The following is a 227879-nucleotide window of genomic DNA, read 5'->3' on the forward strand; positions in this document are numbered from 1 at the left end:
TCGACAACGCATATGGCGACAGAAACCTAATCTGCACATGCCCCCCAATGGACGCTTACGAAGAAGCCGCTGAGTAAGCGAGCTGAAACTCACGACCGACCCCCGAAATTATGGGGGTCGGCCATAAGAAATGGGCGGTGCCCCGAAGGGCAAAGCCAAAGACCATCAGGTGGAGGAACAATGAAACACTATGTCCTCAAAAATGCCCGTTCACGGCAAGCCTGCGTTGCCAGGCAAACACCCAACAGAAATCATCACGTCGATGTTGTCCTCTCTGGCGAGGACACCGAAGCATCTGCACAGATCGTCCTGGATTTCTTTGATGCCTTGAACAGGCTGGTCGAACATCATTCTTACATCATCAACATTCGCAGGTTGGCTAAAGATCCGGTCGAAGGGCCGCTGTACTGGTCTGGGCGAACGGCACTGTTTTGGGGGGATATCCACGAAAACTGGCGGTTGGATGACTCTGAGAAATCCTGGACCTCACAGGTTGTGAACCTGTCGTCGCGCACAATATTTGTCGGCAGCGCCGTTTTGCTGCTTGCTCAGATCGGGCGGGCAGAAAAAACAGTCGCCGCGGTGCACCCCAACTTCACGGCCGCAGCGCAGGAAATCGGACTGATCGAAGATGGATCGGGTATCCACATGGCCAATGATAACCGTTTGCACAGCGCATCGACCCGGTTAAGCGCTTTACGGTTGTTGTCCAATTTCGTTTCGATCGATCACGGAGAGCACCTCGCAGACACTCTGCGCGGATACATCGGACTGTCCGAGCCTAAAAGGACCGCCAAGAGCCATCTTGCAATCCGGCTTTTCCAACGGTCCGAGGCCGATCCACAAGTGCGACGAGCCATCGAAACGATGAGTGATAATCTTGAGGAGCCATTGCGGATCTCGGATCTGGCGCAAATGCTGGGTACGTCCACCCGACAGTTGCAGCGTCGGTTCCTAAACAGAACCGGGACAAAGCTTTTGACAACGTACAGAGAGTTGCGTCTGGAACGGGCTGACACGTTGCTTCGGACAACGGATTTGTCGCAGCGAGAGATTTCGGCAGCCACCGGGTTTTCTTCTGCCGTCGCTTTGGGGCGCGCCTTTCGCGCCCATTACAAGACATCCCCGGACGACATCCGAAATCAACGCTTTGCGGGACAGTTATCCGCCAGGTAGGACGAAAAGGACCGCGCCCCGGCAAACAGTCGGTTCGTCACCCTCACCTTAAGTCAAACACACTCGCTGACCCACGCGTCGGGTGAGTTGCCGTTCCCATTGGGCCGTCTTCAGAGTGCGCACTGAAGCCGTTTTGGTTGGCTCAGTCTTGTAGGTTGTAGGCGCGCTCATCGCTGGCACATGACCGCCGGACCCCGCCTTTTGAAGTTACGACGGGCGCAACTCCCTGCATTTGTCAGGGATAGGGGGCACAAACGTGAGGCGCCGCCCGGCTTTCGACCAGACGCGCCAATTCAAAGGCCGAAACGCGGGTTCCAATGCCTTTAAGATCGAACGGTCCCGCCGGGGTCATATCTATCCGGACCTGACGCGCAGTTGCATTTGAGACAAGCACCTGACCGTCCTTGGCGATTTCACACAGGCGTGCCGCCAGATTGGGCGCAGGCCCGATGGCCGAGTAATCCAGACGACCCTCAAAACCGATCCGACCCAAGGTCGCTGCGCCCGTTGCGATCCCAATGCCGAGGCCAAGACCATGCTGCGCTATACCCGCCCTGTATGGGACCATCGCCTTTCGAACATCCACTTGCATTTTCTGGGCCAGATCAACGGCTCTCTGCGCGGCATCATCCAGCGGCACCGGCGCGCCGAACAAAACCATCAAACCGTCGCCAAGAAACCGTTCCAATGTTCCCCCGCAGGCCTCAACAAGCGGCCCGCAAGTGCCGTGAAATGAGTTGAGCGCCGCGACAACCTGATCCGCATTGGCAACGGTGGCGAAGGCCGTGAACCCGCGCAGATCAGCAAAAAGAACCGTGATCTCGGCCTTACGGGTTCTCAAGACATCCGCCTCATCCGTCGCGCCGACAATCATCGCTGCCACCTGCGCCGGCAAGAAACGTTTCAGACGATTGGTGCGCTCGATCTCTTCTATCTGGTTGGCGACCCGAGTTTCCAGCGCTGCATTCAAATCAGCTAGTTGTGCTTTTTGCACTTCGACTTGCCCGTAAAGCGCACCCAGTTTTTCGCTGGTCTGGTTCACGTGGTTTGCCAGCTCGCCCAGTTCGTCCCGATTGGGAACCGTAATCCGGTTGTCGAACCCACCCCGGGACAGCTTGCTGAGCACCGCATGGATACGTTCGATCGGCCACAACAGGGACGACGAAATCGAATATCCCAACAAAAGGGCAATCCCAATCGCCGCGATCGCCGCAGCCGTGATGCTTAGGCGTGAAGTCAAATATGCTTGTTCTGTAGTCCGCGCCAGTTCGCGCACTTCCTGTTCGACATTCTGCGCCACGGTATACGCCTCGCGCTGCATGGCTTGGAGCGGCTCGAACATGTGGTCGATACCGTGTTGCGCTGCGGCTAACAGATTGCCTTCGCGGTTTAGACGGCGCAGTTCAGTGATTGCCGGTAAAATGTCCTGAAGGTCAGATCGAAGGTTCGCAATCGCCTGCGCATCCGGCATTCCGGGCTGCCCGAAACTGCGAAAACCAAGGGCAAGGTTACGCTCTAGTGCTGCCGAAACGTGAAGTATCGAACGCGTAGAAGCTCCCAGAAATCCGTTCTGACGAGGAAAGTCTTTCAGGTTTTGCGGAACGAACAAGGACAGTAGATGTGTGTTCAGGTTCGAGATCGTCGTGTGGGTGTCATTAAAAAACGCAATACGCTCCTGATCGCGCATCATCGTCTCGGACCGCAGATTGGCCTGATGCAAAGCATATAGACCAAACAACACCAAACAGACCAGCAGACCGGTTATTCCTAGAAAAGCCACCAGCAGCTTGGCCCGAACCGAAAGAGCGACCTTGGCGACGCTGAGCGCAACCAAGGGCGGCCTGTCAGGGCCACCGTTGCGGTCGTGTGTCATGCTGCACCCCCCGCCGAAATACGCGGCAGAACTGGCATCATTGTACACAAACATGCGAAAAAACGCTAGCAAATACGCCAAAATGTCTGCGCTAATAACCCTATCGAAGCGGAATGTGCGCTACTTCTCGGACGAGTCGCGTTCGGCATAGTCACGCAGGCTTTGGATATCCGCGATTTCGGCGTGATTGCGATTGATCTTCACACCCACCGGCTTGAGTCGCGAAAACGCCCGGCTCAGACTTTCGGGTTTCATGCCCAAGCGCCCGGCAATCAGCATTTTATCATAAGGCAGCTCAACCTCGCAGCCGCCGGACACCTTGTCGGACAGGTTCAGCAAAAACTCGGCCACTCTTTGCGCGCCGGTTTGGGCCTTGAGTTGCTCCAGCTGCGCGACCAGTGAATGCAAATGGGTAAAGGTCGAAGCCAGGATCGACACGCCAATCTCAGGGTCTTCGCGCATCAGGGACAAAAGAAGTGGGCTGGGAATATGCATGATTTCGCAGGCCGAAACAGCCTCGGCAGAGACTGGGTAAGGCACATTGCGCAGCGCGACCGCCTCACCAAAGCTTTCGCCACGGGTAAAGACGCTGACGACGGCCTCGGCCCCAGTCGGCGCCATGCGAAACAGCTTGACCCAACCCGCCAGAACAACGTGTACGGCCTTGGCTTCTTCCTCCTGCAGAAAGATCGTCTCACCCCGGTCGTAGCGCCGCCAGATCGCATGGCTGAGCAGTTTGTCGATATGGTGCTCTGGCAGGCTTTTCAGCAGTAACGACTGTCTGGCGATTGCCTTTTGTGTTTCATGGGCCAAGAAGTGCCCCCTTTTTCCCTGGCCAATCTCTCAGCCGGTACATTCGTTGCCTTATGGCTATGCCAAACCTGAATCCTCTGCACCAGCTTTTTCCTGCGCCACAACTTGACAATTGTCATGTCATCGCACCGCCACCATGCCTAACCTCAGGTCAAAGCCAGTATTCCCGGGAGTGTGTGAGATGGACTACCAGCGATTTTTCACCCAGAGCCTTGATGATTTGCGGGATGAAGGAAACTATCGCGTTTTCATAGATCTGCAACGGAACTGCGGGGCCTTCCCGAACGCGCGCCAGACTGATGGAGCGGTGCAGCGAGATGTGCGGATCTGGTGTTCCAACGACTATTTGGGCATGGGACAGCATTCGGAGGTGATCGGTGCGATGCATGACGCATTGGATCGCTGCGGTGCAGGTGCGGGTGGCACGCGCAACATCTCGGGCACAACACATGACCACGTGCTGCTGGAAAATGAACTGGCCGATCTGCACGGGAAAGAGGCCGCGCTGCTGTTCACTTCGGGCTATGTCTCGAACTGGGCCGCGCTGGGAACTCTGGCGGCCAAAATCCCCGGCCTGATCGTTTTCTCTGATGCGTTGAATCACGCGTCGATGATCGAAGGCATCCGCCATTCGCGCGCGCAAAAGGTCATCTGGAAGCACAACGACCTTGAAGACCTCGAGGCGAAACTGGCCGCGGCCGCCCCCAACGCGCCCAAGATGATCGCGTTTGAATCTGTCTATTCGATGGATGGCGACATCGCTCCGATCAAGGATATCTGCGATTTGGCCGACAAATACGGCGCGATGACCTATCTGGATGAAGTTCACGCCGTTGGTCTTTACGGCCCCCGTGGCGGTGGCATTGCCGAGCGTGAGGGGCTGATGGACCGGCTGACCGTGATCGAAGGAACGCTGGGCAAAGCATTCGGCGTGGTTGGCGGTTACATCGCCGCTTCGGCTGCGCTGTGCGATTTCGTGCGCAGCTTTGCCAGCGGGTTCATCTTTACGACCGCCCTGCCCCCCGCGATTGCAGCTGGTGCTGCGGCCTCGATCCGGCATCTGAAACAGTCGAATACCGAACGTGATCTTCAGAAAGCACGCGTGGGGCAGGTGCGTGCCCGACTGGATGCCGAAGGAATTCCTCACCTTCCTAACCCCAGCCATATCATCCCCGTGATGGTAGGCGATCCGGTGAAATGCAAATTCATCTCGGATACGCTGTTGGAAGAGTTCGGTATCTATATCCAGCCGATCAACTATCCAACCGTGCCCAAAGGGACCGAGCGTTTGCGGATCACCCCCTCGCCTGTGCATACGGACGAGGATATCGACCATCTGGTCAGCGCCCTGTCGGCCCTGTGGCACCGCTGCCAGATCGCGCGGATGCCGATGGCCGCTCAATAGCCATGGTGCCCAATCGCACCTGAGAACTTGCCGCTCTTGAAGGCGGCTTTTTCTTTGATCACATGAGGTAGAGGGAAAAGATGACGAGCACAAAGCCGGTCAGCACCGCTGTGAATCCGCGCAGCCAGACCTGACTTTTTGCGAGATCCAGATACAATGCAAGGATAACGCGGGCTTTGATCAGCGCGAGGATCAGGATACCGGCGCCCAGAAGCTCCGGTAGTACCGGCAGCATAGTCAACAATGCGGAAACAACGCTTAGCACAAGCAATGTAAGCCAGGCGCGCGGGAGTGAGTTCGTGAGCCTCTGGCGGGCGCATTTGAAAAAAGATGAAGCCTGTGACACGGTGCCTATCCCAGAAGGTAAATCACGGGAAACAGCATGATCCATACCAGGTCGACCATGTGCCAGAACTGAGCGCCCGCCTCGATGTTACGTGCATCGTCGCGCCAGGCAACGAGCAGCAGGATACCCACCCCTGCCAACACATGTGCTGCGTGAAACCCGGTCAGCAGGTAGTAGAACATGAAAAACGGGTGGATCTCAAACGTGATCCCCTGCGCCGCTTTTCCCGTGTACTCGACACCTTTGATGATCAGGAACACTACTCCCAGCAGGGCAGCACCGATCAAGGCAAGACGCGCGGCACCACGGCGTGCCGCCTTGCGCCAGTTCAGCGCCTGCGCGGCGAGGAAACCTGACGTGACCAGCACTGCTGTATTGAAGGCCGCACCCGTGCGATAAAGATGCGACTGCGCCTCGGCAAAGCCCGCAGGGTCGGTCAGGCGAACGGCCATGAAGGCGATCAAGCCTGCCCCGAATACCAACAGCTCCGAGATGATGAGCACCCACATCAACAACTCACCTGGAAGCTCGTCGATCAGGGAGGTATCGCTCATGCGCCGACCAATTGGCGGTAGATCTGCGGCAGCGCCATAGTCAGGCGGTGCGGGTCGGGGATGACCGCAAACCCACCTTGTCCGAACATTCGCGGGAACCAGCTTTTGCCGGTTTTGTCGATGGTCACACCGAACACCGAATGCCCGGCGCGGCGCGCCTCGCGGACGGCCATGCAGGTATCTTCGATACCATGGCGCCCCTCGTAATGGTCCAGATCATTGGGCTTGCCATCGGTGATGACCAACAGCAACCGCCGCTTTCGGCTTTGACCTGCTAGATCGGCCGAGCAATGGCGGATCGCGGCCCCAAGCCGCGTGTAATGGCCCGGCCGCAGCGACGCGATGCGCTGTTCGACAGTCGTACCCATCGGCTCATCAAAGCGCTTGCAGCGCTGGACGTAGACACGTTGGCGTTTTAGCGAACTGAAGGCGTGGATGGCGAAATCGTCACCACAGGCGTTCAAGCCCCAGGCCAGCGCGGCCAGTGCCTCGCGCGCGATGTCGATCACGGCCCGTCCTGTGACGGCGCTTTCAGTGGAGCGGCTGACATCCAGCAGGATCGAGACGGCAAGGTCGCGCGCTTCGGGACGGGATTGCATCCAGATACGCTCGGTTCCTTCACCATTTGCGCAGCGATCAACCTGTGCCCGTACGGCGGCCTCGATATCCAGTTGGTCGCCATCCAGATGGCCGCGCGTCATGATACGACCGGGGCGCAACGCCTCGAACTGGCGCTTGACCGCGCGGATACGGCGGGCGGTGGCTGGGTCCTTGCCAAACTCCGCCGCGTCTTCGCGGATATCTGCATCCGAGAGCAGAACATTGACGTGATCGGGCAGATACCGACCCGTACGCACATCCCATTCGGGATAGAGGATACGGCCCGACAAACGCTCTCGGTTCACATCCTCAGGGGCGAGGTCCAGATGCAGTTTCAGCTTGGTGGGCGGGGCTTTTGAGATTTGTCCAAGGCCAATCTCTTCTTGGTCGTCGGCAGCCTTTTTGGCGTTGTCGGGATCATCGTCATCGATACGGCGATTGATGTTTAGAAACTCAGCCCAGCTGAGGATGGCTTCGAACTTGTGCAGTATGAAACTGTCACTACGGGATGCCTGATCCGATTTGCGGCGGCGGGCGCGATGGGTTTTCTCGCCAGATTCTTCGGGCGGGCCTTCAGTGTCTGGGTTTTCGACCTCGTTGTGTTCGGAAAAGCCGACGGCGCGCAGTTCGGGCCACAAGGGTATCGGGCGCATCGGCTGATAGCCGCGCGGGGCGACCACGTCATCGTCCAGCTTCAGAAACTGTTCGGCTTTTTCCGACAACGGATGCAGTTCGCCCAGGTTATATCGGATCAGCTCTTCGACAGCAGCCTCGACGGGTGGAAGGCTGGGTATGTCGCGTTGATGCAGCACCCCTCTGCAAAGCTCGGCGTAAAGTGGGCGCAAGCCGGGGGCGTTCTCCAGTGTCGCCTCGACCATGTGTCGAGCGGCGATCAGCGCAGTCAAGTCGGCGCGTAACGGATCATAGTCATCAATTCGGGTTCCGGCATGGGCGGCCGCAGCCGCCAGCCAGACGTACAGTGCGCCGTTGGCCGCGCGCACGGGAAACACCGCCAGACGATCTGGCAGGCGCAGAACCTCGCCATCAAACGAGGCGCGCGGCATCAATTCAGTCTCGGTAGCCAGCCGGCGACGCCAGCTCAAACGATGACGAGAAACCTCGGGTGAGACCGGACGCAATTCAACGCCCGGACTACCTCCCAGCCCTCGGAAAAGGACTGCCAGCCGCCCCGCGACCTCAGAGAGGTCGACCGCGGCTCCTACGTGCACCTCAGGTGCATCAAGGCGGCTGGCGAGGGTGTGCCACAGTTTCCCGATCGTTTCTTCGGGTTCCCATGGCTCAAAGTCGATCTTGACCATCGGCCGGCCTCACCCAAAGACAGCCGTGACAAGATCGAGGAGCCCGCGTTTGATATCCTCGTCATCCGTCAGAGGTTCGATCATTGCGGCAAGGATGGCGCGGTCGGTGGACATGCCTTGTGCGATCAGCGTCGCGGCATAGACGACCAGACGGGTGGAAACGCCTTCCTCCAGATCCTGACCCTTGAGGCCCCGCAGCTTGCCTGCAAGGCGCACCAGTGGTTTGCAGCGCTCCAGCGGCAGACCGCTTTCCTGGGCGACAACTTCAGCCTCCATCTGGGGCGACGGAAAGTCGAACTCCAGCGAGATAAACCGCTGCCGGGTCGAAGGTTTCAGGGTTTTCAGGATATTCTGATAACCGGGGTTGTAAGACGCCACCAGCATGAAACCGGGCGCAGCCTCGAGCTCTTCACCTGTGCGGTCGATCGGCAGGATGCGCCGGTCGTCGGTCAACGGGTGCAGCACGACAGTCACGTCCTTGCGGGCCTCGACGATTTCATCGAGGTAACAGATTGCGCCTTCGCGCACCGCGCGGGTTAGTGGGCCATCGACCCAGACGGTTTCGCCACCTTTCAGTAGGTATCGCCCGATCAGGTCGGCCGCGGCCAGATCGTCGTGGCAAGCCACTGTGTAAAGCGGGCGGCCAAGACGGGCGGCCATATGGGCCACAAAGCGGGTTTTTCCGCAGCCTGTCGGACCTTTCAGCAGGACCGGCAAGTTGTTGGCATAGGCGGCGGTGAACACATCGCGTTCATCGCTTTGGGGCAGGTAGAAGGGGGCGTCAGCCGCCCCCGTTCCCATTTGAATGGAGCCATCCATTTGCATCACTCCGCTGGGGTTTCAGCTGCGCCCGGCTCGATGATCTCTTTGCGAGGCACCCAGACCGAGTAGATGAACAACAGCGCACCAAGGACCACCACGACGCCAGAGCCAAAGCGCATCCAGTAGAAGATCGCGATCTGGTCTTGCACGTCCATGAAGTAGTCTCCGACCACGCGCTGCATGTGCGTCTGCACGGTTCCGCCGAAAGTCAGCACGAAGGTCATGAAGACCATGCCGCTGGTCATCAGCCAGAACGACCCCATGTTCATCACCTGATTGTACGGATCGCGGTTTTTGAGGATCGGCATGGCATAGCTGAAGATCGCCAGGTTTAGGCAGACATAGGCACCGTAAAAGGCCAGGTGACCGTGGGCTGCGGTGATCTGCGTACCGTGGGTATAGTAGTTCACCCCGTGCAGCGTGTGCAGGAAGCCCCATACCCCGGCGCCAAAGAAGGCCAGCGTGGCACAGCCAAGCGACCACAAAAGCGCGGCCTTGTTGGGATGGTCCCGACGGCCCTTCCAGACCATGACGAAAGCAAAGGCCATCATCGCGAAGAACGGAATCACTTCGAGGCTCGAGAAGATCGAACCGATCCACTGCCAGTACGCGGGTGTCCCGATCCAATAGTAGTGGTGCCCAGTTCCAAGGATGCCCGAGAACAACGCGGCCGCGACGATGACATAAAGCCATTTCTCGACCACCTCACGGTCAACACCGGTAAGCTTCAGCATCAGGTAGGCAAGGATCGAGGCCATGATCAGTTCCCACACACCTTCGACCCACAGGTGGACAACATACCACCAGTACTGCTTGTCCAAGGACAGGTTGCCAGGGTTGTAGAAGGCAAACAGGAACAGCAGCGCCAGCCCCCAAAGACCCAGCAGCAAGATGTTGGTGATCGCGGTCTTCTTGCCCTTCAGAACGGTCATCGACACGTTGTAAAGGAAGATCAGTGCGGCCACGACGATGCCGGCCTTGACCCATTTGGGTTGCTCAAGGAACTCGCGCCCCTCTTTGCCCAGCAGCCAGTTTCCTTCGAACAGGTTGAACGTATAGGTCAAAACCACGCCCAATGTACCGACCACCAGAATAATCAGCTGCAAATAGGCCAGCATGGGCGAATGAATCTCACGCTCGGCCTCTTCCGGGATCAGAAAATAGGCCGCGCCGAAGAAGCCCAGGATCAACCAGACGATCAGCGCATTTGTGTGCAGCATCCGCACAATGTTGAACGGCAAAAGCTCGCTCAGGAAATTGGGCGATACATAGATCCAGCCGGCGATCAGACCGCCGATCACCTGGATCGCGAACAAGCCCATCGCTACGGCAAAGTAGGCATAAGCAATTTTTTGGGATTCGTATTTCATTACTCTGTTCCCTTCCTCAGCCGGCCTCGTTGGGCGGCCAGTCCTGAGCGTCGATATTGTCCGTCCAGATCAAAAAGTTGGTCAGATCACGGATTTCTTCGTCGCTGAGGTTGAAATTGGGCATCTGCCGACGACCAGGAATGCCTGTGGGTTGTGCTTCCATCCATCCCTTGAGGGCATCAAAGGCCGATTCCGGATCATCCAGAACATCCCACCGGGTCATCACGTTGCCGACCTCTGGGGCAAAGTAAGCCCCTTCACCCAGAATCGTGTGACAATTGATACAGGCGTGTTTTTCCCAGACGTGTTTGCCCCGCACCACGCTGTCATCAAGATTCGCGGCATTCTCGGAATTCACGATGTACCAGTGGGAATGGGCCGACAAAGCCAGAAAGATAAGAATAAAGAACAGTGACCCGCCATAGAAAATATTGCGGGCCATGCTCTTGGTCATGACTTCTCGCATCGCGCTCTCCTTTGCGCAGATTAGCTTGTGAAGATCAGCATGCAGTTGGGGACCGTGCAGCGCCTTAACGAAAGTCAAGACTGGCAAACATCGCTGATGAAGCACCCAGAGCCCGCAACAAAAAGGCCAACCCGAGTGTGGCCTGCGGGAGACTATTGCACCTACAATTGGTCTAAATACCCCAAAAATGCCGTTTTAACGCCTTGAAAAACGTCGCCAGACTTAGCAACATTTTTTCGTGAGCACTCAGTAGCGACGCTTTTGCGCGGCCTCGCAGAAGCAAAGCACACAAAGGTCAGGGTAACGATGGCAATTGATATTTACGGTGCATTCCGTTCTGACTCGACGATGTCGACCAGTCAGGCGCAACTTTACCAAGTCAATACTACATTCCAGATATCTCAATACAGCCAGATTACGATTTCCGACGGTGCCGATCCTACGATCATCGATGGGGATAACGTATCCAATGAAACTCCCAATGACCCAACCCAGACATATCTTGGGCGCGCGTTTGATTGGGATTACACCATCCGGGTCCGTGATGAAGATGGCAATACTTATGAAATCGGCGTCATGGATTGGGACATCAACAACAACGGGTCTATGAATACCAACTCCGCTGAGCAGGGTTACTTCCTTGGCTTTATTGGCGGCAGCGTCCCTCCTCTGAACACGACGCTCACTATTATCGAATTGACCGACAATGGCCCGGACATTCCGGTTGATACGGTTGTGCCGTGTTTCACAAAGGGTACGCTGATCGAGACGCCAGATGGCATGCGCCCTATCGAGGCGCTCGCGGTCGGGGATGAGGTGGTGACGATGGACAGGGGTCCGCAGCGTATTCGCTGGATCGGCGCACGCGCATTGACCGGCCAGGAGCTGTCGGAAAAGCCCAAACTTCGCCCGATCCGCATCGCGGCTGGAACATTGGGCAGCGGACTGCCGCAGCGCGACTTATTGGTATCGCCACAGCATCGGATGCTGGTGCGCTCGGCCATCGCGATCCGAATGTTCAACACCAGCGAAATTCTGGTGGCTGCTCATGCGCTGGTTGGCGTTCCCGGCATAACGGTCGAGGAAAACGCAGAGTCGGTCGAGTATTTTCACATGCTGTTCGAACAGCATGAGATCGTCTTTGCCGAAGGCGCCCCATCAGAAAGCCTGTTCGCCGGAGCCGAAGCGCTCAGAACCGTGCCACTTGCAGCCCGGGCAGAAATGCTGGAGATGTTTCCTGCCCTGGCCACCGAGGATTTTGTGCCGCCATCCGCGCGTCCGATCCCGAGCAAAGGCAAACAGGTCCGACACATGGTGCAACGCCACATCAAAAACAGCCGCTCATTGATCGAATGATTTCGATCGTTTGAAACGATAAGGAACCTAGTCTTGCTTCGCGCGCGGTCTTGTCAATGCGGGCCACATCGCAACCAGATACAGCGCAAAAGCCGTGACCCACAGACCGTCAGACAACAGCATTGCGACCAAATAGCCCGTGTCCATCTCGGCCCCGATCCAACGCGACAGCGCCGCCGCCGCCATCAATCCATAGGCCACAACCATCGGTCCGGGTGCGACCAGCGCGCGACCGCTATGTCCGAGCGCGGCGCGACTCATGACCGCCAGTGTCATGCCACCTACGCAACCGATACCCAGGACATGCAGGGCGGCAACCTCATTGCCAAGACCCAGCACCGCCAAGCCCCACAGGATCAGACCCAGTGCCAGCATACCCAACCCCAGATGCAGCGCCAGCAGGATCGGTTCACGCGCAGCCCAAATTGTCCGCCACCGAGCCATGCGCAGGATTTGCACAACGCCCAACGTTAGGGCAACAGCCCCGGCAATTTCCCAATCGCCTGATGCCAGAACGCTTAGCGGCAAGATAAGCGACAATCCCATACCGGCCTTGTTCAGCGCACCGACGGAAACGGGCCAGTCAGCCTCAGACGCCCCGGCGCGTTTCATGGCGTTGCGGGTAAAGGCCGGCGTGATCCGCCCGCCCAGAATGGCTATCATCGCGCAGAGCGTCAGCAAACCCATCCGCAACCCGGATTGTAACGTGTCATCCGTCAGCCCGATCCACTCAAAATGAGTCAGCAAGTCCGCGATCCAGATCAGGCTGAGCAACAGTAGGAAAATCATGTTCTGCGGTTTCGGCCGGCGGATCAACAGCGTCGCTATCTTGGCTGCAAGGATCGGAACAAACGCAAGGTCGATCACGGCAACCATAACCGGCGGTAGCATACCGGAAAACCACATTGCCATCCGGCCTGCCAGCCATACCCCTGCCGCGAGGGCGATGAACCGCGCGCGTGCGTCAGGTGCACCGGTCCAGTTTGGCACCGCCGTCAGAAAGAACCCGCCCAGCGCCGCAGTGGCATAGCCAAAGATCATCTCATGCGCATGCCACATAGGCGGCGTCATGCCGTAATCCGGTGCCACGTAAGGCACCGTCAGCCACAAGCCCCAGACTAGCCCCACAAACAGGCCATACAGCCCGGCGGACAGAAAGAATACGCGGAACCCCTCACCAAAAATACGGGTGATGACTGCGGGCATGGCTGCTCTCCTAGGTCGTTTTTCCAAGCCCTAGCAGCCTGCTTGTTCGCGGCACTTAACCAAAATCAAAACGGCGGAAAACATGCCTCTAAAACACAGATTTTCTGAGGTTTTTTGGGTGAATTTTTGCATCTCCACCCCGGTTTACGCCCCATCCGTTGACTTTCGTCAAGGAGCCGAAGGCTTCGGTGGGCCAACCTTAGCCCTGCCTCACCAGCAAATGGAGAGTGATCATGTCACTTGGAATCAGCTACAAAAAAACTGGCCGTGCCTTTGGGGTCGGTTTGGCGATGCTGCTGGGCAGCGTCGCTGCTCCGACACTCGCCGAAGAGCCAACCCTTGATAAGGACGCCTTTGAATCGTCAAAACAATTGTACTTTGAACGCTGCGCTGGCTGTCACGGCGTGTTGCGCAAAGGGGCGACGGGCAAAAGCCTTGAACCATTGGTGGAAACGAAAAACGCCGACGGCACCGTGACCGAATCCGGCACCCTCAAACTAGGACAGGAACGGCTCGAAAAAATTATCGCTTGGGGCACCGAAGGCGGGATGAACAACTTCTCGGACGTTATGTCTGAGGACGAGATCAGCAATATGGCGACCTATATCCAGATGGAGCCACCCAAGCCGCCGGAAATGTCGCTTGAGCAAATGATGGCGACCCGTAAGGTCTATGTCGAACCCGAAGATTACCCAAGCGAGCCGCTGCATGGCCGCAATTGGGAAAACTTCTTTGTGGTTATCGAACGTGACGTGGGCAAGGTGGCTGTGATCGACGGCGACACCAAAGAAGTGCTGGCGCATATTCCGACAGGCTATGCCGTGCACGTTCTGAAAGCGTCCGAGCACCATAAACTGGAAGAGCCGGAAAACCCTGGCCGCTTCTGGTACACCATGGGCCGCGACGGCAAGATGACCAAGATCGACCTGTGGCAGAACCCTGAGAATATGCTCGTGGCCGAGGTCACCATTGGCTATGACGCCCGCGACGTGGCCGTTTCTGGTGATGGTAAATACGTGATCGGTGGGGCTTATTGGCCGCCGCATTTCGCGATCGTCGATGCCGAAACAATGGAACCGAAGAAGGTTGTCTCGACCCGAGGCTACAACGTGGACGGGGACTATGTGGAAGAGGCGCGTGTTGCCGCGATCTACACCACTCCGAACGAGCCAACCTGGATCGTAGCTGTGAAAGAACTTGGCCAGCTGTGGCAGGTCGATTATTCCGATCTGGATAACCTGCGGATCGACAAGATCGACAGCGCCAAGTTCCTGCATGACGGGTTCTTTGATCCAACCGGCCGTTACTTCCAGATCGCCGCGAACGCGTCGAACAAGATGGTTGTGGTCGATACCGAAACCCACAAGTTGGAAGCCATGATCGACACGGCGCCGCTGCCGCACCCCGGCCCGGGCGCCAACTGGGAAGACCCGAATTGTGGCCCGGTTGCCGGTACGACCCACTTGGGCGAAGGCACTGTCACCGTGTGGGGCAACGACCCCGAAGGTCGTCCGGATGACGCCTGGAAAGTCTGCTACGAGGTGGAAACCGACGGACCCGGTCTGTTCATTCGGACACACCCGGAATCGGACTATATCTGGGCCGACCAGACCAAGCACCCTGAGCCTGAGGTTCAGCAATCGGTGCAGGTCATTGACAAGGCAACCGGTGAGATCGTGAAAACGATCCAGATCACAGAAGAGGAAGGCAACGTCGCAGTCCACTTCGAGTTCAACCAGGACGGTTCCGAGGTTTGGGTTTCCAAGTGGAACCGCTCGACCTCGAAGGAAGCGAACGGTGAGATCGTGATCTACGACGCCAAGACGCTGGAAGAGATTGGCCGCGTGAAGGGGCTGTTTGCACCGACCGGCAAATTCAACGTCTACAACCGGTCGAACCACGTAACCTGACGGATTCTCTACCAACTTCGGAAAGGGCGGGCCCCTCGCCCGCCCTTTCCTCGTTTGTTCACTTAGCCAAACTCACCGGCCTGCCATCCAAGGCCAGACAAGACAGCCAAAACGGAGCCCGGACATGACTTCCGAACCGGATAAGAAAAAACCGATCTGGCGCCGGTATTTCCTGTGGGGAATGCCTGTGGCTGGTATTGCCGCAGCCTTTGTCGGCGGCATCATCTTCTGGGGTGGTTTCAACACCGCCATGGAAGCCACCAACACCAAAGATTTCTGTATCTCTTGTCACGAGATGCGCGATTTTGTCTACGAAGAATACACCGGCACGATCCATGACGTGAACCGGTCCGGTGTCGGTGCGGTCTGTTCCGACTGTCACGTGCCCAAGGACTGGACCCACAAGATGATCCGCAAGATCAAGGCGTCCAAAGAGCTGTACGGCAAGGTGGTTGGCACCATCAACACGCGTGAGAAGTTCGAAGCCAAACGCGTGCATCTGGCGATGAATGAGTGGGAACGGATGAAGGCCACCGACTCACGTGAATGCCGCAACTGTCACGACTTTGAATCGATGATGCCTGAATTCCAGAAACCCCGCGCGCGTCAACAGCACCTGAACGCGATGACTGTGGGCCAGACCTGTATCGACTGTCACAAGGGGATTGCGCACTCGGACGCCCGCGACCGGGCCGACGAAGAGTATCTGGAAGAGCTTGAAGCGCCGAACCCCGACTTTATCCGTCAGATCCCGCCAGAATATATGGCGAGCCTTGAACGGATCGAAGCCAAGGAAGCCGCGGAAGCCGAGACCGAGAAAGCCGCCAAACAAGCGCAGCATGAAGCCGTGCAGGCTCAAATCGCTGCGGCGGTGGATGCGGCCGTGGCCGAAGAACGCGCCAAATCCAACGGTGAGGAAGCAGCAGCGCCCGCAAGCGGGGGTGGTGATGATGTCGGCGCGGATATCGACTGGAACGCGGTTGCCAGCGCCGATTTGAAACTGTTCTACCCCGGTCAGGCTTCGTTTGAATGGGTCCAGAACGGTAAATTCCACGGCGGCGCGCGTCCTCTGACCAAAGGTGGAGACCAGTGTACGACCTGCCACGCCAAAGAGCTGGACACGATCGGCAACAAGATTGTTGCAGGCGGCGAATTGGAACCGACACCGATCCCCGGCAAACGCGGCGTAATCGACGCAACCGTTCAGGCAGCACATGATGACGAAAACCTGTATGTCCGCCTGCAATGGCCGGATGCAGGCCACAACCCTGCACCCTTCGTGGATGGCGGCAAAATGGATCCCGACAACCAGATAAAGGTCGCCATGATGATCACCGGCACCGGAATCGAGTTGGGTGATCAGGTAGGCTGCTGGGCTTCGTGCCACGCCGACAACAGCTATATGCCCTTTGACCCCGGCGCGGATGCGATTGCCGCCAATGGCGACGTCGCAGGTCGCATGTCCGCGCAGGACACCGTGACCAAATACATCAGCGAAAGCCGCATGGATGTCGAAATCAAAGGCCGCCGTGGCAAAGCACTAGGCGGTTGGGACAAGCTGGAGGCCGAAGCACAGATCGAGCAGTACCTGGCAGACGGCACCTATCTAGACCTGATGCGCGTCTACGCCGATGGCAGCGCGACAAACGGCTATCTGCTGGAACAGCGCGTGGTCAATGACGGTGAAATCGCCGCCTCGGCGAACCTGTCCGGTGGCATGTGGACCGTGGTCTTTACCCGGCCGCTGAACTCGGGCGCGCCGGGTGACGTCCCGCTCGAGCCCGGCCAGACCTATACGGTTGGTTTTGCGATCCACGACGATTTCGCCGCCGCCCGGTTCCACCATGTCACGCTGGACACCAGCCTGGCATTGGACGACGACGCCGCCTTCATCAACGTGGTCAAACAATAACAGATCGGGGCCGGGCACTCCGGCCCCACCCCATTTTGGAAAGGAGACTTGGACGATGAAACCCCAACACCTTCTTCCTGCCCTGCTTTTTCTGTCCGCGCCAGTATGGGCTGAGGACACTGCCGAGCTGTGCGCCGAAGCCGAAGACCGTTATCTCACGCTTTTTGGCCAGCCAACCTCGGCGGTCGAGGATGCCGAGGTGGTGCTGATGTACAAGTACAACTTCTGCCCATCCGAACTGACCGTGAAGGCCGGCACCACAGTCCGTTGGGTCAATGTCGACAAGCGGACCAGCCACTCGGTCTTGCTGAAGGATGGCGGTAAGCCGGAAAGCGACCGGTTGTTCCCTGAAGAAACGGTCGAGATTACCTTCCTTACCCCGGGCCCGCAGGAATACCTGTGTGGCCCGCATTGGGAGACACAGAACATGATCGGAATGATCACAGTCGAACCCTGAGCCGAGGCAAAAATACAGGCAGAAAGAAAGGAGCGCGGGCGCAAATCCCGCGCTCCTTAACTTTAGTCAAGGAAACAGCGCAGTTAATGCGCAAACCTACCAGCATGACACGCCCGGTTGGCCCAGCGACGTCCTCAATTCGCCGAATGGACCCGGGTTTCGAAGACATTCAGACCAAGCGAGTTTGCACATGAGCGGTAAGGTTTTTCTGATTGGTGCCGGTCCCGGCGACCCCGAACTCATGACCCTGCGCGCACTGCGCATGCTGCAAGAGGCCGATGTGGTTGTGTATGACCGGCTGGTCTCGGCCGACATTCTGGACCTGCATGCCCCCGGCGCGCGGCTGATCCCGGTCGGCAAAGCGCCCAAGTGCCATACGGTGCCGCAGGATCGCATCAATGACATTCTGGTAAAAGAGGCCCGCGCTGGTCATACCGTAGCGCGTTTGAAGGGTGGCGACCCGATGATCTTTGGCCGCGGCTCTGAAGAGGCCGCATATCTGATGGCGCACGGTATCGCCATTGAATACGCGCCAGGCATCACAGCGGCACAGGGGGCATCCAGTTCCACTGGCGTGCCGCTGACCCATCGCGGCCTGGCAACATCGGTTCAATATGTCACCGGTCACAGGCAAGCCGACAAAGTGCTGGACCTAGATTGGAAACGGCTGGCCGATCCTGACGCGACGCTAGTCATCTACATGGGTGTCGCAAATATCGGTCAGATCGCCATGGGCCTGATGACGGAAAACCTGCCTGGCTCGACGCCTGTTTTGGCCGTAGGCAAAGCGACAACGCCAGACGAGCGTCGACTTGTTTCAAGACTGGACAAATTGGCGGCGGATGTGCGCGAGGCGGATCTGAAGGCCCCGACGCTGTTTATCGTCGGGCAAGTGGTTACCCTTTATGCGGATCAACCCGTGGCGAACCTGCTGGAGCAGGCCCATGGTTAGTGATGTCCAATCGAATGGCGGGCTTCCGGCATGGGCCTCACGCGCTTTACTCACAACGGCCGTCCTCATAGCAACGTCAGCCCTTGCCGCCGATGTGCTTGATGGCAACGCGCTCAAACGGCTTGTGCATCAGGATTGCGGCTCTTGCCACGGGTTGTCTCTGAAAGGCGGTCTTGGGCCGGATCTACGGTCCAAATCGTTGGAGCATTACGATGCAAACGTTCTAACCGACGTCATCCTTGACGGTATCCCCGGCACTGCAATGCCCCCGTGGCGGCCCCTGATCAGCGAAGAAGAGGCCGAATGGATCGCCCATTACCTGCTGGAACAGGAGGAACAATGAAACACTTTTTCCTTGGTCTCGCGGCCATCCTGATGATGACAACGGCGCAAGCCGAACCCACCGCCACCGGCGACTTAGGCCTGGTGATCGAACGGGCCAAGGGCTCGGTCTTGCTGATTGATCAATCAGACCGTGTCGCGCTGGCGCGGATCGAAGGGCTTGGCGACCTGTCCCATGCCTCGCTGGTCTATTCGCCTGATGAACGCTTTGCCTATGTTTTTGGCCGTGATGGGGGCCTGACCAAGGTCGATATCGTCACACGCCAGATCGTGATCAGAGTCGTGCAGGCGGGCAATGCTATTGGCGGCGCGATTTCGGATGACGGCCAATTGGTAGCCGTATCGAATTATGAACCCGGCGGTGTGCGGGTCTTTGATGCCAACACGCTTGAAATGGTTGCCGACATCCCCACCGATAGCAAAACCATCGGTCTGGTCGACGCACCAGGCCGCCGGTTCGTGTTCACCATGTGGGACACGGGCGAGACCTGGATTGCCGATTTCTCGGCGGGCAAGCCAGAAATCACCAAGATCTTCGACATGGGCAAGAACCCCTATGACGCGCTTATCACCGCCAATGGTCGGACCTACATCACCGGGCTATTCGGCGAAGACGGGCTGACAGCGCTGGACCTCTGGGCCGACAACCCCGAACCGATCCGCGTGTTACCCGACTATGGTCGTGGTCAGGAAGAGATGCCCGTCTACAAGATGCCCCATCTGGAAGGCTGGGCACTAACGGGGCGCGAGTTTGTGCTGCCCGCCGTCGGCCATCACGAGGTGCTCTGGATCGACGCCGATACCCTGACGGAAACCGGGCGCACCCAAACCCATGGCCAGCCTGTCTTTGCCATGTCGCGACCGGATGGGCGAGAGGTCTGGGTGAACTTTGCCCACCCGCTGAACGACACGATCCAGGTGATCGACAGTGTCAGCAAAGAGATCATCCACGAGTTCAAACCGGGGCCTGCAGTGCTGCATATGGAGTTCACCCCGCGTGGGCATGAGGTCTGGATCAGCGTGCGCGATGCCAACAAGGTCATTGTTTACGACACACAAACTTTCGAAAAGCTGCGCGAGATCGAGGCGGACAGCCCATCTGGCATCTTCTTCACCGCCCGCGCGCACAAAACGGGGCTGTAGGCGATGGAACATATCACCGACCCGATCGATCGACGCCTACTGGATGAATTTCAACGAAATTTTCCGGTAACGGACCGCCCTTTCCAGGTTTTGGCTTTCACGTTGGGGCTGGACGAGATTGAAGTGTTGGATCGCCTAGCCCGAATGCGGGCGACCGGCCGGATTACGAGAGTCGGCGCGACCATTGCCCCTGGCGCGGTTTCTGCCAGCACTCTGGCCACCGTCGCTGCACCGGGTGAACGCCTGGAAGAAGTGGCCGCTATGATCGACGCCGAACCGGGTGTGAACCATAACTACCAGCGCGAGGACAAATGGAACCTCTGGTTCGTGGCAACCGGTCCAGACCGGGCGCATGTAAATGACACGCTGGCTCGGATCGCCCAGCGCACAGGGCTGCAGGTTCTCGACCTTCGGTTGGTTCGTCCGTTCAACGTGGATCTGGGGTTTCGCATGTCCGGCAAGACCCGAAACGTTCCAAGCCCGCGCAAGATAGATCGATCGGTCTTGCAAGAAGGCGATCGCGCGTTGCTTCAAGCCCTCAGTTCGGGTTTGCCGCTGGTCGCTGAACCCTATGCCGTGCTGGCCCAGTCAATAGGTCGCGACGCTGCGGGTGTGATGGATCGGATCGAGGTACTGCACAGAGCCGGTATCATCTCGCGCCTGGGCGTGATCGTGCGCCACCGTGCGCTCGGATGGTCAGCCAATGCAATGGTTGTCTGGGACTTGCCATCCGAACAGATCGACGCCGCCGGTCCTGCCCTTGCAGCCCACCCCGGAGTGACCTTGTGCTATGAACGGTGTCCGGCCGAAGGGGTCTGGCCTTATCGCCTTTACTCAATGATCCACGCCCGCACCCGCAGCGAAGCGCTGGAGATTCTGGCCAGTGCGCGCGCGCTGCCGGACCTGTTTGGCGCGCAGCACAAGGTTTTGTTCTCGACGCGCTGTTTCAAACAGACCGGCGCGCTGATCCAACCGAAAGAGGCCGCCGCATGAAACTGGATGGAACCGATCGCGCGATCCTGAATCGGATGCAGGACGATCTACCCTTGGTATCGCACCCTTATGCAACCGTGGCAGAGGAGTTGGGCATTCCTGAAAGCGAAGTGCTTAACCGCCTGACCCATATGAAAGACAGCCGAGTGATCACGCGCTTTGGTCCGTTCTTCGACGCCGCCGCCATGGGGGGCGCTTTTTGCCTGTGTGCAATGGCGGTGCCAACTGAAGAATTCGAAACCGTCCTGACCAAAGTCAATGCGCATGCAGAGGTTGCCCACAATTATGAACGTACGCACCGGCTGAACATGTGGTTCGTGCTGGCCACTGAAACTCCCGAGGGGATCGTGGGCACTGCTGATGCAATCGAACGGGAAACGGGGATCTGCGTTCTTCGTTTCCCCAAACTACAGGAATTTTTCATCGGCTTTCGGGTGGCGGCATGATCGACGCAACAGATCGAGAGATTATCGAGGCGCTGCAAGGCGGGCTGCCCCTTGTGCCCGCGCCTTATGCGCAGGTGGCCGAGATACTTGGCATGGATGAGGATGCCCTTTTGTACCGCTTGGCCGAGTTGAAGTCGCGGGGTGCGATCCGTCGCATCGCTGCCGCGCCGAACCACTACAAATTGGGCATGACATCGAACGGGATGACCGTCTGGGATGTGGATGACGACCGGATCACCGAATTAGGCGCCCGGATCGGCGCGTTGCCCTTTGTCACCCATTGCTATGAACGCCCCCGCGCCCTGCCCGATTGGCCATACAATCTGTTCGCCATGGTACACGGCGCTGATCGTGACGAGGTCGAAGCAAAGCACGCCGAAATTGCTGACATTCTAGGCGATGCCTGCCGGGCCAAGGACATCCTCTATTCCACGCGCATCCTGAAGAAAACCGGGTTGCGCCTGAAAACGAAAGGCTGAGACATGTTCCGCCTGACCGAATACATGCACCAACTCGTCAAACCGACACCAGTGCGTAAACGCCGGCCCGGCCCGGTGAAGCCGGTGGTGATCTGGAACCTGACGCGGCGCTGCAATTTGAAATGCCGCCATTGCTATACTGTTTCGGCGGATGTGGCCTTCCCGGGTGAGCTCAGCCATGAGCAAGCCATGGTAACCCTTGAGGATCTGGGCCAATTTCGCGTCCCGGCCCTGATCCTCTCGGGTGGAGAACCACTGGACCGGTTCGATTTCTTTGACATCGCCAAACGGGCCCGCGATCTGGTACCGATGCTGGCATTGTCGACCAACGGCACGCGGATCTATGACGAAACCGCGGATATGATTGCCGATGTGGGGTTCAACTATGTGGGTATCTCGCTGGACGGTATCGGGGCCACAAATGACTGGTTCCGAGGGGTCGAAGGCGCCTTTGCCGACGCCCTGCGCGGCGTGCGTGAGTGTAAGAAACGCGGCATCAAGGTGGGACTTCGGTTTTGCCTGACTGAAGGTACTCAACACCATCTGCCCGATCTGCTGCAGCTGTGCGATGACGAGGGTGTCGACAAGTTCTACTTGTCCCATCTGGTCTATGCAGGTCGTGGAGACAAGAACCGAGGCGAAGATGCTGAACATCTGCGCACACGGAGCGGGCTGGACCTGCTGTTGGAGCGCGCATGGGAGGCTGCCTCGGGTGGTCGTCCTCTGGATATCGTGACCGGTAATAATGACGCTGACGCGGGGTATTTCCTGAACTGGGTCCGCGCGCGTTTCGATGCTGAAAAAACAGCTCATGTACGCAAGCATCTGGCGGCATGGGGTGGCAACTCCAGCGGCCTAGGCGTGGCCAATATCGACAATCTGGGCCGCGTACACCCCGACACTTACTGGTCGGACTACACTGTCGGCAATGTGAAGACCCGGTCGTTCTCGGAACTTTGGACCGGCGATGATCAAATGTTGGCCATGCTGCGCACACGTCCCCGCCCCTTGAAAGGGCGCTGCGGCGCCTGTCAGCTCAAGGATGTCTGTGGCGGCAACACCCGTATCCGGGCTTTGCAGGTGACCGGCGACCCGTGGGCGGAAGATCCAGCATGCTATCTGTCAAACCAAGAAATCGGCGTGGATGAGGCGGGCGATCGCCTGCAGGTCACGCCGTTCCGGGGGAAACGCCATGATCCGGCGCATCAGTTCTTCTAAGACACTCAAACTCGGCACTCTCTGCTCGCTGTTGTTGATCGGAACCGCATGGGCTGACGCTCCTTCGGATTACGCTGAATTTTGTGCGTCCTGCCACGGCGAAAACCGCTTAGGCGGCGTGGGTCCGGCGCTTATCCCTGAAACGCTGAAGCGGATGCGCGGTCCTCGCGTTGCCGCAGTTATCGCCGAAGGGCGGACCGCAACCCAAATGCCTGCCTTCTCGCACGAGCTCGACGCTTTGCAGATTGAAGAACTGGCGGGTTGGTTGAAATCACCGCTGGAAAGCGATCCCGAGTGGGGTGAGGCCGACATAATGGCCAGCCGAATTCTGGACGAGAATTACGTCGCAGTTGAAGCACCCATCTGGGACAGCGACCCGATGAACATTACTCTGGCTGTCGAGACAGGGGACCATCATGTCAGCGTGCTGGACGGTGACACTTTCGAGGTTTTGGACCGGTTCGAGACACCCTTTGCCGTTCATGGCGGTCCAAAATTCAGCCCAGACGGGCGATATGTGTTCATCATGTCACGTGATGGCTGGGTCCAGAAGTATGACATCTGGGCCTTGGAACAGGTTGGCCGCGTGCGCGCTGGCCTAAACAGTCGCAACATCGCCATGTCGGGCGATGGCAAATGGGTGGCAGTGGCAAATTACCTGCCCAACAGCCTGACCTTGCTGTCGACCGAAGACCTGTCCGTGGTCAAGGTCATCGACATCAAAAGCAAGAAGGGCAAGCCCAGCCGCGTTTCCGCGGTCTATCAGGCCCCCCCACGCGAGAGCTTTGTTCTGGCCCTCAAGGATGTGCCCGAGATCTGGGAGGTCTTCTACGGGGCCAATCCTCCTCAATTTGGTATCGGTCATGATTTCCGCATCGAAGGACAATTCAAGAACCCCGACCCCTTCCCGGTGCGCAAGATCACCACGCCGGACTATCTGGACGATTTCTTTTTCGACCAGAGCTATGAATACGTCATGGGCGCATCCCGCGGCGGCGAGGGCGGTCAGGTGATTGATCTGGTCATCGGTCAGAAGGTCGCCGATCTGGATCTGCCGGGGATGCCGCATCTGGGCTCGGGGATCACGTGGAGGTATGGCGATACGACCGTGATGGCAACGCCGCACCTGACCGACGGCACCGTATCCGTGATCAACATGGAGACATGGAAAACTGTTAAGCAGATCAAAACCGAAGGGCCGGGGTTCTTCATGCGCAGCCATGAGAATTCGCCATACGTCTGGGCCGATGTGTTCTTTGGGCCCAACAAGGATGCGATGCATGTAATTGACAAGCAAAGCCTTGAAATTGTTAGAACTCTACGCCCTGCACCGGGTAAAACCGTGGCCCATGTGGAGTTCACAAAGGACGGCAGCCACGCTTTGGTGTCCATCTGGGAAGATGATGGCGCGGTGATCGTTTATGACGCGCAAACATTGGAAGAGGTCCGCCGCCTGCCGATGCGCAAACCTTCAGGGAAATACAATGTCTGGAACAAAATCACCTTCTCAGAAGGCACCAGCCACTGAGGGTAATTGGCCGGTCTGGAAACTGGCCATCCTTTTGTATCCGGCCACGGCTTTGACCGTGGCCATCAACCTGTTTCTAGCGGGGCTGATCGCCAACAGCGCCGGGTTTGGCGTGATTACGCCTGTAGCCGCGATCCTGTGGTCGATTCCCCTGGGCGTACCCGCCGCGTGGTTGGCAGGGCGTTGGTTGCGCGGGTTGATGGATGAAGCGGACGAATAACGCGAAATTTCCTGCAGCCTAACCGAAGTCAAGTATCACCAAGCGAGAATCCCCTACGACTTAGGAACGATTTCCGAGTTGGATTCTCCATGCCCGCCCTTAGCCCTCTGCACAGCCTCCCTGTTCGCGCGTTACGTGCGACGTGTGCGTTGGCGGGTATCCTTATGCTGTTGTTGCAAACGATCGGTCCGGCGCTGGCGAGTCCCGGCCAAAGCATGTGGGTGGAAATCTGCTCGGAGGCAGGGGCGGTCTGGGTCCAGATAGACCTTGAGGAGGAAGACCTGGACCCAACCGCGCCCTGCCCCAAATGCGCCGATTGCGCCCTGTGTGCTGTCACCTCGGCTGCCCCGGTGCCGAACTGGCCTTTCCTGGCACGGGACAACGCTATTCACACCGAACACTCTTCGCCCCGCGATCTGGTTCAGGTCTGCAGCTTGAAACGATTGTGGCCTGAAACCCGTGGCCCCCCGGCTGCGCCCAAGAAATACCTCGAACGCGCCCAGCGCGCGTCCATAGCGTCAATCCAAGTATCCGGAGGTGCGCTGTGGCCGTAAGTCGCGCAATCCAATTCCTGCTGGCCCTTACCCTGTCCTGCCTGATGGCGATCAGTGCCCATGCTGACAGCCTCGCCAGCTTCCTGCCTGACATCACCCCTTCTGAGTTGGCCCCTGAAGCCGATGCCTTTGGTCCCGTGCGCGATGACGTGCCCGTTGCTCCGGTTCTAAAGGGCGGCGAGACCATCGCATGGGCTTTTCTGACCTCGGATTTCGTCGGCACCACCGGCTATTCCGGCAAGCCCATCCACGTGGTCGCCGCCATCGACGACGACGCAGTTCTGGCCGGAGTGAAACTAGTCAAACACTCGGAACCCATTGTTCTGATTGGCATCCCCAATTCGCGCATGGTCGAGTTGACCGAAGGTTATGCCGGGCTGGACCTAAAAGTCGAAGCTGAGACCGGTGGTGAGGGGCATGACCTCGATATCATTTCGGGCGCGACTGTGACGATCATGGTGATTGATGACAGCCTGGTTCGTGGCGGCATCAAGGTAGCCCGTGCGCTGGGTCTGGGTGGTCTGTCGCCGCTACAGGCCGATGGTCCCAAGCGCGAAATCGATATGGCTAAGAACTCAGTCTATGACTGGACCACTCTGTCCGGCGATGGCTCGGTCCGGCGCCTGACTTTGGATGTCGGTCAGGTCAATGCCGCCTTTGCAGCCACAGGCGATCAGCGCGCCATCAAACGCCCGGAACCGGGCGAGCCGAATGACACGTTCATCGACATGCATGTGGCGCTGGTCTCGGTCCCATCGGTCGGCAAGTCCCTGTTGGGCGAGGCCGAATATCAGAATCTGACCGAGTGGCTGGACGAAGGTGAACAGGCCATTCTGGTGCTGGGGCGTGGGGCTTACAGCTTCAAGGGTTCAGGCTATGTGCGCGGCGGAATTTTCGACCGGATTCAGCTTATTCAGGGCGACAATTCGGTGCGGTTCTTTGACAAGCAGCAAGAGCGTCTGGGCAAGGTTGCGGCCCCGGATGCGCCCAGCTTCACCGAACTGGATATCTTCAAGATCCCTGCCGAGGCCGAGTTTGACCCCGCCGAGCCGTTCCGCCTCCAATTGCTGGTGCAACGGGCCGTGGGCGCGGTTGAGAAGACGTTCCTGACCTTCGATCTAGGCTACAAACTGCCCGAGCAATACCTGCTGCCCGTCACTGCCCCTGCGGTCGTAGACGATGCCACGGGCGAAGCCGCAGCCAAAGCCGCACTTTGGAAGCGCATCTGGAAGGACCGCACGGTCGAGATCGCCGTGCTCGGCATCATGCTGCTGGTTCTGACGGCGACGTTCTTCTTCCAGTTCCACGCGACGATGAATGCACGGGTCTTCTACTGGTTCCGCATTGGATACCTGACCATGACCCTGTTCTTCATTGGCTGGTACGCCAATGCACAGCTGAGCGTCGTGAACCTAATGGCATTGGCGGGCAGCCTGCGGACCGGCTTCTCATGGGATGCGTTCCTGCTGGATCCACTGGTCTTCATCCAATGGTTTGCCGTCGCCGCCGCGTTGCTATTCTGGGGCCGTGGTGCCTACTGCGGCTGGCTGTGTCCATTCGGCGCACTGCAGGAGCTGACCAACAAGATCGCGCGGGCCTTACGCGTCCCGCAATGGACGCTGCCTTGGGGCCTGAACGAACGCCTCTGGCCCGCAAAATACATGATCTTCCTGGGTCTCTTCGGCCTCAGCTTCGTCTCGATCCCGCTGGCCGAGACTTATGCCGAGATCGAACCCTTCAAGACGGCAATCATTCTGAAATTCATGCGGGACTGGCCCTTCGTGGTCTTTGCGCTGACCCTGCTGGGGATCGGGCTGTTCATCGAACGGTTCTACTGCCGCTACCTCTGCCCGCTGGGCGGAGCGCTGGCCATCCCCGCCCGAATTCGCATGTTCGACTGGCTGCGCCGCTACAAGGATTGCGGCACGCCTTGCCAAACCTGCGCCAACGAATGCCCCGTTCAGGCCATCCACCCCACCGGTGAGATCAATCCGAACGAGTGCGTCACCTGCCTGCATTGTCAGGTGCTCTACCAGTCCGAGGACAAATGTCCCGTCGTTATCCGCCAGCTCAAGCGGCGGGCCAAGACAGGGTCGGTCGATCTCAAGACCCCACTCGGACAACCACCGGCGAACCATCCGAACGCCAAACCGAAAACCGTTTCCTAAAGGAGGAACGATCATGTCGGAACATGACAACAAACTGAACATCACACGTCGCGGGATGTTGGGCGCAACCGCAACCGGCGCCGTGCTGGCCGGGACCGGTCTGGGTTCGACCCTGATGACCGCAAAACAGGCCAGCGCCGCCGCCAATGCCAATCTGCAGCCCGGCGAACTGGACGAATATTACGGCTTCTGGTCCTCGGGTCAGACCGGTGAACTGCGTATCCTGGGCTTCCCTTCCATGCGCGAGCTGATGCGGGTGCCGGTCTTCAACCGCTGCTCGGCCACCGGTTGGGGCCAGACCAACGAGTCGCTGAAGATCATGACCGATGGTCTGCTGCCGGAAACCAAGGAATTTCTCGCCAAGCGCGGCATGAAAACCTATGACAACGGCGACCTGCACCACCCGCATATGTCGTTCACCGATGGTACCTATGATGGCCGCTATCTGTTCATGAACGACAAGGCCAACACCCGCGTCGCCCGCGTGCGCTGCGATGTGATGAAATGCGACAAGATCACCGAGATTCCGAATGCCAAGGCGATCCACGGTCTACGTCCGCAGAAATTCCCGCGCACCGGCTATGTCTTTGCCAATGGTGAGGATGAAACCCCGCTGGTCAATGACGGCACAGTGCTGGACGATCCATCGCAATACGTGAACATCTTCACCGCGCTGGACGGCGACACCATGGAGGTGGCATGGCAGGTGATGGTTTCGGGTAACCTCGACAACACCGACTGCGACTATCAGGGCAAATACGCCTATTCGACCTCGTACAACTCGGAAATGGGTATGAACCTGGCCGAGATGACCGAGAACGAGCTGGACCACGTCGTTGTCTTCAACATCGCTGAAATCGAGGCGGGGATCGAGGCTGGTGACTATCAGGAGCTGAAAGGCGTCAAAGTTCTGGACGGCCGTAAGGGTCAAAACAAGAAATACACCCGTTACATTCCGATCCCGAACTCGCCGCATGGCATCAACACCGCGCCTGACGGCAAGCACGTCTGCATCAATGGCAAGCTGTCGCCGACCGTTTCGATCATGGACGTTACCAAGCTGGACGCCCTGTTCGAAAGCGATGCCGATCCACGGTCCTGCATCGTGGGTGAGCCGCAGCTAGGTCTTGGCCCGCTTCACACCGCTTATGACGGTCAGGGCAACGCGTTCACCACGCTGTTCCTGGACAGCCAGATCGTGAAGTGGAACATCGACAAGGCAATCGAGGCTTACGGCGGTGCCGATGTGGACCCGATCATCTCGAAGGTCGACGTGCATTATCAGCCGGGTCACAACTCGACATCGATGGGTGAAACGAAGGACGCCGACGGCAAGTGGCTGATTTCGATGAACAAGTTCTCGAAGGACCGCTTCCTGAACGTCGGCCCTCTGAAGCCCGAGAACGAGCAGCTGATCGACATCTCAACCAACGAGATGAAGGTGGTTCACGACGGCCCGACCTTTGCGGAACCGCATGACTCGATCATCGTCCGCAGCGACATCGTCAATCCGGTCAACGTCTGGGATCGCGCCGACGTCACCTGGGAAGATGCCCGCAAACAGGCCGAGGCTGATGGCATCGATCTGGAAGAAGGTGCCGAGGAACCCATCCGCGATGGCAACAAGGTGCGGGTCTACATGACATCGCAGGCGCCGACCTTCAGCCTTGAGAAGTTCACCGTCAAACAGGGCGACGAGGTAACAATCTACGTCACCAATCTGGATGACGTGGACGACGTAACCCATGGCTTCTGCCTGGGTAACTACGGCATCGCCTTCGAGATCGGGCCAATGGCAACCGCGTCGATCACCTTCACTGCGGACCGTCCGGGCGTGCACTGGTTCTATTGCCAGTGGTTCTGCCACGCGCTGCATATGGAAATGCGCGGCCGGATGCTGGTCGAACCGGCGGGAGCATAACCCATGCGTTGGCCCCTGCTCATACCGCTCCTGCTTGGCTCGCCCCTTTGGGCGGCGGACTGGGATGTGCCCAACCGGGCGGGGGCCATCAATGAAACACTGGCGCAGGCGGCGGATGGAGACACCCTCCGCCTGAGCCCCGGTGTCTACACCGAAACACTTGTGCTGGACCGGCCCGTCACCATCGACGGGCTGGGACAGGCCACCATCGACGGACAAGGTGAAGGCAGTGTCATCACCGTGACCGGGCCCGGTGTAACCGTGCGCGGTCTGACAGTGATTGGTTCCGGTTCAAGCCATGACGGGATCGACAGTGGCATCCAGCTGACCAAAACGGCTAAGGCGCCGGTGGTCGAGGATAACGTGCTGCTGGGCAATCTTTATGGCGTGGACATTCATGGTGCCAAGGACAGCATCGTTCGTGGTAATCGCATTGAAGGTCGCCAAGACCAGCGAATGAACGACCGTGGAAACGGAGTCTATGTCTGGAACGCGCCCGGTTCCGTGGTGGATAGCAATGACATCCGCTATGGCCGCGACGGGATCTTTGTGAACTCGTCGAAAAAGAACACCTTCACCGGCAACCTGTTCCGCGACCTGCGTTTTGCGGTGCATTACATGTATGCGGACGACTCAGTTGTCAGTGACAATGTCTCGATCGGTAACGATCTGGGTTATGCGGTGATGTTCACGACCAATGTGAAAGTCGCCGACAACGTCTCAATCGGTGACCGTGAACATGGCGTGATGCTGAACTACGCCAACAAGAGTCAGATCACCGGCAATGTCGTGATCGGTGCCAAGGAAAAATGCACCTTCCTCTATAACTCCAACAAGAACGAATTCACCGACAACTGGTTCCAAGGATGCGGCATCGGTATCCACTTTACTGCCGGGTCCGAGCGCAACCGGATCGTCGGAAACGCCTTTGTCGGCAACCGGACCCAAGTGAAATACGTTTCGACCAAATGGGTCGAGTGGTCCGAAGACGGGCGCGGCAATTACTGGTCCGATTTTGCGGCCTATGACGTGGACGGCGACGGCATCGCCGACGCCCCTTATCGCCCCAATGACAGTATGGACCATGTGCTGTGGACCCAACCCGCGGCCAAACTTTTGCTCGGCTCCCCCGCCGTGCAACTGGTGCGCTGGTCCCAATCGGCCTTCCCGGCGCTGTTGCCGGGCGGTGTGATGGACAGCAACCCACTGATGCAAGCCCCTGAACCCCCAGCAATGAAAAAGGTGCCTCATGACGGATAAGGCCCTGAGTATTACCCAAGTCAGCAAGGACCGAGGTAAAACCCGTGTTCTTGACGATATCACCCTGTCTCTTGCCCCTGGTCAGCGCGTGGCGCTGCTGGGCCATAACGGCGCGGGCAAGTCGACCCTGATCAAATCTATCCTCGGTCTAACATCGATCCATGTCGGAACCATCCGGATCGGAGATGCCACTCCCGGCAGTGCGCAGGCGCGGCGGGATACTGCCTATTTGCCTGAGGCAGTGTCGTTTCATCCTGCGCTGACGGGCCGCGAGCAGCTGACCTTATTTGCGCAACTTTCCGGGTCCAGGGCCGATGTCCCCAGCCTGCTGGACCGCGTGGGCCTTGGCAACGCTCTGGACCGCCGGATCGGAACCTACTCTAAAGGCATGCGCCAACGTCAGGGTTTGGCGCAAGTGCTGCTGGGCCGGCCAAAAGTGGCGCTGTTGGATGAGCCAACAAGTGGTTTGGACCCGATCTCGCGGCAAGACCTATATGCCATCATCGATGAATTGGCCGGGCAAGGCACAGCGGTCCTGATTGCCTCCCACGCTCTCACCGAGGTCGAAGCCCGCACCGACCGCATCGCCATCATGCGCGAGGGCCGAATGGTTGCGGATGACACGCTCAACAATCTGTCGGCGCTGGCTGGCCTGCCGATCCGCCTCAAAGTGCGTGCCAGCGCGAACCCCGAAGCACTTGCCGCCGAACTGGGCGGCAACCGGATCAACGGAGCATCTGTGGAACTGCTCTGCTCGCCGGATGACAAGATGGAGGCTCTGCGCCGCATCGCCGGACTGGGCGACGCCGTGGCGGATGTGGAAATGACCCCGCCCAAACTTGAAGACCTCTACCGCCATTATGCACAGGAGGAGATGCAATGACCCGCTTCCTCGCCATCACCCGCACCGAAATGTTGATCCTGCGCCGCAACCGCTGGCTGTTGATGGCCACCCTGATAATGGTCCTGTTCGCCTTGGCCCTGACCTTTGCAGGCAGCGCGCCGACCGGCACGCTGGGCGTCGATATGCTGACGGTCTCGGTCGCTTCGATGACCACGCTTTCGGTCTATCTTGCGCCGCTGCTGGCGCTGATGATCGCTTTCGACGCCATAGCAGGCGACGTGGACCGGGGCAGTCTGTCGTTGCTGCTATCCTACCCCGCCGGACGCGGAGAAATTCTGCTGGGCAAATTCACCGCCCATCTAGCGGCATTGGCCTTTGCCATGACCATCGGTTTCGGCACCGCAGGCGCAGTGGCAGCGTGGTTCGGTGGGGCGGGCCCCGAAAGCCTGATGGCTCTGGCGCGCCTAATCCTTACCTCCATCTTGCTGGGCGCCGTTTTTCTGGCGCTGGGATACCTGCTGTCTGCTCTGGCAAGGGGCGCTACGGCGGCGGCAGGTCTGTCGGCCGGGCTCTGGCTGGTCTTTGTCGTCCTCTATGATCTTGGCTTGTTGGGAGCCGTGGTCATGGACAAGGGCGGCACATTCACCCAATCCGTCTTTCCATGGGTGATGGTGGCCAACCCGGCCGACGCATTTCGGTTGTGGAACATCGCCGCGACCGAAGGCGTCGCAATGGCGTCCGGCATGACCGGTGCGGCCCAAGCTCTGCCCGTCTGGGCCGCGCCTGCCTCGCTGCTGATCTGGCCGGTATTGGGCTTTGCTCTTGCCCGTGCCGCCTTCCGGAGGGTTGAGCCGTGAAACGTCTTGTGTTGATTGCGCTGATTGCCTTGGCGGCTTGCAAAGAGGAGGTCGCAGTTACCCCCGACCCGGTTGATCTGACTCCCGATGCGCTGAGCTTCTTCTGCCAAATGAATATCGCCGAGCATGGTGGCCCCAAAGGGCAGATCCATCTGGAAGGTTATCCCGCACCACTGTTCTTTGCACAGGTACGGGACATGGTGGCCTACCTCAAAAGCCCGGAGCGAGACGCCGACATAACTGCCATTTATGTCAGTGATATGAGTGTCGCGCCCAACTGGCTGCAACCAGGTGTGTCCAACTGGATCGCCGCCGATGTCGCCACTTTTGTTGTCGGCTCCGACGTCGCGGGCGGCATGGGGGCACGTGAAGTGGTGCCGTTTTCAAACCCCGATGATGCCGCATCATTCATCGACCAATATGGCGGCAACGCTTTGCCCCTATCCGGCATTCCCGATGCCGAGGTATTGGGCCCTGTCGATCTGGACCTGCTACTGGAGACACCCGCATGACCCTTCTGTCTCGCCGCCGGTTTCTGACCATCTCGGCTGCAAGCGCGGCCTGCCCTGCAATCGCTAGCCCTGCTACAGCAGCACGGTGGCGTGGTTCCGCGTTGGGCGCACCGGCAAGCATGCAGTTGGCCGGGCTGACAGATACCCAAGCCCGCCCCGTTTTTGCCGCCGTCGAAGCCGAAGTCACACGGCTGGAAGATATCTTCAGCCTGTATCGCCCGAAATCCCAACTTTCGCGCCTGAACCGCGATGGGTTTCTTATGCAACCAGCGCCCGAGCTCTTGAGCCTGTTCAGCCTGTGCACAGTTTTGCACCAGAATTCAGGGGGCGCTTTTGACCCGACAATCCAGCCTCTCTGGGCTGCTCTGATCAACGGTGACGACGCCACAACCGCCCGCAAATCCATCGGGTGGGACAAGGTCACGGTTAATAACGATGTCATCCGCCTGCCCTTCCCAGGGCAGTCGGCGCTGACTCTGAATGGAGTAGCGCAAGGGGCAATCACAGATCGCATTGCTGCGCTGCTCAGATCAAAGGGGTTGCAAGACGTTTTGGTCGATATGGGGGAAGTCGTGGCCCTGGGACAAACTCACAATGGACGCGATTGGCAAGTCGGTTTGGCAGGCGCCGAAGGTCAGATCACTAAGCGTATCTCTCTGCGCGACCGAGCTGTTGCGACCTCTGATGCCGGTAACCTGATGCTGACTGACGCTCACGGTCACATCCTCAGCCCCGCCGGTCAAACACCAGCGCGCCGGGTTTTGTCGGTATCTGCAAACTCCGCAGCGCTCGCCGATGGGCTTTCAACAGCCCTGTGCGCTCTGTCTGACGGAGATATACCGAGCGTTCTGAAACGTTTCCAAGATGCGCGACTAGAGATGAAAGTCTAACCAGGACCACACGCCCGGACAAAAACGTCGCGTATCATCGGCAACAAATGAGTTCGCGATTACGTCCGATTCAGAGTGTAATGGCGGAGACGAAGGGATTCGAACCCTCGAGACCCTTCCGGGCCTACTCCCTTAGCAGGGGAGCGCCTTCGACCACTCGGCCACGTCTCCGCTGGCGGGTATATCCTTGCATGTCGACCAGATACAAGACGATTTTGATCGAGCGCGATATTTTTCTGAAATCGATTGCGCTGATGCTGTTGGGATGCATTTGCTTGGCGAAAGCGCTGCCCCATCTGTTCCCTAATGCGATTTGGAACTATGAGGAGCGTCACCGCGACGTTAGCCCGGTTCGTCAGCTTCGATTGCCGCTCGCATGAGAAACAGTGTCGCCGGGTCCAGATTATTTTGAGCCATAATAGCTTCGAAGTTGGGGTTCAGTGCGTTGGTGCCCCAAGGTCGTACGGCCAGGGCAATCCAAATCGCAACAGTGCTGTCTTTGTCCAACTGATGCCTAAACACATCCAAGATCCGGGGTCGCAACTTGGGATAGGTCGTTCCGCCATCGGCCAGACTGCGGATCAGGAATCGCTTTTCGTCAGCCGTGCGTCCAGACCGTTCCAGCGACTTTTCGATTTCAAGTATTGCCTGTTCCCCATCCACTGCGATACCCGCCAAACCCCAGTCGTACAGGTTGAGACCCCCACTGCGAAGCGCGCTTTGATAGCCAAGCCTTACACGTTCTTTGGCCTTTGGATCCGACTGAAGACCCAACAATCGGATAAGTGCCGGTGCGTAAGCTAGACGATTGGGATTGCGCAGGTCCTGCAATAATTGGGCGATTGGCACGGCATCGGTCAGGTGGGTCAAAAGCCAATAGGGCGCGCGATGGATTTCGATCAACGCCGTGTTGCGCAACAGGCGATCTTCATGTGTGAGATAGGCACTAAAAAAGGCAACCTGCGCCGCGCGATCCGGCGCGCCACTGGCCCAGCCCTGCCCTTCGGCACGCAGTGTTTCAAGGAAATGGGCCCGATCCGGTGTCATCAAGAACCCCTTGGTCCAACCGCTGGGCAGGCTGCGGCCGGCCTTGTCCTGATACCCCGTCCCGTAGACCATCAAAACCGTTCTGTCCGGATTCGCACGAAAGGCGGATCGCATGACGCTGTCGACCAGGAAAGGTATTTCGGGCAAAGCCTCAACCTGTTCCGGCGTGCCTTTCAAAACCGAAACGGGGGTGAACCTGAAAGGGTTGTCTGGCGACGGTGCCGCCAGCACGATCACACGCGCCGAAAGAATCCGGTCCGCCAGAGAATACTCCGGAAGCTCAACGCAGACGCCGCAGGCTTGAGCCGGGCGAGGCTCGAAGCCCACGCAAAGCGCGAGTACCGCAAGCATTTGCAAGACGCGCCACATGGATCACGCTCCGTCTAAAAGCACCCCAGCCTGAATGCGGGCTTTCGGGTTTCCTGATCATGTTATCCAAAAACCGGCTATTCGGCGAATGGTTTGCAATTTGCAGGCTGCACCGGTTGCACATAGCCGCTGCACTTACATCAGGTCGTTTTCCACGTCCTCAGCCGAGATGCCCAGTGCATCCAAGCCATTTTCAAGGTGATCCGACAAGTGCGGCGTACCAATCAGGTAGTCCGCGCAAGGGGTCGAAGCCTCGGACTTGGCTGTTGCAATGGCCTCAGGCAAATCTTCGGCGAAAAAGCTTTCGCGCCCGACCCACATGACAGCCACCAGTTCGGCCTGTTCGTCCTCGCTCATCCGGTCGATGAAGGCGCGCAATTCGCCCTCGGCGCGACCCAACTCGCGCCCCATCATCGCAACCTGAGCGATTTTCCTTGGCGAAATTTCCATCATGACCCAGCTCCTCGTATTCGCGGTTTCAATAATACCACAACCATGAGGAGGGGGCTGAGTCTTTGATCTTAAGCAAAGACCTAAGCGCTAAGGCTTGCGACTGCGAGATATCGGCCGATCGGGCACAGGGGCGGTTCGGAACGGGACAAACCGGGCCTTTTTGATCTTAAGTTTGATCGCCTGCCAGATAATCAGGAAAAACGCACGCCGCGCACCGAAGGGGCGCCGCAGCAACGACCACACGATCGCCCGGTTGGACAGCGGTGCACGCGGTCCGGTCAGGGTGGCAATCAATCCACCCGCTTTTCGACCATAGTCAATCCAGACGCCGATACGCTCGGGGCGATGGTCGAACCGGAACTCATACGTCCCTTCGATCTTTTGAAACGGTGAGACATGCATCAGCTTGTCCGCAACGATGCGATCAGTCGGCTGGATCGGGGCAAACCCGGGATTGTTGCACAGATAGCTGTGGCGCGTGCCGTAAGTGTTCGTAACCTCTGCTACCACCGCATATAGTTGTTCATCGGCATCGAAACAGAACCAGAAGCTGACCGGATTGAAGACATGCCCCAGCACCCGTGGCTGCGTCAGCAACTCAAGTCTTGCAGGTTGCGTCACACCCATTTCGTTGAATTTGGCTCGCAACCACGCCGCACCCTTCCCATTGCCGGGTTCACCGCCATGGTCACGATCTCGCCAATACATCGCATTTACGCGGTTCATCGAAAACAAAAGCGGTGTGTCAGGCCGGGCTTCGGGGTCCAACAGGATGTAGTCGATGGAATACCGGAACGCATTCTCGATCCCGCCTTTTCGACCGTGGTAAGTATGGCCTGAAATATGGTCGATCCTGTTCATTCTCGTCAGTGTTCCAATTCGCCTGCAAGCCGTTCAAACGGCGCTGTTTTCTTCGACATATAGATACTTATCATACGAAACTTGGTCCGGTTCGGATTAAAATCGCATCACAATGTGATCCAGCTTGGGGCTTACCGCGTAATGTTGTTATGTTTACCGAGATCGATACCGCGACCTTGGATGAACCGGTGGCCAGCAGGCCTTCACAGAAACCGTGGCGCGCAAAGAAACGCATCAAGGGAAAACCGGTGAACCGAGCGCAAGACAGTTGTGACAAACGAGCTGAGTGGGTGGACCACGTCAGACGCATAAGGGACGCACAGGATCAGGCAGCGTTTGCTGAGTTGTTTCAGCACTTCGCGCCGCGGATCAAGGCGTTCCTGATCAAGTCGGGCTCAGATGCGGCCATGGCCGAAGAGTGCGCACAAGAGGTCATGGTCACGCTGTGGCACAAGTCACATTTGTTCGACCCCACGCGGGCAACCGTGGCCACATGGGTGTTCACGATCGCCCGGAACAAGCGAATCGACGTCCTGCGCAAACAACGCCGCCCCGAGCCCGAAGAACTGGGATGGGGACCCGAGGCTGAACCGGAGCAGGACGACATACTCGTGCTGCAACAGGAAACCGCGCAGCTGCGCAACGCGATGACCGCGCTGCCAGAGGCGCAAAGACAACTGATCGAGAAAGCCTATTTTGGCGATCTGAGCCATCGAGAAATCGCTTCTCAGACTGGATTGCCACTGGGAACGATCAAATCACGGATACGGCTGGCGCTGGACCGCTTGCGCCATGCGATGAATTGAGATGACGGATATGAGCAATAAAATCAAACATCACCTGACAGACGACCTGCTGATGGCTTACGCCGCAGGCACTCTGCCCGAGGCTTTCGACCTGATGGTCGCGACACATCTTTCCATGTGCAATCAATGTCGTGCTCAGGCCGAAAGCTTTGACGCCGTTGGCGGATATGTCCTGGAAGAACAGGACGAGACCGTTGCGATGAACGACAAGGCACTTGCGGAAACGATGGCTTTAATCGCAAACGGTGCGCCGATTGCCAAACCTAGGCGACCCGGCTGCTCGGTTTTGCCAAGCCCGTTGCAGGATTACGTTGGCGGCGATGTGAACGACATCCGCTGGCGACCAATCGGCATGGGGGTCAAGCAGGCGATCCTCCCGACGACCGGTGATGCAACAGCTCGGTTGCTGTTCATTCCGGCGGGCACCGCAGTTCCGGATCACAGCCATAATGGTGTAGAGCTGACAATGGTTCTGCAGGGCGCGTTTTCGGATGAGGTCGACCGTTTTGCCCGTGGCGATGTGGAGATTGCAGATGAAGACCTGCACCATACGCCGACAGCCGACATCACCGAGGATTGCATCTGCCTGGCTGTCACTGACGCGCCGCTGAAATTCAACAAGCTGATGCCGCGTCTGTTCCAACCGTTCCTGAAGATCTGACGCAATCAGCACTCATATGGTATCCTGCCCTGCAAGCAGATTGGTGGAGGCATTTGAAATGATCCGGACTATGTTCTTTATTCTTGCCCTTATGGGTTTTTCATCTGTCGCTTCTGCCCAGTTGGTCGCTGACGTGAAGTTCGAACCGGGCAATTTCGGGACAATGGTCAATGGTACCGTCACTGGAAACGAGTACTTCGACTACAAGTTGGGTGCAAAAGCCGGGCAAGAGATGTTTGCCGACCTGAAGGTAAGCGACACAAATGGCTATGGCGTGATCTACTTCAACATCCTGCCGCCGGACAGTGATGGTTTCGCGATCTACAACGGCTCGATCGACGGGAATACCGCGCGCATCGAATTGCCTGAGGATGGAGACTACACGATCCGGGTCTACCTGATGGGCAATGACCGCGATACGGACAAGACGGTCGGCTACAATCTGGATCTGTCAATCCAGTAATGCCTAGCCTTCGGATTGGCCCAGAGGCACAACGTTGGTCTGATCGTCAGGCGCCAGTTCCTCGAAATCGAAGTTATCCAACCGCTGTGCCCGGCGGCCAGCCTTTTCCGCGCTGATCTTGATTTCCGAGATATCCTTGGCCGCTTGCCCAAAATGGCGGTCCAGATTGCCGACCCGATCACCCAAACGCTCAACATCCTTGTGCAGCAAACCCAGTTCTTTGCGGATCGCCCCAGCTTGTTCACGCATCCGCGCGTCTTTGAGGATCGCACGCATCGTGTTCAGTGTCGCCATGCAGGTGGTGGGCGAGACGATCCACACGCGTTTGGTGAAACTCTCCTGCACCAGTTCAGGAAATTTGGCATGAAGTTCGGCATAGACCGCCTCGGACGGCAGGAACATCAGTGCTCCATCTGCCGTTTCACCGTCCAGAATGTACTTCTCGGAAATATCCGTAATGTGCTTACGCACCGTGCTGCGGAACATCTGAACCGCCGCCTTCAACTCCATGTCATTGGTCGAACCGATCAGCGCCTCATAGGCCTCCAACGGGAACTTGCTGTCGATGACAATCGGTCCTGGAGGGTTCGGGAGGTTGATCAGGCAATCTGCGCGCCGTCCATTCGACAGGGTTGCCTGCAGCTGGAAACTATCCGAAGGCAGCGCCTTAGAGACGATATCATTCAGCTGAATCTCTCCGAAAGCACCACGCGTTTGCTTGTTCGACAGGATATCCTGCAAAGACAGCACGTCGCCCGACAGTTTTGTGATATTGTCCTGCGCCTTGTCGATGGCGGCCAAACGTTCCTGCAACTGCGTTAGCGATGTCGCGGTTTGTTTGGATGATCCATGCAGGGATTCCTTCATCCGCTCCTGCATCTCGGCCAAAGCACGCGCCGATTTCATCGCGTTATCCGCCAGTCGGTCATTCATCTGCTGCTGGACCGAGGACAGACGGGATTCAACCGTTTGGATCACCTGCACCTGCGCATTGGCCTGCGTGTCCGAAACATGCTGCAAGCCACCGCGCAATTGTTCCTGCCCCTGCCCCAATTGCTGCACATGCTGGCCAAGATGCGCCATCTGGCGGGACAGAGGTTCCGCCATCCGGGCCGACCGGTTGGCTGCGCGCAGCGACAAAAACAGCAACAGCAGGATCAGCGTAACAACCCCGCCCACGGTCAGGATCACGGGGTCGTTCAGCGCATATTGGGTTCCTGCAATCTCGATCATGTCGCCTCGGGTGTTCTTGTTTTATTCTCCATAGCCCAACCAAGCCAATGGATCAACTGCGGCCGAACAATCGCTCGATATCGCTCAGCTTCAATTCCACATAAGTCGGCCGCCCGTGGTTGCACTGACCGGAATGGGGCGTGCCCTCCATTTCCCGTAGAAGGGCGTTCATTTCTTCGGCCCGCATACGGCGACCCGACCGGACCGACCCATGACAGGCCACCCGGCTGAGAATCGCCTCAATCCGCGCCTGCACGGTCTGGCTTTCGCCCTGATCGGCCAGTTCGTCGAGGATATCGAGGATCATCGCCCGCGCGTCCACCTCTCCCAGAATGGCAGGAGTTTCACGCACCGCGACGGCACCGCCGCCGAAAGGTTCAATGGTCAGCCCCAGGTTCGTCAAATCATCAGCCACCTGCATCAAGCGCGCGCAATCGCTGTCAGACAGTTCAACAATTTCCGGGATCAAAAGCGCCTGCGCAGCAACCCCATTCTCGGCCATCTGTTTTTTGAGCTTTTCATAAACCAGCCGCTCATGTGCCGCATGTTGATCGACGATCACCATGCCGTCTGCGGTTTGGGCGATGATGTAGTTTTCATGTACCTGACCACGTGCCGCGCCCAAAGGCAGATCTTCGACCGGAGCTTCAGCGGTTGGCACTGGGGCCGGCTCGACCACGTTGCCGCTGTAGTCTTGTGACAGCTCGGCAAACCCCTGCGCCTGCGCTTGATACGCCGCCCGCCGTGCAGATGGCGAAGGTCGGTCCATCTGATAAACGCGCGCAGGCGTAGGCTTTGCGGGTTCAGGACGCATCGCGCCCAGTGTCGCATTGGCCACTGTGGAGGAGGCCCTGTGCCCGGCCTCGGCCAGCGCGTGCCTCAGGGCCGAGACGATCAACCCGCGCGCGACGCCCGGATCGCGGAACCGGACCTCGGACTTTGCCGGATGCACATTCACGTCGACCAACGTCGGATCGCAGTCGATGAACAATGCTGCTGCCGGATGACGATCCCGGCTGAGGAAATCGAAATAGGCCGCCCGCAGCGCGCCCGTCAGCATCTTGTCGCGCACAGGACGACCATTGACGAACAGATACTGCGCCACCGCCGCACCGCGCGAATAGGTCGGCAGGGCGGCGTAACCGTACAACCGGATCCCCTCGCGCGTGGCATCGATCTGCAGGGCATTTTCAGCAAACTCGCGCCCTATAACGCGGGCCAGCCGGGCATGCAGTGCGTCGAACAGATCACCATTTTCGCGGTCAGCGCGGAAGGTCACGCGCCCTTCTCCACCGCCAGAGACGTCACGCAAAGTGAAAGTCACCGCAGGCTCGGCCATGGCCAACCTTTTGACGGTGTCGGAGATTGCCTGGGCTTCGGCCCGGTCGGTGCGCATAAATTTCAATCGCGCAGGCGTTGCGAAAAAGAGATCGCGCAGTTCGACCACTGTGCCAGCACGTAAGGCGGCAGGTTTCACCGCCTCGATCCGACCACCCGCCACATGGACCGAAGCCGCCTCGCCCCCCGGCACCCGGCTGGTAATGGTCAGGCGCCCGACGGCGCCGAGCGATGGCAGCGCCTCACCCCGAAACCCGAAGGTGTGGATATTCAGCAGATCAGACCCGTCGATTTTCGAAGTCGCATGGCGCGACAAGGCCAATGGCAGATCCTCAGCAGCAATCCCACAGCCATCATCGGTGACGCGAATCAGCGTCTTACCCCCATCGGCAATGTCGATCGCGACGCGGGTTGCGCCTGCGTCGATGGCATTTTCCACCAATTCCTTGACTGCAGAAGCCGGACGTTCAACAACCTCGCCTGCCGCAATACGGTTGATTGCTGCGTCGTCAAGTTGCCGGATGACCGGTCGATTTTCGCTGATATTGGGGTGTGCCTGCGCCATACCACCAGACCTAGCACATTCGCGCACGATTCTGCCACAGCTTTGGCTTGCATTTAATGTGAGGAGGGGGCGTTCGAACAATCGCACCGTGCCAGCCTAGACTTGCGGCCAGTCTGGGCGCGATTGCTCGAACGATCCGGAGTGAGTGGTGGTCATCCAATAATCAATGGATCAATTCATACCACGAATACGGTTTCACGATGCGAAGACTCTCTGGGCCTCAAGTCGGGTGGCGAAGTTTGGCCGATACCGCACAAGGCCCAGCGGCGGGAAAATGCCGGGTCACGCGGTCCCGGGTGCACTCGCCCGGGTCCGGCACGGCCCCCACAAAGCCGCAAACGCAAGGATCAGACCAGACATCGTTGCGATCATGCCCGCTGCACTGACCGCGTCCGCCGCCCCCAGCCAGAGCGGACCATATCCAGCCAGCACGTACCCGGAGACAGCCGACAGGATGGCAAAGACGATGCTCCACGCGATCTGGGATTCGAGCCGGTTGGTCATCATGCGCGCCGCCGCCGGGGGACAGATAAACATGGCAATCACAATGATCGAACCCACGGCGTCAAATGCCGCCACGGCGGCAATCGCTGCCGTGATCACAAGGGCCATGCCCAAAATTCCGGTCCGGACACCAATGGTGCGCGCGAACCCTTCGTCAAAGGTGGAAATCTTCAGCGGCCGCCAGAACAGCCATACAAAGACAGATACCCCCAGCAAAGTCAGCGCAATCCGAGGCAATTCCGGCGGCAACCCCGCCAGCGCCACGGGATCCAACACCGAAGACCAGCCCACAGCGTCCAACCAGATCAGGCTTTCCAGATTGCCATACAGCGCATGTTCAACATCCAGGTGTACAGTCGAAGTATCGGTTTGTTCCAGCAGCAGCACACCAGCAGCAAACATCGTGGTGAAAACCACCCCCATCGCGGCACCCGCCTCGATCTGCCCCAGCCGCCTGACGGCTTCGATCAGAACCACGGCCACCACCGCCGCACCCGCGGCGCCCAGCATCATTGGCCAGGTTGAAATCGTTCCGGTTAGCAGAAAGGCCACGACAATACCCGGCAGCACCACATGGCTGATCGCATCCCCGATCAGGGCCTGTTTGCGCAGGACCAGGAAGTTCCCGGGCAAAGCGCAAGCGATGGCGGCAAACGTGCCGATCAGCAAGGGTGTCAAAGACAGGGGTACGAATTCTTCACCGTTCATGCCGGAACCTCCTGCGGGCCGCCGATCTGGCGGTCGATCTCGGCGATCTGATCTTGGGTCAGGACGGTTTCGATGTCCCGCAACCCGTCGTACAGCGCTGCCGTTGCCTCATGCATCTGATCGGCCCTGACGATTTCCCAGCGCTTTTCATCCCGCAGCGCCTTGGCAGCCCGGGCTTTGCCGATTTCGGTGGCCACGCCATCTGCCCGCGCAAAACCGGCACGCCGCAACAGGCGCAAGGTCAACGGCTCATAGATCTTTTGCCCTTGCGCCAGTGCCAGCAGACCCTGCCGAATGTGAACCCGACGCTGGAACCGCAGTTGCCGCAGAACCGCTGCCAGAACACCCCGAACAGGCGCAAGTAACAGGGACAGTGCGAAAAAGCCAAAGCTGACCAGAACAATGATCGGGCCGGTGGGCAAATTGGGGGCCGAGGCCGACATCGCCGCCCCCAGATAGCCCGCCAACCCTCCGGCCAGGCCAGCCAGCAGCACCACGCGGTCCGAGCGGTCCGTCCAGAACCGCGCCGTGACAGGTGGGATGATCAGCAGCGCCACAATCAGGATTAGCCCGACAATTTTCAGGCCCACCACGGTAACCGCCATGACCAGCCCCATCATCGCCAGATCAATCCGGTGCACCGGCAGCCCCCGGGCAGCGGCGTATTCCGGGTCGAAAGCCACCATGGTCATAGGTCGGCGGATGATCATGACCAGCAACAGCGTCGCTGCCCCACCGATTGCGATGACCAGCGCATCGGCCCACAACATCCCTGCGGTCGAGCCAAGCAGGAACCCTTCCAGCCCGGCCTGACGACCGACGCCCATGGTTTGGATCACGGTCAACAGCACGATGCCAAGACCGAAGAACACCGACAGGATGGCACCAATGGCGGCATCCTCGGCCAGTCGTGTTTGGCGTGTCAGCCAGTTCATGCAAAGTAATCCAACCCAGGCCGACACCGCCGATCCGGCCAGCAGACCGATCAGGTTGCGCCCATCGCCGCCAAGGGCGACCAAAACCATGAACCCAAGGCAGACACCGGGCAGAGTCGCGTGGCTGATTGCGTCGCTGACCAGCGCGCGTTTGCGCAGGAACAGAAACGTGCCGGTCACACCAGCGGATATACCCAGCAAGGTCGCACCAATCGCGACCAGCGTGGCGTTATAGCCCAGCTGCAGGGTCAGAGCATCCCAAAGCATGATTTACCCCAATGCGCGCGAAATCTGGTCGATCTGCGCAGTGGCCAAACGGCCGCCATACGCCGATTGCAGGGTTTCGGCGGTAAAGGCCTCGGCCACAGTTCCCTCGGCCACTTTGCGGGTATTGATCAGGAATACATGGTCGAAATAATCAGTCACCGTGGCCAGATCGTGATGCACGACAACAACGGTCTTGCCCGCCTCTTTCAGCGACTTCAGCACTGCGATGATTGCTTTTTCCGTCGCTGCATCGACACCTGCGAATGGCTCATCCAACAGATAAAGATCAGCATCCTGCGCCAGAGCACGGGCAAGAAAAACGCGCTGTTGCTGGCCGCCGGACAATTGACCAATCTGACGATCGGCAAAATCGCGCATCCCGACCCGGTTAAGACAGTCCATGGCCCGGGACATATGCCGGGCACGGACACGACCCAGCAAGCCCAGCTCGCGGGACAGACCCATCAACACAACATCAATCACGCGCGTCGGAAAATCCCAGTCGACGCTTGCGCGTTGCGGCACATAGGCAATTCGTGCACGCTGTTTCTCCAGCGGTTCACCAAAGACGGACACCTGCCCGGACAAGGGCGAAACGATGCCCAGCGCCGCCTTCAGAAGCGTAGACTTCCCCGCCCCGTTCGGGCCGATGATCGCCGTCATCGCGCCGGGTTGCACGGTCATATCCACCGAAAACACGGCAGGTTTCTGACCGTATGAGACAGTCAGGCCGCGAATGGCCAGCGGGCAGTCCTTTGTAATTTTCTCAGCAACCGAAGCACCCTGATGCGCAGCCAGCGACAGCATCGTTCAAGACCCCGCCGACAGTTTGCCGTTCATGCCGCGTTCGGGCACGTCTGCGCCCAGCGCTCCGGCAATCACAGAGATGTTGTGATCCAGCATCCCGATATACGTGCCTTCATAGGTGCCCGGTTCACCCATTGCGTCGGAATACAGCTCTCCGCCGATGCCAACATCATGACCTTTGGCCGCAGCACCTTCGATCAGCGCACGCATGGACCGATCAGAAACCGAGCTTTCGACAAACACCGCCGTCAGCTGCTGATCTACCAAGGTATCGACCAGTTCGCCGATCCGGTTCAGACCAGCCTCAGACTGGGTCGAGATGCCCTGTATACCAAGCACCTCATAGCCGTATTCCTCACCGAAATAGCCAAAGGCGTCATGCGCCGTTACAAGCACACGGTTGTTTTCCGGTACGTCGGCCAGCACTTGTTTGCCGTAGGCTTCCAACTGATCAATCTCGGCCAGATGTGTCTGCGCGTTCGCGGCGAAGAAATCAGCAGCCTCGGGGCGGGCCTCTGTCAGGGCTTCTTGAACCTCGACCACAACATCGCGCCAAACGGCCGGGCTCATCCATACATGCGGGTCATACTTATCGGCATAGTCGTCATGCGCGCGCAGTTTGGACTTATCGACACCTTCGGCCACGGCCACGACCGGACGTTTACGTCCGAGATCATGGAAGAAGTCTTCCATCTGCGCTTCAAGGTAAAGACCGTGCCACAGGATCAGATCCGCCCGGGTCATAGCAACGATGTCGCTGCGGGTCTGACGATAGGCATGCGGGTCGACGCCCGGGCCCATCAAGCCCTTGACCTCAACCTGATCGCCACCGATCTGACGTGCCGCATCAGCGATCATGCCCGTGGTGGCAACAACCTTCAGCGACGCCTCGGCCCATGCCGCGAGGGGCAAAGCGGCGGCAAAAGCCATAACCGCAAGAAAACTACGACGAATCATTTCTGACCCCATTTAGGTATCCTCTTGAGAATGAATATGCGAACCATTCGCAACTAAGTCAACGCTATTGCGAATTATTCGCAAGAAAACCTCAAATTTGTCCATTTGGTCAAAAAAATTGCACACGGAAGGCCGCTATGCCTTCCAATTAGCGCCAAGCCGTGCGAATTTGGCGCAAACCTCCCAAAGGATGTGAAGATGGAAACGCAGAGCTCAGAAAGCCCCGTGCGCACCGCGCATCTGCCGCAAGTGACCGAGCCCAGAAACCCCGGTATGGATCTTGATCTGGACTGGGTACGCGCCGTGCAGGTCAATACTTCGGCCATTGAACGCCGCGCCGCGACCCTGCCCGGTCGTCGGTCCGTCAAAAAAGAATATCAGGCCGCATGGCTGTTAAAGGCGGTCACGATGATCGACCTGACCACCCTGTCGGGTGACGACACGGTTGGTCGAGTCCGCCGTCTGTGTGCCAAGGCACGGCAACCCGTTGCACCTTCGGTTCTGAAGGCGCTGGATATGCCGCCTATCACAACCGGGGCCGTTTGCGTCTATCACGACATGATCGAAACGGCAGTGGATGCGCTGCATGGCACCGGCATTCCGGTTGCGGCAGTTTCGACCGGCTTCCCTGCTGGCTTGTCGCCATTCCATCTGCGCGTGGCCGAGATCGAAGAAAGTGTGAAAGCCGGCGCCGAAGAGATCGACATCGTGATCTCGCGCCGTCACGTGCTGTCGGGCGACTGGCAAGCCTTGTATGACGAGATGAAGGCGTTCCGCGTGGCTTGCGGTGATGCGCATGTCAAAGCCATCCTTGCCACCGGCGAACTGGGCAGCCTGCGCAATGTCGCGCGCGCCTCGCTGGTCTGCATGATGGCCGGGGCGGATTTCATCAAGACCTCGACCGGCAAGGAAAGCGTCAACGCCACCTTGCCGGTTTCGCTGGTCATGATCCGCGCGATCCGCGACTATTATGACCGCACCGGATACCGGGTCGGCTATAAACCGGCAGGCGGCATATCCAAGGCCAAGGACGCGCTGGTTTATTTGTCGCTGATCAAGGACGAACTGGGCGACCGCTGGCTGGAGCCGGACTTGTTCCGTTTTGGCGCGTCGTCCTTGTTGGGCGATATCGAGCGGCAGTTGGAACACTATGTAACTGGCGCATACTCCGCCGGTTACCGTCACTCCATGGGCTGAGGACAAAAACAATGACAGTCAAAGAGATATTCGAAACCATGGATTACGGCCCTGCCCCCGAAAGCGCCGCCGAGGCTCTGGCCTGGCTGGTCGATCAGGGCGACAAGTTCGGTCACTATATCGATGGTGCGTTCACCAAACCCGGCAAAGGGTTCGACAGCCGCAACCCGGCGACCGGAGAGGTTTTGGCCAAGCTGACGCAGGCCAAACAGGCCGATGTGGACGCTGCTGTTTCTGCCGCCCGCAAGGCGCAACCGAAATGGGAGAAGCTGGGCGGTGCAGCCCGTGCGCGGTACCTCTATGCCATCGCGCGCTTGTTGCAGAAGCATTCGCGCCTGTTTGCGGTGCTTGAGAGCCTCGACAACGGCAAGCCGATCCGTGAATCACGCGACATCGACATCCCGTTGGCGCAGCGTCATTTCTACTACCACGCAGGCATGTCGCAGCTGATGCAAAGCGAACTGCCCGATGCTGAGGCGTTGGGCGTCTGCGGGCAGATCATTCCGTGGAATTTCCCGCTGCTGATGCTGTCGTGGAAGATTGCCCCGGCCCTGGCCATGGGCAACACAGTAGTTCTGAAACCGGCCGAGTACACCTCGCTGACAGCCCTGTTGTTTGCTGATATCTGTTCGCAAGCCGGACTGCCCAAAGGCGTGGTCAACATCGTCACCGGAGACGGCGCGGTGGGTGAGATGATCGTGAATTCGGACGTAGACAAGATCGCCTTTACGGGCTCGACTGTTGTTGGCCGCCGTATCCGTGAAGCGACCGCTGGTTCTGGTAAGGAATTGACGTTGGAGCTGGGTGGTAAGTCGGCTTACATCGTCTTTGATGACGCCGATATCGACAGTGCTATCGAAGGTTTGGTCGACGCGATCTGGTTTAATCAGGGTCAGGTCTGCTGCGCAGGGTCCCGCTTGCTGGTCCAAGAAGGCATCGCGGACCGTTTCCACGACAAACTGCGCGCACGGATGGACTCGCTGCGCATCGGCGATCCGCTGGATAAATGCATTGATGTGGGCGCGGTTGTAGACCCGGTCCAACTGCAAACCATCAAAAGCATGGTCGAAAGCAACACCGCCGGTCACGTGCATCAAGCGACATGCGATCTGCCGGCGAACGGGTGTTATTACCCGCCGACGCTGATCTCGGGCCTCGAGACATCCGACCCGCTGATGCAAGAAGAAATCTTTGGTCCGGTTCTGGTGTCGTCAACCTTCCGCACACCGGAAGAGGCGGTCGAGCTGGCCAACAACACCCGTTACGGGCTGGCCGCGACCGTGTGGACCGAGAACGTGAACCTTGCACTGGATATCGCGCCCAAACTGGTCGCGGGCGTGGTTTGGGTGAATGCCACCAACCTGTTCGACGCGGCAGCCGGATTCGGCGGCGTGCGCGAAAGCGGCTTTGGCCGTGAAGGCGGCTGGGAAGGGCTGACGGCCTATACCAGGCTCAAAGGCAAAGCTAAGCCGTTGGCGAAGGTCGAAGCGGCCATCGGCGAGGGCTCTCCGGTCGATCCGATTGACCGTACCGCCAAGATGTATGTCGGAGGCAAGCAGGCACGGCCCGATAGCGGCTATTCGAAACCCGTCTGGGGTAAATCCGGGCTGTTGGGCCACGTGAGCCTCGCCAATCGCAAGGACGTCCGCAATGCGGTTGAAGCTGCGGCAGGGGCCAAAGGTTGGTCCAAGACCACCGGCCATCTGCGGGCACAGATCCTGTATTACATCGGCGAAAACCTCTCGGCTCGCGCCGACGAGTTTGCCGCTCGCATCGACGCAATGACCGGCAAGAAAGACGGTGCGAAAGAGGTCCAAGCTTCAATCCAACGCCTGTTCTCCGCCGCCGCTTGGGCCGACAAATATGACGGTCAGGTGCACGGCGTTCCGATCCGTGGCGTGGCGATTGCCATGAAGGAATCCGTGGGTGTCATCGGCGCGCTTTGTGCGGATGAGGCGCCTTTGTTGGGTCTGGTCTCGGCCATGGCCCCGGCGATTGCGATGGGGAATCGGACAGTTCTGGTGGCTTCGGAGCCCTACCCGCTGGCGGCTACCGATTTCTACCAAATCCTCGAAACCTCGGACGTGCCCGCCGGTGTAGTCAACATCCTGACCGGCAGCCATGCGGAATTGGCGAAACCGCTGGCCTCGCACCTGAATGTCGATGCGGTCTGGTCGTTCTCATCCACCGACTTGTCGAAAGAGATCGAGGTCGTCTCGGCTGGGAACCTGAAACGGACCTGGGTGAATAACGCGACGGCATTTGATTGGGGCGTGGACCATTCTCGCCGCTTCCTGCAGGCTGCGACCGAAGTCAAAAACATCTGGGTGCCCTACGGCGAGTAGGGCTCCCCGCCAAGGGAGGCCTACATGGACTTTTCAGAAAAAACCGTCGTCGTCATCGGTGGAACCAGCGGTATCAATCGCGGCATTGCCGAGGCCTTTGCGGCCTCGGGTGCCAAACTGGCGGTCGCCAGCCGGTCGCAGGAAAAGGTCGATGACACCGTTGCTGCGCTGAAAGCTGCGGGGGCCCAAGACGCCATCGGTACGGCGTTCGATGTACGTGACCCGGAGGCAGTCGCTGAGGGCCTCAAACAGTTCTACGATGTATTCGGTGACTTCGACGTTTTGGTGTCGGGCGCAGCAGGTAATTTTCCGGCGCTCGCAGCAGAGATGTCGGTCAATGCGTTCAAGACCGTGATCGATATCGACCTGATGGGCACGATCCACGTGATGAAGGGGGCCTATCCTTTCCTCAAGCGTCCGGGTGCCAGCATCATCAACATCTCGGCCCCGCAATCCTACCTGCCTTACGAAGGCCAGGCCCATGTCTGTGCCGCCAAGGCAGGCGTGGATCAGATCACCCGCACCCTGTCGATGGAATGGGGCGTCGAGGGTATCCGCGTGAACTCGGTCGTGCCGGGCTTTATCGAGGGCACCGAAGGGGCCAAGCGTTTGGCCCCCACGCCGGATGCCGGAGAAGCGTTGCGTAAGGACGTCCCCCTGGGCCGTTGGGGTCAGCCGCAGGACGTGGCGAACGCCTGTATGTTCCTAAGTTCTGATCTGGCTAGCTATATCAGCGGCACGGTTCTGGCCGTCGATGGCGCGTTGTACCAACGTGGCTCGGGCAAGTTCGGCCAGATGATGGGGCAAATGTTGCGCGCGCAGGCGAAAGCACGCTCATAAAACCCATTAACCTGTGAGGTTGTTCATTTACGGCTTCACGTAATTGGCACAGCGTAAGACCCATTCATTGCGAGGGTGGGTCCTTACATGCTGAATAGTCCATTTGAATTTACCGAGTTTGTCGAATTGGCCACCATGATCGGCGTAGCCGGGGCTGGCCTTTACATTCTGAACTACTTTTTACTGCAAATCGGCATAGTCCGCGGCAATGGCGTGCTCTACCCGGTTCTAGTTATCGTTGCTGCAACCTGCGTTCTGATCAGCATGGTTGAAGAATTCAATCTTGCCGGTTCGATCATACAGATGGCCTATATCGCGATCTCGGTCATCGGATTGCTGCGCGGATACCTTTCGCGGCATTTCATTCGCTTTTCCGCAGCCGAGCGCCAGTTCATCTCGCATCATCTTGGGTCACTGAAACCGCATCATGCCCGAAAGCTATTGAACACTGCGTCGGTTCAGGAGTTCGCCAAAGGCGACATTCTGATCGAAGAAGCCAGAACAACAGATTTCCTTGGCTATGTCCTGAGCGGGCGAACAACCATCCTTCAAAATGGTCAGGTCATCAATATTTGCGGCTCGGACGAGACACTAGGAGAGCTGACATTCGGCCTTGGCCTACCCGCAACGGCCACCGTCATCGCCTCAGAGCCGACAACTTGCCTGGTGTTCGACAATTTCCGTCTGTCGCGCCTGCTGCGCCGCAACCGGCATATCGACGACGCGCTTAAAGCCGCGCATTTCAGGCATGCGCGGCAAAAGCTTCTGAGCAGCAACAAGCATACGCTTCGGGCACAGAAACAGCCCGTCGCGGCCTGATCGGGTTTAGCCGTCCAGACCTTCGGGCTTACCGACAATGGTGAAGTGGAGCCCATCAGGGTCCAGCAATTCGCTGGCGACCCGGTTGATCTCTTCCAGCGTGATCGCATTCACCTTGTCGTTGCGGGTGGCGATATAGTCGATGGGCAGGTCTTCCATCTGCATCCCGACCATGATCCCTGCGATCTGGCCATTGCCATCAAACCTCAGCGGGTAAGCGCCCGTCAGATATGTTTTGGCATCGTCCAGTTCTTTTTGGGTTACACCTTCGGACGCGGCGCGAGCCCACTCGTCGCGGATCACCTCGACCGCTTCGGCAATGCGATCATTGCTGGACGACACGGATCCCAGATAAACCGAGGCCAAGTCCTTGGGCACCAGATAAGTGCCGATTCCATAGGTCAAGCCACGCTTCTCTCTCACTTCCTGCATCAGGCGGCTTTCAAACCCGCCCCCGCCAAGGATGTGGTTCAGGATGAAGGCGGCAAAGAAATCGGGATCATCGCGGTCAATGCCGGCATGTCCGAAAAGGGCCACAGATTGCGGCGTGTCGAACTCAACCACGCTGACACCACCGGGGATTGACACATCGGCGCGTTCAGGGATCGGCTTTCCAGTTTTTGGCAGGTCGGCCAGCAGTTTATCCAACAACGCGCCCAGCTCTTCGGGTGTGATGTCACCCACTGCGCCTACATACATCCGGTCTTGGACAAAGACATCCTGATAGGCGGTGACCACGTCATCGCGCGTCAGGGCGGTCACGCTTTCGATCGTACCCTTACCTTCGGTGCCGTAAGGGTGGTCGCCGTAGGCCATTCGGGCAAAGTTACGACCCGCAATGTCATTCGGGTCGGTTTGATCGGATTTAAGGCCGGACAGCACCTGCGCCTTTACCCGGTCCACCGCATCCTGATCAAAGCGCGGCTCGTGAATGGTGGTGCGCAGCAAGTCGATCACGTCGTCCCGGTTCTCGGTCAGGAACTGCGCGGTGATCGACACCGAGTCATCGGTTGCACCGTACCGGAACGAGGCCGCCAGCGATTCCAGCTCACGCGCATAGGTGCGGGCATCCATGTCACCTGCGCCTTCCTCAATCAGGCCGCTCATCAGGTAGACCGCACCGCGTTTGTCCGCGTCATCCAGCGATGTGCCGCCGCGAAAACGCAGCTCCAGCGCGGTGAAGGGGATCGAGTGATCCTCGACCAGCCAGGCGGTGATACCACCAGGAGAAGTAACCTCTTCGATCTCGATATCGGCCCACACGGGCAGAGCGACAACGAACGCGATCAGGGTTGCGAATATCCGTTTCATTGCGTCACCTCGTCATCGCGCATTAGCCAGCCGGTGACCGATGTTTCCGGTTGTATTACCTCGCGGGCAGCGGCGATGATCTCATCCCCAGTGACAGCTTGCAGAATATCGGGCCAGGCCTGCACGTCCTCAACTGTCAGGCCGCTGGTCAGTGCGCGGCCATAGCGGTTGCCAATCCCATCCACATTGTCGCGCGCATAGGTCTGCGACGCCCGCAGCTGCATCTTGATCCGGTCAAGGTCTTCTTCGTTCACACCCTCAGCAATGAAGTCGGCAACCACCTGATCCATTGCATCTTCGGCCTCTTGCAGGGAAACGCCTGCAGCCGGGACGACGATCAGGTCAAAGGTCGTATCATCCAGCGAGACACCCCGATAGAACGCCCCGGTGTAGACAACCTTCTGCTGCTCGAACTGCAGCTTTTCGTTCAGGTAGGATGTCGTGCTTCCGCCCAACAGTTCTGCCAACAAAAACAGAGCAGCCGCTTTTTCCTGTTCGCCCGGATCACGCTCGGGTGCCAGATAGCTGCGCTGCACATAGGGCTGCGACACGCGCGCGTCTTTGTATGTCAGACGGCGTTCTGCCGTTTGCGGCGGTTCCTGCGACCGGACCCGTTCTGGCAGGTCAGGGTTGGCGGGGATCACGCCGTAATACTGCTCGGCCAGCGATTTGACCTCGTCAGGTTCGACATCACCGGTGACGACCAGAATGGCGTTATTGGGCGCGTAGTGGGTCTGGTAGAAGGACAGCGCGTCCTCCATGTCCAGCGTTTCCATCTCGTGGCGCCAGCCGATGATTGGCACGCCGTAGCGATGGTTGAGATACTGCGACGCGCTCATCTGTTCGCCAAACAGGGCGCGCGGGCTGTTGTCGGTGCGCTGGTTGCGTTCCTCAAGGATCACGTCGCGTTCGGTGACAATATCATTTTCGCTCAGGCGAATATTGCGCATCCGATCCGCTTCCATCCGCATCATCAGTTCCAGCCGGTCGGCGGCAACGCGTTGGAAATACGCGGTATAATCATACGAAGTGAACGCGTTGTCGGTACCGCCATTGGCCGCAACGGTGGCCGAAAATTCGCCCGGGGCCAAAGTGTCAGTGCCTTTAAACAGCAGGTGTTCCAGGAAATGCGCCACGCCCGATGATCCCACGGGCTCATCTGCTGACCCTGCGCGATACCAGACCATATGCTGCACAACCGGTGCGCGGTGATCTTCGATCACGACGACATCCATGCCGTTGTCCAGCGTAAAGGTCGTGACCGCTTCGTGCCCCTCGCTTGCAGCAAGAGGGGTTGCGGCCATCAGGGCTGCCGACAATGCCAGGGCCCGAACCATAGGGCGTCCTCCGTTTGATTTATGTTGTTCAAACTACGGTGGCACCACGCGGGTTCAAGGCCAATGACGAAAAGTTAAAGATTATTCATCTACCGGTGGCGCCGATGGTGTTTCGATCCCGGCTTGGCGTGCAGCCTCATTCTGACGGTCGGGATTCAACGTTTCGCGGCGGTAGACCTGCGAATACCGATCCACGTTGAACAAGCGCAAGCGCGTCAGGCGGCTCTGCTTTCTGCGGAATTCTGCATCCTCGGCATCAACCACCTGCCGGGCATTCGCCGGAACCCCATACCGGCTGGAGGCCGTCACAAGGGCGGCGTCCGTGGACGGGATGGCCGTATTTGCGTTCAGCGAAGATTCGTTCCCGCCAAGGGCAACGACAGCTTCGGCCTTAGGGTTCGGATCGGTCAGGTTCTCACCACCCAGCGTGGGCGCAGGCAGAAAAGCGTAGTCCTTGGGCTGAGTCAGTGGTTTGACAGGCAGGACCGAGAATTCGTCCGGCCCCTGCCCGGGCGCTTCCAAGTGGCGCAATCCGATATCGGAACAGCCTGCAGCCGCAAAGGCCATTGTCAAAGCAAATATGGAACGCGGCAGCCGCATCAGAGTCTCCAGCCTGTTTCAGGCGCTTTTATCGCATTTCAAATGGCACGTCACGAGGCCTTTTTGCCTTCGAACACCACCAGACCAATCGCTCCCGCGAAAATGAACACATCAGCAAGGTTGAACACGAAAGGGTTGTTGATGCCGCAACAGGACATGTTCAGGAAATCCAGAACATAACCATAAAGCAGGCGATCCACGACGTTGCCCAGCGCCCCGCCAATCAGCAACCCGCCGCAAACCAGCATCAGTTTCGACGGGGCTGTGCGCATCAGCCAGATCAGCACACCGATTGCGATGACTATGGAAACTCCGATCAACGCCCATCGGGCAGCATCGGTATTGCCCTGAAACAGGCCGAAATTGATGCCCCGATTCTCACCGTATTTGAACACCAGCAACGGCGGCAGGACATCGATGTTCCCATCAGCCACGCGCATCACGTGAACGACGAGATACTTGCTGATTTGGTCGATCAGTAACGCAGCCAGTGCGGCCCAGAGAAGCAGACGATAGCGCATCAGTGGCGGAAGTGGCGCATGCCGGTAAAGACCATGGCCAGACCGGCCTCATCCGCGGCTGCGATCACCTCTTCATCGCGCATCGAGCCACCCGGCTGGATAACACAGGTCGCGCCGGCCTCGGCCGCTTCCATCAGACCGTCCGGGAACGGGAAAAACGCATCCGACGCCACGGCGGACCCGATTGTCAGTGGTTGGGCCAAGCCCAGAGCATCGGCCATGCGCTCGGCTTTCTTCGCTGCAATCATCGCCGAGTCCAGGCGGCTCATCTGCCCGGCACCCACACCCACGGTTGCTCCGTCTTTGACATAGACGATGGCATTGGATTTGACGTGTTTCGCCACTTTCCACGCAAACAGAAGATCGCGCATCTGTTCCTCGGTCGGGGATTTCTTAGTGACGACCTTCAGGTCATCCAGGCCAACAAATCCGTTGTCCTTATCCTGCACCAGAAGGCCACCGGCTACCTGACGGACGGTTTTGCCACCTGTGGTCACGTCTGGCAGGCCATCGGTTGTCAGCAGACGCAGGTTCTTTTTGGCGGCAAAGATTGCCTTAGCCTCATCCGACGCACCCGGAGCGATCACAACTTCGGTGAAAATTCCGGTGATTTCCTGCGCGGTTTCGGCATCCAGCGGCTGGTTCAGCGCAATGATCCCGCCAAAGGCCGAAGTGCGGTCACAATCAAACGCGGCCTTATAGGCCTCGATCAATGTCGCGCCCTTGGCAACACCGCAGGGGTTGGCATGCTTGATGATCGCGCAGGCTGCGCCTTGCGCCGGATCGAACTCGGCCACCAGTTCAAATGCCGCGTCTGTGTCGTTGATATTGTTGTAGCTCAGTTCTTTGCCCTGATGCTGCACCGCTGTCGCCACACCGGGGCGGTTGGTGCCATCGGTGTAGAAGACCGCCTGTTGGTGGCTGTTTTCGCCATAACGCAAGGTCTGCTTCAATTCTCCGGCAAAGGCGCGACGGCGCGGGGCCTCGGCGGCCAGCGCATCGGCCATCCAATTCGACACGGCCGCGTCATAGGCGGCGGTACGAGCATAGGCTGTCTGCGCCAGGTTCTGACGGAACGCATAGGAAGTCTGCCCATCGTTAGCCGCCAGCTCAGCCAGCAGCGCGTCGTAATCCTGAACATCCACAACTACATTCACAAAAGCGTGGTTTTTCGAGGCCGCGCGGATCATCGCCGGGCCACCGATATCGATGTTTTCGATGCATTCGTCGTAACCCGCACCTTTGGCTACCGTGGCCTCGAACGGATAGAGGTTCACCACCAGCAGGTCGATCGCACCGATGCCGTGCTCATCCATCGCCGCTACATGACTTTCGTTGTCACGCAGTGCCAGCAGACCGCCATGCACCATGGGATGCAGTGTTTTAACACGGCCATCCATCATCTCGGGGAAGCCAGTGATCTCGCTGACATCCTTCACCTCAAGCCCTGCATCCCGCAGCGCCTTGGCGGTACCACCGGTCGACAACAGCTCGACCCCGCGCTCGGCCAGTGCCTTGCCCAGCTCGATCAGCCCGGTCTTGTCGGAAACGGAAAGCAACGCGCGGCGCACGGGGTGAAGATCGGTCATGGGGTCAAAGGTCCTTTTGGCGTCAGTAAAACTCGGGCTCGTCCCGGTGTATATCCCGCACGGCATAGGCTGTGTCCTGGGCCTTGCTCAGCGTCCACCGGATGCGCGTCGCATACTCCATTGCGCGGCCAGATAGAACGATCTGTTTTGTCGCGCGTGGTTTTAAACGCCCGTTTTCCAAATAAACGCTTGGTTCTACAGATAATTTTCCGACGCCATCATGGCGGAAAACCCAAATCTCACCACTTTTCAGCGCCATCGACACCGCAGCGCCCCCCAGATCCAGTGCCGCATCCACGTCCGGATGCAGGTGAAACCGGATGTCAAAGGCGATGCCCTTCAGACCCGAGGCGTCCATCGCCTTGTCAAATTGGCGCTTCGCCTTGTCGGTGGCCGTCAGCAGAATATCCTCGCAGGCCAGCTCACGCCCATCAAAGCGCAGCTCAAAGGTACGCGCATGTGTCAATCCGAAGACCTTGGTATACCCGTCATGCCCGGCCATGAATCGCGTGCCTTCAAAGGCATCCTCGAAATCAATGGGAACCTCATGCGGCGCATCCACCAGTGCCTCGCGTTCGGCTCCCTGCGTCGGTGGCGCCAGCCGAGCGCTTGAATACCCATCAAGGCACAGTGTCGAATGCGACGGTGTCGCCCGACCCGCACGCCGCCATTCCGTCCCAAAGCTTTCGCCCGATCCGCAATTGACCACCAGTGGTCTGCGGCCCGACGTCAGTTCGAACGCCAGGGTCGAAGCATGGGCGTTGTATGACGCCGCCCCCTTGGGTGGAGTGGCAGCATCCACAATCACGCTGGTTCTGGCCGCATAAAGTCGGGCAAATCCCATGGACAGCCCCGTGGTGTGATGTGGCCTGACACCGCTTTGCGCCAGTGCCTGATCCAAACGCCCTTCGACACCGCGCCCACCGCCGTGAAACCGGGCCAAAGCCCCGTCCGCATGGCGCAGGCTGCGCAAGGTGGGGGCCATGCGTTTGATGGCACTTGCCTGCGCCCCGGGCGTGCCCCGGCCCAACGCGCTGAGCGCGGCCGAGGTCCATGAAAGCAGCATAAAGACCTCAAGCAGCTCTTCGGGGTTGCGGGTTGGGATACCGCCCTGTTCGTCTACCTGACTGTCACACTCGCGTGCCAAAGCACGAAGGGCAGGATCAGCCATTTGCTCCAACCCCTCCAGCGCCAGACCAGCCTGCACCAGCCCGGCAAGCGCCTCAAACCGGGGAAGACCGGGTGTCGCTGCCTTCCAACGCTTGGACAAAAACCATGTCTGTTGGGCCAACGAACGGAAAAACATCCTGCTTTGGTGTTCATCTGCGCCGCGCAACAGGAAAATCGCATGGTTAATCCAGCGTATGACGCGCCGGCCGGTCAGATCAGGTGCCCAGCCCGGCCCCTGACCGCGACCATGCGCGTTGATCCAGCCCCAGACCCACCGCTGGGCCTTTTCACGCGCGCGCATATCGCCAACAGCCGCCAGATCGTCGAGCCAGGCAAAGCCGTGGCGTTCATTGTCAAACCCGGTACTGGGCGCGGTCACATCCCACAGCTCGGTATCCTGAGCCTCGACCAAAAAGCCTGCGAACAGCAGATTTCCGGCGACCAACTGACGCCCGCGCGCAAATGAGCCGACCGTGCGTGGTTCCGGCTCGCCAACAAACCCCGAGACCGCTTTGCGACGCTGGCTGAGCCGCGCGTAGAGACGGTTCTGAAACCGTGTCCACTGATTGGTCATGGTATCTGTCTTCGACATGACGCTCGTTACTCTGCCCCTTGCGCTCTGCTGGCGCCTGAGACCCAACGATAGACCGGGGCGATCGTCAAGTCATCGAAAAGCGTGCTTCTACGCCGATTTGTTCAAGCGTGCGATGTAGAACCCATCCATTCCACCAAGATCAGCCCAGTAATCGGGCCGCAGACGCAGGCCGCCTTCCTCGGTGATCCATTCGGACTCGATTCCGGCAATGTTCACAGCCGCCCGATCCACCGACATATCGGGGTGTTGGTCCAGCGCTTCTTCGACCTGCACCTCGCCCTCATCCGGCAGGAGAGAACAAGTGCAATAGACCAGCCGCCCGCCGGGTTTCAGCAAGCTCCAGGCGTGGGCCAGCATCCGCGCCTGCAGCTCGATCAGCTCACCGAATTCCGATCCGTCTTTGGCAAAAGGCAAGTCGGGGTGCCTGCGGATCGTTCCCGTGGCAGAACACGGCGCGTCCAAAAGGATGGCGTCATACTGGCCCTGATGTTCAAGCGCGTCGCCCGCGACGACAGTGGCTTTCAGCCCGGTGCGTTTGAGGTTCTCATGCACCCGCGCCAACCGCGTTTCCGAGACGTCGAGCGCCGTAACATCGGCCCCAGCTGCCGCCAGTTGCAGTGTTTTTCCACCCGGAGCGGCGCAAAGGTCGAGGATCCTTTCGCCCGATTTCGGAGCAAGTATGCGCACTGGAATAGCGGCTGCCGCGTCCTGCACCCACCAATCACCTTTGCCATAGCCCGGAAGGGCAGTGACCTGACCGGCATCGTGCAGCCGCGTCGAACCGGTCGGCAGGACTTCACCGGGTCCGCTGGTGCCTGGCTTCACAGTCAGGTCAAGCGGTGCGCCAGCAAATTGCGCCTTTTCCATTCCCGCGATTGCATCCTCCCCCCAGGCCATGATCAGCGGATCACGCAGCCATTCGGGCAAACGCGGCACGCGCATTTTGGGCCATGCTTCGGGCCCTTCGGCGGCCACTTTACGCAACACGGCATTCACCAGGCCTTTCAGCCGTCCGTGCTTGCGTGAACGCCCTACAATGTCGACCATTGAATTCACCACACCATGTGCCGCTTCACCGTGGCACAGCTCGACCGCGCCAAGGCGCAGGGCGTTATGCACAGTCAAAGCGGGGGTGCGGTTCATGTGGTTTTCCAGCAGACGATCCGCACGCTCCAACCCGCGCAAGGTTTCCAGCGTCAGACGTTGCGCCCGCGCGCGATCTTCAGGGGCCAACCGGTCCAGCGCACCGGCGGCCAGACATTCGGACAGCAGGCGTCCTTCGCCCAGTATCTGATCCAGCAGATAGATCGCGCTGCGTCGGGCTGCTGTTGCGTTGTCGGACATGGAATCGCCTTTGAATAAATCCTCGCCCGCATTGCCAATGGCGGACGCGGGCGTATATCAAGCCCATGCACGGAAAGGAACCCGATGTCATGAGTGACGACCGCAAAGACCTGCCGCCTGCCGCCCAGCGCGCCTTGGCCGAAGCCGAAGAGCGCCGTCGCAAGGCCGAGGCCAAAGCGAAAGAGATGCCAAGGGAACTGGGCGGTCGCGACGGTCCCGACCCGGCCCGCTATGGCGATTGGGAGAAGAAAGGCATCGCGATCGATTTCTGATCGCCTATCCTCGCAGAGCTTCCAGAAAATCCGCTATCAGAGCGCGCTGCTTCTTTGATTTCGCCCGTTCTTCCGGCCATGTCAGCCAATACCCATCCTTCGTTTTCAGCTCGGGCAGGTGCAACCGGCGCAACCGTCCGTCCTGTAGATCCGCCTTGGCCAGTGGCACCGACCCCAACGCTACGCCCATGCCCTGACGTGCCGCGGACAACGCGTGTTCCATTGAATCGAAGCTGATGGTCGACGTCGTCACATCGCCCTGCTCTGCCTTTCGCGCCCAATCTCGCCACCCCGGCCGTTCTCCGCGCAGATCAATCAAAGGCGCGCCCCATTCAACACCCGGAGCCGCCATCGGCACCAACACTTCAGCTGCGATCAATTCGGAATCCCGCCCGGGCCAGGCACCGCGACCGTAGCGGATTTGCAGCCATGTCCGCTCTTCATCCAGCGACGACCGTCGTGCCACGGAATCGGTGAGGACACGCACCTTCGGCTGCATCTCCTGAAATCGCGCAAGGCTGGGAACCACAAGCGCGTGGATGTGCGATGACAAACCGGCCACCCGCAATTCGCGCGGGGATTTGCCAAACAGATCCTCGGTATTGCGTTCAAGCGCCTGCAAACTGTCTTGCACCAGCGGCAGGTAGCTTTCGCCTTCGACGGTCAATGACACGCCACGTGCCTCACGCACAAACAACGTGCGCCCAAGCCAGGCCTCAAGGTTACCGATCCGCTGGCTTACCGCCGCTTGTGTCAGACCAAATTCCCTCGCCGCTGCCGAAAACCCGCCCAGACGCCCCGCCGCCTCAAAAACGCGCAGCCAGTCCAAGGGCGGCAACCCGATTTTTTTCTTAGCCATAAGTTTTTCCAAGCCTCAGCAGAAAGAAGGATTAATTGTCGTAATGCCACAAGAGGCGTATCTCCTCAACCAAAGCCCGCGCTGAACAGGAGACCCCCCATGCTGCGCTCTGCCACCCATGACACCTTGGTCGTGACCGTTGAGTTCGACACCGGCACCAAAGCTCGCTTTCACGCCATCTGGCTACGCGACAACGCGCTGGACCCCGAAACGCGCGCGCCCGGCAATGGCCAACGTCTGATCACCATCGGTGATATCCCCTCAGACATTTCGGTCAGCGCCGCCGAAATCAGCAATGGTGATCTGACAGTCACCTTTCAGCCAGAAGGCAAGACCGTCACCTTTCCCGCCGACTGGCTGGCCGAGCACGGCTATGACCGCGATCAAAACCGCCCCATGGGTCGGACGGCTCCCGACATCACCACCTGGGGACGCGGCATCGACGCGCCCAGCGCTGATTGGGATGAGGTCCACGCCAATCCCAGCGCCAAACGCGGATGGCTAGCTGCGGTGGCCGAATACGGCTTTGCCAAGCTGACCGGCGGCCCGACCGAACCGGAATCCTTGCTGAAAGTCGCCGATCTGTTCGGCTATGTGCGCGAAACCAACTATGGCCCCTATTTTGAGGTCCGAACCGAGGTGAACCCGACCAACCTCGCCTATACAGGCCTTGGTCTGCAGGCGCATACCGACAACCCCTATCGTGATCCGGTTCCGACGCTGCAAATTCTGTATTGCCTGGAAAACAGCGCCGAGGGTGGTGATTCCATCGTGGTTGACGGCTTCCGCGCTGCTGAAAAACTGCACGAACAGAACCCGGAAGGTTTTGCCTTGCTGGCAGGCTACCCCGCCCGGTTCGAATACAAGGGCTCGGACGGTATCTGCCTACGGTCACGCCGCCCGATGATTGAGCTGTCACCGGATGGAGAATTGGTCGGTATCCGGTTCAACAACCGCTCATCCGCGCCGTTCGTCGACGTGCCGTTCGACCAGATGGAGGCCTATTACGCCGCCTATCGCCAATTGGGCGAGATCATCGACGACCCTGCCATGGGCGTGTCGTTCAAACTGGAACCAGGCGAGAGTTTCATCGTCGACAACACCCGCGTGCTGCACGCGCGTCTGGGCTATTCCGGTGCGGGGTCACGCTGGTTACAGGGCTGTTACGCCGACAAAGACGGGTTGCTGTCCACATTGGCCGCGATGGAGATGAGCCAACCGGAGGCCGCAGAATGAAGCCCGATTTCTCGACCCTGAGCCGGGACAATATCGTGGCCTTCATCGGCGATATCTTCGACCGCCGCGGCGGTGAGGAATATCTGGGTGAGCCCGTCACCATGGCTGAACACATGTTGCAAGGTGCCACGATCGCCGAGCAGAACGGCCAGCCCGAGGAAATCATCGTTGGCGCATTGCTGCACGATATCGGCCATTTCACCTCCGAGTTCGGCACTTATCACCCAGATGACACCGAGGACCGTCATCACGAGGATGCAGGCGCTGAGGTGCTGGAACAGTTCTTCCCCTCGGTTATCACCGATTGCTGCCGCTATCACGTGGCAGCCAAGCGGTATCTCTGCGCCACCAAACCGGAATATTTCAACCGTCTCTCCACCGCCTCGGTCCATACGCTTGAATTACAGGGCGGGCCGATGAGCGCTGAAGAGGTCGCAGAGTTCGAAAGTAATCCGAACCTGAAAGAGATCGTTCAGGTGCGCTATCTGGACGAGGCGGGCAAGCGGGCTGACATGGACACGCCGGATTTCACCCATTTCGCACCGATGGTACAGCGCATGGTCGACAGGCATCTGGGCACATCATGAGCGCGCCTGAATATATCTTCGAGGCCAGTTCAAAACCGTCCCTTCCCTGGCACGAGGTTCCGCTGATCCGGGCCACGGACACGTCGGTCAAAGGCTATGGCTGTCTGGTTGATGACCCCGATACCTTCGAGATTGAAATAGCTCGCTGGCCCCAACAGGGCTGGCGCCAGATTGACGAAGGCACCGGCGACGAGGGCGGCTGGGTCGAAGGTACGTTCAAATGCGATTGGCAGGGTGACGTGCTTTATGGTGAGAACGAGGCCGTCAAAGGCCACTATGTTCTGGGTTGGTCCGCTGATCCACAACAGGCGCAGACCGACCTGCAGACGGCACCGCGCGATCAGGTTCTACTGTGGCACATGAACTACCACCCCGATGGCGGGCAGATGTTCTGGCCGCTGGACAACAAGCCCTTCATCGTGCCTGTCGCCCTGCCCGGCGACAACCTGACGCCAGAAAAGGTGGTCGCATTCTGGTGTGACGGCACGCGTGGCCTCTATATTCATCCCGGCATCTGGCACGAAGGGATATTCCCCGTCGAAGACAACCAACGCTTCCTTGATCGGCAGGGCCGGGTGCACGCCCGGGTCAGCGCCGATATCGGCAAAGAGTTCGGCGTTTACCTTGCCTGCCCCTTGCGCGCGGACAAGATACGCGATCTGTAGCCAAACCTGTCTCTTCCGGGCGGCGCTTTTCAGATTCCCTTAACCTTTGCCGCAAACTTCTGCGATACTCACCCTGTGTGTGCATAAGGGAGGCGCAGATGGGATTGAACCGTCGGAAATTGGTACAACTAGGCACCGCAGCCACCGCGAGTGCGGCGCTGTCGCGATTTGCTGTCGGCGCAACTGGCCAGAATGAGGCGTTCGAGGCAAAGTTCGCCGAAACACTGGCTGGTCTCAAAGCCGCGTTCGCCAAGCTCGGGTTTTCCGAGTCACAACCTTTTTCGATTGTCACCGGGAACGTCGACTATAATGGCGGGCTGCGGCACGATTTCGAGCAAAAGAAATTGCAACCAAACGCTTTCGTCATACAACCGCTGGCTCGCGTCGCAGATGTGGAAGAAAAAAACCGCCCCGATGTCCTGCCCCTGTTTCACGAGGTTGGCTGCCATCCAGAAGGTGCGGTCAGCGGGCGTGACACCACGGAACTTATGGTGCGTCTTCTGACTGAAGAGTTCAGCCTTGACCCTTCCCGCATTGCTTTTGTCAGCGTGCCTCAGGCCGATGACGTGCGCCCGGTTCTAGATGGGATGAACTTGCCGTTTTCGCAAAAGGTCCTGCTGCGCGATGAGGCCGAGGCATTGGCCGCCCGCGACGCCTCTGGTTATTTCTTTCCCGATCCGTTTGGCGAGGATTACCTGGTCACGATGGGCGTTTATTACCGCGTCGGCAATCAAACTGAACCCGCACCCGAATCCTATCCACCATCTGCCAACTGGACCGAAATCGGAGAGATCATCATCGGCGGCGAGGCCGCACCGTTAGGCATATCAATCGGAGCAGAGCGTCTGACCTATGCGTTGACAGGTCAGTTCCCGACATGGGACCAGCGTTTGGATGCTCTGTTCGCGCATATTGACTTGGGACATGCAGAACCGCCGGGAATCGCCGCGTTCAGATAGGATCCCTTACAGCCCCAATACATCCACCATGTCATACTGACCGGGCGCTTTGCCCTGTCCCCATAGGGCCGCCTTCAAAGCGCCGCGGGCAAAGATGGTGCGGTCGGTGGCCAGATGGCGCAGGACGATGCGTTCTCCGGGGGCTGCGAACAGCACGTCGTGTTCGCCCACGATGTCACCGCCGCGAATGGCATGGAACCCGATATCGCCCCGCTTGCGCGCGCCGGTAATTCCGTCGCGGCCCCGATCGGACACATCGGCCAGATCAACCCTGCGCCCTTCGGCGGCGGCCTCGCCCAGCATCAGTGCTGTACCCGAGGGCGCGTCGACTTTGTGGTGATGGTGCCCTTCGATGATCTCGATGTCGAAATCTTCATCCAGCGCTGCGGCGACCTTTTTGGTCAGCTGCACCAGCAGGTTGACGCCAAGGCTCATATTCCCTGCCCGCACGATGACCGCATGGCGAGAGGCCGGTTCCAGCGCTGCGATCTGCTCATCCGACATGCCAGTGGTACCAATCACGTGGACGCACCGTGCCTGCGCGGCCAGTGCCGCAAACTCCAGCGTCGCCTCGGGCGCCGTGAAATCGATCACCGCCTGCGCCTGCGAAAACGCCTCTAGCGGGTCGTCTGTGACGTTGACGCCCAGCGCCTGACCGCCCATCGCCTCGCCCACATCCTGACCGATCCAGTCATGGCCGGTCCGCTCAACAACACCAACCAAACGCGCCTGATCGCTGTCGGTGACGGTCTTGATCAGCATCTGCCCCATACGGCCCGAAGCCCCTGTGATGACGATCCCCGGAATATGGGTCATTGCGCTGGTCCTTTTGTTGAATTCGGCTCAAAGCCTCCTACCCCGTTCGCGCCCGCTTGGCAAAGCCCTGCTTTGGGCTTAGATCGGGGATATGGCAAAGAACAAATTCCACGATGGCCCCGGCCCGTCCCAACGACAGCTCCGTGTCGGCGAACTGATCCGCCGCACCCTGTCCGAGGTTCTGGCGCGCGGAGATGTCCACGACCCCGACCTGAACCGCATGTCAATCACCGTGGGTGAGGTGCGCACCTCGCCCGATCTGAAGATCGCCACCGCCTATGTGTTGCCCTTGGGCGGCAAGGGGCAGGAGGATGTGATCGCGCTGCTGGCCCGCAACAAGGGTGAATTGCGGCGGGCGGTCGGCAAGAAGGTCGGTCTGAAATTCTCACCCGATCTGCGGTTCCGGCTGGATGACACCTTTGACCGAATGGATGACACGCGCCGCATGTTCGATCAGGACGCGGTGCGCCGCGATCTGGACGAGTGATCCGCGCATTTGTCATTTTGGGCGCGGTCTTCTGGGCCGCGCAGGCCTCAGCGGTCACATGCGAGAAGGTGACCCATGAGGACAAGCGGTACACCATCTGCGAGGTGGATGCCGCCAGCGAAGAGTTGCGCCTCTTCCTCAATGATGAAGACGGTAAGGTGCTGGGCCATTTCTCATCGGTGAACGAGACCCTGGCCCTACAGGGAAAGCGTCTGGCATTTGCCATGAACGCGGGCATGTATCATGACGACCGCTCGCCCGTCGGGCATTATGTCGAAGGCGGCCAGGAACAGATGCGGGTGATCCCCAATGCCGGGCCGGGCAATTTCGGTTTGTTGCCGAACGGAGTGTTTTGCATCCGCGAAGGCCGCGCCGACGTGTTTGAGACATTGGATTATGTGGATCAGGCCCCGCAGTGCCGTTTCGCCACGCAATCCGGTCCTATGCTGGTCATCGACGGGGAATTGCACCCGCGATTCCTGCCCGATTCGACCTCGCGCTACGTGCGCAACGGCGTTGGTACAAGCGCGGATGGGACACGGGCAGTATTCGCGATCTCGGATGACTATGTCACCTTCCACGAATTCGGCAGCCTGTTCCGCGATGTCCTTGAAACGCCGAATGCCCTGTTCTTCGACGGCAATATCTCTCGTATGTATGAACGCGCGGGCAATCGGTCGGATGTCGGGTTTTCGCTTGGCCCTATTGTAGGTGTTGTCGAAGATACGCCCTGAAATTGACAGTGGCAGAACGATCCGTTAGGTCGCGCGCCTCGGTAAGATTCAGGGTGTAGAATGGGACGCAAACGCAAGGGTCGCGACATTTCCGGTTGGCTGGTGGTGGACAAGCCCGCGGGCATGACCTCGACCGCTGTGGTCAACAAGGTTAGGTGGGCGATGGATGCCAAGAAAGCGGGCCATGCAGGCACGCTTGACCCCGAAGCAACCGGCGTTCTGGCCGTGGCTTTGGGTGAGGCGACCAAGACCGTTCCCTACATCACCGATGCGCTGAAGGCCTACACCTTCACCGTCCGTTTGGGTCAGGCGACCAACACCGACGATGCCGAGGGCGAAGTGATCGCACAAAGCGACGCGCGCCCTTCGGATGACGATATCAAACAGGCGCTGGCCCCGTTTCTGGGTGATACCATGCAGGTCCCGCCCAAGTTCTCGGCCGTGAAAATCGACGGCCAGCGCGCCTATAAGCTGGCACGCGATGGCGAAGATGTGGAATTGGCCGCGCGACCGCTATGGGTCGAGGAACTGATTTTGGTCGACCGCCCCGACGAAGACCACGTGACGTTGGAAATGACCTGCGGCAAGGGCGGCTATGTCCGCTCAATCGCCCGCGATCTGGGCGCAGCGCTGGGGTGCCACGGACACGTCCGGGAACTGCGCCGCGTCTGGTCCGGCCCGTTCGAGGTTGAAGACGGGTTGAGCATCGAACAGATCGATGAAATGGCCAAGACAACCGCACTGGACGACTACCTGCACCCGCTGGAAACCGGCCTCGCCGGTCTGCCTGAATTGAAATGCACACCCGAAGGCGCAACCCGCCTACGCAACGGAAATCCGGGCATGGTTCTGGCCTCGGACGTGGAATACGGCGATGAAGCCTGGGCTTCGCTGGACGGCAAGGCCGTGGCGGTGGGGATCTACAAATCGGGCGAATTGCACCCCAGCCGGGTGTTCGTTACCTAAGCCACGTGCTAGGCGAAGGGCATGATTACCCGTTTCCACACCAAGGGCGACGCGCCCTCGACCGCCATCTATTCCGACTGCGAGAAATATCGCTATAGCCTGACCCGCATCTGGGATCCTGCGGGGCGCAAAGCGCTGTTCGTGATGCTGAACCCGTCTACCGCGACCGAGGTTCAGAACGACCCGACGGTGGAACGTTGCGAACGCCGCGCGCGGGCGCTGGGGTTCGGAGCATTTCAGGTAACCAACATCTTTGCCTGGCGCGACACCGACCCGCGCAAGATGCGCGCTGCTGCCGACCCGGTAGGACCCGAGAACGACGCGGCCATATTGGATGGTGTTCAATGGGCCGATCAGGTCATCGCCGCATGGGGCACCCATGGTGCACATCTGGACCGCGGCCCGGCGGTTGAGACGCTGCTGCGCGGCACCGGTCAGCAACTGTTTCATTTGGGGCTGACCAAGGCCGGACACCCCAAGCACCCGCTTTACATCGCCTATACCCAACAGCCCGAACCGTGGTGACCGACGGTTAACCACAAGTTCAGCTTGGCTTTGACCAACTGACTGATCACATGGGATATTTCACCCTCGGAGCAGTGCGTTCTCGGAGGGTTGCCATGTTTCTGTTCGGATTGCTGAGCCTGGCCGCAATGGGCGGAGCAGCCTATGCGATGGGCGGTATTATCGAGGCTGACGACGACACCGAAGAAGACGAGATCATCGAAGATGAACCGCAAGAGGTCTCTGACGGCAGGTATCTTGAGATTGGTGAAAACATCGACGAAGTCGAAGAGCCCTCGACCGGGACCACAGTCTCGGAATTCGAAGGCGATTTGGTTGTGGCCGGGGACGACGACACAAACATTCTGACCGGGCAAGATGGCGACGACCTGATCAACGGCTACGGTGGCGACGACACTGTGCTGGGGGGCATGGGCGATGACACCCTGCATGGCGGCGATGGCGTTGATACAATCCAGGGCGGCGAAGGCGATGATGTTTTGCATGGCGAAGGTAACGATGACGTCCTGTCCGGTGAGGATGGCGACGACAAGCTTTTTGGTCATTTCGGCGACGACAGGCTGGACGGTGGCGATGGGGATGACGACCTGTACGGCGGTCAGGACAACGACACGCTGACCGGAGGCGCGGGCGCCGATGCGCTGCATGGGGGCTATGGCGACGATGAGCTTGCTGGTGGCGCAGGTGAAGACGTCTTGTTTGGCGGCGACGGTGACGACGTGCTGACCGGTGAGGATGGCGAAAACGAAGACTCCGTGGATTTTCTGAATGGCGGTGCCGGCGACGACATTATTGCTGCCCATAGCGGTGATATCGTGACCGGAGGCGAAGGCGCCGACAGCATCCACCTGAACCCCGAGGATGACGACGATGCCGTCAAGGTCATGGATTTTGAACCCGGGCAGGACAAGCTGTTGATCTCGTGGGAAGGCGAGGAAGATCCGGAGATCAACATTGAAACAGACACTGAAAACGAAAACCTGACCCGTGTCATGGTCGACGGACAAGACGTCGCCCAACTGCTGGGTGCCAAAGGGTTGACCCTGGACGATATCCAATTGATCAACGGTCAGGAACTGCCGCAGCTCAATGCGCTGAGTTGAAGCAATAGAATCCCTTTGCCATTTGCCTGAAATCCGCTTATACGCGCCCATCCGCATCGGAATCGGTGCGGTTTTCTCCATGGGCCTGTGCTGGACGACATCCCGGCCTGCGCCATCAACTCTAACCTTTTAAAGGAGACCCCGATGTCGATTACTGCCGCTGAAAAAGCACGCGTCATGAAAGAATTCGGCACCAAGGACGGCGACACCGGTTCGCCAGAAGTCCAGGTTGCCATCCTGACCTCGCGCATCACCACCCTGACCGAGCACTTCAAGACCCACAAAAAAGACAACCACGGTCGTCGTGGTCTGCTGAAAATGGTCGCCCAGCGCCGTAAGCTGCTGGACTACCTGAAGGGCAAAGAAGAAGCGCGCTATCAGGACCTGATCAAAAAGCTGGGCATCCGTCGTTAATTTCGGATCTTACCGCTTTTGGATTTCGGACGCCCGCCCTAATTGGCGGGCGTTTTTTGTTGGATCAGGGAACGCGCGCTCGGAGTAGCGGTATGGTGGGGCTCAATCCGGCTTGCAGTTCACAAACTCTGTCGGCACTATCCCGGGACCTGATCAACAGCTGCTCAATACCTCAGTCCCCCAAACACACATCCAGTGTGTGACGACAAGTAAAATGGAACCAAATGAAGCTGGAATTTCATCATATTAACCTGGTGGCAGACGACGTTGACCGCCTACACGACTTTTATACAAACGTCTTGGGTTTGGGTGATATTCCGCAGCATAATTTCCCGCGCTCTGAAGCAACCGAAGACTCGGGTTATGACGGCCAAATCCGCTTTGCAACGGACGGCAGCATGCAGATGCACCTTGCGGAACGGGACTTTGACGTCGCTTTCAAAAATGATCAGGTCATCAATCCAGTGAGCCGCGGACACATTGCGTTCCGAACGGATGATCTTGCCGCGGTCTTGAGGATACTTGATGAAAACGCGGTTCCTTATTCGGACTATGGCACAGCCTTTTCGAAAGAGTGGCACCAAGTGTTCTTTCGCGACCCCGAAGGCAATGTTGTCGAAGTTCATCAACAGGTAGCGACTTTGGGCTAAAACTTAGCCCGAAGTTCCCCGCACTGTTCAGCTTGTGACGGCGCGCTAAACCATATCGTACTCTACGCTTTTGGCTCCGATGTCGCCCATGTGGCCGGTGATGCGCTGCACCAATTTCTGCCTGGACATGTCTGCAAGCGCCTCCGGAAAACTCTGAAGCTCTTCCTTTCTGGCGACAACTGTCAAAGTGCGTGAAAGGCCCGAGACCGGAAGATCTTTCAACTGCAGACTCATATTCTCGACCAAACCATCGATCAGCAATGTTGGCGTCAAAAGGCTGAACCCCTGACCTGCGGAAACACAGGACGTAACCATGCTGGAGCGGTCCGCCTGGATGACCTTGTCGGGCTCAAACCGCAATCGGCGCAGATGCTGCGCAATCTGGCGGCCCGCGTTGGTTGTATCTCCGAACCGCACCAGAGGAAGCCGCGTTTGGATCGCCTCCAGGCTGTCCGTCGGGCCGTCATATGTTTCTGGCAGGACCAGAAGGTATCGTTCGGTCAGAACGTGATGACGCTCCAGACCATCCATATCCAGAAACGGGTTAGATGTGATCGCGAGGTCCGCTTGTTTCGTCCGCAGCAGGTGTTCATGGTTACCGCTTTGACCGGCGTGCAAGGTGATATCTTCGACGTTGAACTCACGCTGCGCAAAATCGACCAAAGAGGGCGTCAGCGTTGTGGCGATTGAGGCTTGAATGCCGACTCGCAGCAGCGTCAGGGATTTCTGGCCAACGTGGCGCAGTTCCGTTTCCATGTCGGAAAGTGCATCCAGAATCTTCTGCGCTTTTCCATGCAAACGCGCACCCGCATAGGTCAGCCGTGCCGGACGTGTACTGCGATCCAGGAGCACAGTGCCGAAGGCCCTTTCCAACGCTGTGACGTGCTGGGACGCTGCTGGCTGCGACAGATTCAGAAGTTTTGCGCCCGCCCGCATCTGACCCGTTTCCGCAACGGCGACGAAAACCTCAAGTGAACGCATCAGACTTGGTGAGAGTTTACGATGATCCAGCATTGCTCATCCTTAGTATAAATAACTTTTATACTGTTGGAATTTTCTTGGTTTACGTCAAGCACTCGGTCAACGCTTTGACCATGACACGTTCGCGCTCATCTCGACGCCGCAGGGCCGCTGGATCTCGCACTCTTCCCGAGGCGCGCGCGCCGTTCATTCTGCGCAAACTTTCGACCTTCAATGTCCTCAGCGAGGCTGGCCTGCAACAGATCGAGGCCAATGCAGATACCATCCTTTCTGAAACCGGGATGGAGTTTCAGGACGACCCGGAAATCCTGAGCATTTTTGCCGATGAAGGCTGTGACGTCGACGGCTCTCGAGTTCGGTTCGCGCCGGGGTTCTGCCGCAAAACGATCATGGCAACCGCGCCAGCTCAGTTCGTTCAACATGCACGAAACCCGGCCAACAACGTTCAGCTGGGCGGCAACGCCAGCGTGCTATGCCCGGCCTGGGGTCCGCCCTTTGTGCACGATCTGGACCGCGGGCGGCGCTATGCCTCGCATCAGGACTTCGTCGATCTGGTCAAGCTGCATCACAGCCTGCCCTGGCTGCACCATTCGGGCGGCGTGGTCTGCGAACCGGTGGATTTACCGGCCAACAAACGCCATCTCGACATGCTTTATGGTCATATTCGCCACTCTGACCGCGCCTTTATGGGGGCCTTTATCGGGGCCGAACGCGCGGGCCACGCAATCGACATGGCACGGATTGTGTTCGGTGATGATTTCGTGGCGGAAAACGCCGTCCTGTATTGTGTCTCGAATACAAACGCGCCGTTGGTGATGGACAGTCACATGTCGGGCGCGTTGAAAACCTATGCCCGGGCCGGGCAACCGGTCGCTTGCACCCCCTGGGTTCTAACCGGGGCCATGTCGCCGTCCACCGTGGCAGGAACGTTGGCTCAGGTGTTGGCCGAGACCATGGCAGCGATGACGCTGACCCAACTGATAAACCCCGGGGCACCCTGCATGATGGGCAGTTTTGCCTCAACCATGTCGATGAAGTCCGGGGCACCCACTTTTGGTACGCCCGAAGCCGGGTTGATGGTTTTGGCGGCCGGTCAGCTTGCCCGCAGGCTGGGGGTGCCGCTGCACACGGTTGGCACGCTCAGCGCCTCAAAAGTTCCGGACGCCCAGAGCCAGCAAGAGGCTACATGGGGCCTTATGATGTCGATGTTCGCAGGCGCCAATCTGATCAACCACGCCACGGGATGGCTCGAAGGTGGGTTGGTGACCTCGTTCGAAAAAACGATCTTGGATCATGATCTGTGCGGCAAAGTCGGACGGTTCTTCGATGGAATCGACATGAGCGAGAACGCTCAGGCGATGGAGGCAATTGCCGCGACCGGACCGGGGCGGCATTTTCTGGGCTCTGAGCATACGCAGGCCAATTTCATGTCCGCATTGTTCCGGCCCTGGACCCCGGATGACAATTCATTCGAACAATGGCACGCGGCCGGAGAGTTGGATGCCGCAGCCCGCTCCAATGCAATCTGGAAAGAGCGGCTTGACGCATATCAAGACCCCGGCCTCGACTCCAACATCGACGCCGCGCTGCACGACTATATCGCGCAGCGTAAGGCCGAGAAGCCAGATCAGGATTACTTCTGATGAGCCGTATCTTGATCATCGGAGGTGGCGCTATTGGTCTGAGCCTGGCCTACCACCTGGCCAAACGCGGCTCGACTGACGTCACTGTTCTGGAGCGCAATCAGCTGACCTCGGGCACGTCCTGGCATGCGGCGGGGATTGTCGGCCCGCTGCGCGCAACGCCAAACATGACCCGATTGGCAATGGCCGCACTTGAGGTTTTTCCTACCCTTGAGGCCGAGACTGGCATGTCCACTGGATATCGCCAAACCTCTGGCTATTGGCTGGCCCGCGACCCTGCCCGCCTGGACGAGCTGCGCCGGATTGCGGATCTGGGCCAGACGCTGGGACTGACCCCACACATGATCGAGGCCTCGGACGTGCCCCTGTCACACCTTGATCTGAAGAACCATGTCGGCGCGCTGCATGTGCAGGAAGATGCCAATGTGAATCCGGTCGATTTGTGCATGGCATACGCCAAAGGTGCACGGGATCGTGGCGTTTCAATCCGCGAACACACCGGGGTTCAGTCCCTGCGGAAAAAGGGTCAGCGGATCACGGGTGTAACCCTGACCGATGGGACGAAACTAGACGCCGATCAGGTCGTTCTTGCCACCGGCGCTTGGTCACGTGAGCTGGCCGCCAATGTTGGCGTCGCGCTTCCGTTACAGGCGGTCGAGCACATGTATGTTGTCACCGAACCCATGCCCGACCTGCCCAACCCGTTCCCGGTAATCCGAGATCTGGACCGTGGCATCTACATCAAGGGCGATGCGGGCAAGCTTGTGATCGGCGGCTTTGAACCCAACGCCAAATGCTGGGACGCTTATGGCCCCGAAGGCGACCGACCCTTTCTTGAACTGGCTGAGGATTGGGATCAATTTGCCCCTTTCATGGAGGCCGCATTAGAGCTATGCCCCAGCCTTGAAAAGGTCGGCATTCAGCATTTCATGAATGGCCCGGAAAGCTTTACCGCGGACACAAGGCCGCTTGTTGGTGAAACCACGGTCGATGGATTGTTTGTGGCTGCGGGTATGAACTCGGTCGGGGTCATGTCTTCGGCGGGGATTGGGCGGGCGCTGGCGGATTGGATGGTCGACGGCCACCCCCCGATGGACATTTGGGAGGTCGATGTCGTCCGGGTCGACCCGCACACAGCCAGCGCCAAACATATGGCCGACCGTATGGAAGAGGCCGTCGCGGATCTTTTCGCTTTGCATTGGCCATATAAACAGCCCAACGCCGGCCGAGGTCTGCGCACCACAGCACTGCACGATTTCTGGGCTGAGGCTGGGGCGCATTTTGGCCTGACGGCCAGTTGGGAACGCGGGCTGTATTACGGACCGGCACAGCCCTATTCAACAACAGATCAGGGGTGGTGGCCGCTGGTTGAGGCCGAAGCGGCGGTCTTGGATCAGGGCACTGCGCTGATTGACCTAAGCCCGTTTACCAAACTGGAAATCACCGGGCCGGATGCTCTGAAGACATTGAACCACCTGACAACCGCGCAGATGGACGTGCCCATTGGTCGGGCTGTCTATACGCAGATACTTAACGCGCGCGGTGGGATCGAAATGGATGTGACCATCACGCGGTTGGGTAGGGATGCGTTTCATCTGACCTCAGGTGCCGCCACGCGGATGCGCGATCGGGTGTTCCTGCGCAGGCATTTGAAGGGCGATGTGTCTGTAAAGGATTTGACCGAAGCATTCTGCACAATCGGTGTAATGGGAGGTGGCAGTCGGACGCTGCTACAGGGTCTTGGCAGCCTTCCAGAAATGGCATTTGGCCATGCCGCCACCGTCAAACTGGCAGGCATTACTTGCCGCGCCACGCGCGTAAGCTTTGTCGGAGAGTTGGGCTGGGAATTGACCATGCCCAACGCTCAGGCCGCTCAACTGTTCGCTGCACTGCACGGGGCAGGCGCGCGCCCGCTGGGCCACTATGCGGTGGATGCCTGCCGGTTGGAGAAGGGCTTCAAACACTGGGGGCATGAACTTGGCCCCAAGATCACTCCGCTGGAAGCCGGTCTGGGGTTCACCATCGACTGGTCCAAGGAGTTTCAGGGCAAAGCGGCGCTGGAACAGCAAAAGTCCAACGGCTTGCAACAGCGCCTGATCCTTCTGCAGGTTCACGGCAATGCCCTGATGTTGCATGACGAACCGGTGTTCGAGAACGGCATCCATGTCGGGCTCACAACCTCGGGCGGGCGCGGGCCGCGTACGGGGCTGAACCTGTGTTTTGCCATGGTCGCGGTCCAATCGGGCGAGACGTTGACCCAGATATGCGATCGAAATTTCGCGGTTCGGGTTGCTGGGCAGGACTATCTGGCGCAGCCCTTGCGACGTCCGCCCTTTGATCCCTCAGGCGAAAGGATGCGCGCATGATCAAGGCGCAGGTTGTCATCATCGGTGGCGGCGCGATGGGCGTGTCGCTGATGTATCACCTGATCAAGGCGGGCTGGTCCGATGTTCTGCTGGTCGAGAAAAACGACCTGACCCATGGTTCGACATGGCACGCGGCGGGACTGTGCACCCATTTCGCGCATAATCCCACCATTCAGGAATTGCGCGCCACCTCTGTTCGGCTTTACCGCGATATACTTCCGCGGGAAACCGGACGCGATTGCGGCTTTCACCGCTCTGGCGCGATGCGGATTACCCGCAACCCCGACCGAATGGATGAGTTCCGCCATGTGGCCGGTCTGTCCGAATTCACCGGCTACCCGCTGGAGGTCCTGACGCCCGATCGGATCGCCGAGATCTTCCCTCTGGCCAAACTGGATGGGCTGATCGGCGGGATTTATGAACCTGATGACGGCCATGTAGACCCTACGCTGGCGACCCACGCAATGGCTGAGGTTGCCCGGCGTGGCGGGGCTCGGATCATACGCAATTGCGCAGTCACCGCGATTGAGCGTCAGCAGGATCATTGGCGGATCGAGACTGCGAAAGAGATCGTAGAAACCACCCACGTGGTCAACGCCGCAGGCACCTGGGGCTGGGAAATCGGGCAAATGATGGGACTCAACATCCCGTCTGTTCCGGTGCTGCACCAATACTTGGTGACGGACACGGTGGCGGCCGTATCGTCCCGGATCAAAGAGGGTCTGCCCGAACTGCCGATCATTCGCGACCCTGAAGAAAGCTGGTATGTGCGGCAGGAACGCGATGGGCTGATCCTGGGGCCTTATGAAAAGGACGCCAAGGTCTGGTCCGTTGATGGTGTGCCACCCGAGTTTGGCGCGAACCTGATGCCGCCGGATCTGGACAGTGTGGAACACATCATCATGGCCGCAATGGAACGAATACCGGCGCTGGAAACCGGTGGTGTAAAATCGGTGATCAACGGGCCGATTACCTTCACCCCGGATGCAAATCCATTGATCGGACCTGCACACGGGCTGGAAAACGCCTGGATTTTAACCGGCTCGTCCATGGGGGTGATGGAAGGTGGTGGCGCAGGTTGGTTCCTGGCCCATTGGATGACCCACGGCGCGCCGCCGATGGATGCGCTGGCGGTGGACTCGCGCCGCTTTGGGTCCTGGGCAGATCGTGATTATCGGGTTGCCAAAGCCGTCGAGTGTTTCGGCCTGCAATTCGGCGTGCACTATCCGCATGAGGAACGGCCCGCAGGGCGCGGCCTGCGGCTGTCCCCGCTGCACGACCTGATGGTCAAACGTGGCGCGGTGATGGGCGCGGTTTATGGGTGGGAGCGTCCAAATTGGTTCTCAAACACGCCCGGAGCAATCGCCGATGAAACTTTCCGCCGCGCCAATTGGTTCGAACCCGTGGCGCAAGAGGTCGAGGCCGCGCACAATCGCGTCGCCATGGCCGACTTGTCGGTGTTTTCGAAATTCGACGTCACCGGCCCCGATGTCGCGGCCTTCCTACAAGCATTGGGCGCGAACCGCGCGATCCCGCCGGGCCGGATCGGCCTGACCCATGCGCTGACCCCTGCAGGCGGCGTATTGTCGGAATTCACCGTCACCCGCTTGGCCGAGGATCACGCCTATCTGACCAGCGCCGCCGCGGCCGAGCAGATCGATCATGATCTTCTGACACAGGTTGCCAAAGGCTTTGACGTCACCATCCGAAACGTCTCTGAGAATCTGGCAGTTATCGGCGTCATGGGGCCCAAATCCGCCGATGTGTTGCCTGAGTTGAACCATTTGCCATGGCTCACCGCGCAAGAGATCCATGTAGCGGGGTTTCCCCTGCGCGCCTTGCGAGTGTCCTATCTGGGCGAATGCGGTTGGGAACTGCACGTGGCTAAAGAACATGCCGTGCAACTTTTCATGACGCTTGAAGAGATCGCCAAACCTCATGGTCTGGAATTCTACGGGGCCTATGCTGCAAACTCCATGCGTCTTGAAAAAGGCTATCGCGGTTGGGGCAGTGATCTGACGACCGAACGCAGCCCATTTGAGGCAGGTCTGACCCCATTTGTCCGCAAGGACCTACGCGACGAACTAGCAAGGGACAACGCATGGGAAATGGTGCTGATTGAGGTCGACGCCGGTGAGATAGATCCGTTCTGCGCGCACACGGTCTGGAAAGACGGTCTGCCTGTCGGCATCGCCACCTCGGGTGCCTATGGCCACCGGACCGGTAAGGTTCTGGCTTTGGCCTATCTGCGCGACCCGACTGCGCGAGACGGGCTGACCATCTCAATACTGGGCCAGCATCGTGCGGCAACGATCCTGCCTGAGGCCCCCTTTGACCCCGAAAACTCACGCCCGAAAACCGGAGGTTCCAAATGACCAACCATCCCCTTCATACCGACTGGGACTTCTCGAACACCGCCGCGCGACGGGACCAGTACTATGCCGCCTCGCTGACGCGGTTCACGCCGTTTCGCGAACCGATCGTTTTCAAGAAAGGTCAGGGCCAATACCTTTGGGATACGGAGGGGCGGAAATACACCGATCTGCTGGGCATGAATGTCTGTATCTCGGTCGGGCACTCGCATCCGCGCGTGGTGGCGGCGGCAACAGCACAGGCGCAGGAACTGACCCATTGCACGACAATGTTCTACCACCCGACACCTGCGCATCTGGCCGAAGAATTGGCTGCGACGATGCCCAAAGGAAATGACTGGGTGGTGCATCTGACCAACTCCGGATCCGAAGCGGTTGATCTGGCGATGACCATGGCGCGCACTTACACAGGCAATCTGGATTTACTTGCGCTGCGTACCGCCTATCACGGACCAACGGCAGCAGCGCAGTCGATCACCGGCATCTCGGGCTGGCGCCACCCGGGCATGCCCGGCAACGTGGCCTTTGTGCCCGAACCCAATCAATACCGCGGCATCTTTGGACCTGGAACCCAGCCCTATCTGGATGAGATCGATCGCACCATTGCAACAGCCACATCCGGCAAGGTGGCAGGTATCTTTGTGGAAAGCGTGCAGGGTTATGGTGGCATCATCGAAATGCCGCCCGGCTATATGTCCGGTGCCGCCGAGCGCGTGCGCGCGGCAGGAGGTCTTTATATCGCGGACGAGGTTCAATCGGGCTTTGGCCGCACTGGCGAAAATTTCTGGGGGTTCGAGGCGGACGGCGTCGTTCCCGACATTGTGGTCATGGCAAAGGGTCTGGGAAATGGCTTTCCGATTGGTGCAGTTGTGGCCAAGAAGCATATCGCCGAACCCATGGCAGAGAGGTTTATGTTCCACACCTATGGTGCCAACCCGACCTCGGCGGCGGCAGCCCGTGCGGTTCTTGCCGTCATGCGGGACGAAGGGTTGCAGGAAAACGCCCGCGTAGTGGGGACCGCCTTGCTGGAAAGGTTGCACGGCTTGAAAGACAAGTATCACGTCATCGGCGATGTTCGCGGGAAGGGCCTGATGCTTGCGCTGGAGTTCGTCAAAGACCGGGACAGCAAGACGCCTGACAAGGACATGACGACAGAGGTTTTCGAAGCCTGCCGCGCACAAGGGATTATCCTGTCCAAATCCGGTCCGTTTCAACAGTGCCTGCGGATGGTGCCACCACTTTGTTTGTCGCTCGACGATGTGGATCAGGTGGCGAACAGTCTTGATCAGGCGCTCGAAACTGCCGTGAATGTCGACAAAGCATAAGCGACAGGGCCACAGATTCGTGCCATTTGGCCTCGAAGTTTCCGGGCTTTTTTGGTTGTCCAGTGACAAAAAAGCGCCCGCCAAAAGGCGGACGCCAAAAGGTTCTCAGATCAAGAACCTACATCTTGGCCCGTTCTGATTTCAGCGCCAGCCACAAGCAGTAGCACATGACTAGAACCACCAGCGTGAACGGGATACCGGTCGAGACCGCAGCGCCTTGCAGGGCGGAAAGACCGCCGCCAAGCAACAGTGCAATCGCGACCAGACCCTCAAGCGTGCACCAGAACACCCGCTGCACAACCGGGGCGTCCATCTTGCCACCCGCAGTAATGGTGTCGATCACCAGTGAACCGGAATCCGACGAGGTGACGAAGAAAATCACGATCAGGACCAGCGCGATTGGCGCTACAATGCCATAAAGGGGCAGTTCCTTGAGGAAGCCAAACAATGCGCCCTCAGGTGCGTAGCTGTCGATCACCGTTGCACGCACACCTTCGGCACCGCCTGCGTTCAGCATGTCGATTGCAGCACCACCGAATGTCGACATCCACAGGGCACAGACTGCCGTCGGTGCCAGAAGGGCGCAGAGAATGAACTCGCGCACTGTGCGACCCTTCGAGATGCGAGCGATGAACATGCCCACAAAAGGTGACCATGCGATCCACCAAGCCCAGTAGAAGGTTGTCCAGCCGTGGAAATAGCTGGTGTCTTCACGTCCGAACGGGTTGGACAATGCCGGCAGGTGCCACACGTAGTCCTTCATCACGTTGAAATACCGTGCGAAAGCAGTGCCGACGCCGGTAACAACGATCACGAAGACAAACAGACCAACGGCCATGATCATGTTGATTTCACTCAACCGTTTGACGCCAGCATCCATCCCCATCAGGACCGAACCCAACGCAATCAACGTGATACCGATAATCAGCAGAACTGTGACGGTTGGGCTGGGTTCGATACCGAACACCTCATTCAACCCTGCCGCAACCTGCTGCGCGCCAAGACCCAGCGAGGTGGTCAGGCCAAAGAGCGTCGCAAACACAGCCAAGGTATCAATGATATGGCCCCACCAACCCCAGACGCGTTCGCCCAGGATCGGGTAGAAGGCTGAACGCAAGGTCAGGGGCAGATCAAGGTTATAGGCAAATATGGCCAGGCTTAGACCAACAGCGGCATAGACCGCCCACCCTTCCAGCCCCCAGTGATGGATTGTACCGACAACTCCAGCATATTCATTGCCCGGAACAGCGATGTCGATGCCCAGTGGCACCGCGTTGCCGTCTTCGGCAAAATTGTAATAGACGGGCTCCATCACTCCAAAGAACAACAGCCCGATGCCGATACCAGCCGCGAACATCATCGCAATCCATCCGGCATAGGAATAGTCGGGCTTTGCGTCCTTGCCACCGATCCGCACCTTGCCAACCGGCAACACGATCAGAACAAGACAGAACAACGTGATTGCGTCGACCGACAGGACCAGGAACCAGTCAAACGTGCTGGTTAGCCATGGTCGTAGCCAGCCAAACAGTGCCGCGGTACCTTCTTGGTTGGCCAAAGCGATCAGAACGAACGCGAAGATCAGGATACTCGAGATCAAAAAGACCGGGTTGTGGATGTCCAGACCGAATGGCCGGACGTTGTCTTGCCCAAGCTCGTATTCGGTCTCGAAGTCATAAATCCGGGGGTCCGGATCCAGCATTTTCTTGGTTTGTGCCATTCGTCTGCCCTTCTGTTCGCTAAATGCAAACGCCAAGGTATTCGACCAGCGGACGGAAACGAGATTTTGTCCCTTGGCGTTTCTCCGTCAATTCGACCGCGGGCTTCGTGATAACAGCTTACACTGACGACATAATTTCACCAAACGCATTCCTGTTAGCGAATGCAATTGCGTTGCACTCACCCCTTGCAAACCAATCGCCTTCAGGTAGTTTTCGCGCTTTGATACTTTCGCTATATTAACAGGCCCTGCCCTATGACGCTTATCTTCAACTCTCTTCTACTGTCGATGCGGGTGATGCTGCACATGATCGTCCCCGTTCTTGTGATTAGCCTCGCCTCAGTTGTTGTTTGGACGGTTCTGGGTATTTTCACCCTCGGGATGGCCAATTACATTAGCGGACCGGTCACAACCGCATTTTTCACCCTTTTCGGAATTCGCACAGCGCTTGCGCTGAAAGGGGATAAGCGACACACGGATTACAGGGCCATGGCCCTGTATTCGGTAATGTACGGGTTGTTTTTTGCTGCTGTACTATGGGTTCTGAAACTGATTGTGGCTGTATCGGGCATTGCATATGCCCTGTGGCAGATCGGGGAACCGATATCTTGGGCCGCTTTCCAGAACGTTCCCAAGCCGGCTCTGGGCGCTTTTGGCCTGCTTGCCGGAGGTAGCAGTCTGATCGTGATGTGCTTTGTATGGGCTGCGTTCTACGCGATCATGGCCGTACCGATAGCCAGAGCCGCACAATCCGCCGGGCGCCGTGCGCCGAGCCACGCCTTCTTCAATGGGCTGGGGCGTAGTTTCATACCGCTGTTCTGCGTCTTCTTCGTTTCGATCTTCCTGCAGCTCTATTTTGGCTTCTACACAGCTTTCTACGCCCTGCTTCCGATCCTTATGTCGGTAGTCTCGATCCTGACGGCACAGAGTTTGCCAAATTTCGATCTTGAGATCATTCTTAGGGGAGCCGCCGCAGGTGGGGCTTTGCTATGGCTGAATTCGTGGCTCTGGTCAGTGTGTGCTCTGGCGTTTTTGAAATTCGAAGGGGATGACACAGTAGCCGTGACTGCCCCGTCCCCGGATCTGGAAACAGCAACGGATTTGCGGGCGTTGCGAAAGTCGCGCGAGCGTTCTTTCTGAATTCCGGCGGGAACCCTGCTGTAAGCGAGACCTCTTTCAATCCGCCCCAATCTCATGTATGCGCGCGGTATCTGAGACGTTGTGCCCTGATCCCGGCACTCAGACGAAAGCTAAAATGGGATCGGCGGCAATGGGGTCGCCATGCAAACGGGAGACCCGCAGGGGCGGGAGTGCTCCCATCTAGGATACGCATATGTTTGATGTAACGAAAAAATCTATGCAGTGGGGCGAAGAGACGCTCACACTGGAAACCGGCAAAGTTGCCCGTCAGGCTGACGGCAGCGTGATCGCGACACTGGGCGAAACCAGCGTCATGGCGAACGTGACCTTTGCGCGGGCGCAAAAACCGGGTCAGGACTTTTTCCCTCTGACCGTCCATTATCAGGAAAAATACTATGCCGCCGGCAAAGTTCCGGGTGGCTTCTTCAAGCGCGAGGCGCGCCCGACCGAAAAAGAGACACTGACTGCGCGTCTGATCGACCGTCCGATCCGCCCGCTGTTCGTTGACGGCTTCAAAAACGAAGTTCTGGTGATGTGCACCGTGCTGTCCCACGATCTGGTCAACGACCCCGACATGGTTGCGATGATCGCTGCCTCGGCCGCGCTGACTATTTCCGGCGCGCCGTTCATGGGTCCAATCGCCGGTGCCCGCGTTGGTTTTGAGGACGGTGAATACGTTCTGAACCCGACCGTTGACGACATGCAGGACCTGCGCCTGAACCCTGAACAGCGTCTGGATCTGGTTGTTGCCGGCACCAAAGACGCCGTGATGATGGTTGAGTCGGAAGCCTATGAGCTGTCCGAGGCCGAAATGCTGGGTGCGGTCAAATTCGCACATGAGCAGATTCAGCCGGTCATCGACCTGATCATCGCGCTGGCCGAAGACGCCGCGAAAGAGCCGTTCGACTTCCAGGCGCCCGACTATTCCGAGCTGTCCGCCGCTGTCAAAGCTGCCGGTGAAGAGCAGATGCGCGCCGCCTTCGCAATCACCGACAAGCAAGAGCGCACCGCCGCTGTTGCTGCTGCCCGTGACGCGATCAAAGCAGCGCTGACCGAAGAGCAGCTGGAAGACGGCAACCTCGGTTCGGCAATGAAAAAGCTGGAAGCTGGCATTCTGCGCGGCGACGTTGTCAAAGGCGGCAAGCGGATCGACGGTCGTTCGACCACCGATATCCGTGGAATCGTTGCAGAAACCTCGATGCTGCCCCGGACCCACGGTTCCGCCCTGTTCACCCGTGGTGAAACGCAGGCGCTGGCCGTGACCACGCTGGGTACCGGTGACGATGAACAGTTCATCGACGCGCTGCATGGCAACTTCAAATCGAACTTCCTGCTGCACTACAACTTCCCTCCGTATTCGGTTGGTGAAGTTGGCCGCGTGGGTGGCCCGGGCCGCCGCGAAATCGGCCACGGCAAGCTGGCATGGCGCGCCCTGCAGGCAGTTCTGCCTGCGGCAACCGACTTCCCCTACACGATCCGTATCGTGTCGGAGATCACTGAATCCAACGGCTCCAGCTCGATGGCGTCGGTCTGTGGCGGCTCGCTGTCGATGATGGATGCGGGTGTTCCGCTAAAAGCACCGGTTGCCGGTGTGGCCATGGGTCTGATCCTGGAAGACGACGGCGATTACGCCATCCTGTCGGACATTCTGGGCGACGAAGACCACCTGGGCGACATGGACTTCAAAGTGGCAGGTACCGAAAACGGCATCACCTCGCTGCAGATGGACATCAAGGTCGCGGGCATCACACCCGAGATCATGGAGAAAGCCCTGGCACAAGCCAAGGACGGCCGGATGCACATCCTGGGTGAGATGGGCAAAGCCCTGTCCGAGACCAACGATTTCTCGGTCCACGCCCCGCGCATCGAGACCATGAACATCCCGACCGACAAGATCCGTGAAGTGATCGGTTCGGGCGGTAAGGTGATCCGCGAAATCGTCGAAGTGTCGGGTGCCAAGGTCGACATCAACGACGAGGGCGTGATCAAGATCGCCTCGCCAGATGGTGAATCGATCAAGAAGGCCTATGAGATGATCCACTCGATCGTCGCTGAGCCGGAAGAAGGTCAGGTCTACACTGGTAAAGTCGTGAAGATCGTCGACTTCGGCGCCTTCGTGAACTTCTTTGGCAAGCGCGACGGACTGGTGCACGTGTCCCAGATCGAAAACCGCCGCCTGAACCATCCGTCGGACGTTCTGAAGGAAGGTCAGGAAGTGAAAGTTAAGCTGCTGGGCTTTGACGACCGCGGCAAGGTCCGCCTGTCGATGAAAGTTGTCGATCAGGAAACTGGCGAAGAAATCGTTCCCGAGAAGAAAGAAAAGAAAGAGGAAAGCGCAGAGTAATCTGCCCCTCTTTGAATGCAGAAAGGCCCCGGTGATTGACCGGGGCCTTTTTTTGTCTTTGCGCCTTCTGGTTAGGTCAGATGCTCCGGACTTACTTAACCCGCCTCACTCTGCCATTGGTGCCATAGGTCCCGAAAAAAGAAATCAGCACCTTATATAATACACGCATTGCGTGTATTATAGTGGGGATGAAGATGAGTGTTTCAATTTCAGGGGCATCGTTAATCCATGAATTTTTTTACACTATATCAAGTAAGCGCCGATCCGCTTGGTAATCCGAATGTCACCGTCACGAACGCCTTTCAGGTGGCAATTACCGACAATGACAACCAACTTGAAAACCCGGACGCCGATGGCAGCCAGCAATTTGATGTGAGCGGCATCGCTGGGTTGAATACTTCCGAAGATTTCCAGGTTTTTGAGAATTACACCGCCAATGTCGGCGGATCGCCAGTTACTTTTACTTTGCTGCAATGGCAAGGAACTCAGTACATCGTTGTCACATCCGGTCAGGTTGCGGTCAACGATGTTCTGTCAGGCAACACACTGACGCAAAACCCTGCGTCGCCTTCGGTCTACGATACACTTCCAACTTTCGTTTGCTTTACTTCCGGGTCCCTGATCCTTACGCCGTCAGGTCGACGCCTAATTGAAACACTGGAACCCGGAGACGAAGTGATCACGGCAGATGGCAGTGCGCAGCCGGTGCGCTGGATTGGCCGGCGCCAGCTATCTGCGCAAGAGTTGAAACATGATCCGCACCTTTGCCCGGTTCGTATCCGCGCCGGCCGCTTTACCGAAGGTTGTCCCAGTCGGGATCTTCTGGTCTCTCCCCAGCATCGGATTGCTGTAACCTCTGCTGTTATGGAGCTGTATTACTTTGATACTGTAATGCTGGCCCCAGCCAAAGGCATGGTCGACGGTCAGGGCATCGAACAACTCCTTCCGGAACAAGGGGTCGAATACATCCATATATTGTTCGACAAACATGAGCTGGTGAATGTCGAAGGTGTCTGGTCCGAGTCCTTTTTCCCCGGCGACACCACAATGAGCGCAATGGCCACGGCCACCAAACGCGAGCTGTTTGAACTGTTCCCTGAACTTATGTGCAGCAAAACGGGTTATGGCGAGACCGCTCTGCCAGTCCTCAAACCCTACGAAGTCCGCCTACTTCGGTCAGACCTGTCGGCCCCAATGATTTTTCCGAAAAAAGGTGACACCACCTACGCAGCGGAACACTCTGCCTAAGTCCACTTTCGGGTTTTCTATGAGCCTATAGGTTCAGGTTTGGTTTAGGCATGCCCGATTGTCGTATTTGTCAATTCGCCACGCCAGACGGCCCGTGTTTCATCACATGCCACTGCCCATAACTGTCGTTCAAATCCAGTTGGATCGCCGCATCTGCCTTGGTTGAGGCGCTGCCTATCTCGGCCAGGGTAAATTCGATACCACCGGGAATGTCGATCCGTACGCGATGCGGACCACCGCCATGTGGGGCCTCGATAGGACGGCCGGTTGAGTTCAGCACCTCACCGATTGAGACTTTGGCAGTGCGCCCCTCCATGTCCATCTCAAAATCAATCGGCACATACAGGGTCTCGTGAACGGTGTCGCACATCGTGCGGAAGACATGCCAATGGGTTGCCATTTCCTCGGTCTCTTCCCCGTGAAAGACCTTTTCCAATGCGGCCCGTTGCGCGTCCGAGGCGCTTGGGTCGATGATCACCTGCATCTGACCGCCGCCCTCAAAGATCGGGCCGGGCCAGGCATAGATCAGCGCAGCCTTTGTACCGGCAAGGTTGGTGTCGCCAAAATGCCCTTTCGAAACTTCTAGCACCTCAAAGCCGCGACAATTTCCGTGGGTTGGTAGCTCCTCAAACTGGCAAGGGCAGGCATAGCCGCAATTGCAGTTCCCGAATGCATCGCCTTCAACGTACCAATCTGTGAATGCCATCGTCTTCTCCTGTTTTACACAGCCTGAACGCCCGACGTCTTGGTTACATGCCTGTAGAATTCCCCCCTCTAAACCTAACACAATTCGGGCAAATGCAGAACCAGGCGGCCTGAAACCGCATTTTACCGGGATAAACCTTGGTCCAATTCCTTGCGTTTCAACCAAAAGCCAATCGCAGCGCACGCGCCCTGTTCCCAGTTTCACAACATCGCCACAACGCAAAAAGGAGATGCAAAATGGAAACCTTGAAACTGCTGACACTGACCGGATTGATTGCAACAGCGCCGGTTCTTGCACTGGCCAATGTCGGGCTGGGCGACAAACTGGGCACCACCGAGTCCGATATCCGCACGGCCCTGGAGGCGCAGGGATACGAAATCAAAGAGATCGAATTCGAAGATGGCGAGATCGAGGTTGAACTCATCAAGGATGGCGTGGAAACTGAATTGGTCCTGTCCGAGACGGACGGCATGGTAACTGCCATCGAACTCGAAGAGGACGACGATTGATCGGATAAAATCACAGGAGCCTCATGAAGCTTTCACAAACGTCATTGCTTTGGCTCCTTCTGGTGGTGCAGGCCGTCTGCGCCGCCTTTTTCGTGACGGACGCGATGCTGGACTGGACCGGCGGGGAAAGCGCGGGCTTTCGCCACCTGCATAGTTTCGAACTGGTTCTGGCCCTGGCATTGATCGGCGGTCTTGCCGCGACGATTGCATTGATCCGGTCCCAGAACAGGCGTGTGCGCGACATGCAGCGACAGCTGAGTGTCGCGCAGGGCGCGTTTGCTCAACTCATTGCCTCTCAATTCACTGAGTGGAACCTGAGTGATGCTGAGCGCGACGTTGCCCTGTTGTCTATTAAGGGTCTTTCGATCGCAGACATCGCGACTTTGCGGCAAACCAAAGAAGGCACGGTCAAAGCGCAATGCGCCGCGGTGTATCGCAAGGCAGGAGTTACGGGACGCGTGCAATTGCTGAGCTACTTCATCGATGAGTTGCTTTCCGAACCTTTGCTTACAAACAGTTCTGAAAGGTCGAATTCGACCACATAGAACGTGAATCAAAGTGTCAGCTCGGTACTGATCTTATTCACTCACACACGCCCAATATCCTGTGAATTGAAGTGAAGGGCTGGCGCCTTTCATTCCTGCCTCTACTGCCCACATGTGCGCCATACCAATTGTGGAACAAAGGACATGGTCATGGTTACGCGTCTTCTTCTCGCCTCGACAGCTTTGACGATCAGCGCGTCCGCGCTGGCCGCACAGAGCCTGTCGGATGGTCTCTATATTCAGGGTTTTGCTGGGTACAGCCAGCTACAGGACAGCGACTTTAGCGGCACGATCAATGGATCGTCGCAGTCAGTAGATACCGATTTCGATGGTGGCTATGGGCTGGGTATCGCGGTCGGCAAAGAGATCCCGCAGTGGTCGAACGATCAGTTTGGCACCCGGATCGAGCTGGAGCTGTCCTACCGTGACAACGATGTGGATGGCGTCAATTTTTCGGGCAACGGGCCCGGCGCAGAAGGCAACATTTCGGGTGACGTGTCGCAGACATCGCTGTTCGCCAATGTGCTGGTTGATTTTAAACAGGCAGGGGCCTTCACGCCCTATGTCGGTCTGGGTCTTGGTGCCACCTATTCTGATCTGGACTTTGTCTACGGGCCGGGCGTCGAATTGAACGACACCGACACCACCTTTGCTGCGCAAATTATTGCCGGTGTAGCCTATGAGATCAGCCCAAATACCTCTCTGACCCTGGACACCCGATATGCCCGCGCATTCGACGTTTCCTCGGCACGCTTGGCACCAAACGGCGCGTCCACGGGGACGGTCGAGGATGACATCGACGCCTTCAGCGTCAATGTCGGCCTGCGATACGGTTTCTGATACTTCACGGGGAAGTGTTTCTTTCGGGTTTCTCTTCCCCCTCCCGCCCCTGTGTTCTATGCACTGTGGCATGAGGACTTTTGTCATCCATATGACTGCAAGCACAGCGCGGCGACCCAATGCCGAACGGCTGTGTGCCAGTCTGCCCAATGCGGAACTGTTCGAGGCCGTCAACGGGAAGGATCCCGCACAGATCGCGGATGTTCAGTTGTTTCCAGGCGACCTGTATCGCCCCAGATATCCATTTCCGCTGCGCCCGGCAGAGATCGGCGTTTTTGAAAGCCACCGCCGAATCTGGCGCAAGCTGGTCGATGAAAAGATCGACCGCGCCATCATTACAGAGGATGATCTGCGCATAGATCCATGCCGCATGGCCGATGCGTTGGAAATGCTGGAACCGCTTGCAACCCCGGATCATTATATCCGAATTCCGGTGAAGCAGCGTGAGGATGCGGCGCGAACGCTCGCAAAGCAAAACGGAATGCGTCTGATCCTGCCAAAGATCATTGGCCTGCAATGCGTCTGTCAAATGGTGGGGCGGCGTGCAGCTGAACGGTTGCTTGCCATAACCAACAAAATCGACCGGCCGGTGGACACGTTCCTGCAAATGCACTGGGTGACAGGACAACCGATCCTATCCTTGCAGGGCAGCGGCAATCAGGAAGTCGCGCAGGAAATCGGCGGTTCGACCATTCAGGCAAGCCCGCCGTTGGCCGACAAGCTGACGCGCGAATTCAAACGCGCGGCTTATCGTCGGAAACTGTATCTGCACCCTCAAAGATCCGCCGCTTAAGCGGCTTTTAAGGTGCTTTGGAACCGGGCGGAGCTTTGAGCCCCGCCCGAACTTGTTTTAGCTCGGCGCTTTCGTTTTACGCAGGTAAGGGAAGATCGTTTCGAACTCACCAAACTTTTCTTTTGCTTCGTCGTTCGACACGGCAGGCGGGATTATCACATCTTCACCTGGCACCCAGTTTGCGGGGGTGGCCACGCCCTTAGCGCTCATTTGCAGACCGTCCAGCGCGCGCAGGATTTCGGCAAAGTTCCGGCCCACGGTCATCGGGTAGGTCATCGACAGTTTCAACTGTTTGTCCGGGCCGATAATAAAGACCGAACGCACGGTTGCACTGTCGGCAGGGGTGCGGCCATCGGGCAGGTACGCCTCGGCGGGCAGCATGTCGAACGCCTTGGACACGGCCAGGCCGTCGTCGGCGATGATCGGAAAACCGGGGTTGGCGTTGCCATACGCCTCGATGTCCTTCTTCCACTTTTTGTGGTCCTCGACACCATCGACGGAGACGCCCATAACCTTGGTATTGCGGGCTGCCCATTCGTCGTTCAGCTGTGCAACGGCCGAAAACTCAGTGGTACAGACCGGTGTGAAATCCTTGGGGTGTGAGAACAGGATCGCCCAGCTGTCACCGATCCAGTCATGGAACTGAACAGTGCCCTGATCCGTCTCTGCAGTGAAATTCGGAACGGTGTCATTGATGCGCAAACCCATGGGGCATCTCCTTTTTTGTGAAACAAACCGAGTCGGTCGCTGGAAACCTAATAACTCTGCGCCATTGTTAAACCATTCGCTGCTTGAAAGGGTATTCATTTTTGAGGAAATTAATTTGATCAAATTGCGCCTTGCCACACAGATACGCCGGTGCCAGAGTGGCGCAAATTCCCGCCATCCGGGCCACGGGATCAGGAGGATACGTGATGATCGAGAAACGCAATTTCTACATTGACGGAACATGGGTCGCCCCATCTGCAGCGAATGATTTCGAGGTAATCAACCCCTCGACCGAGGAACCCTGCGCGGTGATCTCACTGGGCGCACAAGCTGATACCGACGCCGCAGTTGCTGCCGCAAAGGCCGCCCTGCCCGGCTGGATGGCCACACAGGTCGAAGATCGCATCGCGCTGGTCGAGAAACTGATCGAGATTTACCAATCCCGGTCCGAGGATTTGGCACAGGCGATGTCACTTGAGATGGGCGCGCCAATCGACATGGCGCGCACCCAACAATCAGGCGCGGGCATGTATCACCTTGCGAACTTTGTGCGCGCAGCCAAAGCGTTCCAATTCGACCGCCCTCTGGGCGATCACGCGCCCAATGACAGGATCATCTATGAGGCCGTCGGTGTTGCCGCCCTGATCACACCATGGAACTGGCCGATGAACCAAGTCACGCTCAAGGTTGGCGCGGCGGCGATTGCAGGCTGCACCATGGTTTTGAAACCCTCCGAACAAAGCCCACTGAACGCAATGATATTTGCCGAGATGATGGATGAGGCCGGCTTCCCCGCCGGTGTGTTCAATCTGGTGAACGGTGATGGCGTGGGCGTTGGTTCCCAGCTGTCGGCGCATCCGGATGTGGATATGGTCAGCTTTACCGGCTCGACCCGCGCAGGCACAGCGATCTCAAAAAGTGCTGCAGACACCTTGAAGAAGGTACATCTGGAGCTGGGCGGCAAGGGTGCAAACGTGGTCTTTGCCGATGCCGATGAAAAGGCCGTCAAACGTGGTGTTCTGCACATGATGAACAACACCGGCCAAAGCTGTAATGCGCCCAGCCGCATGCTGGTGCAGCGCCCGATCTACGATCAGGCCGTGGAAACGGCGGCTGAAGTGGCCAGCATGGTTTCCGTGGGCAGCGCGCAGGAAGAAGGCCGCCATATCGGCCCCGTCGTGAACGAGGTGCAGTGGAACAAAATCCAGGACCTGATCCAGAAGGGCATCGATGAAGGCGCCCGGCTGGTAGCAGGCGGCACCGGTCGGCCCGAGGGGCTGAACAAGGGCTATTATGTACGTCCAACCGTCTTTGCTGACGCCAATAACCAGATGACCGTCGCGCGCGAAGAGATCTTTGGCCCGGTCCTGACCATGATCCCCTTCGACACCGAAGAAGAAGCGGTCGAGATTGCCAACGACACGCCATACGGCCTGACCAATTATATTCAGACACAAGACGGCGCGCGGGCTAACCGAATGGCGCGGGTACTGCGGTCCGGAATGGTCGAAATGAATGGCCAGTCGCGCAGTGCAGGATCACCGTTTGGCGGCATGAAACAGTCCGGAAACGGGCGCGAAGGCGGCTTGTGGGGGTTGGAGGATTTCCTTGAGGTCAAAGCCGTCGGTGGCTGGGCGGCAGAGTGACGCCAGACCAGAACTTAACAAAAGGGCGCGGCGGTGGTTACCCGCCGCGCCCTTTTCTTTACGTGGGTCGCACGATCAGTTGCGGTTGGCCGTCCGAGGTATGCCGCGTGGATCGACCATCCCAGCCAATCTCACCGGTTACGCGCTGACGATAGGCCGAGAAGCTGTTGAACTGAACGACATCCACGGGGGTGTCAAAATGTAACGTAACGCGCCGATGCGACCCGTCACCCAATAGGGTCATACCACGGATTTCCGCCCTGAAGGGCTGCCCTAAATAGAACCCTTCAACCCGGTCACCAACACGCAAATGCATGCGATTTCCGGCCATGGCGTGCAACGTATTCCAATCGCGCACCCCATGTTGATGCGCCAACAATTCCAGCGATTCACTATGCGAGAGCGTGACCCCCGCACCGCGCAACCTCTCTCTTAGTCGCTTCGCTTGCGCTTTTAGCTCCTCAAGTGGAGCAATATTTTTTGAACGTGTCATTTCTTGCCTCGTTTCCTTAAACGGGCGCCAAGTCAGGACGGGGTTCGCATTGCCATCCGCGCGCCAGGAAAGGGCAACAGATGTTCATCAACCGGGTTTCACCAATGCCAAATGGCTGCGAACGGCAGGGGACCCGAACCTGGAGGCGACATTTCGCACTGGCGGATGTGTCTGTCAATCAGGCTCTGGTACTTTTTAACTCGCTGTCCGGTTCCAGATGGATGACAAAGACTGACCCAGGAAACTTCCTGTTCAGGGCCGTCTCGATATCGTCGCAGATGTCATGCGCGGCCGCGACCGACATGGCACCGTCAACCACGAGGTGAAACTCAACGAAAATCATGTTGGCTGACCTGCGACCGCGCAGATCATGATACTCCAATGCCGGGCCCAAATTGGCTTCGATTGTTTCGCGCACAGACGTCAATTCCCCATCGACCAGCGAAGCATCCATCAATCCGTCGACCGAGCTGCGGATGACCTTCCACCCCTCCCACAGAATGTTCAACGCCACCAGAATCGCGATGATCGGATCAAGGACCAACCAACCTGTCGCCATCGCTATCAGCAACCCGACAACAACACCGACCGAGGTCATAATGTCGGTTAATATGTGCTTTCCGCTCGCCTCCAACGCCGGTGAGGATTCTCGTCGCCCAACCCGCAACAGCAGAAACGCCCAGATACCATTCAGGCACGTCGCGCCCACATTTATGGCAATGCCCAGGAACGGTTCCCCGGCCAGATGCGGATCAGGTAATGCGAAAACAGCTTCACGAATGATCAGCAGTGCGGCCAGAACAATCAGCGTCCCTTCGACCACAGCCGACAGGTACTCGGCCTTCTTATGCCCGAACGGGTGCTTTTTGTCTGGCGGCATGCCAGATATCCGCACCGCGAAAAATGCAAGCAGAGCGGCCGCCACATTCACCACCGATTCTAAGGCGTCCGAGAGCAGGGCGACCGAGCCCGTCACCCACCAGGCCAGCAGTTTCAGCAGCAAAACCGCCACTGAAACCGGAATGGCCCACGCCGCGAATGTCTGTGTGATCTGCCTGCTGTCCTGCTTCATAGAATCTCACTATCACAGGATGCAGCAGCGCAAAGTTTGTTTTTGACGTGACTATGCGTCGGCCTGAGCGGCCTCGAATGCCAGCATTGCGCGTTTGACCGGCAAGCCCCAATGATAGCCACCCAGCCCGCCGGATTTGCGTAGCGCCCGGTGGCAAGGGATCAGCCAGCTGACCGGGTTGCGGCCAACCGCAGTACCCACGGCGCGCACTGCTTGTGGCGATCCCACACGTTGCGCAATCTCAGAATAGGTGGTGACCTGACCCGACGGGATGTGCATCAGCGCCTCCCAAACCTTGATTTGCAGGGGCGAGCCAATGAGGTACAGCGGCGTAGGTTCCAACCGGTCGCTTGCCGCGCCAAAAGCACTTAGAACCCAAGGGCGCAGACGCATCGGATCTTCTATGAACTCGGCCTTGGGCCAGCGTGAGATCATATCCTCCATCGCGGCCTCTTCGCCAGTTTCGGCCCCGAAGGCAATGCCGCAGATACCCTTATCGGTTCCCATGACCAGTGCCGGGCCAAAGGGGCATTCGAACCAGCCCCAATAGATCGTCAGCCCCACGCCTCTGCGCGCGTATTCGCCGGGGCTCATGGATTCCCATTTCAGGAACAAATCGTGCAGACGGCCACTGCCGGACAGGCCGACGTTGTGTGCGGTTTCCAACGTGGTGAACCGTTCCCGCAACAATGCCTTGGCGTGGCCCAAGGTCAGATATTGCTGGTAGCGTTTCGGCGACACCCCCGTCCAACGCGAGAACAGGCGCTGGAAATGCGCCGGGCTCATATCCATCTGGCGGGCTAGCTCTTCCAGGCTCAGGCCTTCTCCGCCTCGATCAATCAGGTCGATCGCGCGGCGCATGACGTTGTAGTGGTATCCGCTTTCCGGTGTCTGGACGTTCATGGCTATTACCTCATATTCTTGACCAAACCATAGCGCGCAGGTTACGCCCTCGCGACCCGGAACTTGCGCATTGGCTTTGGACTTGTATCGACGCGCCCCGAACGGCATTAAGACGCGGATGGCAAAACAACTCGGATATCACCGGATCCGCGAGATCTTTACGCGCTTTCAGGAAGCCGACCCCGAACCCAAGGGCGAGCTTGAGCATGTCAACGTTTATACTCTGGTGGTCGCCGTGGCCCTGTCTGCGCAAGCCACAGATGTCGGTGTGAACAAGGCGACACGCGCCTTGTTCAAGATCGCTGACACACCGCAAAAGATGCTGGATCTGGGCGAAGAAGGTCTGATCGAACACATCAAGACCATTGGTCTGTTCCGCCAGAAGGCCAAGAACGTCATCAAGCTCAGCCGTATTCTGGTCGACGATTATGACGGCGAGGTACCCAATTCCCGTGCAGCACTGCAATCGCTGCCGGGAGTGGGCCGCAAAACCGCCAATGTGGTGTTGAACATGTGGTGGCGATATCCGGCGCAGGCGGTGGACACGCATATCTTTCGGGTTGGCAATCGCACCGGCATTTGCCCCGGTAAGAATGTGGACGCCGTCGAACGCGCCATCGAAGACAATATCCCGACTGATTTTCAACTGCATGCGCATCACTGGCTGATCCTGCATGGCCGCTATCATTGCAAAGCGCGCAAGCCTATGTGCCCTACCTGCATCATCCGCGATCTCTGCGAATTTGAGGACAAGAACCTATGAAAACCTACCAACTGACCGGCATCGGAAACGCAGTTGTGGACGTGATTTCCCAAGCCGACGACAGTTTCCTAGAGCTGATGGGCATTGAAAAAGGCATCATGCAGCTGATCGAGCAGGAGCGTGGCGAGGTCCTCTATGCCTCGATGGAAGGTCGGGTTCAGACGCCGGGTGGCTCGGTCGCCAACACCATCGCCGGCGCAGGTGCGCTGGGGCTGGATTCAGCGTTTATCGGGCGGGTTCATGATGACGCTCTGGGCCGGTTTTACGCGGATGCGATGAACGAGGACGGCGTTGATTTCGTGAACCCTCCGGTTCCGGGTGGCGAACTGCCGACCTCGCGCTCGATGATTTTTGTCTCGCCCGATGGGGAACGGTCAATGAATACCTATCTGGGGATTTCCTCGGAACTGTCGTCGCAGGACGTATCGGATGACGTCGCAGGCAACAGCCAGATCATGTTCCTTGAGGGGTATCTGTTCGACAAGGAAAAGGGCAAAGCTGCGTTTCTAGAGGCCGCGCGTGCGTGCCACAAAGGTGGCGGCAAGGCGGGTATCGCCATTTCCGACCCCTTCTGTGTGGAACGCCACCGTGTCGATTTCCTGCTGCTGATCGAAAACGAGCTTGATTTTGTCATTGGCAACGAGGCCGAGATCAAATCCCTGTTCGAAACCGACGATCTGGAAGAGGCGTTGGCCAAAACCGCCGCGATCTGCCCGCTTGTCGTATGCACCCGCTCCGGCGACGGCGTGACTGTCCTAAGCGACGGGCAACGCGTCGACGTACCGGTCGAGAAAGTCGTGCCCGTGGACGCAACCGGTGCGGGCGATCAGTTTGCCGCCGGCTTCCTGTTTGGCATGGCCACAGGCCGCGATCACGAAGCCTGCGCCAAGATCGGCAATATCTGCGCCCGCGAGGTCATCAGTCACATCGGCCCGCGCCCCGAGGCGAACATGCAGGACCTGCTGCGCGCCGAAGGGTTGCTGTAATCCGCTGATTAAGATCCAGCCGCCGCGTCGTTCAAAGCCCAGTTATACTGATACGCTTTGACACGCGGCGTCTGCTGAAGACGAGCGCGCAGCTCGGGTTCTGCTGCTGTCGCTATATAGGCCAGCACGGATTTTTCATTCGGTCCGAAATCCTCGCGGAACCAGATAAAGATCTTTGACAGGATCAATCCGCCGCGTTGGTCGAACTGCACGCCACGCGGATCGTTGATATAGGCGTGCTCGGCAGCGGCGAAATCGCGCTCCAATGTCTCGGCCTGCCAGGCGCGATCCATCAGGTTAGGGCAGCCCACAGCGGCGCAGTTCAGCGCATAGTGGATGCGCGGTTCGCCGAATGTGGGCCGAATAATGCGGTGTTCGATGTCATTGAGGGTCAACTCCTGCCCGGCCACCCGCGCCAGAAGTTGATTCCACGGCCCAATCGATAATGGCCCATCCTTGATGTCGCGGATCGAAGCAACGGGATAGTTTTCAAGAACCACATCCACCGTCAGCGCATTGTACAAGTTTATCCAATACGCCAGTTGCTGATCACGTGTCAGCCGCGCGGGGTCAATGGCTTGCAGATCGACCAGATATTCGTCCAGGCGCGCGCGATCTGCCTGTGTCACCTGCCCGTAAGTTACCCGGTTCACGCCCTGCCCGTCGGTCACGACATAACGGTGCAGAAAGGCGGTCCAGTCGCGGTGATCAACCTTTTCGCCCGGCGGGGACGCAAATCTGGTCAGGGTCTGTCCTGGCAATGCCTCGGGGGCGGGCAAGGCCAGACGCTCGACACTTGCGCAAGCGGTCAAAACCGGAAGCAGAAGCAGGATCAGAAGTTTTCTCATGAGACGTCCTTTAGGTTCCGGCGCATGGCCCGCATCTGCCCCTTGAGCCGCTTAAGCGGGGCCAGACCCGGATCGCTCAGGTCCGGCAGATCGGGTCCAGCGGACAAGTGGGGGACGGCGGCGTTCCACCAGCTTGGGCCTGAAGGCCCGTCCACCCGATCCGGTGAGGCCAGATGCATGTCACGCTGCGCGTTGTGAACGCACATGGACAACGGCCCGTTTGCGGTTGCGACCATAAAGACGCAAGAGGCACAGCGATCATCCTCCAACGCGTCGGCGGCCATGAAGTTATGAATGAAGACCGATTGCCGGCGGACGGGTCCCCGCAACAAACCTCTGCCCAAACGCAGCACGCATTTCAGCAGATGCAACCCGGCCCGCAGCGCCAAAAACGGGTTGCGCCGCGCCATACGCCGGACGCTGTCACGGGTGTCGATATGGCCGTCGGTTGATTGGTCGGCCCGGCTTAGCGCGGCGATCACTTTCTGCGTCAGGCGTTTGGCTGACAAAACCGAAACCGCACGCCCACCGGCAGTCACAACACTTGCATAGCGATTGCATTTCGAATGCCCAACGGCGGCCGTGTCAAAATGCAGGGGCGTTTCATATCCGGCCTCGACCGCACGCATGACACTGTCCTGCGTGATCGCGTCGGGACGTTCGCGCAACACCCCGCGCCCGGTATCGGCTTGCATCTGAAAGGACACAAAGGCGACCTCGGGGCGGTCTCGCATGAACCGTGCCAGCGCAGACAGTTCAGCAATATTGCCGCCGAAAACCGTCGTGTTGAACAATACCCGCAGGCCCAGTCCGCGCGTGTGGCGGATATAGGCGCGGCGCACTACATTTAACTCAGTCTCGCTGTTGAACCCCTTGCGCTCCTGCGTCATGTCGACGTGAAAGGCCACGTCATCCAACCCCGCCGCCGCAAGCCGCGTCAGAAACGCCCGGCTGGCGCGAATGCCGTTGGTCATCAGGCACGACCGCAGGCCCAGCCGGCGAATTTCGCGGCACAGTGCCTCTAGGTCTTCCACCTTGCGCAGGGTCGGATCACCCCCCGTCAGCTGGACCGAGACACCGGGGCCATAATGGCTGTGAATTGTGGCAAGACGCGCAAACAGAACCGACAGCGGTGGGTCATAGGTCATCTCGGCTCGGTCCGAGAGGTAACACAGTGTGCAATCCAGATTACAGCGTTGGGTGACCTCAAGCGCGACGCAGGCGATGGGGTAGAACCGGCCTGCCGTCTGCCCTGCGCCATATTCCCCGCACCCTTGCAGACCGCCGCGCAAAGGCGCGCGACGGTCGGTGCCGGTAAACTTGCGTCCGGCGGGTTTTACAGAAGAGAGAGTTGGGGCCGTGTCCTTCATACCCGTCAAGCTAGACAGGTCGATCAGATGCGGCCACGCCCCCTCACGCCAACGTGCGGCTTAGTGAGTGAATCACCCACAGCACCCGCCGGATTGTTTCACCTGAGCGGTTGCAGGCGCTTCGTTCAGGTTCGCACCCCGCCCCAACCACGTCCGGTCTGCGAGATAGAAATCGGTGAACCGGGTCACAAAATCCTCGGAAACGGTTTTCTGCGGAATGCCGGTCGCCATCAAAGCCTGCTGCCACGCCTTCACCTTAGGATAGTCAGCCAACATATCGTGCCCGCTGTGATCGGCCACGATTGCAGCCCGGTGAAGCAACGGCAACCAAGCCATATCGACATTGCCCAGCGCCTCACCCGCAAAGAATGGGCCACAGCTAAGCTGCTTCTCGGCTTTCGCGAACGAGGCGTTCAACTTGGTCGTCCGATCCGCAAAGATCACCAGATCCGCGCTTTGCATTGCGCTGCACTGAACAAGGTAGTGCTTGCTGGCCTGATAGCTCCACGCGCGGTTCAGAGCGCGCTGTTCGGGTGTCAGATCGGGTTGCAGCGGGGCGGCCACCTCATCGAGGTATTCGGCAATCGCGTCCGACTCAAACAGCGCTATACCGCTTTCGGTCACCAGAACCGGAACCTGACCTGTCGGCGACAGCTCTAGAAACCAATCCGGCTTGTCGCTGAGGCTTATGTAGTCGATCTGATAGGGTACCTGCTTGGCTTCCAACAGCGCAGTGACGCGCTGAACGAAGGGACAGATTTTGAAACTGATGATGCGGATCATTTGTCTTTCCTTTTGCTGGTTTCATCTGTCAGACGAAGCCCGCATCAAAAAGACGACGATCAGATCAACATTTTTTGCAGGATTTCGGTTTTTTCTGCACGTCCGCGATATTGCCTCGCACATCCATTGAGATATTGCAGCAATCCACGAACGCTTTTCGCAGCTCTGCCCGGCCCTTTTGAACCCGGGATTTAAGCGTTGAATACGCCAGCCCCTGCGCCTGTGCATAATCCTGTTGGGACATGCCATTGATGTCGATCTCCATCAGCATGTCTGCGGTTTCCTGCGGCAACCCGCGAATGAAAGGTTCGACGCATCCCTCAAGGTCCTGACGCGTTTCCGGATCATCCCGGTGATACCAAAGATCATCCGGATGCGCCTCGACACGGCCGGATTTTCGGTAATGGTCGATGATCGTGCGGTCGGCCGTTTGAAACAACCACGGTTGCAGTTTGGCAGGGTCTTTCAGGTTGGACAGACCGGTGAAGACCTTGACCGAGATCTCTTGCAACAGGTCTTCCACATCCGCGGGGTTGGACACACGCGAGTGCAAGAACGCCTTCAGGCGCGCGCGGTACTTGGGCCAGATGTCTTCAATCTGCATGCCGCTTTATGACAGGTGATCGGCAAAGGCGGCAACCACCTGCTCGTACTCCGCACGTTTGTAGGAACCGATTTTGCAGGTCTGCCGGCGCGATTTTTGGCAAGGCGAGGTTGCCAGCTACAACGCCAAAAATTTGCCTCAGTGTCGATGTATCTCATCGCCAATTAGATTAATTCCGGATTTTTTATGACACTTCGCGTAGCTGTTTTGGTGGACGGCGACAATATCAGCGCCACTTACAAAAAATACGTTGGCCGGATCGCTCAGAAATATGGGCGTATCGACGTCGCACGGGTTTATATGAATGCTCAGGTTTCTTCGGCGTGGCATGAGGCCAGCGAATATCACCTGATCCATAGCGGCACGGGCAAGAGCGCCTCAGATATTCTATTGTGTATCGACGCAATCGAGTTCGCCTTGAACCGGGGCATCGATGCCATGGTGATCGTCAGCTCGGACGGCGACTTTACGCACCTGCATCGGCGGCTACGCGAATTCGGCGTCAGGACAGTCGGCGTTGGCGAAGCCAAAGCACCACAGCACGTTCGGGATAATTGCACTGTGTTTGTTGAGCTTCAGCAAAGCCGAGCCTCCGAGGCGTCCGACCTCGACAGAAAAATCCAGACTGTAATTTCTCAGGGCAGCCAGAATGGGCAAGGCATACCCATCGCCGATCTAAACGTGCGTATGCGTCGGTTACACGATATCAAGATCAGTACGTATCCCGAAAAGAACTGGCGCGGATACCTGACCGCGCGCGACGATTTGTTCGAACTGGACCCCAAAGGACCTGCCGCACGCGTTCGCTTCAAGCCCCAAGGCTTTGGTTAGCGCCCAAAGCCCAAGTAATCGGCGAAGGCGGCAACCACCTGTCGGTAAACCTCACGTTTGAACGGCACGATCTCGTCAATCAGCTGACCGGGCTCCTGCCATTTCCACTTGATGAATTCCGGGTGCTCGGTCCGGATGTCGATCTGATCGTCGCGGCCGGTGAACCGCAGAAAGAACCATTTCTGTTCCTGCCCGCGATAACGGCCTTTCCAGATTTTCGGCACGATGTCGTGTGGCAGATCATAAGGCAGCCAGCCGTCTGTTTCGGCGACGATCTCGACCAAGTCCGAGGTTACGCCGGTTTCCTCCCACAGCTCACGCAGAGCTGCGTCCCGTGGATCTTCGCCCTTGTCCACGCCGCCCTGAGGCATTTGCCATGCATCCTTGTGGCGATCATTGCGCTGACCGACGAAAATCTTGCCCTCGGTATTCATCAGCATAAGCCCCACGCAGGGGCGATAGGGCAGTTTGGCGATCTCTTCGGGGGTCATGTGCAGCCTCATAAACATGCTTTGCAGGTTCTGTAGCAAGCAGCGGAGTGAAGGCAAAGGGTGTGACGTTAGGTTTCGCGTGACAACGTTGACGCGAAGGTCAATCTAGCGTCGACAAATCGGGAGGGAGAGTTCGCCATGACTGCGTACCCAAATATGCTGGCCCCGCTGGATCTGGGCTTTACGACTTTGAAGAACCGCGTCCTGATGGGGTCGATGCACACAGGGCTTGAGGAAACCGGCGACTGGAACCGTGTGGCCGAATTCTATGCCGACCGCGCCCGTGGCGGTGTCGCATTGATGGTGACAGGCGGGATTGGCCCGAACTTTGAAGGATCGGTGCTGCCCGGCGCGTCGATGATGACCAATGACAAAGAGGTCGCGAACCACTCCATCGTGACACAGCGGGTGCACGACGCGGGCGGCAAGATCGCGATGCAGATCCTACATGCGGGTCGCTATGCCTATGGTCCGAAATGTGTGGCCCCCAGCCCGGTGAAATCCCCGATCTCGCCCTTCCCGCCGAATGAGCTGGACGAGGAAGGTATCGAGAAACAGATCAGCGACATCGTGAACGCTGCCGTTCTGGCCCGGAAAGCGGGTTATGACGGGGTCGAGATCATGGGGTCCGAGGGATATTTCCTCAACCAGTTCATTGTGAAACACACCAACAAGCGCACCGACCGTTGGGGCGGGTCCTATGAGAACCGCATGCGCCTGCCGATCGAGGTCGTTCGCCGCACGCGCGAGGCCGTGGGCACCGATTTCATCATCATCTACCGCCTGTCGATGATCGACTTGATCCCGAACGGCTCGACCCATGAAGAGGTCGTTGAACTGGCCCAGCGCATCGAAGAAGCCGGTGCCACGATCATCAACACCGGCATCGGTTGGCACGAAGCCCGGATTCCGACCATTGCCACCAGCGTTCCTCGTGCGGCCTTTGCCTGGGTGACAAAAAAGCTGATGGGCAAGGTTTCGATTCCGGTCATCACCTCGAACCGGATCAACACACCCGAGGTCGCCGAAGAAGTCCTGTCGACGGGTTGCGCTGACATGGTATCTCTGGCCCGTCCGATGCTCGCCGATGCGGATTTCGTCAACAAGGCTATCGCAGGTAACGCCGCACAGATTGCGCCGTGCATCGCCTGCAACCAGGCCTGTCTGGACCACACATTCAGCGGCAAGTTGACCTCGTGCCTTGTGAACCCGCGCGCCTGCCATGAGACCGAATTGGAAATCACCACAGCTGAAGCGCCAAAGACGATTGCCATTGTCGGCGCCGGCCCCGCGGGATTGTCCACCGCGATGACCGCAGCCCAGCGCGGACACGACGTGACCCTGTTCGATCGCGCCTCGGAGATTGGCGGCCAATTGAACATGGCCAAGCAGGTTCCGGGCAAAGAAGAGTTCTGGGGACTGGTCGATTGGTACCGCACCATGATGACCGATCTGGGTGTGAAGGTAGAGCTGAACCGCGAAGTCATCGCTGACGACCTGACCGGCTTTGACGAGGTGGTCATCGCCACAGGTGTCATGCCGCGCGATCCGCAAATCCCGGGTCAGGATCGGGACGACGTCATCAATTATATCGACGTGCTGCGCGAAAAAGCGGATGTCGGTAAGTCAGTCGCCGTGATCGGTGCGGGAGGCATCGGGTTTGATGTGTCCGAGTTTCTGCTGGAAGACGGCCACAGCGTTACCACCGACCTGCCCGCATGGATGAAGGAATGGGGCGTCACAGACCCGGCCGAACACCGCTCGGGTCTGGCACCTGAGGGTCCGCAACCTGCGGCACCTGCGCGTGAGGTCACTCTGTTACAGCGCAAGAAACAGGCGCATGGGAAAGGTCTGGGTAAAACAACCGGCTGGATTCACCGCGCTACGCTAAAGATGAAGGACGTCAATTTTGTGGGCGGTGTGAATTACGAGCGCATCGACGAAGACGGCCTGCATGTCAGCTTTGGTGAGGAACGTGCCGACCCGACCGTGATAGCCGCGGATACCATCGTTCTGTGTTCTGGTCAGGTATCCGAGCGCAGTCTGGCGGACGCGCTGATCGAACGGGGTATCACCCCTCACGTGATCGGCGGCGCGGATGTGGCGGCAGAGTTGGATGCTAAACGGGCGATCAATCAGGGGACGCGGTTGGCGGCTACGTTCTGACGCCATTGTCACAATTGCTCTGACGAAAGCCGCTTCGAAAGAGGCGGCTTTTTTCGTGCTGCTTGACTCTATTGTTACTTATGTACATATGTACTTCATGAGTCAAAAAATTGAACGCACCCAAACGGGAATTCGTATTGAAAAACGCCTGCTGAAAGTCCTCAAGGGGCTGGCAGAGTCGCTGGACATGACCCTTGGCGATCTGATCGAGGGGATTGCTCTGCATAGCTTTGAGAACAAGCCAGCGTTTTCCGAGGAAACGCTGGAGAAGATCAAACAGCTCAAAAGTGTCTACGACCTCGACTGGACAGCCGAGGACAGCCACCGTTTCAAGGAGGACGGAGAATGAGCACCGACATCACCAGCGCGTTTGAGGCACACGCCATCGATAACACAACGTTCGGACATGCCGAACATGTACAGGTCGCATATGACCTGCTGCGAAAGTACGATTTCATCGATGCTGCAGCGATCTACGCCAAAGGGATCCGAACACTTGCGGCCAAAGCCGGCGCCCCGGATAAGTTCAACCTGACGATCACTTACGCATTCATGAGCCTGATCGCAGAGCGTCTTGCCAGTTCACAATCCAGTACTTTCGAGGCATTCATTGCGGAAAACCCCGATTTGATGGCCAAGACCGCCCTCAGCCAATGGTATCCACAAGAACGGCTGAATTCGGCGCTGGCGCGCCGTATTTTCCTATTGCCCGACGTGGCATAGTTGCCTGCGCCGCGAAGGCACGTCGGCTACTCGACCGTTATCGTGATCACCTGGGACACAATAGGAGGGGAGTGTGGCACATGCCCGGCATCGCCCAGCACCAGTTGCAGCGTGTGTGCACCAGGGGCCAATTCCGTTGTCACCTCGGTCTGTCCCCCGCCGAAATGCAGATGGTTGTCGTCCGCAGGCAGACCATAGGCCAGCTCGTCCACACCGTCCTCGCCCTCACCCAATGGCGGGCGGTCGATCAGCAAATGGTGGTGCCCGGTATTTTCCACCTCGGTTCCGGCGGGGGCCACGCCCATCCCGCTTAGCCCAAAGACCACGGTCACCGGCGATGAAACCGTGTCGCCATCCGACAGGTTTACAAAATAGACCCGTGCGTCTGGGTTCGACGGCGTCTCGCCACCAGCCCATACAAGGGTTGCGGACAGACATATGGCTGCGATGGTATAAATGGCTTTCATGATCTCCTCCGTGGTCACAAATTTGCCATTGTCACCCTAGCATATCTGGCCGAAATCACCCAAAACCCTTGGCTTACAGGCTTTGTGGCCATCTAGGAAACCATCGTTTCCGCGTTTCCCATATGCAAACGATCCGAATTGAAACCCTGATATTATCCCATGTCCGCCCTGTTTCCGCCTAGATTGGACGTCAGGTTGGAAAAAAGGACTAAGACCTGGGGAATGAGAATGGACCGACTGACCGAAATGGAAGCCTTTGCCAATGTGGTGGACCAAGGTGGCTTCACCGATGCGGCCAAGAAAATGGGCATTTCCAAATCGGCCGTGTCAAAGCATGTTTCCAGCCTCGAGGCCCGTCTGGGCGCACGGCTGCTGAACCGCACGACCCGGCGCGTGTCGCCGACGGAAATTGGCCTGGCATATTACGATCGCGCACGGCGCGTTCTAAATGATGCGGGCGAAGCTGATGCGCTTGTGACCTCGATGCAATCCGCTCCCTCGGGTCTGCTTCGGATCAGCGTTGCAACGGATTTCGGCGTCAATCATCTGTCTCCGGTTCTGTCGGATTTTCTGGCGGCCTTTCCTGATATCACCGTGAATATGGTGCTGAACAACCGCTACGTCGAGTTGATTTCAGAAGGGTTCGATGTGGCCGTCCGGATTGGTGAGCTGGAAGACAGCACCCTGCGCGCCCGTAAACTGACAGAAACTGTCAAGCGGATGGTCGCAGCGCCCAGCTATGTCGAGAAATTCGGCCGACCGCAGAAAATTGACGATCTGAACGAACACAAGCTGCTGCATTACTCCAGCCAGTCTTCTGGCAACGTGTGGAGGCTGACCGCGCCGTCGGGTGAAAAAAGACAGGTTCGCACCGCAGGGTGGCTGAGCGTGAACGATGGGCAATCCCTGTTGAACGCCGCCATCTCTGGTCTGGGGATCGCATATCTACCCAGCTATCTGTACGCAGAAGCGCTGAAATCCGGTGCCGTTGTGGATGCGATGCCATCGCTTCCGGACGAGGTGCAGGGCGTCTACGCCGTTTACCCGCCCGGACGCTTTACACAGCCCAAGGTGCGGGCATTCATAGATTTTCTCGTCGATGCCTTTCACGAAAAAGGCCCGATGGACTGGTGAATTAACCTCGGTAAACTGTACGGCCCGCGCCAATTGCGTGGGCCCTTTTTTTTGCAGATCATGATTTGGTCTGCACCGCAGGCTTTAGTTGATCAGCAAGACCGCCTCGACCCGGCGATTCAAGTCGCGGCCTTCCGGCGTGGCATTCGAGGTGAGCGGGGCCAGATAGCCGATCCCGCGCGCTTCGACCCGGTCTGCCGCGATCCCATGCGCCTCGATCAACCGGGCACGCACGGCCTGCGCACGGCCGGTACTGACCGAGATATTGGCATCCAGCGCGCCCGTGTCATCGGTGTGACCCACAAGTGCCAGCCGGATGTTTGGGTTTTTGTCCAGAAACTCCGCAACCAATTTCAGCGACGCAAAAGGCCCTTCGCCCAACGTCATCTCTCCGGTACGGAAATGAAGATCTTCCAATATTGCATGGCCGTTTTGCTCCAATTCGGCCAACAGGTCGCTGGACGACGTGACTGGCTCGTCGATCACAAGCGGCGGCGGAGCCTCTGCACCCACCGGTGTGACGCGGATCATCTGCACATACCCGTCAGGCGGATTGCGGCTGACCAGCAGGCTGACCACATTGCCCCCCCGAATGGCGGACAAAAAGCGAAAGTCCTGAATGGCCACATACATGTCCGGTGTGGGCACGACTTCGGTGCCAAATCGAAAATCGAACCCGCCACACGTTTTGGCCTGACACTCAAGCAGGATCTCGTACCCCTGCGCGGCGATCTGATCCCGCAGCGGCGCCAGCAATTGCAGCGTGGTGCTAGAGCCCGATTGCAACCGCCACGTTAACCGCTCGACCTTTCCTTCAACCTCTCTTGCGGGCACCGCACCGTCAACGAAAGGGCCGATTGGCAGCTCATAGCTGTCCAATTCACTCGTCCGGTCGCTGACCAGCCGTGCGCCAGAGGGCAACGTCAGGTTCTGTGCAAGACCCTGACTGGCCATCATCATCAGAAAAAGGACTGCGGTTCGTATCATCGGGCCTGCGTATGGTATTCGTTGTTCGGGGCCATCGCTGTTGCGCTGGCCACCCGGTTCGACATGTTGAAAAAGCCGGTCACATTGGCAATGTCCCAAATGTCCCGGTCGCTGAAACCAACATCGCGCAGATGTTGGCGATCAGGTTCTTCGATCTCGGTACTGGCGGTCGTCATCTTGGCAGCAAAATCCAGCATGGCGCGCTGACGATCGACCAGAGGGGCCACGCGGTAGTTCATAACCAGCATCTCGCCCAATTGCGGATTGCCCGACAATTGCCGAACAGCTGCACCATGGGCCACCAGACAGTAAAAGCATTTGTTGATCGCGGACACGACCACCGCAATCATTTCGCGTTCCAGTTTTGACAACCCGCTGTCGCCCAACATCAGGTCGTTATAATTCGCCGTAAACGCGTTCAGCTTCTCGATGTCGAACGCATAAGCCTTTAAAACATTGGGCACAAAGCCCAGTTTTTCGACACAGATATCAAAGTATTTCTGCGTCTCAGGCGGCAGCGGATTCACCATCGGCAGGTCCAGCGCGGTGGGCAGGGTTTGGTCGGTCACGGTGGTCACTCTCCTTGGACAAGCTGACGGTAATGGTATTCTCCGGTGATCTCCATCCCGAGCGCATGGTAAAGACCATTTGCCCCGTCATTGGCCTTGGTGCAGATCACGCTCAGCGTTTTTGCGCCGTTCTTCTGCGCCCAGATTGCAGCCGCGCGCATAGCCCATTTTCCCAAGCCCTGACGCCGGTGGGCTGGCAGGATTTCCAGCGCATGGATCATGGCGACGTCGTCGTGAATGGCGACAAAACCGGTCCCCGCCGGGTGATCGGAATGACGCAGGAATATCCCCGTTTTCGGTCCCTCGGCCCGGTCCATGATAGCCAGCCGCTCTGGCCCGATACCGCCTTGCGCCCAGATCTCGTTCATGATCGCCAGTGGACTCCAGATGGTAAAGGCGGTGACCCGAGGGATGGGCGTATCGGTCAGGTGGTCGACCGGGCATTGGTAGATGTTGACGGGATCAAGAATGTCATAGCCCCGATCCGCAAGCTGCTGATCCAGCCGTTCGTCGCCCGGTCGCAAGCAGAATATGGGCCGCTGACCCATCGCGCGCATCGCCCCTTCAGCGGCTTCAATATCCGCGTCGGTCGCCGATGCCAGAGCGCTACCTGCGGAAACGCGTGAGCCACCACCCAACCCTTGTCGCAGTCGAATTGGGCCAATTGTTTCGGACCGAGCCGCCGGCCATGTGCCGTCGACAACGTCGGCCCAGTTCGGGCTCAAAGCTCCAGCTCTTTTGCCAACCGGGTCGTGGCCGCATCGACCTGTGACCCGTTCGTGCCCCGAACCACCACGTTAGAGCCGAATACACCATTTACCTGAAACGGATAGCTGCCGATGGCGAGATCAGGGTAATCCTCAGCCAAAGCCGAGAGGATTGAGGCGATATCACCTTCACCCCGATTGATCCGCAGCGTTTGCGACAACAGGGGATCGCCACCGGTCAGCTTTGGCAGAACGCTGGCGACCATGGCCTGAAAGATTGTGGGGATACCCGCCATGACGTGCACATTGCCAAGGGTGAATCCCGGCGCGGTTGAGACCGGGTTGTCTATCAATGTCGCACCTTCCGGAATACGTGCCATCCGCAGGCGCGCGGCGTTCAGTTCCAGCCCCGAATTCTCATAGTGTCGCTCCAGCAGCGCGCGGGCGTCGGCGCGCACGTCGATCGAAGCACCAAAGGCCCGGGCAATGCAGTCGGCCGTGATATCGTCGTGGGTCGGGCCTATTCCGCCACTGGTAAACACATGATCAAAGCGGTCCGACAGGGCGCGCACGGCCTGTTCGATGGCTGTGGCGTCATCGCTGACCATACGAACCTCTTTAAGATCAATGCCCTGTTTGGTCAGTTCCTGCGCAAGGTAATGCATGTTCGCATCCCGGGTGCGACCCGACAGGATTTCATCCCCGATCACAAGCATTGCTGCGGTTGGGTTCGGCATGACCTGTCCTTTCCTGATATGGCACAGGCCGCAAGATATCGTTCCTGCTGAACCTCGCAAGGCCCGTTTGTCATTCTCGCAACGCTTGGGCGGGCAAATCGGCAGTGACGCGTTGGAACAGGTCCATATCGTTCATCGACCGCGCCAGGATCATCGCCCCTTCCAGGCGGGCAATCGTTTCCCCTGCTCGGGCTTCAGGATTTGCGGCGCCAGCAGCCCGGAATACCGTTTCAAGCCATACGAGGTTGCGCTCGAAAAACTCGCGCGTCCGTCTGGCGACCGGGTCCGGCAACCTTGCGAATTCAGCACCGAACATACCGCACAGGCACATCAGATCCTGTTCAATCAGCGCTTGCCGATACGCTGCCACATATTGTTCAAGAGATTCCAAAGGCGTGGCTTCGTCCAACCGCCCCAACGCCCCCAGGAACCGATCAGTGTACCGGGTCACCAGCGCCTCGCCCAAAGCTTCCTTGGTGGGAAAATGGTAGTGAATGCTGGCCGATTTGATGCCGATTTCAGACGCGATGTCGCGAAAACTGAAGGCATAATACCCGCCTTGCCGCGCCATACGCTCGGCCACATCTAAAATACGGCTGGCAGTTTCTGACAGGGGTTTTTCCGTTTTGGGCATCTGCTCATCAATCTATAATTTACCTACCACTAGATAGGGGGTTGAATTTCAATTTCCAAGCTCAATATATCTATCTATCAGTAGATAGGGAATCTAATCATGACACAGACAACAACACTTATCGTCGGCGGATCCAGCGGAATGGGTCTGGCCACAGCGCGCCAAATCATAGCAAGCGGCGGGCACGTGACCCTTGTCGGGTCATCCGCTGGCAAGCTGGACACGGCGAAAGCGGAACTTGGCGGCGCCGCGGACATATACCGCGCGAACCTGCGCGACGCGGCAGACGTCGAAAGGCTGATCAACCAGATCAAATCGGACACGCGTCACATTCAGGGATTGGTGAATGCAGCCGGGACATTCGCGCCAAAACCGTTCATGGAACACACCGCCGAGGATTACGATAGCTATCTGGACCTGAACCGCGCGACCTTTTTCATCACGCAGGCCGTGGCCGAAAACATGAAAGCCAACGGAGGCGGAAATATCGTCAACATAGGCTCTATGTGGGCAAAACAGGCAGTTCGCGCCACACCGTCCTCGGCCTATTCGATGGCCAAGGCCGGACTTCATTCCCTGACGCAGCATCTGGCAATGGAGCTGGCGGAACATAAGATCCGAGTGAACGCCGTTTCTCCGGCGGTGGTGGTGACCCCAATCTATGGTGCCTTCATCGCACCGGACCAGATAGAGGCGACCTTGACTGGTGCTTTCGACGCTTTCCACCCGATCGGCCGCGTCGGTCGGCCCGAGGATGTGGCGCATACGATCACCCATCTTCTGTCCGATGATGCGGGTTGGGTCACCGGGGCAGTCTGGGATGTGGATGGTGGCGTAATGGCGGGCCTCGTCTGACACTTCCCATACGGACGGGCGCGCGTTAAGCCGGGTGGCATGAAGTTTGCCACCCCATTGATCCCCGCCCGCCTGATCCGCCGCTACAAACGCTTTCTGGCCGATTGCCAGTTGGAGGACGGGTGTGAAGTAACCGCCCATTGCGCCAATCCGGGGTCAATGATGGGTCTGGCGGAACCCGGCGAGAAGATCTGGTTGGAACCCAACGATGACCCGAAGAAAAAACTGAAATACGGCTGGCGTCTGGTCGATCATGAGAACGGGCATTTTACCGGTGTTGACACCTCGGTGCCCAACAAAGCCCTGCGCGCGTCCCTTGAGGCCGGTGAAATACCTGAGCTTGCGGCCTATGAAACCGTCCGTCCCGAGGTGAAGTACGGCGAAAACAGCCGTATTGATTTTCTGCTGACGCAACCTGGCCTGCCCGACGCCTATGTCGAGGTCAAAAGTGTGACCCTGTCCCGTGAGCCCGGCTTGGCAGAATTCCCCGACAGCGTTACCGCGCGTGGCACCAAACATCTGGGTGAGTTGTCGGACATGGTGGCGCAGGGACATCGCGCGATCATGCTGTATCTGGTGCAGCGCACGGATTGCGATCGGTTTGGTTTGGCGGCGGATATAGACGCGGCCTATGCGGCGGCATTTGAGACGGCACAGGTGAAGGGTGTCGAGCGATTGGTGTATGGTACGCAAATTTCGCCCGACGGTGTTTGGGTGGATACCACACGGTTCGGGGACTTTAACCTGCCCGGGTAATATCACTTGCCCCCGTCAGGTCCGGTTCACCCCTTGTTTCGGCATTCGAACTGGGTTGCTGAAAGGGGCATCACCATATCACTGGCCTCAAATCTGGACCGCAGCGCCAACAGCATTTCGGCCACAACCGCATCCGGATCGACACCTCCGCGCGCTCTGATTTCGTCAATCAACGGATTTCCATACACCAGGGCTGTCGCAAATTTCTCAAGGTCGGCGATTGGTTTGTTCAACCTGATGGTTTCGTGCGTAACGGTCCCCCAACCTGCGGCCGCAAGGTCCGCGTGTACGACGTCGGGGTCGCCATAGTGGAACGGGACCTTGTAGAATCCCGGTGGGTTTTCGGGAAAGAACGTCATCGCCGCTTTGTGAGCTGTCTCGGAAAACGGGTTTTCGGACATATCGCTCCAGACGTTGAAAACGTACCGGCCACCTGGCTTCAGAACACGGGCAGCTTCGCGATATGACGCAGTTTTGTCTGGAAAGAACATCACGCCAAACTGGCAAACGATCAGGTCAAAACTGTTGTCTTCGAAGGGCAGTTCCATTGCGTTCGCTTGGACAAACTCGACATTCTCACTGCCGGAGAACTTTGCTTTTGCAATCTCCAACATGGGCGGATTAAGGTCCGAAACCGTCAGCGAAACAGACGGGTTTAACGCGTTGCGCAGCTTACGGCTGACAATTCCCGTTCCTGCGGCAAGCTCCAGAACGCGACCCGTTTCAAGGCCGTCACACAGCCCGGTTAACCTGTCGGCATAGTCTACGAAAATGTTCGGTCCCAGACCCTGATCGTAATGGTGTGGAATTTCACCGATAAAACTGGCAGAATTGCTGGACATTTTGACCCTCCAAAACGATCTCACTGGGAAAGAACAACATTCTATCTGAAATTATGATTTTGAGCGAATTTGATAGACTTTGCAGCCTTGATCCGGGGGCGTTCCGCGCCATCTAACACTCGCAAACGCGCACCCTCTGGAACTTTCTGCACAAGCAGCGTAAAAGGCAGGCTGCGCGCAACATTTGGAGCTTAGCGTCGATGAAAGAACATCGTGGCCGTCTGACCAAGGACGGCATCCGCATTTACGAACAGGGTGACTTTGCCGGCATGCATGCGGCAGGGGCCTTGGCCGCGCGGATACTCGACGATATTGCAGAACATGTCTTTCCGGGCCAGACCACTGGCGCGATTGATGGCATGATCACGCAGATGGTCGAGGATGCAGGCGCGACATCGGCAACAATTGGCTACAAGGGCTATCAGCATGCCAGCTGTATCAGCGTGAATCACGTGGTCTGCCACGGCATTCCCGGCGACAAGAAGCTGAAGGATGGCGACATTCTGAACATCGACGTTACGGTCATCGTAGACGGCTGGTTCGGCGATACTTCGCGCATGTATGTTGCGGGCAAACTGCCCCGCAAGGCTGAGCGTCTGGTCCAAGTGACACATGATGCCCTGTTCAAAGGCATCGAGGCGGTCAAGCCGGGCAACACCTTCGGTGATATCGGCCACGCCATTCAGGCATATGTCGAGGCGCATCGGATGAGCGTCGTGCGCGATTTCTGTGGTCACGGCCTGGGCCGGGTATTCCACGCGCCGCCAAACGTGCTGCACTATGGCCGTCCGGGCACTGGCGCGGTTCTGGAAGAGGGCATGTTCTTTACCATCGAACCGATGGTGAACCTTGGCCGTCCTGAGACGAAAACACTGGCCGATGACTGGACTGCGGTGACCCGCGACAAGTCGCTGTCTGCGCAGTTCGAACACTCGGTGGGTGTGACGGCTGATGGTGTCGATATCTTTACCCTGTCACCGGGCAATAAATTCCATCCGACCTATTCGTCCTGATCGGCGGCCTGCTCGCGCAGCAGTTTCAGCAGCAATGTCTCCGTGCCCCACGGCGTAATCGCGTCGTGGATGAACACAGGCGCGCGCAAAGGCTTGGGCGCGGGTCCGGTGTGGGTTTCAGCGGCGTCGGAAGGGGTCCAGAGCGGTGGAGTCAAAGCGCGGTCCATAAGCCGAGCTTACCACGGTCAAGTCAAATTCCCAAAAGGGCTGGAACCTCGGCCATGTCGGTGAAAACCTCTGCTCCGAGGTCCGCCAGAAATGCACCTTTTCCATCAGGCACATAGCCCAGGCAGCGCATATTGGCACGGATTGCTGCGGTAACGCCGCTGGCACTGTCTTCAATTACAACTGGCGCGGTGGCCTCAAATTGACGGGCTGCTGTAAGGAACATGGTGGGGTCAGGCTTACCGACTCCCAAAGTGTAGGCTGAAAACATCACATCCTTGAAGCGATCCCAAAGACCATTCTGCCCCAGCGTGACTCGCATTTTGTCAGGCCCGCCATTGGACGCCACGCAGAAAGGAATTCCGCGCGCATCCAAGAGCGTCAGCAATTCCGCTACACCCGGAACCAAAGGAACACCCTGACGCAGTCGGGCGTCGGTTTCGGCATCGAATTCCATAATCCAGTTCTCGGGCAGGTCGGCCCCCAAATCGCGCGCGATATCCTGCACTTCCGGCATGGTCCTGCCGGTGAAAACCCTGTGGCACTCCTCCGCCGTCAAGGACAGTCCATGTCGGGCAAAGTTCGCAACCATCACCTGATTGGACAGGGGCTCACTGTCGACCAAAACACCATCGCAATCGAAAATGACCAGGTCGTGCATATCAGACCTCTGTCCGCCACATCAGCGAAATATGCGTGTCGCCATACTTTCGCGCATTGTGCAGGTCAAACCCTTCGGGCGCTTCCATGGGGGCGTTTTCTTCCCAGACGATCAAGGCGTCTTTTGCCAGCCACCCCCCTTGAGTGACCGTCGCAAGCGCCTTTTGTCCCAGGCTTTTGCCGTAAGGCGGATCAAGAAAAATCAGATCACAAGGCGTGCCCGTATTGTCACCCAACCGTGTCGCGTCGCGACGGATTAGATCGGTACGATCCTTGCTGTGGGTCAGATCAATGTTCTTACGGATCAGTCCCTGAGCCACACGCCCGTCATCCACGAACGTCACATGCGCCGCGCCGCGCGACAGCGCCTCAAGCCCCAGTGCTCCGGTGCCGGCGAAAAGGTCCAGAACACGCAGCCCATCAAAGTCGATCTGATGGCTCAGCACATTGAACAGGCTTTCACGCACACGGTCAGTGGTGGGACGCAGATGCGCCCCGGCATCTCCTTTGCCGACCGAGGCCAAGGCGCGACCTCGGAACTCTCCGGCGATGATCCTCACGCTTTGAGCAGCGGTTTCAGGTCCGCGTCTGGGTCGGCCACGACGGCCGGGTCGGCCGTTTTGCCCGCGTCTATCAGGCGTTTGCCGACCATGTAAGCGCGCGGGTCGTTCATGGCGTCGACCGCGATCAGCTGGTCGCCTTTGTAGTACCAGAAGGACACCGTCTGCCCGTCACCCTTACGGGTCACCACGCTGTCATAGCCGGTGTTCAGACCTGCGATCTGTAGTTTGACGTCATACTGGTCCGACCAGAACCACGGCGTCGCCACATAGTCTTTGGCGGCACCCAGCATGTTCTGAGCAACGATCTCGGCCTGATCGATGGCATTCGGTACACTTTCCAGCCGGATACGGCCGCCGCCATGCGGGAAGGACGCACAATCGCCTGCGGCCCAGATCGACGGATCAGACGTGCGACCATGAGCGTCCGTTTTGATGCCGTTGTCCAGCTCCAGCCCAGCCATCTCGGCCAGTTGGGTCGACGGTGCAATGCCCACACCAACCACGACGAAATCAACCTCAAGCTTGGTGCCATCACTCAGAATGGCCCCGGTGACCTTGCCGTCTTCGCCGACCAGACGATCCAGCCCGACGCCTTCACGAATGTCGGCACCGTATTCGGAATGCAGATCACGGAAGTAGTCGCTGGTTTCCGGTGCTGCGACGCGTTGCAAAATCCGTTCCGCCATCTCGACCAGAGTAACCTTGACCCCGCGCTTGGCACAGACGGCGGCCGCTTCAAGCCCGATATAGCCACCACCAACGATCAGGGCGCGGGCGCCCTCTTTAACGCGGGGCTCCATCTCGTCGATATGGGTCAGGTCGCGCACGACATGGACGCCTTCGAGATCACCGCCAATGGCAGCAGGCAGGTAACGCGGGTCGGAACCAGTGGTCAGGGCCAGTTCGTCATAAGAAATCACCTCATCGCCCAGGGTCACGGTCTTGGCCTTGGGGTCGATCGCAGTCACGCGCTGACCCAGACGCAGGGGGATGTTGTTTTCGGCGTAGAAACTTTCGGGGCGTAGGAACAGGCGTTCAAGCTCCATCTCTCCCAGCAGATAAGCTTTGGACAGTGGGGGACGCTGATAGGGCAGATGCTGCTCGGCACCGATCAGCGTGATATCGCCTTCAAACCCGTCCTTGCGCAGTCTTGCAACAAGAGATGATCCCGCCTGCCCGGCTCCGATCACAACAATATGGCTCATGTTCGTCCTGCCCTGTCAACTTCCCGTGGTTTCATTCTCTGGCTCACCTATATTGCGGCTGAGGCCGACTCTGCAAATCCAATCGACAGGAGGAACAAGATGATTTCAACCGGTGATACGCTTCCCGACGCAACGTTGACTCAAATGGGGGCAGAAGGGCCCGAAGAGGTTCGGATTTCAGACAAGACCAAAGGCCGCAAGGTTGTGATCTTTGCAGTGCCCGGCGCATTCACGCCGACCTGCCACTCGGCCCATGTGCCCAGCTTTATGCGCACCAAGGAACAGTTCGACGCCAAGGGCGTGGACGAAATCATCTGCGTCTCGGTCAACGACCCCTTTGTAATGAGCGCATGGGGCGAAGCCACTGGCGCGACAGGCGCAGGCCTGACCATGCTGGCCGACGCCGCATCCGAATTCACCAAGGCCATTGGCATGGATTTCGACGCCCCGCCCGTCGGCCTGCTTGCGCGCTCAAAGCGCTATGCGATGTTGGTCGAAGATGGCAAAGTCGTTGCATTGAATCTTGAAGAAAACCCAGGTGCCTGCGAGATTTCCGCGGGCGAAGGTCTGCTTGAGGCTATCTAAGTCACTCGGGCCCCGGTACAGCCGGGGCCACGTTAACCCTATTTCACTTGATGCAACTTCCTGATGTGTCGATACTTGCCCCATTCATTCAGGGAGTTTTTTGATGAAGCTCAAAGTCATCACAGTCATTCTGGGTGCTGCAGGCGCGCTGGCAGCGTGTGGCCCGGCCCCGACACCTCAACAGCAGCAAGCACGACAGCATGAGATCGCCTGCCTCGGCGGCACACTAGGCGGCGCACTGATCGGCGGGGCGATTGGCAATCAATTCGGCGGTGGGTCCGGCAAAGACATCCTGACCGCGGCCGGGGCCGTCACGGGCGGTGTCTCGGGCCAGCGTTACGCGTGCTGAGGAGAGAATGATGATGAAAACAGCTATTCTAACGACAACGATCATTCTGGCGGCCAGTGCAACCTTGGCGGAAACAGTTGCTGAACTGCACGAAAAGGAACTGAACGCCATTGATTCCAACAACGATGGCTTCCTGTCCAAGGACGAGTTCAACGCCTTTTCGGATTATGCTTTTCAGGCCATGGACGAAGACAAGAACGGAACGCTGGGTCTGGAAGAAGCCAAGCCGTTTCTGGACATAAAGCGGTTTCAAAACGTTGACCGCAACAACGACAGCTTTATTTCACGATCAGAGTATGACCAGCAGATGGGCGATGATTTCCTGGCCGCCGATCAGGACGGAAACGGCCAGTTGGATTGATCGCACGACCGGGCTGAACGATAGGAGTGTGGTATGAAAAAGTGGATAGCCCTCGGCATTCTGGGGTTTCTTGCCGCCTGTGATGCGCCGCAGGCCCCCGTGGTGACCGGACCGAACGGACAGCCCCAGATCCAGATCAGTACTTCGGGCCTGACGTGCTATGATACGCGATGTTTGGACATCAATCCGGCGGCGCGCAGCGTTCGTTCGGTTGGGAATCGGACAACCGGTATTCCACGAGACATCGACGTCAGCAACGGCACGGTCACACCCGCCGATTTCCGTCGTCTGGGTGAAATAGCTTCTCTGGCCGGCGGCATGGGATCCAGAGGAGACCGTTAAACGAGGCTGTCCATTTTACGCGCCAACTTGGCATCCAGCGCTGACAAACCGCCCACATCATGGGTGGACAGGACGACCTCGACCGCGCGGTACACGTTTGACCATTCGGGATGGTGGTTCCATTTCTCGGCAAAGATCGCCACCTGGGTCATCCAGCCAAAAGCATGGACAAAATCTTCGAATATGAAGGTCTTGGTGATTGCGTCCCGGTCCGTGACCATGGTCCAGCCGTTGTCGAACAGCGGATCAAGAAGAGGGCCGCGTGTCTCGGTCGACAATAGTTCCGTCATTGCTGTTCCTCCGGATTCGATTTTCTGAACGGACCGTAATCCGTCAGAATCTCGATCTCTTCTCCCACTGCGTGGGCCTCGGCGTCCAGATATTTCTTGATCGCATCGGCAAAGCCCGGGTCATTGACCCAATGCAAGCTATGCGTGCGCGTGGGCAAGTAACCGCGCGCCAGCTTATGTTCACCCTGTGCGCCTGCTTCTACCCGTGCCAGATCTTCCGCAATGGCAAAATCGATCGCCCTATAATAGCACAGTTCGAAATGCAGGCAGGCGTGATGCTCAGTGCAACCCCAATACCGGCCAAAAAGCGTTTCGCGGCCGATGAAATTCAAAGCCCCTGCGATAGCGTATCCGTCCCGTTCAGCCAGCACCAAGGCCATGTCGCCTGCCATGGTTTCATGCGCAATATCAAAGAATTGGCGGGTCAGATAGGGAACGCCCCATTTACGGGACCCGGTGTCCTGATAAAACTGCCAGAAGGCATCCCAGTGTTCGGGGCGCAGGTCATCCCCTGTCAGAGTGCGGATTTCGCCGCCAAAATCGATGGCCTGCGCGCGTTCTTTGCGGATATTCTTGCGCTTGCGCGATGACAACGCCGCAAGAAATCCGTCGAAATCTTGATATTCGTCATTCAGCCAGTGAAATTGCTGTGACTGGCGCAGCATAAGGCCCATCTGCTCACCCGCCAGCGCCTCGGCTTCGGTGCAGAAGGTTGCGTGGACCGAAGACACCTGATTATCCGCAGCCAATTGCACCGCCCCCTGCACCAGCGCAGACATGCCAACCGAGTCATAGCCGGGGCGCACCAGAAAACGCCGACCTGTTGCAGGGGTGAACGGTACGGCGATCTGCAGCTTGGGATAATAACGACCCCCGGCACCTTCATAGGCATGCGCCCAGTTGTGGTCGAAGATGTATTCGCCCTGACTGTGGGATTTGGCATACATCGGCGCCGCCGCGATCAGCATCCCGTCCAGATAGGCCGTCAGGTATTGCGGTTGCCAGCCAGTTCCGCACCCGACCGAGCCGCTGTGCTCAAGTGCCAGCAGATACCGGTGGGTGGTGAACGGATCAAGCGGACGGCCGCCATCGGCAACCTCGGGGCAGGCGCAGCTGTCCCATTCCGCCGCAGATATCTGCGACAGCGAGCCCAGCACCCGAACCTCGATCTGTGCCTGATCCATTTGCCCTCCGCCTCCGATCTTTATCTGTGACGTTGCAGGGCTGGTTCAACCCGGTTGTGCAGCCAGATACCCTTCGAACGTCACATTGTTCGCAACTTCGCGGGCCTCTGCCTCTTGTTCAGGCGACCGCACAGTCCAGCACAGGATCGGTACACCGCGTGCCTTCAGTTCGGCCACGCGGGGGCGGTCAAGGTCTTCGACCTCATGGCTGATGAAACTGGCCCCGACACGGTCGAAATCCGGAATGTCGCGCAGGTGATCACAAACACTCTGAGATAAAAGCTCGACCTTGGGCTGGTACGATCCTGTCACGATGCCACGCGGCAGATGCGGTGCCAGCCGCGCCAGTTCAGCGACCGAGTTGGGATTGAACGACATCAATGCCACCGGCCCATCGTAACCTGACAATGCACGTACGGCGTCTTGTTCCAGCGGGCCCACTGATGTGCCCATCGCGCCGTCCTGATCCTTGAATTCGATCAGCAGCGGTACTTTGCCTGACACGATGTGCAGCACCTCATCCAGCGTCGGGATGCCATCGTCCGCGTGCAACAGCGTGGTGCCTGATGCCTGAACCGACGTGATCAGCTGGATCGGGCCGGGCTGTCCGGTCAGGCGGGTCATGTCATAGTCATGAAACACCATGGCCCGGTTGTCCGAGGTCCGTTGCAGATCAATCTCGATCCCATACCCGGCGTCCACGGCGGCGCGAATGGCCGCCCGGCTGTTTTCCGGGCGGTTGTCCTGTTTGTCGTGCAGCGCGCGATGCGCCAACGGGACTTGAAGGAATACGTCAGGCAGCGCGGGCGTCATTGAACTTCGAAGATACCTTCGATCTCAACCGCGACGCCCAAGGGCAGTGCCGCCGCACTGACGGCCGAACGCGAATGGCGACCTGCATCACCCAGCGCTTCGACCAGAAAGTCTGACGCACCGTTGATGACTTGCGGCTGCGCGGTAAAATCTGCCGTCGAGTTCACAAACCCGGTCAGCTTGATGACGCGCACCAACTTTTCGATATCGCCACCGCAGGCCGCTTTGACCTGGGCCAGAAGGTTGATCGCACATACCTTGGCCGCAGCAGCGCCTGCTTCGACTTCCATGTTGTCGCCCAGCTTGCCAGTGATCAGATCATCCGCCTTCGAGATCTGCCCCGAGACATAGACGATATTGCCCACGCGCACGAAGGGCACGTAGTTGGCCGCCGGCGCAGGCGCGTCCGGTAGGTTGACACCCAAGCTTTCCAGTTTCGCCGCGATGCTCATGAGGTCTCCTCCCAAATTTGAGTCGGGGCGAAGCTAACCGGGAAGGCAAGGATCGAAAAGTGCGAAAACGGCGATGTGACCTGTACCGGTTGTGGGCGTAACTTTTCTTATTCTGAACTGTTGAACCCGTGTCACTTTACGTTGACCTATTCGGCGGGTTAAACGCTATCTGTTTCATATTGGTGGCGAAACGCCTATGTGACTTTGGGTAGGCCGGGCACAACGGCCAAAAAGAGTATTGATTAAGTGTTCGGGCACGGACTGTCCGAACGTTTTGGAGTGGCAAAGACCGTGTTGAGCAGAATCAGCCTAAAACCCCTGATCGTTGTGTCCGTATTGGCAGTTCTCAGCGCCTGCACCACACGCCCTCCGGAGGGTGTTCAGCAGGGTGAAGCATTTGATCCGTATGAACGCAACAACCGGGGCATCCACAAGTTCAACCTTGGCGTCGACCGGTTTTTGTTTCGTCCGGCCTCGAAAGGGTACGTAAAGATCGTGCCCGACCCGATGGTGACCAGTTTCAACCATTTTGCCGAAAACCTGACGATGCCGGGCCAAGCCGTGGATTACCTGCTGCAAGGCAACCTTAAGCAGTCGGGCAACGCACTGCTGCAGTTTGTGATCAACACGACCGTTGGTGGTCTGGGGTTGTCAGCCCCTGCCGACGAACTGAACCTTCCGCCTGTGGATACCGATTTCGGTGAAACGCTGCACGTCTGGGGTTTTGGCGAGGGCGCTTATGTCGAGCTGCCGCTCTATGGCCCGTCAACGCAGCGGGACTCGATTGGCGTTATCGTCAACCTGTTCTCGAACCCGATCAACTTCTCTCCGGTCCGTCCGGTCGACAATATCGGTGTCTATGCCGAGGTCGTGCGCCGGATGGGCGATCGGGGGCGTTTTTCGGACACGGTCGACTCGATCTTGTATGAAAGCGCCGACAGTTATGCGCAGGCGCGGACCATTTACCTACAAAATCGCCGCTTCGAACTGGCGAGAGACGACGAAGAAACCTATCTGGGTCTTTACGACGACCCTTATGCAGACAATGGGACCGACCCTGTCAGAGATCCCTATCTAGACCCATACGAGGACCCCTATGAGGACCCCTATGCCGAGTAACCAAATGAACCGACGCGGTTTTGTCGCCACTGGCCTTGCCGGTCTGGCACTGACCGCCCTGCCTTTTTCCGCCTTTGCCCAGACTGAAGCCAGCGCCAAGGCTCTGGTCGTCAGTGTCGTGGATGACATCAACCGCATCATCGCCTCGGGCAAATCCGAAAAGGCGATGATCCGCGATTTCGAAAAGGTCTTTGTGCAATATGCCGATGTGCCGATCATGGCACGTTATGTGCTGGGGGCGGACGCCCGTTCGGCCAGCCCGTCGCAGTTGAAGCAGTTCACCAAAGCGTTTCAGGGCTATATCTCGAACAAATATGGCCGGCGTTTCCGCGAATTCATTGGTGGGCAAGTCACCGTCCGGAAGGCCCGGAAAATCAAGGCCGGTTACGAGGTACGCACCTCGGTTAAGCTGCAGGGCTCGTCCCCGTTCGAGGTGACATTCCTGGTTTCGGACAAATCAGGCCGCGACAAGTTCTTCAACATGTTCATCGAAGGGGTGAATATGCTGCTGACCGAACGAACCGAGGTTGGCGCGATGCTGGACGCCCGCGGTGGGGACTTAAACCGTCTGATCAAGGACTTGAGTTAGAACAAGGTCAGCTGACCCAGTTCAAACGCAAAGAAACGCCGCGCGAACTCAATCGCGCGGCGTTTTTTCTTTTAATTCAGGCGCTCGCCGGTTTCTTTGGCGAAGTACGATACTTTACTCATATCAAACGCCAAGTTCAGCATCTTGCCCGCTTGCGCGCTGGTTTCGGCATGTAACCTTGCGGTCACCTGCTTGCCGCCCAGTTCTGATACGACATAGGTGTCGGCCCCTGCAGGTTCGACCATATCGACCATGCACGCCGCTTCCTGCACGCCATCACCCGCACGGAAACCCGCCTCGGCGATATCCTCGGGGCGCAGGCCCAGGATTACATCCTCGGGCAACGCCAGATCGCGCGCATCGTTCAGAACCAGCGTTTCGCCGGCATCGCGCGAGATGACGATTTGTGTACCCGACCCGTTTTTGGTGACCTGCGCAGGGATCAGATTCATCGCCGGCGAGCCCATGAAATCAGCGACAAACAGATTGGCCGGGTTGTTATAAATTTCGGCCGGGCTGCCGATCTGCTGCACGATACCGCCCTTCAAGACCACGATCTTGGTGGCCAGCGTCATCGCCTCAATCTGATCGTGGGTCACGTAGACGATGGAAGCGTCCAATGTCTGGTGCAGCTTCTTGATCTCGGTCCGCATCTCAACCCGAAGCTTGGCATCGAGGTTCGACAGCGGTTCATCAAACAGGAACAGCTTGGGATCGCGCACCAGCGCCCGGCCCATCGCCACACGCTGACGCTGACCACCGGATAGCTGGCTGGGACGACGGTTCAGCAGTGGCTCGATTTGCAACAGCGAGGCCACATCGTTCAGCTTGGCCTCCTGCGTTGCCTGATCAACCCCGCGCACCTTCATGCCGAAAGTGATGTTCTTGGCCACGCTCATCGTCGGATACAGCGCGTAGGATTGGAACACCATCGCGATGTCGCGGTCCTTGGGGCTGACATGGGTCATGTCTTTGCCGCCAATCGCCAGTGTCCCGTCGGTGATTTCCTCCAATCCCGCAATGCAGTTCAGCAGCGTGGATTTACCGCAGCCCGAGGGGCCGACCAGCACCAGGAAATCACCCGGTTCGATCGAGATGTTGATGTCCTTCAGAATTTCGGTTGCGCCGTAATTCTTGTAGAGTTTGTTGATATCAAGGATGGGAGCCATGGGTTATCCCTTCACAGAGCCAGCGGTCAGGCCGCGGATGAAATACTTACCGGCAACGACATAGACGAGCAGCGTCGGCAGCCCCGCGATGATCGCGGCGGCCATGTCGACGTTGTACTCTTTGACGCCGGTGGTGGAGTTTACGATGTTGTTGAGCGCCACAGTCACGGGCTGCGTGCCCGCCTGGCTGAACGACACGCCGAACAGGAAGTCATTCCAGATCTGCGTGAACTGCCAGATCACTGTCACCACGATGATGGGCAGCGACAGCGGCAGGAAGATCGACCAGAAAATCCGCAGAAAGCCTGCCCCATCGACCCGAGCGGCTTTGGTCAGCTCGGCCGGAATGGTGACATAGTAGTTGCGGAAGAACAGCGTAGTGAAGCCAAGGCCATAGATCACGTGGACAAAGATCAGGCCCGGAATGGTTCCGGCGATCCCCATCATGCCCAGCAGCCGCGCCATTGGCAGCAGAACAACCTGAAACGGAATAAAGCAGCCAAACAGCATCAGCGAGAAGATGATGTTCGCGCCTTTGAACCGCCACTGCGCCACGACATAGCCGTTCAGCGCACCAATCAGGGTGGACAAAAACACCGCAGGCACCGCGATCAGGACAGAGTTCCAGAAGTAAGGCCGCAGACCTTCACACTGGATACCGGTACAAGCGCCGGACCACGCGGTTTTCCAGGCATCGAAGCTGACTTCGCGCGGCAGTGAGATCAGCGACCCAGTGCGAATTTCCTCAAGGCTTTTCAACGATGTGGTTAACATCACGAACAGCGGCATCAGGTAGTACAGCGCGAACAGGCCCAGCAGGACGTAAAGCAGCCAACGAAGGGCAATCTTGCCTGTGGCGCTCTGCGAGCGGGTTTGGGTTTGGGGCATCGACAGATCAGTCATTTTTCGCCCTCAGCTCTGAATAAAGATATGGAACCACGATGGCAAAGACGACCAGCATCATGATCATCGCGGAAGAGGCCGCCTGACCGATATCGCCGCGCGAAAACGCCATGGCATACATGTATGTGGCTGGCAGATCAGTCGCGTATCCCGGACCGCCACCTGTCAGCGCGATGACAAGGTCAAAGCTCTTGATCGCTAGGTGGGCCAGCACGATGAAGGCAGAAAGGAAAATCGGTGCCATCGACGGTATGATGATCGCCGTATAGATGCGCCATGTGGGGATACCATCGACTTGAGCGGCTTTGATGATTTCACCATCCACCGAACGAAGCCCGGCCAGAAACAGCGCCATAACAAAGCCCGAGCTTTGCCAGATCGCGGCAATCACAATGGTGTAGATAGCGTAATCGGGGTTCACCAGCCAATCGAATTCGAAATTCGGAAAGCCCCAGCCCTGCACCATGGATTCAATGCCCAGACCTGGGTTCAGGATCCACTTCCATGCGGTGCCGGTCACGATCATCGACAGTGCCATCGGGTACAGATAGATGGTGCGAATAACCCCTTCGACGCGGATCTTCTGATCCAGCAGGATGGCCAGCAACAGCCCCAGCACCATCGCGATCACGATGAACAGCGCGCCAAAGATATACAGGTTGTTGATTGCCGTATCCCAGCGAGGGGAATCGAACAGGCGTTCATACTGAATGAAGCCATGGATCTCGTATTTCGGCAGTAGTTTCGATCGGGTCAGCGACACCCATGCGGTCCATCCGATAAATCCGTAGACAAAAATCAATACGGCGATGAACGACGGTGCCAGCACCACCTTGGGCAGGTGGTTTTCCAGCCATTCGGACATTTTTTCCTCCGGGGAAAAGTGCTCTGCCCCTCAGCATAGGGGGCAGAGCGTTTTGGATCAGTAGCTGTTGGCCACCGCGTCCGCCAGTTGCTGAACCGCGTCAGCCGAGGACATATCCGAGTTGAAGTGCGCGGTCACAACGTCGGTGATCGCACCGGACTGCGACCCGCGCAGCGCCATGCCATGGGCGTAAGACGGCAGCAGGGAACCACCTGCCGAGGTCGTACCCATGTCTTCTGCCGAGATTTTCGCACAGATATCAAAGGCATCCAGCGCTACGTCGGTCCGTGCAGGGATCGAACCCTTGTTCAGGTTGAACACTTCCTGGAAGTTCGGTGCGACGATCAGTTTGGCCAGCAGTTCCTGGCCGGCGCGGTTGTCGTCACCTTCGACTTCGAACATGGCAAAGCTGTCGACGTTGTACAGATAACCGTCACCGGGGGTCGAGGCACACAGGAAATCTTCGCCGGGCTTCTTGCCAGCGGCCAGGAATTCACCTTTGGCCCAGTCACCCATGATCTGGAATGCGGCCTCGCCATTCATCACCATGGCGGTGGCCAGGTTCCAGTCGCGACCCGAGAAGTTCTCGTCAACATATCCACGCATGGTACGCATCTGGTCAAAGACCTGTACCATTGTGTCCGACGTCAACGCTTCGGGGTCGAGATCGACCAGGGCTTTCTGGTAGAATTCTGGTCCACCAATACCCATGACAACCGCCTCAAACACGGTCGCGTCCTGCCAGGCCTGACCACCGTGGGCCAGCGGGATCACACCAGCGGCCTGCAGTTTTTCGGCTGCTGCGTTGAACTCTTCCCATGTGGCGGGCATTTCGATGTCGTTTGCCGCCAGAACATCAGCATTCGCCCAGATCCAGTCGATGCGGTGCACGTTCACGGGTGCAGCGCACCAAGTGCCTTCGCACATCATATGGCCCGCGATTGACGCAGGCAGGACATCCGCCCAGCCTTCGGCCTCGGCAACGTTCGAAATGTCGGCCAGAACGCCTTCTTCGTACCATTCCTGAATGGCAGGGCCTTTCAGCTGAACGGCGGTCGGCGCATTACCGGAGAGAACCCGGGCACGCAGCGCGGTCATTGCCGCATCACCACCGCCACCCGCGACGGGCATGTCGGTCCAGGTGCCGCCGTTCGAGGCGAATTCTTCCTGCAGAACGGCAACCGACTTGGCCTCGCCACCCGAGGTCCACCAGTGCAGTACTTCCGCCTGCGGCTCGGCCACAACGGACGATCCGGCCACAACGGCCAAAGTCGAAACGGTGGCAAATGCAAAACGCTTCATTTTTTGTCTCCTCCCTGAGAACTCAGTGACTGCCAAAGCAGCGATGGCGCTATTACTGTGGTCTGATCGCCGTCTGGCAAAGCGGAATTCATAGTAAAGTACGGAAACGGCCCAAATTTTCACCACTTCTGTTACAGGGTGTTACGTTGGCATTGAATCTGTTTCCATTCGTTACAATGGACAACGACAGAGGGAAAAGATCGGGAGGAAAGACAGAGTGAGCATTCCGCGGCTTCTGGTGGTGGATGACGACCCTGAGATGCGGTCGATGATGACGCAGCTATTGCAGCAAAACAGCTTCATCGCCCTTCCCGCCAGTTCCGAGCGGGAAATCCGGGCGCACCTGTCCAATGGCCGGATCGATCTGATTTTGTTGGACGTCATGCTGGGGGACGAGAACGGGATTGATATCTGCGCCCGGTTACGGCGCGAACAGGACGTCCCGATCATTCTGGTCTCTGCCCTGTCCGCCGACCATCAGCGCATGGCAGGGTACGAAGTTGGGGCAGACGACTACATTGCCAAACCGTTCAACCCCCAATTGATGCTGGCCCGTGTCAGGGCAGTGATGCAGCGCGCTCGGCGGTCGTCTTCGCTGGCGTATCGCCGAAGAACCCGCACCTTCCGTTTTGACGGCTGGGTCTTTGACGGAAAGCGTGATGATTTGCATTCGCCAGAAGGCTATTTGGTCGCGTTGTCACAGCGGGAAACCGCCCTGCTCAAGGTCTTGCTGGCCAATCCACATATTCCGCTTACGCGCGATGAAATCGTCACGGCACTGGATGTCACGGGGGACAGTGACAAGTCCGAAGCGCAGGGCCGCGCCATCGACATGCTGGTCGGTCGCCTGCGATCCAAGATCGAGACCAACCCGAAAGATCCGCAAATGCTGCGCACGGAACGTGGGGTCGGGTATATCTTTGCCGCTGACATTTCGGTCGAAGAATGACACTGCGCCTGCGCAATCTGGGGTGGCTTTGGACCCTTTCAGCCTTTGCTGCCGGTTTGCTGTCTGCAGGGTTATGGTTCGCTTCGGCGCGCGCCTGGAATGACTACCTGCTGCAATCTTTTGTAGCAGGGTTCACCGTCTACGAAGAATTGCGAACAGGCATGGCCCCCTCCGAAGGGTTGTCGATTACGCCCTTGCCGCCCCAGGATACGGCCCTTGCCGATAATGGTGAATTTCAGCGGTTGCCCGGGTTTTCAAACCGCCGCTTCGTCACCAACCTTTCGATCCTGACCGACAGTTCCTCGCCGCTCAGCGGGCGTGAATTAACCGTGGCGATCCTGTCCGACCGGTTGGTTTATCCGGTGTCGGACATTGTGTCAGGCAGTGATCAAACCGGGCCTGAAAAGATGGGAAACCTGACCCGGTTGCTGGCAACATATTGCAGTGAGCCGATCCTGATTGCGAAATTTGGACGCGAGGCCTGGCATCAGGTCGACGGGACACAGATATGGGGCTGTCAGGCGGCCCCAACGGATTTACGTCTGCCCGCAATACTTATGGGGATCGTCGCAATGGCGGTCATCTTATCCGCAGTCAGTAACGTCTCAGATACCTTCACCCGGTTTGCCCGCGCGTTGCGCGAACGGCAGCGCCTTGGGGGGCCGGAAAGCTACGAGGCGGATGGCCCGGATGAACTGCGCGATATCGTCTCGGCGGTGAACGCCCATCTTGAGGCCGAGCGCGCGCAGCTTGAAAAGCGGGCAACGGTTTTGTCCGGCGTCAGCCACGATCTGGGTACCCCTGCGACACGCGTGCGCCTGCGTGCCGCTCTGATCCCCGACGATGAACTACGCGAAAAGCTCGAGGCGGATGTGGATCAGATGACGGGCATGATCGAAAGTGTCCTGACCTATACGCGATCCGAACTGGATGTTGAGGAACCGCGCCAGATTTCTCTGACCTCTTTGGTGGAGGCTCTGGTCGCCGATTATCAGGATATGGACCTGCCCGTGACACTAAAAAAGACCGACCCCGTCGCGGTCGATGGGGTTACATCGGTTTTCATGTCCCGGCGCGGACACGGACAGCTGACCGAAACACGCCGCGTTCTGGTCATGGCGCGGCCCATATCGCTTAGGCGTGCGCTGACCAATTTGATCGACAACGCGTTGAAATATGGTCGACACGCCGAAGTGCAGTTGGCGACCGATGCGACCACCGCGACGATCACGGTCGAAGATAAGGGCACCGATCTGTCGGTGGAGGACATCGAAAACCTGATGGCCCCATTTCGTCGTGGGTCCAACACCGGATCTTCTGACGGCTATGGTTTGGGCCTGACAATTGCCGCCACCGTGGCCGAACAGCATGGCGGAGAAATGCGCTTTGAGGCCGGCGACTGCGGCCTGCGCGCCTGTCTGCAAATCGCCCGGCAATAAAAACCTAGGTCGCATAACTGCGCACAAGCGCGCTGGCGATCAGGGACCACCCGTCGGCGATGACAAAAAACGCCAGTTTAAACGGCAAGGACACTGTGGCTGGCGGAACCATCATCATCCCCATCGACATCAGTACCGCCGCAACCACAAGGTCGATGATCAGAAATGGCAGAAAGACCAGAAACCCGATCTGAAAAGCGCGCGCAATTTCGGACAGCATGAAGGATGGCATCAGGATGGACAGCGGCGCGTCGGGCGACAGCGTTGTGGCATCACCACCGGGGCGCAGGGCGGCCATGGCGTGAAACGTATTGGGGTCCAATCGCGCAGCCATGAAACCGCGAAACGGCTGTAATGCACGCTCCAATGCAGGCTCGACCTCCATCGTTTCATCGACCAACGGCCGAATTCCTGTTGTCCAGGCTTCGGAAAAGACCGGCTCCATGATGAAATAAGTCAGAAACAACGCCAGGCTGACAATCAGCATATTGGGAGGAGATTGCTGCAACCCGATACCCTGGCGCAGGATCGCCAAAACGGTGATCAGAAACGGAAAACAGGTGATCATGATCGCCAATCCCGGAGCCAGGCTGAGCACGGTGATCAACAGGATCAACTGAATCGTTCGCGCAGATATCGAACCGCCCTCGCCCAGCGAGACAGACAACTCCTGCGCCGTGGTCAAAGACGGGGTCAAAACCGCAAACGCGACCGCCAGAATTAGAAATCGGCGCATCAGCCGATCCCGTTTTGCAGGTCCGCGATTTCGGTCAGACGCACAGCCAGCTGACCGGCCTGCTCGCCCTCTATCTCCTCTAGCAAACCGCGCGCGACAAGCTGGTCGCCGACATACAGGTCAACCGGATCCTCGATGCGTTTGTCCAGCATCAGCACGGCGTTTTCCCCCATGTTCAGCAGATCACGGATCAAAGGGCGCGCCCGGCCAACCGATACGGTGACTTCAATCGGAACGGCCTCGAACGGGTTGGGCTTCTCGGATTTCGGGGTTTGCGGATCACTCATTGGTCACTGCCTCTTTTGCCTGAAAAACATATGCCTGAAAGGCTTGATCGACCGCAGCAAGCAAGCCGCTGCAATCCACCTCGCGCTGGGAAACCCCGACCTTGAGCCGCGACTGCCCTACCTCAAGCGTCGGGTCTTCGATCACCTGCACAGGCGATGAAAGCTCGGCGGGGATCAGGTCCTCCACCTCGTTCACACGACCTGAGGGTACGAAGATTTGCATGGGCTGTCCGATCTGCCCGCGCGCCATATCGGTGAGCTGCTCGACAAGTCGAACGGCAAACCCTCGGTCCAGCATTTCAGGCAAAACCAGCTGTGTCAGGCTCTGAAACATCGGTTCCAGCGACAGGGCCATCCGGTTAACCGCTTCATGGTAGGTAAAAGACATATCTTCGAGCGATTTGGCCAATTCGGCCGAAACCTGCCCCCGGCTCTGCTCTTGCGCCTGGACCGCGTCTTCCCAGCCGGCGCTATAGCCTTGCTCGAACGAGGCCAGCCTTTGTTCCTCTAACGCGTCCTCATCCAGTACGTGCAGCTGTCCGCCGCCGGCCTGTAAAGTGAAATCCTCAAGAAGATGGGCAATCGACATCACACACGCTCCTCACCTTCTTCCAGCCAGCTGCGCAGGATTTCGACCGTTTCTTCCTGCTTGTCGCCGATCATCGCCCTGAGCCGATCCACCGGGTCCGCCCCGGCATCGGTCGCAAGCGCCGGAACGTTCCCAGTGGGCCCCTGCCCCGGCAAGGTGGTGAATTGCCCGCCTTCTTCCGTCGCAATTTCGCCGGTCAGGTATGCGTCAGGTTCCTGGGCTGCACCTGCGGGCAGCAGTGCCGGAGCGGTTGCGGGTTGGGTCAGAATAGGGCGGATGACAAACACCCCAAGTACCAGGGAAACCAGTGCCAACACGGCCATCTGAATCAGCGAGATCGCGTCGAAATGCACCTTCTGCCACAGCGAGGCGGTTGCCAGACTGCCCTGCGGCTCGACCGCCGGCAGATCCAGCGATTTCAGTGTTATAACGTCGCCCCGCTCGGCATCGTAGCCCACTGCCGAGGCCACAAGCTCCTGCAGTGCATCCATCTCGGCCTGCGGCATCGGCGTGAATGTTTCACTGCCGTTTGCGTCCACGGATCGCGTTCCGTTTACCAAAACAGCAACCGTCAGTCGCTTGATGGCGCCGGGGCCGTTGTGAACCTCAAGCTCGGTCTCGGAAACCTCGTAGTTGACCCGTTCTCGGGTCTGGGTTGCGTTAGAATTGGATTCGTCCCCGCCCGCGCCATCGCCATCGGGCAGGTTTGACGCAACCGTCACATCCCCGGATTGGTTGCGGGCACTGTCCGAACGCTCTTCGACATCGGTGCTGATGGCCACACGGCCATTGGGATCGAAACGCCGTTCGCGGATTGATTCTGTCTTGGTAACCGTATCGACACTCACCTCGACCACCGCATTTCCAGCTCCGACCCGGGCTTCGATCAGACGCAGAACCCGTTCGCGCAGCTGGCGCGATTTATCGTCAGCGGTATCTGCGGACACCGGGTTGTCCTGTGCTCCGATCACTGCGCCATTCGAATCGATGACGGTGACGTTCTCGGGCGCCAGTCCGCTGACTGCGGACGACACAAGAAACCGGATCGCCTTTGCCTGATCCGACGTGATGTCCGTGCCCGACGCGACCAGGTAGATCGATGCGGTTGGTGCAACACTGCGTTGGAACGGATTGGCTGAACCGTTGGCAATATGCACACGTGCCTGGCTGATATGGGGGCTGCCGACAATGGTTCTGGCCAACTCTCCTTCTTTGGCGCGCCAATAGGCGGCGTCGAACATCTGCGACGTTGTGCCAAACCCGCTGAGCGAATCCAGCAGCTCGTAGCCCCGGTTTCCGGTTGCCGGCAGACCTTCGCTGGCCAGCGTCAAGCGCAGCTCATCCCGTTGTGATCCCGGCACATAAATGGAGCCGCCGCGAATCTCATACTGCACACCGCGCTGATCCAATGAACGGACAATATCCCCTGCAGCGCCGCTTTCTAAACCGGCGTAAAGCAGGGTCATCGACGGTGTTGTCACCAGACGCGACATCGCCAGGATCCCCAGAAACATCAGCACGACTGCACCCGCGACAATGATTTGTTTACGCCTATCCAAACTTGCCCAGACAGTTCCGATCTGCTGCACGATCACCTCCGACTCGCCGACATTCTGTGCGACGCATCCCTTGTTTGGATGATTGCCCTTAACAATCGGTTAGTCCCTGTCGGGTTATGACGATTGCAGATTGTAGAAATGAGGACGTCATGACCGACGCGACTGCAGAACAGGCAGAAGTTCCGGAAAAATCTGGGAAAAAGGGAATGATAGTAGGCGCGATTCTGGCGATAGCCGGTGCTGCGGGCGGGTATTTCCTGACCACCACCGGCCTGTTGCCGATAGGCGGAAAACCCGTCGTGCAGAACACCGAAGAAACAGAGAAAAGCAGACCTGCCAAGGCTCTGCCAAAGGTTGGATTCGTTGACCTAACTCCGGTCGTCGTTTCGGTAAACACCAGCGATTCGCGACATCTGAAGTTTCATGCCCAGCTCGAGGTGAACGCGCCGTACACGGCGGATGTGGAAAAGATGAAACCGCGAATCATGGACGTGCTGAACGGATATCTACGCGCGATTGAGGTTTCTGATCTTGAGGATTCGCTCGCGCTCATGCGCATCCGAGGACACCTGTTGCGGCGTATCGAAATCGTCGTCGGCGAAGGCCGCGTTCGCGATGTTCTCGTCATGGAATTCGTACTGAACTAGGAGGCGAAGTTGGAGCTGATTGCAGATATTTTGCTGGTCGCAGGTGCCATAGGTGCGGGTCTTTATTGTTTCGTCCTGTCCAAGCGGTTGAAACGCTTTACCGACCTTGAAAAAGGCGTCGGTGGTGCGGTGGCCGTGCTGTCTTCGCAAGCGGAAGAGTTGAAAAAGTCACTGGAGGCCGCGCGGGAAGCCTCGGATCAGTCTGGCGTCGTTCTTAAGGAACTGACCGAGCGCGCCGAAACAGTGGCGCAGCGGCTTGAGTTGATGATGGCCTCGATGCATGACGTCGTGCCGGACGATGAAAAGGCGACCGAGATCCCTACACCAGAGCCTGAGCCGGTTGTTTCTGAAGAACAGTCCCAAGCCAACTCAGTGCCCGTCATTGAAGAAGACGCGCCAGCCGAGACTCAGGTCAAACGTCCGGGTGGCTTGATGTTCCTGCGTCACAGCCGCAGCGAGGCCACGACATGAGGCGGAAGCAGGCAGAAAACCGTCCCAAAGGCGGCGTTCTTGCGGTGATCGCGATGCTTATGATCGGTTCCGCCGCGATCAGAATAGGATTCGAGGCCGGGCCCGCGCTGGCTAAAGGATCCGATCCCGCCCCATCGCTGGCGAGGAGCAGCCAAACCGAACAGCCCGGTGCGCAAGAATTGTTGACTGAATTGCTACGCCGCGAAGACGCGCTCAAGAAACGAGAGGCCGCGTTACAAGACAAAGAAAAGGCGCTGGATATCGCGGATCAGGCGATTGAAACGCGCCTGGCTGCCTTGCAGGAGGCAGAAGAATCGCTGCGACAGACACTGGCCTTCGCCGAAAAAGCCGCCGAGACCGATCTGACGCGCCTGACGGATGTGTATCAGAGCATGAAACCCAAGGACGCAGCCGCCCTGTTCGAAACCATGGACCCCGGCTTTGCGGCTGGCTTTCTGTCGCGGATGCCGCCTGATTCCGCCGCAGGTGTTCTGGCCGGTCTCAACCCCGAAGCCGCCTATACGATCAGCGTGATCATGGCCGGTCGCAATGCTGCGGCTCCGCAGGAGTAGCGCACATGTTTTTTACCCCCGCATCTGACTTTGCAGGAGACCACCCATGATTGGAATCATCGGAATCGTCGTCATTTTCGCCATGGTGTTTGGTGGATATCTTGCCGCCGGTGGCAAGATGACGATCATTTTGAAATCGCTCCCGTTCGAGATGATGATGATCGGCGGCGCCGCCGTTGGCGCATTCATGATCAGCAACGACTTGAGCGCTGTCAAACATACGATCAAGGACATGGGTAAAGTGTTCAAGGGCCCCAAATGGAAGCCCGAAGATTACCGCGATCTGCTGTGCCTTTTGTTTTCTCTGATCCGCATTGCCAAGGCCAACCCGGTCGAGGTGGAACAGCATATCGAAGACCCCGAGAATTCGACCCTATTCTCAGCCTATCCGAAGATTCAGAAGGACAAGGAAGCCGTCGATCTGATCTGCGACACGATGCGATCCGCGTCGATGAATTACGACGATCCACATCAAGTTGAAGAAGTGCTGGAAAAACGGATGGAGACCAGTTTTCACCACGCCATGCATTCCAGCCACGCGTTACAAACCGTCGCCGATGGTTTGCCCGCACTTGGGATCGTGGCCGCCGTTTTGGGCGTAATCAAAACGATGGGGTCCATCGACCAGCCGCCCGAAGTACTGGGCAAACTGATCGGAGGCGCTTTGGTCGGGACGTTCCTGGGCGTGTTTCTCGCCTATGGCCTGGTTGGCCCGTTCGCTGGCAAGCTGAAAGCGGTAGTCGAAGAGGACAACCATTTTTACCAGTTGATCAAAGAGGTTCTGGTCGCCAACCTGCACAACCACAACGCAGCCATGTGCATTGAAGTTGGCCGCCAGAACACGCCGACGCATAACCGCCCAGCATTTTCTGAGCTGGAAGATGCGTTGAAGGAACTCAAACAGGCAGCGGCATGATCCGGACAGTTTTACTTGCTTTGGCGCTAACCGCCGCGGCAGCGCAAGTTCAAGCACAAGATGTGCAGGTGCGCTCGGGCGAACATGAAGGCTATACGCGGCTGGTCGCACAGGTTCCGCCGGGCACTAAATGGGCGCTGTCGCACAAGAAAAATGGTGCGCGTCTGAGTGTCAAACTGGAAAAGGTGAACTTTGACACAGCAGCCGTTTTCCAGCGTCTGACGCAAAACCGCTTGGCCGCGATCTCTCAGTCAGAGCCGGGTGCCGCGCTGGATATGCAATTTGGTTGCGACTGTGTTGCCAATGCCTTTCTGTTCAAGGGCACGATGATCGTGGTGGATATTGCACCAGGCTCGGCGCTGCCCCAAATCAGCGCTGATATACCGTCGCCTGTTTTGCCCAAAGCGTCCAAAGAGAAAGACCCGTTGGTTGCGCAATATTTGCAGAGTCTCGAATTGCCACTGCTAAACCTGAACGCACAGCGCTTTGAAGAACAGCTCTCTACCCTGCTGCTGCGCGGCTCTGACCGGGAAGTCGTTGATTTGAAGCTTGCTCCGGTCGGACCACGGATGTCGGTTCCCAAGAACGATCCCTTTAGCCCCTCAGACCTTAATGCCAATATTCATGTGACATCCGTTCTGGACGGCTTGAATGAACTTTTGGGGCCATCCCTGCCACAGCTTGAGCAACGCCCACCCTGCATCTCGAGCGCTGAGCTTGGGTTTGACCGTTGGTCTGGGGCAACTCCCTTTCCGGAACAGGTGGCTTCGTTGCGCGCCGCCCTGTTCAAAGAATTCGATCATCTCGACGAAGAAAAGGCGCTGAAGCTGGCGCAGCTATACGCCTATTCCGGGTTCGGCGCAGAGGCTCTTCGGACGCTTGAATTGCTTGGGCGGCATGCGCCGGACACAGATCGGGTTACCGCCATAGCCCGGTATCTTGATGGCGCACAGCCGTCCCATCCGAACCCGTTTACCAATCTTCAGCGGTGTGAAAGCGACGCCGCGCTTTGGGCTCTTTTGATCGAAGGAGAGATGCAGGAAGAGGCCCAGTTGCAGTCGATCGAACAGTCATTTGCGCGCTTGCCCAACCATCTTCGCCGTCAAGTTGGGCCAACATTGGCGGAAATTCTGACAGATGCTGGGAAAATTGAACCAGCAAGGCGCGTGTTACGCACGGTCGACCGCGTTGCGACTGAGGACAGCGCCGATACGTCCCAAGCCAAGGCTAAAGTCGCGGCTGCCGAAGGCGACGGCCCGAAGTCAGAAGCATTGTTGAACGAGGTCATCGCTGCGTCGGGTGCAGAGTTGGAGGCACCGCTTGCGCTTGCGCGACTGGTCGACAAGCGGTGGTCGGAACGTGGAGCAATATCCCCACAAGAGCTTGATCTTGCGGCCTCTTACGTCGTGGAGTTTCGACGGTCTGAAATCGGGCCGCGCATGCTGCAAACACAGATCGTCGCTTTGAGCCTTAGCCATGAGTTCGATAAGGCGATGGATCTGCTGGGCGCTCAAAATACACAGGACAATGCCGCCGAAACGTTGAACCGCGTCGCCCAGATCCTGACCGAACGCGCCGACGACGCGACATTTCTAAGACGGGTCATGACCCTAACGCCGGAGCAGAAACTGGCGCTATTCACAGACACAAGCGTGGGATTGGCCGAGCGCTTGGTTACCCTTGGTTTTGCGGACGCGGCGCTGGAACTGGCCAGTCGGTCACAGGACAAGGCCCGGCGCGCAGAAAGGGCACGGTTACGTGCGCGCGCTGCCTTACTGCAACACCGACCACATCAAGCGATGTTGGAACTGGTCGACGATCCATCAGACGCGGCCCAGTTTTTGCGAGGGCACGCATTGCAGATGACAGATGATTACGTGGCAGCTGGTCAGCTTTTGCGTACTGTGGGTGACGATGAAAAAGCCGATCGGTTCTTTTGGTTGGCCGATCATCCGGAAACAGTCGAGCACGAACGCGACACAAAGTTCCTCGCAGTTCAGCAAACAACGCGGCTCCTGTCCGTGCCGCCAATACGAATGCAGGACAAGCCCTTAGCTGACGCGAAGGGCTTGTTGGATGACAGCGCAAAAACACGCCAGCACATTCTGGATTTGCTTGCGAAAGTGGACCAATAGCGGATTAGGTCGGCGCCACCTGCATTCACGGTTTGTCTTTCATTAGGTGCCCACTGAGCGTCGGCCCGCAGCCCGCACCGGCCGCTTTTACGGATCAAAGACCAACGGCATCAGGTCCGACAATCTGGATGTAGGTTCGACCCAACCCAATATGGCCGCGCGGATCGCGTCCGCGCAGTCTAAACCGACGACCGGCGCGGCAAACTCGGTGTACTTGGCGATCACATCTCCCCTGCTGAGCGGGGCCTCCGGCCCGCCGCGCGCGTGAGTGTCGCCGGATTCGAACACACGCCCATCGGTCGATTTCAAGATGACATCGGCCCACCGCCCCTGCGGGAAGCGTGCACTGTGGCGCGCATCTTCCAGAACGTGAATACGCGACACCAACTCTGCCACCGCCGGATCAGACAAACCCGAACCCGAGATATGTTCGACCCCGATCCGACCATGGATCGCCTGAACCGCCACAGCAAAAGGCAGAGAATACTGGGCCTGAGACGTGGTGTCAGGCATCCCTGCGTACAGGCAGGCCGCTTCATGAAAACTGTTGATATGGATGGATCGGATTTGGTCGTGGGCTAGGTCATTCTCCATCATCACAGCCCGAACGCCATCAATTGCCGCATGAGCCCAGCGACATATCGGATAAGGTTTTACGTATTGGTGTTCGACCTGCCAGAACTGACCTAAATCATCCCAAAACGACGCAACATCAGCATCTTCGATTGTGATGGCCGGGGCGCCCGTGAAACCACGTTCGGCCAGAATCGCAGATGATATGCCAACCATCGCGCCCCAACCCGATCCGTCGTGCAGCATCGTCGGATTCGCAATCTCGCGCATCATCTGGCTTCGGGGGCCGTGGTATTCTGCTATTCCCAACGCTTGTCGAAATTGCTCTGGCGTGTACCCGCGCATGCGCGCGGCCATGGCGACCACGCCAAGGGCATTCCAGGCGCCGGACGTGTGGTAATCGCTGACCGATGCGTGCAGCGACAGCCCGGCACGTCCTGCGATTTCATATCCCGTGACGACGGCAGCCAGGGCTTCGGGGCCGGACAAATCAGGGCAATGCGCACCAAGTGAAACTAACGCAGGCAGGACGACGACACCAATATGCCCCTTAGTCGGATTGTAGCCGTCATGCCCGTCCAAATTGTCGATTTGTGTGGCTGCTGCGTAGGCAGCGCCCGCCGTGCTGACGAGGCGGCCATCAAACATCATCGGAACGCTGAATGCCGCATCAGTGCTTGCATAGAGCAGCGCGGCAGTATCGCGGGCGATCACGCCGACCTCCATCGGGCCGGAGGCGATCAGGATGCCCATTGTGTCGAGCATCATCAGGGCAGCGGCCTCTTTCGCGCTGTCAGGCATCTCGTGCGCTGAAAGGTTCAGGGCAAAATCCGTGACCCGATCCAGCGTGCCGGTCATTTGGCTGCCTCCATCACCTTGGGTTGGACATCGCGCAGCCGGAGACCCGATGGATCAAAGGGCGGTTCGGCCAAAACTCTGGCTTTATGCGGTTTGCCGAGGATGAAGATTTCCACCATATCCCCCGGCTTTACGACTGCCGGATTTGAATAGCCGATGGCCAGGGATTTGCCGACTGAATAGCCATAGGCCCCTGAGGTCACACGTCCGACCGGTGCGCCATCTGGTGTAAAGATAGGTTCGCCACCGGACGCGTCAGCATTCGTCACCTCGACCTCAAAAATCGACAGAACCTCGCGCGCGGCGTTGTCCTTGATCTGCACATAGGCGTCTTTGTGCAGGAAGTCCTTGTCCAGCTTGATCAGACCCGCCAGCCCGACTTCCTGCGGCCAGTATTCCTGAGAATACTCGCGGCCCCAAGAGCCATAGCCCTTCTCGATACGCAGTGATCCCAACGCGCGGCCGCCCACCGGACCACCGTCGCACTCCTTCGCAGCCTCAAGAAGCGCCGTATAGAGCCTGATCTGATCTTCTTCCTCGCAGTGCAACTCCCACCCCAAATCACCGGTAAAGCTGACACGGATCGCCAGGCAGGTCACCCCCGCAACCTCGATCGTGGCCGAGCGCATGAAGCGGAACGCCTCGTTCGTCAAATCCGCATTGGTCAGCCGCTGCAGCAGGTCACGCGATTTGGGCCCTGCGACGTTGAAGCCCGCAATCCGGTCCGTAGCCACCTCGAACGTGGTGCCTTCGGGCAGGTCGATCATGTTGAAGAACCGCTGATGATAGCGCTCGGCCATACCCGAGCCGATCATCATGTATTCGTTCTCGGCCACCTTGGTGATGGTAAAGTCGCCGGCCACACCCCCGCGCACCGAGATCAGCGGCGTCAGGCAGGACCGCCCGACCACGGTCGGCACCCGGTTGGCAACCAGCTTGTCCAGCCACTCATTGGCGCCCGGGCCCTTAATGACGTAGTTGGCAAAGTTCGAGATGTCGATCACGCCAACGTTTTCGCGCAGCATCTTGACCTCTTGCCCAACCGGTTCCCACCAGTTCTGGCGCGTGAACCCGTTTGTCTCGGTGGTGCCGGGCTGATCGGCAAACCACAGCGGATGCTCCCAGCCGCAGTTCAGACCAAAGACGCAGCCTATGTCCTTTTGCATTCCATAGGCCGGGCGCACGCGGGCCGGACGGCCTGCGCTGCGTTCCTCGTTGGGGAAGTGGATGGCGAACCGGTGGGTATACTGGTCCTCAACCCGCGCCTTGGTGAATTTCTTGTCCGCCCAATCGCCAAACCGGGCCAGATCCCATGCGAACATGTCGTATTGCGGCTCACCCTCGATCATCCACTGCGCCGCCAGCAACCCCAGCCCGCCCGATTGCGAGAAGCCAGGGATCAAGCCCCCACATAGGAAGTAGTTCTTTAATTCCGGCACCGGGCCCCAAAGGGCGGAACTGTCCGGGGACCAGATCATAGGCCCGTTGATCACCCGTTTCACGCCAGCCGTCGCCGCGGCGGGCACGCGTTCGGTTGCGCGGATCACGTTCTCCATGATCCGGTCCAGATCGTCGGGGAACAGATCATGGGCGAAGTCCAGCGGCGTCCCGTCTTCGGCCCAGAACTTCATATCCTTCTCATAGGCCCCGATCAGCAGGCCGTTGCCTTCCTGTCGGAAGTAGTACTCACCGTCTCGATCGGCGATCGAAGGTAAACGGCGACCCAGGCTGGCAACCTCATCAATGGAATCGGTTACGAAATACTGGTGTTCAGTTGGTTGCAACGGCAGGTTCAGACCAGCCAGCGCCGCAACTTCGCGGCCCCAAAGGCCTGCGGCATTCACAACCCATTGCGTATGGACGTCGCCCTTTTCGGTACGCACGATCCACGACCCATCTGCCTGTTGCTCAGTGCCTAACACGGGGCAAAAGCGCTCGATCGTTGCACCCATGGCGCGCGCGCCTGCGGCATAGGCGTGCGGCACACCTGAGGGATCCACGTTGCCGCCATCGGGTTCAAACATAATGCAGCGGATATCGTCGAACCGCGCCAGCGGGTGCAGTTCCATCGCTTGTTCGCGGCTGACTTCGTAGAAATTCAGGCCATAGAACCGAGCCTTGGCTTCCTGCAGACGCAACTGGTGTTCGCGGTTTTCAGTCTGGGCCAGATAGAGGGAACCGGGCTGGAACACTCCGCAGCTCTGGCCGGTTTCCTGCTCCAGCTCTTTATACAAGTTCATCGTGTAATGCTGGATGCGGGTGATATTGTTGTTGTCGTGTAGCCCGTGGATATTGGCCGCCGCGTGCCAGGTTGATCCGCTGGTCAGTTCATCCCTTTCAAGCAGGACTACGTCCCGCCAACCAAGCTTGGCCAAATGGTACAGGATTGAACAGCCAGCCAATCCTCCGCCGATGACTACGGCCTGTGCATGCGTTTTCATGAACTTGATCTCCCACCGACGGAACCGAAAACGGCACCCTTTGGAGGAAGTCAGCCACATGTTTTATGTGGCTTATGCTCTGTTCCCGACGCAAAATGTCGGGAACAGAGCTTGAATGGCCGGTTTTGATTAGTACGGCGCTTCGACGTCGTTCATCGAAACATAGACCGTCTTCATCTCGCTGAAGTGATTGATCGCCAGTTTCGAGTTTTCGCGCCCGACGCCCGACATTTTGGACCCACCGAACGGGGCCTCGACCGGAGCCAGATTATAGGTGTTGATATAGCAGGTGCCCGCCTCGAACCCAGCCACAATGCGGTGCGCGCGGGTCAGGTCGTTGGTGAAGACACCGGCTGCCAATCCAAACTCGGTGTCGTTGGCGCGGGCCATCACCTCTTCTTCGGTATCGAAATCCAGTACGGACATGACAGGGCCAAAGATTTCTTCGCGCGCGATGGCCATATCGTCCGTCACATCCGCAAACACTGTGGGCTGCATGTAAAAGCCGTCACCGTCGATCCGCTCACCGCCAAATACTAGGCGCGCACCTTCAGCCTTGCCCTTTTCGACATAGCTCAGCGCTATATTCAGTTGGTTTTCGCTGACCATAGGGCCAAAGTTGACGTCCTCATCCAGCGGATCACCAATTTTCGCAGTGGCCAGACGTTCTGAGAGGCGCTTGAGGAATGCCTCTTTGACGCCTTTCTGCACAAAGACACGGGTGCCGTTCGAACAGACCTGACCCGAGGAATAGAAGTTGCCCAGGATCGCACCCGAAACAGCGTTTTCGATATCAGCGTCGTCGAACACGATCATCGGAGACTTGCCGCCCAGTTCCATCGTCACGTGCTTCATGCCGTCGGCAGCTGCGGCATAGACCTTGCGGCCGGTCGGAACGGACCCGGTCAGCGAAACCTTGGCCACACGCGGATCGGTCACAAGCGATGCGCCAACATCGCCATAGCCCTGGGTCACGTTATAGACGCCCTTTGGCGCGCCCGCCTCGATCAGGATCTCGGCCACTTGCAACGCCGAGAGGGGCGTGGTCTCAGACGGTTTGAAGACCATCGTATTGCCGCAGGCCAGTGCAGGGGCTCCTTTCCAGCATGCGATCTGGGTCGGGTAGTTCCATGCCCCGATACCGACGCAAACGCCCAGCGCCTCGCGGATGGTGTAGACAAAGTCTCCGCCGCCCAGCGGGATATGCTCACCCGTCAATGACGCAGCCAGCCCCCCAAAGTACTCCAACGCATCCGCACCCGATGTGGCGTCGGCCACCAGGGTTTCCTGCAAGGGTTTACCGGTGTCGTGGGTTTCGAGGATGGAAAGCGCGCGATTGCGGTCACGCATGATGTCAGATGCCCGTCTCAGGATGCGACCACGCTCGGTCCCGGACATTGCCACCCACTCTGCCTGAGCGTTTTTGGCACTTGTTAGAGCCTGATTTACAATATCCGGCGTGGCAGAGTGCAGCCGGGCGATGATTTCACCGGTGGCCGGGTAGATCACGTCGATAGGGGCGCCGTTGGTATCTTCAACATATGCGCCGTTGATGAAATGGCTCGCTTTGGGCTGAAACTTCATGCCGATTTCCTTCTCAGAGGTCCTTTCTTTCGCGTTTATATTTTATTGATTGACCAGTCAATAAAAGCAATCCACGGCGGACTCCCGCTGATGTGAATCGGCTCCCTCTTGAATAAAAAGCTTAATGTTCCATTTATGTTCCACATAGTCAGAGGAACAATCCGATGTCTTACCACGCCCGCAACCCGGCCATGGATGGCCCATCGAACGACTATCACCTGTTGCCCGTCACAGACCGGCAAATGCGATACGCTCGTGCAATTGCCCAGCAGTCGGCCTTGGAAATCCCAGTCGAGGCACAACGGGATCGCAAGTCGATGTCTGCCTGGATTTCGGCGCACAAGCCAGCCGATCCATCGCCCTTTGCGGACTATCCATCCGGCAAGCAGGTTGCCTTTGCCGAACGCATTTCCCGTAGCAGGCGCAGGCCTATCCCATCCGAGTGTTTCCGCGACAAACAGATGATGTCCCGCTGGATTGATCAGAACAAATAGTGGCCGTCTAATGTTTATGGTGGCGGGTATAGAGCGCAACCGTAGCAGCAACAAACATACCCAAGAGGATGTAGCCGGTAACAGCCTCAGCGACGGCCAGCCCGCGACATAAACCTGTTGGGATCATGTCGCCATATCCCACAGTGGTGAAGGTGACGTATGAAAAATACAGGAAATCGGCTGGAGCATCTGCACCGACCACGCAATTGTCGGCGTAGCCGAAAGCACCATACGCCGCCGCGAACAAGAACGGCACGACCTGAATGAAGGACACACCCATCAGAAACAAGCGTCGATGCGGCAGTTTCACCTGTGTCATGTAGTACCAAGATTGCGATGCGACCCAAACCACCAGGCAGACCGACACAATAGTACCGATGGTTTCGCCTGCGGCCGCCTCACTCAGGCGCGACAGACCATACCACGCGAAAAAACTCGCAATAACCAGTCCGACCGCTGCGATAAGCGTCGATTTCCACTCTTCCAGTGTTGTAGGTTCGCGGTGCATAAAACTTCCGATGGCCTAGGTTTTTCCGCGATCATCAGGGTTCCGGCCTGTACCCGCAACCTTAATCATTCACCCATCATTCAATGCTTAGGTGTTCCTGCCCGCGCTGACGTGACAGCAGGATTTGATTCTGGCGTTCGCGGAACCGCATTTTGTCCGCGTCTGATGTCTCGTTTATGCACCGATGGCAAGACACGCCGTGCTCGTATTCCGCGCGCTTCATATCCTCTGGCAGAATCGGGCGGCGGCAGCCGTGGCACAGGTTGTGCGGTCCTTCGACCAACCCATGTCCAACCGAGACGCGATTGTCGAACACAAAGCACTCGCCCTGCCAGGTGCTGTCATCGGCGGGCATCTCTTCGAGATACCGAAGGATGCCGCCTTTCAGGTGGTACACATCCTCAACCCCCTGCCCCAGCAGGTAGTTGGTGGATTTCTCACAGCGAATACCGCCAGTGCAGAACATCGCGACTCGTTTGTTGTGAAAGCGGTCTTTGTTTTCTTCCCACCAGACTGGGAACTCACGGAAACTGGCTGTTTCAGGGTCTACTGCGCCCTCAAACGTACCAATCGCCACCTCGTAGTCATTGCGTGTGTCGATCACGACCACATCGTCAGACCGGATCAGATCGTTCCAGTCCTCGGGCTCGACATAATTGCCGACACGGGCACGCGGATCGACGTCCGGCTGGCCCATGGTCACGATCTCTTTTTTCAGGCGCACCTTCATTTTGCCAAAGGGCGGGTGATCGGATGTGGCCTCTTTCCACTCAAGATCCGCACAACCGGGCAGAGCCTTGATGTGGGCCAACACCGCATCGATCCCACTACGCGGGCCGGCGATGGTTCCGTTGATCCCCTCGGCGGCCAGCAACAAGGTGCCCTTGACTGACTGCGCGCGGCATAGGTCCAGCAGCGGGTCGCGCAGGGCTGCATGATCCGAAAAACGAGTGAAGTGATAGAGAGCAGCGATCGTATACATGCGCGCGGTCTAAACCTGCTGGACAAGAGTCGCAAGAGACCGGATTGACGCCCCCCGCCCTGCCCCCTACCGATAGGACAATGCGAGGAGATTCCCGATGGCCCATGCCCTAATTGTAATCGACGTTCAGAACGATTTCTGCCCCGGTGGTGCGCTGGCGGTGCCCGGAGGTCACGAGATCGTGGACCCCATCAACACTATGATGGCAGAGTTCGACGCCGTGATCCTGACGCAGGATTGGCACCCGGCGGGACATTCGTCCTTTGCCAGCGAGCACGACGGCAAAGCTCCCTTGGACATGACCGAAATGCATTATGGGCCGCAGGTCTTGTGGCCGGATCACTGTGTGCAGGGCACCGACGGTGCGGAATTCCATCCGGATCTGAATACCCATGCTGACCTTGTCATTCGCAAAGGCTTTCGGAGCAGCATCGATAGCTATTCCGCATTTTTCGAGAACGACCAAAAGACTCCGACCGGTTTGGAAGGTTACTTGAAATCACGTGGCATCACCAAACTGACCCTGGTTGGGCTGGCCACAGATTTCTGTGTTCATTTTTCAGCCGTTGACGCTGCCCGGTTGGGTTTTGACGTCACGGTCCGAATGGACGCATGTCGGGCGATTGATTTGGATGGATCACTGGCAGCCGCCGTGGCCGCGATGCGTGAAGCTGGCGTTGCGTTGACCTAAGGCGTAGCGCCTTTTTCGGCAAGATACCTGAGCACTGCAAACAAGATCACCGCCAGTCCCAATGCAACGCCAATTCGTCCGGGCAATGTGCGGCGCTCGGGCGTTGCGGGTGATTTGTAGCGCGGGTTCGGCGTCCAATTCTCGACTTTTGGGCGTTGGTCGTTGCGCGGTTTGGCCGTTTTGACATTGTCCAAAAATCGATGGAAGTCGAATTCACCGCAGTATTCGCCCTCAATTCCCATTTCGCGAATATTGGCAAAAAGCGCGTGCAGAATGCGTTTGCGTTGGTCTACGTCCCGTGACGAATAGTACCCTTGCGACAACTTGCTGTCGGTTGAATCCAGATCAAAGCCGGCTTCCTGGAAAATTTGTCGAATCTTCGGTGACGTCGCCCGAAGCGCGTCAGCCGTTTTCACGTGACGGAATCGGGCACGCGCGACGGAATTGTCCAATCGCTCTGAACCGGCGTTATCTTCCAATTCCTCATTAACAACGATGTCAAAATCGTACTCGAGAACCATTCACCAAATTAACCTCGTTCAACCATCCCTCTCTTTTCACTAAACTGTGAAAAGATCACACAATATGCTCGCAATGTGACCTGACCTTGTCATTGTTATCATTCTAGCGACTCTTGCCATTCCACGCACCGATTGATCTAACAACGGAAATCGCAGGAGTTCCCCATGGTCGATATTGCGACACGCGTGTACAATCATAAATGGAAGATTGACCCGATTGTACGGTCTTTGATCGACACTGACTTCTACAAACTGCTGATGTGCCAGTCAGTGTTTCGAAATAAGCCCCAAACGGATGTGGCTTTTTCCCTGATCAACCGGTCGAATCACATTCCATTGGCCAAACTTATCGATGAAGGCGAGCTGCGCGAGCAATTGGATCATATCCGATCGCTTGGCCTGAGCCGGGGCGAAAGCACGTGGCTGCGGGGCAATACGTTCTATGGCAAGCGCCAGATGTTCCGTTCGGATTTTATGGAATGGTTCGAAAACATGCGCCTGCCGCCCTATCACCTGGAACGGAAGGGCGATCAGTACGAGCTGACATTTGAAGGTAAGTGGCACGAGGTTATGCTGTGGGAAATCCCGGCGCTTGCGGTTCTGATGGAGCTGCGCTCGCGCGCTGTGCTGAACAACATGCGGCGGTTTGAGCTGCAGGTGCTATATGCCCAGGCCATGACCCGCGTTTGGAAGAAGATCGAACAACTGCGGGATATTGACGGGCTTGGGATCGCTGACTTCGGAACCCGGCGTCGACACAGCTTTCTTTGGCAAGACTGGTGTGTGCAGGCCATGATCGAGGGTCTGGGATCGAGTTTTACCGGTACGTCGAACTGTCTAATCGCCATGCGGCGCGAAGTTGAAGCCATCGGCACCAACGCGCACGAACTGCCGATGGTCTACAGCGCCCTTGCCAAAGACGATGCTGAACTGGCGCAAGCGCCTTATGACGTGCTGAGCGACTGGCACGACGAACATGACGGCAATCTGCGCATCATTCTGCCCGACACCTATGGCACGCAGGGCTTTTTGGATCGCGCACCCGATTGGCTGGCCGGATGGACCGGCATTCGCATCGACAGCGGTGATCCCGCAACAGGCGCGGAAACCGCGATCAAGTGGTGGCAATCCCGTGGAGAAGACCCCCTGGAAAAGCGCGTGATCTTCTCGGATGGTCTGGATGTGGATAAAATTCGGGAACTGCACACTCAATTCGCCCACAGAACCAAAGTCTCGTTCGGGTGGGGCACCTTGCTGACCAACGACTTCCGCGGGCTCGTGCCAAACGACGCGTTGGCGCCGTTCTCGCTGGTCTGCAAGGCTGTGTCCGCCAATGGCCAGCCGACCGTGAAACTGTCGGACAACCCGGAAAAGGCGATGGGACCGAAGGATCAGATCGAACGCTACAAACGAGTGTTCGGCGTAGGCGCGCAAGAGGCGATCGAGGTGATTGTTTAGGCTCTAACCATGGTACGCCGCGACCGTTTTCAACTGTGAAAAGCCATATAGGGCCTCGAACCCTTTCTCGCGGCCGTGTCCAGATTTTCCGACACCACCAAAGGGAAGCTCTACGCCACCACCCGCGCCGTAGTTGTTGATGAACACCTGGCCCGAGCGCAGTTGCTTTGCCAGCCGCATTTGCCGTGCGCCGTCGCGGGTCCAGATGCTGGCGACCAACCCGTAATCGGTGCCGTTGGCAATCTTCACCGCGTCTTCTTCTGATTCGAATGGGATCAGCACCTGCACGGGACCGAAGATCTCATCCTTGGCCAGACAGTGATCCGGCGGAACGTCCGCAAAAAGGGTCGGCACAACATAGGCTCCTTCGGACGGCGCACCGTCTACGATCTGTCCTTGCCCTGCGACGGTCAGGTCTGCGCCCCTGGCCAGAAAGTCCGAAACGATGTCCTTTTGACGGGCCGATATCAGCGGGCCGACGCGCAGATCGTCTTGCGCAGGGCCAACGGTCAAATCTGCATAGGCCGCTGCCATACGATGCTTGACCTGATCATAAACCCCGCGCTGCACCAAAATGCGTGACGAGGCCGAGCAGGTTTGTCCGGCATTCTGAATGCCCGCATTCACCAGAAAGGGCAGGGCCGCATCCAGATCGGCATCGTCAAACACCAGTTGAGGTGACTTCCCCCCAAGCTCCAGCGTCACAGGAATCACGTTTTGCCCCGCTGCCTGCTGCACCAGCGCCCCAGTAGCGACTGACCCGGTAAACGAGACGTGGTGCACGCCCGTATGGCCCGCCAAAGCCGCCCCCGCCTCGGCCCCCAACCCGGGGACGACATTAAGGGCACCGGCCGGTAAACCGGCCTCTTGCGCCAGATGCGCAAAGGCCAGCGCGGTCAGGCAAGCTTCTTCCGCAGGTTTCAGAACGCAGGCATTGCCCATCGCCAGCGCAGCCCCAACCGACCGCCCGATGATCTGCATCGGATAGTTCCACGGCACGATATGCCCCGTCACGCCGTGCGGTTCCCGTAAAGTATAGACGGTGTAGCCATCCAGATACGGGATGGTCTCGCCCATGACCTTGTCCGCGGCCCCACCATAGAATTCGCAATACCGTGCCAACGCAACCGCATCTGCGCGTGCCTGCGTCAGGGGCTTGCCGACATCCATGGCCTCTAGCGTGGCCAGGCCCTCGACACGCTCCAAAACCATCCTTCCCATACGCGTAAGGATACGGCCCCGCTCCAGCGCAGTCTTTCGTCCCCAATCCCCGTCAATCGCAGTCTGAGCAGCCTTGACCGCAGCATCAACATCATGCCCGCCACCCCTTGCGATCTGGCAGATATCTGAGCCGTCAGAAGGATTGATCAAAGGCAATGTTTGTTCTGAGGCTGGCGGCACCCAATTGCCGCCGATCAGACACAGGCTTGGATCAAACCAAAGGGGGCTGGACATGAGATACTCCTATATTCGGCTCTAATATGTGGTTCACGCCACATCCCGACCAATGTCTGGCAGCACTGGCGCGGCATTAATCAGGTCTTTTGTGTATTGGTGTTGTGGGTCAGAGAAGACGCTTTCGGTATCGCCTTCTTCGACGATCTTTCCGGCCCGCATCACCATAACGCGGTCAGTGATGGTGCGCACGACGCTCAGATCATGGCTGATGAACAGATAAGTCAGATCATAGGCCTCACATAGTTCGGCCAACAGGTCGAGAATCTGCGCCCGGACCGACACATCAAGGGCCGAAACAGCCTCGTCAAACAAGATCAGTTCGGGCCGGATGATTAAGGCACGGGCGATGGCGATGCGCTGTCTCTGACCGCCAGAGAATTCATGAATATACTTACCAGCGTCATCCGGGCTGAGACCCACCGCTGTCAACATTTCAGCGATCCGGTCCTGCCTCTCGGACCCCGTTACAGGAGCATCGAGCAGATGGAACGGTTCAGTGATCAGCCGGGCCACGCGGTGACGTGGATTGAAGCTACCATAGGGGTCCTGAAAGACCACCTGCATCTTGCGCCGCACGGCGAGGTTGGGTTTGTGACCCGAAAAGACAGGCTGGCCATCCAGACGAATGTCACCACCCTGAACTTCTTCAAGGCCCAGAATTGCCTTTGTTAGGGTCGATTTTCCACACCCCGACTCGCCGACCAGGCCCAGACGTTCTCCGCTATTGAGCGTAAAGCTGACTTGGTCCACTGCCCTGTGATGCCCCGGTGAATCAAACAGCCCCTTGCGGGGCAGACGATAGTCGCGAATGACTTTTTCTACCTCAAGCAAGGGACGGGAATGCGTGGTTTCGGGCAGGGACACCTGATGCCCCGAAGCCTTGAACAGCATACGGGTATATGGATGTTGCATGTGGTGTAGCAGGTAGTCAGTGGCCCCGGATTCGACGACTTCGCCATGGCGCATGACAACAATTTGGTCGGCCATATCTGCGACTACCGCAAGATCATGGGTGATCATCAACAGCCCCATGTCGTATTCCGACACCAGCCCTTTTAGAAGCTTGAGGATTTGCGCCTGCGTTGTCACATCTAGCGCTGTGGTCGGCTCATCCGCGATCAACAGCTTGGGACGCAACGCGATCGCCATCGCAATCACGACACGCTGACGCTGCCCCCCGGACAGTTCGTGCGGAAAACGGGACAGCGGGAAACGATCCGGCGGCAGGCCAACACGGGTCAGAACTTCCTCCGCCCGGTCTCGCGCCTGTCTGGGCGGCATGGCCTTGTGTATCAGGATGGTCTCCATCACCTGATCGCCGATGGTTCTAACTGGGTTCAGTGCGGTCATAGGTTCTTGGAACACCATACCGATCGCGGCACCGCGCAGAGTACACATATCGTTTTCGTCGCGGTCCAGCAGATCTGAGCCGTTCAGCCAGATGACCCCGGTCGTCTTGGCCCCGTCCGGCAAAAGCTGCATCACCGCGAGCGCGGTCATCGATTTGCCCGATCCGCTTTCCCCGGTCACGGCCACGATCTGACCGGGCGTAATGGACAGACTGACTTGTTTCAGGATGTCCGTGCCGTGAATGGACAGAGACAGGTTTTTGATCTCAAGTAAACTCATGTGCGCGCCACCCTGATCCGGGGGTCCAGCCAATCGCGCAACCCATCACCCAATAGGTTCAACCCAAGCACCGTGACAATGATCGCCAGACCCGGAATCAGAGCCAAATGCGGGGCAAAGCTGACCATTGTCTGCGCATCAGCCAGCATCCGGCCCCAACTTGGCGTGGGCGGTTGCGCGCCCAGACCGACATAGGAAAGGCCTGCCTCGGCCAGAATTCCCAACGAGAACTGGATGGTGCCCTGAACGATCAGAAGGTTGGCGACGTTAGGCAGGATATGCTCAGCCGATATCCGTGCCGCACCTTTGCCCGAAACGCGCGCGGCCAGGATGAACTCCCGCTCCCATAGAGATAGCGCTGCGCCGCGAGTGATGCGTGCAAAAACCGGGATGTTGAAAATGCCAATGGCGATGATCGCATTTATCGCACCAGCACCAAACACAGCAGTGATCAGGATGGCGATGACCAGAGACGGGAAGGCAAAAACCAGATCGTTGCCGCGCATGATCAGCTCGTCCAGCGCCGACCCTTTGCGCGCAGCCGCTGTCAGGCCCAAAGGCACGCCCAGCGCCATGCCAATCCCCACCGCCACCAAAGCCACGGCAATCGAGGTACGGGCACCGACCATGATCATCGAGAACATGTCGCGTCCGAAATGATCCGTACCAAACCAATGCAGCGCGTTGGGTGGCTGCAGTTTGTCGGGGATGTTCAGTGCGGCGTAGTCATAGGGCGTCCAGACAAATGACATCGCCGCCGCCAACAGCACCAGCGAGGACAGACAAGCCCCAAGGATCAGGCTCCGGCTCATGTCCGGCTCCTTAACCTTGGATCAACTGCTGCATAGGCCAGATCGACCAGAAAGTTCACGGTGATGACCGCAAAGACCAGCAGCATTACCACGGATTCCACCACAATCAGATCGCGGGCCGAGATTGCCTGAAACACCAATCGTCCAAGACCCGGCAGGTAGAACACCTGTTCGATGATGATCGATCCTGCCAAAAGGAAGGAAAACTGTAACCCGATGATGGTCAGGACCGGGATCAGCGCGTTGCGCACCCCGTGCCGCCACAGGGCCTGACGCCGCGACAACCCCTTGGCACGTGCGGTACGCATGAAATCCTCACCCAGAATATCCAACAAAGACGATCGCATCACCCGCGCCAGAATGGCCGCCTGCGGCAGGGCCAGCGCGATGGCCGGAAGGGTCAAGGAGTGTAATCCCGTCCAAAGTCCCTTATCCCAGCCTGCGAACCCTCCGGCATTGAACCAGCGCAGATTGATGGCGAAGACCAGAACCAGCATCATGGCGAACCAGAAATTCGGAACCGCAATGCCCAGCTGTGTTGCCCCCATTACCGTCAGATCGCCCGGTTTGCCCCGGCGCGCGGCGGCGTAGATGCCTACAGGAAACGCAATCGCGGTAGACAGGGTAAGCGCATACAGAGCCAGAGGCAGCGAGACCCACAGCCGATCCGCGATCATCTGCGATACTGGCGTGCGATAGGTGTAAGAGGTTCCGAAATCCCCCACCATCATCCCGCCAACCCAATTGAAATACCGCTGCACCTTGGAGACATCCAAACCCAACTCGGCCCGCAGAGCGGCAAGCGTATCTTCTTGAGCATTGACGCCCAGCATGAATGACGCAGGATCGCCGGGCGCCACCTCAATCACGGCAAATATGACCACCGAGGCGACGGCGAGGCTGATCACCAGCGATATCAGGCGTTTGAGGGCATAGCGAAGCATCGAGGCCACGTTAGGGGTGCGTGCTCTGCGGGTCCAGCACCTATGGAACCAGAAGATACGCAAAAACCGCATAGCCAACGATTGCGGCGTAACCCAGCGGGTAAATCCACTTGATGGCGTAGTTATCCAGCTTGCGCGCCCCGGATTCGCGACCCGAGACTTTGAGCCTGCGCAAGGCGACATTGAACACAATCAATGCGCCGGTCATCAGGAACATGCATTGCAGAACGAAATCCAGAAATGTCAGGTATCCAAGCTTTGGCAGATCAGCAGAAATCGCCCAGTTGAAAGCTACGAATACCAGCAAGTTTCCTCCGGCAATTTCGATCCTTTTGCGGTATTCATCAAGAAAGAACAGTGCCCAGCCAACCGAGATCAGCACCAGCATCGGCAGAAACACCCGAATGACATAGTAGGTCAGATGCCGGTGGCCTTCGAAGATCAGCGCAACCTGATCGCTGTCCTGACCGGAAAGGCCCGTGACCTGAGAGGTTTCAAGCCGCGCATTGTCCAGAATCCACTCTTCTTCGCCCAGCAGGTCACCAAGGCCCGAGAACTCGTTCATCGGATGATAGGACACATATTGGGATGGAAAGATCGAAACGACCTCGAAATGAAACTCCTGTGTGTCGAAAGGGTATTTCCGAAAATCGAAATGTGGGGCCTGTAATGTCAGCGAGGATTTCTCGACATACAACACCCGCCCGTCATATCGCAGAGAGGCGGCGGCTTCGTGAATCCACTTGTTGGATTGTTGGTTGTGAATGACGAATGCTGGTACCACCGTCCCGATCTCAGCGGCATGATCGGCCAGCGCCGGGGGGTTGAAAACCCGGAAATCGCGCCCCAGCTCTTGCCGGTCAAAAGCCAACGCAGGGTCGGCCCACTCAACACGCAGCACAACCACGGCACCGTAGTTTTCGGCCTTCTGGTCAACGCTGGTGATCTGATCGATTCGAATACCGATGCCAACATCCAGCGGGTTCTCTGGCGTCCCGATAGGTGTATCCAACCGACTGTCCAGAATGTTCTGCGCCACAACCGGTTCCACAGTCGTTGCCGCCAGGGCAACGGTCACAAAAACCAGAAACAGGACACGAAACAAATTCATCCTTGGCTCACTCGACAACATTAAATGCAAGGGCCGTGAACCAGCGGCCCCTGCCTTGAGTCACTCGGACCAGCTGATCTGCGTCAGATCGATTGCGGCCGTGGGCGCGTTTTCCCACAGGCCCCGAACTCCGGCTTTGGCCACGCCCAGCTTGGCCAGCTGGAACAGATACCCGTTGACGTAGTCGTCTGCGATCAGGCGCTGCGCCTCACCCAGCAGACGGGTGCGTTCTTCGGGGTCTGTCGTTGAATTCAGCGTGTCCATCAGCGCCTGGAAATCGGTGCTGTCATACTGGAAGTAATAGTCAGGGCGCGCATAGATCCCGATATCCATAGGCTCGGTATGACTGACGATGGTTAGACCAAAGTCCTTTCCTTTGAACACCGATTCCAGCCACTGGGCCCATTCGACGTTGACGATATTGGCCGTGATCCCGACCTCGGCCAACTGAGCGGCGACGATTTCGCCCCCGCGCCGGGCATAGGATGGGGGCGGCAAATGCAGCGTCGTCTCAAACCCGTCGGCATACCCAGCATCAGCCAACATCTTAGCAGCCTTTTGGGGGTCGTAGGCCGAGTTCCCAGTCAGATCGACATAAGCCGGATTGTGCGGCGCGAAATGGGTGCCGATGGGCGTACCGTAGCCAAACATTGCTCCGTCGATGATCGCCTGACGGTCAATCGCGTGGGCCAATGCCTGACGCACTTGGATATCATCGAAGGGTGGCATCTTGTTATTGGTGGACAGGATGGTTTCCCCTTCAGTCGAACCGACAAGCACCTGAAAGCGCGGATCAGCCTCAAATTGCGGCAGGTTTTCCGGCGCAGGGAAATTGTCGAACACGTCGATATCCTCGGCCATCATGGCCGCAAAAGCCGCCGTCGGGTCCGAGATGAACTTGAACGTAGCAGTCTCTAACGCAGGCCGATCGCCCCAATATTCTGGGTTGCGATTCAGAGTGATACTGTCGCCCTGCACCCATTCACCAAAGGTAAATGCGCCGGTTCCGACAGGGTTGGTCTTGATGCCCTCGATGCTTTCGGGCGCGACAATGACCGCATCACCCCAGGCCAGGTTGAACAGGAAATTCCCGTTTGGCTCAGACAGGGTCACCTTGACGGTCAGCGGGTCGACCACCTCGATGTTTTCAATCCCGGCAAACAGGGCTTTTTGCGCATTTGCGCTATCCTCGGATCGGGCGCGGTCTAGGCTGAACTTGACGTCCTCGGCATCCATCGTGGTGCCGTCGTGGAAGGTAACCCCATCGTGCAGCTTGAAGGTATAGACCTTGCCATCTTCCGAGATTTCCCAACTTTCAGCCAGACCAGGAACCACCGATCCGTCACCCATAAACCGGGTAAGGCCTTCGAAGATATTGGTGTAAACCACCGAATCGATGGCCTGCGCTGCGGCACTGGTCGGGTCCAGATGCGGCGGCTCTAGTTGCAACGCTATGGTAATGTCGGATTTAGCGAAAACCTGTGTACCAAACAGGCTGGCGCTAACCGCCAGCGCCGAGGCAAAGGACCGAAATGTCTGCTTTGTCATGTAAATTACTCCCCACTGAATATGGCAACCTGCGTTTTTTTGCGCCGTACTGCACCCAACTTCCCTTTAAACCTTAGGTCATTCAAGGAAATGTTCGCGCAACCGGGGTTTCTATAGCCCGCAACGATCTGTTATGCCGCGCTGCAACATGACAACCGGAGGAGCGACAATGAGCGCCACCGCCCGCAAAAAAGCCCCGAATGCACAGGATATCCGCGCCCGCAAAGGCGGCGAGCCGCTGGTCAGTCTGACAGCCTACACCACGCCGATGGCGCGGTTGATGGATGATCATTGTGATTTCGTTTTGGTGGGCGACAGCGTCGGCATGGTGTTGCACGGGCTGGAATCGACGCTGGGTGTGACGATGGAGATGATGGTGATGCATGGTCAGGCCGTCGCGCGCGGTTTGGAAAGTGCGATGATGGTCATCGACATGCCCTTTGCCAGTTACGAGCATTCGCCTGCCGAGGCATTCCGGAACGCCGCCCGGCTGATGTCCGAAACCAGCGCGGGCGCAGTTAAGTTGGAAGGCGGCGTCGAGATGGCCGAGACCATCCGCTTTCTGGTCAAGCGCGGGATTCCGGTGATGGCGCATATCGGCCTGACGCCGCAATCGATCAACACACTTGGCGGCTACAAGGTTCAGGGTCGCGACGAACAGGCCGAGGCTGTACTGGAAGATGCCCGCGCTGTGGCCGAGGCGGGCGCGTTCTCGGTCGTTCTGGAAAAAGTACCGCAGAAGCTGGCCGATCAGATCACCGGCGAAATCGCGATCCCGACAATCGGCATCGGAGCCTCAGCGGGGTGCGACGGTCAGATTCTGGTTGTCGACGACATGGTTGGCTTTTTCACCGCCTTCAAACCGAAATTCGTCAAACGGTATGCTGAACTTGGCCCGTTGGCCGAAGCCGCCATTGCAGAATATGCTGCCGAGGTGCGCGCACGAACCTTCCCGGCGGACGAACACGTCTTTTCCGATCAGGCCCCGACCAAAGGACCCAAGACATGACCGCCCCAATCTTTCGCCGTCTGGCCGACCTGCGTGCCTTGACTTCGGAATGGAAGCGGAAGGGTGAAGAGATCGGCGTGGTTCCGACCATGGGCGCGCTGCATCAGGGGCACCTGTCACTAGTTGAGGCCGCCAAGGCGGGTTGTGACCGGGTGATCATCACGATCTTTGTAAACCCCAAACAGTTCAACAACCCCGAGGATCTGGCAAAGTACCCGCGCACCGAGAACGAAGATGCGCAGAAACTGGCCCCCTACGGCGTTGATGCGATCTATGTTCCGGAGCCTGAGGAAATTTACCCGCAGGGGTTTGCCACCACCGTATCCGTCGCGGGCCTGACCGATGTGATGGAAGGTGAATTCCGTCCCGGACATTTCGACGGCGTTGCCACAGTTGTGGCCAAACTGTTCCTGCAAACGCAGGCGGATAGAGCCTATTTTGGGGAAAAAGACTATCAGCAGCTGATGATCGTGACCCGAATGGCGCGTGATCTCGACATTCCGACCGAGGTTGTTGGATGCCCCACAGTGCGCGAGCCCTCAGGTCTGGCTATGTCATCGCGCAACCTGCGACTGTCGTCCGAAGGGCTGGATATTGCCGCCCACAAAAACCGGATCATGCGGGAATTGGCGGCCGCCCTGAAAGACGGCGCGCCGTTTGATCCTTTGGCTGCACGGGCCGAGATTGATCTGCTGGCCGCGGGCTTCACGCAGGTGGAATATATTCAACTGCGGTGTGCCGAAACGCTGGACCCAATAACCCACGCAAACCGGCCTGCCCGCCTGTTCACAGCAGCCTGGGCGGATGGTGTGCGGCTGATCGACAATATTCCTGTCTGAACACTCTGGCACGTTCGTCATTGTTTGCGCTAAAGTCCCGCAAAACCAAACGACGGGGGGCGCAGGCGTGACCTACATTCTTGCCATTGATCAGGGCACCACATCATCGCGGGCAATTCTTTTCGACGCAGAGATGCAGCGCGCAGGCACCGCGCAGCACGAATTCACTCAACACTTCCCGCAGGAAGGCTGGGTCGAACACGACGCCGAGGAAATCTGGAACAGTGTTCTGCGCGTTTGCCGCGAAGTTATGGATAGCGTCGGGGTAACCTCTGATCAGATCGCGGGCATCGGCATCACCAACCAGCGCGAAACAACAGTAGTTTGGGACCGCGCTACTGGCGCACCAATCCACAACGCGATCGTCTGGCAGGACCGCCGTACCGCCGAGATCTGCGCGCGCTACAAGCAGGCCGGGTGCGAGGATGACGTGACCGCCCAGACTGGGCTGCTGCTGGACCCCTATTTCTCGGGCACCAAAGTTAAATGGTTGCTGGACACCGTGCCGGGTGCGCGGGACCGGGCCGAGGCCGGAGAGCTGATGTTCGGCACCATCGACAGCTTTCTGATCTGGCGCCTGACAGAAGGACGCAGCCACGCGACAGACGCCACAAACGCGGCGCGCACGCTTCTGTTCGACATTCACAAGGGCGAGTGGAGCGCCGAGATTTGTGATCTGCTGGACGTCCCAATGAACATGCTGCCCGAAGTGCACGATTGCGCGTCGGATTTTGGAGATACGACCCTATTTGGGGGAAATATTCCAATATTGGGCGTGGCCGGTGACCAGCAGGCCGCCACAATCGGGCAGGCCTGTTTCCAACCCGGCATGATGAAATCCACTTATGGCACTGGTTGTTTTGCTCTTCTGAACACAGGGGATAAGCCGGTCGAGTCGAAGAACCGCCTGTTGACCACCATCGCCTATCAATTGGACGGCAAACGGACGTATGCGCTGGAAGGGTCAATCTTTGTGGCCGGGGCAGCCGTGCAATGGCTGCGCGACGCGTTGCAGATCATCGAGAACGCCCCGGAAAGTGGCGAGCTGGCCCAAAAGGCAGACCCGAACCAGCATGTCGTGCTGGTGCCCGCCTTTACCGGCCTCGGCGCACCGTATTGGAAACCAGACTGCCGGGGTGCGGTGTTCGGCCTGACCCGCAACTCGGGTCGCGCCGAATTTGCACGGGCCACCTTGGAAAGCATTGCCTACCAAACACGCGACCTGTGGCACGCCATGCAGGGCGATTGGGGCGCCGCGACCGAGGTCACTCTGCGCGTGGACGGCGGTGCGAGCGCCTCGGACTGGGCGATGCAGGGGTTGTCGGATTACCTCGGTGCGGAAGTCGACCGACCAGTCATGCAGGAAACCACAGCGTTGGGCGCGGCCTGGCTGGCTGGAATGCGCGCTGGGGTTTACCCGGACCAACAGGGATTTTCGGAAACCTGGGCGCTGGATCGTCGGTTTGAACCCGAACTGTCCGCCGAAGAGCGTGATGCCGCCTATGACCGCTGGAAACGTGCGGTATCAGCTGCGATGGCGTTCTGAGAGGTATGAAGGGTCAGCTATGATCCTTCATCAACCGCTGCTTTTGTCGTGACCAGTCACGCTTGGCCTGGGTTTCGCGCTTGTCGTGGTTTTTCTTACCCTTGGCGATACCGATTTTGATCTTGGCCTTGCCCTTGTGGTTAAAATACAAAACCAGCGGCACCAGTGTCATGCCTTTGCGCTGGGTCGCGTTCCACAGGTTCGACAATTCCTTACGTGACACCAGCAGTTTGCGCCGGCGGCGTTCCTCGTGCTTGAACGATTTAGCCTGCTCGTAAGGGGCGATATAGCTGTTGACCAGCCACAGCTCGCCATCATCGACTGAGGCATAGCTTTCGGCGATGTTCGTCCCACCTACACGCAGGGATTTGACCTCGGACCCTTCCAGCATGATGCCGCACTCAAGATCGTCCTCGATTGCGTAATCGAAGCGTGCGCGCCGATTTTCGGCGATGACTTTGTAATTCGGGTCTGTCTTTTGCTTAGCCATGACGCGTTGATCTATGCGGCTTGGGCGGCCCTTGCAAGGCGTAGCCGTCAGGAGGTGGCCGAGATAATCAGATCAGGTCCGAAAATCGTATCGGCGTGATTGTGCAAATAGATCTTGAGCCACGGTGTAAATCGCTCGGGATAGCGCTGCACTTCGGCCAGAAGATCGTGGTAATCGACCCAGCGAATTTCCATGACCTCTTCCGGGTTGGGCTCAATCTTCAGCGGGCCGCGCACATGGGCCAGAAAGATGTCGACCACTTCGTGCTCGATCATGTTGTTGCCGACATCGGCGTGATACTCCAGCCGGTGACGGTATTCCGGGTAAAGCCCGGTAATTCCCAATTCCTCGCGCAGCCGGCGCACCGCGCAGACAGACGGTGTCTCACCCCAGTCGGGGTGGGTGCAGCAGGTATTCGCCCAAAGGCCAGGGGTATGATATTTGCCCAAAGCCCGACGCTGCATCAAAATTTCGGTCCCACGCACGACAAAGACAGACACCGCCTTGTGCCGCAGGCCTTTTTCATGCGCCTCAAGCTTGTCCACTGGGGTCAACTCGCCATCAACCCAGGCCGGGATCATGATTCCCATCTGTCGTCTCCTGCTGCCGATCCACCCGAAGGGCCGGAAATTCGAAATTGGCTGCCACCGGGTCGGCTTGGCTCTGCGAATTTATGCGTGCAATGCATGAAATACCGCGCGCTTTCAAATTGGCGCTGTTCAACGCGGTTATCAAGCGCACGAAAGGCCGCAGGGGCTGCGGCCTTTTGTAACCTCAAACGGTGTTTGGTCTGCGGTTTTATTCGCCAGAAACACTTACGATATAGGCGTAAACATCCTCGGCACCCTTCTTCAGCTTGAAGGTCATCTTGGATTTGGCCGAAGTTTCACCCAGATAGTCTTTCAGAAACGCCTTAGGGTCCTTTGCGTATTCAACGAATGTCGTTTCGTCCCAGACCAAACCGTTTTCACCAGCGGCAACGATGCTGTCACCATATTTGAACTCTTCAACGGTGCCTGCGGTCCGGCCTGCAATCCCATACAGGTTCGGACCGGTTTTACCTCCCTTTACGATGACTTCACCCTCAGGATCGGCAATCTGGTGACAGGATTTGCACTTGTTAAAAGTCTTCTTTCCGGCTTCGGCGTCACCTTCGGCATATGCGGGAAGGGCCAGAAGGCCGACGATTGCGGTCGCGAGAATGCGATTCATAGCTTTTGCTCCGATACGAATTGGCTGCACCGAATGGACCGTCGGCGCAAAAAAGAGTCAACGCGCAGATTGCCGCGCGAGGGCACTGTGCCACTGCGGCATATAGGCCGTCCTTAACTTAAGTCATGTAAGCCAGACCAACAGGGTAAAAGATCCCCCGCCGCTGGCGAGGCAAGAAATACGGCCCGCGCGATGGCCCGCGACAGACAGATCGAAGCCACATGACCAAGAAGCCCCAGTTCAGCCTCTGGAAGGTCGTGATTGCCTGTGCTGACGCCGAACACCAGATCGCCATCGCCTGGTGTGTGCGCGGGAACAATCGCCCGCGCGATCCCGTCATGGGCAGCCACCGCCAACCTATGGCATTGCGGCTTGGACAGCGCCGCGTCAGTGGCAACAATTGCGATGGTGGTGTTGGCCTTGTCCGGCTGGGCGGGTCGCATTGCTTTGGCCTTGCGACTGGTCAAGACACGACCAAGACCCGTGTTGGAATCAGGCCCTAATCCTCCGAATTCGTCGCCGATTTCAAACGGAGCGGCCCAGAAATGACGGTCACCCGGCGTGGTGACACTGCCGAGCGGATTGGCGGCAACCAATGCGCCAACCGTGACCCCGTTTTCCATCACAAACGAGGCGGATCCGAGCCCACCCTTTTGCATGGCAGCCAAGGCACCAGTCCCTGCGCCAGCAGTACCCAGATCGAACTGATCGGACGCTCCATCGAATGCGTGACGCCCCAGCGCGCGATAGGGGTTCTCGGCCCAGGCTTTGTCGCCACCGTTAAGCAGGTCAAACAGGATCGCCCCCGGAACGATAGGGACCACGACATTGCCAACCTCAAACCCGCGGTGTTGCGCCCTTAGCGCGTCAGCTACCCCGGAACAGGCGTCCAGACCAAAGGCCGAACCACCGGACAGAACGATGGCATCTACGCGCGACACGGTTTTGTCAGGCGCAAGCAGGTCGGTTTCCCGCGTGCCCGGCGCACCGCCCATCACGTGAACGGAGGCCGTAAAGGGATTGGGTGCCGTCAGAACGGTTGCGCCGGATTTGAGCGCGTCATCCTGAGCGTTTCCAACCAAAAGGCCGGGAACATCAGTGATCAGGTTTCTGGGTCCGGAGGTCATTGCATTTTTAGATGCTGGAGCAGAAGAGCGCGCAGGCGCGCTGCATCCGGCGGGGATATTTCTTGCCAGATGAAGAGCGGATCAGATGCAGCGGCCACCGTCGACCTCCAAAGCTGTGCCGGTGATCATGCTGGCCTCGTCGGAACATAAGAAACAGGCGGCGTTGGCCATATCCTCGGGTGTCGAGAAACGACCCAATGGGATGGTCGATAGGAACTTGGCGCGAACCTCGGGCGTATCCTCGCCCATGAAAGACTTGAGCAAGGGCGTTTCCCCTGCAACCGGGCAGATGGCGTTTACCCGGACACCCGATGGGGCCAGTTCGACCGCCATAGTCTTGGTCGCGGTGATCATCCACCCCTTGGAGGCGTTGTACCAGTTGAGATTCGGACGCGGCGACAGGCCAGCCGTCGAGGCCACGTTCAGGATTGCACCGGTACCACGCGATTTCATATGCGGAACCAATGCACGGGCCGTTAAATAGACAGATTTCATGTTCACGTTGAAAACGCGGTCGAAATCCTCTTCGCTCACATCCTCCAGCGGGGTGGGAAGGTGGGTGACGCCGGCGTTGTTGACTAGAATATCGAGATGCCCCAGTCGATCAAAGGCTGCGTCTGCCATCGCCTCAACCGATGCGCCGTTGGCCAAATCGACCTGATGTGCAAAGGCGTTCGGGCCCAATTGATTGGCCTGAACCTCGGCTGCATCACCGTTGATATCGGCGATCATGACGCGGGCGCCCTCGGACAAGAACTTGCGTGCGATCCCGGCACCAAAACCTGATGCGCTACCGGTCACGATTGCGGTTTTACCCTCTAACCTCATGATCTTGTCCTTTTGCAGCTGCGCAAAATCAGAGTAGCGATGCGCCGTAAAGATACCAGATCAATCTTCGGGTATCTTACCGCGCAGGGCTTTGACGTCTGAGCGTGCCTTTTTGGAAGCCAGACGTCGCTTGACCGAACCGTAGGTGGGTTTGGTGGCGATACGGCGCTTGGGTTTAACCATAGCGCAGGTGATCAACTCGGCCAGCCGATTGCGCGCGATTTCGCGGTTGCGCGCCTGGCTGCGGGTTTCGTCGCATTGAATGATGATCGCGCCCTCTTTGGTCCAGCGTCGCCCCGCCAGACGCTTGAGCCGCGATTTGACGGGATCAGGCAAAGAAGGTGAGCGCGCCGCCTCGAACCGCAATTCGACGGCGGTGGACACCTTGTTCACGTTCTGCCCGCCGGGACCGGATGAACGAACAAAGCTCTCGGTCATTTCCCAGTCTTGCAGGGTGATATCGTCGGTGATGCGCAACATGAGGCTGACCTTACAGGCCTGATCCGAAAACAAAAAGGGCCGCCCCGCATGGGACGGCCCTTCGAAAGCTCAGGAGGTTGGGTCGGTTAGATCAATCGACCAGCCGGAGCGAGCGCTCCGCCAAGGGCTGCCTTAACAGGCGATCCCCCCGGTTGTTCCAACACCTCTCTCCAATCCCTTTCTCGACATTGGATCACCTCCTTTCAAACTGTTTCGGTTACTGGAATCGTGCCACGAGTTGCACGAAACTCAAAACGTTTTTTTTACGCCGGCTGAGCGGTCAGTCGCGCCACGATCACCTTGAACGGGATCAGCGCGATCATCGCCAGCGACAATTTCACCAGCCAATCCGCAAAGGCCAGCGTTACCCACAGGGGCGCCATCGGACCGGTCAGCATGAAGGGTACAGGTTCCCACGCCCAGCTGATTGCGGCGTCGGCGTCGGCACCAAAGAGAGTAATCGAAGCCGAGAATGCGATGGTGAAGAACAAAGTGGTGTCCAACGCCGATCCGATCAGGGTCGAGACCAGCGGCGCGCGCCACCAACGGCCGCCACGCAATGAGTTGAACACGGTGACGTCCGTAAGCTGCGCGAGCAGGAAAGCGGTCCCGGACGCAACGGCGATTCGCAGCGGCACAGCGGCATAAGTGAAACCGTCACCTTGCAGCATGATCTGGCTGCCGATCAGCGAGCAGATGATACCGGTGATAAACCCGGCAAACACGACTTTGCGGGCGGTCGCCACGCCATAGACGCGGTTCATGATGTCGGTGACCAGAAAGGCCAGCGGATAGGTGAAAGCACCCCAGGTAAGCAGCCCGTCAAAGATCAGGAACTGAACCAGAAAATTCGAGGCCACAACAATGGCAGCCATGGCAATAATGCCGGGTATATAAGCGCGTTGCATTTTCAGATGCCCGTTTTGACAAGGTATCGGCGACTTGGCCAAGGGACCGTCCCAAGGCAAGCCGCGCTTCTAGACCTTTGCTTTGGACGTGTCAATCGGGCAGAGCATACTCGACCAGTTCAGTACGCTGAAGCGCCAGAAAATTATCATCTGACACCATAGTGGCCCGCAAACGGCCCTCGTCGTCGCGCCAGACAGACAAACCCTCGAGGTTGTCATGTGCACCGGTCCCAGTTTGGAAAAGAACCTCTTCGGCGCTTGGGGTGTCACCGTCCAACTCCCATCGCCGCAGACGCGAACGGAACCCGATCCAACCGACATCCCGTTCCAAAACGTAAAGCCTGCCATCCGGTCCGAAATCTGCTGCAACTGGCAGAAAGTCCCCCCGTTGCGGCAAAACGAAAGGCGTCGACCACGCCTGACCGTCCCACCGATAGACAGGGATATCACCCGTCGCTGTTCGGTTTTCCTCGGGCATTGTGAAAAGGTGACCGCGTTGATCAATGGCCAACGCCTCGAGCGAGCCGTTGAGCTCAAAGCCATCAAACGCCTTGGGCCGCGGCAAAACCTGGGCTTTGGTCCCTGGCGCTAGGTAATAGGCCACCCGGTGCGTGTTTTCGAACGAGACGTACAAGCCGCCATCGGGGGCAATGGCTATGCCTTCAGAATCCCCGGCCCCACCTGTCAGAGGGCGTCCTCTGCTGGAAATGAGAGGCCAATTTTCAGTGATCTGAATGTCGGTAATTTCGTCATCATTACGCTCGACCCGTGCGGCAATCAGTGTCGAACGATCTGTCATTCCAATCAAATGGCGGCCATCATCCGAGATGTGGATGGCAGAAATCCCGCCAAACCACTCGGCCGTGTGACGCCATGTAAAACTGCCAAGGTGGTTGGGTGTCTTGAGATCAACTGCCCAAGCCGCCCCGGCCAGCAATACTGCGACGATCAGTTGGATTGCAGAACTTGTGTGCATTGCTGAGGTAGATCGGCCAATCGATATTCACGCCGTTTCTTGGGCGCTGGGGCATTTGGGTCGGGTGGGGGTGGGTTAAGGATATTATTCACCCATTGTTGCGCCTCGGCACAGCCATCCCCTTTTGGCGGAGGATCCTGATTAACGCAACCTTTAGAGCCGCGCGGGCATTTCAGACGGACATGGAAATGATAATGATGTCCCCACCAGGGCCTGATCTTGCGCAAATAGGCACGATTACCCTTCTCGTTTTTGCACATTTCCGCCTTGGCACCGGGAAAGACGAAAATTCGCGCAACTCGCTTGTCCTTTGCGGCTTGGCGCAGCACGGCATGGTGTTGTTTCGTCCAGTTACCGTTGACAAACGCGCCATTCGACCGGCGCAGGGAAATCGACGAGATATTCTCACGCGCCTTGCGGCTTAAGCGCATGTTGTCGCCGGGCAGCATCCAGATATCGATGTCCAGACCCAGCTGATGGCTGCGGTGCCCGGATGTCATCGGCCCACCGCGCGGCTGGCTGATATCGCCGACATATAGCCCGTTCCACCCGGGCTGCTTTGCCGCAAACCTGCTGAGGTCCTGCACATAATCAATCGCCTCAGGATGCCCCCAATTTCGATTGCGTGACAGTCGCATCGCCTGCCATGTCGGTCCCGTTTCGGGCAATTGCACCGACCCTGCAGCGCACCCACGCGAATAACTGCCGAAGGCTGCGGATTTTTGCTGCGAACTTGCTTTCTGCGCCCCGAACAACTGCTTTGCCAGAGGCTGCGCCGTAGCAGTGTTCGTCAGAAATATCGCGGCCAGTATCGTCAAAAAACGTAATAAAATCATCTGCTCTGATCCCCTTCCGGTTTCACCCAGCGCATCAGTATTAGCCCCAGAATAAACAACAGAACGATGGGTGACACCCCCAGTCTTGCACTACCGGTTACAGTTGTGGCTATTCCGATCAGCAAGGGGGCGGCAAAGGCTGTGGCACGCCCCGACAAACCATAAAGCCCAAAGCTTTCGACCGGGGCCTTGGGGTCGGTGTGACGTACCATCATCGAACGGCTGGCGGATTGCAGAATGCCGCCCATGCCGCCAATCAGAACCCCGCAGCCAAAGAACACCAGATCAGGCAAGCCGGACCCTTCGGGTAAAGACATGCCAAAGATCTGTGTGCGGTCCATCGACACGATGGTGATGCAAACAAAGATCAGCACCCAGATAGCCACCAAAATCACTGGCTTAGGGCCGTATTTCTTGTCCAGTTTACCGCCGACCCACGAAAACGCAGCCGCAGCCAGAACGCTGACGATACCAAAGACACCGATCTTGATCAGGTCCCATTCCAGCACCAGTCGCGCATAAACACCACCAAAGGTGTAAAGCCCGTTCAACGCATCGCGGTAGAACATGGATGATCCAAGGTAGGTGGCCAGGCTGACCCGGTGGCGCAGATTGGAAATCGACTTGACCAACAGGCGCAGCGCGTCGCCAACATTGCCCTTTTTGTCGGTCGGCGCATCATCCCGGACCCAAAGGAAGTAGGGGATCATGAACAGAACGAACCAAACCGCCGTGAATGGCCCCACGAAACGTGTGCCCTGCTGCATTGAGGCATCCAGCCCAAACAGCGGATCCATCCCGATCAGGGTCTTGCCGTTGGCCTGCTCGACGAACAGCGCCAGCATGATCGCAAGTGAGATCAGCCCACCAAAATAGCCAAAGGCAAATCCTGACCCCGAAATCTCACCAACCTCATTTTCGTCCCCCAAATCGGGCAGCTGCGAATTGATGAAGATCAGAGCGTATTCCGCGCCAACAAAGCCCAGACCAAAGGCCGACAACATCAGCCACATATTCGACCCGTCGGGCATCGTGTACCAAAGCGCGGCGGACCCCACCGCATACATCACCGAAAACGCGAAAATCCATGGCATTCGACGACCCGAAACATCCGCCATGGCCCCCATCAACGGTGCGCCAAAGGCGATGATCAACCCAATGATGGTCATGCAATTCGCCCACACCGTCTGCGCCCGCGCATCGGCCGCATCAGCATCCAGACCAGACGTCAGATAATACTCTGCCGCAACTCCGGCGAAGTAGGGACCAAAGACAAAGGTAACCAGCAATGTATGATACGGTTGACTGGCCCAGTCGAAAAACCACCAACCCCAAATGCGCTTGCGCTTGGAAATTTCTGCCATGACTGCCCCTGTTTATCGTTGTTTTCATAAGACGGGTCTTTGGCCCATTTCGCAAGGGTTCTGTTAGCGCACACTTGCTCTTTGCCGCGCTAGCTACTACCTCTCGCGAAACGTGACTTGGAGAATACGAATATGATGGCAATTTTCGGCCCGATCGACTTGGTATTGAGCATCGCCTATTGGTTCGTCTTGATTCAGGTCATAATGAGCTGGCTGATCAACTTTCAGGTTCTGAACCTTCACCAGCAATTCGTTGCCCAGATTTGGTACGGGTTGAATCGGATTCTGGAGCCGATTTATCGCCCTATTCGCAAAGTGTTGCCCGATCTTGGCGGCATCGATCTGACGCCTCTGGTCGTGTTGATCATCATCATTTCACTGCGAAGCTACGTCCTGCCGGAACTCTTTCTGGCCCTGAGCTGAGGCTGATCCCTCTTGTTCACCGAATCTTAGTATGTGATTGTCCTGTCTTAAGAGCAGATAAACCTTAAAATAGGGCAACCCCGCACATGTTCGACGCCGCACCGATGCTGCGAGATGTCTTTGGATTCGACGACTTCCGTCCCGGGCAGGAAGAGATCGTCGATGCCGTGACCGCAGGTGAAAACGTGCTGGCGATCATGCCGACGGGTGGCGGTAAATCCCTTTGTTTCCAACTGCCTGCGTTGATGCGGGATGGCGTGACGGTGGTGATTTCCCCGCTGATCGCCCTGATGCGCGATCAGGTTCGCGGGCTGCAAGAGGCCGGCGTTGAAGCAGGTGCTCTGACCTCGGGCAACACGCCCGAAGAAACAGATGCCGTGTGGGAAGCGCTGGAGGCCGGGCGGCTCAAGCTGCTTTACATGGCCCCCGAACGTCTGGCGGCAGGGTCGGCGCTGGGGATGCTGCGCCGGATCAACGTCAGTCTGATTGCCGTGGATGAAGCCCATTGCGTCAGCCAGTGGGGCCATGATTTCCGGCCAGACTATCTGCGGATCGGAGAACTGCGCCGCGCGCTGGGCGTCCCCCTCGCCGCCTTCACCGCCACCGCAGATGCCGAAACGCAGGAGGAGATCGTCGAGAAACTGTTCGACGGCACGCCCCCCAACAAGTTTCTGCGCGGGTTCGACCGGCCCAATATCCACCTTGCCTTTGGCACCAAGGATGGCCCCCGCAAACAGATCCTCGACTTTGCCAGTGCCCGAAAAGGGCAATCTGGCATCGTCTATTGCGGCACGCGCAACAAAACCGAAGTGCTCGCGCAAGCCTTACGCGCGGAAGGTCACTCTGCCTGCCACTATCATGGCGGAATGGAGGCCGAGGATCGCCGTATCGTCGAAACCCGCTTTGCCCGCGAAGACGGGTTGATCGTGGTTGCCACCGTGGCTTTTGGCATGGGCATCGACAAACCCGACATTCGATGGGTCGCCCATGCGGACCTGCCCAAATCCATCGAAGCCTATTATCAGGAAATCGGTCGTGCGGGCCGTGACGGTGGCCCTGCCGAAACGCTGACCCTGTTTGGCCCCGACGATATCCGCCTGCGCCGCTCGCAAATCGACGAAGGGTTGGCCCCGCCAGAACGTCGCATGGCCGACCATGCACGCCTGAATTCTCTATTGGGTCTGGCCGAAGCATTGGAATGCCGCCGTCAGACTCTGTTGGGCTACTTCGGAGAACAGGCAGAACCTTGCGGCAAGTGCGATCTGTGTGACACCCCGCCCGAAGTGTTCGATGGGACCACGCCCGTCCGCATGGCCTTGTCTGCAATCCTGCGCACCGAGGAATGGTTCGGCGCCGGCCACCTGATCGACATCCTGCTGGGCAATGAAACCGACAAGATCCGCGCGCGACGTCATGACCAACTGTCGACCTATGGGATCGGCAAAGAGTGGTCGCGCCCGCAATGGCAGGCCATCTTCCGACAGATGATGGGGCATGATCTGGTCCGCCCGGACCCCGAACGCCACGGCGCACTGCAAATGACCGAGGCTGCCAAGCCCATCCTGAAGGGTGAGGCCCGGATCAACCTGCGCAAGGACACATTGCGCAAGGCCGGACGTCGCCCGGCGGTCAAAATGATGGTGTCCGAGGAAGACGCGCCGCTGCTATCGGCCCTGAAGGCCAAACGGCGCGCTTTGGCCGAATCCGCACGGGTACCGGCCTATGTCATTTTCCCTGACCGCACGCTAATCGAAATGGCTGAGAAACGCCCCCTGTCTCTGGACGATATGGCCCGAATTGGCGGGGTCGGCGCGAAAAAGCTGGAACGTTATGGTGACACGTTTCTTGAAGTCGTCGCCGGTGAGGTTGAAGCCGTTCATCCCGCGCGCCGCAAATTGGCTGGCCGGGATCAGGGCGATATCTATGACCAGTTGCTTGAAGTGCAGTCGCAGCTGTCACGCGGTCCGGAGGGGATCGACAAGCCGCTAACCTGCTCGGCCTCGCAACTGGCCAAGGTCGCACAATTGCGGTCAGATGACCCGCGCGCAATGGAACATGTTCTGGGCAACCGCCGTCACGAAAGGTTTGGAGCCGCCTTTCTGGACGTGCTGCGACAGACGGACTAGATACGCCCGAGTACAGGCAAGGAAAGAGAGCGGATATGCTGGTAGTTATTTCCCCGGCCAAGCGGCTGGACTGGGCGGAACGGGATGTCGAAGTCACGCAGCCAGACTTTCAGGACGATGCCATCCGTCTGTCAAAAACCGCCCGAAATCTGACGTTGGGTGATCTGAAAAAGCTGATGGACCTAAGCGATGATCTCGCGCGCCTGAACCGCGACCGGTATCGCGCATTCTCAGACGCGCCTGAGGCGGATGTGACACGCCCCGCCGCGCTGGCCTTTGCGGGCGACACCTATCAGGGGCTCGAAGCTGCGTCGCTGGATGCCGAGGAGATGGCCTGGGCGCAGGATCATCTTCGCATTCTGTCCGGTCTTTACGGTGTGCTGCGCCCGCTGGATTCCATTCAGGCTTATCGGCTTGAGATGGGCAGCAAGCTAAAAACCCGCCGCGGAAAGAACCTGTATGAATATTGGCGCGATCAACTGAGCAAAGCGCTTAATGCGCAAGGTGCTGAGGTTGGATCGGACGTTCTGGTCAACTGCGCCAGCCAGGAATATTTCGGCGCAGTAGACCTTAAAGCACTGAAGCTGCGCGTTATCACCCCTGTTTTCATGGAAGACAAAGCAGGCACGCCTAAGATCGTGAGCTTTTTTGCCAAAAAAGCGCGCGGTGCGATGGCACGGTATGTCATTCAGCACAGGCTGGACGACCCCAAAGGACTGCTGGACTTTGACTCAGGTGGCTATGAATACCGCCCCGATTTGTCAGAAGAAAACAAACCCGTCTTTGTGCGGCCCTATCAGGCTTGATCCAACATCGACGGGTCATAGGCGACGAGTTCAACCGTATTGCCTTCGGGGTCTTCGGTGAAGATACCGCGCCAACCGATCCATCCGAACTGCTCGATCCGGTAGGGCTGGCCAAGGTGGTCATACCACTGCATCACTGCTTCTTGTTCGTCGAATGGCAGCGACAATGCGATGTGATGCAGGGATGACGCTCCACCTGTCACCGGTTTTTGCGATCCGATAGGATGCAGGCCTAGTCGCGGAGCAACTGTGTGGTGAAACAGGGCCAGGACCTGCGTGTGGCCACTATATCCGGGCGCAATCTGGAAGAAGGTGATCGCGCTGTTGTGGTCACCGCTAAGACGCTTTAACCCGATCACGTTTTCATAAAACGCGACCATGGCGGCCATATCCACACAGCGGATGGCAATCTCACCCAGCGCGCGGGGCTGAAATCCACAATCTTCAGACATGGGTTCAATCTAGTCAGCCCGGATTTCCTCTGCAACAACCGGGCAACAATCATCCGGCCTATGGGTCAGAACCATCTGGTGAATCGTCTGCTTTTGCAGCGGTTTGGTCAGGTAGTGATCCAGCCCGGCAGATAAGATTCCCTGATCGTCACCAGCCATCGCATGAGCCGTAAGGGCGACAATAGGAACATGACGGCCAGTCTCAATCTCACGGCGCCGGATTTCGGCTGTGGCCTGTTTGCCGTCCATTTTAGGCATCGAGATATCCATAAAGATAAGGTCTGGGTCAAACTCCTGATACGCCTGCACCGCTTCGATCCCGTTGCCGGCAAAGCGCAGGTCGATGTTCAGATCTTTGACCATCTTCTTAAGGATCAGTTGATTGGTCCGGTTATCTTCGGCCGCCAGAACACGCATGATACGCTGCGTTCCTTCACATGCGGGTTGGTTAGGTGCCTGATTGATCGGTGCGGTCTCCGAAAGCGACTCAACGCCCTGTGGGTGGCCAAGCGCTTTCAGGCGCGCGTATAGCTCAGCCCTGGGGATCGGCTTTTGTAGAACGCCTTCGATCAGGTGGCGCGCGGGGTGGGCGTGAATGACACCGGGATTGGCCGACATCACGACAATCGGCAGAGCGCCCCACCCCCTGTCTTTCAGCAGGACAGCCAGCTCAAGCCCGTCCATGTCGGGCAGGTCATGATCGCACAGCAGAAGGTCCACACTGTCGTCCAGCGCCGTCAGCGCCTCTCGCCCCGACGTGCAAACGGTGCCCTGAACCCCCAGCCGCCCTAGCTGTTTGGACAGGATCGCGCAGTTGGCGGCCAAATCCTCGACGATCATCACATGGCGCAGGCGCCCGTCAAGATCGGGCGGGGCAGGTTGCGGGCCTTCAGCGGTCGGCAGTGAGACACGAAAGCCAAAGCAGGACCCCTGCCCCGGCTCGCTATCCACCCAGATAGCACCGCCCATTAATGTGATCAGTCGCTTGGTAATGGCAAGGCCCAGACCGGTCCCCTCAAAGGCCCTGTTCCGTTCGTCTTCGACCTGATTGAATTCACCAAAAATGTGCCCGATCTTGTCTTCGTCGATGCCGATGCCGGTATCTTCGATTGCAACATGCACGTCGCAGGATTGGGTATCCGGGTTCGGCACACCGGTGACACGGATCAGGACATGGCCCTCGGACGTGAACTTGACCGCATTGCCGACAAGATTGGTCAAAACCTGCCGGACCCGCCCGGGATCGCCGACGAACAATGTGGGCAGGAACAGATCGTAATCCACCAATAGCGTCAGACCCTTATCGCGCACGCTGGGTTGCAGCAGCATCGCGACTTCAAGAATGCAGCGTTCAAAGTCGAACTGTTCTGGCTGCAGGGTCAGCTTGTCGGCCTCGATCTTGGAATAGTCCAGGACGTCGTTGATAATCACCAAAAGCGCCTCGCCCGAGTTGCGGATAGTGTTCAAATACAGCCGTTGTTCTTCATCCAAAGGTGTTTCGGTCAGCAATTCAGTCATGCCCACGATACCGTTCATCGGGGTTCGGATTTCATGGCTCATATTGGCCAGAAAGGCCGATTTGGCGCGGTTTGCCGCCTCGGCCCGTTCACGAGCAGAGGTCAATTCGGCCTCATGGCGCACGGATGCCGAGATGTTCAGGGCCAGACTCACCACATCGCCACCATGACCGCGCTGGTCGATTAGCTTGATGTAATGGCCGTTCCACAGCCGGATAACCTCGGGCTGTGGATGCGGCATGGCCCATCTCTGCAGCATTCTCTCACGCCAGCCGGACGTCGGCTCGGACCCAAGATCAATCAGCCCCTCGGTCGTCAGAATCTCAAGAATCCTAGGATAGGTTACACCCGGCGCAACCTCTTCCAGCCCGTCAAAGACGCTCAAGTAAGCCGCGTTTGCCCCGATCAGGCGACTTTCCTCGTCAAAGAACGCGAATCCATCCTGAATAGTTTGGATAGAATGCCACAGGCGGCGCTCGGCTACCTCGATCTTGGCGTTGGCGACCGTCAGATCGGATTTGACCTTTTCATTTTCACCCCGGACCGTTTCAACCTCGGCCTGGGTTTCGCCGATCCGCTTGGTCAATGCCATCGCATGCAGGCCCAGTTTGCGATTCGCCGCCGACAGCTCTGCCTGTTTCATTTCCAACAACCGCTCGGCCGCCAGACGTGCGCGCCGTTCCTGTGACAGTTTTCCTGCAAGACTCATCTTTGGTGTTTCCGGAACAATCTGCGTCCAGCATCCGGGCAGAGAGTGAAGAACTGTTTAAGCCGTTGCCCAATGATCGAACCTCGTGCCACTCTTGCCAAAACGGAGGTGTGATATGCAGGGTTTCTTCGGCGCTTTGTTGGCCTGTGGCGTGTTTGCCCATCCTGTGGCGGCAGGCTGCGCAACGGATGATCAGATCGATCAGTTCATCGCGGATTACCTCTCAGCTTCGCCCACACCTGCCCTTTCATCTGATGGCACAATGAATGACGCGCTGTGCACGCAAGCGCGCATAGTGTCCGCATTAGAGCCACATTTAGGGCCGGTCATCGGCTACAAGGCCGGTTTGACCAGCGCACCGGCACAAGAAAGATTTGGCGCATCCGAACCGGTTCAGGGCGTATTGTTCCGCGACATGATGCTGGATGACGGCGCGACCGTTCCATCAGACTGGGGTGCGCGACCGGTATTTGAGGCCGATCTGGTGCTAGTTGTTGGCACAGCGGATATCAATCAGGCCACGTCGCCAGAGGAGGTGCTGCAAGGCATCTCAGCCATTCGCCCGTTTATCGAGCTACCGGACCTGACCTTTGCCGAGGGTGAACCGATCACCCCGGTCACGCTGACAGCAATTGGCGTTGCTCCGAAGCTGAGTGTTTTGGGAGCAGAAATCCCTGTGTCCGATCCGGCAGCTATGGTGCAGGCCTTGGCTGATATGACCGTCACCCTCCGCGCCGCAGATGACGAGATTTTGGCGCAGGCACCGGGCACAGCGGTACTGGGGCATCCGGCCAATGCCGCCCTTTGGCTGATGTCCAAAGGGATTGAATTTCAACCGGGGGACCTGATTTCCGTCGGATCATTCGGGCCGTTATTCCCGCCCGCAAAGGGTAAAGGCGGGGCGTCTGTGTCTTACGTCGGCTTGCCCGGCAATCCCACGGTAAGCGTGGTGTTTGACTGACCTGTCACCGTCCCTCGCGCAGCCAGCCCGCCAGAAGGAACCCGCCCGCCAGCAGCAATACAAGCCAAGGTGGCAATAGCCCGGCCTGCGTCACGTCACGTGTTTCATAGGCGTTGCGCGGGGTCAGACCGATCCATCCGCGCCCTGATGCGGGACGCCCGGCACGTACGTTGCGGATCGACGGCAAACCCTCCTCCAAACGCACCGTACCGCCGCGCAATTCTGCCGTCACAGGTTCCAGAACCTCGGCCGTTGCGATCGTGCGTTCGAATTCCTTGGGTGCCGCGGGGCCAAGCCCGATGACGGTGGATTGTTCCCCTTCCTGCAGGCGGTAGAGGCCAATTTCCGGCCCGAAATACTGTGCTTCGAACCGCCCCGGCGAGACCTCATCCAAGGTAATTTCGACCGTTTCGCCGTTCGGGCGGGTTACGGTTACCGGCCCGACCTCATCCCCCAGCGTTTGACGGATGATGCGCATCACCTGACCATTGGCCTCGGCCCACAAGGCCTCTTCCTCGAGCTCGGGCTCTTTCATCATCCAATGCGCCAATCGGCGCAGCAATTCCAGCTGCGGTCCGCCACCTTCGAATCCCCGGCTCCACAACCAGGCATGGTCCGAGGCCAGCAGCGCCACGCGCCCTTCGCCAACACGGTTGAGCACCAACAGGGGCCGGTCATCCACGCCCGTCATTAACACCTCACCCGTGCGGTGATTGACGTCGATCTGGCGCAGCCAAGCACCCCAGTTATCCGAGTCGCCAAGGTCCGTCGTGACCGGATGGCGATGCCCCAGGTCGGTGACCATAGGTACATAGCGTTCCTCGATCACCCGCGCAGTGGGTTGCGCAGGCAAGATCGGTGCCAAGGGTGAGCGGAAGATACTGTCGGCGCTGGCGAAATCTGGTCCGGCAGCAACAAGAACGGCACCACCTTCGTTGATATAGTTGGTGACATTGTCCAGATAGATAGCAGGCAGGATGCCACGCCGCTTGTAGCGGTCAAAGATGATCAGGTCGAAATCGTTGATCTTTTCCAGAAACAGCTCGCGCGTCGGGAAGGCGATCAGTGACAATTCATCCACCGGCACCCCGTCCTGCTTTTCAGGGGGGCGCAGAATGGTGAAATGCACAAGATCCACAGAACTGTCGGATTTCAGCAAGTTGCGCCATGTTCGCCCACCCGGATGCGGCTCTCCAGACACCAGCAACACGCGCAGCCGGTCACGGACCCCGTTCATCTGGATCAGCGCCGTATTGTTGCGATCGGTCAGCTCGCCCTCGGCCTCTGGCACGGTGAACTGAATCACGTTGCGCCCGCCATGGGGCAGCGTGATCGGCAGCTCGACATCAACACCAATGGGGATCGTGAATTGCTCGGCTTCGGCCCCGTCGACCGAAATTTCGAGCGGCGCGGTCGAGGCCCCAGTGGGTGCTGCACCGCTATCCTCAACCCTTAAGGTCAAGGTAACGGGTTCATCAATAATGGCAAAGGCAGGCGCATTGCGGACGATCAGACGGCGATCCCAATCCGTTTTGCGCCCTGTCTGCAAAAGATGCATGGGCGCGGGCAGGTCGGGGGCCTGATCGGCATCATGCACGATGCCGTCCGACACCACCAAAATGCCCGCGATCCGCGCGCGTGGTTCTTCGGCCAACGCTTCGTTCAGGGCCGCCATAACTTGGGTGCCTTCGTCCCCGTCTCCGTCGTCTACGCGAATGCGGCGCAGTTCCGTATTGTCACGGGATTCAATCGCGGCCGCCAATTCCTTTGTGGCCTGTGCAGTCTGATCCGCCCGGTCCGAAAGGGTCTGACTGGCGCTTTCATCCTCGATCATCAGAACGATATCGGTCAGCGGCGCGCGATCCTCGACCTGATAGACCGGACCTGACAGCGCAGCGATCACAACCAGCGCCGCCAAACCGCGCAAAGCCCAGCCAGACAGACCGCGCCACAGGGCCAGAACAACCCCAGCGACAGCAATCGCCACTACGATGGCGAGAATGGGCCAAGGGATCAGCGGATCGAAGATGACGGTTCCTGTCATTGTCCCAACCTGTCCAGCAAGGCAGGCACGTGCACCTGATCTGATTTGTAGTTCCCGGTCAGCACATGCATCACCAGATTGACACCAAAGCGGTTTGCAAGCTCACGCTGCCGCTCACCCGCATACCCGCGGCCAACCGGCAGTAGTGCCTGACCGTTGCGATCAATGGCCCAGGCCGCACCCCAGTCATTACCGCCGATCACCACTGGCGTCACGTTATCATTGAGGTTGCGGAACGGCATGCCTTCGATCTGTTCGGCATCCAAGGGTGCGGCCTCGACCCACACTTCGGTGCCCGCGTAGCGACCTGGAAAATCCTGCAGCAGGTAGAAGGCACGGGTCAGGACATGGTCACGCGGAACAGGCTCTAACGAAGGGATATTTAGCGGGGCCGCGATCTGTTGCAGCTTGCGCCCATTCGGGCTGGCAGCCCCAAAGCGGGCTACATCCGCGTCTCGCGTGTCGAACAGGATCATCCCGCCCGAGCGCAGGTAAGCGTTGAGCTTGGCATAAGCCTCAGCCGACGGTTGCGGCTGGTCGGATGAGATCGGCCAATAAAGCAACGGGAAAAACGCCAACTCGTCCCGTTCCAGATCCACGCCAATGGGTTCAGCAGGTTCTACCGACGTTCGGAAAAACAACGTCTGAGCCAATCCTCGCATTCCTGCAGCCGCAATATCGTCAACCTGTTGATCACTCGTCAGAACATGCGCCAGAACCAGTTCCTGTGTGGCGCTCAACGCGAAATCTGTACCTTCGGGCGTTTGCGCCTGTACTTCGGGCACCAGCAAAATCGCCCCCAGTGCGACAGCCGCCGCCCTGGCAAGACCCAGGCGACCGGACAACGCCAGCGAGGCGATGACGTCGATCGTCAGTAACAACAATGCAAGGCTCAGCAGGATACCCCCAATGGGTGTTTCGGTGCTGACCTCCTGGCCCTTTATCGGAACATCCGACGGCCAGACAACTGGGCTGAGAACCGTTTCATCGGTCAGAACATTGCGTGCCAATTTCTGTTTGCCGCTTTCGTAAAGGCCGGGTCGCAGATCGGGACCGATCTGACCGGTCACAAGTTCAACACCATCGACGCCCGGTAGATTTCCGGCATCAAACAGAACACCAAAGCCATCCATAACTTGGATCGGTTCCCACGTGGTGCCTTGCAACTGTGACTCCTGCCGTGATTTCGCCGCTGACGAAACCGCCAGCCGGTCCAGCATTTCAACAAAAAGCCCAGACAAGGGAAGGCTGGACCATTCCGCATCCGCCGTGACATGGAACAGTACCACCTGCCCCAAACCCAACGCTTTGCGGGTCACCAACGGCGTACCATCCGAAAGTGAGGCAATCACCCGGTCCGCCAAATTAGGGTCTGGTTGCGCCATGACTTGCGTGGTCACTGTGACATCTTCCGGCACCTGAAGTCCGTAGAAGGGCGAGTTCTCCGGGAAAGGTGCCAGCCCTTTGGCTTCGCCCCAGCTCATCGCGCCACCGACCGAGCGTCCGCCGCTGCGCAGGCGCACCGGCAAAAGGGTGTCCTCGGCATCCCGGCCAAGATCGCTGGCCGCCATCCGCGGACCGGCAAAGCGCAGCAGCAAACCGCCCTGTTCCACCCATTCGACCAGCGCCGCTTGTTCGGACCCGGCCAGTTTCGCCACATCGGCCAGCACGATCACATCTGGATTGGCGGGCAGGACTTCCAGCAATCCGCCATCGACGAAGTCCGCCGTAGGGGTCAGAACTTGCGTCAGGTAATGCAACGGCGACAACAGCTCTAACCCTTCGCGGTTCAGCGATCCGGCAATCAGGGCGACTTCGCGCCGCCGCAAGCTGTCATCGGTCAGCGTGACGGCCCCTGCCGAACGCTCACCCTGAATCTCGAACCGGGTGATGCGCGCGCGCAGTTCGGAAGGCAGCGACAGTTCTACCTGCGTCTGTGTCTCACCGCTGGCAAACTCCATCTCGGCCGATTGCAGAACACGCATTGCACCGGCGGGGTCACGCCCCTGAGCCAGAATCGTGATGCGATCTGCAGGACCGGGTTCCGCCCGTTGCGCGGACAATTGAATAACCCCGTCCTGATATGTAGCAGGCAGAATCGCAAGCGCAGGCGTCGGGGCCTGATAGACTGTCACATCACCGCGCGCGCGCAGGGCAGCCAAAATCGCCTCGTGCCCCTCGTAGGTCAGGCGGTCGCTGAACCAATGGGTATCAAACCCTCCGTCCACCTGATCCATGGCAGCCAGCGCCATTTCGACTTGCGCCCGGGTCGGCTGCCACGGTGTCGGGGTCAGCCCCGGCAAACGGCCGCGCCATGCTTCGGCGGCTTGGAAAACGGGGGCTTCAGGTTCGGTCAGGCGCAGGATGGCCACGGTACGACCCGCGCGCCCGGCCTCGGTCAGCTGCACATCGATCTGATCCAGCGTCGTTGACCAGCGGGTCGCCCCGGCCCAGCTGGCATCCAGCACCAGCAGCAACGGACCCGAGCCTGCCTGATCGCGCGAGGGGTTCAGGACCGGTCCGGCCAATCCAATGATAATCGCCGCGGCCGCCAGCATGCGCAGCAACAGCAGCCACCATGGGGTGCGGTCAGAAACGCTTTCGTCATCCCTCAACCCCAGCAGAAGTGTCACGGCCGGGAACAACCGACGGATCGGCGCGGGTGGCACGGCACGCAAGATCAGCCACAGGATCGGCAGGGTCAAAAGACCCATCAACACCCACGGTGCGGTAAAGCCAATGCCCGCCAGAATCGTCATCCCGTACCCCCATCGAGCGCACGATAGAGCCACAACAAAGCTGCTTGCGCACTGTCATTGGTGTGATGCAGCCCCAGTTGCCACCCCGTCGCACGGCACAGCCGTGTCAGCGCATCCTTACGCTTGGCAAGCCGTTCCAGATACCGCTCACGCAGATCTCCGGCCTTTAGGGTTTCATGGCGAACGGAACCGCCGACGCTTTCAAAGATCGTACGACCGCGATAGGGAAAGGTCTCTTCTCCGGGATCAAGAACCTGCAGCACCAAGCCTCGCACCCCACGGTCGGCGGCTTTGGTGAGGGCCAGTTCAACCTCATCCAGCGGACCAAGGAAATCGGAAATGAAAACGGCGCGGGCATGCGGGATCATGGCGCGGTGTTCGGGTGGCGCATAGTCGGACTCAGCATCCTCGGACCATGCTTCTGCCAGTCGGATGACCTGCGCGTTGCCGCGCCGTGGCGGCAGGGTCGTGCCGGTCAAGCCGACGCGCTCACCCCCGCGCACCAGCAGGATCGCGGTTGCCAACCCCAGCAGACGAGCGCGGTCGGCCTTGGTGGGCAGGTTCTTGTCGGACGCAAACCGCATCGACGCGCCCTGATCGACCCACAGCATTACCGATTGCGCAATTTGCCACTCACGTTCGCGCACAAATTGCTGATCCCCCCTGGCAGAGCGCCGATGGTCGATCATCCGGCGGCTGTCGCCGATCTGAGCAGGGCGATATTGCCAGAAGTCATCACCAAGCCCCGCGCGGCGGCGGCCGTGGTCGCCCAGCAGAACGGTTCCGGCCAATTGCTCAGCCCGTGCCAACAACGGCGGCAGCCGGGACGCCTCGGCTTCAGATCTTTCTCGAAGGGTTAGCGCCGCATTCACGCCGCAGCCTCGGTGCGGACAAGACCAGCGGCAGTAGAGTCGATCAGGTCAGCCAAACTGTCACCGCGCGCCCGCGCCGCAAAGTTCAACGCCATCCGGTGGCTGAGCACCGGACGCGCCATGTCCAGCACATCCTCGGAATTTGGGGCCAAACGCCCCTGCAGCATCGCCCGGGCGCGCACTGTCATCATCAGCGCTTGTGCAGCACGGGGGCCGGGGCCCCAGGCGACGGTTTCAGCCACCCGTTCGGTAACACCCGCCTCTTCGGGGCGGAAGGCGCGGACAAGATCGAGGATCAGTTCCACAACCGAGTCCCCGACCGGCATCCGGCGCAACAGGGTCTGAGCGGCCAACAGCTCTTCCTTGCTGAAAATCTCGTGCGCTTCGTCCTCTTCCACGCCAGTCGTGGCCAAAAGAATATCGCGCTCGGTCTGGCGATCGGGATAATCCACGTCTATCCGCACCAAAAAGCGGTCCAGCTGCGCCTCGGGCAGTGGATAAGTACCCTCTTGTTCGATCGGGTTTTGCGTCGCCAATACGTGGAATGGTTCACCCAGATCGCGGTCTTCGCCAGCCACAGTCACAGTGCGTTCCTGCATCGCCTGCAAAAGCGCTGACTGAGTCCGGGGGCTGGCGCGGTTGATTTCGTCTGCCATCAGCAGCTGACAGAAGATCGGACCGGAAATAAAGCGAAAGTGGCGGCTGCCATCCTCGGCTGTGTCCAGAACCTCGGACCCCAGAATATCGGCGGGCATCAGGTCGGGTGTGAACTGGATGCGGTTGCCGTGCAGACCCATCACGGTCGACAGCGTTTCAACCAGCCGCGTCTTGCCAAGCCCAGGCAGGCCGATCAGCAGGGCGTGGCCACCGCACAACAGGGCGGTCAGCGTCAGGTCCACGACCCTTTCCTGTCCGATAAAGCGACGGGTGATCGAGGCCTTGGCCTCTTGCAGTTTGATTTCCAGCGCTTCGATCTCGGACACGAGGTCGGCAGGTTCGGTCATGACTTTCCCTTCCGTGGGCTATTATGGTTGAAGTGTATCGCGCGAAAAGGAAATGGCAAAAGCAATGAGCGGACAAAAACCTGTGACCCCCTCTCCGGACGGGCTGGCGGCCTCGGTCAAGGCGGCCAAAACCAGGGGTTTACCCCCTGTTCACCTGTGGAATCCTCCGTTTTGCGGCGATCTGGACATCCATATCGCAAAAGATGGGTCTTGGACTTATTTAGGGTCGCCGATCAACCGGTTCGAGCTTGTGAAGCTTTTTTCCTCAATTCTTAAGAAAGAAGACGGGAAATACTACCTTGTGACCCCGGTGGAAAAGGTGGGAATCACTGTCGAGGATGCGCCCTTTGTGGCCGTGGATTTTGACGCGGCAGGCGAGGGTCAGGCCCAAGTACTGACATTTACGACCCGTGTTGGTGATACCGCGATAGCTGGTCCTGATCACCCGATCCGGATTGTCATCGATCCCGAAACAGACGAGCCGTCACCTTACGTATTGGTTCGCGCAAATCTTGAGGCGCGCATAGATCGCAAAAGCTTTTATCGTCTTGTGGACATCGCAACGCACAAAGATGGCTGGTTTGGCGTCTGGTCCAGTGGGCAGTTTTTCCCGCTTATCCGGTCGGACAGCCTGACCGACTAGGCCGGTTTTGCGACCCGACGATCCTGTGCCAGAACAACAGCCATTGCCACGACCCCCGCGCCCAGCGCTCGGGTCCAGTTCCACTCTTCGCCCAGCACCAGCATGATCAGCATCACGTAGAAGGGGGCGACATTGATGTGAAAGGACGTAAGCGCGACGCCCAGTTTGCCTATCGATGCAACAAACAGGATCTGGCTGAGCGCCATGGAAATCAGCGAATAGATCGCCAGCATCCCAATTTGACGCGTGTCGATAGAAATGGACGGCACGATATCCATGCCCAGATGAAGTGCTCCGGCTATCAGGATGGTTGCCATGAAGAACCCGCCAACAAATGTGACCGCTGCGCGCCCGGTCTGGCTTAATTCGGGGAAATCTCGCGAGGTTGCCTGGCTACCCCAGCAAAACAGGGCTGTCGCTGCAACGGCACAGGCCGCGCCCAAACCCAACTGTGCCGGGGCTACCGCGCTGGTGGCGATCAATCCACCCACTACCGAGATCAGAACCCCAACAGCAAAATTCCACTTGAGTCGCCGAGTACCAGACGCAAGTTCCAGCAATGTCGCAATCAATGGCGCGCATGAGGCAATGATGGCCGTTGTGACCGGGTCCGTCAGTTTTTGCGCCACGATCAGCAGAAACATCCCCAGACCGATGCCAAACCCGCCGACAACAAACGCATGTCCCCAACGGGCGCGCAGAACCCGTTCCGGGCCATCTATCATGACCCAAATCGGGAGTAGAAACGCAACAGCCATGGCCATGCGCGCAACCAACAGCGCAACTGGCGGCCATGTCTGCAACAGCACCTCGGCCGCCGGAAACCCAGCCGCCCACGTCAGCATGGACGCCACTGCCAAGCCGTTTCCGGACAAGGCCGAATTTTGGCCGGCAGGCGCAGAAAGGGCGTTCCCGCGCGCGGGGTCTGGGCTCATCGCCATTATGTTCGAACCTTTTGTTGGCACGGCGTTCTGAAATGATTCGCCGCGTTGCCCCGACCCTCGCTGATTCAGTCAGGCCGATCTGGTCGAATTTCGACAAACTGTCGTTTTCAGTCTCTTTCGTTAAAATCGCCTCGCGGATAAGGTCAGCGCACCAGCTAACCAAAGGCCTCCGATGCCAAAATTCGCCGCCAATATCTCTCTGCTCTTTGCCGAGCTTCCCTACTTGGACCGGTTTCAGGCCGCCGCAGAGGCCGGGTTCAAGGCGGTCGAGATTCTATTTCCCTACGACCTGGCCGCCAAAGAGACACACCGCGCGTTGCTGGCCAACGGTTTGGATCTGGTGCTGATCAATGCACCCCCACCCAATTACACCGGCGGTGATCCCGGTTATGCCGCTGTTCCCGGTGGTGAAGACCGGTTCCAGTCGGATATCCGCCGTGTTTTGCGCTATGCTCAGGTTCTGCGCCCGGGGCTGATCCACATCATGTCAGGCTATTCCTCGGGACCGGACGCGTTTGAATGCATGGTGCACAACCTGCAATGGGCGGCCGACCTTGCACCGCACCAACAATTTACGATTGAACCGCTCAACCCCGTGTCTCAGCCCGATTACTTCCTCAATGATTACAACCTGGCTGCTGATATCCTGGATCGTGTGGATCGCCCGAATGTCGGCCTGCAATATGACAGCTTTCACGCGCATATGATCCACGGAGATGCGCTGCAGGTTTGGGAACAGTTTCATCCACGGGTCGTACATGCTCAGGTCGGGGCCGCCCCGGACCGCTCTGAACCGGGACGCGGTCCGACGGATTTCGCTCAGCTTTTTAACGCTATGACGGCGTCGGGATATTCCGGTTGGGTTAGCGCCGAATACACACCGTCAACATCCAGAACCGTGCACTCATTGGGCTGGATGTGACGCCAGATTCCCTATTCCGTCTGGCAATCAGGGGGAAAATATCTAAAACCGGGGCATCGCGACCTTAAGGATGCCCGAAATGATCCCTGCCCGCTTGGCCCACGCTGTATTCGGACTGATCATGTCCGGCCTCATGTCCTGTATCGTCACTGGCATCGCCACGGTCAAAGCTGTCGGTTTCGGACCGTCCACATTTGGTGACTGGATGGGCTCCTGGGCTTTTTGCTGGCCCATCGCCTTCGCCGTCATCCTGACCCTTGGACCAACAGTAAAACGTATGGTCGAGGGGTGGGTCAGACCGCAGGACTGACCCGCTGCGAAGAGGGCCCGCCGGGCCTGATGAGCAGCGCCGCACCCTTTTGTGCAGCTAGTGTGCTTCGGCCCAATTGGCGCCCTGTCCGGCATCCACGCTCAGCTTCACATCCAGCTTCACAGCTGGATCAGATGCGCCTTCCATCACGTCGCGTGCGACATCGATCAAAGGGTCCACCGCATCCTCGGCGACTTCGAACAGCAATTCGTCATGCACCTGCAGCAGCATCTTGGCGGGCAGACCATTGATCGCGTCCGGCATCCGCACCATCGCGCGCCGGATCACATCCGCCGCCGTTCCTTGAATCGGCGCATTGATCGCCGCCCGGCGCGAGAAGCCCGCATGAGGCCCTTTGGCGTTAATCTCAGGTGTATGGATTTTACGTCCGAACAAAGTCTGCACATAGCCATGCTCTTTAGCGAAGGCGACAGTGTCGTCCATATACTTTCGAATACCCGGGAAGCGTTCGAAATAACGGTCGATGAACCCCTGTGCCTCGGCCCGCGGGATGCGCAGATTGCGCGCCAGGCCAAAGCCCGAAATGCCATAGATCACACCAAAGTTGATCGCCTTGGCCTGACGCCGGATATCCGGCGTCATCTCATCCAGCGGCACATCGAACATCTCGGACGCGGTCATGGCGTGAATGTCCAGCCCATCGGAAAATGCCTGTTTCAGAGCCGAAATATCAGCGATATGCGCCAGAATGCGCAGCTCGATCTGGCTGTAGTCGAGGCTGACCAGCACATTGCCCGGCTCAGCGATGAACGCCTCGCGAATGCGCCGACCCTCCTCGGTGCGCACGGGGATGTTCTGCAGGTTCGGATCGGTCGAGGCCAGACGCCCGGTGTTGGCTCCGGTGATCGAATAAGACGTATGCACCCGGCCCGTATCTGGATTGATATGGGTCTGCAGCGCGTCGGTGTAGGTCGATTTCAGCTTGGACAATTGCCGCCAATCCAGCACCCGCCGAGGCAATTCATGCTCGGTCGCGAGGTCTTCGAGAATGTCAGCCCCGGTCGAATATTTCCCGGTCTTCCCCTTTTTGCCGCCTTCCAGACCCATCTTGTCAAACAGGATCTCGCCCAGTTGAGCGGGGGAACCGACGTTGAAATTCTCGCCCGCCAACTCGTGAATTTCAGCCTCTAATCCGGCCATTTTCTGAGCAAAAGCATTGGACATCCGGCTCAGCACATCGCGGTCAACCTTGATACCGTGCATCTCCATCTCGGCCAGAACCGGCACCAGCGGGCGTTCGAGCGTTTCATAGACGGTTGTCACCTGCACCTGATGCAGTTGCGGTTTGAACAGCTTCCATAGGCGCAGAGTAATATCGGCATCTTCGGCCGCATAGGCGGTCGCTTCATCAATCGGCACCTTGTCGAATGTGATCGCCGATTTACCCGAACCCAGCAGCGGTTTGATCGGGATCGGCGTGTGATTCAGATAGCGTTCGGACAAGGTATCCATACCATGCCCATGCTCACCCCCATGCATTGCATAGGACATCAGCATCGTGTCATCGATGGGCGACACATTCACGCCATAGCGGGCGAAAATCTTGTCGTCATACTTCATGTTCTGCCCGATCTTCAGGATCGACGGATCCTCGAGCATCGGCTTCAGCAGCTTCAGAACCTCATTTATGGGCATTTGCCCCTCAGCCAGCGCGTCTGAACCGAACAGATCGTCGCTGGCGCTTTCGCGGTGGATCAGCGGGATGTAACACGCCTCGCCCGGCTCAACTGACAGAGAGATGCCGACAAGATCAGCTATCATTTCATTCAGGCCGGTGGTTTCCGTATCCACGGCGATCCAGCCGCGCTCATACGCCTGGTCGATCCATTTTTGCAGCGCACCCGCATCTCGCACGCATTCATATTTGGACGCGTCGAACGGGATGGCCTCGGCTTCGACCACCTCAGCAGCCGGCGCCGGCGCATCGGCAATCGCTGGCGCTTCGGCACCCAACTTGTCCGCGATCCGTTTAGTGAGCGTGCGAAACTCCATATCTGCCAGAAAACCCAGCAAGGTGTCAGGTTCGGGATCTTTCACCTCAAGATCGTCCAGCGTGAAATCCAGCGGTGTGTTCTCGTCCAGTTGCACCAGTTTCTTCGACAGCTCGATCTGGTCGCGCTTTTCGATCAGGGTCTGGCGGCGCTTTGGCTGCTTAATTTCTTCGGCCCGGTCCAGCAGCGTTTCCAGATCACCGTATTCGTTGATCAACAGGGCGGCCGTTTTGACCCCAATGCCTGGAGCCCCGGGAACGTTATCGACGCTGTCGCCCGCCAGTGCCTGCACATCAACCACGCGTTCAGGGCCAACGCCGAATTTCTCAATCACGCCATCGCGGTCGATGCGCTTGTTCTTCATCGCATCCAGCATTTCGACACCGCCGCCAACCAGCTGCATCAGGTCCTTGTCCGAGCTTACGATTGTCACACGCCCGCCCGCCTCACGCGCCTGCACAGCAAGGGTCGCGATGATGTCGTCGGCCTCGTACCCCTCCAACTCTTTGCAAGCGATGTTGAAGGCTTTCGTTGCTTCGCGTGTCAGGGGCATCTGCGGGCGCAGGTCCTCGGGCATCGCTTCACGGTTGGCCTTGTAGAGGTCATACATATCGTTGCGGAACGTGTGCGAGCCTTTGTCGAAGATCACCGCCACATGGGTCGGTGCGTCCGGGCCAGCGTTCCCTTCAACATATTTCTGCAACATGTTGCAAAAGCCAGAAACTGCGCCAATCGGCAGTCCGTCCGATTTTCGTGTAAGCGGCGGCAGCGCGTGGTAGGCCCTGAAAATAAAGGCCGATCCGTCAATCAGATGCAGGTGACACCCTTTTCCGAAATTGCTCATGCGCGCGCTCCGTTCTGGTTGGAAACGGTTCTGCCACAGGCCCGCGCGGGTGGCCAGCAAAGAAGGTGGTCAATCCACACAAGAGGCCGGAAAACTGTGCCGGAACGTCAACGCAGGCCGTCAATCACGCGACACGGAATTCCTGCCCGGTTCTGTCCCAGATCAGTCCCACACGCTCGGCGATGCCGTTCATCTGCTTGTGCAGCGACCGGTCGTTCAATCTGCGGCTCAACGTGCGCAAGGGAATTAGATTGCGCTCTCCGTAACCATCGATCAGCAGAAACATCCGGGTTTGATTGCGCAGCCCGTAGACAATGTTGGTCTCGTGAATATCGCGGGCAACAATCTGAAGCTTAAACAGTTTTTGGGCAAAGCTGTTCAATTCACTCAGAACATCAGCGCTCAGCGCTCCATCCTCGCACAGCTTCGCAAGGGGATGTGCGAGCTGTCCGTCATCGGATTCGATCCGTTCCACAATGATCGCCGGGCCAATGTCGGTTTGCGCTATGCCAAAACATCGCGCCAAAGGCAGTTGCTCGATGTCGGTGCCGCTTTTCAGCGCCGCCTTCATCTCGCCCTCGATTTCTTTTAGCGCATTGCGGAATACAGAATCGGGCAGAAGCCGCCGGATCAACCGTTTTGCAAAGGATCGGTTGGGCCGTTTGCGCGGGCGCGTCACCTTTACCAATAAGTGAGATTGCCCCGGGCACGCATACACGTCTCGATGTCCGCCGCTGGCAATCGGGTCCTGATCGGACACCCGCAAAAGCTGCACTGCAAAAAGCATCCGGCCTCCGAATTTATTGCGCGTCGTGCTCCGACAGTACGTATTTGCAATCGCAATACGGGCACTCGACCCAGCCGGTATCTTCGGGGATCTGCAACCAAACGCGCGGATGGCCCAATGCACCTTCGCCGCCGTCACAGGCAACACGTGCGGTTTCGACGATCTTGGTTTCCGGTGCATCAAGTGTCACGGCTGGCGATCCTTCATTGGTTGTCGGCCTCGCGGGCATGCATTAGGTGCGTTTATGAGCGATGAGCAAACCGGGGGCAAGGGTCTCATGACCGATGCGGCAATCAGGATCGATGGACTGCGCAAAACCTATCGGGGTGGCAAGGGCCAGCCCGAGAAACAGGCACTGAAGGGCATAGACCTGAGCATTCCACGGGGGTCGGTGTTTGGCCTGCTGGGTCCGAACGGGGCCGGTAAATCGACCCTGATCAACATTCTGGCCGGTCTGGTGGTGAAATCTGCGGGTACAGTGTCGATTTGGGGGTACGATCAGGACCGCAACCCGCGCCAGTCCCGCGCCGCGATTGGCGTGATGCCCCAAGAGCTGAACCTTGACCCGTTTTTCACCCCCCGCGGCGCGTTGGAGGTGCAGGCCGGTTTGTACGGCGTACCCAAGGCCCAACGCCGCAGCGATGAGATCCTTGAACTGGTCGGTCTCAGCGACAAGGCCGAAGCCTATGCCCGCACGCTGTCCGGTGGCATGCGGCGGCGGTTGCTGCTGGCCAAGGCGCTGGTGCATCACCCCAAGATCCTGGTGCTGGATGAACCGACGGCAGGTGTGGATATCGAACTGCGCCAGATGCTCTGGACAAATGTGCGCAAGCTGAACGAACAGGGCATGACCATCATCCTGACCACCCATTACCTGGAAGAAGCGCAGGAAATGTGTGACGAGATTGCCATCATCAACCACGGTGAAAAAATCGCTCAGGACAGCACCACCAACCTGCTGGGCCGAATGGATAGCCGCACCATGGTCATCGTTCCTGACAGCCCGATCGTCGATCTGCCCGCAACCGAAGGGGTCGAAGCCGCCTTGCGCGACGATGGTAACCTTGTTCTGCAATATCGCAGCGCCCAAACCAACGCCGAGCAAGTTCTGGAATCCGTCCGCGCAGCCAATATCCGCATTCGCGACGTCCGCACTGAAGAGGCTGATCTAGAGGATGTGTTCCTCGCCCTGACGTCCAGCCGCACAGGGGATGCCCCGGCGGCTGATCCGGATCAGCCACGCCGGGGGATGCACAGGGTCAAGCTTTAGTCTCGGTCGATTCGGGCCTGATAGCAGTTGTTTCGCGCGGATCGGACGTGGATGTAGGCCACATCTGGTCGGGCAAAGATATCCCTGACTTTTGCACCGATCTGATCCGTGGGCGTGATCGCCCCGGTGCCATAGACGATGCGGTCATCTGTGCCATAGCCCTTAATAAGGTAGTCGGGCGACGAGGTCAGGATCTCGGGCAGGTCTTGCCCCTCGTATCGCTCACAGAGTGCAGCACACAGAAAGATCGGCCCGGTTTCCGCATATGGATGTGTCTCTAAAAAGGGCCTGTGGGCCAAGATCAGCATTTCTTCGCCCTCGGGAATGTTCTGCAAACAATGGCGACACGGGTTACCGGCACCCGTGGAAACGACCCGTTCTGGCGTTGCGCCATAGGAATCGGGGTGACCGGCCTGAAGGGCGCGTACTTCGTCGGTGGGCAATGCGGTGATTTTGAACATTTCAGGTCTCCTTTTTCCCGACATTGCCCATCGGACCAAACCCAATCGACCCGTTTCCTGCGCAAAGGACTCGAAAAAGAACAAAACGTGAATATAATATGGAATCGTCATGTATGCCGAACTGTCGATCACGTCGAATTTCACCTTCCTCACCGGGGCGTCCCACCCCGAGGAGTATATGGAGCGTGCCGTCACCCTGGGCCTGCCCGCCATCGCCATCGCTGATGACAACTCGGTCGCCGGAATCGTGCGCGCCCATACGCAGGCGCGCGAGATCACCCGCAAGGTGCGCGAACGGCTGGAGTGGGAGGCGCAGAACACCTCCATAGGCCCGCCTTGCCCCGATCACATCCCCAAACCGCCCTCGTACCCGATCCACGCGGTGCCCCGTCTGATACCGGCGGCACGACTGATCTTTACCGACGCACCCACGGTTACCGCCCTGCCCCTGAACCGGCAGGGCTGGGCCAACCTATGCCGTATCCTGTCCAAAGGCCGCCTGCGCGCCGAAAAAGGCGACTGCATCCTGCACTTGTCCGACCTGCTGGAGTTTTCCGACGGCCTCCACTTGCTGCTGTGGCCGCAAACGGCCCGGTCTCCGGGCGGCGCGGACGCATGGCGGACACAAGCGCAACAGCTGACGCGCCGCTTTGCCGGGCGGATGCATCTGTTGATGCACCCCCGGTATGATGGCGCAGATAGCGCGTTTTTCTTTTTATTAGAGACTGAATCAAAACAACTCGACATCCCCACCCTCGCCAGTGCCACGCCGATGATGCATCACGGGGGCCGCCGCAAGCTGGGGGATGTGCTGACCGCCATCCGCCTGCGCCGCAAGGTCGATGAGTTGGGCCGCGAGGCGCTGGCCAATGGCGAACAACGCCTGCGGTCCGAGGCCGAGATGCTGCGCATCTTCAAAGGTTATGAGGGGGCCGTTGCCCGCGCGCATGAACTCAGCGAACAGCTCACATTCTCGCTGGACGAGCTGCGTTATGAGTACCCCAGTGAGGGCAGCGAGCAGGAAACCCCGACCCAACGCCTGCATCGTCTGGCGCATGAAGGGTTGCAATGGCGCTATCCGGCAGGCGCGTCCGAGAAGGCGAAAAAGATGCTGGCGCATGAGCTCGCCCTGATCGGCAAGCTGAAATACGAACCCTACTTTCTGACAGTCCGCGATATCGTTCATTTCGCCCGCTCGCGCGACATCCTCTGCCAGGGACGCGGCTCGGCGGCCAATTCGGTGGTCTGCTTCTGCCTCGGCATCACCGAGGTCAGCCCTGAGATGGGCACGATGGTCTTCGAACGCTTTGTCTCCGAGGCGCGGGATGAGCCCCCCGATATCGACGTCGATTTCGAACATGAGCGCCGCGAAGAGGTGATCCAGCACATCTATGACCGCTATGGCCGCCATCGCGCCGGCCTTTGCGCAACGGTCGTGCATTATCGCGGCAAACGCGCCATCCGCGAGGTTGGCCGCGCGATGGGCCTGACCGAAGATACGATCTCAGCGCTCTCATCTCAGCTTTGGGGCTTCTTCTCCGCCGCGGGGCTTGAGGCGGAACGGATGCGCGAGATTGGCCTCGACCCCGAAGATCGCCGTCTAAAACAGACTCTAATGCTGGTATATGAGATCGACGGGTTCCCCCGTCACCTGTCTCAGCATGTCGGCGGCTTCATCATCACCGAGGGGCGTCTGGACGAGCTTGTTCCTATCGAGAACGCCACGATGGAGGACCGCACGGTCATCTGCTGGGACAAGGACGATATCGACACGCTGGGCATCCTCAAGGTCGATGTCCTCAGCCTCGGGATGCTGACCTGCATTCGCAAGGCCTTTGACCTGATCGGTCAGCACCATCAGACCAGCTATACACTCGCCACCCTGCCGCCCGAGGACCCTGTCGTCTACGACATGCTGTGCAAGGCGGACTCGATTGGCGTGTTTCAGGTGGAATCACGAGCACAGATGAACTTTCTGCCCCGGATGCGGCCCCGCAATTTCTATGATCTGGTGATTGAGGTCGCCATCATCCGCCCCGGCCCCATTCAGGGCGACATGGTCCACCCCTATATCCGCCGCCGGAACGGAGAGGAGGAGGTCAGCTTCCCCTCGGACGAGTTGGGCGAGGTGCTGGGCAAAACGCTGGGCGTGCCGCTGTTTCAGGAACAGGCCATGCAGATCGCCATTGTCGGCGCAGGCTTTACCCCGGAACAGGCCGACCGGCTACGCCGGTCTCTGGCAACCTTCAAGAAGCACGGCAATGTCAGCGAATTCCGCGCGCTGTTCCTGCGCGGGATGAAACGCAACGGGTATGAACAGGACTTCGCCGAACGCTGTTTTTCGCAGATCGAAGGCTTCGGCTCTTACGGCTTCCCCGAAAGCCACGCGGCCAGCTTTGCGCTGCTGGTCTATGCCTCGGCCTGGATCAAATGCCACCATCCGGGGATATTTGCCTGCGCCCTGCTGAATTCGCAGCCAATGGGGTTCTATGCCCCCGCCCAGATCGTCCGTGATGCGCGCGAGCATGAGGTTCAAGTGCGCCCGGTCTGCATCAATGCCAGCTTTTGGGACAATGTGATGGAACCTGACGGTCAGGGCGGGCTGGCGCTGCGACTGGGCTTCCGCCAAATCAAGGGCCTCAGCGAGGAAGATGCCAGCTGGCTGACAGCCGCGCGCGGCAATGGCTATCATCAGGTCGACGATGTCTGGCGCCGTGCCGGTTTGGGACCATCGGTGATCGAACGGCTGGCCGAGGCGGATGCCTTCGCCGCCTGCGACCTGACACGGCGCGAGGCATTGTGGCAGGCCAAAGCGATTGCCACAGCCAAACCCCTGCCGCTGTTCTCGCAGGATCTGGAGGGGGAGGCGCTGGATGAACCCGAGGCCTACCTGCCGAAAATGACCTTGGGCGAGCAGGTGGTCGAGGACTACGTCGCCACCCGCCTCAGCCTACGGGCGCATCCCGTCGCCCTGCTGCGGCATATTCTGACACCGGACCCGCGCGACAAAACCACGCCTGTCGCATGACCGCAGAACGGGATAATGCCCCTGAACAGAGTCGAAACCGGACCATCCCAATGACCAGACCCACCCTGCCCCCACGCTTTCCCGCGACGCCAGATCAGATCAACGCGCAGGTCCGCGCCTTTTATGCCCGCGTGCGCGAGGACACAGTACTGGGACCTGTCTTCAACAAACATGTCCACAACTGGCCCGCCCATGAGGAAAAGATCGCCGCCTTCTGGCGCAACGCGATTTTGTTCGAGCGCAGTTATGACGGCAACCCGCAACGAGTCCATATCGAACGTCCCGACGTAAAGCCCGAGTTCTTCGCCCATTGGCTGGATCTGTTCGAAGAGGTCGCGACGCAGACGCTGCCCCCTGAAACCGCGATACCGTGGGTCGCGCTGGCGCGCCGCATTGGTGTGGGAATGAAGGCCGGTGTTCAATCCGCACGCCAACCCAAGGAAGCACCCCCGATCCTGCGGTGATCCCGCGTCATAGCGGCCATGCAATGTTAGCGGTAAATTAAGGACTATGCGCGCAGCCAAAATGGGTTTACTCAAAGGCAAGCCACCCGCAACATACGCGGTGTGATGGCACAGTCACAACACCGAGACATCGCCCGAGGCCACAACGATGAGCACTCAGAACTCCACCCTTCGGGGACTTGGCTATGCGTTTTTGGGCTTTGCGGTCTTTGCGAGCCATGACGCGCTGATCAAGGCGCTCGGCGGCGTCTACTCGGTGATGCAGATCATCTTTTTTGCCACGCTGTTTTCCTTTGTGCCTATGGCCGTCACGATTCTGACCGACCGGACAACCGGGAACTTCCTGCCCCGCCACCCATGGCTGGTGCTGCTGCGGTCGGGCTTGATGGTCACCGCAATGTCCTGCGCGTTTTACTCCTTTTCCGTATTGCCGCTGGCCGAGGTCTATTCGCTGCTGTTCTCCTTTCCACTGATCGTGACGGTCCTGTCGATCCCAATCCTTGGCGAGGTGGTCCGCGCCCAGCGCTGGGCCGCAGTCGGTGTTGGTCTGATCGGCGTGCTGATTGTCTTACGCCCCGGCGCAACAGATATCACGCTGGGCCATCTGGCCGCCCTGACAGCCGCCTTTTGCAGCGCCTTCGCATCTGTGTTGGTGCGCAAGATCGGGAATGAGGAACGATCGGCGGTGCTGATCCTGTACCCCATGTTGTTGGCCATCGCGGTGATGAGCCTTGCACAGCCTGCCGTCTATCAACCACCATCCCTGCTGCATCTTGCGATGATGGCATTGGTAGGCGTTTTCTCGGTCATCGCCCAGCATCTGATCATTCTGGCCTATCGGGCCGCGCCCGCCGGGGTTATTGCCCCCAGTCAATATAGCCAGATCATCTGGGCCACGATTTTCGGCATGGCTTTCTTTGGCGAACGCCCGGACGTCTGGGTTGCAGTCGGTGCAAGCGTCATTATCGCATCCGGCGTCTACGTGGTGTGGCGCGAAAGCAGAACCAACACGACCTCAGCCAACACGCCCGTCCTGCGGGTGCGGTCACCTCGGTCGGATACCGGGGCGTCACGGCCAGGGGAGTAAACGTCAAACTAAAAAACGGCGCACTATTCCGCGCGCCGTTTTCAACCGCATTACGCGGATTGTCTCGTATTAGAGTCTTAGTAAACGACGACCGACCGAATGCTTTCGCCCTTATGCATAAGGTCGAAGCCGTGATTGATATCGTCCAGACCCATGGTGTGGGTGATCATCGGGTCGATCTCGATCTTGCCGTCCATGTACCAGTCGACGATCTTGGGCACATCGGTTCGTCCCCGCGCGCCGCCAAAGGCGGTGCCGCGCCACGAGCGGCCAGTGACCAGCTGGAATGGGCGGGTCGAGATTTCGGCCCCCGCAGGTGCCACGCCGATGATGATCGATTCACCCCAGCCTTTGTGCGCCGCTTCCAGAGCCGTGCGCATCACGCCGACATTGCCGGTGGCGTCAAATGTGTAATCCGCGCCGCCTTTGGTCAGGTTGACCAGATAAGGCACCAGATCGCCTTCAACCTCGGATGGGTTGACGAAGTCGGTCATGCCGAACCTGGTCGCCATCTCGACCTTTGACGGGTTCAGGTCGACGCCGACGATCTGATCTGCTCCGGCCAGACGCAGGCCCTGAATGACGTTCAGGCCGATGCCACCCAGACCAAACACGATAGCCCGGCTGCCGATCTCAACTTTGGCAGTGTTGATGACGGCGCCGATGCCGGTGGTCACACCACATCCGATGTAGCAGATCTTGTCGAAAGGCGCGTCCTCACGCACTTTGGCCAGCGCGATCTCGGGCAGAACCGTGTGGTTGGCAAAGGTCGAGCAGCCCATGTAGTGCAGGATCGGGTCACCATCCAAAGTCGTAAACCGCGAGGTTCCGTCGGGCATCAGGCCCCGGCCTTGGGTTTCGCGGATCGCCTGACACAGGTTGGTCTTGGGGTGCAGACAGTATTCGCACTCACGACATTCAGGCGTGTAGAGCGGGATCACGTGATCGCCCGGTTTCAGGCTGGTGACGCCCGGACCGACGTCGACAACCACACCCGCGCCCTCGTGGCCCAGAATGGCCGGGAACAGGCCTTCGGGGTCAGCACCCGACCGGGTGAATTCGTCGGTGTGGCAAAGGCCGGTGGCCTTGATTTCGACCAGAACCTCGCCCGCCTTGGGGCCTTCGAGGTTCACATCCATCACTTCCAAAGGTTTGCCCGCCTGAATGGCGACGGCGGCACGGGTGCGCATGATCGTTGTCTCCCTGTCTTATTTGCCCCGACCCTGCGTCAATTGCAGGGTGTTTTCAACTGCGCTTTGGTGGCAGGTTGGCTAAATGTTTGATATTGCAGTAACGACATTGTCAGAAGGAGAAACGCCAATGCACCGATTTATTCCCGCGCTGGTCCTGCTGGCAGGCTGTGCTGAAACGACTGCACCTGTGGAAACACCCGCCTCAACGGACGCGCCGGTTGATCTGGCCTTTTGCCTGGGCGACGATTTTGCCGATTCCATCGGCCAACCGGTGTCGACCATCCAAGCCCAGTTGCCCGAACGGTCGCGTGTTCTGGGTCCTGATGACATTGCCACACAGGATTATCGCATCGACCGGCTGAATGTTTTCGTGAACGGAGCCGGAATCATTCAACGCCTGACCTGCGGGTAAGCGTGGACTCGAGGCATGATTCTACGGTAAGAACAAAATGGGAACATTTTGATGTCTGCCAATGCCAAAACGCCGAATACTCTCACTGTGGTTCCCCCGTCTGGGGGCTGAACGGCTGATCCGTGCCGCGCGGGGGCTGCATGTTGGCCCTTTGGCGGTGGTTGCGGAACAGTCGAACATGCAGGTGATCACCTCATTGAACGCAGAAGCGCAGGCCGCGGGTCTGCGTGTGGGCCAGCCCGTGCGTGATGCCCATGCCATGTGCGCGGCCCTGATCACGCGACACCGCAACGCCCCCGCCGAGGCCGCGTTTCTGACCGCGTTGCGGCGCTGGGCCGGCAAGTTCAGCCCATGGGTGGCTGAAGAGATCCCCGATGGTCTGATCGTCGACCTGTCGGGCTGCACGCATCTGTTCGGCGGGGAGGAGGCGCTGCTGAGCGTCATTGAAACCGATTGCGCCGATATGGGGCTGAGCGTTCAGATGGGTATCGCCGACACGCTGGGCGCGGCCTGGGCGCTGGCGCGGTATGCGGGGCAAGAGGCCACATCAGATCGCAACGGTGATGCCATCAGTCAAGAGGCCCGCGCCACCCGCGCACGGGCGGGTAAACGGCGACACTGGACCAAGGGTGGGGCTGCACCGCAAGTGATGGCCCTGGGTGGCGGCGCACGGATCGCAGCACCAGGGCAATCTTATGGCGCGCTCAGCCCCCTGCCGATTGCGGCGCTGCGGCTGGAAGATCAGGTTGTGGCACAACTGAACCGGCTGGGCCTACGCCGGATCGGCGATCTTTTGGGCCAACCCCGGGCTTCTCTCGCCCGACGGTTCGGGCGCGGGCTGGTGATGAGACTGGACCAAGCGATGGGCAGCGCGCCCGAACCGGTATCCCCCGCGCGTCCGCCGCATCACTTTGCGGTGCGGATGACCCTGCCCAACCCGATCGGGTTGATCGAGGATGTGATGGCCGCCATCGACCGGGTGTTGCCCGCGCTGTGCACGAAGCTGGAAGAGAAGGCGCGCGGCGTGCGTACCCTGCGGCTCGAGGCGCATCGCGCCGATCAGGCGGCCGAGATCATCAAGGTTGGTCTGGCCCGTCCAACCTATGACAAACACCGCATTCGCCCTTTGTTAGAGATGAAAGTCGATAAGATCGACGCAGGCTATGGCATCGACATGCTGCGGCTTGAGGCGATCCAGACCGAGCCCATCCATGCCCGCACCGTGGCCGGTCACGCCGAGGCGCGCCGTGTGGCCCGCGCGCGGCTGGAGGGCAATACAGCCGTAGATGATCTGATCGGCAAACTGGGCGCCCGGGTCGGGTTGGACGTGATCACCCGGCGGCACCCGGCGGCCTCACATATCCCCGAAAAAACCGCGCAGACGTTGGCGGCGGCGTGGTCGGAACCCGCCCGTGACTGGCCTGCCCCGTCGCGCCCGCGCCCGTTGCAGATGTGGCAGCCCGAGCCGGTGATGGCCGCTGAAGCCCCGGATGTTCCAGCCGCCTTTCGGTGGCGCGGGCGCGACTGGCAGTTGGCACAGGCCACCGGTCCGGAACGGATCGCACCCGAATGGTGGCTGGATGACCCCAACTGGCGCAGCGGCGTGCGTGACTACTGGGTGGTGGTCACCGAACAGGGTGAGCGACTGTGGCTGTTTTACGGCCATGGCGGCACGATGTCGGCAGGCTGGTTCTGTCAGGGGCAGTTTGGTTAAAACGCCTGATCAGACTCTATTTTCCGCGGTAGATCAGCCAATCCGGCAGGTAATCCAGCAAACGGATCACCCAAGAGAACGGTGCCGGGAAATCGGTGCGGAACCGGCGGCGCGACATCGCCCTGACCACCCGGTCCGCCGCGTCCTCGGGTGTCATCAGCATCGGCATCTTGAAAGTGTTCTTTTCAGTCAGCCGGGTCTTAATGAAGCCTGGATTGACGATCCGCACGGTTACCCCCGTGCCGGCCAGATCAAATCGCATCGTTTCAGCCAATGAGACAAGCGCTGCCTTGCTGGCCGCGTATCCGACAGCAGCCGGAAGCCCGCGATAGCCAGACAAAGACCCGATCAGGGTAATGTCGCCCTGTCCGGCCCGTAGAAACCCTGGCACCGTCTCACCCAACACACGCAGCGCGCCAAGGTAGTTCACGTCTGTCATGGACAGAACAGCTTCAGTATCCCAATCGGCCGATTTCATAGGCTCGTAGGCACCGGCATTGTAGACCAGCCCATCCACCACGCCGACATCTGCAACGGCCCGGCGCACAGCCGCCAGATCGGTCACATCAAACGGCACCGCCCGCGCGTTCGGAAGGGTTTTGCAAATCTCGGCCAATCGCGCCGCATTGCGCGCCGAGAGGATCAGTTTTGCCCCATGTCGGCTTAGCGCCTGGGCCAAAGATCGGCCCAGCCCCTCACTGGCGCCAACGATCCAATAGGTTTTTCCGTCAAAACTGCTCATGCTTGGGCCATCCGGACTGTCGGGTACATATGGCCCGGACATTGGTTTCGTGTTGTTTCAGACAATTTAAGGATTTTACGGATCGGCAACAAAGCTGGATCACGTTAACGCTCAAAAAACCAGGCAAGACATCACGATGTAACGCACGTTCAAAAAAAGTCCAACGTGATTGATCCGTACCCGCATCTGATGCGTAATCCTTTTAAATTGCCGAACTAAGGGGATCACATGTTCGACGAACCAAGGGGCGCACGCAAGAAAATCGCAATTGTAGGTGCAGGAATATCAGGCCTATCCGCAGCTTACTATCTATCCGAAGACAATGATGTAACGGTCTATGAGGCCGAGCCAAGACTGGGCGGCCATGCCCGAACGGTCATGGCTGGTAAAAACGGTGATCAACCGGTCGACACCGGTTTTATCGTGTTCAACTATTCCACCTACCCCAACCTGACCAAACTGTTCGATGAATTGAACGTTCCCGTGATCAAAAGCGAGATGAGCTTTGGCGCCACGATCGACAATGGTCGCCTCGAATACGGATTGAACAATCTGCGCACCCTGACAGCGCAAAAACGCAACCTGATGCGTCCGGCCTATTACAAGATGATTTCGGACATCCTGCGCTTTGGCAAAGAAGCCCCGGAAGCTGCCAAGAACAATGACACTACGATTGGCGAACTGATCGACGAACTACGTTTGGGCCACTGGTTCCGCCACAACTATCTGATGCCCATGTGCGGGGCGATCTGGTCTACCCCCGTCGAATTCATTGACCGCTTTCCCGCACGTTCGCTGGTGCAGTTCTTCCAAAACCATGCCTTGCTGGCCGGTGATCGGTCAAAGCAGCATCAGTGGTGGACGGTCAAAGGTGGAAGCATTGAATATGTCCGCCGGATCGAGGCTGCATTGCGCTCCCGCGGTTGCGAAATCCGCGTCGCCTCCCCCGTGCAGCATGTTCAGAGGGATGAACTGGGCGCGACCGTACTCAGCGAAGGCCAAGCTGACCTTTATGATGAGATCATACTTGCCACCCATTCCGACCAGTCGCTGGCCATTCTGGGCGACAACGCCACACCCGAAGAAATTGCTGCCCTTAGCGCGATCAAGTACCAGCCCAACAAGGCCGTCTTGCATTGCGATCCCGGCCAGATGCCCAAAAGGCGGGCCTGCTGGTCCAGCTGGACCTATCGTTCACAGGCCGGAAATGTCGGCGTTACCTACTGGATGAACCGGTTACAGAACATTCCGGACAGTGATCCGATGTTTGTAACGCTCAATGTTGCGGCGGATATTCCCGCAGACAAAATCTATGACGAAGTCGAATTCGCCCATCCGGTTTTCGATCAAGCCGCACTGAAGGCCCAGGGGCAAATTCGCGACATGCAGGGACAGAACAAAACGTGGTTTGCCGGTGCATATAACCGGCATGGTTTTCATGAAGACGGGATTGCCAGCGCGATGCATGTTGTCGCGCAGTTGAATGGCACCCCGCAAACCATCGGAGCTGACAATGGCATTGCCAAAAATGACCCGGTCATCCCTGTCGCGGCCGAATAGCTCGGTCTGGTGCGTCGCTCTGCTGTCGCTGACCTTGCTGGCCCCAGTCATGCTGGAAGCGTCAACCGTGTCGAACGAATTGCCGAACGCCGAACTGCGCGGGTCCGCCACGTTCCGTTACCTTGGCCTGCCGATCTATGACGCAAAGCTGTTCACGCCAGGCGGTGCCCCGTTCAGTTGGAGCGATGATTTCGGATTGCAGCTGACCTACCGCAAAAACCTCAAGCAGAAGGCTCTGGTCGAATCCACGCTGGATGAGATGACACGGCAAGGAAACAGCGGGCTGACACAAGTCCAGCTTGAACAGTGCTTTCAGGCTGTCAGCAAAGGCGACAGCTATCTGGCCATCTCGGAAGGGCCGAACAAGGTTGGTTTCTGGCGGAACGGGCGCAAAACCTGCACCCTGTCCGGGCCAGGCGTCAAAAATACATTCATGTCTATCTTTCTTGGCGACAACACCAGATCCGCAAGCTTTACGCGGCAATTGAGGGGACAGTGATGCTGTATCCCCGGGTCAGCCTCTATGCGCTGATGCTCGCAGCGGCGGGTATTCCCCTCTACATCCACCTGCCGCGTTTTGCTGCGGTTAACCTTGGGATTAGCCTTGGGGTGATTGGAACGGTACTGCTGTTGATCCGGCTTGTGGATCTTGTGCAAGACCCGCTGATAGGCTGGGCGATTGACCGATGGCCGAAGGGTCAGTTGGCGTTCGCCGCCATGGCCGCTGTTGGGCTGGCGGTCGGCTTTCCGCTGCTCTTTGCCTTGCCACAGGGCGCAAGCGTGACATCGCTGATCCTGATCCTGATCCTGCTGTTCTCGGCCTACAGCCTCGGGACCATCCTGCTTTACGGGCGCAGCGCAACCCTGGCCAAAACACCAGACGCAAAAGAGTTAATGACACTGGCAGCCTTCCGTGAAGGTGGACAATTGGCGGGGGTTGTCATTGCCGCGAGCGCGCCTGCACTGTTCGTCGCTTTAGGGGCGAGCGCACAGGGATACCCCGCCTTTGGGCTGTTTCTGGGCGTCCTGTCGATCGTAACGATCGCGCTGACATTCCCAATGTGGCGGCGCACGCCTATTACTGGCGAGGGCCTGTCTTTTGCAGGGCTGGGCCGGGCTGGAGCATTGCGACTATTGGCGCTGGCGCTGGTCAACAGCTTGCCGGTCGCCATTACCTCAACCCTGTTTCTGTTCTTCGTCGAAGACAGGCTGCAATTGCCGGGCAAGGCGGGTCCCTTGTTGATCCTTTTTTTCCTCAGCGCCGGCACCAGCGTGCCGCTTTGGGCCAAGCTCAGCAATCGCATTGGTCCGAAACAGACCCTAATCATTGCTATGCCGCTGTCTATTGCCAGCTTCATAGGTGCTGCGATGTTGCCGGCGGGTGAGCTTTTGGGCTTTGCTCTGATCTGCCTTGCCTCGGGTGCGGCACTTGGGGCCGATATGGTGGTCCTGCCGGCCATGTTCTCGGTCGTTTTGACCCGCGCCGGCCTGAACGCCTCAGCCGCGTTCGGCATCTGGTCCTTTGCGGGCAAGCTGGGCCTCGCGCTTGCCGCCTTCTTTACATTGCCCCTGCTGGAACGCAGCGGCTTTTCACCTGGCCAATCAAATTCCGCCCAAGCCCTGGAAACACTCAATCTGGCTTATGCGGTACTACCCTGCATCCTGAAACTTGGCGCGTTTGGCATGGTCCTGACGTTGCCCACGGAGGTCTCAGCCAAATGAAAACGCTTGTTGTTTTACTGTTCGCTGCTCTCGCTTTGTTTATTGCCAAGAACCGGTTCCTGAGCTTCCGGTCGCAAACACCGGCCGACTACACCGGCACTGGGCCTGCATTCAAAATGAAAGAGGTACTGAACGGAGAGATCCTGTCCGAGGGGCTGATCTATGGGCCGAACGGCAAGATGTCGAACAGCTTTGTCGCCCGTATGGTTGGGAACTGGGATGGCAACACCGGCACGTTGTCCGAGCATTTCACCTATTCCAATGGCAAACAGATGACACGTAAATGGTATCTGACGCTGGGCACCGGCAATACGTTCATCGCCACGGCGGATGACATCGTCGGTGAAGGTCATGGAACAATTTCAGGATCAACTGTCAAACTTACCTACCGCATTATTCTTCCTGAGGATGCCGGTGGGCACACTTTGGACGTCACCGACTGGATGTACCTGACCGAAAACGGTGTAATCATGAACCGGTCCGAGATGCGCAAGTTCGGCATCAAGGTCGCAGAGCTGATTGCCACGATGCGCCCCGCGCCCGAGGTTAAATCCGCACATGTCCCCAGTTCAAACGGCTATGATGCGGACGCAGAACAAAGGCCGCTGCAATGATCTCGCGTCGGGTCCTTGTTGCGGGCCTGGCAGTCGCCGGACTGGCCGTTCTGACTGCCTGTTCAGCTAAACCGCGCGTTCCCAAGACCTTTCTGTCTGATCGGCAGTTGAACCTTGAAGAGTTTTTTGAGGGCAAGACCGTCGCCTATGGCCAGTTTCAGGATGTTCTGGGCAATATCCCGCGCCGCTTTACGGTGGATATCGACGGAACGTGGGATGGTGAAACCCTGACTCTGGTTGAGGATTTTGTCTATGATGACGGCGCCACCGAGCAGCGTGTCTGGACGCTGACCAAAACGGGCGCGGACACCTGGACTGGCAACGCCCCCGGCGTTCTGGGCACCGCCACAGGGGTCGAACGCGGCGACACGTTCAACTGGACATACAAGATCGACCTGCCGGTCAAAGAGGGCACCATGCGGGTCAACTTTGACGACTGGATGTGGCTGCTGGACGATGACCGTCTGCTGAACCGAGCCTATGTCTCGCGTTATGGCGTCCGGCTGGGCGAGGTCATCCTGTTCTTTGAGAAGAAATAAGCTAGCAAAAGAAAAGGGCAGGCTCGAAGACCTGCCCTTAAACTTTGTAGTTTAGCTCAACTTAGAAGTTGAACTGAGCACCGAAGTCAGCGCGGATGCGCCCGTCTTCGTCACCCGTTTTGATTTCGCCGATACCACCACGCAGCGATGCACCGCCGCCCAGGTCGTAGATGGCGCCAATACCGATATTGCGGGTATCGTTGTCAGCCGAACCGTCACCGTAAGCAAACTGCAGGGTGGTTGCGGCGCCGAGATTGTATGCCAGCGACAGACCGTATGCGGTACCGTTCTCGGCATCATCAACAACGTCATCGTCCGCAACAAACAGAGTACCCGAGAAGTCACCGAATTCTGCACCCAGGGTCAGAACGGTCAGCGACTGCTTTTCGCTCGCGCTGTTCACGTTCGCCTTGGTCTGACCATAGGCCAGTGCAGCGGTGATGTTGTTGAAGGTGTAAGTTGCACTGACGTCCCAGCGGTCTGCGTCCTGCGCAACACCGTCAAAAGCAATCGTTGCCTGGTCATATGACGCGCCGAATGCGAAATCGCCAACTGCGTACTGGAAGAACACAGCATTCGCGCCTGAACCGGTCGAGGTGTACTCCAGGAAGCTGTAGTTCACGCCCGAATACTGACCCAGAAACTCTTCCAGGCCCGGTTCGTTACCGAAGTAGTTTGCCAGGTTGTCAAAGGAACCTGCAACGTTGCCAGCGTCAACACGCAGACCACCGTAGATGACCGAGAAGCGTGCGCCGTTCAGTCCCGCGCTGTTCTGTTCGCCGTTGCCGGAATCGTCATCAGCCTGCAGACGCACACGTGCCTGGAACTCAACGCCGCCATCGGTTTCTGCGGTGCCGTCGATGTTCAGGCGGAAACGCGAGACCAGGATGGTGTTGTCGGTGTCGACGTTCGCGGTGCCATCAGCGACGATGTCGCCGTTTGCATCCGTGGTAAAGTTGTTAACAGTGCCGGTGCGATCTTCTTGGTAGCCAATACCAAAACGACCGTAGCCGCTGAATTTAACGTCGGCCGCTGCAACGCTTGCAGTTGCAATCAGAGCCGTCGATGCAATGAGAAGATTTTTCATGGTAAACCCACAAGTTTTGAGAGGAGTGCAGCCGCTAGGGCGACTGCTGGCCTACTCGGACAAATTCCGAGCGTGCGCAATGGTTTCGCTGCATTTCATTCTGGGCAAGGTTGGTATTTGTTGCATCTTTGCAAATGCAGAATACCGCACGAAACCCAATTTCCTGAGTATTTACGTATGTTTCGCGATCAGCAGTGTTTCGTTACAAAAAGTTGATCAAAGAAATGCGACGATGCCCCTTTAAATGCCAAAAAACGTACATGTTTGCAATTGAGACTTCCCGGGGGCTGACCCCACCTTCCGAAAATGGGCAGATTCGGGCAAAATCCCGCTCAAAACAGGTTCTGTGATGGGTAAATCGGATGATGAAACCCACCAATCAATTGCTGGTGTAGAAGAAAGACAGCTTGCGGCTGACCCCACCTGGCGGCAGCGGAAAGGGCGAAGCCGCCTGCACTTGCGCCCTTGCGGCCCGGTCAACATCGGACGACCCTGAACTGTCGATGACATCGACCCAGGCCAGCGTGCCATCGGGATTGATTTCGAAAAACACCTTGGCGAATCCCCGGGCAGCAACAAATACCGGGGGTGCGCGGTTCAGGTGGACCAAGACCTCACCCGCATAATTGGTAGTGTCCGAATTGCCGGGGCCACGCCCGCCCGAACGGCTGCCACTACTGCCAGACGTGAAGGCATCCAACCCTTCCCGCCGATAGGCGTAAAGGGGCGATTCAACCACCTCTGACGGAAACTGCAACTCGCTGAAGTCCCGCGCACCATTCAGCACGCCCCGCCGTTCCGGCGTCGGTTGGCGTTCAGGGCGCTGCGGCCGGATCGAAGACGTCACGGCCAGTTCTGTCACGTCTTCATTTGCATCCTGTTCGGTTGGATCAACCGGATCATCCGGCTCAATCGCCTCGGACTCCAACGGTACAACAGGGATCGCGGCCTCGGGCGACGGGTTGACCGGCAGCGCCGCCAGCTCTTGCGGTTGGGGCGATACGGGCTGGACCTCGGTCGCGACCTCTGGCTCGACCGCGACTGCCTCGGGGATTCCTTCGGGCACATCGGTCGCTGTTTCCGCCTCGACCGGCGGGGTTTCGTCGACATCTTCGCTGGCGGCGGCATCGCCTTCGGATGTGTTTTCGGTCTCTGCCACATCAGGCTCAACCGGTTCCGTGGCAGTCGGCTGGACCACTTCGGATTCGCCGATATCAGGCGCGTAAACCTCCCGCGGGTTTTCAGACGCCACAAGCGCCTCACTGACCGGGATTTCCGGTTCCTCAGGCAGCCTTTCAACCGGTGGCTCTGGTGCCTCGGCCGGTTCAGGTTCAATCGGTTCGGCGACAACCTCGGCAAGATCCTCGAATGTCGTGCTTAGCTCAATTGATTCAGGCGCTTGGCCGCCTGGCGCGTCTTCTGCAAGCCGCTGCCCGGTCACGCTTAACCCCATCAGGTGCAAAAACAGCGACACCAGAATGGCCACCACCGCAATCATAACCGACCGGCGGATCATTCCAGCGCCTTCTCGGTCACAACAAAGACGGATGACGCGCCCAGACGGCGTAAAGCACCGGTCACCTCGATCAGACGCGGGCCCGGTGCGTTTCGGTCGGGCACGATGCGCACGGCTTCGTCCCCTTGGCCACGCATATGCGCTTCGGGATCTGTTGGCGTTCCACGATAGCTCAGCGTGCCGTCGGCGTGCAGGATCAGCGCATCAGGTGGCTCGCGCCCTTCAAGGTCTGCGGTGTTCACGAGCTCAAGATCCGGATCCAACGGCGGGGCCAGCGTACCGGTGAGCAGGAAAAAGATCAGCATCAGGAAAACGACGTTGATCAGGGCAATCGTCGAGTCGCGTCTGCGTTTGGGGCGCCTGTACTTGATCATTCCAGCACCAGAACGCTTAATCCGTCACGCCCGCGCAGCCGGACCAATACGTCGATGACACGCTGCGCCGTTGTATCCGGGTCCAAACTGACCAGAACCTGCCCGGCCTCCAATTGCGTTTCCAGATCATTGAGAGAGACCGTTTGCCCGTTCAGCACCAGCCGTTCCGCCCCCAACTGCAGGAACAACCGCTCGGTCGGTGTCGCCGAAGTCGTACTGCCGCCCACTGCATTGCTCAGCTCGATCTCGCCATATTTGGCAAAGGTCGAGGTCAACATGAAGAACAGCAACAGCAGGAAAATCACGTCGATGAGCGGAGTCATCGACATGGGACGCCGTACGAAGGGTGCGGTGTTACGCATGTCCGGGGGCGGTCGCCACAGCCCGCACATCGTCGGCCTGCGGAACGGCCTGCCCCGGCACCAGAATTGTGCGCAGCGCCTTGTCCGCAAAGACCCGTTCGCGCGCCGTGCGACTTTCGAACCAGGACAACAGCATCGAGGTCGGCATCGCCACGGCAAGCCCCACAGCCGTTGTCAGCAGGGCAACCCAGATACCTCCGGCAAGCAGGGATGGGTCGACAGACGACCCAGCGGATTGCAGGCTGCGAAACGCCTCAATCATCCCCAGGACCGTGCCGAACAGACCCAGAAGCGGCGCAAGCTGCGCCACGGTGTCCAGCAGTCGGAAGCCGCGTTCAAGCCCGGCAAGCGCCAGACCGGCCTCGGCATCCAGCCGTTGGTCCAGACCCGGCGTGTCTGAGGCATTCATCGCAACCCGTACCAGGGGGGCAAGGTAACTGCGGCTTTTGTCCAGACGGGCGTGGGCGGTTTGCGGATCGCCAGCATCCCAGGCCGCCAGCGCCTCGGACAACACCCGGTGACGCCCGACGCCAGATGCTGCGAATTGCCAGAGTTTGTAAAGCGTGACCGCAACAGTCACCACCGACATCGCGATCAGGATCGCAACAACAGGCCCGCCCAGATCAAGGATTTCGCGCAATGCATCAAAGGGGCTCATCCAATCAACTCCACATCTGTTCGGCTTTGCAGTTTCAAGGCCTCATGACAGACCTGACTGTCCGATCCGGCAACAACGCAGGTATTTGCACCGTTGATCAAGGCTCTACCAACAGCGCCGCATGTCATGCCGGGAAGATCGAACTGGCGTACGCGTGGTCGATCGACAGGCAGATCACGAAAATTGAATAATGATAGGCTGACCACACTACCAGAGGCATCGAAAATTACGGTTTCATAGCTAACAGCATCAATTGCTGCGCCTGTTTTGTTTTCGATCACAAAGGTCAACCTACATGCCTGGCCAACATCCTGAACCGTATTGAGTTCCATGATCAAACCGGTCGGTTTGTTTTCCTCTGACTGGGCCAATGCTGCTACTGGCAAAGAGCAAAAGCTAAGAAAAACAAGTGCCGAACGGAGAAACAACATTGACACGCTCCTAGTTAATCAATGCGGAAATCTATAGACGGCAAGGCTCCGCTGGTGCTGGAGTACACATAGTCAAGACAGCAAGAGTGTCAAAGGGTTTCAACAGCTTTTCAAAGGCCCACGATCCGGTGCTCCGAGAACTTAGGTTTTATTGCGTGGGTCAGTCAGGCAGAGTTGCAAAGGCACAGGCCACCAGCCATTCCATCGCATTCGACTTGATCCCATGTTCGGCCGCGATTGCAATACTGCGGCTTTCAAAAATCTGTGTGTAGATAGGCCAGGCTTCCTGATTGGGTGGGTAGAACGCTCCGGCGGTCTTACGCTGTTCCCATTCATACAACTTCCCCCCCGCTACGCCGAAACTGATCTGTCCGGGGATTTTTTTGCCACTGAGTTCGTCCGTAAAGAGCGGGTCAGAAAATTCCCGATGCCCAAGCCCTTGCACGAAACTCACGTTGGCGGGGTTACATCCCAGTCCGAACCACATTCCCTCAACTGCAGCGTTACGCACTTCCGTGGTCGCCACACCTTCTGACGCGAAATACATTGCCATTTGCCCCGCCCGCCAGTTCGAACCGGGGCCAAAGCGTAGCCATCCCAGGCCCCAGGGATAAGCGGCAGTGTTGTGCAGCCCGAAGTCGCGCCCCATGCGCTTACCGTTCAGGGTGCGCTGCTTGATCCACCCTTCGATGGCTCCAACGATCGCGGTATTAACCTCTCGACCCTCGCGCGCGGCTCGCACATACTCAAGATAAGCGGCCGGAAACACTTCTTTTTTCAATGAAGAGTCTGGCTTCTCGGCTTGCGGCACGAAAGGGTTTTGGTCTTCAAATACCTTGCGCGCTTGAGGATCTCCGCTAGCTCGGTAGACAGTTGCGGCCGCGGCGATACGGATCTGGTTAACTCTACTAAGTGCAGAGTCAGAAAACCCGTCGGTTGGCTGTTGTTCGGCCCAATGCCAAGCGCGTGTTGCCTCAGCGACGATGGCACTTCCTAGAACGGTATCGCCGCAGACATGATGGATCACATGGCCCAGCTTTGCAGCCCCATAAGCAAAACGATAAGCAGCCCAATCCTCTGGGCCATATGCATATGCTTTCTGAACAGGGTTCCATGATACTGAGCCCAGAATTCCGCTGATGGAATACTCGACCCCTCCGATAATCGCACCATTTTCGTGCTGAGTTCGACGCCACAGCGATGCCCCCCAAAGTGCCTCGTGGATCAGATCAGGCAGAACGGTTTCGCCGTCACCCCTATCGTCATCGTCTTTGCGCGATGCGACATCTGCGTGCGAGAAGGTTTTTTTGCTTTCCGGAAGGTTCAGGTTCAGACTGCGACAATGGGGGAAGGTCTCGACGATATCGGCCATGTGGAAGACGACATCCATATGTTGAATGCGCCGATCCCAATCCCCGGCATCATGCCAACCGCCCCAAGCTTTGGGGTTGGCCTTCATAGATGAGCGCTCGGGTGCCGTGTCTGACCCGCCCAGAGTGTTTACATTTTCTGACAGCGCTTTTGGGGCCCGCACCTTGCCGTAGCCATCCCTCATATTCCCAAGCTTCAAATCCGTCTGCCAGACCGTCAGCCCATCTGCCGGATGCCCGTTGCGGGGACGGGTTCGGCCCTCACCATAAGGTGCGGCGATCTCACAGCCAGACCTTTGATGGAAATACCATCGGGCAGCCAGGCGGAGCGCTTCATCATAGGCCGCTAGGGATACGTTGAACGGGAATGACCGCCCTAATCCAGATACCTGAATCTGGTATTCACCATCAAGTTCAAGGTCGGAGAAGTCGGCCTCATAAATACTGCAACCATTGAAGTTAAGGCCATTCCGATGTGGTTCTTCGGAGGGTTTGGCCAAGGTCAAACGACCCGATCGAACAACGGCGCCATTTTGCGTAGATACCAAGCTCCATTCAGTTGCGGGTGACAACAATGCATCAGTGCTGCCATTTTTGCCGACCTGATCCTGTCCCAGCCAACTGCCGACATAAGCCTTTTTGGGCCCGGTCAAAGGATAGCCCGCCTGACACACATGGATGGATTCACTGAATACGTCTGGGTCTTTTACATATTCAGTCTCGGCAAAGGATGGACCCGTGATGCTCAGAACAGCACCTTGAGGAATGGCGCGGTCAAGTTCCAATGTCACCAAATGCCGCTTGGTGCTTTCCCACCGACGATCAGCAACGGCTAGCGTGCGAATGGGCGAAGACTTGCGCCAGAGACCGACAATGCCCGCTGGCTGTCCGTCAATCAGAACACGCCAGTTGTCGGTTCGATCCGCCGCTGCCTGCGGCTGAATCGCAGAGTTACCGATGCGAAAACCGTCCTTCCGACTTTGCTCCTGAACCTTAGGCCAGGCAGTAAATATTTGCGGCGCTGTGGTATGCGCATCGCCCGAGAAATAGCCTGGCAATCCGTTCAGCTTGCCGGACGCACCAAACCCGTTTGCCGGGTCCGGTGACCAGCGAACCCGGTCGGAACGCAACACTTCGACCGGGGTCGACATGTCCAACATCGTGTCTATCACCGTCAATTGGAACCCATTCTCTCCGACATATCCAATATCGGCCTTGTCGGCGGCGGCCGCTGTAAAACTGGGCGCTAGCGTAACCACAATTGGCGCGGCGGCCACCGCCGTGCCCCGCAACAAAAATGCCCGCCGTGAAAGTTGCATTTGCCCCATCCTCTCAATAGGCGCGAGAAAGCCCCTAGCCTAAGCTTACACCCTTCGATCCAAACTGCGCATGAACCTATAGATCAGTTTTGGGCGAAACAGGCTGTCAGGATACATAAACATCCCACAGACGCCCTCCAACAGCGCTAGTGGTTTGCGCCCATACTGATATTGGTTCCGAACCCCGGACCAGAAGATATCAATCTTCCGCGCACGCAGCAGGAATCGCAACCGCGACCCGAAGGCTTGCCGCATTGCCGGGTTGGCTGAAACCTTTTCGATGCACGGCACTCGCCGGGCAAAAGCGGGATCACGGGCTCTGAAGTTCGCTCCGCTGGCCACCTGCCGATAATACAAAAGTGGCGGTCCTTCGACTACGGCGAACCCTCCGATCAAAGCGACACGGCACCAGAACTCCCAATCCTCGCCATACACGAGGTCTTCTTCATAACCGCCGGACTGCCGCGCTGCATCGGTTTTCATCGCAAGCGCACCGCCATTCACCACATAGTTTTTACGCAACAACACAGCCAATTGGTCCTTGCTAGGAACAAGTAAGCGGTTGTCCGCGCCATTCATCTCCTGACCCACGGTGTTGATCCGTTGAACACCGGCGATGGCTGCAACGGCGTCGGACGTTGCCAGCACATCCGAGTATCTTTGCAACGCTTCAGGGTGCAGCAAATCGTCCGCATCCAAAAACAGCACGAACTTTCCGAGCGCTAAACTCAAACCTAGGTTGCGGGCCGCACCGACACCTTTGGCCCGGCCAGTCACTGGGGTAAAACGCACGTCGCGCATAGCGAAACGCTCCAAGATCTCACGGGTGTCGTCTGTCGAGCCATCGTCAATACACAAAACTTCGAATTCCGTCATTGTTTGCCGGCATACGCTTTGTAGCGTTTCCTCGACATAGCGCTCCATATTCCGAGCGGGAATGATGATCGAAAACTCAGGTTTTGAGTTGTCCATATCAGCCCCCTCCTGCTCGGTCCAAGCGGACGGCAGCTGAATTGTATTCGTCGAAACGGATCTGCAAAAAGGCCGCCAACATCCCGGCCCCACGATAAATTTCGAGCGCTCCTTTACAGCATCTTGCCTTTGACCCGAAACCAAGGAAAACGCACATCACAAGCCCCCAACCTATAGCCGCAAAACCTTTTACCACACGTATCGGTATTCCCTTGCGACGGATTTGAGCTATCCGCGCCAGTGTATGCCCCATGCGAAACCAACGACGCCTGAGCCAATGCATCGTCGCCCGGTGAGCTGGGATATGATCCCAGACCAGAGCCTGCGCAGCAGCGCGGATAGTTCCGCCCGATTCGATCCGAAGTCGCGAAAAAAACTCCTCATCCTCTCCGCCAGTGGTGTTAAAGCGGGCGTCGAACCTCATGGTCTGTTTTCTAATGATGGCAGCATCCGCCATTGAATTGTTGGTGGCAGCTGATGGAAGTTCAGCCCCCTGCTCATAGGGACCCATTCGGAACAGGTTCAGTTGTTCGACCCAAGCGGGTGGGGCTTCGTCGTAACGCGGTTCGACAGCTCCCTGAACCGCAACAGTGTTTGGTAAAATCATGGTTCCTAATAACTCTGCCAACCAGTTTTCAGAGGCGGTTTCATCATCATCAAGAAATGCAAAATAGTCCGCATCCGGAGGGGCCTCGGCCAATGTCCGGTTGCGCGCCGATACAATCCCGCGTTCGTGTTCCAGAACGTAAATCACTGGCCAACATGACAAATCCTGAATTTCGCCCAGAACCGAACGGGCCGTCGTAGCTGGAGCGTTGTCTGCAATCACGAGCGTTACGCGCACATCGCGGGCGCCAAGCTGCTGATCGTTCAGGCTGTCAATCAATGCCCGCAATCCCTGTGGACGTTTATAGGTCGCTATACAGATCGCAACGTGGGTTCCCGCCTGAGATCGTGCGTCAACGCTCATAACCGACCATCTCTAGCGCATGCCCTGCTATTCTGTCGAACCTCGCCTTTTTTCCGTCTGACCATGATGCCCAGCGCTTGATCGGGTTGAAATCCACTGACTTGGTCTCTGGTTGCCAGCGCTCTTGATCCGAAGCCTTCGAGCGGGACGATCCACGAACGGGCATCTTGTCGATTTCATCCCAAGGGAACACGGCTTCATCCAACCCAATATGATACAAGGTTTTTCTTACGTATTCATGCGTATCGGCAAGGATATCTTCGTAGCGGACGACCATTGTATCGTCGTTACGGTTCAGGCCACCTTCGGCAAATGTCATGATGGCCTCGGCACCCAAACGCCATTCATCCGCCAGTTGGCGGAAATTTTTGCTCGTAAGTGAAAACCGAGAAAATGTCTTGAGCGAAGAGTCAACGACATCACGCCCGTCCCGAATGCACAGGATGATCTTTGCATCGGGAAAGATGTACCGCGCCAGTGACAGGTCATGAACGTGGGGGCATTTCAGCAATATGTTCTTACCATCAACCTGCGCTTGCAGTTCTCTGAACCAGCTGCCAGCAAGCATGGCCAGCACGTCATACTGGCCCAAGACTTCTTCGTTTCTTGGGAAGTATCGCAAGAAATCCCGAGTAAAAGCCGCAGCATCCCCAGCCGCGTGCAATAGAGGGAACTCATATAGACGACCCGGATCAGCCCCAACATCAGGGTGCATTGCGATGAGGTCGCGCAAGAAATTGGTGCCTGATCGCGGCATCACACCAAGCACTAAAACCGGAGTCTCGATGCTGCCACGCGCTTTTCGAGCTAATGTGGCAAGCTTCTCCCCTTTCTCCGGAGAGATAACCGGCAGAAAATCCTCGCTATCCAGAAAGCGCGCGCCCAGCAAACGCCGGGTCATCCGCACCACTTGGTTCAAGCGCATATCTCCAGCCATGTTCAAAGTGTTTGATACGCTCATAATTCACTCATTCGCTGCAGAATTGACAAAACTCATATCGCGCCAGGTCGGCCAGGGTAGAACCGCACGCCCAGTAAGTTGCGCCACATACTTAACATCTGATCGGAAATGCTCGACCAGCATCTCCCGCATTTCTGGCGTCGGAGGTGCTACCTTCGTCTTCAAGTGTTGCTTGTTCATCGAAATAGCCTGCTTGAGCCCAGGCGCTTTTTTGAGGTTTTTCACCAGATCCTGCATCCCCAGCGAGCGCATCGCATCCCCTCCGTAGCGCAGCGTTTTTTGAACTACTGGGTAAAGGTAAGTTACGTTTTCGTGATGCCGTTCTGTGAGTGACGCTGGGTGCCGTTTGGGTTCAACACCAAGATGACCACACACTTGCTCATAAATTACATTTGGATTCGACGCGATGTCCTCGGAAAACAAAACGAGCAGAGCATCGCGATCGAAATTCGCCAGCCAGGTCTCTAGAACAGCCTTGTATTGGCTTTGTAGTGAATATGCAGGATTTCGTTTCCAAGCGGCTTCGAATGTTGTTTCTGGTGGGATATGGCCTTTGCGGATCTCGTGCATATGGTTCGAAAATGCCCGTTCGATTGGGTCTCGCAATATGCATATAAGCTTCAGATCCGGGCTATACTGGGCTGCGCGTTCAGCGGCGTCACGACTAAAGAAGTAAGTCGGCGAGCACTCACCCTTGATCGCATTTTCAGAACTGCCATGGAAATAGCTCTCGTACCATGTGTATCCACGGTCATAATTCGCCGTAAAAAAATTAAGCTCCTTGGGCTCGCTGGTCGCAATCAATGGATGCTCTGAGAGAACATGATGCAACCAAGTGGTTGCAGCTTTCTGCGCGCCAATTCCTATGAAATCCACTTTCGACACATGAATTCCCTTCTGAACAACTCAACCCACTAACAAGACAAGGGAAAAAGCCCCGAGCCTTTTTAACAATTCACTTTAACTTCAAAATATCTTTCTTAAGAACCACGCTGATCGTATGGGGGTACCTGCGAAAATGCCTCTTTCGAATGTGACCGGGGCCAGTCGCGGTACGGTGAAGCCATTCCAATCCGATTTTTTGCATCCAAACAGGCGCGCGCGCATAGTCTCCGACCACATAATGAAAGCAACCGCCGCATGTCACGATCCAAGCGCAATGCTCCAGACGAGGCGTAATTTCGAGTGAAAAGAGTTGCTCCTTTGGCTTACCCAACCCAACCCAAAGAACATCGGCCTTACTGTCATTGATGTCAGCGACAACCGCGTCAACTTCAGACTCGTCAAAATAGCCGTTCCTCCGACCTGCTATGGTCAAGCCAGGATGAAGCTCAATCAGCTTTTCAGCGCAGGAACGGTTGATCTCTTCCGTGCCACCCAACAGATAGTAACTGATATCATGCTTAACGGCAGGTCCGGCTGCTGTGTGGATGAAATCTGTTGTCGCCGTGCGCTCTGGTATTGGCTTCGAACCTCGCGCAAATTTGGAAGCCCAGACAACGATCTGACCATCCGCATGCACTATGTCCGCAGAATTAATTGCCTTGGCAAATTGCGGGTCCTTTTCGTACAGCGAGATACCGTATGCATTAGCATCGAAAACAGTCAATGCGCGTTGAGCCTCACCGCTTCGCCGGCGTTTGACATCTTCGACCATCGCTGAGCTAAGTTCGGTATCGCTGACAAGCGCAACTGGCATCCCACTTACAATCACATGTGGCAAGCGCATCTTCAGAACTCGCTCCATCGTTACTCACTCTCAAAACAAATAGTACAAATACTTCTAACTTGAGCAACACTATCAAAGACCGCATTTTTTTTGAAACTAAAATTGCTCTCTGATCCGGTATTGATCTTGGATGCGCTGACAAGGTCAGCAATCAAAGCCGGCACTTTTCGATTTTGGCTTCAATATGAGCGATTCCGATACATTGTTTTTGGTAAATACAGTTTTTTCTGTTGCCGTCGCCCGTAAACCCTTATTGTCCAGTTATCGTTGTTTGAGATTGTTTATTGTTATGACTGATCAGTACCGAAAAGTTTTGGACGCAGAGCTTTCCGGTTTAGGCGTTGCTCCGGCAGGAGACCCTGAACTGCGAGTGATTTCGAGTATTGCTTGGGCGATCAGACGCTCGATCGGTTGGATTTTCCTGGCAGCCTTTGCAGTCGCGTTTGCCGCCTATGTTCTGACCTACACTTCCGATACCAAATACACCTCGAGTGCGAAGGTGATGATCGACACCCGCGTCCAAACCGAGACGCAGTTCACGACACAAGTGTCCGGACTTCCATTGTCATTGACCTCTTTGGAGAGTGAGCTTGAACTGCTGCGCTCCACCGACATCATCGAAAGCGTTGTTGATCGTCTGCAATTGCAAGACGACCCCGAGTTTTCGGGCGCGGAAGCTGGGTTTTCCCTAAACCCAATCTCGTGGGCCCGCAGCTTGAAAGATGTGATTGTGAACGCGATCGGCGGAGACAATGGTGCGGCAGGCGATCTAGAACCCGAGGAACTGCGTGAAATTCAGCGCGCGGCAACTGTTGAAAAACTTCTTGAATCCAGGCAGGTAGAGCAGATCGGGGAGATATCAGCGGTTTACAGGATTAGCGTCACTTCAAAGTCCCCGCAAAAAGCAGCAAGTATCGCAAACTACTTGGCCTCTGAATACTTGACTGTTCTTACGCGAATGAAGCGCGATGACCTTGACCAGGCACAGCAATGGTTGTCGACACGGATTAACCAGATTCGCGAGGATCTTAATGTTCTAAGCTCCGAACTGGAGTCGCATTCGATCGAGACACCGTTCTCGCCTGAGGAATATGCAACGATCAAAGCGCAACGCATCAAATCAGAGAAACGGGCGCAGCTGGTTGACGCAGAGATCGTCGCGCAGGACGGGCACCTCAGTACCATTCAAAACCTGATCAACGAGGGAAAAACACAGGAAGCCATTTATTTTGCTTCCGAAGTCGGTTTGATATTCCCTTCTGAAGCAATGGACACACCGGAGGAACAGGCCGAAGTGCTGGACACCGGAGTCAAGGCTCTGGAAACCAAACTAGAGGTCCTCAACGGCCAGAAGGTAACCCTCGAAAAGAGCATTGAAACCTTCAAGGAACAGCAGGTGCGTCAGGTCCAGCACGCTTCGATCACGAAGAGGATAGAAAATGAGATCCTTGTCGTTGAGACAATCTACAGGGACTTTGTTGCCCAACTTGGTCGCAGAGCCGAGCAAAGGAATTACCTTGATGCGGGAGCCCATATTATTGAACGGGCTCGCGTGTCCGTTGACCCATCTGCCCCCAAGAGGTCGTCCGTCGCTCTAACGACCATGTTTGCGGTTATCTTCTTGGGCCTCGGTTTTACCGTGGTTCGCGAACTGCTGCAAAAACGCCTGAGAACCACGTTTGAATTGGAGAACACAACGGGAGTAAAGCTTTCGGCGATCATTCCGGAGGTCAAAAACGAACCGCCGTTCGAAACTTTCTTTATGAACAACGGAAAGCTTGATCCGACGTTGATGCACTACGGCCGAAAACTTTTGGCCAGCAGCGCCATCGGCCTGCGAACAATGCGACCCGATGACGAAACTGCGACACCGCAGTCGGCCGATTTATTTGCCAAAAACTCGGACAACAAGCATAGAAAGCGGGTCGCCGAAGAAGGATGTACTATCTTATCTGGTGCAGCGGCTTTGCCAGATGAGGGAAATACCTCAACTCTTCTTCTGATCGGATCAGTGTGTGCGCAAGCAGGATATCGAACGCTAATCATCGATTGTGATACATTAACGTCCACTTATCGCGACCTGTCTCAGATGACAGCAGAGTCGCTGAAACTTGCGACAACTCATCCTCTTTCACTGGAAAACTATATCGTTGGAACACCTCAGGATGGTCTGGACATCCTTCCCTTGATCGGTGCCCAAGAGAACGAAGGTCAAATAAAGTCCGTGGAGGACTTTCTGTGTTCTACAGCTTTTGTTAGCCTACTCCGTTCACTTTCCGGAACCTACAATACCATCCTTCTGGATACGCCGCCGCTGTTGAGCGCAGTGGAATCAGGCTATCTATCGCAGCTCTCTGATCGAGTGATCCTGTTTGTTCGATGGAACGACACGCGGCGAAAGTCCATCCTTCAAGCCATGCGTGAACTTGAGAACGCCGGTGTACGACCCTCAGCCTTAGTCGCTACACGCGTAGACATGAAACGCGTCAAGCTCTACGGGGATCCAATTCTTGGGTAATCGCATTTAATGGTATTGCTGGGCACGCAGTTCACTAAAGTTTTTTGATATGGTTAGCGAAAGATCTGGCGCTCGCCAATCAGCACACTAATTTGCGAACTGTTGTCTGATCTCGGAATGCCACCGTCGACGCCATTCCTCATTGATGCGCTCGAAGCCTTCCAGCCGTTGCAGGGCAGCATCCCGCAGCATTTCACGAGTTTCATCGGGCATAAACATCTTCTTACCCTTAAAAACCCTAGGCGGTGCGTCGACTGCCGCGATCCGCTTCACAGCACCCTTCGCCGGGTCAACGAAGCTGACAATGCGGCTAAGTACTTCCGCCGGGTCCGCGCTCAGGCTTTCCAAGTAATCTATAATCACATTATCGGGGCCATAGGCGTTCTGCCACCTTTCAACCAGATCGACATAGCGCCGGCAAATATTCATCTGATACTCGACTTTTTCCCTGTAAAATGCGACCTCATCATCGATTCTGACAGCACGAGTGGACATTCGACAATGCGACCACAATTGCTCAAAAGGGTTTCGCAGAAGGATCACTATTTTCAAGTTCGGTAAATGTTTTTTGAGGTTTTGAACCTCGTCGTCGTCAAGCATATGGTAACAAGGCGAGATGTCACCGCTTATTCGGTTCTTTGGAAAAAGGTTAAGATACCAGTCCAGGTCCCGCTGAGCGGTAGCAAAACTGACAGCCCAGTTTAAGCGCTTTAGATCCTCTTTCCCTGTTGCAACTTGTTTGGCTATCTGAGCAACTGCGCGGCGCTCTTGACGGGCCGCCCAGTGTTTCGAGAACAGAAAGTTCCTGAGACCCCCATCGTAGCCGATTTTATTGTGCGCAAAAAATTTGATTTCTTTTACAGGTGACACGTAAATCTCGGTACGTTCCTTAAATAGAACCTGCAGGGTCGATGTACCGCATTTTGGCATCCCGATGCACAGAAAATCGGGTCCGCGCCGAGACCTGATCGTCGCACTCATGTTTGTTTCATAACCCATTTCAAACGCCTACTGCCGTATGACGTCGCATACCCGTCAGGTTTTTTCGAACGTCAGTCCAACAAATTGGGGCACCGGGTTGCTGAACTCTAGGGCCTAAATACGCAGGAGGAATTGTACACAAATGCATAAACTTAACTCGTCAACTTTGAACTCATAAAATTTGGATTTGATGATCTACTAACTCACGTTCTATGGGGCATTACGTAGCCAGAATCTCGCTACGCTCACTCGGTAAGTGGTGCATCTTCGGTGATTTCCTGAACAGAAATCTCCAGACTGTCACCCGGTCGCAATTGCGTCAGTTTGTCTGCGACAAGTTGCTGAAGCTGGCCGTCTTCGGTTCGAAAAATTGTGACCGTATAGTCGATATCGGTTATGAGGCTTTCCGTTCCAATCTCATTGGATGCACCTGCCAAGTATTTCGAAATTGTGTCCAATTGATGCTTGGCGTCGCGTACGGATAGGCTTGCAACCCGGCGCTCTTGCAGCAATCTCAATGTCCGTTCTTGTTCGAATTGTTCCTCATCGCGGATTAGCCGGGTCAAAATGAGACTGGTTCCTGCCAGATCTTCTTCAACTTCCAGTAGCCGCGTCGCGGACAACACCGTTGTACGACGCGTATCCGCCAGCCGCGATCCGGGTGCTAATCCTTTGTCGACCAAACTGACTACGCGAGCCTCTTCTTCTTCATCAGCTTCCAACGCCTTCGCCAGTTCAGTTATTTGCTCTTCCAGAATTCTGACTCTCTCGGCCGCCTGCTGTCTCGCATCTTCAAAGAACTCGCGTTCACCGGCCTCGTTTTCCTGGTTGATACTGCGGATCCTGATTTGCTCGGCGACCAATTCGGCCAGAACACTAGGCGATACTGTGACGGACTCGGGAACTGGCGGCTCAAGATCCATGTCCTGTGCGAGTTCACTCGAGCTGCGCCAAGATTGGACAAGCGCTTGCGCATGTTGAAGGGCAGCCTGGCCATACGCAGTCTGCCAGCGCAGCAACTGGATTGGGTCGATTGTCACATCATCGGCCAGCAACATGCTGCGGACCCCACCCGCCAAGGCGACAGCCTCGCGCACGGTTATTGCTGGTCTGTAGTCTATTTCGCCGGTTCGAGCGACGTCGCCGCCGATTATGATGGGCCTGTATCCATTTCGAGCAATCTCAATCTCATCACCAGCGAGCTGGATTATGTAGATGTCGCCGTTAAGGTCGTACTGTTTGACGATTTTACCTGCGGCATCTTGCCGGACGAGCAGTTCCAGTCTCTCCAGAGATAGCCCTTGCGTACGAAATTGCCCCAGCCATTTCAGGTTTACATCGCCATGAGCGTCTATTGTGGCGTCAAAGGACAGGTCATCCAGCCCCGTTAGCGAAACGCTGACTTGATCTCCTGGTTCAAGGTCAAAGTCCGCCATCGCCGCTGTGGCTAGCATAAGGCAGGACAAACCAAGTGCGCATGCTGTGAATAGCTTCGACAAGTACCGGATCGGTTCAAGCATCCCAAACCACCTTTGCTACTTAATCTTTTCACCCATTAAGCCAAAATAAGCTCAGTCAAGGGCTCCGAATTCACTGTCCTGTTCCGTTGCACACCACACCAATGGTTCGAAACAAAATCTTAAGGTCGAACCAGAAGCCGACTTTTCGCACATACTCACTGTCGAAGATTGCGCGATGAGCAAACTCGACATCGTTGCGTTCGGACACCTGCCATGGACCGGTAATTCCTGGCTTCATCAGGGTGTAATCCCCGCCCGGATACAGCTTCCGCTGCTCCGGCATCATCGGCCGCGGGCCAACAAGGCTCATGTCGCCGATCAAGACATTCCAAAGTTGAGGCAGCTCATCCAAAGACGTCGCTCTAATAAAACGGCCAAATTTTGTAATGCGGGGATCGTTGTCCAGCTTCTGCTTTGTTTCCCATTCGACGACAGCAGATTCATTTTCAGCCAAATGTTGCCGCATAATTTCATCCGCGTCTTCGACCATCGAGCGGAATTTCAGGAAATCAAATTCGTCACCACCGATACCAATTCGTTTCTGGCGGTAGATTGCAGGACCGCCATCAAGCCTAATCAAAAATCCAATGGCAAGCATGAGCGGCAAAACAAAAGGAGCGCCGATCAATACCAGTGCAAGATCAAGCAGGCGCTTACCTTTCAACGCGTAGAAGCCCTTTAGCCTTTGGCTGACATCACTCTTTACGCTAGATGTCTGATTTTTATTATAAATTCTAGGTTCTTCAAATCTAAACGAACCGGGAATATCACTCATATTAACCCCCTAACACGCAGGACAGCGACGTCCCCACACTAATAACTCGCGAATGGCCAAATAACGCTGTGACCTAAAATGAGGCCAGAACGCTGCTGCCTAACTATTTTCTACTCAATAGACTTGGACCTGTAACCGCCTTAAACAGCCACCCACCCATAGTTATTACTCCGATTCGCACAAAAAACCGTACCGGAATTGCCCTGGCGACGAGCATCGCACTAAAGGCAACGTGAAACAACTTTTTTGTTGCTGAGGCTGAGCCCGCGAATACGCAATCGCACAAAAATTGTTCACAGGTCCACCATGCCCTTCCCTGCGTTGCTATCTCCTAAAGCAGCAGGGACGAGGCGGCAAATAAATGTGAATTCACCACCAAGTCGGCACGTTCCGGCAATTTTGGCTAGCTGCCGGATTTCAAAGGGAGCTTACCTGCAAGTTTCAAGCGCAGCTTGCTCCCCCACAAGATTTTGAGCCCCATGATCAGAAGAGGAGTGCACATCCCGATCAAAAAACCAAAAAGCAAGGCTGAACTGACCCCCATGCCGTTGAGGATGAACGCCACAAAACAAAATGCGGCGACCAAAGGTCCGGACAGTAAGTAAACAATGACCATGTTCAGTGTTTGCTCTCAGTGTTTGTCATTTAGCCGGTACTTATCGATGCTCAGTCCAATTTGTGGTCTTTTTAAGGCAACCCCAGTGTTGTTGCTGTCGCGACGTCTTTTTGGTCGAACACAGAAAGGCGACACGCACTCGATTGCCATCGATCGCCTACATAGTATTGACGCGCCCTGACTGCGACAGGTCTGACGAAGAAACCAAATCCACTCGGCAAAAAAATGCCAGAATTGCAACACCCAGTCTACTTTAGGGTGTCCACCTGCCGCTGGGATTGAGCTACTTGGACGAAGGAAATCCACCGATCAGCAAGCGCCGCTTTAGCTTTCGCACGACAGCCAATGCGGCGGTCTGGCCGACATACAGTAATGCAACGAACATTATCGTCAGGCCAAGGGCCAAGATCGCAAATTGCTGCATCAAGCCCGTCGATGCGTTCGCCCACAACCCTAAGGGCGCAAATGCAACTAAGCCCGCAAGTGCTTTGCCAAATTCTGCCAACGGGATGCTGATACGGTCAATCCGACGCCCGTATTGAAAATAGACCAGAAAGCTCAGAATTGCACTCACAAGAAATGCATAAGCCGCTCCTTTTGCGCCCAGCCAATATATGAACAGATACGATATCACCGCATGACCAAGCAGCGTTGTCACCGAGATAATCAGCTGCAGGACCGTCTTCTTTGATCGTGTAAACGCGAAACTAAGGTAGGCACCCTGTAATCCAAACACAAATGATGAGAGCGTCAGGATACGAATGTATCCGGCGGTCTGGTCTGCAAAGGCAGGCTCGAACAGAAGATTGGCAAAAACGTCCGCCGAAAATATCAACACGGCAAGGATCGGCATTGAGATCAGCATCAAAAACGAGAAGTACCGGTAGAGAACCGCATCTGACGAGGCTTTCCCCTGAACTTCTTGGGCCTCGAAGACCGAAGGGCCAATCACACGTGACAGCGTTCCCATTGGCAGGCGAAGTGTCCGTGCCGCAAGGGATTGTGCAGCGGCGAAGTATCCAACAGCCTCCATCCCCGCCAAAATCGCCAATATCGACTGAGAAAACATCGCGAAGAATGTTGCGCTGGAGGACACAATGGCCAAAGGGAAGCCGAATGAGAGGTATGTTTTCAATTCGGCTAATTTGGGAACAACGATGCCTGAACGCCGAAACGCGATGAGCAATGCGTAACCTCCGGTCACAGAAGCCCCAATCGACATTCCAATCACGGCACTTTCGTAGCCCCCTCCGTTCAGGATAAAGCCAACCGCCAGCGCGACCCCTAATGCGTGTCGCAACAAAGTCACCGCAGCATATTTTGGACCTTCGTGATACTGGCGCAGGCAAGCTGCCCCAAGCTCATGCATCCCGTGGCTGATACAAAAAATCGCCGCAAATTTTAGGTTTTCGACCCATTCTCCGGGCAAGACCAGCGTTACGAGGCTGGACAAAACCACAAGAATAAATGCCAGCACAACCGATGCCCCCATAACGGTGGCAATTGTCCTACCCTCAAACTCCTTGGCGTGATGAAACCGGGCGATCGCAATAACCAGCCACAAAAACGAAAATGAAAACAGGATCGTTCCGACCAAAAGTGTTAAGTTGTATCGTCCAAACTCTGCCGGGCCCAAAACTTTCGTCATAACCATCAAAATGGCTATCGCAAAAACCGCAGACAGAACTCGAGGGACAAAAAACCACGTCATTTCAGAACGCCTTACAAGAAAAAAACTTTAAACATAGCTAGATACAATCGCCCATTTCGGAGCAACCAGGAGAATTGAATCGGCACAAATCGTTGGACCGGTAATCGTGAACGACAAACGCGGACCGTTCGTCGCAATACCCTATGCGTGATCTGAGTGTATAACATCCGAATTTTTTAATCTTACATTTGGGATTAACTGGTCACTATTGTCTATGGGAACGATATCTGAGCCTACGACCGTGCAGCGAAGCGGTGCTTGTAGACAAGCGTCCGCCATCTTTGTACGGTTTTGTGGCTTCAGCAGCCCTCTTCTGCTAAGTGATCCTTTTTTGTGAACGTCTCTTTCGTCGACCAGTTTTTGCCATGAAACCTGTTACCCGCAGCTTACCGTATCAATATCACGCAGGAACATCGTTTAACCACCTTGTGCTTGCTTTTTGCCTGTGTGTTCTGGTGGTGATTGGCACTCACTTTCTGGCAATCGTGTTCTGGCAGAAAGGCATCGCAAACAAAATCGGAGTTCTACTGCTAGTTCCTGTACTTACGATCACCCTATTGTATTTTCGGCACCTTATCCGCGGTGCGGTTTCATCCCCCGAAATCACACTGCTAGTTATTTTTGCATTTTTTTCAGTGCTTTGGAGCGACTTCCCCAGACATTCTTTCGAGCGCGCGGTTCCATTGGTCGTAACAACCGCGCTTGGACTAGTGCTGGCCAGTGTTATGTCCTTACGGGGATTGCTTTTGTTTTTGGCGACGTTCTATGGCATCGTGATTTTGCTGGCTATGGTGGCCATCATAGCCTTGCCCCAAGCACGAGGCATTCCACCGTGGGGGAATACATGGAACGGGATTTTCCTGCATAAGAACGGCCTGGGAACTGCGGGGATGTTCGCGTTGCTAACGTGTTCCTATGCATCTGGACAATTCACTGGCAAACTAAAGACTGTCTTTGTTGCGACGGCAATTTTGGGACTATTCCTATTGATTGCCTCAGAATCACGGTCATCTCAGATCATCGCCCTGTTCTCTGTGACAGCGCTGTATGTTAGCAAAATTATGCCTCGAATGGAGACAATTTGGGGTATGGGATACATACTGTTCTCAATGATCTTTGTAGGCATGGTCGCATTTGTACTTGCCTCGACACTTGCAGAGCCTCTGTTTTCACTGATCGGACGAAAGCCCACGTTGTCGGCCCGGATTCCAATTTGGGAATTGGTCTGGCCCAATATTATGGATCGGTTCTGGGTCGGCTACGGATATGCCGCCCACTGGTATGAAAATGCTTCGCACCTGAGTGTGTATTCGAGCAAGGCCAATTTGGGCTTCCTGCCCCACTATTCCCACAATGGGTTGCTTGAAACATTTCTTAATGTGGGTTTTGTGGGAATTTCTCTTTTGCTTCTAGGGTTGTTTCGCTTTTTCTTCTCGATGTTTTATGGGCTACGCTTCATCCCGGACCGTGAACCCATAGTCTTCGTTTTCATTTTGGGGATGGTGTTCATCTTCTCAAACATCACTGAGAGCATGGTGATGGAAAGGATGAGCGCCAGCTGGATTTTCTTCGTTGCATACACCACAAAGATGAACCTTGTCGCGAAAGCGCTAAGGGCCTCGGCGCGGGCGAACTATGCCGCCGCGCATTAGTTTCGGTTTATGTGGGCGGACCAAAACCTGCGATTTCCTGCGACCGTTTCTTTAACGACAACCATTTCAGCAATATTTGGATCCAAGCGAGATTGACAGCTACGGCTGAGTGGTATGGAATTTAGGCATTATCTTTTTAAGCCTTAACGAGTTCCTATTCGGTGGGAGACCCACATGAAAACAGCTATTTTTGCAGGCGGCAAGGGCTCGCGCCTAATCGAAGAAACACGCGTTCGTCCCAAGCCTTTGGTTGAGATCGCGAACCGCCCTATCTTGTGGCACATCATGCAGCACTATTCGACCTATGGTCATCACGATTTCGTACTGGCCCTGGGGTACATGGGCGATCTGATCAAACAGTACATATCGGATCTTTGTCAGCATGACGGAAATCTGCGCGTCGATTTCGCCAAGCGCGAACTGTTTGGCGAGCCAGAGTATCGGAATTCGGCCATAGACACCCAGATGCCGCCCTGGACTGTCGATCTTATTGACACGGGCACCGAAACGATGACCGGGGGTCGGCTGGCCCGTTTGCAACCTTACCTTGGCAATGACACGTTCATGCTGACTTACGGCGACGGGGTTTCGAATGTTGATCTGGACGCGTTATTGGCTTTCCACAAATCTCATGGCAAATTGGCAACCATAACCATGGTCCGGCCGCTAACGACCTTCGGTCACCTTCAGGTGCGCGAAGATGGGCTTGTGGAAGGTTTCATGGAAAAACCAGAAGTAGCGACTGACTGGATCAATGGCGGCTTCTTCGTGCTCGAACCCGAAGTTTTCGACGCGGTTGCAAGCGTCAATGGCGACGACATCATGTGGGAAGAGGGGCCTCTTCCTAAATTGATGGAGCTGGGCGAATTGATGGCCTATCGCCATTCCGGTTTCTGGTACTGCATGGACCACCTAGCAGACAAAAGACGGTTAGAAGAAATGTGGAAAAGCGGGAACCGTCCGTGGGCGACTTGGGAAGAAAAAAATGGCGCTCGGGACGATGTGTCGGGGCAGAATGGAGACAGACACCGGCTGGGTATTGGTCGTGGCGCGCATCCCGGTGATTGGGTGCGATATAAATCACTTTAGTGCCACCTGCCCTCGGGCTGCACAATGCTTCAAGTGGTTTCACTTATGCCAGACACCCATTGCTCCCTGCGGTACAGTATGGACGATCACTCGTCATTGAGCGTCGTTTCGGACGGGTGAGAGATTTGTTAATTTTGTGTTTAGTAGGAGTATTAGGTTGACGAGTTCTATGAATTTCAAACAAGCCCGACGAGATGTCTTGATTTTCTCTCAACGCAAGTTGAACACAGGTATTTCACGCTGCTCTGGGTACGAATTCGAAGATGTGGTCGCTCAGGTTGAGGGCGCGGATATCTTGATGCCAGCCCGCGCCCAACAAACGCGCGTTCAGGTTAATCCCAAAAGATGGCTGTCGAAACATACGGGTCTTTTCAAATATTGGACATCTGGCGTGCCGAAGACACGGCTTGAAAAAGACTATGATGTCTTTGTTTGCAATGTTCAAAAACCAATTGAGCTGCTTGCCTTGGATGCCATCCCGAATTGGCGCGAAAGAACGGGTGTAGCAATCTGCGTTCTCGAAGAGGTCTGGGCTGCTGACGTCGCTCTTTATTCCCCTTTGATTAAATCCTTGTCCGAATTTGATCTGATAACCTGCGCGTTTGCCGAAACCTGCGAACTATTACACCGCTTGACGGGTAAGCCCGTTATCCAAATGCCTGCAGCTGTAGACATGGTGCGATTTGCACCGGCTGCGTCACGTGTTGAAAGGCCTGTTGACGTCTATTCAATGGGTAGAAGGCGTCCAGAGCTGCATGAGAAGCTGGTAAAAGCAATGAAAGCCCGTGGCGGCTTCTACCTGTACGACACGGCGACTAAACCTCCGGTCACCGAGCAGCAATCCGCGCACCGCGAACTACTGGCCAGTATCATCCAACACAGTAAACTTTTCGTAGTAGACATCGCAAAATTTGGCCACAAGGACCAATGCTCAGGACATCTCGCATGGGGCCCCCGACAAATCGAAGGAATGGCGGGCGGTGCAGTTCAGGTTGGATACGCGCCAGAAACACCTGACTACTATCAGTACTTTGATTGGCCCGAAGCAGTGTTCCGTTTGCCTGAAGACTCGGACGAGGCCTTGGAAAGCCTTCTGGCGTTGCTGGACAACCCGGCTGAACAACATCGTAGGCGGAAAATAAACTTCGCCAATTCGCTGCAAAGGCACGACTGGGTGCACCGCTGGGCCAGTGTATTAGAGTATTTGGATCTGCCGGAAACCGTGGCCATGATAGATCGCCACAGTCGCCTGAATGACATGTCCCGACAGCTAGGTATAAGCCAGCCAGAACAGCCCGACCTCGAAACGATTTCCTAAAACGACTTCAAGCCAAGCAGTTTCGGGCGTTTATTCACGATCCAAACTGTGGACCACTTTGCGTTCTAGGCAATAAGTACGGCCATATTCCCTTGGGAACCCTCTTGCGCTCTCCACTCTCTCTGGATCGTTTGTCCGGCCAGGTCGCCTTCGGACGTTTGGGCGATCAGCACACCAAACCCTGCAGCCCAATTCCTTCGTAATTCGCGACACTGTCTTTCGGGATCATCCGACGTCCGTCGATGACCAGCGGTTGTGGGACAAACGTTTTGACCAATTCGGGCAATTTTGAAAACTCGGGCCATCGGGTCACTATCATCAACGCGTCCGCACCTTCGATCGCCCGGCTCAGTTCGTCCTCATAAGCAATTGAGTCGCTAAAATGAGCTTCAGCTTCGTGGCGCGCAACCGGATCATAGGCGACGACCTCAGCCTGTTCGGTCAGTAACTTGTGGACAATGGTCAAAGCTGGGCTTTCTCGGATATCATCAGTTCCCGGTTTAAAAGCCAGGCCCAAGACAGCAATCCGCTTGCCGCGAAGGTCAGGGAAATGAGATTTCAATCGGTCCAGCATCTGGCCGGGTTGGTTATTATTGGTCTGCATTACTGCATTCAGCAAAGGCATCGGAGATCCGGCGTTTTCTCCATACGCAATCAGCGCCTTTACATCTTTGGGGAAACAGCTGCCACCAAAACCGCAACCGGCCGCCAGATAAGTTATGAAACCGGGCCAGATGCGCTCCGCGTTCTCCGGTAGGATAGGAGTAAACCGTTTGTCCAGATGCATACCCTCCATCGCCTCGACTACATCAACTCCCACTTTGGCGCAGAGATTTCCGATCTCATTCGAGAATGAGATCAAAGTCGCCAACAAAGAGTTCGCGGTGTATTTTATCATTTCCGCGGTAGCAGGGTTTGTCCTTACGATATCAACATTAGGAAAAACGGAGTAAAGCTCGTCCATCGCGGCTATCGCACGGTCATCACCTCCGCCGATAACGATGCGGTCAGGATGCATGAAGTCCGTGATGGCTTCGCCCTCTTTGAGAAACTCAGGGTTCATGCCAATACCGAAATCTTGGCCCGCTCTTTTGCCCGAAGCCTCCTCCAGAATTGGCGTGACAACCGTGTCGGTTGTTCCCGGAACGACTGTGCTTTTTACCACTACGACGTGATAGGCATCCTTGTCCTTGATTACCTCACCAATCTGGCGCGACACGTCGCGGATATACCTCAGGTCGATTTCGTTGCCATCGAACGGCGTGCCAACAGCAATCAGCGAAATGTCCGAATTCAAAACCGCATCGCGCAGATCTGTCGTTCCGTGCAGCGTTTGGCCTACAGTCTGGCACAAGAGATCTGCCAACCCGTCTTCGTGAATAGGTGGCGTGCAGGCGTTGATCTGACCTATTTTCTGCTGAACCTTATCGACACAGACCACGTCGTGACCCTTCATTGCCAGACAAGCGCCCGAGACCAACCCAACATATCCCGTTCCTATGACTGATACACGCATCACATATCCTCTGCGTCTCGATTGCCGCTGTACCAAATCATTGCGCGACGCAGCCCCTCGTCCACTCCGATCTCAGGGTCGTAGCCAATATCGGACCGGGCTTTAGCGATGACCGGGCAGCGACGATTGGGATTGTCGACAAGGTAGTCTTTGTCTTCCGAGACTTGAAAAACCGCTTTGCCCTGATAGCCAAATTCGTCGCGGGCAATTGCGATAACACGCTCGGCCAAATTAGCCATAGAGATTTCGGGGTCTTCAATACCAATGTTGTAGGCTTCGCCCGGCTTTCCGTTCAACAGAATCTTGTAGTAACCGCAGACGGCATCCGCGACATAGCAAAATGTCCGAGTGGGCGCGCCATCGCTGAACATCACGATATCGCGTTCAGCAAAGATATCGCGGGCAAAATCCGGCAGCACTCGGCGGTCCGAAATTTTCAGGCCTGGGCCGTAGTTATTGAACGGACGCGCTATCGTTATCGGCAGATCGTGTTGTTGGGCGAACACTACGCAAAGCGTTTCGCCGTATCGCTTGGACTCGTCATAGCAAGCTCGCGGGCCAGTGCACGACACATTTCCCCGGTACGTTTCCGGAGTTGGAATGTTTTCGGGGGTTGGATCACCGTAGATTTCGGATGTTGAAAAAAAGAGAAACCCTTTGATCGGTTTTTCCTTTGAATGCTGCGCCAAAGCGTAGTCCAACATATACCGCAATCCACCGACATTGGCGTCCATCGTCTTCAGCGCGTGTTGGCGGTAATAGATTGGCGAAGCGATCGAGGCCGCGTGGATGATGTAATCGAAATCGGCCATGTCATCCGGCAACGGTTCCGTAATGTCATGGGTTACCAGTGCTAGGTTGTCATCATCCTGTATGGACTTCAGCCAATCCGGTACGCCGCGCATGTAATTGTCAAACACTGTTATCTTGATCGGTGCTTGACCCGAAACGTTGTTCCAATGGACCACGGATTGCACCAAATAATACCCCAAAAAGCCTGCCCCTCCGATAATCAAAAGGCTTCGGCCTGACATGGTTTCAAATTCTGGTCCAAGCTTGGAAGCGATATATTCCAAATCGGTGAACACAACTTCTTGAGCGGTTTTCACGAGGCTTCTCTCTGCAAACTCAATGATTGGTGATACGGAACTTTGAATCTCGCGATGAACACAACGCTGCTTACTGCAGGCAAATTCTTTCTGGTTCGAAGTCTTGAAACCAAACGGAGACCTGGGTTGGTGTCGACTGTATTCAACTTGATTCACCGAAGAAAAATTTCATTTAGATCTTAGCATGCACCGCAGTGGATGAAGCAAAAGATTGTTAAGTGAATTCAACTTGCGACCCCGCCAAGTCAAACGGAGTGAATGCTGCAACTATCCAAGTTGCATTGTTGCAGCTTGGTTTTTTACCTGGACGGCTAGAGCTTTTTAGCCGGGCGCACATGAATGTCGGTCACTTCCGCTGTGTTTGCCGACAACAAAGACTGCAGCACAATCTGCGATATGTCATCCGGCTGCAGTAGAAGGTCTGGATTATAAGCTCGGTTCTCTTCTGCGAAAATACCTTGCTGCATGGCACTTGCCGTTCGCCCAGGAAAGACGCTTAAGACACGGACGCCGACCGGGTTCAACTCATCACGCAAGGCGTCGGCAAAGGCTTTGAGCGCGTATTTGCTGGCTGAATAGGCGCCGGTGCCACCTCGGGCGTTGTTCCAAATCGATGAGTTCAAAAATACTACCGATCCATGTCGGGCTGATAGCGCGCGCGATAACGCCTTCGTCAGAACCCAGGGCGCGCGCATATTTATTCTCCACATCCGGTCTAATTCCGTGATCGGCGCACGCGCAACGGTGCCCATGGCAAAGTCGCCAGCGGCGTGAACAAGTATATCAAGCTCATCGATAGTGGATGAAATTTTGTCGGCAGCAGCTTCCATCGCCCCGTCGTCAGAGAGGTCAACTTTATGCCAGATAAGTCGGTCACTCTGTTTCGTTTTACGCGACAATGCATGAACTTCGGCACCTTCGGCCACTAAAGCCTCGGAAATTGCGCCGCCGATTCCACCGCTTGCCCCTGTAACCAAGGCAACTTGCGACTCAAATCGAGCCAACCTCATGACGCGACTACCAGCAAGCCATGTTGCAGCAAAATTTCAGCCGCACGCGCCACACGATCAAACCCAAGTTGAGATCGCTCAGCGATATCCAAAAGACTGTGATCCCCATCCGAATAGTTCAGCACCCAAAGCAACGCCATCTGCTGCTCCTTGGAATCCGATCTGCCACCAATCGCGTCATACAAGCCACGTCGTCCAAGCATCGGTTCCCCTTTCGGGTTGAGGTTCATGAACTTTTTGTCACGCTCAAGGATATCGATTACCTTCTCCAACCTAGTCAACGAGTCTTCCAACGCTTCCGGTCTGACGAATTCGGGATTGTCCGCCGAGGTATGATACTCTGGGAAACTGGCATATGGCGTTCGGGAAAAACAGCCCATTGGCATGTCAAAGCCCGGCGAACAAAACTGCCTTTCGTCATAACCATAGGGTTCGAATTCCAGCATTTTGTGATCCGGTTGATCCTGAATCACCAATCTGACTGCCCGGTTGATTTCTGTGTCATCTCGGCGGCTTTTCTTGTAGTGAAACGCCCCCGGATCGCCGAGGTTTGCCAGCACCAGACCATGCTTGACACGGTCAACGGTTGCAGTGTTGCGCGCGAGCCAAGTGATCGAGCCAATTGTGGCAGGGATAAACAGAACACGGATTGTGTGCTGCGGCTGCGGCCCTTCCAATAGTCGACGTGCAAGTTCAGTCGCAACCACAATCGATGATAGGTTGTCATTAGCCAAAGAGGGATGGCAAATGTGGACCGACAGAAGAATTTCATCCTTCGTTTGCCCTAGTATGACACACTCAGCGTAGGTGAGAGATCCGTCCTCAAGCGTCGCGTCCACGACGACCTCATATTCCCCTTCCTGCATAGCCTCAAGATCACGGTGCGGCAGACAAAAACCCCAGTTCTCCGCGTAGTACCCGGTTCTATAGGGAATCCATTCGGGATTCGAAGGATCCGAATGCAGGTGTGGCTTCAGTTCCGACAGTGACATACGGGTGTGCACCGGACGACTATAGCTTACGATATGCAGATTGTGCTTTTGGAAATCGATCACCCTGTTCCCGGAGGCATCAGCAACCCAAGCGTCGCGAATGGTCCATTCCTTTGGGACATGCCAATCCAGAACGGGTTCGCCTGAAGGGACCTCGGTGACGGAAAGTGGAATATGCTCGCCTATCAGCGAAAGCGTTTCGCGTACACCTGGGCCCGTGATTGAACGGCATATTGGATATAGGCGAACGAGCTGAGAATGAAGCAACTCCCCGACGGGGGTATCCGCGCGGTCCGCCATCATCACTACTCCAAGACCTTTACTTCGGGCAATGGAACAACAAATCTTCCGCCCCATTCGACGATGCCCTTCATCGAGTCCATGATCTCTTCTTTAATGTTCCACGGAAGGATCAGCACATAATCGGGCCGAGTCTCGAAAATCTTATCGGGCGCGTGAATCGGAATACGTGTTCCTGGCAGCAACTTGCCC

Annotated in this window: 224 protein-coding genes and 1 tRNA gene (1 of these 225 running past the window's edge); 105 read left to right on the forward strand and 120 right to left on the reverse strand. The window is 57.7% G+C overall.

The features are described from left to right. Nucleotides 1-180 precede the first annotated feature (180 nt). Nucleotides 181-1176 carry a helix-turn-helix domain-containing protein gene (locus AC2FIO_RS09195; protein ID WP_496697112.1) on the forward strand — a complete coding sequence of 332 codons (996 nt, stop codon included), beginning with the start codon at nt 181-183 and terminating at the stop codon, nt 1174-1176. A gap of 235 nt (nt 1177-1411) precedes the next feature. On the opposite strand, the gene AC2FIO_RS09200 is transcribed toward AC2FIO_RS09195, so the two are convergent. Together AC2FIO_RS09200 and AC2FIO_RS09205 are read right to left on the reverse strand one after the other, a co-directional pair. After that, a complete protein-coding gene (locus AC2FIO_RS09200) occupies nt 1412-3049 on the reverse strand; it encodes an adenylate/guanylate cyclase domain-containing protein (RefSeq protein ID WP_282121479.1) in 1638 nt (545 codons plus the stop codon). A gap of 120 nt (nt 3050-3169) precedes the next feature. Further along, a complete protein-coding gene (locus AC2FIO_RS09205; RefSeq protein ID WP_058274905.1) occupies nt 3170-3862 on the reverse strand; it encodes a Crp/Fnr family transcriptional regulator in 693 nt (230 codons plus the stop codon). 181 nt (nt 3863-4043) lie between these two features. Between AC2FIO_RS09205 and hemA the strand changes: the two genes are divergently transcribed. Further along, nucleotides 4044-5267 carry a 5-aminolevulinate synthase gene (hemA, locus tag AC2FIO_RS09210; protein WP_496697115.1) on the forward strand — a complete coding sequence of 408 codons (1224 nt, stop codon included), beginning with the start codon at nt 4044-4046 and terminating at the stop codon, nt 5265-5267. Between the two features lie 58 nt (nt 5268-5325). Here the strand turns inward: hemA and AC2FIO_RS09215 are convergent, their stop codons facing one another. Genes AC2FIO_RS09215 through AC2FIO_RS09240 form a run of 6 tightly spaced genes read right to left on the reverse strand, consistent with a single transcriptional unit; the run spans nt 5326 to nt 10744 of the window. After that, a complete protein-coding gene (locus AC2FIO_RS09215; protein WP_496697116.1) occupies nt 5326-5658 on the reverse strand; it encodes a cytochrome C oxidase subunit IV family protein in 333 nt (110 codons plus the stop codon). After that, nucleotides 5619-6167 (reverse strand): cytochrome c oxidase subunit 3, encoded by a 549-nt coding sequence (locus AC2FIO_RS09220; protein ID WP_496697118.1) that lies wholly within the window; start codon nt 6165-6167, stop codon nt 5619-5621. The genes AC2FIO_RS09215 and AC2FIO_RS09220 overlap by 40 nt, the downstream gene beginning before the upstream one ends. After that, entirely contained in the window at nt 6164-8086 is a 1923-nt protein-coding gene (locus tag AC2FIO_RS09225) for a nitric oxide reductase activation protein NorD (protein WP_496697120.1), read from the reverse strand. The genes AC2FIO_RS09220 and AC2FIO_RS09225 overlap by 4 nt, the downstream gene beginning before the upstream one ends. Before the next feature lie 9 nt (nt 8087-8095). Then, nucleotides 8096-8905 carry a CbbQ/NirQ/NorQ/GpvN family protein gene (locus AC2FIO_RS09230; protein ID WP_496697122.1) on the reverse strand — a complete coding sequence of 270 codons (810 nt, stop codon included), beginning with the start codon at nt 8903-8905 and terminating at the stop codon, nt 8096-8098. A gap of 5 nt (nt 8906-8910) precedes the next feature. Beyond that, complete coding sequence (locus AC2FIO_RS09235; RefSeq protein ID WP_058274912.1) at nt 8911-10278, reverse strand: cbb3-type cytochrome c oxidase subunit I; 1368 nt, start codon at nt 10276-10278, stop codon at nt 8911-8913. Nucleotides 10279-10294: 16 nt separating this feature from the next. Continuing rightward, nucleotides 10295-10744 carry a c-type cytochrome gene (locus AC2FIO_RS09240; RefSeq protein ID WP_058275223.1) on the reverse strand — a complete coding sequence of 150 codons (450 nt, stop codon included), beginning with the start codon at nt 10742-10744 and terminating at the stop codon, nt 10295-10297. A gap of 306 nt (nt 10745-11050) precedes the next feature. On the opposite strand from AC2FIO_RS09240, the gene AC2FIO_RS09245 reads away from it, so the two are divergent. Next, nucleotides 11051-12100: a Hint domain-containing protein gene (locus AC2FIO_RS09245; protein WP_496697125.1), complete on the forward strand. Its 1050-nt coding sequence runs from the start codon at nt 11051-11053 to the stop codon at nt 12098-12100. A 27-nt stretch (nt 12101-12127) separates the two neighbouring features. On the opposite strand, the gene AC2FIO_RS09250 is transcribed toward AC2FIO_RS09245, so the two are convergent. Further along, on the reverse strand, nt 12128-13306 hold the full coding sequence (locus AC2FIO_RS09250) for an NnrS family protein (protein WP_496697127.1): 1179 nt from the start codon (nt 13304-13306) through the stop codon (nt 12128-12130). A gap of 233 nt (nt 13307-13539) precedes the next feature. Here AC2FIO_RS09250 and AC2FIO_RS09255 point away from each other — a divergent pair, with 233 nt between their 5' ends. The 20 genes from AC2FIO_RS09255 to AC2FIO_RS09350 all read left to right on the forward strand — a co-directional run bounded on the left by AC2FIO_RS09255 (nt 13540) and on the right by AC2FIO_RS09350 (nt 33912). Continuing rightward, nucleotides 13540-15216 carry a cytochrome D1 domain-containing protein gene (locus tag AC2FIO_RS09255; protein WP_058277288.1) on the forward strand — a complete coding sequence of 559 codons (1677 nt, stop codon included), beginning with the start codon at nt 13540-13542 and terminating at the stop codon, nt 15214-15216. Nucleotides 15217-15340: 124 nt separating this feature from the next. Further along, complete coding sequence (locus tag AC2FIO_RS09260; RefSeq protein ID WP_496697129.1) at nt 15341-17128, forward strand: NapC/NirT family cytochrome c; 1788 nt, start codon at nt 15341-15343, stop codon at nt 17126-17128. 55 nt (nt 17129-17183) lie between these two features. Further along, nucleotides 17184-17585 (forward strand): cupredoxin domain-containing protein, encoded by a 402-nt coding sequence (locus AC2FIO_RS09265; protein ID WP_058274917.1) that lies wholly within the window; start codon nt 17184-17186, stop codon nt 17583-17585. A gap of 190 nt (nt 17586-17775) precedes the next feature. Continuing rightward, nucleotides 17776-18537, forward strand: a complete 762-nt coding sequence (cobA, locus tag AC2FIO_RS09270; protein ID WP_496697132.1) for a uroporphyrinogen-III C-methyltransferase — start codon at nt 17776-17778, stop codon at nt 18535-18537. After that, a complete protein-coding gene (locus AC2FIO_RS09275; RefSeq protein WP_058274919.1) occupies nt 18530-18880 on the forward strand; it encodes a c-type cytochrome in 351 nt (116 codons plus the stop codon). Before cobA ends, AC2FIO_RS09275 begins: the two co-directional genes overlap by 8 nt. Beyond that, complete coding sequence (locus AC2FIO_RS09280) at nt 18877-20022, forward strand: cytochrome D1 domain-containing protein (RefSeq protein ID WP_496697134.1); 1146 nt, start codon at nt 18877-18879, stop codon at nt 20020-20022. The genes AC2FIO_RS09275 and AC2FIO_RS09280 overlap by 4 nt, the downstream gene beginning before the upstream one ends. Nucleotides 20023-20025: 3 nt before the next feature. After that, nucleotides 20026-21015 (forward strand): siroheme decarboxylase subunit beta, encoded by a 990-nt coding sequence (gene ahbB / locus AC2FIO_RS09285; protein WP_496697136.1) that lies wholly within the window; start codon nt 20026-20028, stop codon nt 21013-21015. Next, nucleotides 21012-21461 (forward strand): Lrp/AsnC family transcriptional regulator, encoded by a 450-nt coding sequence (locus tag AC2FIO_RS09290; protein WP_282170243.1) that lies wholly within the window; start codon nt 21012-21014, stop codon nt 21459-21461. The genes ahbB (AC2FIO_RS09285) and AC2FIO_RS09290 overlap by 4 nt, the downstream gene beginning before the upstream one ends. Beyond that, a complete protein-coding gene (gene ahbB, locus AC2FIO_RS09295) occupies nt 21458-21940 on the forward strand; it encodes a siroheme decarboxylase subunit beta (protein WP_496697139.1) in 483 nt (160 codons plus the stop codon). Before AC2FIO_RS09290 ends, ahbB (AC2FIO_RS09295) begins: the two co-directional genes overlap by 4 nt. Before the next feature lie 3 nt (nt 21941-21943). After that, nucleotides 21944-23158 carry a heme d1 biosynthesis radical SAM protein NirJ gene (gene nirJ, locus AC2FIO_RS09300; protein WP_282170241.1) on the forward strand — a complete coding sequence of 405 codons (1215 nt, stop codon included), beginning with the start codon at nt 21944-21946 and terminating at the stop codon, nt 23156-23158. Further along, a complete protein-coding gene (locus tag AC2FIO_RS09305; RefSeq protein WP_496697141.1) occupies nt 23133-24686 on the forward strand; it encodes a cytochrome D1 domain-containing protein in 1554 nt (517 codons plus the stop codon). The genes nirJ and AC2FIO_RS09305 overlap by 26 nt, the downstream gene beginning before the upstream one ends. Then, nucleotides 24643-24906 carry a hypothetical protein gene (locus AC2FIO_RS09310; RefSeq protein ID WP_496697143.1) on the forward strand — a complete coding sequence of 88 codons (264 nt, stop codon included), beginning with the start codon at nt 24643-24645 and terminating at the stop codon, nt 24904-24906. The genes AC2FIO_RS09305 and AC2FIO_RS09310 overlap by 44 nt, the downstream gene beginning before the upstream one ends. Nucleotides 24907-24995: 89 nt before the next feature. After that, nucleotides 24996-25460 carry a hypothetical protein gene (locus AC2FIO_RS09315; protein WP_058274927.1) on the forward strand — a complete coding sequence of 155 codons (465 nt, stop codon included), beginning with the start codon at nt 24996-24998 and terminating at the stop codon, nt 25458-25460. Nucleotides 25461-25504: 44 nt separating this feature from the next. Then, complete coding sequence (locus AC2FIO_RS09320) at nt 25505-27628, forward strand: 4Fe-4S binding protein (protein ID WP_496697639.1); 2124 nt, start codon at nt 25505-25507, stop codon at nt 27626-27628. A 13-nt stretch (nt 27629-27641) separates the two neighbouring features. Further along, complete coding sequence (nosZ, locus tag AC2FIO_RS09325; protein ID WP_496697145.1) at nt 27642-29549, forward strand: TAT-dependent nitrous-oxide reductase; 1908 nt, start codon at nt 27642-27644, stop codon at nt 29547-29549. A 3-nt stretch (nt 29550-29552) separates the two neighbouring features. Further along, nucleotides 29553-30809, forward strand: coding sequence for a nitrous oxide reductase family maturation protein NosD (locus AC2FIO_RS09330; RefSeq protein ID WP_496697147.1), 1257 nt, complete (start codon nt 29553-29555; stop codon nt 30807-30809). Then, complete coding sequence (locus tag AC2FIO_RS09335) at nt 30799-31692, forward strand: ABC transporter ATP-binding protein (RefSeq protein WP_496697149.1); 894 nt, start codon at nt 30799-30801, stop codon at nt 31690-31692. The genes AC2FIO_RS09330 and AC2FIO_RS09335 overlap by 11 nt, the downstream gene beginning before the upstream one ends. Beyond that, entirely contained in the window at nt 31689-32510 is an 822-nt protein-coding gene (locus AC2FIO_RS09340; protein ID WP_282121458.1) for an ABC transporter permease, read from the forward strand. Before AC2FIO_RS09335 ends, AC2FIO_RS09340 begins: the two co-directional genes overlap by 4 nt. Beyond that, nucleotides 32507-33022 carry a nitrous oxide reductase accessory protein NosL gene (locus AC2FIO_RS09345; RefSeq protein ID WP_496697151.1) on the forward strand — a complete coding sequence of 172 codons (516 nt, stop codon included), beginning with the start codon at nt 32507-32509 and terminating at the stop codon, nt 33020-33022. The genes AC2FIO_RS09340 and AC2FIO_RS09345 overlap by 4 nt, the downstream gene beginning before the upstream one ends. Then, nucleotides 33019-33912 (forward strand): FAD:protein FMN transferase, encoded by an 894-nt coding sequence (locus AC2FIO_RS09350; protein WP_496697153.1) that lies wholly within the window; start codon nt 33019-33021, stop codon nt 33910-33912. Before AC2FIO_RS09345 ends, AC2FIO_RS09350 begins: the two co-directional genes overlap by 4 nt. Before the next feature lie 81 nt (nt 33913-33993). Here the strand turns inward: AC2FIO_RS09350 and AC2FIO_RS09355 are convergent. The 4 genes from AC2FIO_RS09355 to AC2FIO_RS09370 all read right to left on the reverse strand — a co-directional run bounded on the left by AC2FIO_RS09355 (nt 33994) and on the right by AC2FIO_RS09370 (nt 36642). Continuing rightward, nucleotides 33994-34083, reverse strand: a tRNA-Ser gene (locus AC2FIO_RS09355). Nucleotides 34084-34254: 171 nt separating this feature from the next. Next, nucleotides 34255-35328 carry a hypothetical protein gene (locus AC2FIO_RS09360; RefSeq protein WP_496697155.1) on the reverse strand — a complete coding sequence of 358 codons (1074 nt, stop codon included), beginning with the start codon at nt 35326-35328 and terminating at the stop codon, nt 34255-34257. A 135-nt stretch (nt 35329-35463) separates the two neighbouring features. Continuing rightward, nucleotides 35464-35781: a DUF3775 domain-containing protein gene (locus AC2FIO_RS09365; RefSeq protein WP_058275224.1), complete on the reverse strand. Its 318-nt coding sequence runs from the start codon at nt 35779-35781 to the stop codon at nt 35464-35466. Nucleotides 35782-35868: 87 nt separating this feature from the next. Next, nucleotides 35869-36642, reverse strand: coding sequence for a DUF1365 domain-containing protein (locus AC2FIO_RS09370; RefSeq protein ID WP_496697157.1), 774 nt, complete (start codon nt 36640-36642; stop codon nt 35869-35871). A 149-nt stretch (nt 36643-36791) separates the two neighbouring features. Between AC2FIO_RS09370 and AC2FIO_RS09375 the strand changes: the two genes are divergently transcribed. Genes AC2FIO_RS09375 through AC2FIO_RS09385 form a run of 3 tightly spaced genes read left to right on the forward strand, consistent with a single transcriptional unit; the run spans nt 36792 to nt 38572 of the window. Beyond that, nucleotides 36792-37448 carry a sigma-70 family RNA polymerase sigma factor gene (locus AC2FIO_RS09375; RefSeq protein WP_282119536.1) on the forward strand — a complete coding sequence of 219 codons (657 nt, stop codon included), beginning with the start codon at nt 36792-36794 and terminating at the stop codon, nt 37446-37448. 10 nt (nt 37449-37458) lie between these two features. Next, nucleotides 37459-38109, forward strand: a complete 651-nt coding sequence (locus AC2FIO_RS09380) for a ChrR family anti-sigma-E factor (RefSeq protein ID WP_496697159.1) — start codon at nt 37459-37461, stop codon at nt 38107-38109. A 58-nt stretch (nt 38110-38167) separates the two neighbouring features. Further along, nucleotides 38168-38572, forward strand: coding sequence for a hypothetical protein (locus AC2FIO_RS09385; protein ID WP_282119538.1), 405 nt, complete (start codon nt 38168-38170; stop codon nt 38570-38572). A gap of 3 nt (nt 38573-38575) precedes the next feature. Here AC2FIO_RS09385 and AC2FIO_RS09390 read toward each other — a convergent pair whose 3' ends face one another. The 6 genes from AC2FIO_RS09390 to AC2FIO_RS09415 all read right to left on the reverse strand — a co-directional run bounded on the left by AC2FIO_RS09390 (nt 38576) and on the right by AC2FIO_RS09415 (nt 45886). Then, complete coding sequence (locus tag AC2FIO_RS09390; RefSeq protein ID WP_282170229.1) at nt 38576-39805, reverse strand: DNA recombination protein RmuC; 1230 nt, start codon at nt 39803-39805, stop codon at nt 38576-38578. A 52-nt stretch (nt 39806-39857) separates the two neighbouring features. Then, nucleotides 39858-41708 carry a DNA mismatch repair endonuclease MutL gene (gene mutL / locus AC2FIO_RS09395; RefSeq protein WP_496697162.1) on the reverse strand — a complete coding sequence of 617 codons (1851 nt, stop codon included), beginning with the start codon at nt 41706-41708 and terminating at the stop codon, nt 39858-39860. A 282-nt stretch (nt 41709-41990) separates the two neighbouring features. Further along, nucleotides 41991-42920: a metal ABC transporter permease gene (locus tag AC2FIO_RS09400; RefSeq protein WP_496697164.1), complete on the reverse strand. Its 930-nt coding sequence runs from the start codon at nt 42918-42920 to the stop codon at nt 41991-41993. Further along, nucleotides 42917-44122 (reverse strand): metal ABC transporter permease, encoded by a 1206-nt coding sequence (locus AC2FIO_RS09405; protein ID WP_496697166.1) that lies wholly within the window; start codon nt 44120-44122, stop codon nt 42917-42919. The genes AC2FIO_RS09400 and AC2FIO_RS09405 overlap by 4 nt, the downstream gene beginning before the upstream one ends. A 3-nt stretch (nt 44123-44125) precedes the next feature. Further along, nucleotides 44126-44929, reverse strand: coding sequence for a metal ABC transporter ATP-binding protein (locus AC2FIO_RS09410; RefSeq protein WP_058274943.1), 804 nt, complete (start codon nt 44927-44929; stop codon nt 44126-44128). Between the two features lie 3 nt (nt 44930-44932). Further along, on the reverse strand, nt 44933-45886 hold the full coding sequence (locus tag AC2FIO_RS09415; RefSeq protein WP_282152380.1) for a metal ABC transporter solute-binding protein, Zn/Mn family: 954 nt from the start codon (nt 45884-45886) through the stop codon (nt 44933-44935). A 198-nt stretch (nt 45887-46084) separates the two neighbouring features. Between AC2FIO_RS09415 and deoC the strand changes: the two genes are divergently transcribed. The 4 genes from deoC to AC2FIO_RS09435 all read left to right on the forward strand — a co-directional run bounded on the left by deoC (nt 46085) and on the right by AC2FIO_RS09435 (nt 51087). Further along, nucleotides 46085-47083 (forward strand): deoxyribose-phosphate aldolase, encoded by a 999-nt coding sequence (gene deoC, locus AC2FIO_RS09420; protein WP_496697168.1) that lies wholly within the window; start codon nt 46085-46087, stop codon nt 47081-47083. 11 nt (nt 47084-47094) lie between these two features. Continuing rightward, complete coding sequence (locus AC2FIO_RS09425; protein ID WP_496697170.1) at nt 47095-49428, forward strand: aldehyde dehydrogenase family protein; 2334 nt, start codon at nt 47095-47097, stop codon at nt 49426-49428. 24 nt (nt 49429-49452) lie between these two features. Beyond that, nucleotides 49453-50268: an SDR family oxidoreductase gene (locus AC2FIO_RS09430; protein ID WP_496697172.1), complete on the forward strand. Its 816-nt coding sequence runs from the start codon at nt 49453-49455 to the stop codon at nt 50266-50268. 87 nt (nt 50269-50355) lie between these two features. After that, complete coding sequence (locus AC2FIO_RS09435; RefSeq protein ID WP_496697174.1) at nt 50356-51087, forward strand: cyclic nucleotide-binding domain-containing protein; 732 nt, start codon at nt 50356-50358, stop codon at nt 51085-51087. Nucleotides 51088-51093: 6 nt separating this feature from the next. On the opposite strand, the gene AC2FIO_RS09440 is transcribed toward AC2FIO_RS09435, so the two are convergent. From AC2FIO_RS09440 to AC2FIO_RS09470, 7 genes are all read right to left on the reverse strand, one after another. Beyond that, complete coding sequence (locus AC2FIO_RS09440) at nt 51094-52398, reverse strand: M16 family metallopeptidase (RefSeq protein WP_496697176.1); 1305 nt, start codon at nt 52396-52398, stop codon at nt 51094-51096. After that, entirely contained in the window at nt 52395-53735 is a 1341-nt protein-coding gene (locus tag AC2FIO_RS09445; RefSeq protein WP_282170221.1) for a M16 family metallopeptidase, read from the reverse strand. Before AC2FIO_RS09445 ends, AC2FIO_RS09440 begins: the two co-directional genes overlap by 4 nt. 81 nt (nt 53736-53816) lie before the next feature. Continuing rightward, a complete protein-coding gene (locus AC2FIO_RS09450; RefSeq protein ID WP_496697179.1) occupies nt 53817-54335 on the reverse strand; it encodes a DUF3035 domain-containing protein in 519 nt (172 codons plus the stop codon). Nucleotides 54336-54385: 50 nt separating this feature from the next. Then, nucleotides 54386-54856 (reverse strand): signal peptidase II, encoded by a 471-nt coding sequence (gene lspA, locus AC2FIO_RS09455; RefSeq protein WP_496697181.1) that lies wholly within the window; start codon nt 54854-54856, stop codon nt 54386-54388. Continuing rightward, a complete protein-coding gene (gene purH, locus AC2FIO_RS09460) occupies nt 54856-56445 on the reverse strand; it encodes a bifunctional phosphoribosylaminoimidazolecarboxamide formyltransferase/IMP cyclohydrolase (protein WP_496697183.1) in 1590 nt (529 codons plus the stop codon). The genes lspA and purH overlap by 1 nt, the downstream gene beginning before the upstream one ends. A 22-nt stretch (nt 56446-56467) precedes the next feature. Next, the gene (locus AC2FIO_RS09465; protein WP_496697185.1) at nt 56468-58207 is read right to left on the reverse strand and encodes a heparinase II/III family protein; all 1740 of its coding nucleotides are present in this window, start codon (nt 58205-58207) and stop codon (nt 56468-56470) included. Between the two features lie 90 nt (nt 58208-58297). Next, nucleotides 58298-59554 (reverse strand): RsmB/NOP family class I SAM-dependent RNA methyltransferase, encoded by a 1257-nt coding sequence (locus AC2FIO_RS09470; RefSeq protein WP_496697186.1) that lies wholly within the window; start codon nt 59552-59554, stop codon nt 58298-58300. A gap of 89 nt (nt 59555-59643) precedes the next feature. Between AC2FIO_RS09470 and AC2FIO_RS09475 the strand changes: the two genes are divergently transcribed. Continuing rightward, nucleotides 59644-59826, forward strand: a complete 183-nt coding sequence (locus AC2FIO_RS09475; protein WP_058275228.1) for a DUF1674 domain-containing protein — start codon at nt 59644-59646, stop codon at nt 59824-59826. A 4-nt stretch (nt 59827-59830) separates the two neighbouring features. Here AC2FIO_RS09475 and AC2FIO_RS09480 read toward each other — a convergent pair whose 3' ends face one another. Next, nucleotides 59831-60685 (reverse strand): LysR family transcriptional regulator, encoded by an 855-nt coding sequence (locus tag AC2FIO_RS09480; RefSeq protein WP_496697188.1) that lies wholly within the window; start codon nt 60683-60685, stop codon nt 59831-59833. A 99-nt stretch (nt 60686-60784) separates the two neighbouring features. Here AC2FIO_RS09480 and tmpA point away from each other — a divergent pair, with 99 nt between their 5' ends. From tmpA to AC2FIO_RS09500, 4 genes are all read left to right on the forward strand, one after another. Then, nucleotides 60785-61921: a 2-trimethylaminoethylphosphonate dioxygenase gene (tmpA, locus tag AC2FIO_RS09485; protein ID WP_496697190.1), complete on the forward strand. Its 1137-nt coding sequence runs from the start codon at nt 60785-60787 to the stop codon at nt 61919-61921. Then, nucleotides 61918-62508, forward strand: a complete 591-nt coding sequence (gene tmpB / locus AC2FIO_RS09490; RefSeq protein ID WP_282170215.1) for a (R)-1-hydroxy-2-trimethylaminoethylphosphonate oxygenase — start codon at nt 61918-61920, stop codon at nt 62506-62508. Before tmpA ends, tmpB begins: the two co-directional genes overlap by 4 nt. Then, entirely contained in the window at nt 62505-63173 is a 669-nt protein-coding gene (locus AC2FIO_RS09495; protein WP_109313582.1) for an ureidoglycolate lyase, read from the forward strand. Before tmpB ends, AC2FIO_RS09495 begins: the two co-directional genes overlap by 4 nt. Nucleotides 63174-63271: 98 nt before the next feature. Then, nucleotides 63272-64132 carry a hypothetical protein gene (locus AC2FIO_RS09500; RefSeq protein WP_496697192.1) on the forward strand — a complete coding sequence of 287 codons (861 nt, stop codon included), beginning with the start codon at nt 63272-63274 and terminating at the stop codon, nt 64130-64132. A 6-nt stretch (nt 64133-64138) separates the two neighbouring features. On the opposite strand, the gene dapB is transcribed toward AC2FIO_RS09500, so the two are convergent. Further along, nucleotides 64139-64948 carry a 4-hydroxy-tetrahydrodipicolinate reductase gene (dapB, locus tag AC2FIO_RS09505; protein WP_496697194.1) on the reverse strand — a complete coding sequence of 270 codons (810 nt, stop codon included), beginning with the start codon at nt 64946-64948 and terminating at the stop codon, nt 64139-64141. Nucleotides 64949-65039: 91 nt separating this feature from the next. Here dapB and rbfA point away from each other — a divergent pair, with 91 nt between their 5' ends. From rbfA to AC2FIO_RS09540, 7 genes are all read left to right on the forward strand, one after another. Further along, nucleotides 65040-65435 carry a 30S ribosome-binding factor RbfA gene (gene rbfA / locus AC2FIO_RS09510; RefSeq protein ID WP_058274960.1) on the forward strand — a complete coding sequence of 132 codons (396 nt, stop codon included), beginning with the start codon at nt 65040-65042 and terminating at the stop codon, nt 65433-65435. Continuing rightward, nucleotides 65432-66169, forward strand: coding sequence for a phosphodiester glycosidase family protein (locus tag AC2FIO_RS09515; protein WP_496697196.1), 738 nt, complete (start codon nt 65432-65434; stop codon nt 66167-66169). Before rbfA ends, AC2FIO_RS09515 begins: the two co-directional genes overlap by 4 nt. A gap of 60 nt (nt 66170-66229) precedes the next feature. Further along, nucleotides 66230-67135 carry a tRNA pseudouridine(55) synthase TruB gene (gene truB, locus AC2FIO_RS09520; protein ID WP_496697197.1) on the forward strand — a complete coding sequence of 302 codons (906 nt, stop codon included), beginning with the start codon at nt 66230-66232 and terminating at the stop codon, nt 67133-67135. 21 nt (nt 67136-67156) lie between these two features. Beyond that, nucleotides 67157-67660 (forward strand): DUF1643 domain-containing protein, encoded by a 504-nt coding sequence (locus AC2FIO_RS09525; RefSeq protein WP_496697199.1) that lies wholly within the window; start codon nt 67157-67159, stop codon nt 67658-67660. Nucleotides 67661-67755: 95 nt separating this feature from the next. Beyond that, a complete protein-coding gene (locus AC2FIO_RS09530; RefSeq protein ID WP_496697201.1) occupies nt 67756-68763 on the forward strand; it encodes a calcium-binding protein in 1008 nt (335 codons plus the stop codon). A 144-nt stretch (nt 68764-68907) separates the two neighbouring features. Further along, nucleotides 68908-69177, forward strand: coding sequence for a 30S ribosomal protein S15 (rpsO, locus tag AC2FIO_RS09535; protein ID WP_039543122.1), 270 nt, complete (start codon nt 68908-68910; stop codon nt 69175-69177). A gap of 224 nt (nt 69178-69401) precedes the next feature. Next, nucleotides 69402-69827 carry a VOC family protein gene (locus tag AC2FIO_RS09540; protein ID WP_282152321.1) on the forward strand — a complete coding sequence of 142 codons (426 nt, stop codon included), beginning with the start codon at nt 69402-69404 and terminating at the stop codon, nt 69825-69827. 45 nt (nt 69828-69872) lie between these two features. On the opposite strand, the gene AC2FIO_RS09545 is transcribed toward AC2FIO_RS09540, so the two are convergent. Further along, the gene (locus AC2FIO_RS09545) at nt 69873-70841 is read right to left on the reverse strand and encodes a LysR family transcriptional regulator (protein ID WP_496697204.1); all 969 of its coding nucleotides are present in this window, start codon (nt 70839-70841) and stop codon (nt 69873-69875) included. Nucleotides 70842-70921: 80 nt separating this feature from the next. Between AC2FIO_RS09545 and AC2FIO_RS09550 the strand changes: the two genes are divergently transcribed. The 4 genes from AC2FIO_RS09550 to AC2FIO_RS09565 are packed head-to-tail and all read left to right on the forward strand — an operon-like array spanning nt 70922 to nt 78514. Beyond that, nucleotides 70922-72451, forward strand: coding sequence for a trimethylamine methyltransferase family protein (locus tag AC2FIO_RS09550; RefSeq protein ID WP_496697206.1), 1530 nt, complete (start codon nt 70922-70924; stop codon nt 72449-72451). Continuing rightward, nucleotides 72451-74817: a GcvT family protein gene (locus tag AC2FIO_RS09555; RefSeq protein ID WP_496697208.1), complete on the forward strand. Its 2367-nt coding sequence runs from the start codon at nt 72451-72453 to the stop codon at nt 74815-74817. The genes AC2FIO_RS09550 and AC2FIO_RS09555 overlap by 1 nt, the downstream gene beginning before the upstream one ends. Beyond that, nucleotides 74814-77192 carry a GcvT family protein gene (locus AC2FIO_RS09560; protein WP_496697209.1) on the forward strand — a complete coding sequence of 793 codons (2379 nt, stop codon included), beginning with the start codon at nt 74814-74816 and terminating at the stop codon, nt 77190-77192. Before AC2FIO_RS09555 ends, AC2FIO_RS09560 begins: the two co-directional genes overlap by 4 nt. Further along, entirely contained in the window at nt 77189-78514 is a 1326-nt protein-coding gene (locus tag AC2FIO_RS09565) for an aspartate aminotransferase family protein (RefSeq protein WP_496697211.1), read from the forward strand. Before AC2FIO_RS09560 ends, AC2FIO_RS09565 begins: the two co-directional genes overlap by 4 nt. Nucleotides 78515-78632: 118 nt before the next feature. On the opposite strand, the gene AC2FIO_RS09570 is transcribed toward AC2FIO_RS09565, so the two are convergent. Further along, nucleotides 78633-80234 (reverse strand): BCCT family transporter, encoded by a 1602-nt coding sequence (locus AC2FIO_RS09570; protein ID WP_496697213.1) that lies wholly within the window; start codon nt 80232-80234, stop codon nt 78633-78635. A gap of 255 nt (nt 80235-80489) precedes the next feature. Here AC2FIO_RS09570 and AC2FIO_RS09575 point away from each other — a divergent pair, with 255 nt between their 5' ends. The 3 genes from AC2FIO_RS09575 to AC2FIO_RS09585 all read left to right on the forward strand — a co-directional run bounded on the left by AC2FIO_RS09575 (nt 80490) and on the right by AC2FIO_RS09585 (nt 84966). Then, nucleotides 80490-81374 (forward strand): hypothetical protein, encoded by an 885-nt coding sequence (locus tag AC2FIO_RS09575; RefSeq protein ID WP_496697215.1) that lies wholly within the window; start codon nt 80490-80492, stop codon nt 81372-81374. Nucleotides 81375-81567: 193 nt separating this feature from the next. After that, a complete protein-coding gene (pnp, locus tag AC2FIO_RS09580) occupies nt 81568-83718 on the forward strand; it encodes a polyribonucleotide nucleotidyltransferase (RefSeq protein WP_496697217.1) in 2151 nt (716 codons plus the stop codon). Nucleotides 83719-83946: 228 nt separating this feature from the next. After that, nucleotides 83947-84966 carry a Hint domain-containing protein gene (locus tag AC2FIO_RS09585; RefSeq protein WP_496697219.1) on the forward strand — a complete coding sequence of 340 codons (1020 nt, stop codon included), beginning with the start codon at nt 83947-83949 and terminating at the stop codon, nt 84964-84966. 70 nt (nt 84967-85036) lie between these two features. Here AC2FIO_RS09585 and AC2FIO_RS09590 read toward each other — a convergent pair whose 3' ends face one another. Beyond that, the gene (locus AC2FIO_RS09590; RefSeq protein WP_282170200.1) at nt 85037-85672 is read right to left on the reverse strand and encodes a DUF1326 domain-containing protein; all 636 of its coding nucleotides are present in this window, start codon (nt 85670-85672) and stop codon (nt 85037-85039) included. 236 nt (nt 85673-85908) lie between these two features. Here AC2FIO_RS09590 and AC2FIO_RS09595 point away from each other — a divergent pair, with 236 nt between their 5' ends. The 4 genes from AC2FIO_RS09595 to AC2FIO_RS09610 all read left to right on the forward strand — a co-directional run bounded on the left by AC2FIO_RS09595 (nt 85909) and on the right by AC2FIO_RS09610 (nt 88359). After that, nucleotides 85909-86181: a PepSY domain-containing protein gene (locus AC2FIO_RS09595; RefSeq protein ID WP_496697222.1), complete on the forward strand. Its 273-nt coding sequence runs from the start codon at nt 85909-85911 to the stop codon at nt 86179-86181. A gap of 23 nt (nt 86182-86204) precedes the next feature. After that, nucleotides 86205-86726: a helix-turn-helix transcriptional regulator gene (locus AC2FIO_RS09600; protein WP_109313601.1), complete on the forward strand. Its 522-nt coding sequence runs from the start codon at nt 86205-86207 to the stop codon at nt 86724-86726. 150 nt (nt 86727-86876) lie between these two features. Continuing rightward, on the forward strand, nt 86877-87566 hold the full coding sequence (locus AC2FIO_RS09605; RefSeq protein ID WP_282170198.1) for an outer membrane protein: 690 nt from the start codon (nt 86877-86879) through the stop codon (nt 87564-87566). A 70-nt stretch (nt 87567-87636) separates the two neighbouring features. Beyond that, complete coding sequence (locus AC2FIO_RS09610) at nt 87637-88359, forward strand: glycosyltransferase family 25 protein (RefSeq protein ID WP_282170197.1); 723 nt, start codon at nt 87637-87639, stop codon at nt 88357-88359. A gap of 57 nt (nt 88360-88416) precedes the next feature. Here AC2FIO_RS09610 and AC2FIO_RS09615 read toward each other — a convergent pair whose 3' ends face one another. Beyond that, nucleotides 88417-89067 carry a peroxiredoxin gene (locus tag AC2FIO_RS09615; RefSeq protein ID WP_058274981.1) on the reverse strand — a complete coding sequence of 217 codons (651 nt, stop codon included), beginning with the start codon at nt 89065-89067 and terminating at the stop codon, nt 88417-88419. Nucleotides 89068-89273: 206 nt separating this feature from the next. On the opposite strand from AC2FIO_RS09615, the gene AC2FIO_RS09620 reads away from it, so the two are divergent. Beyond that, nucleotides 89274-90713 (forward strand): aldehyde dehydrogenase family protein, encoded by a 1440-nt coding sequence (locus AC2FIO_RS09620; protein ID WP_496697225.1) that lies wholly within the window; start codon nt 89274-89276, stop codon nt 90711-90713. Nucleotides 90714-90771: 58 nt separating this feature from the next. Here the strand turns inward: AC2FIO_RS09620 and AC2FIO_RS09625 are convergent, their stop codons facing one another. From AC2FIO_RS09625 to AC2FIO_RS09635, 3 genes are all read right to left on the reverse strand, one after another. After that, on the reverse strand, nt 90772-91206 hold the full coding sequence (locus tag AC2FIO_RS09625) for a glyoxalase superfamily protein (RefSeq protein ID WP_496697227.1): 435 nt from the start codon (nt 91204-91206) through the stop codon (nt 90772-90774). Between the two features lie 178 nt (nt 91207-91384). Continuing rightward, nucleotides 91385-92278, reverse strand: coding sequence for a cation diffusion facilitator family transporter (locus AC2FIO_RS09630; RefSeq protein ID WP_496697229.1), 894 nt, complete (start codon nt 92276-92278; stop codon nt 91385-91387). A 51-nt stretch (nt 92279-92329) separates the two neighbouring features. After that, nucleotides 92330-93181, reverse strand: coding sequence for a methylated-DNA--[protein]-cysteine S-methyltransferase (locus AC2FIO_RS09635; RefSeq protein ID WP_058275230.1), 852 nt, complete (start codon nt 93179-93181; stop codon nt 92330-92332). Between the two features lie 118 nt (nt 93182-93299). Here AC2FIO_RS09635 and nth point away from each other — a divergent pair, with 118 nt between their 5' ends. Continuing rightward, on the forward strand, nt 93300-93944 hold the full coding sequence (gene nth / locus AC2FIO_RS09640) for an endonuclease III (protein ID WP_282119580.1): 645 nt from the start codon (nt 93300-93302) through the stop codon (nt 93942-93944). Beyond that, the gene (locus AC2FIO_RS09645) at nt 93941-94930 is read left to right on the forward strand and encodes an adenosine kinase (RefSeq protein WP_472722697.1); all 990 of its coding nucleotides are present in this window, start codon (nt 93941-93943) and stop codon (nt 94928-94930) included. Before nth ends, AC2FIO_RS09645 begins: the two co-directional genes overlap by 4 nt. 8 nt (nt 94931-94938) lie before the next feature. Here AC2FIO_RS09645 and AC2FIO_RS09650 read toward each other — a convergent pair whose 3' ends face one another. The 4 genes from AC2FIO_RS09650 to sigZ form a co-directional block, all read right to left on the reverse strand. Next, on the reverse strand, nt 94939-95778 hold the full coding sequence (locus AC2FIO_RS09650; protein WP_496697232.1) for a DUF547 domain-containing protein: 840 nt from the start codon (nt 95776-95778) through the stop codon (nt 94939-94941). Beyond that, nucleotides 95775-97148, reverse strand: a complete 1374-nt coding sequence (locus AC2FIO_RS09655; RefSeq protein WP_496697234.1) for a radical SAM protein — start codon at nt 97146-97148, stop codon at nt 95775-95777. Before AC2FIO_RS09655 ends, AC2FIO_RS09650 begins: the two co-directional genes overlap by 4 nt. Nucleotides 97149-97220: 72 nt before the next feature. Then, nucleotides 97221-97931 (reverse strand): glutathione S-transferase family protein, encoded by a 711-nt coding sequence (locus AC2FIO_RS09660; RefSeq protein ID WP_282170189.1) that lies wholly within the window; start codon nt 97929-97931, stop codon nt 97221-97223. A 64-nt stretch (nt 97932-97995) separates the two neighbouring features. Next, on the reverse strand, nt 97996-98535 hold the full coding sequence (sigZ, locus tag AC2FIO_RS09665; protein ID WP_496697236.1) for an RNA polymerase sigma factor SigZ: 540 nt from the start codon (nt 98533-98535) through the stop codon (nt 97996-97998). A 186-nt stretch (nt 98536-98721) separates the two neighbouring features. Here sigZ and AC2FIO_RS09670 point away from each other — a divergent pair, with 186 nt between their 5' ends. Further along, the gene (locus AC2FIO_RS09670; RefSeq protein ID WP_496697238.1) at nt 98722-99366 is read left to right on the forward strand and encodes an NYN domain-containing protein; all 645 of its coding nucleotides are present in this window, start codon (nt 98722-98724) and stop codon (nt 99364-99366) included. Here AC2FIO_RS09670 and AC2FIO_RS09675 read toward each other — a convergent pair. Next, the gene (locus tag AC2FIO_RS09675; RefSeq protein ID WP_496697240.1) at nt 99363-99857 is read right to left on the reverse strand and encodes an RNA pyrophosphohydrolase; all 495 of its coding nucleotides are present in this window, start codon (nt 99855-99857) and stop codon (nt 99363-99365) included. The two genes, AC2FIO_RS09670 and AC2FIO_RS09675, sit on opposite strands and share 4 nt — an antisense overlap. Before the next feature lie 138 nt (nt 99858-99995). Here AC2FIO_RS09675 and AC2FIO_RS09680 point away from each other — a divergent pair, with 138 nt between their 5' ends. The 3 genes from AC2FIO_RS09680 to AC2FIO_RS09690 all read left to right on the forward strand — a co-directional run bounded on the left by AC2FIO_RS09680 (nt 99996) and on the right by AC2FIO_RS09690 (nt 102746). Next, nucleotides 99996-102023, forward strand: coding sequence for a 2,4-dienoyl-CoA reductase FMN-binding domain-containing protein (locus AC2FIO_RS09680; protein ID WP_496697242.1), 2028 nt, complete (start codon nt 99996-99998; stop codon nt 102021-102023). Nucleotides 102024-102120: 97 nt separating this feature from the next. Further along, the gene (locus tag AC2FIO_RS09685) at nt 102121-102372 is read left to right on the forward strand and encodes a hypothetical protein (protein WP_209224529.1); all 252 of its coding nucleotides are present in this window, start codon (nt 102121-102123) and stop codon (nt 102370-102372) included. After that, nucleotides 102369-102746, forward strand: a complete 378-nt coding sequence (locus AC2FIO_RS09690) for a hypothetical protein (protein ID WP_109313618.1) — start codon at nt 102369-102371, stop codon at nt 102744-102746. The genes AC2FIO_RS09685 and AC2FIO_RS09690 overlap by 4 nt, the downstream gene beginning before the upstream one ends. A 26-nt stretch (nt 102747-102772) precedes the next feature. On the opposite strand, the gene AC2FIO_RS09695 is transcribed toward AC2FIO_RS09690, so the two are convergent. Further along, entirely contained in the window at nt 102773-103213 is a 441-nt protein-coding gene (locus tag AC2FIO_RS09695) for a DUF4399 domain-containing protein (protein WP_282119589.1), read from the reverse strand. A 228-nt stretch (nt 103214-103441) separates the two neighbouring features. On the opposite strand from AC2FIO_RS09695, the gene AC2FIO_RS09700 reads away from it, so the two are divergent. Then, complete coding sequence (locus AC2FIO_RS09700) at nt 103442-104347, forward strand: LysR family transcriptional regulator (RefSeq protein ID WP_282170182.1); 906 nt, start codon at nt 103442-103444, stop codon at nt 104345-104347. A gap of 84 nt (nt 104348-104431) precedes the next feature. On the opposite strand, the gene AC2FIO_RS09705 is transcribed toward AC2FIO_RS09700, so the two are convergent. The 5 genes from AC2FIO_RS09705 to AC2FIO_RS09725 all read right to left on the reverse strand — a co-directional run bounded on the left by AC2FIO_RS09705 (nt 104432) and on the right by AC2FIO_RS09725 (nt 107981). Further along, the gene (locus AC2FIO_RS09705; RefSeq protein ID WP_282119591.1) at nt 104432-105334 is read right to left on the reverse strand and encodes an OmpA family protein; all 903 of its coding nucleotides are present in this window, start codon (nt 105332-105334) and stop codon (nt 104432-104434) included. Then, nucleotides 105331-105903, reverse strand: a complete 573-nt coding sequence (locus tag AC2FIO_RS09710) for a peroxidase-related enzyme (protein ID WP_282119592.1) — start codon at nt 105901-105903, stop codon at nt 105331-105333. The genes AC2FIO_RS09705 and AC2FIO_RS09710 overlap by 4 nt, the downstream gene beginning before the upstream one ends. A gap of 5 nt (nt 105904-105908) precedes the next feature. Further along, a complete protein-coding gene (locus AC2FIO_RS09715; RefSeq protein ID WP_496697247.1) occupies nt 105909-106628 on the reverse strand; it encodes a GNAT family N-acetyltransferase in 720 nt (239 codons plus the stop codon). Further along, nucleotides 106625-107347: a competence/damage-inducible protein A gene (locus AC2FIO_RS09720; protein WP_496697249.1), complete on the reverse strand. Its 723-nt coding sequence runs from the start codon at nt 107345-107347 to the stop codon at nt 106625-106627. The genes AC2FIO_RS09715 and AC2FIO_RS09720 overlap by 4 nt, the downstream gene beginning before the upstream one ends. A 70-nt stretch (nt 107348-107417) precedes the next feature. Then, complete coding sequence (locus tag AC2FIO_RS09725; RefSeq protein WP_496697251.1) at nt 107418-107981, reverse strand: TetR/AcrR family transcriptional regulator; 564 nt, start codon at nt 107979-107981, stop codon at nt 107418-107420. Nucleotides 107982-108080: 99 nt separating this feature from the next. Between AC2FIO_RS09725 and AC2FIO_RS09730 the strand changes: the two genes are divergently transcribed. Both AC2FIO_RS09730 and sfsA read left to right on the forward strand, forming a co-directional pair. Further along, a complete protein-coding gene (locus AC2FIO_RS09730; protein WP_496697253.1) occupies nt 108081-108836 on the forward strand; it encodes an SDR family NAD(P)-dependent oxidoreductase in 756 nt (251 codons plus the stop codon). 39 nt (nt 108837-108875) lie between these two features. Further along, nucleotides 108876-109592 (forward strand): DNA/RNA nuclease SfsA, encoded by a 717-nt coding sequence (gene sfsA, locus AC2FIO_RS09735; protein ID WP_496697255.1) that lies wholly within the window; start codon nt 108876-108878, stop codon nt 109590-109592. A 26-nt stretch (nt 109593-109618) separates the two neighbouring features. On the opposite strand, the gene AC2FIO_RS09740 is transcribed toward sfsA, so the two are convergent. Then, nucleotides 109619-110434: a class I SAM-dependent methyltransferase gene (locus tag AC2FIO_RS09740; RefSeq protein ID WP_496697256.1), complete on the reverse strand. Its 816-nt coding sequence runs from the start codon at nt 110432-110434 to the stop codon at nt 109619-109621. A 200-nt stretch (nt 110435-110634) separates the two neighbouring features. Between AC2FIO_RS09740 and map the strand changes: the two genes are divergently transcribed. Next, the gene (gene map / locus AC2FIO_RS09745; protein ID WP_058274999.1) at nt 110635-111447 is read left to right on the forward strand and encodes a type I methionyl aminopeptidase; all 813 of its coding nucleotides are present in this window, start codon (nt 110635-110637) and stop codon (nt 111445-111447) included. On the opposite strand, the gene AC2FIO_RS09750 is transcribed toward map, so the two are convergent. Genes AC2FIO_RS09750 through AC2FIO_RS09765 form a run of 4 tightly spaced genes read right to left on the reverse strand, consistent with a single transcriptional unit; the run spans nt 111435 to nt 114040 of the window. Further along, complete coding sequence (locus AC2FIO_RS09750) at nt 111435-111614, reverse strand: hypothetical protein (protein ID WP_058275000.1); 180 nt, start codon at nt 111612-111614, stop codon at nt 111435-111437. The two genes, map and AC2FIO_RS09750, sit on opposite strands and share 13 nt — an antisense overlap. Nucleotides 111615-111637: 23 nt before the next feature. Continuing rightward, nucleotides 111638-112273 carry an HAD family hydrolase gene (locus AC2FIO_RS09755; RefSeq protein WP_496697258.1) on the reverse strand — a complete coding sequence of 212 codons (636 nt, stop codon included), beginning with the start codon at nt 112271-112273 and terminating at the stop codon, nt 111638-111640. A gap of 1 nt (nt 112274) precedes the next feature. Further along, nucleotides 112275-112832 carry a 16S rRNA (guanine(966)-N(2))-methyltransferase RsmD gene (gene rsmD / locus AC2FIO_RS09760; protein ID WP_058275002.1) on the reverse strand — a complete coding sequence of 186 codons (558 nt, stop codon included), beginning with the start codon at nt 112830-112832 and terminating at the stop codon, nt 112275-112277. After that, the gene (locus AC2FIO_RS09765; protein WP_496697261.1) at nt 112829-114040 is read right to left on the reverse strand and encodes an NAD(P)/FAD-dependent oxidoreductase; all 1212 of its coding nucleotides are present in this window, start codon (nt 114038-114040) and stop codon (nt 112829-112831) included. The genes rsmD and AC2FIO_RS09765 overlap by 4 nt, the downstream gene beginning before the upstream one ends. Before the next feature lie 99 nt (nt 114041-114139). Here AC2FIO_RS09765 and AC2FIO_RS09770 point away from each other — a divergent pair, with 99 nt between their 5' ends. From AC2FIO_RS09770 to AC2FIO_RS09785, 4 genes are all read left to right on the forward strand, one after another. After that, the gene (locus tag AC2FIO_RS09770) at nt 114140-114625 is read left to right on the forward strand and encodes a peroxiredoxin (protein ID WP_058279067.1); all 486 of its coding nucleotides are present in this window, start codon (nt 114140-114142) and stop codon (nt 114623-114625) included. Nucleotides 114626-114728: 103 nt separating this feature from the next. Beyond that, nucleotides 114729-114974 carry a glycine zipper 2TM domain-containing protein gene (locus tag AC2FIO_RS09775; protein ID WP_109313633.1) on the forward strand — a complete coding sequence of 82 codons (246 nt, stop codon included), beginning with the start codon at nt 114729-114731 and terminating at the stop codon, nt 114972-114974. A 10-nt stretch (nt 114975-114984) separates the two neighbouring features. Next, nucleotides 114985-115335 (forward strand): EF-hand domain-containing protein, encoded by a 351-nt coding sequence (locus AC2FIO_RS09780; protein ID WP_234999173.1) that lies wholly within the window; start codon nt 114985-114987, stop codon nt 115333-115335. Nucleotides 115336-115368: 33 nt separating this feature from the next. Next, nucleotides 115369-115677, forward strand: coding sequence for a hypothetical protein (locus tag AC2FIO_RS09785; RefSeq protein WP_058279069.1), 309 nt, complete (start codon nt 115369-115371; stop codon nt 115675-115677). Here AC2FIO_RS09785 and AC2FIO_RS09790 read toward each other — a convergent pair. Genes AC2FIO_RS09790 through AC2FIO_RS09805 form a run of 4 tightly spaced genes read right to left on the reverse strand, consistent with a single transcriptional unit; the run spans nt 115674 to nt 118416 of the window. Beyond that, complete coding sequence (locus AC2FIO_RS09790; protein WP_496697264.1) at nt 115674-115967, reverse strand: 4a-hydroxytetrahydrobiopterin dehydratase; 294 nt, start codon at nt 115965-115967, stop codon at nt 115674-115676. The two genes, AC2FIO_RS09785 and AC2FIO_RS09790, sit on opposite strands and share 4 nt — an antisense overlap. Next, a complete protein-coding gene (locus tag AC2FIO_RS09795; RefSeq protein ID WP_496697266.1) occupies nt 115964-117151 on the reverse strand; it encodes a GNAT family N-acetyltransferase in 1188 nt (395 codons plus the stop codon). Before AC2FIO_RS09795 ends, AC2FIO_RS09790 begins: the two co-directional genes overlap by 4 nt. A 45-nt stretch (nt 117152-117196) precedes the next feature. Further along, nucleotides 117197-117964, reverse strand: coding sequence for a glycerophosphodiester phosphodiesterase family protein (locus tag AC2FIO_RS09800; protein ID WP_496697268.1), 768 nt, complete (start codon nt 117962-117964; stop codon nt 117197-117199). Then, nucleotides 117961-118416: a RidA family protein gene (locus AC2FIO_RS09805; protein ID WP_058275010.1), complete on the reverse strand. Its 456-nt coding sequence runs from the start codon at nt 118414-118416 to the stop codon at nt 117961-117963. Before AC2FIO_RS09805 ends, AC2FIO_RS09800 begins: the two co-directional genes overlap by 4 nt. Before the next feature lie 291 nt (nt 118417-118707). On the opposite strand from AC2FIO_RS09805, the gene AC2FIO_RS09810 reads away from it, so the two are divergent. Both AC2FIO_RS09810 and AC2FIO_RS09815 read left to right on the forward strand, forming a co-directional pair. Beyond that, the gene (locus tag AC2FIO_RS09810; RefSeq protein ID WP_082649379.1) at nt 118708-119535 is read left to right on the forward strand and encodes an MlaA family lipoprotein; all 828 of its coding nucleotides are present in this window, start codon (nt 118708-118710) and stop codon (nt 119533-119535) included. Continuing rightward, nucleotides 119525-120124, forward strand: a complete 600-nt coding sequence (locus AC2FIO_RS09815; protein ID WP_496697271.1) for an MlaC/ttg2D family ABC transporter substrate-binding protein — start codon at nt 119525-119527, stop codon at nt 120122-120124. The genes AC2FIO_RS09810 and AC2FIO_RS09815 overlap by 11 nt, the downstream gene beginning before the upstream one ends. Before the next feature lie 71 nt (nt 120125-120195). Here AC2FIO_RS09815 and AC2FIO_RS09820 read toward each other — a convergent pair whose 3' ends face one another. Genes AC2FIO_RS09820 through AC2FIO_RS09835 form a run of 4 tightly spaced genes read right to left on the reverse strand, consistent with a single transcriptional unit; the run spans nt 120196 to nt 124363 of the window. Continuing rightward, complete coding sequence (locus AC2FIO_RS09820) at nt 120196-121293, reverse strand: ABC transporter ATP-binding protein (protein WP_058275012.1); 1098 nt, start codon at nt 121291-121293, stop codon at nt 120196-120198. A gap of 3 nt (nt 121294-121296) precedes the next feature. After that, entirely contained in the window at nt 121297-122196 is a 900-nt protein-coding gene (locus AC2FIO_RS09825; protein WP_058279072.1) for a carbohydrate ABC transporter permease, read from the reverse strand. Then, complete coding sequence (locus AC2FIO_RS09830; protein WP_058275014.1) at nt 122189-123061, reverse strand: carbohydrate ABC transporter permease; 873 nt, start codon at nt 123059-123061, stop codon at nt 122189-122191. The genes AC2FIO_RS09825 and AC2FIO_RS09830 overlap by 8 nt, the downstream gene beginning before the upstream one ends. Nucleotides 123062-123118: 57 nt before the next feature. After that, complete coding sequence (locus AC2FIO_RS09835; protein ID WP_058275015.1) at nt 123119-124363, reverse strand: ABC transporter substrate-binding protein; 1245 nt, start codon at nt 124361-124363, stop codon at nt 123119-123121. 217 nt (nt 124364-124580) lie between these two features. On the opposite strand from AC2FIO_RS09835, the gene AC2FIO_RS09840 reads away from it, so the two are divergent. Continuing rightward, the gene (locus AC2FIO_RS09840; protein ID WP_058275016.1) at nt 124581-125312 is read left to right on the forward strand and encodes a response regulator transcription factor; all 732 of its coding nucleotides are present in this window, start codon (nt 124581-124583) and stop codon (nt 125310-125312) included. Further along, complete coding sequence (locus AC2FIO_RS09845; protein ID WP_282119611.1) at nt 125309-126751, forward strand: sensor histidine kinase; 1443 nt, start codon at nt 125309-125311, stop codon at nt 126749-126751. The genes AC2FIO_RS09840 and AC2FIO_RS09845 overlap by 4 nt, the downstream gene beginning before the upstream one ends. A 4-nt stretch (nt 126752-126755) precedes the next feature. Here the strand turns inward: AC2FIO_RS09845 and fliP are convergent, their stop codons facing one another. Genes fliP through fliF form a run of 4 tightly spaced genes read right to left on the reverse strand, consistent with a single transcriptional unit; the run spans nt 126756 to nt 129952 of the window. After that, on the reverse strand, nt 126756-127487 hold the full coding sequence (gene fliP / locus AC2FIO_RS09850) for a flagellar type III secretion system pore protein FliP (protein ID WP_496697275.1): 732 nt from the start codon (nt 127485-127487) through the stop codon (nt 126756-126758). Continuing rightward, nucleotides 127487-127774, reverse strand: a complete 288-nt coding sequence (locus tag AC2FIO_RS09855) for a FliM/FliN family flagellar motor switch protein (protein ID WP_282170164.1) — start codon at nt 127772-127774, stop codon at nt 127487-127489. Before AC2FIO_RS09855 ends, fliP begins: the two co-directional genes overlap by 1 nt. Beyond that, on the reverse strand, nt 127767-128363 hold the full coding sequence (locus tag AC2FIO_RS09860; protein WP_496697277.1) for a FliH/SctL family protein: 597 nt from the start codon (nt 128361-128363) through the stop codon (nt 127767-127769). Before AC2FIO_RS09860 ends, AC2FIO_RS09855 begins: the two co-directional genes overlap by 8 nt. Beyond that, nucleotides 128363-129952, reverse strand: coding sequence for a flagellar basal-body MS-ring/collar protein FliF (fliF, locus tag AC2FIO_RS09865; RefSeq protein WP_496697279.1), 1590 nt, complete (start codon nt 129950-129952; stop codon nt 128363-128365). Before fliF ends, AC2FIO_RS09860 begins: the two co-directional genes overlap by 1 nt. Nucleotides 129953-130071: 119 nt before the next feature. On the opposite strand from fliF, the gene AC2FIO_RS09870 reads away from it, so the two are divergent. The 5 genes from AC2FIO_RS09870 to AC2FIO_RS09890 are packed head-to-tail and all read left to right on the forward strand — an operon-like array spanning nt 130072 to nt 134663. Then, nucleotides 130072-130569, forward strand: coding sequence for a flagellar basal body-associated FliL family protein (locus tag AC2FIO_RS09870; protein WP_496697280.1), 498 nt, complete (start codon nt 130072-130074; stop codon nt 130567-130569). A 9-nt stretch (nt 130570-130578) separates the two neighbouring features. Next, a complete protein-coding gene (locus tag AC2FIO_RS09875) occupies nt 130579-131040 on the forward strand; it encodes a hypothetical protein (RefSeq protein ID WP_496697282.1) in 462 nt (153 codons plus the stop codon). Beyond that, complete coding sequence (locus tag AC2FIO_RS09880) at nt 131037-131612, forward strand: MotE family protein (RefSeq protein ID WP_496697283.1); 576 nt, start codon at nt 131037-131039, stop codon at nt 131610-131612. Before AC2FIO_RS09875 ends, AC2FIO_RS09880 begins: the two co-directional genes overlap by 4 nt. 46 nt (nt 131613-131658) lie before the next feature. Next, on the forward strand, nt 131659-132528 hold the full coding sequence (gene motA, locus AC2FIO_RS09885) for a flagellar motor stator protein MotA (RefSeq protein ID WP_496697284.1): 870 nt from the start codon (nt 131659-131661) through the stop codon (nt 132526-132528). After that, nucleotides 132525-134663 carry a hypothetical protein gene (locus AC2FIO_RS09890; protein ID WP_496697286.1) on the forward strand — a complete coding sequence of 713 codons (2139 nt, stop codon included), beginning with the start codon at nt 132525-132527 and terminating at the stop codon, nt 134661-134663. Before motA ends, AC2FIO_RS09890 begins: the two co-directional genes overlap by 4 nt. A gap of 87 nt (nt 134664-134750) precedes the next feature. Here the strand turns inward: AC2FIO_RS09890 and AC2FIO_RS09895 are convergent, their stop codons facing one another. The 3 genes from AC2FIO_RS09895 to betB all read right to left on the reverse strand — a co-directional run bounded on the left by AC2FIO_RS09895 (nt 134751) and on the right by betB (nt 140119). Continuing rightward, nucleotides 134751-136094 carry an MmgE/PrpD family protein gene (locus AC2FIO_RS09895; RefSeq protein ID WP_496697288.1) on the reverse strand — a complete coding sequence of 448 codons (1344 nt, stop codon included), beginning with the start codon at nt 136092-136094 and terminating at the stop codon, nt 134751-134753. Beyond that, nucleotides 136091-138535, reverse strand: a complete 2445-nt coding sequence (locus AC2FIO_RS09900; protein ID WP_496697290.1) for a GcvT family protein — start codon at nt 138533-138535, stop codon at nt 136091-136093. Before AC2FIO_RS09900 ends, AC2FIO_RS09895 begins: the two co-directional genes overlap by 4 nt. 129 nt (nt 138536-138664) lie before the next feature. After that, entirely contained in the window at nt 138665-140119 is a 1455-nt protein-coding gene (gene betB / locus AC2FIO_RS09905; RefSeq protein ID WP_496697292.1) for a betaine-aldehyde dehydrogenase, read from the reverse strand. Between the two features lie 164 nt (nt 140120-140283). Between betB and AC2FIO_RS09910 the strand changes: the two genes are divergently transcribed. Then, nucleotides 140284-140613, forward strand: coding sequence for a hypothetical protein (locus AC2FIO_RS09910; RefSeq protein WP_282152256.1), 330 nt, complete (start codon nt 140284-140286; stop codon nt 140611-140613). 7 nt (nt 140614-140620) lie between these two features. Here AC2FIO_RS09910 and AC2FIO_RS09915 read toward each other — a convergent pair whose 3' ends face one another. Both AC2FIO_RS09915 and trhO read right to left on the reverse strand, forming a co-directional pair. Further along, nucleotides 140621-141121: a potassium channel family protein gene (locus AC2FIO_RS09915; RefSeq protein WP_058275022.1), complete on the reverse strand. Its 501-nt coding sequence runs from the start codon at nt 141119-141121 to the stop codon at nt 140621-140623. Nucleotides 141122-141197: 76 nt separating this feature from the next. Next, a complete protein-coding gene (trhO, locus tag AC2FIO_RS09920; RefSeq protein WP_282170152.1) occupies nt 141198-142103 on the reverse strand; it encodes an oxygen-dependent tRNA uridine(34) hydroxylase TrhO in 906 nt (301 codons plus the stop codon). Nucleotides 142104-142200: 97 nt separating this feature from the next. Between trhO and pncA the strand changes: the two genes are divergently transcribed. Next, nucleotides 142201-142794: a bifunctional nicotinamidase/pyrazinamidase gene (gene pncA / locus AC2FIO_RS09925; protein ID WP_058275024.1), complete on the forward strand. Its 594-nt coding sequence runs from the start codon at nt 142201-142203 to the stop codon at nt 142792-142794. On the opposite strand, the gene AC2FIO_RS09930 is transcribed toward pncA, so the two are convergent. Further along, the gene (locus tag AC2FIO_RS09930) at nt 142791-143315 is read right to left on the reverse strand and encodes a hypothetical protein (RefSeq protein ID WP_108860017.1); all 525 of its coding nucleotides are present in this window, start codon (nt 143313-143315) and stop codon (nt 142791-142793) included. The two genes, pncA and AC2FIO_RS09930, sit on opposite strands and share 4 nt — an antisense overlap. A 165-nt stretch (nt 143316-143480) precedes the next feature. Here AC2FIO_RS09930 and pncB point away from each other — a divergent pair, with 165 nt between their 5' ends. Next, nucleotides 143481-144773: a nicotinate phosphoribosyltransferase gene (gene pncB, locus AC2FIO_RS09935; protein WP_058279083.1), complete on the forward strand. Its 1293-nt coding sequence runs from the start codon at nt 143481-143483 to the stop codon at nt 144771-144773. 3 nt (nt 144774-144776) lie between these two features. Here the strand turns inward: pncB and AC2FIO_RS09940 are convergent, their stop codons facing one another. Genes AC2FIO_RS09940 through AC2FIO_RS09965 form a run of 6 tightly spaced genes read right to left on the reverse strand, consistent with a single transcriptional unit; the run spans nt 144777 to nt 152275 of the window. After that, on the reverse strand, nt 144777-146228 hold the full coding sequence (locus tag AC2FIO_RS09940; RefSeq protein ID WP_496697297.1) for an aldehyde dehydrogenase family protein: 1452 nt from the start codon (nt 146226-146228) through the stop codon (nt 144777-144779). A 33-nt stretch (nt 146229-146261) separates the two neighbouring features. Further along, the gene (locus tag AC2FIO_RS09945; protein WP_496697299.1) at nt 146262-147860 is read right to left on the reverse strand and encodes an ABC transporter ATP-binding protein; all 1599 of its coding nucleotides are present in this window, start codon (nt 147858-147860) and stop codon (nt 146262-146264) included. After that, a complete protein-coding gene (locus AC2FIO_RS09950; RefSeq protein ID WP_496697301.1) occupies nt 147857-148672 on the reverse strand; it encodes an ABC transporter permease in 816 nt (271 codons plus the stop codon). Before AC2FIO_RS09950 ends, AC2FIO_RS09945 begins: the two co-directional genes overlap by 4 nt. Beyond that, a complete protein-coding gene (locus AC2FIO_RS09955) occupies nt 148669-149616 on the reverse strand; it encodes an ABC transporter permease (RefSeq protein WP_058279087.1) in 948 nt (315 codons plus the stop codon). The genes AC2FIO_RS09950 and AC2FIO_RS09955 overlap by 4 nt, the downstream gene beginning before the upstream one ends. A 40-nt stretch (nt 149617-149656) precedes the next feature. Further along, nucleotides 149657-150727 (reverse strand): ligand-gated ion channel, encoded by a 1071-nt coding sequence (locus AC2FIO_RS09960; protein WP_496697303.1) that lies wholly within the window; start codon nt 150725-150727, stop codon nt 149657-149659. 60 nt (nt 150728-150787) lie between these two features. Beyond that, nucleotides 150788-152275 carry an ABC transporter substrate-binding protein gene (locus AC2FIO_RS09965; protein ID WP_496697305.1) on the reverse strand — a complete coding sequence of 496 codons (1488 nt, stop codon included), beginning with the start codon at nt 152273-152275 and terminating at the stop codon, nt 150788-150790. Nucleotides 152276-152444: 169 nt separating this feature from the next. Between AC2FIO_RS09965 and panB the strand changes: the two genes are divergently transcribed. The 3 genes from panB to glpK all read left to right on the forward strand — a co-directional run bounded on the left by panB (nt 152445) and on the right by glpK (nt 155669). Continuing rightward, on the forward strand, nt 152445-153284 hold the full coding sequence (panB, locus tag AC2FIO_RS09970) for a 3-methyl-2-oxobutanoate hydroxymethyltransferase (protein ID WP_496697307.1): 840 nt from the start codon (nt 152445-152447) through the stop codon (nt 153282-153284). Next, nucleotides 153281-154123, forward strand: coding sequence for a pantoate--beta-alanine ligase (panC, locus tag AC2FIO_RS09975; RefSeq protein WP_496697308.1), 843 nt, complete (start codon nt 153281-153283; stop codon nt 154121-154123). Before panB ends, panC begins: the two co-directional genes overlap by 4 nt. 67 nt (nt 154124-154190) lie before the next feature. Beyond that, the gene (glpK, locus tag AC2FIO_RS09980) at nt 154191-155669 is read left to right on the forward strand and encodes a glycerol kinase GlpK (protein WP_496697310.1); all 1479 of its coding nucleotides are present in this window, start codon (nt 154191-154193) and stop codon (nt 155667-155669) included. A gap of 13 nt (nt 155670-155682) precedes the next feature. Here the strand turns inward: glpK and smpB are convergent, their stop codons facing one another. The 10 genes from smpB to AC2FIO_RS10030 form a co-directional block, all read right to left on the reverse strand. Continuing rightward, a complete protein-coding gene (gene smpB, locus AC2FIO_RS09985) occupies nt 155683-156159 on the reverse strand; it encodes an SsrA-binding protein SmpB (RefSeq protein WP_058272887.1) in 477 nt (158 codons plus the stop codon). Nucleotides 156160-156206: 47 nt separating this feature from the next. Then, nucleotides 156207-156749: an isopentenyl-diphosphate Delta-isomerase gene (idi, locus tag AC2FIO_RS09990; protein ID WP_058272886.1), complete on the reverse strand. Its 543-nt coding sequence runs from the start codon at nt 156747-156749 to the stop codon at nt 156207-156209. Between the two features lie 208 nt (nt 156750-156957). After that, nucleotides 156958-157371 carry a c-type cytochrome gene (locus AC2FIO_RS09995; RefSeq protein WP_058272885.1) on the reverse strand — a complete coding sequence of 138 codons (414 nt, stop codon included), beginning with the start codon at nt 157369-157371 and terminating at the stop codon, nt 156958-156960. Nucleotides 157372-157484: 113 nt separating this feature from the next. After that, nucleotides 157485-158498 carry a P1 family peptidase gene (locus AC2FIO_RS10000; RefSeq protein ID WP_496697313.1) on the reverse strand — a complete coding sequence of 338 codons (1014 nt, stop codon included), beginning with the start codon at nt 158496-158498 and terminating at the stop codon, nt 157485-157487. 81 nt (nt 158499-158579) lie between these two features. Continuing rightward, nucleotides 158580-159326, reverse strand: coding sequence for an SDR family oxidoreductase (locus AC2FIO_RS10005; protein WP_109313665.1), 747 nt, complete (start codon nt 159324-159326; stop codon nt 158580-158582). A 60-nt stretch (nt 159327-159386) separates the two neighbouring features. Continuing rightward, nucleotides 159387-159806, reverse strand: a complete 420-nt coding sequence (gene arfB, locus AC2FIO_RS10010; RefSeq protein WP_496697315.1) for an alternative ribosome rescue aminoacyl-tRNA hydrolase ArfB — start codon at nt 159804-159806, stop codon at nt 159387-159389. Nucleotides 159807-160069: 263 nt separating this feature from the next. After that, complete coding sequence (locus tag AC2FIO_RS10015; RefSeq protein ID WP_058279096.1) at nt 160070-160714, reverse strand: queuosine precursor transporter; 645 nt, start codon at nt 160712-160714, stop codon at nt 160070-160072. Between the two features lie 91 nt (nt 160715-160805). Beyond that, complete coding sequence (locus AC2FIO_RS10020; RefSeq protein ID WP_496697317.1) at nt 160806-161690, reverse strand: esterase-like activity of phytase family protein; 885 nt, start codon at nt 161688-161690, stop codon at nt 160806-160808. Then, complete coding sequence (gene mepA, locus AC2FIO_RS10025) at nt 161663-162526, reverse strand: penicillin-insensitive murein endopeptidase (RefSeq protein WP_496697319.1); 864 nt, start codon at nt 162524-162526, stop codon at nt 161663-161665. The genes AC2FIO_RS10020 and mepA overlap by 28 nt, the downstream gene beginning before the upstream one ends. Beyond that, nucleotides 162523-163890: an MFS transporter gene (locus AC2FIO_RS10030; protein ID WP_282170140.1), complete on the reverse strand. Its 1368-nt coding sequence runs from the start codon at nt 163888-163890 to the stop codon at nt 162523-162525. The genes mepA and AC2FIO_RS10030 overlap by 4 nt, the downstream gene beginning before the upstream one ends. A 132-nt stretch (nt 163891-164022) precedes the next feature. Here AC2FIO_RS10030 and AC2FIO_RS10035 point away from each other — a divergent pair, with 132 nt between their 5' ends. From AC2FIO_RS10035 to yaaA, 3 genes are all read left to right on the forward strand, one after another. After that, nucleotides 164023-164313, forward strand: coding sequence for a YggT family protein (locus AC2FIO_RS10035; protein WP_108860000.1), 291 nt, complete (start codon nt 164023-164025; stop codon nt 164311-164313). Between the two features lie 86 nt (nt 164314-164399). Further along, the gene (gene recQ / locus AC2FIO_RS10040) at nt 164400-166439 is read left to right on the forward strand and encodes a DNA helicase RecQ (protein WP_496697323.1); all 2040 of its coding nucleotides are present in this window, start codon (nt 164400-164402) and stop codon (nt 166437-166439) included. A 35-nt stretch (nt 166440-166474) separates the two neighbouring features. Next, a complete protein-coding gene (gene yaaA / locus AC2FIO_RS10045; RefSeq protein ID WP_058272875.1) occupies nt 166475-167245 on the forward strand; it encodes a peroxide stress protein YaaA in 771 nt (256 codons plus the stop codon). Here the strand turns inward: yaaA and AC2FIO_RS10050 are convergent. Then, on the reverse strand, nt 167236-167697 hold the full coding sequence (locus tag AC2FIO_RS10050; RefSeq protein ID WP_496697325.1) for a VOC family protein: 462 nt from the start codon (nt 167695-167697) through the stop codon (nt 167236-167238). The genes yaaA and AC2FIO_RS10050 overlap by 10 nt on opposite strands. A gap of 9 nt (nt 167698-167706) precedes the next feature. After that, a complete protein-coding gene (locus AC2FIO_RS10055) occupies nt 167707-169923 on the reverse strand; it encodes a response regulator (RefSeq protein WP_496697327.1) in 2217 nt (738 codons plus the stop codon). A 115-nt stretch (nt 169924-170038) separates the two neighbouring features. On the opposite strand from AC2FIO_RS10055, the gene AC2FIO_RS10060 reads away from it, so the two are divergent. Beyond that, nucleotides 170039-170884, forward strand: a complete 846-nt coding sequence (locus AC2FIO_RS10060) for a 2-keto-4-pentenoate hydratase (RefSeq protein WP_496697329.1) — start codon at nt 170039-170041, stop codon at nt 170882-170884. Between the two features lie 4 nt (nt 170885-170888). Here the strand turns inward: AC2FIO_RS10060 and AC2FIO_RS10065 are convergent, their stop codons facing one another. The 4 genes from AC2FIO_RS10065 to AC2FIO_RS10080 are packed head-to-tail and all read right to left on the reverse strand — an operon-like array spanning nt 170889 to nt 177563. Then, nucleotides 170889-172928 carry a hypothetical protein gene (locus AC2FIO_RS10065; protein ID WP_496697331.1) on the reverse strand — a complete coding sequence of 680 codons (2040 nt, stop codon included), beginning with the start codon at nt 172926-172928 and terminating at the stop codon, nt 170889-170891. Next, a complete protein-coding gene (locus AC2FIO_RS10070; protein ID WP_496697333.1) occupies nt 172925-175687 on the reverse strand; it encodes a DUF4159 domain-containing protein in 2763 nt (920 codons plus the stop codon). Before AC2FIO_RS10070 ends, AC2FIO_RS10065 begins: the two co-directional genes overlap by 4 nt. Further along, on the reverse strand, nt 175684-176559 hold the full coding sequence (locus AC2FIO_RS10075; protein ID WP_496697334.1) for a DUF58 domain-containing protein: 876 nt from the start codon (nt 176557-176559) through the stop codon (nt 175684-175686). Before AC2FIO_RS10075 ends, AC2FIO_RS10070 begins: the two co-directional genes overlap by 4 nt. Next, nucleotides 176556-177563 carry an AAA family ATPase gene (locus tag AC2FIO_RS10080; RefSeq protein ID WP_496697336.1) on the reverse strand — a complete coding sequence of 336 codons (1008 nt, stop codon included), beginning with the start codon at nt 177561-177563 and terminating at the stop codon, nt 176556-176558. Before AC2FIO_RS10080 ends, AC2FIO_RS10075 begins: the two co-directional genes overlap by 4 nt. A gap of 64 nt (nt 177564-177627) precedes the next feature. Between AC2FIO_RS10080 and AC2FIO_RS10085 the strand changes: the two genes are divergently transcribed. Next, complete coding sequence (locus AC2FIO_RS10085) at nt 177628-178206, forward strand: DUF1285 domain-containing protein (RefSeq protein ID WP_496697338.1); 579 nt, start codon at nt 177628-177630, stop codon at nt 178204-178206. Here the strand turns inward: AC2FIO_RS10085 and AC2FIO_RS10090 are convergent. Next, nucleotides 178203-179147: a DMT family transporter gene (locus tag AC2FIO_RS10090; RefSeq protein ID WP_496697340.1), complete on the reverse strand. Its 945-nt coding sequence runs from the start codon at nt 179145-179147 to the stop codon at nt 178203-178205. The two genes, AC2FIO_RS10085 and AC2FIO_RS10090, sit on opposite strands and share 4 nt — an antisense overlap. 175 nt (nt 179148-179322) lie before the next feature. Between AC2FIO_RS10090 and AC2FIO_RS10095 the strand changes: the two genes are divergently transcribed. Together AC2FIO_RS10095 and AC2FIO_RS10100 are read left to right on the forward strand one after the other, a co-directional pair. Then, entirely contained in the window at nt 179323-180072 is a 750-nt protein-coding gene (locus AC2FIO_RS10095) for a hydroxypyruvate isomerase family protein (RefSeq protein ID WP_496697342.1), read from the forward strand. Nucleotides 180073-180151: 79 nt separating this feature from the next. Next, nucleotides 180152-180382, forward strand: coding sequence for a DUF2798 domain-containing protein (locus AC2FIO_RS10100; protein ID WP_082637211.1), 231 nt, complete (start codon nt 180152-180154; stop codon nt 180380-180382). A 57-nt stretch (nt 180383-180439) separates the two neighbouring features. Here the strand turns inward: AC2FIO_RS10100 and polA are convergent, their stop codons facing one another. The 3 genes from polA to AC2FIO_RS10115 all read right to left on the reverse strand — a co-directional run bounded on the left by polA (nt 180440) and on the right by AC2FIO_RS10115 (nt 184215). Next, a complete protein-coding gene (polA, locus tag AC2FIO_RS10105) occupies nt 180440-183238 on the reverse strand; it encodes a DNA polymerase I (protein WP_496697344.1) in 2799 nt (932 codons plus the stop codon). A 124-nt stretch (nt 183239-183362) separates the two neighbouring features. Further along, the gene (locus tag AC2FIO_RS10110; protein ID WP_282170125.1) at nt 183363-184025 is read right to left on the reverse strand and encodes a YrbL family protein; all 663 of its coding nucleotides are present in this window, start codon (nt 184023-184025) and stop codon (nt 183363-183365) included. A 13-nt stretch (nt 184026-184038) separates the two neighbouring features. Further along, nucleotides 184039-184215 carry a zinc-finger domain-containing protein gene (locus AC2FIO_RS10115; protein WP_082637212.1) on the reverse strand — a complete coding sequence of 59 codons (177 nt, stop codon included), beginning with the start codon at nt 184213-184215 and terminating at the stop codon, nt 184039-184041. 87 nt (nt 184216-184302) lie between these two features. Between AC2FIO_RS10115 and AC2FIO_RS10120 the strand changes: the two genes are divergently transcribed. Then, nucleotides 184303-185295, forward strand: coding sequence for an ABC transporter ATP-binding protein (locus tag AC2FIO_RS10120; RefSeq protein WP_496697642.1), 993 nt, complete (start codon nt 184303-184305; stop codon nt 185293-185295). Here the strand turns inward: AC2FIO_RS10120 and AC2FIO_RS10125 are convergent. Continuing rightward, a complete protein-coding gene (locus AC2FIO_RS10125) occupies nt 185292-185756 on the reverse strand; it encodes a DUF1203 domain-containing protein (protein WP_496697348.1) in 465 nt (154 codons plus the stop codon). The two genes, AC2FIO_RS10120 and AC2FIO_RS10125, sit on opposite strands and share 4 nt — an antisense overlap. A 109-nt stretch (nt 185757-185865) precedes the next feature. Between AC2FIO_RS10125 and AC2FIO_RS10130 the strand changes: the two genes are divergently transcribed. The 3 genes from AC2FIO_RS10130 to AC2FIO_RS10140 all read left to right on the forward strand — a co-directional run bounded on the left by AC2FIO_RS10130 (nt 185866) and on the right by AC2FIO_RS10140 (nt 190335). After that, entirely contained in the window at nt 185866-188784 is a 2919-nt protein-coding gene (locus tag AC2FIO_RS10130) for an error-prone DNA polymerase (protein WP_282170123.1), read from the forward strand. 50 nt (nt 188785-188834) lie between these two features. Then, entirely contained in the window at nt 188835-189248 is a 414-nt protein-coding gene (locus tag AC2FIO_RS10135) for a group III truncated hemoglobin (protein ID WP_496697350.1), read from the forward strand. A gap of 148 nt (nt 189249-189396) precedes the next feature. Then, the gene (locus AC2FIO_RS10140; RefSeq protein WP_058272863.1) at nt 189397-190335 is read left to right on the forward strand and encodes a DMT family transporter; all 939 of its coding nucleotides are present in this window, start codon (nt 189397-189399) and stop codon (nt 190333-190335) included. Nucleotides 190336-190412: 77 nt separating this feature from the next. Here AC2FIO_RS10140 and AC2FIO_RS10145 read toward each other — a convergent pair whose 3' ends face one another. Beyond that, nucleotides 190413-191525, reverse strand: coding sequence for an S-(hydroxymethyl)glutathione dehydrogenase/class III alcohol dehydrogenase (locus AC2FIO_RS10145; RefSeq protein ID WP_058272862.1), 1113 nt, complete (start codon nt 191523-191525; stop codon nt 190413-190415). A 130-nt stretch (nt 191526-191655) separates the two neighbouring features. Here AC2FIO_RS10145 and AC2FIO_RS10150 point away from each other — a divergent pair, with 130 nt between their 5' ends. After that, nucleotides 191656-191940, forward strand: a complete 285-nt coding sequence (locus AC2FIO_RS10150) for an I78 family peptidase inhibitor (RefSeq protein ID WP_058272899.1) — start codon at nt 191656-191658, stop codon at nt 191938-191940. A gap of 61 nt (nt 191941-192001) precedes the next feature. Further along, nucleotides 192002-193654 (forward strand): DUF6504 family protein, encoded by a 1653-nt coding sequence (locus AC2FIO_RS10155; protein WP_496697354.1) that lies wholly within the window; start codon nt 192002-192004, stop codon nt 193652-193654. Nucleotides 193655-193670: 16 nt separating this feature from the next. On the opposite strand, the gene AC2FIO_RS10160 is transcribed toward AC2FIO_RS10155, so the two are convergent. Beyond that, complete coding sequence (locus AC2FIO_RS10160) at nt 193671-194396, reverse strand: SDR family NAD(P)-dependent oxidoreductase (protein ID WP_496697356.1); 726 nt, start codon at nt 194394-194396, stop codon at nt 193671-193673. A gap of 228 nt (nt 194397-194624) precedes the next feature. Here AC2FIO_RS10160 and AC2FIO_RS10165 point away from each other — a divergent pair, with 228 nt between their 5' ends. From AC2FIO_RS10165 to AC2FIO_RS10185, 5 genes are read left to right on the forward strand one after another with little or no spacing between them, the layout of a single operon-like run. Next, on the forward strand, nt 194625-195956 hold the full coding sequence (locus tag AC2FIO_RS10165) for an NAD(P)/FAD-dependent oxidoreductase (RefSeq protein WP_496697357.1): 1332 nt from the start codon (nt 194625-194627) through the stop codon (nt 195954-195956). Next, nucleotides 195910-196455, forward strand: a complete 546-nt coding sequence (locus AC2FIO_RS10170) for a hypothetical protein (RefSeq protein ID WP_496697359.1) — start codon at nt 195910-195912, stop codon at nt 196453-196455. Before AC2FIO_RS10165 ends, AC2FIO_RS10170 begins: the two co-directional genes overlap by 47 nt. After that, nucleotides 196455-197678 (forward strand): MFS transporter, encoded by a 1224-nt coding sequence (locus AC2FIO_RS10175; RefSeq protein WP_496697361.1) that lies wholly within the window; start codon nt 196455-196457, stop codon nt 197676-197678. Before AC2FIO_RS10170 ends, AC2FIO_RS10175 begins: the two co-directional genes overlap by 1 nt. After that, nucleotides 197675-198292 (forward strand): DUF3833 domain-containing protein, encoded by a 618-nt coding sequence (locus AC2FIO_RS10180; RefSeq protein ID WP_282119665.1) that lies wholly within the window; start codon nt 197675-197677, stop codon nt 198290-198292. The genes AC2FIO_RS10175 and AC2FIO_RS10180 overlap by 4 nt, the downstream gene beginning before the upstream one ends. Continuing rightward, nucleotides 198289-198831, forward strand: coding sequence for a DUF3833 family protein (locus tag AC2FIO_RS10185; protein WP_496697363.1), 543 nt, complete (start codon nt 198289-198291; stop codon nt 198829-198831). The genes AC2FIO_RS10180 and AC2FIO_RS10185 overlap by 4 nt, the downstream gene beginning before the upstream one ends. 61 nt (nt 198832-198892) lie before the next feature. Here AC2FIO_RS10185 and AC2FIO_RS10190 read toward each other — a convergent pair whose 3' ends face one another. From AC2FIO_RS10190 to AC2FIO_RS10245, 12 genes are all read right to left on the reverse strand, one after another. Beyond that, a complete protein-coding gene (locus AC2FIO_RS10190; RefSeq protein ID WP_113791010.1) occupies nt 198893-199918 on the reverse strand; it encodes a porin in 1026 nt (341 codons plus the stop codon). 379 nt (nt 199919-200297) lie between these two features. Continuing rightward, nucleotides 200298-201434 carry an energy transducer TonB family protein gene (locus tag AC2FIO_RS10195; protein ID WP_496697367.1) on the reverse strand — a complete coding sequence of 379 codons (1137 nt, stop codon included), beginning with the start codon at nt 201432-201434 and terminating at the stop codon, nt 200298-200300. Next, complete coding sequence (locus AC2FIO_RS10200) at nt 201431-201808, reverse strand: ExbD/TolR family protein (protein ID WP_496697369.1); 378 nt, start codon at nt 201806-201808, stop codon at nt 201431-201433. Before AC2FIO_RS10200 ends, AC2FIO_RS10195 begins: the two co-directional genes overlap by 4 nt. Next, nucleotides 201805-202170: an ExbD/TolR family protein gene (locus AC2FIO_RS10205; protein ID WP_496697371.1), complete on the reverse strand. Its 366-nt coding sequence runs from the start codon at nt 202168-202170 to the stop codon at nt 201805-201807. Before AC2FIO_RS10205 ends, AC2FIO_RS10200 begins: the two co-directional genes overlap by 4 nt. Then, a complete protein-coding gene (locus AC2FIO_RS10210; RefSeq protein ID WP_496697373.1) occupies nt 202163-202828 on the reverse strand; it encodes a MotA/TolQ/ExbB proton channel family protein in 666 nt (221 codons plus the stop codon). Before AC2FIO_RS10210 ends, AC2FIO_RS10205 begins: the two co-directional genes overlap by 8 nt. Continuing rightward, nucleotides 202825-203259 carry a hypothetical protein gene (locus tag AC2FIO_RS10215; RefSeq protein WP_496697375.1) on the reverse strand — a complete coding sequence of 145 codons (435 nt, stop codon included), beginning with the start codon at nt 203257-203259 and terminating at the stop codon, nt 202825-202827. The genes AC2FIO_RS10210 and AC2FIO_RS10215 overlap by 4 nt, the downstream gene beginning before the upstream one ends. A gap of 160 nt (nt 203260-203419) precedes the next feature. Beyond that, nucleotides 203420-205948, reverse strand: a complete 2529-nt coding sequence (locus tag AC2FIO_RS10220) for a cellulase N-terminal Ig-like domain-containing protein (protein WP_496697376.1) — start codon at nt 205946-205948, stop codon at nt 203420-203422. A gap of 45 nt (nt 205949-205993) precedes the next feature. Next, on the reverse strand, nt 205994-206920 hold the full coding sequence (locus AC2FIO_RS10225; RefSeq protein ID WP_282170110.1) for a glycosyltransferase family 2 protein: 927 nt from the start codon (nt 206918-206920) through the stop codon (nt 205994-205996). Nucleotide 206921: 1 nt separating this feature from the next. Continuing rightward, entirely contained in the window at nt 206922-207890 is a 969-nt protein-coding gene (locus AC2FIO_RS10230; protein ID WP_496697378.1) for a glycosyltransferase family 2 protein, read from the reverse strand. Then, the gene (locus tag AC2FIO_RS10235) at nt 207880-208851 is read right to left on the reverse strand and encodes a sulfotransferase family protein (protein ID WP_496697380.1); all 972 of its coding nucleotides are present in this window, start codon (nt 208849-208851) and stop codon (nt 207880-207882) included. Before AC2FIO_RS10235 ends, AC2FIO_RS10230 begins: the two co-directional genes overlap by 11 nt. Nucleotides 208852-208854: 3 nt before the next feature. Further along, nucleotides 208855-209736, reverse strand: coding sequence for a sulfotransferase family protein (locus AC2FIO_RS10240; protein ID WP_496697382.1), 882 nt, complete (start codon nt 209734-209736; stop codon nt 208855-208857). A gap of 70 nt (nt 209737-209806) precedes the next feature. Further along, nucleotides 209807-210580 carry a WecB/TagA/CpsF family glycosyltransferase gene (locus tag AC2FIO_RS10245; RefSeq protein WP_496697384.1) on the reverse strand — a complete coding sequence of 258 codons (774 nt, stop codon included), beginning with the start codon at nt 210578-210580 and terminating at the stop codon, nt 209807-209809. Between the two features lie 184 nt (nt 210581-210764). Here AC2FIO_RS10245 and AC2FIO_RS10250 point away from each other — a divergent pair, with 184 nt between their 5' ends. Continuing rightward, a complete protein-coding gene (locus AC2FIO_RS10250; RefSeq protein WP_496697386.1) occupies nt 210765-213098 on the forward strand; it encodes an exopolysaccharide transport family protein in 2334 nt (777 codons plus the stop codon). Between the two features lie 87 nt (nt 213099-213185). Here the strand turns inward: AC2FIO_RS10250 and AC2FIO_RS10255 are convergent, their stop codons facing one another. From AC2FIO_RS10255 to AC2FIO_RS10275, 5 genes are all read right to left on the reverse strand, one after another. Then, nucleotides 213186-214097 (reverse strand): sulfotransferase, encoded by a 912-nt coding sequence (locus AC2FIO_RS10255; RefSeq protein ID WP_282170104.1) that lies wholly within the window; start codon nt 214095-214097, stop codon nt 213186-213188. Between the two features lie 227 nt (nt 214098-214324). Further along, the gene (locus AC2FIO_RS10260; protein ID WP_496697388.1) at nt 214325-215599 is read right to left on the reverse strand and encodes a polysaccharide biosynthesis/export family protein; all 1275 of its coding nucleotides are present in this window, start codon (nt 215597-215599) and stop codon (nt 214325-214327) included. Between the two features lie 70 nt (nt 215600-215669). Then, nucleotides 215670-216374: a sugar transferase gene (locus AC2FIO_RS10265; RefSeq protein ID WP_496697390.1), complete on the reverse strand. Its 705-nt coding sequence runs from the start codon at nt 216372-216374 to the stop codon at nt 215670-215672. A 403-nt stretch (nt 216375-216777) separates the two neighbouring features. Beyond that, nucleotides 216778-216990, reverse strand: coding sequence for a hypothetical protein (locus tag AC2FIO_RS10270; RefSeq protein ID WP_496697392.1), 213 nt, complete (start codon nt 216988-216990; stop codon nt 216778-216780). A 283-nt stretch (nt 216991-217273) separates the two neighbouring features. Then, on the reverse strand, nt 217274-218701 hold the full coding sequence (locus AC2FIO_RS10275; protein ID WP_496697394.1) for an oligosaccharide flippase family protein: 1428 nt from the start codon (nt 218699-218701) through the stop codon (nt 217274-217276). Nucleotides 218702-219066: 365 nt separating this feature from the next. On the opposite strand from AC2FIO_RS10275, the gene AC2FIO_RS10280 reads away from it, so the two are divergent. The 3 genes from AC2FIO_RS10280 (at nt 219067) to AC2FIO_RS10290 (ending at nt 222760) form a co-directional block, all read left to right on the forward strand. Then, nucleotides 219067-220353 carry an O-antigen ligase family protein gene (locus AC2FIO_RS10280; protein WP_282170099.1) on the forward strand — a complete coding sequence of 429 codons (1287 nt, stop codon included), beginning with the start codon at nt 219067-219069 and terminating at the stop codon, nt 220351-220353. 174 nt (nt 220354-220527) lie between these two features. Further along, nucleotides 220528-221442 (forward strand): sugar phosphate nucleotidyltransferase, encoded by a 915-nt coding sequence (locus AC2FIO_RS10285; RefSeq protein ID WP_282170098.1) that lies wholly within the window; start codon nt 220528-220530, stop codon nt 221440-221442. Between the two features lie 169 nt (nt 221443-221611). Then, nucleotides 221612-222760 (forward strand): glycosyltransferase family protein, encoded by a 1149-nt coding sequence (locus AC2FIO_RS10290; protein ID WP_496697397.1) that lies wholly within the window; start codon nt 221612-221614, stop codon nt 222758-222760. A 166-nt stretch (nt 222761-222926) separates the two neighbouring features. Here the strand turns inward: AC2FIO_RS10290 and AC2FIO_RS10295 are convergent, their stop codons facing one another. The 5 genes from AC2FIO_RS10295 to AC2FIO_RS10315 all read right to left on the reverse strand — a co-directional run. Next, nucleotides 222927-224276 carry a UDP-glucose dehydrogenase family protein gene (locus AC2FIO_RS10295; protein ID WP_496697399.1) on the reverse strand — a complete coding sequence of 450 codons (1350 nt, stop codon included), beginning with the start codon at nt 224274-224276 and terminating at the stop codon, nt 222927-222929. Then, nucleotides 224276-225385 (reverse strand): NAD-dependent epimerase/dehydratase family protein, encoded by a 1110-nt coding sequence (locus AC2FIO_RS10300; protein WP_282170095.1) that lies wholly within the window; start codon nt 225383-225385, stop codon nt 224276-224278. The genes AC2FIO_RS10295 and AC2FIO_RS10300 overlap by 1 nt, the downstream gene beginning before the upstream one ends. 311 nt (nt 225386-225696) lie before the next feature. Beyond that, nucleotides 225697-226395, reverse strand: coding sequence for an SDR family NAD(P)-dependent oxidoreductase (locus AC2FIO_RS10305; RefSeq protein WP_496697401.1), 699 nt, complete (start codon nt 226393-226395; stop codon nt 225697-225699). Further along, nucleotides 226392-227687 (reverse strand): DUF4910 domain-containing protein, encoded by a 1296-nt coding sequence (locus AC2FIO_RS10310; protein ID WP_496697403.1) that lies wholly within the window; start codon nt 227685-227687, stop codon nt 226392-226394. Before AC2FIO_RS10310 ends, AC2FIO_RS10305 begins: the two co-directional genes overlap by 4 nt. 5 nt (nt 227688-227692) lie before the next feature. Beyond that, nucleotides 227693-227879: the final stretch of a methyltransferase domain-containing protein gene (locus AC2FIO_RS10315; RefSeq protein ID WP_496697405.1), read on the reverse strand. The gene runs 1148 nt beyond the window's last position; only the last 187 of its 1335 coding nucleotides appear in the window; its start codon lies beyond the right edge, outside the window; the stop codon is at nt 227693-227695.

This window comes from Ruegeria sp. CDSB086 (genome assembly GCF_059611065.1).

Coding starts and splice junctions, on each gene's coding strand:
- AC2FIO_RS09730 (WP_496697253.1), top strand. CDS start 108,081: ATGACACAGACAACAACACTTATCGTCGGCGGATCCAGCGGAATGGGT.
- AC2FIO_RS10230 (WP_496697378.1), bottom strand. CDS start 207,890: ATGAGCGTTGACGCACGATCTCAGGCGGGAACCCACGTTGCGATCTGT.
- AC2FIO_RS09825 (WP_058279072.1), bottom strand. CDS start 122,196: ATGACTGATCTGTCGATGCCCCAAACCCAAACCCGCTCGCAGAGCGCC.
- AC2FIO_RS09880 (WP_496697283.1), top strand. CDS start 131,037: ATGAGGCGGAAGCAGGCAGAAAACCGTCCCAAAGGCGGCGTTCTTGCG.
- AC2FIO_RS09305 (WP_496697141.1), top strand. CDS start 23,133: ATGATCCGGCGCATCAGTTCTTCTAAGACACTCAAACTCGGCACTCTC.
- AC2FIO_RS09645 (WP_472722697.1), top strand. CDS start 93,941: ATGAAAACCTACCAACTGACCGGCATCGGAAACGCAGTTGTGGACGTG.
- smpB (WP_058272887.1), bottom strand. CDS start 156,159: ATGGCTAAGCAAAAGACAGACCCGAATTACAAAGTCATCGCCGAAAAT.
- AC2FIO_RS09595 (WP_496697222.1), top strand. CDS start 85,909: ATGGAAACCTTGAAACTGCTGACACTGACCGGATTGATTGCAACAGCG.
- AC2FIO_RS09830 (WP_058275014.1), bottom strand. CDS start 123,061: ATGTCCGAATGGCTGGAAAACCACCTGCCCAAGGTGGTGCTGGCACCG.
- AC2FIO_RS10005 (WP_109313665.1), bottom strand. CDS start 159,326: ATGAGGTTAGAGGGTAAAACCGCAATCGTGACCGGTAGCGCATCAGGT.
- AC2FIO_RS09480 (WP_496697188.1), bottom strand. CDS start 60,685: ATGGCTAAGAAAAAAATCGGGTTGCCGCCCTTGGACTGGCTGCGCGTT.
- AC2FIO_RS09570 (WP_496697213.1), bottom strand. CDS start 80,234: ATGGCACAAACCAAGAAAATGCTGGATCCGGACCCCCGGATTTATGAC.
- AC2FIO_RS09465 (WP_496697185.1), bottom strand. CDS start 58,207: ATGTCGAAGACAGATACCATGACCAATCAGTGGACACGGTTTCAGAAC.
- AC2FIO_RS09365 (WP_058275224.1), bottom strand. CDS start 35,781: ATGATGGAAATTTCGCCAAGGAAAATCGCTCAGGTTGCGATGATGGGG.
- AC2FIO_RS09375 (WP_282119536.1), top strand. CDS start 36,792: ATGTTTACCGAGATCGATACCGCGACCTTGGATGAACCGGTGGCCAGC.
- AC2FIO_RS09620 (WP_496697225.1), top strand. CDS start 89,274: ATGATCGAGAAACGCAATTTCTACATTGACGGAACATGGGTCGCCCCA.
- AC2FIO_RS09675 (WP_496697240.1), bottom strand. CDS start 99,857: ATGACCCCCGAAGAGATCGCCAAACTGCCCTATCGCCCCTGCGTGGGG.
- AC2FIO_RS09940 (WP_496697297.1), bottom strand. CDS start 146,228: ATGTCCAGCCCCCTTTGGTTTGATCCAAGCCTGTGTCTGATCGGCGGC.
- AC2FIO_RS09590 (WP_282170200.1), bottom strand. CDS start 85,672: ATGGCATTCACAGATTGGTACGTTGAAGGCGATGCATTCGGGAACTGC.
- AC2FIO_RS09890 (WP_496697286.1), top strand. CDS start 132,525: ATGATCCGGACAGTTTTACTTGCTTTGGCGCTAACCGCCGCGGCAGCG.
- AC2FIO_RS10020 (WP_496697317.1), bottom strand. CDS start 161,690: ATGCACACAAGTTCTGCAATCCAACTGATCGTCGCAGTATTGCTGGCC.
- AC2FIO_RS09230 (WP_496697122.1), bottom strand. CDS start 8,905: ATGGATGGCTCCATTCAAATGGGAACGGGGGCGGCTGACGCCCCCTTC.
- AC2FIO_RS09555 (WP_496697208.1), top strand. CDS start 72,451: ATGAGCCGTATCTTGATCATCGGAGGTGGCGCTATTGGTCTGAGCCTG.
- AC2FIO_RS09615 (WP_058274981.1), bottom strand. CDS start 89,067: ATGGGTTTGCGCATCAATGACACCGTTCCGAATTTCACTGCAGAGACG.
- rpsO (WP_039543122.1), top strand. CDS start 68,908: ATGTCGATTACTGCCGCTGAAAAAGCACGCGTCATGAAAGAATTCGGC.
- AC2FIO_RS09860 (WP_496697277.1), bottom strand. CDS start 128,363: ATGTCGATTGCCCATCTTCTTGAGGATTTCACTTTACAGGCCGGCGGC.
- AC2FIO_RS09915 (WP_058275022.1), bottom strand. CDS start 141,121: ATGCACCGCGAACCTACAACACTGGAAGAGTGGAAATCGACGCTTATC.
- map (WP_058274999.1), top strand. CDS start 110,635: ATGAAAGAACATCGTGGCCGTCTGACCAAGGACGGCATCCGCATTTAC.
- AC2FIO_RS09690 (WP_109313618.1), top strand. CDS start 102,369: ATGAGCACCGACATCACCAGCGCGTTTGAGGCACACGCCATCGATAAC.
- AC2FIO_RS09550 (WP_496697206.1), top strand. CDS start 70,922: ATGACACGTTCGCGCTCATCTCGACGCCGCAGGGCCGCTGGATCTCGC.
- AC2FIO_RS09775 (WP_109313633.1), top strand. CDS start 114,729: ATGAAGCTCAAAGTCATCACAGTCATTCTGGGTGCTGCAGGCGCGCTG.
- pncA (WP_058275024.1), top strand. CDS start 142,201: ATGGCCCATGCCCTAATTGTAATCGACGTTCAGAACGATTTCTGCCCC.
- AC2FIO_RS09800 (WP_496697268.1), bottom strand. CDS start 117,964: ATGACGCCCGCGCTGCCTGACGTATTCCTTCAAGTCCCGTTGGCGCAT.
- AC2FIO_RS09870 (WP_496697280.1), top strand. CDS start 130,072: ATGACCGACGCGACTGCAGAACAGGCAGAAGTTCCGGAAAAATCTGGG.
- AC2FIO_RS09360 (WP_496697155.1), bottom strand. CDS start 35,328: ATGTGGCGCGTCTTGCAAATGCTTGCGGTACTCGCGCTTTGCGTGGGC.
- yaaA (WP_058272875.1), top strand. CDS start 166,475: ATGCTGGTAGTTATTTCCCCGGCCAAGCGGCTGGACTGGGCGGAACGG.
- AC2FIO_RS10170 (WP_496697359.1), top strand. CDS start 195,910: ATGGCATTGCCAAAAATGACCCGGTCATCCCTGTCGCGGCCGAATAGC.
- AC2FIO_RS10150 (WP_058272899.1), top strand. CDS start 191,656: ATGCACCGATTTATTCCCGCGCTGGTCCTGCTGGCAGGCTGTGCTGAA.
- AC2FIO_RS10215 (WP_496697375.1), bottom strand. CDS start 203,259: ATGTTGTTTCTCCGTTCGGCACTTGTTTTTCTTAGCTTTTGCTCTTTG.
- AC2FIO_RS09695 (WP_282119589.1), bottom strand. CDS start 103,213: ATGAAAGCCATTTATACCATCGCAGCCATATGTCTGTCCGCAACCCTT.
- AC2FIO_RS09220 (WP_496697118.1), bottom strand. CDS start 6,167: ATGAGCGATACCTCCCTGATCGACGAGCTTCCAGGTGAGTTGTTGATG.
- AC2FIO_RS09820 (WP_058275012.1), bottom strand. CDS start 121,293: ATGGCTCCCATCCTTGATATCAACAAACTCTACAAGAATTACGGCGCA.
- AC2FIO_RS09670 (WP_496697238.1), top strand. CDS start 98,722: ATGACACTTCGCGTAGCTGTTTTGGTGGACGGCGACAATATCAGCGCC.
- AC2FIO_RS10290 (WP_496697397.1), top strand. CDS start 221,612: ATGAATTTCAAACAAGCCCGACGAGATGTCTTGATTTTCTCTCAACGC.
- AC2FIO_RS09605 (WP_282170198.1), top strand. CDS start 86,877: ATGGTTACGCGTCTTCTTCTCGCCTCGACAGCTTTGACGATCAGCGCG.
- AC2FIO_RS10080 (WP_496697336.1), bottom strand. CDS start 177,563: ATGACCGAACCTGCCGACCTCGTGTCCGAGATCGAAGCGCTGGAAATC.
- AC2FIO_RS09945 (WP_496697299.1), bottom strand. CDS start 147,860: ATGAGTTTACTTGAGATCAAAAACCTGTCTCTGTCCATTCACGGCACG.
- pncB (WP_058279083.1), top strand. CDS start 143,481: ATGGTCGATATTGCGACACGCGTGTACAATCATAAATGGAAGATTGAC.
- AC2FIO_RS09930 (WP_108860017.1), bottom strand. CDS start 143,315: ATGGTTCTCGAGTACGATTTTGACATCGTTGTTAATGAGGAATTGGAA.
- AC2FIO_RS10000 (WP_496697313.1), bottom strand. CDS start 158,498: ATGACCTCCGGACCCAGAAACCTGATCACTGATGTTCCCGGCCTTTTG.
- AC2FIO_RS10050 (WP_496697325.1), bottom strand. CDS start 167,697: ATGTCTGAAGATTGTGGATTTCAGCCCCGCGCGCTGGGTGAGATTGCC.
- recQ (WP_496697323.1), top strand. CDS start 164,400: ATGTTCGACGCCGCACCGATGCTGCGAGATGTCTTTGGATTCGACGAC.
- AC2FIO_RS09610 (WP_282170197.1), top strand. CDS start 87,637: ATGAGGACTTTTGTCATCCATATGACTGCAAGCACAGCGCGGCGACCC.
- AC2FIO_RS09565 (WP_496697211.1), top strand. CDS start 77,189: ATGACCAACCATCCCCTTCATACCGACTGGGACTTCTCGAACACCGCC.
- AC2FIO_RS09960 (WP_496697303.1), bottom strand. CDS start 150,727: ATGAATTTGTTTCGTGTCCTGTTTCTGGTTTTTGTGACCGTTGCCCTG.
- AC2FIO_RS10090 (WP_496697340.1), bottom strand. CDS start 179,147: ATGGCGATGAGCCCAGACCCCGCGCGCGGGAACGCCCTTTCTGCGCCT.
- AC2FIO_RS10200 (WP_496697369.1), bottom strand. CDS start 201,808: ATGATCAAGTACAGGCGCCCCAAACGCAGACGCGACTCGACGATTGCC.
- AC2FIO_RS09235 (WP_058274912.1), bottom strand. CDS start 10,278: ATGAAATACGAATCCCAAAAAATTGCTTATGCCTACTTTGCCGTAGCG.
- AC2FIO_RS09500 (WP_496697192.1), top strand. CDS start 63,272: ATGGGATTGAACCGTCGGAAATTGGTACAACTAGGCACCGCAGCCACC.
- AC2FIO_RS09635 (WP_058275230.1), bottom strand. CDS start 93,181: ATGAACGTCCAGACACCGGAAAGCGGATACCACTACAACGTCATGCGC.
- lspA (WP_496697181.1), bottom strand. CDS start 54,856: ATGCGCTATCGTCTGCTTCTCTGGGCCGCACTGGCTGCGTTACTGATC.
- dapB (WP_496697194.1), bottom strand. CDS start 64,948: ATGACCCATATTCCGGGGATCGTCATCACAGGGGCTTCGGGCCGTATG.
- AC2FIO_RS09495 (WP_109313582.1), top strand. CDS start 62,505: ATGAGCGCGCCTGAATATATCTTCGAGGCCAGTTCAAAACCGTCCCTT.
- AC2FIO_RS10160 (WP_496697356.1), bottom strand. CDS start 194,396: ATGAGCAGTTTTGACGGAAAAACCTATTGGATCGTTGGCGCCAGTGAG.
- AC2FIO_RS09265 (WP_058274917.1), top strand. CDS start 17,184: ATGAAACCCCAACACCTTCTTCCTGCCCTGCTTTTTCTGTCCGCGCCA.
- AC2FIO_RS10060 (WP_496697329.1), top strand. CDS start 170,039: ATGCAGGGTTTCTTCGGCGCTTTGTTGGCCTGTGGCGTGTTTGCCCAT.
- sfsA (WP_496697255.1), top strand. CDS start 108,876: ATGAAGTTTGCCACCCCATTGATCCCCGCCCGCCTGATCCGCCGCTAC.
- AC2FIO_RS09575 (WP_496697215.1), top strand. CDS start 80,490: ATGACGCTTATCTTCAACTCTCTTCTACTGTCGATGCGGGTGATGCTG.
- AC2FIO_RS10265 (WP_496697390.1), bottom strand. CDS start 216,374: ATGAGTGATATTCCCGGTTCGTTTAGATTTGAAGAACCTAGAATTTAT.
- AC2FIO_RS10285 (WP_282170098.1), top strand. CDS start 220,528: ATGAAAACAGCTATTTTTGCAGGCGGCAAGGGCTCGCGCCTAATCGAA.
- AC2FIO_RS09750 (WP_058275000.1), bottom strand. CDS start 111,614: ATGGACCGCGCTTTGACTCCACCGCTCTGGACCCCTTCCGACGCCGCT.
- ahbB (WP_496697139.1), top strand. CDS start 21,458: ATGATCGACGCAACAGATCGAGAGATTATCGAGGCGCTGCAAGGCGGG.
- AC2FIO_RS09795 (WP_496697266.1), bottom strand. CDS start 117,151: ATGGATCAGGCACAGATCGAGGTTCGGGTGCTGGGCTCGCTGTCGCAG.
- AC2FIO_RS09195 (WP_496697112.1), top strand. CDS start 181: ATGAAACACTATGTCCTCAAAAATGCCCGTTCACGGCAAGCCTGCGTT.
- AC2FIO_RS09430 (WP_496697172.1), top strand. CDS start 49,453: ATGGACTTTTCAGAAAAAACCGTCGTCGTCATCGGTGGAACCAGCGGT.
- AC2FIO_RS10310 (WP_496697403.1), bottom strand. CDS start 227,687: ATGGCGGACCGCGCGGATACCCCCGTCGGGGAGTTGCTTCATTCTCAG.
- AC2FIO_RS09680 (WP_496697242.1), top strand. CDS start 99,996: ATGACTGCGTACCCAAATATGCTGGCCCCGCTGGATCTGGGCTTTACG.
- AC2FIO_RS09240 (WP_058275223.1), bottom strand. CDS start 10,744: ATGCGAGAAGTCATGACCAAGAGCATGGCCCGCAATATTTTCTATGGC.
- AC2FIO_RS09280 (WP_496697134.1), top strand. CDS start 18,877: ATGAAACACTTTTTCCTTGGTCTCGCGGCCATCCTGATGATGACAACG.
- rbfA (WP_058274960.1), top strand. CDS start 65,040: ATGGCAAAGAACAAATTCCACGATGGCCCCGGCCCGTCCCAACGACAG.
- AC2FIO_RS09895 (WP_496697288.1), bottom strand. CDS start 136,094: ATGACCGGCACGCTGGATCGGGTCACGGATTTTGCCCTGAACCTTTCA.
- AC2FIO_RS10225 (WP_282170110.1), bottom strand. CDS start 206,920: ATGGACAACTCAAAACCTGAGTTTTCGATCATCATTCCCGCTCGGAAT.
- ahbB (WP_496697136.1), top strand. CDS start 20,026: ATGGAACATATCACCGACCCGATCGATCGACGCCTACTGGATGAATTT.
- AC2FIO_RS09255 (WP_058277288.1), top strand. CDS start 13,540: ATGTCACTTGGAATCAGCTACAAAAAAACTGGCCGTGCCTTTGGGGTC.
- AC2FIO_RS09625 (WP_496697227.1), bottom strand. CDS start 91,206: ATGACACGTTCAAAAAATATTGCTCCACTTGAGGAGCTAAAAGCGCAA.
- AC2FIO_RS10110 (WP_282170125.1), bottom strand. CDS start 184,025: ATGCTTTTTGCAGTGCAGCTTTTGCGGGTGTCCGATCAGGACCCGATT.
- AC2FIO_RS09390 (WP_282170229.1), bottom strand. CDS start 39,805: ATGATCGAGATTGCAGGAACCCAATATGCGCTGAACGACCCCGTGATC.
- AC2FIO_RS09275 (WP_058274919.1), top strand. CDS start 18,530: ATGGTTAGTGATGTCCAATCGAATGGCGGGCTTCCGGCATGGGCCTCA.
- AC2FIO_RS10125 (WP_496697348.1), bottom strand. CDS start 185,756: ATGTTCAAAATCACCGCATTGCCCACCGACGAAGTACGCGCCCTTCAG.
- AC2FIO_RS10185 (WP_496697363.1), top strand. CDS start 198,289: ATGATCTCGCGTCGGGTCCTTGTTGCGGGCCTGGCAGTCGCCGGACTG.
- AC2FIO_RS10250 (WP_496697386.1), top strand. CDS start 210,765: ATGAGCGATTCCGATACATTGTTTTTGGTAAATACAGTTTTTTCTGTT.
- betB (WP_496697292.1), bottom strand. CDS start 140,119: ATGAAGTTTCAGCCCAAAGCGAGCCATTTCATCAACGGCGCATATGTT.
- fliP (WP_496697275.1), bottom strand. CDS start 127,487: ATGCGCCGATTTCTAATTCTGGCGGTCGCGTTTGCGGTTTTGACCCCG.
- tmpA (WP_496697190.1), top strand. CDS start 60,785: ATGCTGCGCTCTGCCACCCATGACACCTTGGTCGTGACCGTTGAGTTC.
- hemA (WP_496697115.1), top strand. CDS start 4,044: ATGGACTACCAGCGATTTTTCACCCAGAGCCTTGATGATTTGCGGGAT.
- AC2FIO_RS10085 (WP_496697338.1), top strand. CDS start 177,628: ATGAGCGGACAAAAACCTGTGACCCCCTCTCCGGACGGGCTGGCGGCC.
- AC2FIO_RS09290 (WP_282170243.1), top strand. CDS start 21,012: ATGAAACTGGATGGAACCGATCGCGCGATCCTGAATCGGATGCAGGAC.
- polA (WP_496697344.1), bottom strand. CDS start 183,238: ATGAGCAATTTCGGAAAAGGGTGTCACCTGCATCTGATTGACGGATCG.
- AC2FIO_RS09545 (WP_496697204.1), bottom strand. CDS start 70,841: ATGCTGGATCATCGTAAACTCTCACCAAGTCTGATGCGTTCACTTGAG.
- AC2FIO_RS10245 (WP_496697384.1), bottom strand. CDS start 210,580: ATGCGCTTGCCACATGTGATTGTAAGTGGGATGCCAGTTGCGCTTGTC.
- AC2FIO_RS09410 (WP_058274943.1), bottom strand. CDS start 44,929: ATGCTGTCGCTGGCTGCGCATCAGGGTGCTTCGGTTGCTGAGAAAATT.
- AC2FIO_RS10275 (WP_496697394.1), bottom strand. CDS start 218,701: ATGACGTGGTTTTTTGTCCCTCGAGTTCTGTCTGCGGTTTTTGCGATA.
- AC2FIO_RS09660 (WP_282170189.1), bottom strand. CDS start 97,931: ATGATCCGCATCATCAGTTTCAAAATCTGTCCCTTCGTTCAGCGCGTC.
- AC2FIO_RS10070 (WP_496697333.1), bottom strand. CDS start 175,687: ATGACGATTCTGGCGGGCATTGGCTTTACCGCACCGTGGGTGTTGATG.
- panC (WP_496697308.1), top strand. CDS start 153,281: ATGACCGCCCCAATCTTTCGCCGTCTGGCCGACCTGCGTGCCTTGACT.
- AC2FIO_RS09370 (WP_496697157.1), bottom strand. CDS start 36,642: ATGAACAGGATCGACCATATTTCAGGCCATACTTACCACGGTCGAAAA.
- AC2FIO_RS09950 (WP_496697301.1), bottom strand. CDS start 148,672: ATGAGCCGGAGCCTGATCCTTGGGGCTTGTCTGTCCTCGCTGGTGCTG.
- AC2FIO_RS10035 (WP_108860000.1), top strand. CDS start 164,023: ATGATGGCAATTTTCGGCCCGATCGACTTGGTATTGAGCATCGCCTAT.
- AC2FIO_RS09260 (WP_496697129.1), top strand. CDS start 15,341: ATGACTTCCGAACCGGATAAGAAAAAACCGATCTGGCGCCGGTATTTC.
- AC2FIO_RS09200 (WP_282121479.1), bottom strand. CDS start 3,049: ATGACACACGACCGCAACGGTGGCCCTGACAGGCCGCCCTTGGTTGCG.
- AC2FIO_RS09320 (WP_496697639.1), top strand. CDS start 25,505: ATGGCGATCAGTGCCCATGCTGACAGCCTCGCCAGCTTCCTGCCTGAC.
- AC2FIO_RS09650 (WP_496697232.1), bottom strand. CDS start 95,778: ATGAGAAAACTTCTGATCCTGCTTCTGCTTCCGGTTTTGACCGCTTGC.
- tmpB (WP_282170215.1), top strand. CDS start 61,918: ATGAAGCCCGATTTCTCGACCCTGAGCCGGGACAATATCGTGGCCTTC.
- AC2FIO_RS09540 (WP_282152321.1), top strand. CDS start 69,402: ATGAAGCTGGAATTTCATCATATTAACCTGGTGGCAGACGACGTTGAC.
- AC2FIO_RS10145 (WP_058272862.1), bottom strand. CDS start 191,525: ATGCGCACCCGTGCCGCCGTCGCCATTCAGGCGGGCAAACCTTTGGAA.
- AC2FIO_RS10270 (WP_496697392.1), bottom strand. CDS start 216,990: ATGGTCATTGTTTACTTACTGTCCGGACCTTTGGTCGCCGCATTTTGT.
- AC2FIO_RS09445 (WP_282170221.1), bottom strand. CDS start 53,735: ATGGTTCGGGCCCTGGCATTGTCGGCAGCCCTGATGGCCGCAACCCCT.
- AC2FIO_RS10175 (WP_496697361.1), top strand. CDS start 196,455: ATGCTGTATCCCCGGGTCAGCCTCTATGCGCTGATGCTCGCAGCGGCG.
- AC2FIO_RS09700 (WP_282170182.1), top strand. CDS start 103,442: ATGGACCGACTGACCGAAATGGAAGCCTTTGCCAATGTGGTGGACCAA.
- AC2FIO_RS09855 (WP_282170164.1), bottom strand. CDS start 127,774: ATGAGTGATCCGCAAACCCCGAAATCCGAGAAGCCCAACCCGTTCGAG.
- AC2FIO_RS09995 (WP_058272885.1), bottom strand. CDS start 157,371: ATGAATCGCATTCTCGCGACCGCAATCGTCGGCCTTCTGGCCCTTCCC.
- AC2FIO_RS10255 (WP_282170104.1), bottom strand. CDS start 214,097: ATGGGTTATGAAACAAACATGAGTGCGACGATCAGGTCTCGGCGCGGA.
- AC2FIO_RS09720 (WP_496697249.1), bottom strand. CDS start 107,347: ATGCCGAACCCAACCGCAGCAATGCTTGTGATCGGGGATGAAATCCTG.
- AC2FIO_RS10015 (WP_058279096.1), bottom strand. CDS start 160,714: ATGCAACGCGCTTATATACCCGGCATTATTGCCATGGCTGCCATTGTT.
- AC2FIO_RS09385 (WP_282119538.1), top strand. CDS start 38,168: ATGATCCGGACTATGTTCTTTATTCTTGCCCTTATGGGTTTTTCATCT.
- trhO (WP_282170152.1), bottom strand. CDS start 142,103: ATGTATACGATCGCTGCTCTCTATCACTTCACTCGTTTTTCGGATCAT.
- AC2FIO_RS09770 (WP_058279067.1), top strand. CDS start 114,140: ATGATTTCAACCGGTGATACGCTTCCCGACGCAACGTTGACTCAAATG.
- AC2FIO_RS09765 (WP_496697261.1), bottom strand. CDS start 114,040: ATGAGCCATATTGTTGTGATCGGAGCCGGGCAGGCGGGATCATCTCTT.
- AC2FIO_RS09405 (WP_496697166.1), bottom strand. CDS start 44,122: ATGCTTTGGGATGCTCTGACCCTGCAGCTGGGCTATAACGCCACGCTG.
- AC2FIO_RS10210 (WP_496697373.1), bottom strand. CDS start 202,828: ATGAGCCCCTTTGATGCATTGCGCGAAATCCTTGATCTGGGCGGGCCT.
- mepA (WP_496697319.1), bottom strand. CDS start 162,526: ATGATTTTATTACGTTTTTTGACGATACTGGCCGCGATATTTCTGACG.
- truB (WP_496697197.1), top strand. CDS start 66,230: ATGGGACGCAAACGCAAGGGTCGCGACATTTCCGGTTGGCTGGTGGTG.
- AC2FIO_RS09450 (WP_496697179.1), bottom strand. CDS start 54,335: ATGCGGCTGCCGCGTTCCATATTTGCTTTGACAATGGCCTTTGCGGCT.
- AC2FIO_RS09845 (WP_282119611.1), top strand. CDS start 125,309: ATGACACTGCGCCTGCGCAATCTGGGGTGGCTTTGGACCCTTTCAGCC.
- AC2FIO_RS09225 (WP_496697120.1), bottom strand. CDS start 8,086: ATGGTCAAGATCGACTTTGAGCCATGGGAACCCGAAGAAACGATCGGG.
- AC2FIO_RS10100 (WP_082637211.1), top strand. CDS start 180,152: ATGATCCCTGCCCGCTTGGCCCACGCTGTATTCGGACTGATCATGTCC.
- AC2FIO_RS09350 (WP_496697153.1), top strand. CDS start 33,019: ATGACCCTTCTGTCTCGCCGCCGGTTTCTGACCATCTCGGCTGCAAGC.
- AC2FIO_RS09310 (WP_496697143.1), top strand. CDS start 24,643: ATGTCTGGAACAAAATCACCTTCTCAGAAGGCACCAGCCACTGAGGGT.
- AC2FIO_RS09910 (WP_282152256.1), top strand. CDS start 140,284: ATGTCTTACCACGCCCGCAACCCGGCCATGGATGGCCCATCGAACGAC.
- AC2FIO_RS09340 (WP_282121458.1), top strand. CDS start 31,689: ATGACCCGCTTCCTCGCCATCACCCGCACCGAAATGTTGATCCTGCGC.
- AC2FIO_RS10235 (WP_496697380.1), bottom strand. CDS start 208,851: ATGAGCGTATCAAACACTTTGAACATGGCTGGAGATATGCGCTTGAAC.
- AC2FIO_RS09585 (WP_496697219.1), top strand. CDS start 83,947: ATGAATTTTTTTACACTATATCAAGTAAGCGCCGATCCGCTTGGTAAT.
- AC2FIO_RS10140 (WP_058272863.1), top strand. CDS start 189,397: ATGAGCACTCAGAACTCCACCCTTCGGGGACTTGGCTATGCGTTTTTG.
- AC2FIO_RS09685 (WP_209224529.1), top strand. CDS start 102,121: ATGAGTCAAAAAATTGAACGCACCCAAACGGGAATTCGTATTGAAAAA.
- AC2FIO_RS10280 (WP_282170099.1), top strand. CDS start 219,067: ATGAAACCTGTTACCCGCAGCTTACCGTATCAATATCACGCAGGAACA.
- sigZ (WP_496697236.1), bottom strand. CDS start 98,535: ATGCAGATTGAAGACATCTGGCCCAAGTACCGCGCGCGCCTGAAGGCG.
- deoC (WP_496697168.1), top strand. CDS start 46,085: ATGGAAACGCAGAGCTCAGAAAGCCCCGTGCGCACCGCGCATCTGCCG.
- AC2FIO_RS10130 (WP_282170123.1), top strand. CDS start 185,866: ATGTATGCCGAACTGTCGATCACGTCGAATTTCACCTTCCTCACCGGG.
- AC2FIO_RS09965 (WP_496697305.1), bottom strand. CDS start 152,275: ATGACAAAGCAGACATTTCGGTCCTTTGCCTCGGCGCTGGCGGTTAGC.
- AC2FIO_RS09525 (WP_496697199.1), top strand. CDS start 67,157: ATGATTACCCGTTTCCACACCAAGGGCGACGCGCCCTCGACCGCCATC.
- panB (WP_496697307.1), top strand. CDS start 152,445: ATGAGCGCCACCGCCCGCAAAAAAGCCCCGAATGCACAGGATATCCGC.
- AC2FIO_RS09435 (WP_496697174.1), top strand. CDS start 50,356: ATGCTGAATAGTCCATTTGAATTTACCGAGTTTGTCGAATTGGCCACC.
- arfB (WP_496697315.1), bottom strand. CDS start 159,806: ATGTTGCGCATCACCGACGATATCACCCTGCAAGACTGGGAAATGACC.
- AC2FIO_RS09530 (WP_496697201.1), top strand. CDS start 67,756: ATGTTTCTGTTCGGATTGCTGAGCCTGGCCGCAATGGGCGGAGCAGCC.
- AC2FIO_RS09955 (WP_058279087.1), bottom strand. CDS start 149,616: ATGCTTCGCTATGCCCTCAAACGCCTGATATCGCTGGTGATCAGCCTC.
- AC2FIO_RS09335 (WP_496697149.1), top strand. CDS start 30,799: ATGACGGATAAGGCCCTGAGTATTACCCAAGTCAGCAAGGACCGAGGT.
- AC2FIO_RS10180 (WP_282119665.1), top strand. CDS start 197,675: ATGAAAACGCTTGTTGTTTTACTGTTCGCTGCTCTCGCTTTGTTTATT.
- AC2FIO_RS09900 (WP_496697290.1), bottom strand. CDS start 138,535: ATGAAAACGCATGCACAGGCCGTAGTCATCGGCGGAGGATTGGCTGGC.
- AC2FIO_RS09805 (WP_058275010.1), bottom strand. CDS start 118,416: ATGAGCATCGCGGCGAAACTGGAAAGCTTGGGTGTCAACCTACCGGAC.
- AC2FIO_RS10195 (WP_496697367.1), bottom strand. CDS start 201,434: ATGATCCGCCGGTCGGTTATGATTGCGGTGGTGGCCATTCTGGTGTCG.
- purH (WP_496697183.1), bottom strand. CDS start 56,445: ATGACCGATCTTCACCCCGTGCGCCGCGCGTTGCTTTCCGTTTCCGAC.
- AC2FIO_RS09425 (WP_496697170.1), top strand. CDS start 47,095: ATGACAGTCAAAGAGATATTCGAAACCATGGATTACGGCCCTGCCCCC.
- AC2FIO_RS10190 (WP_113791010.1), bottom strand. CDS start 199,918: ATGAAAAATCTTCTCATTGCATCGACGGCTCTGATTGCAACTGCAAGC.
- AC2FIO_RS10135 (WP_496697350.1), top strand. CDS start 188,835: ATGACCAGACCCACCCTGCCCCCACGCTTTCCCGCGACGCCAGATCAG.
- AC2FIO_RS10055 (WP_496697327.1), bottom strand. CDS start 169,923: ATGAGTCTTGCAGGAAAACTGTCACAGGAACGGCGCGCACGTCTGGCG.
- idi (WP_058272886.1), bottom strand. CDS start 156,749: ATGGGAATCATGATCCCGGCCTGGGTTGATGGCGAGTTGACCCCAGTG.
- AC2FIO_RS09315 (WP_058274927.1), top strand. CDS start 24,996: ATGCCCGCCCTTAGCCCTCTGCACAGCCTCCCTGTTCGCGCGTTACGT.
- nosZ (WP_496697145.1), top strand. CDS start 27,642: ATGTCGGAACATGACAACAAACTGAACATCACACGTCGCGGGATGTTG.
- AC2FIO_RS09475 (WP_058275228.1), top strand. CDS start 59,644: ATGAGTGACGACCGCAAAGACCTGCCGCCTGCCGCCCAGCGCGCCTTG.
- AC2FIO_RS10205 (WP_496697371.1), bottom strand. CDS start 202,170: ATGCGTAACACCGCACCCTTCGTACGGCGTCCCATGTCGATGACTCCG.
- AC2FIO_RS09440 (WP_496697176.1), bottom strand. CDS start 52,398: ATGAAACGGATATTCGCAACCCTGATCGCGTTCGTTGTCGCTCTGCCC.
- AC2FIO_RS09790 (WP_496697264.1), bottom strand. CDS start 115,967: ATGACGGAACTATTGTCGACCGAGACACGCGGCCCTCTTCTTGATCCG.
- AC2FIO_RS09780 (WP_234999173.1), top strand. CDS start 114,985: ATGATGAAAACAGCTATTCTAACGACAACGATCATTCTGGCGGCCAGT.
- AC2FIO_RS09330 (WP_496697147.1), top strand. CDS start 29,553: ATGCGTTGGCCCCTGCTCATACCGCTCCTGCTTGGCTCGCCCCTTTGG.
- AC2FIO_RS09630 (WP_496697229.1), bottom strand. CDS start 92,278: ATGAAGCAGGACAGCAGGCAGATCACACAGACATTCGCGGCGTGGGCC.
- cobA (WP_496697132.1), top strand. CDS start 17,776: ATGAGCGGTAAGGTTTTTCTGATTGGTGCCGGTCCCGGCGACCCCGAA.
- AC2FIO_RS09560 (WP_496697209.1), top strand. CDS start 74,814: ATGATCAAGGCGCAGGTTGTCATCATCGGTGGCGGCGCGATGGGCGTG.
- AC2FIO_RS10165 (WP_496697357.1), top strand. CDS start 194,625: ATGTTCGACGAACCAAGGGGCGCACGCAAGAAAATCGCAATTGTAGGT.
- AC2FIO_RS09785 (WP_058279069.1), top strand. CDS start 115,369: ATGAAAAAGTGGATAGCCCTCGGCATTCTGGGGTTTCTTGCCGCCTGT.
- AC2FIO_RS10120 (WP_496697642.1), top strand. CDS start 184,303: ATGACCGATGCGGCAATCAGGATCGATGGACTGCGCAAAACCTATCGG.
- nirJ (WP_282170241.1), top strand. CDS start 21,944: ATGTTCCGCCTGACCGAATACATGCACCAACTCGTCAAACCGACACCA.
- AC2FIO_RS10305 (WP_496697401.1), bottom strand. CDS start 226,395: ATGAGGTTGGCTCGATTTGAGTCGCAAGTTGCCTTGGTTACAGGGGCA.
- AC2FIO_RS09380 (WP_496697159.1), top strand. CDS start 37,459: ATGAGCAATAAAATCAAACATCACCTGACAGACGACCTGCTGATGGCT.
- AC2FIO_RS10220 (WP_496697376.1), bottom strand. CDS start 205,948: ATGCAACTTTCACGGCGGGCATTTTTGTTGCGGGGCACGGCGGTGGCC.
- AC2FIO_RS09755 (WP_496697258.1), bottom strand. CDS start 112,273: ATGCACGACCTGGTCATTTTCGATTGCGATGGTGTTTTGGTCGACAGT.
- AC2FIO_RS10155 (WP_496697354.1), top strand. CDS start 192,002: ATGCCAAAACGCCGAATACTCTCACTGTGGTTCCCCCGTCTGGGGGCT.
- nth (WP_282119580.1), top strand. CDS start 93,300: ATGGCAAAACAACTCGGATATCACCGGATCCGCGAGATCTTTACGCGC.
- AC2FIO_RS09250 (WP_496697127.1), bottom strand. CDS start 13,306: ATGCCCGCAGTCATCACCCGTATTTTTGGTGAGGGGTTCCGCGTATTC.
- mutL (WP_496697162.1), bottom strand. CDS start 41,708: ATGGCGCAGGCACACCCCAATATCAGCGAAAATCGACCGGTCATCCGG.
- AC2FIO_RS09245 (WP_496697125.1), top strand. CDS start 11,051: ATGGCAATTGATATTTACGGTGCATTCCGTTCTGACTCGACGATGTCG.
- AC2FIO_RS09400 (WP_496697164.1), bottom strand. CDS start 42,920: ATGAACGGTGAAGAATTCGTACCCCTGTCTTTGACACCCTTGCTGATC.
- AC2FIO_RS09705 (WP_282119591.1), bottom strand. CDS start 105,334: ATGATACGAACCGCAGTCCTTTTTCTGATGATGATGGCCAGTCAGGGT.
- AC2FIO_RS09815 (WP_496697271.1), top strand. CDS start 119,525: ATGCCGAGTAACCAAATGAACCGACGCGGTTTTGTCGCCACTGGCCTT.
- AC2FIO_RS09470 (WP_496697186.1), bottom strand. CDS start 59,554: ATGTCCGACAACGCAACAGCAGCCCGACGCAGCGCGATCTATCTGCTG.
- AC2FIO_RS09215 (WP_496697116.1), bottom strand. CDS start 5,658: ATGGATCATGCTGTTTCCCGTGATTTACCTTCTGGGATAGGCACCGTG.
- pnp (WP_496697217.1), top strand. CDS start 81,568: ATGTTTGATGTAACGAAAAAATCTATGCAGTGGGGCGAAGAGACGCTC.
- AC2FIO_RS09600 (WP_109313601.1), top strand. CDS start 86,205: ATGAAGCTTTCACAAACGTCATTGCTTTGGCTCCTTCTGGTGGTGCAG.
- AC2FIO_RS09655 (WP_496697234.1), bottom strand. CDS start 97,148: ATGAAGGACACGGCCCCAACTCTCTCTTCTGTAAAACCCGCCGGACGC.
- AC2FIO_RS10030 (WP_282170140.1), bottom strand. CDS start 163,890: ATGGCAGAAATTTCCAAGCGCAAGCGCATTTGGGGTTGGTGGTTTTTC.
- AC2FIO_RS10260 (WP_496697388.1), bottom strand. CDS start 215,599: ATGCTTGAACCGATCCGGTACTTGTCGAAGCTATTCACAGCATGCGCA.
- AC2FIO_RS09725 (WP_496697251.1), bottom strand. CDS start 107,981: ATGCCCAAAACGGAAAAACCCCTGTCAGAAACTGCCAGCCGTATTTTA.
- AC2FIO_RS10065 (WP_496697331.1), bottom strand. CDS start 172,928: ATGACAGGAACCGTCATCTTCGATCCGCTGATCCCTTGGCCCATTCTC.
- AC2FIO_RS10095 (WP_496697342.1), top strand. CDS start 179,323: ATGCCAAAATTCGCCGCCAATATCTCTCTGCTCTTTGCCGAGCTTCCC.
- AC2FIO_RS09415 (WP_282152380.1), bottom strand. CDS start 45,886: ATGATTCGTCGTAGTTTTCTTGCGGTTATGGCTTTTGCCGCCGCTTTG.
- motA (WP_496697284.1), top strand. CDS start 131,659: ATGATTGGAATCATCGGAATCGTCGTCATTTTCGCCATGGTGTTTGGT.
- AC2FIO_RS09835 (WP_058275015.1), bottom strand. CDS start 124,363: ATGAAGCGTTTTGCATTTGCCACCGTTTCGACTTTGGCCGTTGTGGCC.
- AC2FIO_RS09740 (WP_496697256.1), bottom strand. CDS start 110,434: ATGTCCAGCAATTCTGCCAGTTTTATCGGTGAAATTCCACACCATTAC.
- AC2FIO_RS10295 (WP_496697399.1), bottom strand. CDS start 224,276: ATGCGTGTATCAGTCATAGGAACGGGATATGTTGGGTTGGTCTCGGGC.